Here is a 226,820-nt window from a genome sequence, read left to right as displayed (position 1 = left end):
TCAAGCTGGTAAGGCGCGGGGAAGGCGTTGGTCGGGCAGATATCCAGACAGCGGGTGCAAGAGCCGCAATGGTCGGCCTCGGGCGCATCAGCCGGCAGCTCCAGCGTGGTGAAAATCGCGCCGAGAAAGAACCAGCTTCCCAGATCGCGCGACACAAGGTTGGTGTGTTTGCCCTGCCAGCCAAGCCCCGCAGCTTCGCCCAGCGGCTTTTCCATCACCGGGGCGGTATCGACGAAGACCTTGATTTCGCACGGGTCTTGCGCGATCAGCCAGCGCCCAAGCCGCTTCAGCCGCTTTTTGACAATATCGTGGTAGTCGCGGTTGCGCGCATAAACCGAAATCGCGCCACGGTCGCGGTGTTTGAGCAGGGTGAGCGGGTCTTCCGTCGGGCTATAGGCTTCGGCCAGCATGATGATGCTGCGCGCCTCGGGCCATAGGGCGGCGGGGTTGGCACGCCAGGTCGTGCGCTCGGCCATCCAGGCCATTTGGTCGTGATAGCCCGCATCCAGAAAGCCTTGCAGCCGTTGGGGCGCATCCGGAATGGCATTTGGTGTGGTAAAGGCGCAGGCCGTAAACCCGAATTCCACAGCCTGTTTGCGCACACGCGCGGCGAGGGTGCCCGCCGCGTCCATCTCAGAAATCCAGGTCCGCGTAATGGTCGGGCGGCACAAAGCCCGGCAGTTGGTCGGCCAGGATCGAGCGGAAGGCCGGGCGCGATTTGATCTTCGCATACCAGTCCTTCACCGCCGAATTCCGTTCCCAATCCACATCGTTTATATAGTCGAGCGACGAGAAATGCGCGGCGGCGGCAAAATCGGCTATGGTCATCATATCGCCCGCAAGCCAGCGGCGGCTTTCCAAAAGCCAGCCCATATAGTCGATATGGTATTTGATATTTTTCGAGCCAGCCTTGATTTTGGCGCTATCCGGGTAGCCCGCGCCCATCAGCTTTTTGTTCACACGCTCGTAAAGCAGGTTGGCGGTGACCTCGTTGTGGAACTTGTCATCAAACCAGCTTTGCAGGCGGCGCGCTTCGGCGCGCTCGGAAATATTGCGCGGCAGCAGCGGCGGGGAAGGGTTGGATTCCTCGATATATTCAAAAATCGCGCTCGATTCCGCCAGCACAAGCCCGTTCATCTTGAGCATGGGCACCTTGCCCGCCGGGTTCTGGCGCAGAAAATCGAGGTTCTGTTGCCAGACCTTTTCTTCGATCAGGTCAACTTCGATTTTCTTTTCGGCCAGAACCAACCGGATTTTGCGGCAATAGGGTGACAGAGGCAGGTGATAAAGGCGGCGCATGTGAACCCCGAATGTATGATTGCCCCTTCATGCCGCGCTGCGGGGTAATTTTCAAGGGCTGCGCGCTATTTCGGCAGAAAACAGGCGGCGCGCCCGTCGGCCTGCAAGGTGGCCGCACCATCGACGACCTGTGCGGCACGGCGCGCGCGGCTGGCGGTGGGGTTGCGCGGGTTGCGTTCGCGCGGGTTGGGCAGGATCACCGCCAAAGCGGCAGCGCGCGATGGGCCAAGCGCGCTTGCGGCCTGCCCGTAATGGTGCTGCGCGGCCGCCTCGGCCCCGAACACGCCCGGCCCCATTTCGGCAATGTTGAGGTAAACCTCCAATATGCGCCGTTTGGGCCAGAACAGCTCGATCAGCCCGGTAAACCCCACCTCCAGCCCCTTGCGCAGCCAGCTGCGTTCGGGCCACAGGAACAGGTTTTTGGCAACCTGCTGGCTGATGGTCGACGCCCCACGCTCGGCCCCGTCATCCAGGGCCGCGCGAATGGCCGCGATGTCAAACCCGTAATGCAGGCAGAAATTCGCATCTTCCGCCGCCACCACCGAAAGCGCGAATTCGGGTGCAATTTCGGACATGCTGCGCCATTCCCACGCAATTTCGCCGCGTTCAGCCGCCGCGCGCTGCATGAGCAGGGTCATCGGCGGGTTTATCCAGCGAAAGGCCAGCACGGTCAGCAGTATGATCGCCACCGTTACCGCGCCCAGCCTCAGGCCAAAGCGCAGCACCGCAAGGACGCGCCGCATGAACCTGTGGCGCGCCTTGTCCGGCTTGGGCCTATTGCGCCGGAATACGCGCAGCATTGTCATCCAGCGGGTGGCTGAGCCTGCTCAGCATTTCCTTTGGCACGATCTGCACGAAATCTTGCAGCGCATTCTCCCAATCCAGCAGCAATTCCTCGGCGCGGGGGCTGCGGGTTTCGTCAAAATGCTGGGAAACGAGCGCGTGCAATTGCTGCGCATAGTAACTGGCCAGCACGGGCTGGGCGACAATGTTGTCGTGGTTCATGCGCGCGGCAATAGCACCGTTCGGGTCATATACATAGGCCATGCCGCCGGTCATGCCGGCGCCGAAATTATCGCCGATGCGCCCGAGAATGACCGCGACACCGCCGGTCATGTATTCACACCCGTTGGAGCCGCAGCCTTCAACCACCACTTCGGCACCCGAATTGCGCACACAGAACCGCTCGCCCGCGCGGCCCGAGGCAAAGAGCTTGCCCGCCGTGGCCCCGTAAAGCACCGTGTTGCCGATGATCGCATTGTCATGCGGCACAAGCGGGGAATGCAGGCGCGGGCGCACAACAATCATGCCACCCGACAGGCCCTTGCCGACATAGTCATTCGCATCGCCCGCCACCTCGATCTTCAGCCCCGGTGCTGCAAATGCGCCAAGCGATTGCCCGGCCGAGCCTTGCAGCTTGATGGTCAGATGGTCGGCCTGCAAATCATTATTCATGCCGAAACGCTGCACGATATGGCTGGACACCCGCGTGCCCACCGTGCGGTGCGTGTTCTGCACCGCATAGGAAAGCTGCATCTTCTCACCGTCTTTGAAGAAGGGTTTGGCATCTTCCACAATCTGCGCATCCAGCGTGTCGGGCACGAACTGGCGCGGCTTGTCGCGGTCGAACTTGATCTCGCCGCGCTCCGATACCGAAATCAGCAGCGGGTTGAGGTCGAGATCGTCCAGGTGTTCCGAGCCACGGCTGACCTGGCTCAGCAAATCGGCGCGGCCGATGACCTCATCCAGGCTGCGCGCGCCGATGCTGGCCAGCACCTCGCGCACTTCCTGGGCATAGAAGGTGATGAGGTTCACCACCTTGTCGGCATTGCCGGTGAATTTGTCGCGCAGGCGCGCATCTTGTGTGCATACGCCCACCGGGCAGGTGTTGGACTGGCATTGCCGCACCATGATGCAGCCCATCGCGATCAGCGCGGCGGTGCCGATGCCAAACTCCTCGGCCCCCATCATCGCGGCGATGACAATATCGCGCCCGGTGCGCAAGCCGCCATCGGTGCGCAGGGTCACACGGTCGCGCAGATTGTTCAGCGCCAGCACCTGATGCGCTTCGGACAGCCCCATTTCCCAGGGAAGGCCGGCATATTTGATGCTGGTCACCGGGCTGGCACCCGTGCCGCCATTATGGCCGGAGATGAGAATGACATCGGCCTTGGCCTTGGCCACACCGGCGGCAATGGTGCCCACGCCCGATTGTGCCACCAGTTTCACCGTGACCTTGGCGCGCGGGTTGATCTGCTTGAGGTCATAGATCAGCTGCGCAAGGTCTTCGATGGAATAGATATCGTGGTGCGGGGGTGGCGAAATCAGCGTCACGCCGGGGGTGGAATGGCGCAGCCGCGCGATCAACTCGGTCACTTTCATGCCGGGCAACTGCCCGCCTTCGCCGGGTTTGGCGCCCTGGGCGACCTTGATTTCCAGCTCGTCGCACTGGTTCAGATATTCCGCCGTTACCCCGAAGCGCCCCGAGGCGACCTGTTTGATTTTCGCGGATGCATTATCGCCGTTGGGCATGGGGGCGAAATGCGCCGGGTCTTCGCCGCCCTCGCCGGAATCCGACTTCGCCCCGATCCGGTTCATCGCAATATTCAGCGTTTTATGCGCCTCGGGCGAGAGCGCGCCAAGCGACATGCCGGGGGTGACAAAGCGTTTGCGGATGGCGGTGATGCTTTCGACATCTTCCAGCGCAACGGGTTTGGCCAGCGGCTTGAGGTCGAGCAGATCGCGCAAATGGATGGGCGGGGCGCTGCGCATGGTTTTGGAATAGCGCTGCCACAGCTCGTAGCTTGCCTTGTCGCAGGCCGATTGCAGCAAATGCATCGCCGTGGCTTCCCAGGCATGGGTTTCGCCCGATTTGCGCGCCTTGTAAAACCCGCCAATCGGCAGAACATCGCTGCCGCCCTGCCAGGCGCGGCCATGCACTTCGCGCGCCTTTTTCTGGATGCCGGGCACGCCAATGCCCGAAATACGGCTGACCATGCCGGGGAAATATTCTGCCACCATCGCGCGGCTCAGCCCCACGGCTTCAAAATTCAGCCCGCCGCGATATGAGGAAATCACCGAGATTCCCATTTTCGACATGATCTTCAGCAGGCCCTGGTTGATCGCCTCGCGATAGGCCGTCACCGCCTGTTCCAGCGTCATGTCCAGCAGGCCGCGGCGCACACGGTCGGCCAGCGAATCCTGGGCCAGATAGGCGTTGACCGTGGTCGCCCCGCAGCCGATCAGCACGGCAAAATAATGCGGGTCGATGCATTCGGCAGAGCGCACATTGAGGCTGGTAAAGGTGCGCAACCCTTTGCGCACAAGCCATGAATGCACAGCCGATGTGGTCAGGATCATCGGCATGGCCACGCGGTTCTCGCCCTGTGCCTCGTCGCTCAGCACCAGATGCGTGGCACCGGCGCGCACGGCCTCATCCGCCTCGCGGCGCACGCGCGCCAGCGCGTCATGCAGGGCGTTCTTGTCATTGGCATCGGCGCTAAAGGTGCAGTCGATCTGGGCCGCGCCCTCGCCGAAATAGCGCATCATATCGGCAAACTGACCGTTGGAGACAAAGGGGCTGCCCAACAGCACAATCTCTGTTTGCGCGCTCGATTGGTCGAGAACGTTCTTGAGGTTGCCGAAGCGGGTGTTCAGGCTCATCACCCGATGTTCGCGCAAACTGTCGATCGGCGGGTTGGTGACCTGGCTGAAATTCTGCCGGAAGAAATGGCTGAGCGGGCGATAACGCTCGCTCAGCACTGCACTTGGCGTGTCATCGCCCATCGAGCCGATCGCCTCTTTGCCGTCTTCGGCCATCGGGTGCAGCACGTTTTCAAGCTCTTCCAGCGTGTAGCCGGCGGCGATCTGGCGGCGGCGCAGCGCGCTGCCCTCAAATGCGGTATGCTCGTCCTTTCCGGCCGACATTTCATCGAGATCGGTAATCTTGCCGACCCATTCGCCAAAGGGCAGGCTGGCGGCGAGCATGTCTTTCAGCTCGGTATCGCGCCACATCTTGCCTTCGACCATGTCAATGGCCAGCATCTGGCCGGGGCCAAGCGCGCCTTTGACGCGAAGGTTGGATTCATCCACCGGCACCATGCCGGCTTCCGAGCCCGCAATCACCAGCCCGTCGCCGGTAACGACATAGCGCATCGGGCGCAGCCCGTTCCGGTCGAGCCCGGCGCAGACCCAGCGGCCATCGGTCATGGCCAAAGCGGCCGGGCCGTCCCAGGGTTCCATGACCGAGTTGCAGTAGGAATACATATCCTGCCAAGCTTGCGGCATGGCTGTGGCGGTGTTCGACCAGCTTTCCGGCACCAGCATGGTTTTGACCATCGGCGCGCTTCGGCCCGCGCGCACCATAACCTCGAACACCGCGTCCAAGGCGGCGGAATCCGAGCTTCCGGGCGTGACGATCGGCTTGATCTCATCGGCCATATCGCCAAACGTGTTGGAGGCCATGCGGATTTCATGGCTGCGCATCCAGTTCAGATTGCCCTTGATCGTGTTGATCTCGCCATTATGCGCCAACATGCGGAAGGGCTGGGCCAGCCACCATTGCGGGAAGGTGTTGGTGGAATAGCGCTGGTGGTAAATGGCAAAGGCAGAGATGAAGCGTTCATCGCGCAGATCGGGGTAGAACACCGCAACCTCTTCGGCCAGCATCATGCCTTTATAGATGATCGAACGACACGACATTGAACAGATGTAAAACCCGTTGAGGTTGGATGCGGCCTTCTCGATCCGGCGGCGGATGACGTAAAGCTCGCGCTCGAAGGTTTCCTCATCCACGCCTTTGGAGTTGGAAATGAGGATCTGCTCGATTTCCGGGCGCGTGGCGTTGGCCTTCTGGCCAAGGCAGGAAATATCGACCGGCACATGCCGCCAGCCGTAAATATAGTAACCCATGCGCAAAACTTCGGTTTCAACGATCGTGCGGCAGGTTTCCTGTGCGCCAAAATCGGTGCGCGGCAAAAACACCTGGGCGACGGCAATGCGCTCATCGCGCGGCTCGTGGCCCGTGCGGCGCACCTGGTCTTTGAAAAACTCTTCGGGAATCTGCACATGAATGCCCGCACCATCGCCGGTTTTGCCATCGGCATCGACAGCGCCCCGGTGCCAGATGGCTTTCAGCGCGGTAATCCCCGCTTCCACCACCGAACGCGCGGGCTTGCCGTTCAGCGCAACGACAAAGCCAACGCCGCAGCTATCGCGCTCTTCATTCTGGTTATAAAGCCCGTTTTTTTGCAACCAGTCGCGCTTGGCCTGCATGTTCTCAGCATAGTTTGCGTCAAAATCTGTCATCATTCAGGCTCCTTCGGGGCAAACATGGCCATTGTCTCGGCGGTGGTGTATTTTTTGCTGCTGGCACTCAGCTCAAAGCAATCGGGCTTCAGATCGTGGAAGATTTCCGACTTCAGGGTCAGGCCGGTCGTGTCATCCAGCAGGCCGATGGCGATATGGTAGATGTCTTCATCTTTCACCTTATACCACAGCCCCGCGCCGCATTTGCCGCAAAAGCTGCGTTCGGCCCAGTCTGACGAGTTATAGGTTTTCACCGCTTCGCCGGAGACGGTCAGCGTCTCGCCCGGCACGGTCAGCGCCAAAAGGGCCGACCCCGCCCAGCGCTGGCACATCTTGCAATGGCAGGCGCCGAAACCGGGCTTGAAGGGCGCAATCTCAAATCGCACCGCACCGCACAGGCAGCCGCCAAGCCGCGCGCTCATTCGGCGGCCACCGCAGTCTTGGCGGCAATGTATTTGGCAATGGCTTCGGCCGCATCGCGCCCGTCGCGGATAGCCCAGACCACGAGGCTGGCGCCGCGCACAATATCGCCCGCCGCATAGACGCCGGGCAGGTTGGTGGCGTGGCTGTGAAAATCGGCCTTGACCGTGCCCCAGCGGGTAACCCCCAGATCAGGAGATTCCCAAAGCTCGGGCAGGGCTTCGGGCTCGAAGCCCAGCGCCTTGATCACCAGATCGGCCGGTTCCGTATAATCGGCATCTTCAATTTCCTCGGGGGCGCGACGGCCCGAAGCATCGGGTGCGCCAAGCCGCATTTTGGCCACGCGCACACCGCTGACCCGACCTTCGCCAACAAAGCCTTTGGGCGCGGCCAGCCAGACAAACTCAACGCCCTCTTCTTCGGCATTCTGGGTTTCGCGCACCGAGCCGGGCATGTTCGCGCGGTCACGCCGATAGAGGCATTTGACCGATTTCGCCCCCTGCCGCACGGCGGTGCGCACGCAATCCATCGCCGTATCGCCACCGCCGATAACGACAACGTTCTTGCCCTCGGCGCTCAGGCTGCCCTCGGCGATTTCAGCCACCTCATCGCCGAAATTCAGCCGGTTTGAGGCGGTCAGATAGTCCAGCGCGGCGACAATGCCGCCAAGCCCGGCCCCCGGCCCGCCTAGGTCGCGCGATTTGTAAACGCCTGTGGCGATCAGCACGGCGTCATGCGCATCGCGCAGCGCATCAAACGAAATATCGCGGCCAATCTCGGTGTTCATCCTGAAGGTAACGCCGCCCGCTTCCAGCAGCTTGACGCGGCGCATGACCACGTCTTTTTCCAGCTTGAAGCCGGGAATGCCGTAGGTGAGCAAGCCGCCGGCGCGGTCATACCGGTCATAGACCACCACCTGAAAGCCCATCTGGCGCAGGGTATCGGCCGCCGCCAGCCCACCGGGGCCAGCGCCGATAATGCCCACGCTTTCGGGGCGTTCGCGGCGCGGGGCGGCGGGTTTGACCCAGCCATTTTCCCATGCGGTATCGGTTATATATTTCTCGACCGCGCCAATGGTCACCGTGCCGTGGCCCGATTGCTCGATCACGCAATTGCCCTCGCATAAACGGTCTTGCGGGCAGATGCGGCCGCAGATTTCGGGGAAGGTGTTGGTGGCCTGGCTCAGCTCATACGCCTCTTCCAGCCGCCCGGTCGCAGTCAGGTTCAGCCAGTCGGGGATGTTGTTGTGCAAGGGGCAATGGGTTTGGCAATAGGGCACACCGCATTGGCTGCACCGGCTGGCCTGTTCGGCAGCCTTGGCGGCGGCAAATTCGGCATAAATTTCATGATAATCGGCGCGCCGCGCATCGGCATCGCGCTTGGCGGGCATGTTGCGCCCGATATCGACGAATTTCAGCATGGGTTGCTTGGCCATTGGTCACCTTCTTCACTGCCCGGAGCGCCCTTTTACACAGGCGCATTCGGAATATAAAGACAGCAATGCTGACATAATAGTAGATTTTTGGCCGGGAAGCCAACAAAACACCACAGCAATCCGGTTTAATAGGTCAGCTTATATTCCATATATAGGCGCGTGACCTGCCCCGGCGGGCAAGCTATGATTCGCCACCGCGACTCTTTTTGCAAGGTTACACCCCTCCCAATGTCATACCTGTCCCTGCTGTTTTTGGCCCTGTTGCAGGGTCTGACCGAGTTTTTGCCGGTCTCATCCTCGGCGCATCTGAAGCTGTTTCACCTTGCCACGGGCACCGAAGCCAATGCCCTGGTGCTGGATGTGGCGGTGCATATTGGCACAATGGCCGCTGTCTGCCTGTATTTCTGGCGCGATGTCCTGCTGACCTTGCGGGGGATAGCCGATGTTCTGCGCGGCCGCCTCAGAACCGAAGGTGCGCAACTGTTCCTGCTGCTTAGCCTGGCCACGATACCGGCCATCATTGTCGGTCTTGCGCTCAAACTTTCCGGCCTCGCTGAAAAGCTCGATCTGCTCTGGCTGATGGGCAGCACGATGATCATATTCGGCATCATCCTCTATTGGGCCGACAAACGCGCCCCGCAAACCCGCACAAGCTGGACCTGGCGCGATGCGCTGATCATGGGGCTATGGCAGGCTGTGGCGCTTGTTCCCGGCGTATCACGCTCGGGCGCGACCATTACCGCTGCGCGTTTTCTGGGGTTCGAGCGGATCAGCGCCGCGCGTCTGGCCATGCTCATGTCGATTCCGACCATCCTTGCCTCGGGCAGCCTGCTGGCGGTCGATGTGGTGAAAGAAGGCGATTGGTCGCTGGCGGGCGATGCCGCCATCGCGGCATTCATCGCCTTTCTCGCGGCGCTTCTGGCCCTGCGCGTGATGATGACCTTGCTGGCGCGGGTCAGTTTCACGCCATATGTGATTTACCGCATCCTGTTGGGAATTGTCCTGCTGATCATTGCGGCGCGCTAACGGCTGCGCAATCGCGTGGCGCGCACGCTGCCATCGGGCATGACCGCGCCGCGCATTTCCGCTTCAACACCCATGTCCGGCCAGTCATCAATGCGGGTCGTCGGGCCAATCCGGAACGCTGCGCCATCAATTTCAGCGCGCCCGGTCATGCGCCCGCGCAACCGAACGGTGCGCCCGAAGGGAATGCTGGCCCGGATGCCGGAATCATCCGCGGCGCCCTGCGCAATCCAGTCATAAACCAGCGCAATGTCAGCCGCATCAAGCCAGGGCGGCCCGTCAAACGGCATACGCGGCTGGCCAAGCCCCACAAGGCGCCGCCAGATCTCGGACATTTCGGGGTTGCCCGGCAGCACGGCCAGACGTTCGCCACCGGCAAGAACGGTTTCATAACTTTCCAGCAAAAGCCCTTCGGGCGCGACACCAAAGATAGAGTTGCGGGAATGGCACTTTGCACAGCGTTGCAAAAAGATCGGCGCAACATCGGCAAAAACAATCGGCGCACCGGGGGCGGGCCGGGGGCGCGCGGCGGGCGCGCTGACAGGATCCGCGTCACCACGCGGCATTCCGGCCTCTATCCAGGCCACAACAAGCGAAATTTCCGCATCCGTCAGATAGGGCGGACCGTTCAGGGGCATTCGCGGCAGAATAGTGCCAGAAAGCCGCCCGATCAGGCGGCTATCATCGGGGTTGCCCGCCAGCAGAACCGCGCCCATCCAGCCCCCGGCCAAAGCGTTCTCATAACTGTCAAGTTGCAGGCCAAGCGGTGCAGCATCGCCCGAATGGCAAATGATGCAGCGATTGGTGAAAATAGTGCCAATCTGCGCCCAGTCGGGCGTTTGCGCCTGGGCTGCGGTGAACAGAAAGCTCAGCGCGGCTGCAATGCGCCACATGCGGCTAGCGCAGATTGCGGGCCGATTCGGTTATTGCCTCGAACTGCCCGTCGGCCCGATAGCGCCACAGATAATCCGGCAGGATCGGCCCCATCGGCGTGGGGGTTATCCCGAGGTCGGCAAAGCCAAGCGCGTCGGGCGCAACAACATTGTCGTTGCGCAACTGGCGCACCTGGTCGCGGGTCAGAAGCTTGGGGACAATGCCAAGACTCATCCAATGCGCAAACTCGATCATCCCGCCCATGACACGGCCAAGCCAGAACGGCATGGTCAACAGCAGGCGGCGGCGGCGGGTAATGCGCAGCATCCGGCCAAGCGTTGCGCGCAGGGTTTCAACATCGGGGCCACCAAGCTCGAACACACCGGCATGGCCGTGCAGCAGCGCGGTTTCGGCGGCAGCGGCCACGTCATCCACAAAAACCGGCTGAAAACGTGTGTTCAGCCCCGGCAGGAACATCACCGGCATAAAGCGCGACAATGTGGCAAAGCGGTTGAAGAAGGTATCATCCTTGCCGAACATCACCGAGGGGCGCAAAATGGTCGCGCCGGGCTGCGCGGCCAGAACAAGCGCCTCGCCCTCGGCCTTGCTGCGGGCATTCTCGCTGTCGCTTTCTGCATCGGCCCCAAGGGCCGAGACATGGATGAAGTTGGAAATACCGGCCTTGGCGGCAAGCGTTGCAATGCGCCCCGCACCCTCGGCATGAACGGATTCAAACCGCTGGCGGCTGGTTTCGGCCAGAATGCCCACGCAATTGACAACAGCATCGGCCCCGCGCAGCGCGGCTGCAACCGAAGCATCGTCACGGATATTGGCCAAAACCGGCTCGACCTGGCCGGGCGTGCCATAGGGACGCACGAAAAGCGCCTCGTTCGGGCGGCGCACGGCCACACGCACACGCCAGCCCGCCTTGGCCATGCGGCGCGCAATATACCGCCCCAGAAAGCCAGAGCCGCCGAAGATTGTAACCAATGGTGTGCTGCCAGACATTTCAGACTCCGTATTTCCTTGTATTGCCTGCATACAACCGCCGGCAAGAATGGACAATGTTGAATTCAAACAGCCCGCGCGCGGATTTTTCGGATTCTCGGGTTTATAGCCGTTGACTTGCCCCGGAAGGCCAATTAAATCCCCCCCATCGACACCTGCCCAGGTGGCGGAATGGTAGACGCGCTAGCTTCAGGTGCTAGTGTCCTCACGGGCGTGGAGGTTCGAGTCCTCTCCTGGGCACCAAATTACTCTCTGAAAATCTGACAAATTCCTTAGAGATTGATCTGTGTCGAGCGGCTCACAAAATCGCCTTGTCTGGAGCGCCTTCACGGCCTGCGGAATGTCGATGTATTCATCGCGATCACACCCGCCGCTGGCAGACATTTTGCAGATTTTACTTCGCAAAATGTTCCGGGCAGGGCGGCAATATTGGCCTGCCAGCACAAACCGCCCCGAATTCGGCCTGCTTTGCTGCGGCGCAGTCCCTAAAAACTGATCCAGATTCAATGCCATGACGTAAAGATATCACAACCCGCCTCGTTGCGCTTTGCGCGCATTAGCCCTATATGCACGCTCGACTCAGAAAAAATGGTATTTTGCTATGCGCGCTTTGAAATCATACGGGATTGCTGTCCTGCTCATTCTCATTCTTGGCGGCTGGCTGCTGACCGGCACTTTGGTGCGCGGCGGGCTTGGCCCCGAAATGGGCGATGTTACCGTTGTCAGCGCGCTTGAGGGCGAGGATGGCGGCCTGCTCACGGCTGCGGTTTCCGCCAGCGGCGTGGGGCTTGAGCCGCATCCGCTTGAAGGTGCCGATGACCCCGCTTTGAGCATTGCCGAGCGCAATGCGCTGACCAGCAATGTTGACGGGCCGGCCCGTTCGGTGCGCACGCGTATCTACACCCAGAGCCTGATGCCTTTGCGGGTGCAACTGCGCGGCCATACCGAAGCCAATGGCATTGTCGATGCGGCCGTGCGCACCAGCGATATTGTGCGCGAAGTGCATGTTTCGGCAGGCGATCAGGTGTCCGAGGGCGATTTGATCTGCTCGCTTGACAGCGGCACGCGCAAGGCGCGCGTAAACCAGGCACAGGCCGCGGTTGCCCAGGCCGAAGCGGGCTTGCAGCAGGCCCGGAACGATTTCAACATCAACGCCGCCTTGCGCGAACGCGGCCTTGTTTCGGAAAACAGCGCCGAGGCGCAATCGGCGGCCTTGCGTTCGGCTGAAGCCAACCTTGAAGCGGCGCAGGTCGCGCTGAGCAATGCCGAGGTGGAGCTTGAAAACACCGAAGTGCGTGCCACCGTTTCCGGCATCATCCAGCGCCCGATTGCCAAACAGGGCGATCTGCTGAATATGGGGCAAAGCTGCGCCAAGATCATCCAGCTCAACCCGATGCTGTTCGTCGGCTCGGTGCCGCAGGCGCATATCGACCTTGCGCGCACCGGGCTGAGCGCAGAGATCCGCACCATCAACGACCAGCGCGCCACCGGCGAAGTGCGTTACGTTTCGGCCAGCGCCGACCCGCTGACACGGACCTTTGAAATCGAAATCGAGTTTGGCAATCCTGACAGCGCCATTCGTGACGGGCTGACCGCCGAAGCCACGGTCGAGCTGGGCAGCGTGCCCGCCCATCTGGTGCCGCAATCCATTCTGACGCTGAGCAGCGAAGGCGTGCTGGGCATTCGTGGCGTGGTCGATGGCAAGGTTGTGTTCTACCCGACGCAGATTTTGCAGGACGGGCGTGATGGCGCATGGGTTGCCGGGCTTCCGGTTTCGGTCGAGCTGATCACGGTCGGGCAGGAATATGTGATTGAAGGGCAGGCCGTGACGGCCAGCATCGACAGCAATTAAAGGGCAGCCTGATGATCGACTTTATCGAGCGTATTCTGCGGATGCCGCGCGTGGTCGTCACGCTCATGCTCATCCTGCTTCTGGGGGGGTTCACCTCGTATCAATCCTTGCCCAAGGAAAGCTTCCCCTCGATCGACATTCCGTTCTTTTACATCTCGGTCAGCCAGAGCGGCATTTCACCTTCGGATGCCGAACGCCTGCTCGCCAAGCCGATTGAAGACCGGCTGACAGGGCTGGACGGGCTTGAAAACATTACCACCACGGCCACCACCGGCCATGCCTCGATCTTTCTGGAGTTCAACGTCAACGCAGATAAAGACCAGGCGCTGTCGGATATCCGCGCAAAAATGGATGGGGTGAGCAATGAGCTTCCCGCCGATGCCGAAGAGCCGAGCGTTAGCGAAATTTCCTTCGATGACCAACCGGTGCTGTCGGTTTCGATCTATGGCGATGTGCCGGAACGCACGCTTGTGCGCGAGGCGCGCGCGCTGCGCGACGTTCTGGAAGGCCTGCCGAATGTGCAATCCGTGTCGCTTTCCGGGGCGCGCGAAGAGGTGCTGGAAGTCCAGATCGACCAGTTGCGGCTCGAGGCTTACGGGCTGACGGCAGGCCAGATCTTTGACGCGCTGGCGCGCAACAACACAATGGTTGCCGGTGGCACGCTCGATAACGGCCTTGGGTCGTTCAACATTGAAATTCCGGGGCTGATTTCCACCGCCGAAGAAGTGTATAACCTGCCCTTGCTTACCGTGGGTGACAGGGTTGTGGTGTTTGGCGATGTCGCCACCGTGACCCGCACCTTCAAGGATGCAACCGAATATGCCTATGTGAACGGCTCGCCGGCCATTACGCTGGGTGTCGTCAAGAAGCTCGGCACCAATATCATGGAAGTGTCGGACGAAATTCGCGCCGCTGTTGCCGTTGCAACCGCGGACTGGCCCGCGGAAATTGGCCATAGCTTCCTGCTCGACCAATCCATCAGCACCAAGAACCTGTATCGCTCGCTTGAAGCTGCGGTTATGACGGCGGTGGTGCTGGTGCTGATCATGTGTATCGCCACGCTGGGTGTGCGCCCGGCCATCATGATCGGCATGTCGATTCCCATTTCCTTCATGATCGCCTTTCTGGTGCTGAACTGGATGGGTTATACGATCAACATGATGGTGATGTTCGGGCTTGTCATCGCCGTGGGTGTGCTGGTGGATGACCCGATCGTCGTGGTCGAATATGCCGAACGCAAACTGTCCGAAGGGGTGTCGCGCAAGCGTGCCTTCATTCTGGCGGCGCGCAAGATGTTCGTGCCGGTGGTTTCGGCCACGGCCACCACGCTTGGTGCCTTTGTGCCGCTGCTGTTCTGGCCGGGGATCATTGGCAAATTCATGTCTTATCTGCCGATCGTGGTGATCATCGTCATGGTCGCCTCGCTGGTTTCGGCGCTGATTTTCATGCCGGTGATCGGCGCGATGATCGCCAAGAACGAGATGTCGGAGAAAGAAAAGGAAAAAGCCGATATCGTCATGTATCCCGACAAGTTCGACCCGAAGAAAGTAACGGGGCTTACCGGGGTTTATGTGCGCATCATGGCAAGGCTTTTACATGCGCCGGGCCTGACCCTTACCGCCGGCTTTGCCATTGTCATTGGCATTTTCATGTATTTTGCCGCCAATCCCACCGGGATTGAAGCCTTTCCGAAGATGGAGCCGGAATATGGCACGGTTTCGGTGATCACGCGCGGCAATTACGCGCCCAACGAAATTCGTGATTTCCTGATCGAAGTGCAGGATGAAGTGCTGCAAGTGCCCGGCATTCAGGATGTCATTCTGACATTCGCCGGCAATAACGGCCCCTCGCTTGGCGCGGGTGCAACCCCGCCCGACACGATCGGCACGCTGCAATTGCAGTTGCAGCCCTGGCAGTCGCGCTATACGGCAGAAGAGATCTTTGCCGAAATTCGTGCGCGCACGGCCGATATTTCCGGGCTCGAAATTCAGATTGCCGCCGAGGAAGGCGGCCCGCCCGCCGGCAAAGACATCAATCTGCGCGTTGAATCGACCAATTATGACGATCTTGCCCCGGCGGTTGCCGCACTTCGTGCCTATATCGAAACCGAAATTCCCGGCGCGCTGGATATTGAAGATGGCCGCCCCGCCCCCGGCATTGACTGGCGGCTGACCTTTGACCGTGCCGAGGCTAGCAAATTCGGCATCGGGCTGCGCGACCTTGGCCCCTATATCCAGCTTGTCACCACGGGTGTGACCATTGGCAACTACCTGCCCGATGATTCCATTGACGAGCTTGACATCGTGGTGCGCCTTCCACCGGATGAGCGCAGCCTCGATGCGCTGGACAATATCCGCATTTCCACGGTGAACGGGCTGGTGCCTGTGTCCAACTTCCTTGAGCGCCGCGTCGAGCCGGCAACCGGCAGCATTACCCGGCAGAACGGTCTCTATTCCATGAATGTGGCCGCAAATCTGCCACCGGATATGGCCGCAGCCGAGCAGATTGCCCTGATCAAGGTTTGGGAAGCCGCACAGGACTGGCCGGAGAATGTAAAGATCGTCTATGGCGGTGCTGCCGAGCAGACCGAGGAAACCAACGCCTTTATCGCGCAGGCCTTCGCCGGTGCGATGTTCCTGATCTTCTTCATACTTCTGCTGGAGTATAACAGCTTTTATCAGGTTTTCGTCACGCTCTCGACGGTGGTGATGTCCATTTCCGGCGTGCTGCTCGGGATGCTCGTTACCGGCATGTCATTCTCGGCCATCATGACCGGGCTTGGCATTGTGGCGCTGACGGGCATTGTGGTGAAAAACGGTATCGTGCTGATTGATACCTATAACCACTATAACCGCGATGACGGGGTCGAGCCGATCAAGGCCATGCTGATCACGACGGCCCAGCGTATCCGCCCGGTTCTGCTGACCGCGATTGTAACGGCACTGGGCGTTATCCCGATGGCGATCAATATCGAGTTTGACTTTATCCGCCGCGAAATCGTCATGGGCGGTCTGGCCGGGATTTTCTTCATCCATCTGGCTTCGGCGCTGGTGGCGGGGCTGCTGTTTTCCACCCTGCTCACACTGGTTATGGTGCCGGTGATGGTCACAGCGCCATCGGTGTTCAAGGGGCGGTTCATTCGTGCCTGGGGCTGGCTGCGCCGCGCGAAAAAACCCGACCAGGGTGATGATGCGCCGAAAAAGCCGAAGAACGAGCCGTTGCCGATTGATGGCGAGTTCATTCAGGCCGAATAGGGTCAGGGTATGATCGGGTAGCGTATATAGGCAAAACGCTGCCCGTCCGGCGCCCAGGAGGCAACGTTGATCGTGCCCTGCCCGCCATTGAACCGGTCGATATTGCGCGCGGGCCCGCCGCTTGCGGGCATGATGCGGATGATCACATCGCAATCTGCCGGGTGCCCCTTGGTGCCCGGTGGAAAGCTGATATAGGCCAGCGCCTGCCCGTCGGGCGAAAGGTGTGGAAACCAGTTCACGCGGTCGTCATGGGTGAGCTGCTCACCCCCGCTGCCATCAACCCGCATCCGAAATATCTGCGCATGGCCGGGGCGCGTGGCGGCGGCTTCCGAGTTGAAGTATATCCATTGCCCGTCGGGCGAGAATTCCGGCCCGTCAACCGGGCAGGCACCATCACTCAGATAGGTTTCCGCACCACCTTCGGCGGGCAGGGTCGCGATGCGGGTCATCGTGCTGCCATCATCGCGCTGTTCCAGCGCGACATAGGCGAGCGTTGCCCCATCGGGCGAAATGCCGTGCAGGTAATAGCGGTAGCGCCGTGCGGGATCGACATCATGCGAAATGCGCGCAGGCTGGCCGCCCTCAAACGGCACCACATACAAATGCCCGTCATTCGCGCTGAGATAGATGTGTTTGCCATCGGGCGCGATCACATGGTCATTGTTCAGGTTTTCAACCGGAGCGGTGTTGATCCGGTTTGGCCCCTGCTGGCCATCGGGCGAAATCGCAAACAGCCGCCCGTCGGCGTTGTAGACAAGCCAGGCGCCATCGGGGCTCCAGTTCGGTGCCTCGATCAACTGGTCGGATTCATAGATGATTTCGGGGGCTGTTCCCCCGCGCCCCGCCACAACCAACTGGCTGATCTGGCGGGGCAAAAGGCGGCGGGCATCGGGGCCGGGGCGTTGGCTTGGCATAGGGTCTCATCGCTTGTGGCGGGGCTTGGTCGCAGCCTAACCGAAGCGGCGCAATCTGCGCAGCAAAATCTGCGCCATTTCCAGCGCAGTGGCGGCATATCCAGTGGTGTTTTGTTAAATCCGCGCCTATATGAAAGGCTGAACCGGGGGTTGTATGGCGAATTATCTGTATAAGGGCGACTTGCCCGCTGATCTGGACCTGGGCGCGATTGTCGCCATCGATTGTGAAACAATGGGCCTTGTGGCCGGGCGTGACCGGCTGTGCCTTGTGCAGCTTTCCGGCGGCGACGGTCATGCGCATCTGGTGCAGATCGCGCCCGATCAAACCGAAGCCCCCAATCTTTGCGCGATATTGGCCAATCCGGATGTGCTGAAACTGTTCCATTTCGGCCGGTTCGACATTGCCGCGATGTATGCGCGCTTTCAGGTGCTGGCAGCGCCGGTTTACTGCACAAAAATTGCCGCCAAGCTGGTGCGCACCTTTACCGACCGGCACGGGCTGAAGAACCTGCTACAGGAAATGCTTGGCGTCGACATTTCGAAACTTCAGCAAACCTCGGATTGGGGCGCGCCAGAGCTGAGCGAGGCGCAGCTCGCCTATGCCGCGTCGGATGTGCTGTATCTGCACAAGCTCAAGGCCGCGCTCGATCTGATGCTGGCGCGCGAAGGCCGGACGGGCCATGCACAGGCCGCGTTCGACTATCTGCCGCACCGCGCCCTGCTCGACCTTGCAGGATGGCCCGACATCGACATTTTTGCGCATTGAGCCAGTCATGCCCGACCGCCACCGCCAGCGCCAAAGGAAAACCGCCCGCTACTCGAAATTCGTGGCGCGGATCAAGGTGCTGCTGCCGCTGCTGGCGCTGGCCATTCTGTCGACCGTTTTCCTGCTGGGCGATGGCCGCAGGCTCGATCAGGCGCTTGTATTTACCGATGCCGATTTCGAGGCACTTGGTGAAACCGATGTGCTGAGCCGCGCGCGTTTTGCCGGGGCCACGGTCAATGGCGACTATCTGAGTTTTTCAACCTTGCGCCTTGCCCCCGACCCGAGCCGCGAGAACGTGCTGCTGTTTGACAAGCTATCCGGAGCAATCCAGTTTGCCGATGGGCAAGAGGCGACATTGCTGGCCACGGTGGCCGAGTTTTTTGTCAGCGACAACCGCATCGTCATGCCCGATGGCGGCGCGATTACCACCTCGCAGGGCTATCGTGGCCGCACCGCGACTATGCAAGCCGCGCTGACCGGCGGCGATATCAGCGGCACCGGGCTTGATGGCAGCGGCCCGCTGGGGGCAATTACCGCGGGCAGTTTCGAAATCCGGCAAACCGCCGCAGAAAACCGGGTGCTTTGGTTTGGCCAAGGGGTTAGGCTAAAGCTGAACCAACAGGTCAACACAGATAGTGAGGGAGCCTTGGAATGACATTTCGCCGCGCGATACCATTCGCCATAGCATTGCTGTTCGGGGCCGCCGGCCCGCTTCTGGCCCAGGGCGCAAGCCTGCCCTTTGCCGGCCTTCCGGCGGGCGAAGCGCAGGATGTCGAGGTGTCTGCCGACACGTTGCGCGTGAACCAGGCCGATGAATCGGCGATATTCGAGGGCAATGTGCAGGTCGCCGTGGGCGATTTGCGCCTGACCGCCGCGCGGGTCGAGGTGGTTTATGCCGCCGAGGCGGGCAAGATCGCCGCGCTGCGCGCCAGCGGCAATGTGTTGCTGAGCAATGGTGCTGAAACCGCCGAAGGTGACTCTGCCGTCTATTCGCTGGTCGATGGCCAGATCCTGATGGAAGGCAGCGTCATCCTGACCCAGGGCCAAAGCGCGCTGTCGGGCGAACGGCTGCGCATCGACCTTGTGGCAGGCACCGCGCTGGTGGAAGGCCGCGTGCAAACCATTTTCCGCACCGAGGGCAATTGATGCAAGCCGATAGCGCCGTCGCGCAGAAAGATGCGCCTGCCGCCGCGCAAGGGCCGAGCGGGCTGATCGTGCGCAATCTGGCCAAGTCTTACAAACGCCGCCCGGTATTGCGCGATGTGTCGCTTGAACTTCACCGTGGCGAGGTTGTTGCGCTGCTCGGCCCCAATGGCGCTGGCAAGACCACCTGTTTTTATTCGGTTGCCGGCCTTGTTAACCCCGATGCGGGCGAGATCGAGATTGACGGCATCGATGCCTCTTCCCTGCCCATGTATCGCCGCGCCAAGCTCGGCATCGGCTATCTGCCGCAGGAAGCGTCGATCTTTCGCGGCATGTCGGTGGAGGATAATATCCGCGCGATTCTGGAAATTTCGACGCGTGATCGTGGTCAGCGGGCGCGCGAACTCGAATCACTCATGGCCGAATTTTCAATAACCCATCTGCGCCGCGCCCCGGCCGTGGCGCTTTCGGGCGGCGAGCGGCGGCGCGTTGAAATTGCGCGTTGCCTGGCCAGTTTCCCCAAATATGTGTTGCTGGATGAGCCTTTTGCCGGGGTCGACCCGATTGCGGTGGGCGAAATTCGCAATTTGGTAAGCCATTTGAAGGATCGTGGTCTTGGCGTTTTGATAACCGATCACAACGTAAGGGAGACCTTGGACATTGTTGATCGCGCATATATCCTGCATGATGGCACGATGTTGATGAGTGGAACGCCCGAAGACGTGGTTCAGGACCCGGACGTGCGAAGGGTCTATCTGGGCGACAAGTTCAGAATCTAGGCGGCCTGCGCCGGGCGGGAGGCAGGATGAAACTGGGACCATCCCTGGAATTGCGCCAGACGCAGCGGTTGAGCATGACACCTCAACTGCGCCAGGCGCTGGCCGTGTTGCAGATGAACCAGCACTCATTGCACCAGTTGCTGCGCGAGGAACTGGACAAGAACCCGCTGCTTGTGGCCGAAGATGATTTGCCCCCACCCCGCCCCACCCCCCTTGCCCCAAACCAGACCAGCGCCAGCAGCGTCGCGCCGGATATGGACAGTTTCCCCGCCAGCGCCACCACGCTGGCCGCGCATCTGGCCGCGCAGATCGGCATGATGCAGGTGCCAAAAGACCAGGCCGCGCTGGCGCTGCTGCTGACACAGGAGCTGGAGCCAGACGGCTATCTGCGCGCCCCGCTTGCCGAGATAGCCGCGCGCCACGATGCGCCACAGGCGGCGGTTGCTGCTGCGCTGACCCTGTTGCAAAGCTGCGAGCCTGCCGGTGTTGGCGCGCGCGATCTGGCCGAATGCCTGAGCCTGCAACTGGCCGAGCGCGGCGCGCTGTGCAATGGCACCAGGGCGGTGTTGCGCCGGCTCGACCTTGTGGCCGCCAACAAGCACGAAGCCTTGTGCAAGCTCAGCGGGCTGAGCGGCCCGACACTGCACAGCCTGCTGGACAGTTTGCGCAAGCTTGACCCGCGCCCCGGCGCGGCATTCGAGGCGGATGCCGCCGCCATCATCGTGCCCGAAATCATTGTGCGGCGCGATTCATTTGGCCAGTGGCAATGCGAGTTGAACCAAGACACGCTGCCGCGGCTTGGCATCAATACCACCTATGCCACGGCGCTTGGCCGGGCCGATGGCGACAGCGCCGCCTTCACACAGCATTGGAGCGAGCGGGCCGACTGGCTGCTGCGCGCGCTCACACAGCGCGCCGCAAATATTCTGAAAGTGGCGCGCGCGATTGTCGAACACCAGTCGCATTTCTTTGAAAACGGACCACTGGAAATGCGCCCGCTTTCCTTGCGCGAAATCGCCGAGACCACAAAGCTGAGCGAATCAACCGTCAGCCGCGCGGTCAGCGGAAAATACCTCACCTGCCGGGCTGGCACATTTGAATTGCGCTATTTCTTTACCGCCGGGCTGAATGCAACCTCGGGCGAAGCGCGGTTCGGGGCTGTTGCGATCCGCGCGCGAATTAAACGCCTGATCGAGGCGGAAGACCAGAAAAATCCGCTTTCCGATGATGATCTGGTAAAATATTTGCGCGCGGGCGGTGTTGATATTGCGCGGCGCACCGTGGCCAAATATCGTGGGTCTATGGGCATTTTGACATCGCTTCACCGCCGCCGGCAGTATGCATCCACAAACCGGATGGGTGACTGACGCCGGGCAAGCCATGCCCATAGGCCCACAAGCGATGCGACAGCCCTGACAGCCCGACACGGGCGAACGGTATGGAAAGGATTCATCATGCGAATTACGGTCAAAGGAAAACAAATGGATGTTGGCGACGCGCTGACAACCCATGTAAACGAACGTCTGCAGGACGTTGTGGCCAAATATGCCGAACGTCCGACCGAGGCGGAGGTGACCTTTTCCAAAGACCGCCACGAATTTGTTGCCGATACATCCATTCACCTGTCGACCGGCATGAAGGCGCAGGCCAAGGCGCATGGCACCGATGTCTATGGCGCCTTTGAAAGTGCGGCTGACCGGCTTGAAAAACAGCTTCGCCGCTACAAGCGCCGCCTGAAAGACCACCACCGCGACCGTCAGGACCCGATTGAAACCATCGGCGCCCCGTCCTACATCCTGTCGGGTGAAAACGCCGATGAAAGCGAGCCGGAGTCGCTTCAGCCGATGATCGTGGCCGAGATGGAAACGCCGGTGCAAACCCTTTCGGTTGGCGAGGCTGTGATGGCGATGGAGCTTTCAGGCGCACCCATGCTGGTGTTCAGAAATTCAAAACATGGGGGGGTTAATGTCGTTCATACGCGCGAAGACGGAAATATAGGGTGGATAGACCCCCGCAATTCGCGCTAAAGGACCGCCAAAGGCAAACAAGGGCAGATTCGTGGAATTACAGGAAATTTTGTCGTCCTCGGCTGTGAAGACAACCGACAAGGCGACGAGCAAGAAGAAACTGTTGCAAGATCTTGGCCAACATTGTGCCGATCTTTATGGTTTGAACGCCGATGAGGTGTTTCAGGCCCTGCAAGACCGCGAACTGCTTGGCCCAACGGCGATGGGGCATGGCGTGGCCATTCCCCATGCGCGCCTGCCCGGATTGGATGCTGTGCGCGGCTTTTTCATGCGCCTGACCAAGCCGATCGATTTTGACGCGGTCGACCGCCAGCCGGTCGATCTGGTCTTTGTGCTTCTGGCGCCCGAAAATGCCGGGGCGGCGCATCTCAAGGCATTGGCGCGGGTATCGCGCGCGCTGCGCGATCCGGCGGTTTGCGCCAAGCTGCGCGCCCATGATGCCGATGAATCGGTGATGTATTATGCGCTGCTTGGCAGCGAAACATCAAAAGCCGCATAGCCGGGGCGCCAGTTTTCAAACCCGAATCGCGCATAGTCTTCGCCAAAGGCGGCGCGGGCCAGGGCTTCTGTCTGGTCGGTATAAATTTCGGCCAGATCAAAGGCAAACGGCCTGTGCCTAAAGGTTTTCAAACCCGCCCAGATGGGCGGAATATCGAGCGCGCGTTCAAGTTCTGGAATGTCATGATCTAGCTGCTCGACCCGCAGAAAATGTGTAATCGGCATGATCTGCGCAAAAATATCGGCCAGCGCCGCCTGTGTCTGCCAGCTGCAATCCTGCCGAATATCGGTTTCACCCGCCAGATTCGCCGCAACAAACAGCAAGAACTGGTGAAAGGCGGTGCGCTGGTCTTCAACCGTATAGGTTTCACGGTCAATCTGCTGCGCATTGCGGGGCAGATAGATCTGGTAGCGGGTTTCCAGAATGGAGCGGATTTTCTGGAACGCATCGGGTGCGGTGCTGAAAATCTTGTTCATGAAGGCCGCATAGAGCCGGTCGAGCGGATGGTGCAGCACGCTGATCACATGCGCCGATTTGTTGCGCGCCGCCCAGTCCTGCACATCGCCCAGCTTCAGCCCGGTGCGCAGCTCGCTTGGCACCAGGCTTAGCCAGGCGGTCAGCGGCTGTTTGGTGTTCTCGATCAGCGGGGCAAAGGCCAGCGGGCGGTGATCGCACACATAATAGTGCCGCGGCCAGACCCATTTCACCTGACTTTCATTTTGCGAAAGCGGCTCGGCCTCTGGCAGGGTTTCGGGCGCGGGCAGGCCCAAAGCCGCATAGACCTCGGCATAGTTGGAAATCTTGGCGTGGAGCGGGGCAGGGTTCTGGCGCTTGATTGAGGCCTGAAGTGTTTTGCGCGGTGCCTTTGCCCCCAATGCCATTGCCAGGTCGTTGATCCTGGTCATGTCGCCAAGGTCAGTATAGTCGATGCGCAGAGCCGCCTGACCAGTCGCTGCGAGCCCGGCTTCGATCTGCGCAAAGTAGCGTTCGTGCTGCGCCTTATACACCTCGAACGCCCCAAGGCTCAGGGGCACCGATAGCGGCAGCCGGTCTTTTTCCGAGCCGATCAGCCAGATATCGCTGAATTGCGCAATCGAAAGCGAGACAAAGGCGCTGAGCGGATCGCGCGTCAAGATGATCTTGGCGCAGCGCGGATCCTCCAGCAGCACCTGCATGGCTTCGGGCACATGTTCGGGGAAATAGCGCAACCCGTTGACGGTATCGGGCTGTGCGGCGGCAATGGCGTCAAGCAGGGCCGCAGGGTTGTGCCGGGCCGTATCGCAGCTGACATCGAACAGCACGGTTTGGCCCTTGCGGCCAATGAACACCGGGTTGAACAGCTCGCCCAGACAGGCCAGCCCGTCATATTGCGCCAGATAGCGTTCCAGCAGGTTCGAGCCGCTGCGCATAACGGAAAAGATGACAAAACTGTCAAACGGGCGGGCGGGAACGCTCATGCCAGCAACCGTGCCCGCTGGCGCTTGGCATCGCTGCGCAAATCCAGCCCGTCATCGGAATAGGTGAGGTTGACGCCGGCATTCTTGAGTTGGGTGATGAACTGGCCAAGCCCTTCGGGCATCCGCATGGGGGGTGGTTGCAGGGTCTGAGGCGCGGGCTGATGCGTTACAAGCTGAACGACAGGGCCAAGAATGTTCATCGGGTTGGCCAGCACGTGACCAAGCGGCAAGATCAACGCCCGCGCCGGGCTGCTTTCGCGCAACACATTTGCCAGATGCTGCTTTTCGCGCGCCAGTGCGGTGGCGGCCTGATCACGCAGCGCCACCGGGTCGGGGTTGGGCTGGCGCATCATATCAAGCAGCCAGGCCGAGCGGACATGCAGGATCCGCGCATTCGGATCGGCCTCGATGATGCGGGCCACCTTGTTGTTGTCGCTCAGATCATGGGCGAAAATCGGCAAACCATCGCGCTGCGCCCAGACGAAATTGCGCAGAAATTCGGCCGGGCGATAGTCGCGCACCACCGAAAGCGCGGTCAGCCCGCCGGGGCCAACCGGCTGGTCGTTTTCAAACAATGCGCCTTTGGGGTGGAAAATGCGGCCCATTGCGCGCTGGCCGGTCTGGTCCAGAATCCAGGGCTGCAAATCCTCAAACACCGAATCGAGCCCCTGAAGCACCAGATAGGGCACGGCCGTGTCACGCGTATAGCGCGCGCGCGGTCCAACATGGCGGGCCTGCATCATCAGCCCGCGCCGCCCTTCAAGGCGGCGGCGCTCGACCGTGGCCACATGGCGCAAAAACGCCTCGCGCTGGGCGGGTTGGCGGGGCAGTGCCGGACGGGTCTGGTCAAGCAGATGGGTATAAAGCGCATCGGCCCCGGCCCAGATCTTGCGCGCGAAGTAACTGTCGAGGTTTTGCAGGCCCGCCAGATGATCGTCATACAGAACCACCGGCTTGCCCTCATAGTCAAACCGCGCATAGCACAAAGCGCGCGATTCGATCTTTTGCGAATGCTGGCGCGCAAGTGTCTGGAAATAAGATTCATCGGGGATCCAGCTGCGCTTGAAGAATGCATCATATTCCGCGCGGCGCGGGTCGCTCAGAATGGCGCGCAGGGTTGCGCTGCGCAGCACCCACCATTGCGCACCGATATGCGCCACCATCCCCTCGGGCAGCTTGCGCTTCACACCAAAGCGGCGTTGCAGCGCGACCGACATATCAAACAGGCGGCGGCGTTTCTTCCAGTTGAAGGGGAAGTAGAGCGTGAAGCGTTCATGCTCCAGCCCGCCCTTGATCCAATGCGCGGCGCCGGCGGTGACGCTTTCAATGAAATCGGTGTCGGGATGCGCGTCAAGAAATGCCACAAACTCGGCCAATGGGCGGGTTGGCAGGCTATCGCCCGATAGCTGGCAGATATGGCCCAGCGCCGGGTAGCGCGCCAGCAGGGTTTGCACGGCGGCGATTTGCGCTTCAACCAACGAAAACTCGCCCCAGGCGGCACGGACGCGCGGGCTGAACAGAATGTTTTCATGCGCCGATAGCGTGGCGCGCAGCCGGTCGAATTCCACCTGGGGGGTGGCGGCATCCACATGCAGCACCACCGGGCCGGCGGATTTGGCCAGGGTGGCGGCAAGCTTGGCCACGCGCACCAGGTCGCGATGCGCCAGAATGGAGAACCCCACGCTCATGCCCAGCCGCCCGACGAGATCAACCCGTCTTCCTCCAGCTGCGCCCAGCCCTTGTATTGGCGCGATTCCGGCGTGGCCAGCACGGTATCGGCGGCAAGCGTCTGGCCATAGGCCTCGTATTCGCGGCCACCTTCGTAATGCTCCAGCCGGCCGCTTTCCTCGGCCGCGCGCTCCAGAATATCGGGCAGGAATTTGGTGTGCAGCAGCGCGCCGCTGATCATTTCACCGCCGCGTTCATCATAGGTGACATTCATCGCGCGCGGCAGCATCAGGTGGGTGGAGGAGATATAGACACAGCCCCAGCGCCAGCGCACCAGCGGAATTTTGTTGAGCGCGGGTGCCAGCCTTGGCTGATGCGCAAAATTCAGCCGCAGGCGCGGGCCGCCCTGGATCCACAAATGCCGGTGCTGGCCGTCGCGGTGATAAACGTAATTGGCATGGTCATACCGGTTGAGCAGGGTCAGCGGGTCTTGCCCAGCCTGGTAGCTGGCCTGGCCAAGCGGGCCTTCGGGATACATATCGACCAGCATCGCGGGCAGGGCGCGCAGATGCGATTGGTCGAGCCATTCGGTCAGCGCGCGCAAGCCCCGCGTTGTGTGATGCGGATAGACCAAAAGCTCGTCGCAATCGACCGTCAGGCACCAATTGTCATGGCCAAAGCGGGTCAGCAGATGGTTCAGCCAGTCCACCCCGAAATGCGCCGCGCGGTAGCTGGCATCGGTATACCAGATAGAGGCATCTTCCTGTGCTTCCAGAAAGGCGGCGCTGCCATCGGTTGAGCCATTATCGACAAAGAAGAAATGTTCAACGCCAAGGTTGCGGTAGTATTCCACGAAATAAGGCAGACGCCGTTCTTCGTTTCGCAGCACGCAGAACAGATAGATCGCGCCGTTCTGGCGGCGCGGGGCGCGCAGATGTTTGCGCATCAGCGCCCGCCCGTGCCAGGCGGCGCGCAATTGCCACGCCTTGCGAACCAGTCGCTGCCGATACGCGCGCCATATGCTGGTGGGGCTGGGCAAATAATCCTCGGGCTACTCTAAGAACCAATTATGAAAGTAAATCGTCAATGAAAGAAAAATGGCTGTCCCAGCCTGGAAAGTCAAACTTTGCCGGAGCCTTGGGAGGGGTATGGCTTGCCGCGGTTATCGCGTCAAGCCAGGCTTGCGGGCTGTCGGCGGGCAGATAGGTGACATGCGCGCCCGCCAGTTCGTGAAATACCGGCAGGTCAGAGCATAGCACCGGCACAGACATTTGCAGGGCTTCCACCAGCGGATAGCCAAAACCTTCGGCAAAGGATGGAAACAGCAGCGCGCGGGCGCGGGCCAGCCGTGTGGCAAGTGCTGCATCCTCCAGCGCGCCATGTTCAAACACCGGCTGGCCCGCCTTGATGGCCGCATCGAGCCGCGCAAATAGCGCGTCATTGCACCAGCCGCGCCGCCCGATAATATGAAGCTGCGGCGCATCGGGTTTGGCGGCAAGCCTGTCCCAGACATCCAGCAGCAGCGCATGATTCTTGCGCGGCTCGATCGTGCCAAGCACAACAAATTCGGCGGGTGTGGTGGTTATGGGCGCGCCGCGCGGGCTGGCCAGAGCATCACAACCGAGGGGCGCGACATGCAGCGGCGCCTCCAGGCTGAACCTGCCCAGCCAATGGGCTGCGCGCGCAGCAGTATCGGCAGAATTGCAGATGATCCCTGTCGCGCCATCCGCCGTAAAACGCAGATCTTGTGCAAAACGCTCGGGCAGGCCCGAACGGCTGAACTGGGGCCAGTCCAGCGGGATGGTATCGTGCAGCATGGCAATGCGCGGGCCAGCGCCCGCCTTGCGCATGGCTGCCCAAACGGGCGCGCTGCGGTTGCTATGGCCCACATTCACATAGGCAAAACCCCTTGGCATGTGGCGCGCCAGCATCGGCGCAAGCCCGCGCCGCAGGCAACGCGCAAAGCTGGCGCGCCGCATATCTGCCTGGGCGCGGCGCTGTGCGGGGCCAAGCTTGCGCGACAAAAGCGCCACAATATCGGGCGTGCCGGGCAGTGCTTTGCCCTGCAAAACCGGCCACAGCCGCGCCATGCCCGCCTTGTCAAGCAGCACGTAGCCACCGGCCAGCCGCGCAAGAAAACAGGCGGGCGCATCGGCGTCCATAAACGCACGAATATAGGCGCGCTCGACCCGGTCTATCCCCGTGGCCGGGCCAAGCCCGATGCGCGACATGCTGCGGCTGATATCCAGCAGGCGGGCGCGCATGGCGCTATTCCGCAGCGTGCGAGGCCGCGTTGAGGCTGGAAAGATAGGCGCCGAACTCGTCGCGCAGATCTTCGCGCGCAAGTCCGAAGGCCACGGTCGCCTGCAAGAACCCGGCTTTGGAGCCGCAATCAAACCGCTGGCCCTTGAAGCGGTAGCCAAACACATTGTCATGGTCACGAATTTGCGCGGCAATCGCATCGGTAAGCTGGATTTCCCCGCCGCTGCCCGCCTGTGCCGAATCAAGCGTGTGCATCACCTCGGGGCGCAGAATATAGCGCCCGATCGCGGCAAAATCCGAAGGTGCGTCTTCGGCGCGCGGTTTTTCAACCATGCCACTGGCGGGCAGAAGCGCGCCCATATCCGACTTTACAGCCAGCACGCCATAGCTGGAAATCTGTGCAGGCGGCACCTTCATGGCGGCGACCATATTGCCGCCGGTTTCGGCATAGGCATCGACCATCTGGCGCAAACAGCCGGTTTGCCCGGCAATCACGTCATCGGGCAGGATCACCGCGAAGGGCTCATCACCCACCAGCCGCCGCGCACACCACACCGCATGGCCAAGGCCCTTCGGGTCGCGCTGGCGGATATAGGCGATGGCGCCACTATCCATATCGGTGCGGCGCAACTCATCGAGCTGGGCCTGCTTTTTGGCCAGGCGCAGCGCGGCTTCAAGCTCGGGCGCGCGGTCGAAATAATCTTCCAGCGCCGATTTTCCGCGCGCGGTAACGAAAATAAATTCGGTAATCCCCGCCTCGCGCGCCTCGTCAATGGCGTATTGGATGAGCGGGCGGTCGACCAAAGTCATGATCTCTTTCGGGATGGATTTTGTGGCGGGCAGAAACCGTGTGCCTAGCCCGGCAACCGGAAATATCGCCTTTGTAACCTTGTTTGTCATCGCATCCTCGCGCGCTGGTCGCATGGCCAGTCAGAAATTATCGGACTGCAAGTCTAGCACAGTCATTGAGTCAATTTTCGCAATAGTCCTCAATTCGGGCAGAATTTGGGCGGGCTGCTTTGGTTTCTTGTCGGAAATCATGTAGTTAACCTTGCGGAACAGCGCAAGGCGGCGCAGTTCAACCGCAAGGTATTGCGGTTTCGTGCGAAGGCTTATCAAAGGCTCGTTGCGCCGGATGCGGCCAAACACCCCGCCGCGATGATACCAGAACCCGTCGTCATCGAAAAACGCCCAGAGCGGGCGGGCGCTGGCGCGGATGTCGAGCAGGGTGACGACATGCCCGGCTGCGGCAAGCGCGCTGGCGATCGGGCGCATCCGCGCGCGCCGGCCTTCCAGCAGAAAATGCAGCCTTGGCTTTGGCGCGGGCAGTGAAATTGCCGGGCCCGGAACCGGGATTGGTTCCGGCTTGGGCGGTGGCGGGAAATTGGCCTGGCTATGGGCGATCCCTTCATCAAGCCGCGCCAGCAGAAAGCGCAGCCGCTGCCCGCCGATCAGGCCAAGCAGATGGTAGTTCAGCACCCGGTTGCGCAATCCGCGGCGCTGGGCGCCAAGCGCGGCCGCGGCATCGGGCGCATGTAGCCTGCAAAACCGTGCCGCCGAGGCGCCGATTTCAAACATGTCGGTGGGCATTCGCCGCCGGTCACGATGCGGCCCGGCGGCAAAGGCATGGTGAACCTGTGCCGCCGGCACAATCGCGGTAGACCAGCCCGCCTCGGACAGGCGCAGATTCACGTCCGTTTCGTCAAAATAATAGCGAAAGCCTTCATCAAACCCGCCAATGGCGCGCAGCGCATCTGCGCGGAACGCACAGGCGGTGCCCACGGTTTTGACAAAGCGGTCAGGCTCGGGGGCGAACACGGTCCAGGGCTTGCGCAAGTCTATGCTCAGCGGCCTGTCGCGCCCGTCACGGCCAAAGGCATCGGCCTGCCATTGCATGGCCACACCATTCGTGCCGCGCGACATGCCCCCTGCCGCCCCGATATGCGGGTCGGCAAAGGGTGCGGTGATCCGTTCGATGAAACGCGGGTCGGGCAGGCAATCATCATCGCAAAACACCACGATAGCGCCCCTGGCCCGTGCCAGCCCGATATTGCGCGCAAGCGAGATATTGGCGGGCTGGCAATCGTAATGCGAAAGCGGCGCCGGTGCCGGCCCCATTGGTGCGGGCAGGTTGGAAACGACGATGGTTTCAAAATCGGTAACGGTTTGAAAACGCAGACAGTTCAGCGCCGACGCCAGGGCGTCAGCCCGGTCACGGCTGACGATGACAAGCGAAATGCGCACCCGCGCCCCTAGCCATTGGCGCGGGGCGTAACCCCCGGCACATGCGCAATGAAGAACGGGTTTTCATAGCCGGGCTTGCCATAGGTCAGCGGCGCCAACGTATCGGCGCGCAGCACATAGCCACCCGCAGCGGCCAGCACCGCGTGGCCAGCGGCAGTATCCCATTCCATCGTGCGGCCAAGGCGCGGATAAAGGTCGGCCTCGCCCGCCGCCAGCAGGCAGAATTTGAGCGACGAGCCAGCGGCGCGGAAATCACCCACCGCATATTGCGCGATATAGGCATCGGTCGCCGCATCGCGGTGCGATTTGGAGGCGACGATGATCAGCGCATCGGGCGCGGGCACATGCAGCTCCAGCTTGTTCAGCGCGCCGGGGGTTGTCGCATCAAACGGGCCGATCTCCTCATAGGCGCAGCCCATGCCGGTCAGAAACAGCCTCTGGCGCGCGGGCGCATAAACCACGCCCGCAACCGGTGCGCCGTGTTCAACCAGCGCAATATTCACCGTAAAATCGCCGCGCTTTTGCACAAATTCCTTGGTGCCATCCAGCGGGTCGACAATGAAAAACCGCGTATGGTGCTGGCTGTGGCTGTCGGCCTGCTCTTCGGTGACGACGGCGCTGTCGGGGAAAGCCTTGCGCAGCCCCGCCGAAATGATGGCATCGGCGGCCTCGTCGGCGGCGGTCAGCGGGCTTTGATCATCCTTGAGGCGCAGGCCGATCTCGTCGCTTTGATAATAGCGCATGATCTCGGCACCGGCTTCCAGCGCCAGCTTGCGCAGCGTTACGATTGTGTGATCCAGCACGGCTAACCTCGCTTCGGGCTTGATTGTTTACCTGCTCTTATGGCCTTGTAGCCATGCTGGCAACAGCGCGCAGCTGAATTTGGCCGAACTTGATGGAAACCGCAGACAAAAACCCGATCTTCGAGCAGGCGCTGCCCACCACCATGCTGGGCGCAGCCTTCAGCTTCAGCGAGCGGGTCTACCACACCACGGTGCATGAAATCCGCAAATCATCCGGCAATGCCCCGCTGGGGATTTTGAACGAGATGTTGCAGACAATCATGTATGTCGCCATGTTCTACTTTCTCTATCAGGTGATCGGGCTGCGCAGCCTTGCCATACAGGGTGACTTTATCTTGTTCCTGTTGACGGGCGTGTTTTTGTTCCTGCTGCATAACCGGGCAATCCGCTCGGTGCTAAGCTCGGCAGATGCAACACAGCCGATCATGCTGCACCGCCCGATGACAACCATGCTTTCCATCGCCTCAAAGGCGCTGTCGGGGCTGTATTTTCAGCTTTCGGCGGCGGGGCTTATCCTGTTCTTCGTGTTCATCTTTCGGGGCGGGATCGAGCTGCAAGACCCGTTCGGCCTTGTGCTGCCGGTGTTTACCGCATGGTCGAGCGGTATCGCGCTTGGGCTGGTTTTTCTGATGGTGCGCCCCTTTGCGCCCAAAATGGTCGGGCTTTTGTCATCGGTCTATATGCGTGCCAATATGATAACTTCGGGCAAGGCGATGCCGGCGGCCTATATGCCGGCGATCATGATCGACTGGTTTGATTGGAACCCGCTGTTTCATGCCATCGACCAGGCGCGTGATGCGACCTTTGTGAATTATGATACATCCGTCAGCTCGCCGACCTACGCGCTTTATTTTACGCTGCTGTTTGTTCTTATCGGGCTGATGGGCGAATTCTGGATGCGCCAGAACCTGTCGGCAAGCTGGAGCAACAGATGAACGCAACCCCGCAAGGCACCCTGGCGTTGCAAACCATCGCCATGCCCGCCGATACCAATGCCAATGGCGATATTTTCGGCGGCTGGCTGATGGGGCAGATGGATCTTGGCGCCTCGGTTCTGGCGCGCCAGCGTGCGCAGGGGCGCGTGGCCACGGTTGCGGTTGATGCGATGACCTTTTACAAATCGGTGCTGGTCGGCGACCTTGTGTCGCTCTGGGGCAAGCTGGTTGAAACCGGCACAACCTCGATGAAAATCGAGGTGGAGGTCTGGGTGACACGACAGCCCGGCAACCAGCTTTTTCGTGTCACCTCGGCACGATTTGTGTTTGTGGCGGTAGATATGAACGGCCAGAAACGCAGCCTGCCCGCCACTGGATCAGAGCGCGCTTGAGGCTTTGCGCCGCGATGTTTTCACGCTAAACGGGGCAAGGCTTCAATTTTCATCGGGTGGATTCTATGAAACTCACGCTTGTTCTGGCGCTGCTTTTCGGGTTGGCGGGCACGGCAATTGCACAAACCTATGGCCCTTCGCTTTACGATGTGGCCAATGTGGCCAGCGATGATGTGCTGTATATCCGCAGCGCCCCCGATGCCGATAGCCCCAGCCTTGGCAGCTTGCGCCCCGATGCGCGCGGACTCGAGGTGACAGGCCAAAGCGCCGATGGCAAATGGGCACGCGTCAATTCCGGCGAAGCGGCGGGCTGGGTGGCGCTGCGCTTCTTGCGCCTGTCGGCCGCCTGGGCCGATGGCACGCCCTTCGGGCTTGCCTGTAGCGGCACAGAACCGTTCTGGTCGATCCGCGCCGTGCCCGGCTATCTGGAATATGCCGATGCGAATGGCGAAACCCGCCGCTACCGCGAGCATGAGCGGCTGCGCGGCGCGGGTGTCGGCTTTGCCGATCTGGCGATCATCGGGCAGGCCGATGGCCAAAGCGCCTCGATGATCATTTCACCGGCCAGCTGCAATGACGGGATGAGCGGGCGTGAATATGCGCTGCGCATTCAACTGCTGCGCCCCGGTGCGCAGATGCCGCTTTTATCGGGCTGTTGCAGCATGATTGCCGCGCAATAGCCGCTATAATGTAACTTTAGGCAGGATTTTACAGCAAATCTGCGCGCAAAACCCTACGAGTGCTTGCGACCGGATTGCTGCGCTCTTATATACCCGTCGAACTTTGGGATGAGCGCCACGGGGCCGAATGCGGACCGGGCTCTCTCAATCGCCACTGAAAGGAAGACCATATGGCTAAAGTAATCGGCATTGACCTTGGAACCACCAACTCGTGTGTGGCCATCATGGATGGTGCGGCCCCGCGCGTGATCGAAAACTCGGAAGGTGCGCGCACGACACCTTCGATCGTTGCCTTCACCGATGAAGAGCGGCTTGTCGGCCAGTCGGCCAAGCGCCAGGCTGTGACCAACCCCACCAACACGATGTTCGCCATCAAGCGCCTGATCGGGCGCCGCTTTGAAGACCCGCTGGTCGAAAAAGACCGCGGTCTTGTGCCTTACGAAATTGTCAAAGGCGACAATGGCGATGCCTGGGTGGAAGCCCGTGGCGAGAAATATTCGCCAAGCCAGATTTCGGCCTTCATCCTTGGGAAAATGAAGGAAACCGCCGAAAGCTATCTGGGTGAAGCCGTGACGCAGGCCGTTATCACCGTGCCCGCCTATTTCAACGACGCCCAGCGCCAGGCCACCAAGGATGCCGGTAAAATTGCCGGGCTTGAAGTGCTGCGCATCATCAACGAGCCGACCGCGGCTGCGCTGGCCTACGGGCTGGACAAGAAAGAAACCAAGACCATTGCCGTTTACGACCTTGGCGGCGGCACGTTCGATATTACCATTCTGGAGATCGACGACGGTTTGTTCGAAGTCAAATCGACCAATGGCGACACCTTCCTTGGCGGTGAAGACTTCGATATGCGCATTGTCGAATATCTGGCCGGTGAGTTCAAAAAAGAGAACGGCGTTGACCTGACCAAAGACAAAATGGCCCTGCAACGCCTGAAAGAGGCCGCAGAGAAGGCCAAGATCGAGCTTTCGTCCTCGACCCAGACCGAGATCAACCAGCCGTTCATCTCGATGGATCCGAAAACCAGCCAGCCGCTGCACCTTGTGCTGAAGCTGACCCGCGCCAAGCTGGAAAGCCTGGTGGGCGACCTGATCACCAAGTCGATGAAGCCCTGCCAGGCCGCGCTGAAAGATGCGGGCCTGAGCAAATCGGACATTGACGAAGTTGTTCTGGTTGGCGGGATGACCCGTATGCCCAAGGTCATGGAAGAGGTGACCAAATTCTTCGGCAAGGAGCCGAATAAAGGCGTGAACCCCGATGAGGTTGTGGCACTTGGTGCCGCCATTCAGGCCGGTGTTCTGCAGGGCGATGTGAAAGACGTTGTGCTGCTTGACGTAACGCCGCTTTCGCTGGGGATTGAAACGCTGGGCGGTGTGTTCACGCGTCTGATCGACCGTAACACGACCATCCCGACGAAAAAGTCGCAGGTGTTTTCAACCGCCGAAGACAACCAGAATGCCGTGACCATCCGCTGTTTCCAGGGCGAGCGTGAAATGGCCGCCGACAACAAGCTGCTTGGCCAGTTCAACCTTGAACAAATTCCGCCCGCCCCGCGCGGTATGCCGAAGATCGAGGTGACCTTCGATATCGATGCCAATGGTATCGTATCGGTTTCCGCCAAGGACCAGGGCACCGGCAAGGAACAGAAGATCACCATCCAGGCAAGCGGTGGCTTGTCGGATGACGATATCGACAAGATGGTGCGCGAGGCGGAAGAGAACGCCGAAGCCGATAAGGCGCGCAAAGAGCTGGTCGAGGCGAAGAACGCCGCTGAAAGCCTGATCCACGGCACCGAAAAGTCGATCGCCGAGCATAGCGACAAGGTCGATCCGTCGACCGTTGAAGTGATCGAACTTTCGATCAAGGCGCTGAAGGAAACGCTTGAAAGCGACGATGCGGAGAAAATCCGCGCGCGTTGTCAGGATGTGACCGAAGCCGCCATGAAGCTGGGTGAGGCGATTTACAAAGCTCAGGCCGAAGAGGCCGAGGCCGAAGGCAATGCCGCAGGTGAAGGCGGGGCCGGCGATGACGATGTGGTCGACGCCGATTTCGAAGATATCGACGGCAAAAAGTCGTGAACTAGCGAACAATAGCGAAGGGGCTCGCAGCCGCGGGCCCTTTTGCATTGAGCGGGAATATCCCAATGGCAAAACGTGATTATTATGATGTGTTGGGGGCGTCCAAGGGCGCCTCGGCAGATGAGTTGAAAAAAGCCTTCCGCAAGAAGGTGAAAGAGCTTCATCCCGACCAGAATCAGGACAATCCCAATGCCGAGGCGCAGTTCAAGGATGTGAACGAAGCCTATGACATTCTGAAAGATGCCAATAAACGCGCCGCCTATGACCGGTTTGGCCATGCCGCCTTTGAAGGTGGCACGGGGGCCAGCGCGGGTGGCGGCGGCGGCTTTCACCCCGGCGCGCGGCAGGGCGGGGGCGATTTCGCCTCGGCCTTTTCCGATGTGTTCGATGATTTGTTCGGCGATTTCATGGGCGGCGGCGGGCGGCGCAATGCCGGGCCGCGCGGCGCGGCGCGTGGCGCCGATCTGCGCTATAATCTGCGTGTGTCGCTGGAAGATGCCTATCATGGCAAGGCGGCAACGATCACCGTGCCCGGCTCGACCGCGTGCGACAAATGCAATGGCACGGGGGCCGAAGGCGGGGCCGAGCCCACGACCTGCCCCACCTGTTCGGGCATGGGCAAAGTGCGCGCGCAGCAGGGCTTTTTCACCGTTGAACGCACCTGCCCCACCTGTTCTGGGCGCGGTCAGGTTATCAAGAACCCCTGTGGCGCCTGTGCGGGTGCAGGCCGCGTGCAGCGCGACCGCACGCTATCGGTCAACGTGCCAAAGGGTGTTGAAACCGGCACGCGCATTCGCCTTGCGGGCGAGGGCGAGGCGGGGTTGCGCGGCGGCCCTTCGGGGGATCTGTATATTTTCATCGAAGTGCGGGAGCATGGTATCTTCCAGCGCGACGGTCAGAATCTTTACTGCCGCATTCCTGTGCCAATGGCGACCGCGGCGCTGGGTGGCAAGCTGGAGGCCCCCACGCTCGATGGTGGGCGTTCACGCGTTGATGTGCCGGCCGGTGTGCAAAGCGGCAAGCAATTGCGGCTGCGCGGCAAGGGTATGCCGGCGCTGCGCGGCAGCCAGTTTGGCGATATGTATATCGAGCTGGCCGTTGAAACCCCGGTGAACCTGACCGCGCGCCAGCGCGAATTGCTGCGCGAGTTTGAAGAGCTTTCCAAGGATAACAACCCCGAGGGCAGCGACTTTTTCTCGCGTGTGCGCAAGTTCTGGGACGGGATGAAAGGCTAGGCGGTCGCGCGGCGCTAGGGCGCTGCGCGGCGCCTGCTGTTCTGGCGGCTGATCTGCACGGCCAGAATGCCCGCGGAAATGACCAAAACCCCGAACGCATCGCGCAGGCTGACCTGTTCGCCAAGCATGATGAAGGCCACCAGCACCCCAAGGAACGGGTTGAGAAAGTGGAAGGTTGCCGCGCGTGTCGCGCCAATGCGGTTGACCAGCGCAAACCAGATGATTGTGGCAATCAGGCCGGGAAACAGGGTCATATAGATGAAGGCCAGCGCCAGTGGCAGCGACGGGGTCACGACCCAGGTTTCAAACAGCACGGATATGGGGAACAGAAAGGCCGCGCCGGCCAGCATTTGCAGCCCGACCACCATAAGGATATTGCCCGAACTGTTGGTGCCGCGCATCAGCAAGGTGGCGGTGGTCAGCGCGGCCAGGCCGACCAGGCACAGAACCAGCCCTATCAGATCGACCCCGCCTTGCAGGCGCGCCGCCATGATGATCAGCACACCCACAAGCCCGGCGCACAGGCCAAGAATGCCAAGCGGGCTGAGCTTTTCGCGAAACAGCACCCAGCTTGACGCCGCCACGGCAATGGGCAGCATCGAGGCGATGATTGCCGCAAGGCCGGCCTCGATTTTCTGCATCGCCAGAAAGTTCAGCCCGAGATAGATGCCGTTCTGAAAAATGCCAAACAGGATGATGGCGACCCATTGCGCCCGGCTTAACCGCAGCCGCTGGCCCAACAGCCAGGCCAGCCCAACCGCAAATGCACCGGCGATCAGGAACCGCACGCTGAGCATCAGAAAGGGCGGGGCATATTGAACGGCGATGCGCGCCGCCGTAAAGGCGCTTGACCATAACACCGCAAATGTCAGCCCAAGGCCGAGGGCGCGAATATCCATACCAACCCCAAAGAAAACAGGCCGCCCAAGGGCGACCTGATAAACACATGGCCACAAAGGGGCCGGGCGGCCTTAGCCGTTGATCATGTCTTTCAGCGCCTTGGCGATGGTCACTTTGGCCACGCGGTCGGCTGGCTTTTGCATCTGCTCGCCAGTGGCGGGGTTGCGCACCATCCGCTCGGGGCGGGCGCGGCAGGCGAATTTTCCGAGGCCGGGGAGTGTCACAGCGCCGCCAGCGGCCATTTCGCTGGAAACGATATTGGCAAGGGCTTCAAGCGTGCGGTTCGCGCTGGCCTTGTCGCTGCCTGTTGCTTCGGCGAGTGCGGCTACTAGCTGCGTTTTGGTCATCGGCTTCTGGGTCATGTTTTCCATCCCTGTTTCTTGCGTTTCTTCTGGCCAATTGCCCGAAGGTGATAGACTGGCATAGGCCAAATTGAATATTGAACTCAATAAGCAATACGTTCGATGCGGCAGTTTTGCCGTATTTTCCGCACTAAAGAAAGGCTGTTTCTTCGAAAGAACGCAATTTCCGGCTGTGCAGACGCTCTAGCGGCATGTCGCGCAGGCTTTCTAACGCACGAATGCCGATTTGCAAGTGCTGAGCGACCTGGTTCTTGTAAAAGGCCGTGGCCATGCCCGGCAGTTTCAATTCGCCATGCAAGGGCTTGTCGGACACGCATAAAAGCGTGCCATAGGGCACCCGAAAGCGAAAACCGTTGGCGGCGATTGTGGCGCTTTCCATATCCAGCGCAATGGCGCGGGATTGCGAAAGCCGCTGCACGGGGCCGGATTGGTCGCGCAACTCCCAGTTGCGGTTGTCAATCGTCGCCACGGTGCCGGTGCGCATGATGCGCTTCAGCTCGTAGCCCGAATAATTGGTGACCGAGGCCACCGCCTGTTCCAGCGCCACCTGCACCTCGGCCAGCGCGGGGATCGGCACCCATGTCGGCAGGTCATCATCCAGCACATGGTCTTCGCGCACATAGGCGTGGGCCAGCACATAATCGCCAAGGCTTTGCGAATTGCGCAACCCCGCGCAATGGCCAAGCATCAGCCAGACATGCGGGCGCAAAACGGCCACATGGTCGGTGATGGTTTTGGCATTGCTTGGCCCCACGCCGATATTGACCATTGTAATGCCGTTCCCGTCGGCCCGCGTCAGGTGATAGGTGGGCATTTGCGGCAGTTTTGCCGTCAGCTCCCCGGCTTCGCCCGCGCTGGTGGTGATGCGGTTGCCCGGCTCGACCAGCGCGATATAGCCGCTTTCGGGGTTTGCCACCTGTGCCTGGGCAAAGGCCAGAAACTCGTCCATATAGAACTGGTAGTTGGTGAACAGAACGTGGTTCTGAAAATGCGCAGGGCTAGTGGCCGTGTAATGGCTGAGCCGCGCAAGCGAGTAATCGATCCGCTGGGCGGTAAAGGGTGCAAGCGCACGAAACCCGTCCGGGCCGATGCCGCCAACACCGTTGACGATATGGTCATCGGTGGTTTCAAGGTCGGGCACATCGAACACATCGCGCAAGGGGCGTTGCAGCCGGTCTTCGATCGAGCCTTCAACATGCGTGCCTTCGAGCATGGCGAAATGCAGCGGTATGGGCGTTTCGGAGTTTGAAACCGTGAGCGGCACGCCGTGGTTTTGCAGCAGCAAGCCAAGCTGCATGGTCAGGTATTTCGAGAACAGGTCGGGCCGGGTAATGGTGGCGCTATAGCGGCCCGGCTCGGCCACATGGCCGTAGGACAGGCGCGAATCGACCTTGGCATAGCTCGATGTTTCAAGGCTGACCTGCGGGTAAAAGGCACGATACCGCGCCTTGGCCGTGCCGCTGTCCATCACCGCGCCAAACTGGTCGCGCAGAAAGTCGGTCGCGGTCTGGTAGCGCGCGATCAGGTCTTCCACCGCGCTTTCGGCAGTAGTGTGCAGCTTTGCAGCCAGTGTGGGCGGTTGTTCAACCGGCAGGCCGATCAGGCGGGAATTCATTTTCATTGGGTTTCCGTAAATAAATCGACTTTGCTGAAGGTGGTCACATCTATCAGCCCTAAATCAGAAATGCGTAACGAGGGAATGACAACCAGCGCCAGCAGCGAATGTTGCATATAGGCATTGTTGAGCGTGCAGCCACAGGCCGCCATTGCCGCGACCATTTGGTCGGCGGCGGCGGCAACCTCGGCGGCGGGCGCGTCCGACATCAGCCCGGCTATGGGCAGCGGCACGGTGGCCAGCTCTTTCCCCTCGGCCCAAACGGTAACACCGCCACCGATGGCACCCAGATGGTTGGCAGAAGCGGCCATATCGGCCTTGGATGTGCCCACGACAATCATCTGGTGGCTGTCATGCGCCACGGTCGAGGCCACGGCGCAGGGCCGGTTATAGCCAAAGCCCGACACGAGCGCATTGGTCACAGCACCTGTGCCTTTATGGCGTTCAACCACGGCGATCTGGCAGACATCCTGTTCGGCATCGCTGTTCACAAGCCCGAAATCATCCACCCCCAGCCGCGCGGTCAGCGCCCTGGTCGGGGCCTGGTTTTCGACCACGCCAATCACGCGGGCAGTAACGCCACGCGCGCCGATCGGGGCTTTGATGTCAAAATCATCCGCCGCCAGAACCTTGCCCATGCGCACGGTTTCGCGCGTGTCTTGTGGCCAAGTGTAATCCGGCATCGGGGCCAGCATTTCGCTGCCTTTCGCAATGACCACGCCGCGTGCGATCACGGTTTCCACCGGAAAGCTGCGCAAATCCGAGGTCAGCACCATATCGGCGCGGCGACCGGGGGCGATGCTGCCAAGCTCGCGCTCCAGCCCGAAATGGGTGGCGGTGTTGATGCTGCACATCTGGATGGCGACCAGCGGGTCACAGCCGCATTCAATCGCGTGGCGCAGAACGCGGTTCATATGGCCCTCGTTGACCAGCGTGCCGGAATGGCAATCATCGGTGCAGAGGATGAAATTGCGGCTGTCGAGCCCCTTTTCGGTAATCGCGGTGATCTGGCTTTCAATGTCATACCAGGCCGAGCCGAGCCGCATCATGGAACGCATACCAAGGCGCACACGGGCAATGGCATCGGCCTCGCAGGTGCCTTCATGGTCATCGGCGGGGCCGCCGGCGGCATAGGCGTGCAGCCCGTTCAGATCGGGGCTGGCATAATGCCCGCCCACAACCTTGCCCGCGCGTTGTGTGGCGGCAATCTCGGCCAGCATTTTGGGGTCTTCATTCATCACAGCGGGGAAGTTCATCATCTCCCCCAGCCCGATGATATTGGGCCAGGTCATCGCCTCGGCCACATCTTCGGGGGTAATCTCGGCACCCGTGGTTTCCAATCCGGGCGCGCTTGGCACGCAGCTTGGCATTTGCACGAAAACCGAAACCGGCTGGTCGAGCGCCTCGTCATGCATATGGCGCACACCGGGCAGGCCCAGCACATTGGCCACTTCATGCGGGTCGACAAACATGGTCGTGGTGCCGTGCGGCGCGACGGCGCGCACAAATTCGGTAACGGTGAGCATCCCGCTTTCAATATGCATATGCGCATCGCACAGGCCCGGCACCATGAAGCGGCCAGCCGCCTCGATCACCCTGGTATCGGGGCCGATCATTGCGCTTGCATCGGGGCCGCAATAGGCGAAACGCCCGGATTTTATGGCAATATCGGTATTGTCCAGCACCTCGCGGCTATGGACATTCACCCATTTGCCGCCACGGACAACCATGTCGGCAGGCGCACGCCCGGCGGCAACCGCGATCAATTCTGCGGTAACATCGGGCCATGAAGAAAGAGCAAAACGTGACATGGCCAAACGTGCCATGAGGCGAAAATTTGATCAAGGGGTCAAATCTTCGCCGGGTGTGGCGACAAGCGCGTGCAAACGCCGTTCGGTTTTGCGCGACTCGGCGCGAATCCAGGCCAAGAACCGTTGCATTTGCGGGCGTGTGGCGGCATCGGCGCGCACTGACATCCGGTAGGGGTGGCGTGCTTGCAGGTGTTGGGCAGGTGGAAAGGGCAGCACAATGCGGTGCAGTTCCAGGTCTTCCAGCACCAAAGACAGGCCGCAAACCAGAAAGCCAACCTCCTGACGCACGGGTTCAAGCGCCAGGCGGGCGTTCTGGTATTGCACGCCACGGTCGGGCCCGCTTTGCCGGTAGCCAAAGGCCTGAAACCATTCAACCCAACCCGGCTGGTTGCCCGCAAGCTGTTCTTTGAGATGCAGCAGCGGCATTCCTTCCATTGTCAGGTCGCTATCCCAATCAGCAATGCGGCGCGGATTGTCGGGGCCGGAAATGGGCAGCAGGATATCGCTGAACAGCACCTCGCCCGGCCCATCGTCCAGGGTAACGCGCAAATCCGGCGCACCCAGGCGCACAGGCACATCGCCCGCACCGTTGATGCAAAATTGGATATTCGGATAGTCTTCGCGAAAGCCGGCCAGACGCGGCGCCAGCCACAATTCGGCCCAATCGCTTTCGGCCACGATATGCAATGCGCCGAGCCGTTGGAAATCCAAGGCCTCGGAAACGCGTTCGAGCGCTGCAAATGCGGCACCAAGATCTGCCTGCGCCAGTTCAAGCGCGGCGGTTGGCTGCAGGCCGGACCGGCCGCGCACCAGCAGATCGGTGCCCAGAAACTCCTCGATTGCGCGAATCCGCTGACCAACGGCGGCGGGTGTGATGCCCAGCTCTTCTGCGGCCGCTTTCAGGCTGCCTGTGCGCAGCGCCATGTCCAAAGCTTGCAGCGAACGCAGATGGGTGGTTGCGGTCATTTGATAAAGATTACCTTTATTGCGCTAAAGTTCCTGTGAAATTGATAAAGGTTATCTTTCACAAAGCAAAGATAATTGCATTTTGAGTCTGACTGCATTGCGCCCATCCTGAACAGACAGGCATCAGGATTGAAATTTGGGAGAAGGTTAAAATGAAACGATACATGATCGAACGCGAAATTCCCGGCATCGGTGAATTTTCCGTAACCGAACTTTGCGGCGCCGCGCGGGCGTCAAACCAGGCGTTGGCCGCCCTGGGACCGGATATTCAATGGCAGCATTCCTATGTGGCGGGTGAAAAGACATTCTGCGTCTATCTGGCCAAGGACGAAGCGGCAATCAAACAGCATTCAGAGATGAGCGGGATTCCCTATTCCAGCGTGTCCGAAGTGTCGCAAATCATCGACCCGTTGACCGCGAATAACTGATGCGGCGCCCGGAATGCGCCTTTGCCGGCGCAGTCTGCTAGAGGCGGCCAAACACCTCGGCCAGCATCATTTCCAGCGCGGCCTGATCGTCGGTGTCGAAGGCATCGGACTGGTCGCTGTCTATATCCAGCACGGCAATCACCGCGCCCGCGCCGTTGAACACCGGCAGAACGATTTCGCTGCGGGTCGAGCTTGCGCAGGCGATATGGCCGGGGAAGGCATTTACATCGGCCACGAGTTGCGTGCGCCGCTCGCGCGCTGCCGCACCGCATACACCGCGCGAAAACGGGATGGTCAGGCAGCCATGCCCGCCCTGATAGGGGCCGATCTTCAGCAATTCGGGCGCGGTCACGCGGTAAAACCCGACCCAGTCAAACCGCGTATCGCCATAAAACAGCTCGCAGCTGATCGTGGCCATGAGCGCGACTTCGTCATGCTCGCCTTCACAGAGGCTGCGGATTGCGGGGAGGATCTGGGAATAATTATGCTGCATACCGCCTGCTTATCAGGTCTTGGTGGCGCGTCAATCCTGCGTTATCAGGCGGTAAGGAGACCTGCCATGAAACGCTACCCGCCCGATCTGCCAGCTGTGCTGATTACCCCCGCCGTGGCCGCGGCCTTGGCCGAGGATTTGGGGGCAGCGGGGGATATTACCACGCTGGCAACGCTGGCGCCCGATGCAACAGCCGTGGCCGTAATGAACAGCCGCCAACAGGGCGTGATCGCCGGGCTGAAGCTTGCGCGCGCGGCCTTTGATGCCATGCAGGCGGGGCTGGTGTTTGAGGCGCTGGTCGCCGATGGCGATGTGGTGCGCGCAGGGCAGGATATTGCCCGGATTTCCGGCAATGCACGGGCGATCATGTCGGCCGAGCGGGTGGCGCTGAACTATCTGTGCCATATGTCGGGCATTGCCAGCCATACGGCGCGGTTCGTGGCGGCGGTGGCGGGCACAGGCGCGCAGGTTTGTGATACGCGCAAAACCACGCCGGGGCTGCGGGCGTTTGAGAAATATGCCGTGCGCTGCGGGGGTGGCGCCAACCACCGCTTCGGGCTGGATGATGCGATTCTGATCAAGGATAACCACATCGCCGTGGCGGGCGGGGTGCGCGCCGCCGTGGCGCAGGCCCGCGCCTATGCCGGGCATCTGGTGGCCATCGAGGTGGAGGTGGACCGGCTGGAGCAGCTTTCAGAGGCGCTGGAGCTTGGCGTGGCGGCGCTGTTGCTCGACAATATGAGCAATGCGCAGTTGCGCGCCGCCGTGGCGCTGAATGCGGGGCGCGCGAAGCTCGAAGCCTCGGGCGGGGTGACGCTGGAGACGGTGGCGGCAATCGCGGCGACGGGGGTCGATTACATCTCGACCTCGCGCATTACGATGGCGGCGGGGGTGCTGGATATCGGGCTGGATATAGACCTGGCGGCGGGTTAGCGGCGCGGGCAGATGCCTCCGGCGGGGATATTTTTGAGCAAAAGATGTTTGGGGTGCAAAAAGGCCGGGGGGTGAGCCCGGCCTTCAAGCAGTTTTTCGTGCAGTTTAGCTGCGGGCAAATTCGGGATAGGCTTCCATGCCGAGTTCCGCCCAGTCGAGCCCGTTGACCTCGTCCTCGGTTGAGACGCGGATGCCCATTGTGGCTTTCAGCACCAGCCAGACCACCATCGAGGTGCCGAAGACGAAGGCGCCGACGATGAGGATGGAGGCGACCTGGCCAAACAGCGTCGCATCGCCATTGGTAAACACTACAGCCAGTGTGCCCCAGATGCCGCAGACCAGATGCACCGGGATGGCGCCAACCGCATCGTCGATTTTCAGGCGGTCGAGCAGCGGAACCGCCACGACAACCAGCACGCCGCCAACGGCACCGATCAGCGTTGCCGCCCCCAGGCCGGGTGTGAGCGGTTCAGCGGTGATGGAGACCAGACCAGCCAGCGCGCCGTTCAGCACCATTGTCAGGTCGGGCTTGCGGAACAGCAGCTTGCTGGCCAGCAGCGCCGCCAGGGCACCACCGGCAGCGGCGGTGTTGGTATTGGCGAAGATGCGGCTGATATCGGCCACGTTGCCGGCCGTGTTCATGTAAAGCTGCGAGCCACCGTTGAAGCCGAACCAGCCAAGCCACAGGATGAATGTGCCAAGCGTGGCCAGCGGCAGGTTGGAACCGGGCATCGGCACGGTTTTACCGTCACGGTATTTGCCGATGCGCGGGCCAAGAACGATTGCACCTGCAAGTGCCGCCCAGCCACCGACCGAATGCACGACGGTGGAGCCGGCAAAATCGAGGAAGCCAAAATCGGTATCAAGGAAACCTTCGCCCCATTTCCAGCTTGCCTGAACGGGGTAGATGAGCCCGGTCAGAACGACGGTGAAAACCAGGAAGGGCGAAAGCTTGATACGTTCGGCCAGCGTGCCTGACACGATTGACGCCGTGGTGGCGCAGAACATCAGCTGGAAGAAGAAATCCGAACCGACCGAGGCATAGGTCAGATCGGGTATGGTTTCGGCCAGGCCGACAGGGTCGAGCGTGGTGGTCGAAAAGGCCCCAAGCACGTTGGTAATGGTCCAGGCATCGCCCGGATACATCAGGTTATAGCCGACGAGGTAATACATGATCGCGGCTATCGCAAAGAGCGAAATGTTCTTGGTCAGCTGGATGGTCACGTTTTTGGAGCGCACAAGCCCGGCTTCGAGCATGGAAAAGCCCGCACCCATGAACATCACCAGAAAGCCGGTGACGAGAAACATGAAGGTGTTCAGGATATAGCCGACCTCGCCCATTGCGGGCGGTGCAAGTTCCTGGGCCAGCGCCGGGCTGGAAAGCGCCAGCAGGCCCGAAAGCGGGAGCAGGAGTTTCAGGGGAGTTTTCATAGCGCGTCCTCGCCAGTTTCGCCGGTGCGCACACGCAGTGCCTCTTCGACATTCAATGTGAAAATTTTACCGTCGCCGATTTTGCCGGTATGCGCGGCCTTGGCCAGAACCGCGACGATATTCGCGGCCTCGGCATCGGGCACAACGGTCTCAACGCGCAGCTTGGGCACATAATTGACGACATATTCGGCACCGCGATAAATTTCGGTATGGCCTGCCTGACGGCCATAGCCTTTGATTTCGGATACCATGAGCCCTTGCACGCCCGCTTCGGTCAGCGCGGCACGCACATCCTCGAGCTTGAAGGGTTTGATTGTGGCGATGATCAGTTTCATGCGCGCTCCTGTAGCTGTGACGACCTTGCTGGCCGACGCCGCCATCAATGCTGCAACGCAACATGATGCCAAGGAATTTGCTGGGAGAATGGCCAGAGAATCTGATGGTCTGGTTTGAAATTGAGCAATTTGGGTAAGATGCCTAAAAAATAAGCAAAACTAGAATCGGCCCTGCTGAAGGAACCGGATGCTGGCGGCAATTGCCTCGGGCGAATCCATCATTTTGAAATGGGTAAGCTTCAGCGCAAGGCAATGCCGGGCATGGCCAAAGGCGCTGGTCAGCGAGACCTTGCCGTCATTCGGCCCTTTCAGCCCGGTCAGAACATCGTAAAGCGGCAGGGCGGCGGTGCCGGCAATCGCGCCGATGCACAGTGCAGGGTCGGGCTTTGGTTGTTCGCGGGTCAGCTCCAACAGCGCCGGGCCAAGCACCGGGGCAAGCAGTGCCGAGCGATTTGCGAGGCTAGAGCCCAGATTGGGTGCGCCAAGCTGCACAATGCGCCCGCGCCGCGCTGCGGGCAGCATTTCGGCCAGGCGCAGCGCCAGAATGCCCCCCAGAGAATGGCCGATGAAATGCACAAGGCCGGTTTCGGGCAGCAATGGCGCAAGCTGGCGGGCCAGCGTGGCCAGATCGTCGCGATGGCTGGGATAATCGGGGCAGAGGGGCGTAAAGCCCGCCGCAGATGCCGCGTGCGCCATGCGCCGCATCGAGGCGGCGCTGCGCCCGAGCCCATGCAATATGATCACCCAATCAGACATGGGCCTACTATGCGCAGCAGAAGTCGGGGTGCAAGGCGCCATCGGCAAAGGCGCGCGCAACAGCGCAGCCAGAAGGCGGAATGGCGGATTACGGCGTTCACATCGGCGCATATACGCGTTATGCAGGAAAAAAATCAACGAGCAGGCGGCCAATGGCCCATACACCCAGAACCCCCGTTGCCCCACGACTGACCGCGGCAAAACCAAAGCCCAAAGCCAGAAAGCCCCGCCCGACGCGGCCGCGCAAACCTGCGCCCAGAGGCGGGCTTCTGTCGCGGATGATCCGGGGCATCTGGCGCGGTTTCTGGCGGATTGTCTGGTGGCTTACCTGGCGCGGCGCGCTACTCGGCGCGCTTGGCATGGCGGTCTGGGTGGGCTGGTATGCCGCCAAACTGCCAGCAATGGAAGATTTGCTGGACGCGCGCAGCGGCGGTTCGGTGCAGTTGATGGACCGTGATGGCAATATTTTTGCCTGGCGCGGCGAACAGTTTGACGGCAGCCTGCGCGCCGGAACGGTCTCGCCCCATTTGCGCAATGCGGTGATTGCCACGGAAGACAAGCGTTTTTACAGCCATCTGGGCGTGTCGCCGCGGGGTATTGCCAGCGCCATCCGTATCAATCTCAGCGAGGGGCGCGGCGCGCTGGAAGGGCATGGCGGTTCCACCATCACCCAGCAGGTGGCCAAGCTTTTATGCCTTGGCGTGGAAATTTCCCAAGGGCAAAGCCAGGCCGAATACGAGGCAGAATGCCGCCGCTCCAGCATGTGGCGCAAAATTCAGGAAGTGCCGTTCTCGCTGGCGATGGAATTCATGTATGACAAGAATGACATCCTGTCGATCTACCTGAACCGCGCCTATCTGGGGGCCGGGGCTTATGGATTTGAGGCCGCCGCACAACGTTATTTCGGCGTTTCGGCACGCGATGTGAACCCGTCGCAAGCCGCAATGCTGGCCGGCTTGCTGACCGCGCCCACCCGCTTTGCGCCCACCACAAACCTTGAACGTGCCCAGGAACGCGCCGCCATTGTCATCGGGCTGATGCGCGAACAAGGCTATCTGACCGAGATCGAAGCCAGCATCGCACTGGCGAACCCGGCAACGCTTTCACCAGCGGCACGCGAGCCCGTGGGCGGGTATTTTGCCGATTGGGTCATGTCTGAAGCGCCTGAATATCTGACCACGGAAACCAGCGAAGATGTGCAGATTCTGACAACATTCGACCCCGAAATCCAGGCTGCGGCCGAAACGGCGATGGCAGAGATTTTCGATGCACGCCTGTCCGAAGATTCGGTAGCGCAAGCGGCGATTGTGGTCATGTCGGCCGATGGTGCCGTGCGCGCAATGGTGGGCGGGCGCGAGCCGAATGATCAGGGCGGCTTGTTCAACCGCGCCACCCAGGCCACCCGGCAAACCGGCTCATCCTTCAAGCCCTTTGTCTATGCAGCGGCGCTGGAAGCCGGGTTTTCACCCAATATCTATGTCGAAGACCAGCCGATTTCGATCGATCTGCCGGGCCAGCCGCCCTATCGGCCCGAAAACTATTCGCGCGAATATGCCGGGCTGATGACGATGACCGAGGCGATGAGCCGCTCGATCAACACCATCGCGGTGCGCATATCCGAAGAGGTGGGCCGCGAACGTGTGCGCGCAATGGCAATGGATTTTGGCATTACAACGCCGCTGGCCGAAGGCCCGGCCGTGGCGCTTGGCGCATCGGATGCGCGGCTGATCGAGATGACCGGCGCCTATGCGGGCTTTTTGAATGGCGGGCGCTATACCCGCCCCTATGGCTGGCTGGATTTGCGTCTGGCGGGCAGTTCGACCGTGCTGATGAGCGCCGAACGCGAACAGGGCCGCCGTATTCTCAGCGAGCAGGCTGCGGGCTATCTTGTATATATGCTTGGTCAGGTCGTGGAGCTTGGATCGGGGCGCCGGGCCAATATTCCCGGCTGGCAGGTGGGCGGCAAAACCGGCACCACACAGGGCGGTCGCGACGCCTGGTTCATTGGCTTCACGGCTGATTATGTCACCGGTGTCTGGATGGGCAATGATGACAATACCCCGCTGGTCGGGGTTACAGGCAGCTCGTTGCCCGCCGAAATCTGGCATGATGTCATGGTGCGCGTGCATGAAAACCGCACACCCCGCCCGCTACCGATGATCGTGCCGCCACCGGCGCGCCCGCTCAGCGAGTTGGACCAGCCCATCGAACCGGAAACGCAGAATTTGCTGGATATCCTGCTCAACGGCCCGAACAACCGTTGAGCATGGTGCAAATTCAATAGGCGTTCAGGCGGCGGGTCAGTGCGGCCAGATCGCCACGCTCGGCTTCAAGCATGGCGCGCACTTCCTCACGCTCGCTCGAAATCATGCGAATACCTTCGATGATCAGGTCGAACACTTTCGGCCGGCCACCGGAATCAAACACGTGCCATTCCAGCGCGAAGGGCGATTTGCCCGGCTGGCGCACCTGTGATTCGACCAGAAACTGCGCATTTCCCGCCTCACGCACCCGCACGATGGTAATATCAGCGCCGCGATAATCGTTGAACTGGCGCCCGTATTTGGATGACATGTAGTTCTGGAACGCTTCATTGAAGGCGCGCTGCTGGCCGCCAGAGGCAGCGCGGTAGGGCGGGCCAAGCACCGAACGCGCGATGGTCGGAATATCGGCATAACGGCCAAACAGCGTTTTGAACCGCGGCAAAACCTGCGATTCCGACTGGCCGGAATTGATGATGCCAAGCACTTCGTTGATCACGGTCTGCACGAAACTGGCCGACTGATCGGCTGTCAGCGCCAGTGCGCCTTTGGGCAAAGCGACTAGGGCGGCTGCCCCGGCAAGAACGAAACGGCGGCTCGGATTATTGTGCGAATGGGTCATCAAGATCCTCGACTACGGTTTCACCGGCAACGGCCCGGCGCTTGTTTTGAATATAGGCCAGCCGCTGCGCGGCATAGCTGTCGGTCGATTCGTAAAGAAGCGTGTTCACCAGGTCGGCATAGGCCAGCCTGTCGCCCACAAGGCTGAGGCCGCGCAGTGCCAGCAGGTAATAGGCCTGCTCTTCGGTGATCACGTAATTCAGCGGGTCAATCGCCAGATCTACCACAATGCCAATCGAATCACGCACAGAGCTTGCGCCAAAGAAGGGCAGCTCGATATAGGGGCCGCTGGGCAAACCCCAGACGGCCATCGTCTCGCCAAAATCGGTGGTGCGTGAGAACAGGCCGATTTCAGCCGCCGGGTCGCCAAGCCCGGCAATGCCCACGGTCGAGTTGAGCAGGAAGCGCGCCAGCACGACACCGGCAGATTCCGGATCGCCCTGCAGCACATGGTTTACAAAGTTGCGCGGCTCGCCAAGGTTGCCCGCGCCATTATCGAGCATTTCGCGCAATTCGGGCGGCACAATGCTGTAAATCTCGGCGGCGGGCGCCAGAATCAGCCCATCGACCGCCTTGTTGAACGCATGGATGCTGCGGTTGGTCGGCTCGAACGGGTCGTTGATCCCGTCATTCATGCCGGTTGTCTGGCCCGTGCCCGCGCATCCGCTTAGCGCAACAGCGCCAAACAGCAGGACGGCCCGAAAATTCACAATCGCCAAAGGCATCACGTCATCCCAAAAACAGCCTTTCAAATATATTGCATTCGGGGGGGAGTTAAACCCTCGCAAATGAATTTAGTGGATATGTTGCAAGATCGTGCCGAAAATGCAGCACCGATGATTGCAAGCACCGGGTGAATTGGCCCATATAACCTAAACCAAAGGAGTGGCGGGTGAGCAAAAGCCGGGCCGATCAGCAAGGCGCACAGGAGTTGCGCAGCATCATGCGCCATGCACGCGGCGGGTTCTGGGCGATCGGGGTGTTCAGTCTCTTCGTCAATATCCTGATGCTGACGGGCCCGCTCTTCATGCTGCAAATCTATGACCGTGTGCTTGGCAGCCGGTCGGAAGCAACCCTTGCGGCCTTGTTTGCGCTGGTGGCGGCGCTGTTCATCATTATGGGCCTGCTTGAACATGCGCGCGGGCGCATTGCCGGGCGGATTGGTGCCAGCTTTCAGGCGCGGCTCGATGCGCGGGTTTTTGCCGCCGAGCTTGACCCCGGCCAGCAGGCCCGCAACGCCGGACGGCCCGCAACCGGCCTGGCTGATCTCGAGGCGATGCAACGCTTTCTCGCCTCGCCCATTTTGCTGGCTTTGTTCGACATGCCCTGGACGCCGCTGTTTCTGGCGGTGATCTGGATGTTCCACCCGCTGCTTTTTGCGCTGGCCCTTGGTGGCGGGCTGCTTTTGGTCGCGCTGACGCTGCTGTCGCAGATAACGGCGCGCAGCCCGGGGCAAAGCGCCACGCGCCACGCGCGCCAGGCCGACCTTACGGCTGAAACGCTGCGCGTTCATGCCGAAACCGTGCGCGGGCTTGGCATGGGCGAAGCGGCCTTGCAGCGCTGGCAGATCGACCGGCAGGCGGGGCTGAATGCCCAGCTTGGCGGGGCCGATGCGGCGGGCAGCTATGCGTCTATGGCCAAGGTGATCCGCTTCTTCCTGCAATCGGCCATGCTGGGCTTGGGCGCCTGGCTGGTGTTGCAAGACGAGTTGACCGGCGGCGCGATGATCGCCGGCTCGATACTGCTGGGCCGCGCCCTGGCCCCGGTCGAGGTGATCATCGGCCAATGGGCAGTGGCGCAGCGCGCCCGCGCGGGATGGCTGGCACTGCGCGCCCTGCTGGGCTCTGCCCCCGTGCCTGCTGCGCGCACCGAATTGCCGCGCCCGCGCGCCATGCTCGATGTGCAAAACCTGACCGTGGTGCCGCCGGGGGGCACGATGGCCGCGCTGCGCACGCTGAACTTCCGGCTGGAGCCAGGGCAGGCGCTGGGGGTGATCGGGCAATCGGGCTCTGGCAAATCCACGCTTGCGCGCGCGCTGACCGGCATATGGCAACCTGCTGCGGGCCATATGCGGCTGGATGGCGCAGCACTGGACCAGTTTTCGCCCGCCGCGCTTGGCCGCCATATCGGCTATCTGCCGCAGGATGTGGTGCTGTTTGCAGGCACGATTGCTGAAAATATTGCCCGTTTGCAGGCTGCGCCGGATGATGCCGCCGTGGTTGCCGCCGCGCAAAAAGCTGGCGCGCACGAGCTGATTCTGGCACTTCCCCAAGGTTATGACACGCCGGTTTCCCCCGGCAGCAGCCGCCTGTCGGGCGGGCAAAAGCAGCGTATCGGGCTGGCCCGCGCCATGTTCGGCGCGCCCGTGCTGCTGGTGCTGGACGAGCCGAATTCCAACCTCGATGCCGTGGGTGGCAACGCGCTCAACGCCGCCATTCGCGCCCATAAGTCCGCCGGCGGTGCTGTTATCATCATGGCGCATCGCCCCTCGGGCATTGCGGAATGCGAGCTGGTTCTGGTTATGGAAAATGGTGCAGCCCGCGCCTTTGGCCCGCGCGACGAGGTGCTGAAATCGCAGCTCCAAAACTACAATCAGGTCGCACCCGGCATTGGTGCAAAGGTGGCGGAATGAGCGCGCGTTACAGCATTCGCCGCCATGTGGCGCTTGGCTTTGCTGCCCTTGGCCTGCTGCTGGGCGGGCTTGGCATCTGGTCGGTTTCGGTCACGATATCGGGCGCGGTCGTGGCAGGCGGGCAGGTCATGGTTGCTTCGAACCGGCAGGTTGTGCAGCACCCGGATGGCGGCGTGGTTGGCGAAATTCTGGTCGCTGATGGCGATATGGTTGAAGCCGGGCAGGTGCTGATCCGCTTTGACGCAACCCTGCAGCGCAGCCGCCTTGCCGTTCTCGAAGGGCAGATCAACGAGATTCTGGCCCGCCGCGCGCGGCTGGAGGCCGAGCGTGACGGGCTGGATGCGCTGAACCTGCCGCCGGAACTGGCCGACAGGGCGGATGAGCCGGCAATCGCCCGGCTGATTGCCGGACAGGCCAGCCTGTTTCAGGCACGCGCCACCAGCCTGGCCGGCGAACGCGCGCAGCTTGCCGAACGCATTACGCAAATCGAAAACCAGATCGCCGGGGCCAGTGCGCAGCGCGTCGCCCTGCAAACCCAGCTTGACCTGTTGCAGCCCGAATTGCGCGACCAGCAAGACCTTCTGTCGCGCGGGCTTACCCAGGCCGCCACCGTATCTGCCCTGCAGCGCGAGGCGGCGCGGCTGGCCGGCAGCATTGGCGAGATTGATGCCAGCATTGCCGAAAGCCGCGGCCGCATCGCCGAGATCGAGCTTGACAGCCTGCGCCTCGGCAGCCGTTTTCGCGAGGAGGCGATTACCACCTTGCGCGACCTCGATTATTCCGAGATCGAACTGCGCGAAAGCCGCCTGTCGCTGCTCGAAACTCTGTCGCGGCTCGATCTGCGCGCCCCGCGCGCGGGCATCGTTTACGGGCTGACCGTTTATGCCATTCGCGCCGTGGTGCAGGGCGCCGAGCCGATTCTCTATATCATCCCGCAAGATTCGCCACTGGTCATTGCCGCCCGCATTCCGCTGATCGACATTGATCAGGTCTATGTCGGCCAGCAGGCACGGCTGCGCTTTGCGGCCTTCGATCTGCGCAACACGCCCGAGCTTCTTGGCCAGATCACCCGCATTTCGCCGGATTCGCTGGTCGATGAGCGTGGCGGATTTTCCTATTATGCCGCCGAATTGTCTCTGCTGCCGGGGGAGCTGGCCAAGCTGGGCGAAAGGCAAACCCTGTTGCCCGGAATGCCGGTGGAAGCCTTTATCGCCACGCGCGAGCGCACGCCGCTGAACTATCTGGTCAAGCCGATGGCCGATTACTTCAACCGTGCCTTCCGCGAAGACTAGCGCGTTTTGGGGGCGACAAAGCCGGTATTTTGCCCTAACACGCTGCCAGTTGACCACAGCAAAGGCCCGCCATGTTTGACCGTTCCATCAAGATCGCCCCCTCCATCCTGTCTGCCGATTTTGCCAATCTCGGTGCCGAAATCCGCGCGGTTGAAGCCGAAGGCGCCGACTGGATCCATGTGGACCCGATGGATGGGCATTTCGTGCCGAACCTCACCATTGGCCCCAACGTCGTTGCCGCCATCCGCCCGCATGTGAAAACCTTCATGGATGTGCATCTGATGATCGCCCCCGCCGACCCCTATATCGAGGCTTTCGCCAAGGTGGGTTCAGACATGATCACCATTCACGCCGAATCCGGCCCGCATCTGCACCGCAGCCTGCAGGCGGTGCGCGGTTTTGGCAAGAAAGCCGGTGTGGCGCTTAACATGACCACGCCGATCAGCCATATCGAACATATTCTCGACGCGGTCGATATGGTGCTGATCATGACAATCAATCCCGGCTTTGGCGGCCAGAAATTCACGCATTCGATGGTTGGTAAAGTCCGCGATATGCGCAGAATGATCGGCGATCGCCCCATCCATATTCAGGTGGATGGGGGGATTGACCCGACCACCGCGCCGCTGGTGGCCGCCGCTGGCGCCGATGTGCTGGTCGCAGGCTCGGCTGTGTTCAAGGGCGGCTCGGTCGACACGCCGCAGGTTTATGGCGACAATATGCGCGCCATTCGTGCAGCAGCCGAGGCGGCACAGGCCTAGCGCCGCCTATTTCTTCACATCGTCCGGGTGTGGATGCGCGGCGAACTCGCCGCCGATCACGCGCGACACAAAGGCATCCGGGTCGGGCCGTTCGGTGGCAGCAAGAACCTTGGCGGCAAAGGCATCGGCGCTGTCTTGCGGGCGATAGCCGATATGGCTGGCCTTGGAATTATCCACCCCCTGTTGGGAATTGTCCGAGGTGCCATAGATCACCGAAAAGCCGACGCGCGGCGCGGTCAGCGCGGCGGTGACAAGGCGCACCATGTCATCAAAGCTCAGCCAGCTCCACAAAAGCCGCCGGTTGCTCGGCTCGGGAAAGCACGAGGCGATGCGCAAACACACGCTTTCCAGCCCGAACTTGTCCCAATACATGCTGGCAAGGTTCTCGGTGAAACACTTGGTCATGCCATAAAACGTGTCGGGCCGGTGGGGCATGTCGGTGGTGGCGATCTTGTTCACCTCGTGAAAGCCGATGGCGTGGATCGAGCTGGCATAGATCACCCGCTTCACCCCATGCAGCCGCGCGCCCTCATACATATGGTAGCTGGCGGGCATGGTGTCGGATACGATCTCCTCAAACGTCTGCTCACGCGGCGGCGCGCCGAAATGCACGATGGCATCACAATCCCTGGTGGCATCCATCGCGGCTGCACGATCAGCCAGATCAATCTGCCGGATCTCCTCATTCGGGCCAGCCGCGCCCATATCCACACGGTCCACCAGCCGCAAATGACTGGCCAAGGGCGCCAACCCACGCCGCAAATGCCCCCCAAGGCTGCCAGCCGCGCCGGTGATGAGAATGCGGTTGTAATCGGGCATATCTGCCTCCTGTCTGTTATTCATATGCGATTCTTCGCTTCACCCGCCGCGCGCATCTGGCTCAGCGTCTGGCCCGGTGTCAGGCTTTCGGGGTCGATCACCAGTTCCAGCACGGCGCCGGTGGGCGAGGCGCAGGCGCGGGCAAAGGCGGCGGGGAAGTCTTCGGTGCGGGTCACTTGCTCGGCATGGGCGCGATAGGCGCGCGCGAGCGCCACAAAGTCGGGGTTGTCGATATCGGTAAAGCTGACCCGCGCCGGATAGCTGCGCTCCTGATGCATACGGATCGTGCCATAGGTGCCGTTATTCACGATCAGCACAATCGGCATGGCCCCGTGCTGCATGGCGGTGCCCAGCTCGTTGAGGTTCATCTGGAAATCGCCATCGCCCGCAAAGCACACAACCGGCACATCCGGGCATTCCAGCTTGGCGGCAATCGCGGCCGGCAGGCCATAGCCCATTGCACCCGATTGCGGGGCCAGCAGCCGCGCCTTGGGGCCAAAGCGGAAGTATTTGTTCGACCATATCGCGAAATTTCCGGCGCCATTGGCCAAAATCGCGGCCTCGGGCAGCACCGCTTGCAGATGCGCCACAACGCGGCCCATATCCAGCGTTCCGGGCTGGGGCGGAATGGTCAGGCTGGCCCTATACCCCTCATGACAGCGCGCGCACCAATCGGCCCAGGCGCCGCGCATATCCATACCCTTCAGCACCGCCATCAATGCGTTCGGGTGGGCGTGGATGGGCAGGTCGGCCTGATAGATCTTGCCAAGCTCGGCATCCGATGCATGGCTATGCACCAGCACCTTGCCCATGCGCGGCACCGGCCAAAGCGCATAGCCATCGGTGGTGTTCTCGCCAAAGCGGATGTTGAGCGCGAAAATCAGGTCGGCCTCGTCCAAGGCTTGCCGCATCGCCTTGGTCTTGCCCAGCCCGACATCGCCGCAATAGCTGGGCGAAAAATGGTCGATCAAGTCCTGAAAGCGAAAGGCCGTGGCCACGGGAATGTGGTTGGCTTCGGCAAAGCCTGCCAGATCGGCGCGGCCTTGGGCCGACCAGCCGCCGCCCCCCAGCACAATCAGCGGGCGCTCGGCGCGGCCAAGCAGGCGGCGCAATTCGTGGATGGCATCAACGCTCGGCGCGGCCTCGGCCAGTTTGACGGGCGGCGCGGGGCGCGCATCGCTCATATCCGTCAGCATATCTTCGGGCAGGGCCACAACCACCGGGCCGGGGCGGCCCGATTGTGCCACCACAAAGGCGCGGGCAATAATTTCAGGCAGCCGGTCGGGGCTGTCCACCTCCACCACCCATTTGGCGATGGGGCCGAAAAACGCGCGGTAATCCACCGCCTGAAAAGCCTCGCGCCCGCGCATCTCGCGCGCAATCTGGCCGATGAACAAGATCATCGGCACCGAGCCCTGCATCGCCGAATGCACACCAATGCTGGCATTGGTCGCACCGGGGCCGCGGGTGACAAAGCATATCCCGGGCGCGCCCGTCAACTCGCCATGCGCGCAGGCCATAAAGGCGGCCCCGCCCTCGTTGCGATTGCCGATCAGCGCAATTTCGGGGTGGTCGACCAGCGCATCCAGCACGGCCAGATAGCTTTCGCCCGGCACGCCAAATATCCGCCGCACGCCCTGCTTTGCCAAACATGCCGCCAAAATCTGCCCGCCGGTCTGCATCCCGAATTCTCCCGATGATCCTGCCCCACAGCAGCACAATTCAGCGCGGGGTTAAAGCCCTGCCCGCAACATCTTTTGCTCAAAAATATCCCCGCCGGAGGCATCTGCCCTATCCACCGCGCAACCGCCCGCAACTCATATGCTTCTTGCGCCCGTATCCCGGCATCCGCGCCACCTCGAACCCGGCAGCGTCCAGCGCGCGGCGTACATGGCCAGCGGCGGTGTAGGTGGCAAAGCGCCCTTTTGGCGCCGTGCAGCGCGCAACCTGCTGCATCAGCTCCGGCCCCCACAGTTCGGGGTTTTTGGCGGGGCTGAACCCGTCCAGAAACCAGGCGTCGGCCTTGAAGGATTCGCACAGCAGCGTTTGGCGCGCATCGCCCAGCACCAGGCGCAGGTTCAGCGATTGTGTCTGAATGCAGACTGTCCCCGCCGCCAGCCCATCCAGAAGCGCAGCCTTGTCGGGAAACGCCCAAGCCGAAAGCGCCCGCGCTGTCGCCGCAGCCCCAAGCGGAAAGGCTTCAAAGGCGGTATAGTCCAGCCGCCCCGCGCAGCCCGCTTGCCCCCAGGCCTGCCCGGCCATCAGCGCATTCAACCCTGTGCCGAACCCCAGCTCGGCAATATGAAAACCGGGCGCAAACCGGCCCGGCAAGCCATTGCCGGCCAGGAATACATGCGCGGTTTCCGCCGGACCGTTCTCGCGCGAAAAATACGGATCGTCAAAGGCCGTGGCCAGCGGCACATCGCCAGCAAGCCACGCGATTTCAGGGTTTTGCACGATGTTTCTTTCGTGGTTTAAGCGCGCAGAGTGTGCGGCGAAGCGGGATGTGTTGCAATGGGCCAGACAAGTGATGTGATCGTGGTGGGCGCGGGGGTTTTTGGCCTGACCGCGGCACTTGCTTTCGCGCGGGCCGGCCAGAACGTGCTGCTGCTGGAACGTGCGGCAAGCCCCGGTGCCGGGGCCAGTGGCGGGCTTGTTGGTGCATTGTCGCCCTATATGCCGGAAAACTGGAATATCCGCAAAGCGGCACAGTTTCGCGCACTGCGTGCCGCGCCCGCCTATTGGGCCGGGGTAGAGGCGCTGGGCGGGCGGTCCAGTGGCTATGGGCAAACCGGGCGCATTGTGCCGCTGACCACGGCGCGTGCCGCCGAACTTGCACCCCAGCGCGCCGGTTTCGCGGCTGAATTATGGGAAGGCGCGGGTCTCTGGCTGGTGCGCAGCGCGATGCCAGATTGGCTGAACCCCGCCGCCGCCCCTTACGGCATCGTGCAGGATACGCTGAGCGCGCGAATCGATCCGGCGCTGGCCTGTGCGGCAGTGCTGGCGGCATTTCGTGCATCGGGCGGCAGATTTGCGGCCAACACGCATGTGCAGGCGGTGCAAAGCGGGCGGGTTGAAACCGCAAGCGGCATTCTGACGGCGCCGCTGATCATTCTGGCAACGGGAGTGGCCAACTGGCCCGGCATGGCCCCGATGCGCGGTGTGAAAGGGCAAGCGGCGCTGCTGGCGGGCGGGTTGCCCCCCAGCACGCCCAGCCTATATGCCGATGGCATCTACATCATCGCCCATGCTTCGGGGCGTGTGGCGATCGGCGCCACCAGCGAAGAGGATTTTGACGATGCGCACAGCACCGATGGCCAGCTCGATACGGTGCTGCAGCGCGCCTTTGCGCTGGTGCCGGCGTTGCACGCCCAACCCATAGTGGCGCGTTGGGCCGGGGTGCGGCCGCGCGCGCCCAGGCCCGAACCCATGCTCGGCTGGGTGCAGCCGGGCGTTCTGGCCGCCACCGGGGGGTTTCGCACGGGTTTTGCACTGGCGCCGCTTATTGCCGATGCCCTTGTGGCAATGGCACGGGGCGACAGGCCCGACATCCCGCCGCATTACCATATGGAAGACCATATGCGCCCGCGCTAGGGCAGCACCACCACGGCCCCGCATTTGCGCCCGCTATCCACGCGGCGATGCGCGGCCACAATGTCATGAAGCGGGTATTCGCTGTCAATCGGCGGGACAACCGCGCCGCTGACCGCCAGATCGGCGAGCAGTTGCAAAGCCGCGTTGCTTTCGCCCCCGGTGCCGGAAATCGCGCGTCGCCCGTCTGGCTGGCGGCTGAAGATGGCGCGCAGCGCCTCCCCGAGGCTCGACAGCACAAGGCAGTGCCGCCCACCCGCCGCCAACAGGTGCTTATGCGTGGCAAAGCTGGTGCTGCCGACGCAATCAACCAGAATATCCCATGTCTGGCGGCGCTTGGTCAGGTCTTCGGTCTGATAGTCAATCACCTCATCCGCGCCAAGCGCCAGAACATGCGCGGCATTCCGGGCGCTGCATACGCCGGTTACATTTGCGCCGAAATGTTTGGCGATTTGCACACAGGCACTGCCCACCGTGCCTGATGCACCGACCACGACCACCCGCTCGCCGGGTTGAACATTGGCCTTGTCGCGCAGAAAATACAGCGCCGTCGTGCCGCCGAATGACAGGCTGGCCGCAACCGCGTAGCTGAGCGATTCCGGCTTGGGCAGAATATGCCCGCTTGCCCTGAGCGCGATGAACTCGGCATGGCAGCCGAATTTGAACATGCCGGAAAACCCGAATACGGCATCGCCGACCTTGAACCGCGTCACGCCCTTGCCAAGCGCCACGATATCACCCGCAAAGCTCAGGCCAAGCACCTTGCAGCGCGGGGCGAACACACCAAAGGCCAGGCGCCCCATTGGCCCGTAACCCTTGGGCAGAATCAGGGCGCGCGCCCGCCAGTCGGCGGTGGAAATGGTGGTGGCGCGAATACGGATCAGCACGTCGCCGGCTTTGGCGGTCGGGGTCGGAACCTCCTCGACCCTAACGGATTCGGGCGGGCCGTACTTGTGGTAAACTGCGGCTTTCATGTGAAATTTCCCTCTTGGTCATGCCTGGTGTGCAAGCGGAGCGCCCAACAGTTTCAGGCTGAGATGTTTACGTATATGGCGCTCGGCAACAGCAAGGTTGATGGCAAAACCAAGCACAACGATGACGCCAATGCCAAAATCTGTCATCCCGATCGTGGCAAAGAGCGCGATGGCCAGAAAGAACTGCGTGCCCGGCCCCAGACCAAGCGCGATGGCGCGACTCATCCAGATGCGGTGGCGCTGGATATCGCGGCGGTAAATGGCGCGCAGGGCCATGCCGATGCTGACAAGAAACAGCAGGCCAAAGCCAAGAACGCCCCAGTATTTCAACGCGCCGCCATAGGCGGGGTAGACCTGGTTCATCCAAAGCCCGGCCCCGACTACCCCCAGCCCCGATGCCACATAAAGCCTGCCCGAAATCCGGTGCGCGCGTGGCCAGCGGATGCGAATGCGATGGGCAAACTGAACTGGCCCGGTCAGCACAAATACAATGCCCGCAAGCACATGCAGCGCAATGGGGATGGGGCGGGTAAAGTGATGCGGTGCATCGACAATTTCGGGAAGCACCCCGGTTGTGGCGGCGGTGTAAAGCGCCAGAGCTTTCACAATGCCGAAAATCATTGTCGGGGTGCCAAGACCCAGCAGCACGAGCGGCACGCCCCAGTCTTTCTTGAAATGTCCGGCCATGCTGGCCTCCTGTAATTTGGGCGCAACTGTTTCTTGCGCTGCCGATGGCGGCGCAGTTTCAGGCGCGGTTGTGTGAAAAACGCTTAGGTGGCCTTGAAGGTGAACACGTCTTCAAGCGGCCGGTCAAAGACGCGGGCAATCAGAAATGCCAGTTCCAGCGAGGGGGAATAATTTGCCTTTTCAATGGCCACGATGGTCTGGCGGGTCACGCCCACCGCCTCGGCCAGTTGCTTTTGTGTCATCTCGCCATGCTCGAACCGCAAGCGGCGGATATCGTTCTCAACGCGGGATTTTGCCATGCTCAACCCCCGATCCGGTAGAGGACAACCTTGACCAGCGTTTCAACGAAAGCACCAGCCGCAATGGAGAAAATGACAAGGTTGAACACGATGACCGGATCCCAGCCAAAGGCCAGCGCGACGATGGAAAGCGTGACCCCACCTCCGGCAAAGGCATAGCCAAAGCGCACGCCGCGCAGGCTGATCAGGCGGTCGCGCTCATCGACCACAAAGCTTGGTTTGGGGTCATTGGCGAGGATGGAGAACAGGATGGTCAGCACGATCTGCCCGATGATCTGGGCAATGATTCCATAGCCGATCAAGTAGAGAATTTCCCAGCCCGTGCGGGTCATCGCCTCGGGGCCGGTGAAATAGCCTTCGGCATAAAGGCCCGAAAACCGGAAGCCATAATAGCCGAACACGCCGATCGTAACGATCAGCGAGATGATGGAGTTCTTTTCTTCGTAGCTCATACCAAGGTTCCTATGTCTGGATGATTCGACACTGAGTCAGATCAAGTTGACACTAAGTATGAGATTTGAGACACCATGTAAAGAAATATTTACATGGTGTCGTATCTGATAGACTTATCCACCCGCACGTTTGCGCAAAGCCTCCATCAGCCGCGTCAGGGATTTTTCGGTTATCTCATTGATAAGATTGCCGTCTTCATCAAACTGCTTGCGCGAATCGGCCAGCATCACGGCATTGCCCAGCACCAGATCGGGGGCAAAGGGGGTTAGGCAATGGCGCAGGGTGTATTGCGCAACCTCGCCGCCCGCGCGCCCGCCGGCGGCCGACATCACCGCCACAGGCTTGCCCGCCCAGGGGTTGCCCTCCATCCGGCTGACCCAGTCGAGCGCGTTTTTCAGCACGCCGGAAATTGCCTTGTTATATTCGGGGGTGGAAATGACCACGGCATCCGCTTCGGCAATTTGCGCATGAAGCCTTTGCACGGTTGTGGGGATGCCATCAGCGATTTCAACATCGCCATCATAAAGCGGCAGGCGCAGGTCGGCGAACTCGAAGCGGGCCGGTTTGAACAGCTTTTCGGCGGCATGAACGAGTTTGGTGTTTGAAGAGTCTTTGCGCAATGCACCGGAAATGCCAAGCAAGGTCAGCGGGATCATAGGGTCTCCTTTTTGTTCCTTTGCTAGCTAACGGCTTTCGGGCCAGATACAAGCTTGGCGCCGGGAAACCGATTGTTGCCACGATATCTGGTGGTAATTCTGCACAGGCCCGCCATATCCTGTATGCGTTATTGACTCTGGGGCGCTGGGGCGGAATCCTGTCGGTTGCAACAGAATCAGGTTTGTCCGTGCAATTCACCAAACTGCGCCTTTTGGGGTTCAAAAGTTTTGTCGACCCGACCGAACTGGCCATCGCGCCGGGGCTGACAGGCGTGGTCGGGCCAAATGGTTGCGGCAAGTCGAACCTGCTGGAGGCGTTGCGCTGGGTCATGGGCGAGAACCGGCCCACCGCCATGCGTGGCGGCGGCATGGAGGATGTGATTTTCGCCGGTGCCTCCACCCGCCCGGCGCGCAACTATGCCGAAGTGTCGCTGACCATTGACAACCGCGAGCGGCTGGCGCCGGCAAGCTTCAACACACAAGACCAGCTGGATGTGGTGCGCCGCATTACCCGCGATGCCGGATCGGCCTATAAGGCCAATGGCAAAGAGGTGCGCGCGCGCGATGTGCAGATGCTGTTTGCCGATGCCTCGACCGGCTCGCACAGCCCCGCGCTGGTGCGCCAGGGGCAGATCTCGGAACTGATCAACGCCAAACCGCAGGCCCGCCGCCGCGTGCTGGAGGAAGCGGCGGGCATTTCCGGCCTGTATCAGCGAAGGCATGAGGCAGAGTTGAAGCTGAACGGCACGGAAACCAACCTTGCGCGGGTTGAAGATGTGCTGGAGCAGCTTGAAGCGCAGCTCAAATCGCTTGCCCGTCAGGCCCGCCAGGCCGCCCGCTATCGCGAAATCGCCGAAGAATTGCGCGCCGCCGAGGGCCTGTTGCTGTATCGCCGCTGGCGCGAGGCGGAAAACGAACGCGCCACGGCTGCCGCGGCGCTGACCGATGCGACAAAATCCGCAGGCGCAGCCCAGGGTGCCGCCGCGCAGGCAGGCCGGGCGCGGGCCGCCGCCGAAGGCCGCGTGCCGCCGCTGCGCGAGGAAGAGGCCGTGGCCGGTGCCGTGTTTGCGCGGCTCACGCATGAACGCGATGCGCTGGCCGAGCAGGAAGCACGGGCACGGCAAACCATTGCCGAGCTTGAAGGCCGCATCGCCCAGCTTGGCCGCGATATTGCGCGCGAACACGGGCTGAACAAGGATGCGGGCGAAACCATCGAACGGCTGGACTGGGAGCGCGCGGCGCTGGAAAAAGCCGCTCAGGGCCAGGATGACAAGCTTGCGAGCGCGCGCGATGCGGCGCGCGATGCCGCAAGCGCGTTGCAAGATGAGGAAACCGCGCTTGACCAGATGACCGAGGATGCCGCACGGCTTGCCGCACGGCATCAGGCCGCGCAACGGCGGCTTTCCGATGCGCAAAGCCAGCTAGAGCGTTGCGCGGCTGCCACCAAAGCTGCGCGCAGTGCGGCCGAGGCGATCAAGACCGAGCTTGCAGCGGCCGAGGCCAAAAAACTGCAGGCCGAGGCCGCGCAGCAGGATGCGCAGGCAGGATCGGCCAAAGCCGAAGCCGCGCTGCTTTCGGCTGAAACCGCGCGCGCAGCAGCGCAAAATGCCGAATCCGAGGCGCGCGCGGCGCGTTCTGAATCCGAAGGCGAGGCCACGGCCTTGCGCGCTGAAACCAATGCCCTGTCGCGGATGCTCGATCGCGAGGCGGGCGATGGGCGCAACCTGCTGGAACTGGTCAAAACCCAAAAAGGCTATGAGGCGGCCCTGGGCGCCGCCCTTGCCGATGATCTGAAAGCGCCGGAATGTGGGCCCGAGGGGCGTTCGGGCTGGGTTTTGCTGGCCGGCTATGATCCGGATGCCGCTTTGCCCGAGGGTGTTGAGCGGCTGGCCGGCAAGGTCGATGCGCCGGGCGTTCTGGCCCGCAGGCTGGCACAAATCGGCGTTGTGGATGCCGCCGAGGGTGCCGCGCTACAGGCGCAACTGCGCCCCGGCCAGCGGCTGGTGTCGCGGAACGGCGATTTGTGGCGCTGGGATGGCTACCGCGCCGCCGCCGATGATGCACCGAGCGCCGCCGCCTTGCGCCTGCAGCAAAAGAACCGTTTGGCCGATTTGCAGGCCGCGCTAGAGGGTGCCGAGGCCAGCGCCGCCAGCGCCCGTGCGGCCCATGAAGCCGCCCGCGCCGCGCTTGACACAACCCAGGCGCAAGAGGCCGAGGCCCGCCGCACCCGCAAAGCGGCAGACGAGGCGATGACCCAGGCCACCCGCGCCGCCAATGCCGCCGATGCAGCGCTCAGCCTGCTTGACGGCAAGGCCGAAACGCTGGCCAGCGCCGTGGCGCGGCGCGCAGCCGAAGATACCGACGCCGCCGCACAACTGGCCGAGGCCAAGGCGGGCATGAAGGATTTGGGTGATGTCGATGCCGCGCGCAAGGCGGTGGACAGCCACAAAATCACCGTTGAAGCGGCGCGTATGACCATGCTCACCAAACGCTCCATCGCCGATGATCTGCGCCGCGAGGGTGAGGCGCGGGTGCGGCGGATGAAAGAAATCGCAACCGAGCGCACAAGCTGGTCGAACCGGCTGGACAGCGCCACCCAGCGCATTGCCGACCTGCAAGCGCGGCAGGCGCAATCGGAAAGCGATTTGAACGCCGCGCGCCAAACCCCCGAAATTCTGGCCGCCAAGCGCGATGAAATGGCCCGTGCGCTGGAAAAGGCCGAAACCCGCCGCAAGGCTGCCGCTGATGCCTTGGCCGAGGGTGAGACCGCGCTGCGCAGTGCCGAAGCCGCCGAGCGCAGCGCCGAGCGCGCGGCCTCGGAAGCGCGTGAATCGCGCGCCCGTGCCGAAGCCGTGGCCGAGGCGGCTGCCGCGCGGGTTGAAGTGGCGCAGGGCCGTGTGGTTGAGGAAACCGGCCAAAGCCCCGTGAACCTGCTGGAAAGCCTTGGCGCTGACCCCGACAAGATGCCCGCATCCGATGCCATCGAGATCGAGGTGGCGCGGCTGAAGCGCCAGCGCGAATCGCTGGGTGCCGTGAATTTGCGCGCCGAAGAGGACAGCCGCGCGGTGCAGGAGGAATTTGACGCGCTGGCCGCTGAAAAGAACGACTTGACCGCTGCCGTTGACAAGCTGCGCCACGGTATTGCCAACCTCAACCGCGAGGGGCGCACCCGGCTTCTGGCGGCGTTTGACGAGGTGAACAAGAACTTCACCGTGCTGTTTCGCAGCCTGTTTGGCGGGGGTGACGCCAATCTTGTGCTGGTGGAAAGCGACGATCCGCTGGAAGCAGGTCTGGAGATCATGTGCCAGCCGCCGGGCAAGAAACTGTCGACCCTGTCACTGCTGTCGGGCGGCGAGCAAACGCTCACCGCGCTGAGCCTGATCTTCGCGGTATTTCTGGCCAACCCTTCGCCCATTTGCGTGCTGGACGAGGTGGACGCGCCGCTTGATGACGCCAATGTCACCCGGTTTTGCGACCTGCTCGACGAGATGACCGGCCAAACCGATACACGGTTTTTGATCATCACGCATCATGCGGTCACAATGGGCAGGATGGACCGCTTGTTCGGCGTTACGATGGCCGAACAGGGCGTCAGCCAGCTTGTCAGCGTCGATCTGCGTCAGGCCGAGGAGCTGATCGAGGGATGAGCAAGCCCGACACCCTCACCCAAACCATTGGCGTGCTGACCCGCCGCGAGGTTGAGGCGCGCATTCTTGTGCCGGTGGTTGACGCGCTGGCCAAGGCCTTTGGCCGCGCGGCCGTGGTGGAGATTCTGCGCGACACAATCGAGCAGATTGCCCGTGATCAGGGGGCAGATCTGGCGGCGGAATACGGGGCGGATGCTGCGGCCTTCAAGGAAACGCTGGAATTCTGGACCCGTGGCGGCGCGCTGGAGCTTGAGACGCTGCGCGACGATGGCCGCCATCTCGATTTCAACGTCACCCGCTGCCGCTATGCCGAAATGTATCGCGCGCTGGGCGTGCCGGAACTGGGGGCGGTTCTTAGCTGCAATCGGGACGCGGCCCTGATCGAGGGGTTCAACCCAAAGGCCAGCCTGACCCGCGATCAGACCATCATGCAAGGCGCGCCCTGTTGCACCTTTCGCTATGATTTTGGTGCCGACAGCCCCGAATAGCCGACTGGTTTTGCAATAAAAAGGCGCCGGAGTTGCCCCCGGCGCGATTTTATCTCGTGGTTTTTCGCCTTAATTGCTGGCAGGGGCCGCGGCGGCAGCAGCAGCCTCGGCTTCAGCCAAAGCGGCCTCCAGCTCGGCAATGCGGGCGGCGGCGGCTTCAGCGGCAGCCGCAGCTTCGCGTGCCGCAGCCTCGGCGGCAGCGTTTGCAGCTTCGGCTTCAGCCTGTGCGCTGGCGGCAGCTTCCTGTGCGGCGGCCAGCTCGGCCGAACCATCGGTGCTGACCGGGGCTTCTGCGGCCATGCGCTTGGCTTCTTCAAGCTCGGCGGTCAGCGTGGCAACCTCGGCCTGCGCATCGCTCAGCGCGGAGGCGGCGTCAGCGGCGGCGGCCTGGGCGGCGGCATCGGCTTCGGTGATCATCGCTTCTTTTTCGGCCAGCATGGCTTCCAACTCGCCAATCCGCGCCTCGGCGGCGGCGGCCATTTCGCTGGCGGCGGTGGCTTCTTCAACGGCGGCGGCAACAGCGCCTTCACCATCGGCCTGCAATGCGGCCAGCTGGGCAGCCAAAGCCTCGTTCTCGGCTACAGCCGCAGCCCGTGCGGTTTCGGCAGTCATGGCGTCATTTTCGGCAATGCGCACCTTGTTGCCGTTCAAATCAGCGACATAGAACATTGCGGCCAGCAATACGACCAGCGCGGCAAACAGCATTTTGTGTATGGTTTTCATTGTGTCTTTCCAATTACGGGCGCCACAGGCGCGGCAGATTGCGTTAAGCCAGAGCAGATCACGATTTAGTGTTTAACCCCATAGGCCGAATTTCGGGCACGAAGCGCAATTTGTCCACCGAAAACACAAAAAACGGCCTATTTCTCGTCATCTTCATCGCTATCGGGAAGGTTAAACAGGCTGTCGGCGTCAACCAGCAGCGGCGAGTCGTCATCTTCATCCGAATCAGTCAGCGAGAAATTCTCAAGCCCGGAAATGGCGCTGGGAATGCGCGGCTCGTCGCGCATCTGCAGGCTTTGCTCGGTCGACATCAGCTTCATGCGCTCGTCATCGGTCATCGCGGCACCCTTGTTCTTGGTGGCCTTGGCGATGGCGGCATCAAGCTCGGTCTGGCGGCACATGCCCAGCGCGACCGGGTCGACCGGCGACACATTGGCAATGTTCCAATGCGTGCGCTCGCGGATCGACTGGATCGTGGGCTTCGTTGTGCCGACAAGCTTGGAAATCTGGCCATCGGTCAATTCAGGGTGGAACTTCACCAGCCAGGCAATGGCCGAGGGGCGGTCTTGCCGTTTGGACAGCGGGGTATAACGCGGGCCTTTGCGCTTCTGCTCGCCCTCGGCGGCGGGGTTGTGCATCAGCGTGAGCCTGGCGCGCGGGTCATCTTCGCAACGCTTGATCTCGGCGGCGGTCAGTTGGCGGTTGGCGATCGGGTCAAATCCCTTGACGCCGGTTGCAACTTCACCATCGGCAATGCCGTTCACCTCAAGCTCGTGCAAGCCGCAAAACGCGGCGATCTGCTTGAAGCTCAGCGTGGTGTTATCTACCAGCCAAACGGCGGTGGCTTTGGTCATCAGGGGCAGCGCCATGAGCGTCTCCATCATAAATACATCTCTCCCGAGCCGATAACCCGGGTGCGCGAGCCGCGCGATTAGAGGTTTTCGCAGGGGAATTGACCCCGTATATAGGCGCAATGAATGCAATGATAAAGATGTTTTCTGCAGCCCTGCTGCTGCTTGCCGCCCCGCTGACCGCCCGCGCCGAGGGCGAGCCCGCCGGCCAGTTCGATTATTACGTTCTGGCCCTGAGCTGGACACCAAGCTGGTGCGAGACCACAGGCGATGCGCGGCGCGATGCGCAATGTGATGATGGTCGCGGCTTTGGCTTCACCCTGCACGGGCTTTGGCCGCAGTTTGAACAGGGCTGGCCCAGCTTTTGCCGCACGGTCGAGCGTGACCCGAGCCGCGCCATGTCGGCTGGCATGGCCGATATTATGGGCGGGGCGGGGCTTGCCTGGTATCAATGGCAAAAACACGGCCGCTGCACCGGGCTTTCGGCGGATGAATATTTCGCCCTGTCGCGCCGCGCCTATGACGCCGTGAACCGCCCCGAAATTCTGCGCAACCTGCCGCGCGCAATGGATATTCCGCCGCGCGTGATCGAAGCTGCCTTCATCGAGGCCAACCCGCTGCTGTCGCCCGATGCTGTGACGGTCACTTGCAAGGATGGGCTGATTCAGGAGGTGCGCATCTGCCTGACAAGCGACCTTGTCCCCCGCCAATGCGGGCGCGACGTGCGGCGCGATTGCGGGCTTGATACGGTTGAAATGTCGCCAATTCGCTAAGGGTGCCAAGCCGCGCGGCAACAGGCCGCGACCTGGCGATGAGGCGGTTGGCGGGCTCACATTTTGGCGCGATCCCGGATGAGAATCGAGAAAAGCACCCTGCCCTGGCCAATCGCCACTCTGGGGGCAATGCGCGACGGGCTCTGCCCTTGCGCCGCGCCGGATTTGCGGCGTTCAAGCGGAATTGACCCGACGCCGCCCCGGGCTTGACCCGGGGCCTATAACTCAACCGACAGAATTATCTTCCCGATATGCGCCGCGCTTTCCATGCGCTCATGCGCTGCCGCGGCATTTTCCAGCGGGAAGGTCGAATCCACCAGCGGGGTCAGCCGCCCGGCCTCAATCAGCGGCCAAACCTCGCGGCGCAGGGCCTCTGCCACCTCGGCCTTATAGGCAATGCTGCGCGGGCGCAGTGTGCTGCCGGTGATGGTGATGCGCCGCGCCATGACGGCGGAAAAGTTGACTTCGGCGGTTTTGCCGGTCAGATGCGCGATCATCGACAGGCGTCCGTCCAGCGCCAGCGCCTTCAGGTTGCGGTTGATATAGTCGCCGCCGACCATATCCAGCACCAGATCCACGCCGCGGCCTTCGGTTTCATCCTTGATCACCTGCACGAAATCTTCCGAGCGGTAGTTGATAGCCCGATGCGCGCCGAGCGACAGGCAGGCCTCGCATTTTTCACCCGATCCCGCAGTTGCAAACACCCGCGCGCCGAACAGCCGCGCCAGTTGAATGGCCGTAGTGCCAATGCCGGAAGAGCCGCCATGCACCAGAAAGCTTTCGCCCGCGCGCAACCGGCCACGGTCAAACACGTTGATCCAGACGGTGAACAGCGTTTCACACAGGCCCGCCGCCTGCACCATACTTAGCCCGGCAGGCACGGGCAGGGCGTGGTCTTGATGGGTGACGGCATAGTCCGCATAGCCACCGCCGGGCAGCAGGGCACATACCGCATCGCCAACTGCCCATTGCGCAACACCTTCGCCCAAAGCCGCCACATGGCCCGCGCATTCCAGCCCCGGCAAGGGGCTGGCGCCGGGCGGCGGGTTATAGGCGCCGGCGCGTTGCAGCGCATCGGGGCGGTTGACACCGGCGGCGGTGATTCTGATCAGAATCTCACCCGGCCCCGGCTGGGGCACGGGGGTGTCGCGCATGTGCAGCACCTCCGGCCCGCCGGGGGCGGAAATGGCAATGGCGCGCATGGTGGCAGGCAGGCTCATCCGCGCCCCGTTGTGGCGGCAAAATCCATATACATGTCGCGGATGCCAAAGCCGTGTTTGGTTGGCAATTCGCGGTCCTCAAAGCGGCTGACGGGTGTGACCTTGCTGGCATTGCCCGTCAGGAAAATTTCTTCAGCCTGCGCAAAATCCTCGGGCAGGAGGCTGGCTTCATGCACGGTCTCGCCCGCCGCGCGCAAAAGCCCGATAATCCGCTGGCGGGTGATGCCGTTCAGGAATGTGCCGTTCGGCTTCGGCGTAAAATATTCGCCATCGCGGCGCATGAACACATTGGTAGACCCGGTTTCGGCGACATGCCCGTCAAGGTCCATCGACAGCGCGTTGTTAAAGCCACGGCTGCGCGCCTCGGTAATAATGCGGGCATTATTGGGGTAAAGGCAGGCGGCCTTGGCCGTGGTCGGCGCGGTATCGGGATGCGGGCGCTTATAGGGCGACACGGTCAGCGCCACATTGCCGGGCCGGTTCATCGGCAGTTCTTCCAGGCATATGGCGATCTCGGTCGAATCCGGGTCGGGCTCGATCAGCGAGGGCAGGCATTCCCGGCTCCAGATCATCGGGCGCAGATAGAGCGGCACATCGCTTTTCAGCGCCGCCACACCGTCGCGGATCAGGGCTTCAATCTGCGGCCCGTCAAGCGGTGAATTCATGCCCATCGTGTGCGCCGAACGCACGATACGCGCGCAATGCTGGTCCAGATCCGGCATCAGCCCGTCAAAGGCGCGCGCGCCGTCAAACACCATCGTGCCCTGCCAGGCGCCGTGATCGGCGGCACCCATAATCGCGGTATTGCCGCGCTTCCATTCACCCGCATACCAGGTGAATATATTGCCGCCCATTGCCATGTTCAGGTCTCCGTATTCGCGTGTGTCGGGCCGGTATAGCCCGGCATGTCGGTCTGCGGGGAAGGCGCCTGCACCTGCCCCAGAATCTTGCCCGGGCCAGCCGCCCAAAGCTTGCCCATGCCGCTGTTGCGGAACGCGGCCTTGGCCTTTTCAAACCGCATCACATCCTCGATCCGCCGGTCGATGAAGGCAGGCGTTTCGCTGCCATCCTCGTCCCCCAGCCAGAACAGCAGACAGGCGGAATAGACCGCGCCAAGCGTCATGCGTTTTGTATACCAGTTCACATCGCGGCTGCCATCGCCAAGCCCGTCCCAAATGGCATCGGCGGTGTGCCAGACGGCGCGCGCCCCGTCGGCGGCATGTTGGGGCAGGGCAAACAGCGCCATGCCGCGGCGCACGGCCTCTTTATGCGGTGCGGCAATCTGAAGCCGAATGGCAATGGCGCGCGCCACACGGTCGCGATAGCGCAGCGCGCCAAATTCGGCCTGCGCCATTTGCGCGCGCATCTCGGCATCGCCCGCAAAGTGAAATGCCAGCGCCAGATCAACCGCGCCGCGCGGAAAGGCCAGCGCCGCAAGCCCGGCATCCACCCCCGAATCAGCCACCGCTTCGGCAAGCGTCGCAGCGCTCCAGCCATCAAACACCACATGCGGCAAAGCGGCCGCAATTACGGCTTTGCGCGTTTCTATGATATGATCAGCCTCGGATTTGGGCTTGGCGGGCATCATAGCCTCCAATTCAGCAAGCAGGCGGTAGACAGCGCCCCTGCCCCTTGCTATAGGGCAGCCTCCTGCAATTATGCAACACTCGTCTGAAAGGTGGTGAAACTGACATGCAGGTAATGGTTCGTGATAACAATGTTGAACAGGCGTTGCGCGCTCTGAAGAAAAAACTTCAGCGTGAGGGCGTATTTCGTGAAATGAAGCTCAAGCAGCATTTTGAGAAACCGTCGATCAAGAAAGCCCGTGAAAAGGCCGAAGCCGTGCGCCGTGCCCGTAAACTTGCGCGCAAGAAATTGCAGCGCGAAGGGATGCTTTGATATTGTATCTGTAACTTGGGCCCGTATGGGCCTTGTCAGGTAAAACCCCCAAAGTCCGCTTTGGGGGTTTCTTTTTGCGCGGCGTGGCTGAACGGATTGCGCCTGCTCAGCAGACGAAGCGGCCGGTCACCGTTGTGAAGATCAAACCGTTAACAGTTGCTCCCGATCTCATGTCCGTTTTCAGCGAGCAATTCGGAGATATTTGCGTCCAGAATACTGTAGCTAATGTTTCCATACAGAATCTGACGCCCTTCGTTCAGTATGTAGGTCGGGCTGCCCTGAACGCGCAAGGATTGCCCAAGCTCATAGTCAGAGGCCAGTTTTGCAATTGCTTCGCCTGTCTCGATCTTTTTGAGAACCTCTTCAAAATCCACGCCAATCTTCTTGCCAATCGCTCTTTGAACCATCCAATCGGAGATGTCTTGACCCTCGGCGAAAAACGCGGTCCGCAGTTCCCTGGCTGCCCTGATCGACGGGCGGCTGAAGAATGTGCCGCCGGTCGCTTCGTGTTCAAGCAACTCTATCGCCTTGATAAACAAGTGCGGGCTTGCGGAAGATTTTGGCCGCACCCTGGACCAGACGTCATCGTGAATGATCGCGCCGTCAAATCCCTTGGCGATCATTTTAACATGGTTGGCGTATCCGCTGAAACCGCCTCGGTCTTGCCACGCCTTGTTGATCTTGGCATCTGTATCGGGAAAAACGGAACAGAAATGCTCTTCCACTTCAATCCTGTCGCCAAATTTCTCGACCAATTTGAAAAGGCTGACCTGCCCAACATAGGCCCATACGCACAGAACGTCGGAAAAGTGCACAATCTTTAATGCAGGCATAGGATCAAGTCCTCAGGAAGAGTGGCTTTGAAGCAATGCTGCTACAACAATCGCCCTTCTTTGACAATTTGAAACGGCGTTATCGCCTTGGCAGTGCCGGGCAGCCGCGACTTTGGCTCAATGCAGGCATTTGCCAATGCCTGACCCGACTCCGTTGTCCCGACACGCGATCTATGCCAAGACACCTGCAAACGGGAACCAACATATGCACACAAAAGGCCAGCGCATCTATGCCATCGGCGATATCCACGGTTGCCGCGACGCCTTCGCGCAAATGCGCGCGGCCATTGCTGCCGACCTAGCCGCGCATCCGCACGCCAACCCGCTGGCCATCACCCTTGGCGATTATGTCGACCGTGGGGCGGATTCTGCGGGTGTGCTTGATGATCTGATTGCCTGGCATAACGACCCGCTTCCGGTGGTCAGCCTGCGCGGCAACCATGATACCTATCCCGAAATCTACCTGAACAGCCCGCAAACCACCGGCCTGCCGCATCTGCATTGGCTCGACCCGCGCATGGGCGGCAATGAAACGCTGCGCTCTTATGGCGTTGAAGGGGCCAGCGCCGATGCGCCCATTGCCACACATCGCGCGGCCGCCGCGGCTATCCCCGAACACCATCTGCGCTTCATCGCCGAGACCTGCCGCCTCACCCACCATGTCGGCGACTATCTCTTCGTTCATGCCGGCATCCATCCCGACGCGCCGCTGCATGACCAGGACGAGAATGACCTGATCTGGATTCGCGAACCCTTCCTCAGCCATCGCGGTGACTTTGGCGCAACCGTCGTGCATGGCCATACGCCGGTGCAGGATGTCGAACATCACGGCAACCGCATCGCGGTCGATACCGGCGCGGTCTTCGGGCGCTTCCTGTCATGTGTGATCATCGAGGATGCCAGCGTGAACCTGCTGCAACCCCAACGCCAGGCGGGCCGCATCGCCCTGCGCTGATCCATCTTTTGCTTGAAAATATCCCCGCCGGAGGCTCTGCCCCCGGCAGATGGCGCTAGCGGTAATTCTGGCCGATGTCATCCTCGATGATATCGGTGGTCTCTACACCCTCGATCCGGCCAAAGCGGCGCATGACGGCGCCGGGGAAATAGGTGTTGTTGATGCTGGAAAACCGCGGCAGATCGTTCAGGATGTCCGATGTCGCATTGGCGCAAACCAGTTGTGGAACAGCGCCGCGCGCCTCGGCCTTTGCAATCAGCACTTCCGCCTCTTCGGCTGTGATGTCCAGCCGCTGCATCCGCACATAATAGCCGTTACGCGCGTGGTAGGAATTGTAATAATCCACAATTTCCGGGCGCACGCCGTAAATCACGTCTTCGGCGCGCACAAGGCCGACACGTTCTTCCTGAAAACTGCCCGCCGGATCATAGATCACCATCTGGCTGCCATTGATCACCAGCGCCGAATGCTCGCCAAAATCGCTTTTGCTGTTCATCATCGTCAGCACGGCAACAAAAGGCGGGGCCGGGTTGACAAAGGCCGCGGCCGAAACTTCGGCAGGGGTTGCCGTGGTGCGGTTGATCGAACAGGCCGACAGCCCGGCCAGCAGGACAAAGGCCAATATCAGCCTAGGCATTGAACACCGCCAGGAACACGGCAATGCCGATGCAAATATAGATTGTCCAGATTCCGACCTTGATAAAACCGGAAAAGGTCTTTTCCTGTTCGTCCGTATTCATGGTGCCATGTTCATGCGCGCTCATATTCGTCTCCATAAGGCGTTTGATGATATGTGCCAGAATTTACACGCCCTGAAAACCCCCCGCAGGCAGGTAAATGCGCTTATGCCTGGTCACTTTCGGGTGCAGATTGCGCCCCCAGATCGCGGGCAAGCTGAAAGCCGATGCGCTGGGGTTCGTCTTCAACCTTGGGCACGGCGCGCAACATCACGTTGAGCTGGCTGTAATGCTGCACCATCTGCACGCGCGCGCCGCTGCCATCGACCCCATAGAAGGTAACGATATCCGGCGCGAAATATCCTAGCCCCATAATGCGCATCGTGCCGGCATTGCCGCCAGTAAACCCCATGCCGATTTCATGATCGGCATCGAGCTGTTTCTCGAAATTCTGGATATACAGGATCACCCGCTCGTAAGCCCATTGCGCGGGCGATTTTTCGCCGGGCTTGTCGTCACATAGCGGTTTTGGCAGCGGTTCCTGCTCGGCTGTGGGCGCGGCGGCGGGGTCTACCATTGTGGCGCGCGAACGCGGCGGCAGGGCGTCGGCCTCCAGCGCCTCGGCGGCGGTTGCAATTTCGGGTTCCATACTTTCCCCTAACATATGTGCCAGCGATAGGCCCCGTCGGCACCAGGCTCGCGGCTGATCTCACCTAGGCGGTGCAGGTGGTTCAGATGGCCGATCGCCTCGACCAGAGCCAGCCCGTATTCGCCCGCCTCAATGCTGCGCCCGTATAGCGCCATAAAGCAAGAGGCGGCGGTGGCAGGCTCGCGCAGATGTGTGCGCAAACGCGCCAATGCGCCGTGGTGGTTGTCGATAAGCTGTTCAAGCCGCGCGGCGAGCCCGGTAAAGGGCAGCTTATGGCCGGGCAGCACCAAGTGGTCGGGGCGGGCCAAAGGCAAAAGCCGCGTGCAGCTCTCCAGCCATTCACCCACCGAATCGGCCTCTGGTTCGGTCGGATACACGCCAAGATTGGGCGAGATACCGGGCAGGATCTGATCCCCCGCTATCACGATATCATCCGTGCGCGACCAAAGCGTAACATGGTCGGGCGCATGGCCGTGGCCGAAATGCACATCCCATTTGCGGTTCGCCAGATGCAGCACATCGCCCGCTTCGATGCGCCGAAACCCCAGCGCAAGCGGGGCAACGACATCGGCAAAGTTGAACGGGCGCTCGGCCAGCCGCGCGGCCAGAATGTCGGCGTCCATCCCGGCGCGGCGGTAAAACTCAACGGTCTCAACAGGCCAGCTTTCCTGCACATCCAGCACAAGCATCCGCGCCATAAGCCATGCGGTGCGGCTCATCATCACCTCGGCGCCATAGGTCTGCGCAAGCCAGCCCGCCAGGCCCACATGGTCAGGATGATGATGAGTGACCAGCACGCGCTTCAGCGGCAAATGCTCCAAAGGTCCGGCCAGCAGATCGGCCATGATGCGCTGACTCTTGCCGCTGTTCATGCCGCTATCCACCAGCGTCCAGCCATCATCATCGGCCAGCGCATAAATATTCACATGGTCAAGCTTCATGGGCAGGGGCATACGCGCCCAGAAAATGCCCTGTGCAACCTCGATCACCGCGCCGGTTGCGGGCGGGGTTTCAAACGGCATTCGAATGGGTCGAGCGATGTTCATGGGCAAGGTTTATGCGCCAAGCGCGTCGGCGTAAAGCGGTGCCGCGCCCTGGCAGGCTGCCGCACACAGGCCCGCCACTGCCGCCATCGGCTGACGCAGGTGGAAATCGGCCAAAGGTTTGCGGCTATCGTCAATCGCCGCGCCCTTCAGCAGGTAATGCCCGCCCAGAACCAGCGCGAAGGCGCGCAAATAGGGTTGCGCACCGGCGGCGCGGTCGTTCATTTCGGCCCCAAGCATCCAGTCGGTTGCCGCGACCAGCGCCTTATGCGCGGCGGCAAGTTCGGGCGAGGCTTTTGCGGTTATCGCAATCTCGTCCAGCAAGGCGCGTGCCGCGGCACCCCCGTCAGCCAGTTTGCGGCCCACAAGGTCCATCGCCTGAATGCCGTTGGTGCCCTCGTAAATTGCGGTAATGCGCGCATCGCGGTAAATTTGTGCAGCCCCCGTCTCCTCGATATAGCCCATGCCGCCATGCACCTGAATGCCAAGGCTGGCGACTTCGGCGCCGGTATCGGTGCCGAATGCTTTGGCGATCGGGGTCAGAAACGCGGCGCGGGCTATCATTGCCGGGTCAGATTGCGCATGGGCAAGGTCAAGCGAAATGGCGCAATCAAGGCAGATGGCGCGCGCCACTTGCGTTTGCGATTTCATGACCATCAGGTTGCGGCGCACATCCGCATGGTCCAGAATCATACCCGTGCCACCCTTGATCGGGCTGCGGCCCTGCTTGCGCTCGGCGGCGAAGGCCAGCGCCTTTTGCAGCGCCAGTTCCGCCTGTGAAAGCCCCTGAATGCCCACGCCAAGGCGCGCGTTATTCATCATCGTGAACATTGCCGCCATGCCGCCGCCGGGCGCACCGACCATCCAGCCGGTTGCGCCTTCATAGCTCATCACCGCTGTCGGGCTGCCATGCAGGCCCATCTTATGCTCCAAACTCACCACGCGCAGGCTGTTGGCCGCGCCGGGCTTGCCGCTGGCGTCGGGAATGAACTTCGGCACGATGAACAGCGATATCCCCTTGGTGCCGCCGGGTGCATCGGGCAGGCGGGCCAGCACCAGATGCACGATATTCCCGGCGCAATCATGGTCGCCCCATGAAATGAAAATCTTCTGCCCGGTTATCGCAAAGCTGCCATCGTCATTCGCCTCGGCCTTGCTCGACAATGCGCCAACATCGCTGCCGGCTTGCGGTTCGGTCAGGTTCATCGTGCCGGACCATTCTCCGGAAATCAGCTTTGGCAGATACAGCGCCCTGAGCGCATCGCTGGCATGTGCGGTAATCGCCTCTATCTGGCCCTGGCACATCAGCGGGTTGAGCGAGAGCGACAGGCAGGCGCTGGCCAAAAGCTCGTTGACCGCGCTTGTCAGCACCATCGGCATTCCCATGCCGCCAAATTCCGTATCGGCGGCCATGCCGATCCAGCCACCTTCGGCAATGGCTTTATAGCCTTCGGGAAAGCCGGGCGAGGTGCGCACGATGCCGTTTTCCAGCCTGGCGGGGTGCAAATCGCCCACCGTGTTCAGCGGGGCAAGCTGGGTTTCGGCCAGCTTGGCCGCCTCGGCCAGAATGGCGGCGCAGGTTTCGGCATCGGCCTCGGCAAAGGCGTCGCTGGCGGCAACGCGCGCGCCATCAAGCACATGGTCAAGCAGGAACTGGATTTCGGTAATCGGGGCGCGGTATGTCATAAAGTCCTCGGCTTGTCTGGCGGGGCGCAATGGATTATGCCCAAACTAGGCGGCGCAGCGCGCCCCTGTCCAGCCAAACCCAACGGAAACCCCCGCGCCATGCTGAAAACCGAATTGCTCAGGCCCGATGCTGGTGGAATTGCGGCCGCGGCTGCGCATTTGCAGGCGGCTGGCACGGTCGCCTTTCCCACCGAAACGGTTTACGGGCTTGGGGCCGATGCGCGCAGCGATGCGGCGGTGGCGGGCATTTTCGCCGCCAAGGACCGCCCGCGCTTCAACCCGCTGATCGTGCATGTGGCCGACCTTGATGCGATGCGCGTGCTTGTTGAAATTCCGCCCGCCGCTACGCCCTTCCTGCCGCTTCTGCCCGGCCCGCTTACGCTGGTGCTGCCGCGCCGCGCGGGGGCGCAAATATCGCCACTTGTCACGGCGGGGCTGGAGAGTTTGGCCATCCGCATCCCCGCCCATCGGCTGGCGCAACGCCTGCTTACGGCATTCGGTGGCCCGCTGGCTGCGCCCAGCGCCAACCCTTCGGGCAAGGTTTCCGCCACAACGGCGGCGCATGTGATGGCGGGGTTGAACGGGCGGATCAGCGCGGTGGTCGATGGCGGCGCCTGTGCGGTGGGGCTTGAATCCACCATCATCGGGTTTGATGAACAGGGCTGGCTGTTGCTGCGCCCCGGCGGGGTGCCGGTTGAGGTGCTGGAGGCCGCAAGCGGCCAGCCCATGCGCCGCCCCACCGGCACAAAACTCGCCGCACCCGGCCAGTTGGCCAGCCATTATGCGCCCGAAGCCCTGATGCGGCTGAATGCCGACGCGCCAGAACCAGATGAAGCCTGGCTTGGCTTTGGGCCAGACCCCGCGGCGCCAAGCGGTGTGGCGATCAACCTTTCACCCAAAGCCGACCTGACCGAGGCCGCTGCGGCGCTCTTTGCTGCTTTGCGCAAGGTCGATACCCGCGCCCAGGCCGCCAATCTGCGCCGCATCGCCGTGGCCAAAATTCCGCAAACCGGGCTTGGCCTTGCGATCAATGACAGGCTGCGCCGGGCCGCCGCACCGCGCGATATGCCTGTTACGCCAAGGGCCAGCTAGGCGCTGCCGCCCGCGCCGCTGAGCATCCGCGCATCTATGCCGATGCTGGCGAGGGTTGCGTGCCATTTATCTTCATCCGCCGTGCCAAACACCAGTTTGGGGGCCGCATCGCAAATCAGCCAGGCATTGTCGCGCAACTCCGCCTCAAGCTGCCCCGGCCCCCAGCCGGCATAGCCAAGCATCAGTAATGCCTGCGCCGGGCCTTCGCCGCTGGCAATATCGGCCAGAATATCGAGCGTGGCGGTCATGCCGAATTCGGGGCTGACATTCATCGTATGCGCGCCGCCCTCATAATCGGGCGAATGCAGCACAAAGCCGCGCCCATGCTCGACCGGGCCACCAAGATGCACCTGCGCCAGATGGCGGTCGGCGTTTTCGGCATCGCTCAGGTTCAATTGCTCGGCAAGGTCAGACAGCTTCAATTCAGCCGCCGGTTTGTTGATGATCAGCCCCATCGCCCCTTCGGGCGAATGCACGCAGACGAACACGACAGCATGTTCAAATCGCGGATCGCCCATGCCGGGCAGGGCGACAAGCAGGCGCCCGTCGAGAAAGGGAATATCTTCGGCCTGCTTGAGGGTCGCGTGTTTTTTGATCATCCTTCCAATATGAGCGCCCCGGTCAGGGTTGCAAGGCCTGCCGCGCGCCGCTCGTCGCGAACACGTGATTTTCCTTGCCCGCTGAAGCTGCTATGTCGAAACCATGAGAAAGATTCTGACTTTTGTTCTGGCCCTGTGCGGCCTGTCCGCGCCCGCCCTTGCCGATGATCTGGCCTATGGCCATGTGCGCCTGCTCAATGGTTGGCAAATGCCCGATGGCAGCCAGCAGGCGGCCTTGCTGTTCGAGTTGAAGGACGGCTGGAAAACCTATTGGCGCGCGCCGGGGCCAAATGGCATCCCCCCCAGCTTTGACTGGCTTGGCTCGCGCAACCTCGAACGTGTTTCGATCAGCTGGCCCGCACCGAAAATGGTTGGCCCCGAAGGCGCGCAAGCCTTGGGCTATTCCGGGCAGGTGGTCATTCCCATCCGCTTTTACCGCCAGCAGGCCGGCCCGGTGGCGGTGTCGCTCTATCTTCAGTTCGGCGTCTGCTCCGATATCTGCATTCCTGCCAGCCTGGATTTGCAAGGCACGCTTGAGCCTGCCCAAAGCGAAGGCCGCAGCGCGATCGAAGCCGCCCTGCGCGCCGTGCCGCAGATTGGCGAGGGTGGTCGGCTTGCGGCCTATGGCTGTGCCATTCGCCCGGCCAGCAAGGGCTATGATGTTGCCACGCGGCTTGAACTGCGCCAGCCCGATAGCGAGGCTCTGGTGGTAATTGAATATGACAATCCGGGCAGTTGGGTTGAAGCCGCCGCGCAAAGCGCCGACGGGGCCACGATAAATGCCCAGGGCCGCATTCGGTTTGTAGGCGGCGGCGGCATGATCGAGCGCGACAGGCTGCGCGTGACCGTGCTGACCAGCAGCGGCGCGTTTGAAATGCGCGGCTGCCCGGCGGGCTAAAGCGGCAGGCCCTGCACGCGCAGATCGGCTGCCAGCCTGTCCGGGGCTGTGAACAGATGTATCCGCCAGCCAAGCGCGGCCGCCGTGGCAATATTTTCGGCTCGATCATCGATGAAATACAAATCCGGCCCGGCCAGGCCGCAATCGGCCTGCACCATTTCATATATGCGCGGGTCGGGCTTGGTTACGCCCATGCGGCCGGAAATATAGCGCCGGTCGAATGCGGCAAGCTGCGGATAGGGGCCGGATTCGGCCAGTGTGGTGGTGTCATCACCGATATTGCTGAGCGCAAAAACCGGCACGCCCGCGGCGCGCAGCCGGTGCAAAATATTCCAACTGCCTTCAATCAGCGGCGCTGCAAGCCCGGCCCAATCATCATGCCACAGCATAATTTCGGCCGCCCAGTCGGGGTGGCGCGCCGCCCACGCCTGCACAGTGGCCAGAAACGGAGCACCGGCATCGATGTCCTCGTTCATCGCGTGCAGATCGACCGCGCCAAACAGCGCCTTGCGCCGCGCCACGCCAAAGTGCCGGTCGTAATACGCCTCGGGCTGCCAGCGGATCAGCACATTGCCAATGTCGAAAATTACCGCCTTGGGTGGGGTCATGGGTGCGGCTTTGCCGGGTCAGTCGGGGTCGGCTTCGCGCAGCATGGCCGCGGCCAGCCGCACCTGCGGATGCGTCGGCTCGCTTGAATGGGCAATGGGAACAGGCGGGGCGATGGCCTCGACCTCGTCGCCGTCAAACTCCATCTTCTCCAGCTTGTGCGCGCGTTTATTGGCCTTGGAGGCTGAAATCTTGATGTCATCCACATCGCGCCGGGCCATCTTGAAATGCCCGTCAAGCTTGGCCACGCGGTCATCCAGCCGGTTGAGATCGCCTTGCAACATGCCCAATTCGCGGCGAATCTCATGCGCATGTTCACGCATTTTCGCATCTTTCATGACCGCGCGCATGGTGTTGAGCGTGGCCATGCAGGTTGTGGGCGACACGATCCAGACACGCCGCTCGAACCCGTCGCGCACGATATCGGGGAAATTGGCGTGAAGCTCGGCATAGACCGCCTCGGAGGGCAGGAACATCAGCGCGCCATCGGCGGTTTCACCCTCGATGATGTATTTTTCCGAAATCGCGCGGATATGTGCCTTCACATCGTTGCGGAACTGGCGCGCGGCCTCGGCGGTTTGCGCCTTGTCGCCCGCCGCCGCGCGCAGTGCCTCGTAGGATTCCAGCGGGAATTTGCTGTCTATCGCAATCGGCCCCGGCGGGTTGGGCAGGTGAATCAGGCAATCCGCACGTTTGCCGTTGGAAAGCGTTTCCTGAAAGCTGTAACCTTCCGGCGACAGCGCCTTTGACACAATGTCATTCAGCTGAATTTCGCCAAACGCCCCGCGTGTTTGCTTGTTCGACAGGATGTCCTGAAGCCCCAGAACATCGCCCGACAGTTTTTCGATATTGGTTTGCGCACGGTCGATCGTTTGCAGCCGCTCCTGCAATTCGGTCAGCGATTTGGTGGTTTTTTCGGTATTGCCCAGCAGGCTTTCGTTCATCTTTTCCTGCAATTCGGCAATGGTGCGGTTGGTGCGCTGCGCGTTGTTCACCAGATTCTCGTGCATCGCCTGTTGCACATCGGCAAGGCGCTGCTCCATCACCTTGAGCATGGAGCTTTGCGCCGCCGCCTGCGTTTCGGACACCGATTTTACCCCGCCCGCCAGCCGCTCCTGCCCGAAGGACAGATCGCGCACCGAGGTCGACAGCCCTTCGACATGCCGCGCCAGCGGGTCGATCGCGCGGGCCGATCTTGTGCCAGTGCGCAGCGCCATCAGCAAGAGCAGCACCAACAGCACCAGAAAGCCAAGGCCAATGGCGGCGGCCAGAATCAGCGGGTCTTCAAAGTTCAGGTCTGAAATATTCATGTGCGTCCAAACAGCCGCTCGATGTCGGCAAGGTTGAGTTCGATATAGGTCGGGCGACCATGATTACACTGGCCGGATTTCGGTGTCGCCTCCATTTCGCGCAAAAGCGCATTCATTTCAGCCGCACTCATCCGGCGGCCTGCGCGAATGGAACCATGACAGGCGATGCGTGACAAGACCGCGTCTATCCGCGCCGCCAGCGTGGTCGAGCTGCCAAGATCGGCCAGTTGGTCGGCAATGTCGCGGATAAGCGCGTCACAATCGGGCGTGCCAAGCTCGGCGGGGGTTTCGCGCACGCAAATCGCCGCCCCGCCAAAGGGTTCGATCACAAGGCCAAGCGCGGCAAGATCATCGGCAATGTCAAGAATGCGCGCCTGATCAGCGGCGGAAAGCTCCACAATCACCGGAATAAGCAATGCCTGGCTGCGCGGGGCGTTTTCGGCACGGCGGGCTTTCAGCCGTTCGTAAACCAGCCGTTCATGCGCGGCGTGCTGATCCACCAGTACCATGCCCCTGGCGGTTTGCGCCACGATGTAGTTCTCGTGCAACTGCGCGCGCGCTACGCCAAGCGGCAGGTTGGCAGCCTCGTCGGGTTGCGCATCGTGGGCATTGCCATCGTCAAACATCTCCACGCGCCCGCCAGCCCAGCCCGCCGCATCTTCGGCAAAACCCTGCAGGCGCGGCGGCAATTGTGGCCGTTCCAGCGGGCGTTGCGACCAGTAGGACAGGCCCGGTTGTTGGCTCGGTTGTTGGCCCGGTTGCTGGCTTTGTGCCTCGCTGCGAAACGCGCCAAGTGCGGCATGAGCCACGGTCGAGGCGGCCCGGTGCCCCGCCCCTGCCAGCGCATGTTGCAGGGCCGATACGATCAGCCCGCGCACCAAGGCAGGCTCACGGAATCGCACTTCGGATTTTGCCGGATGCACATTCACATCAACACGCTCTGGCGGCAGGGACAGGAACAGCACCGCCGCCGGGTGGCGGTCGCGGCTCAGCATATCGGCATAGGCACCGCGCAATGCCCCCAAAAGCTGTTTGTCGCGCACCGGGCGGTTGTTCACAAAGAAGAACTGCGCCACCGCGGCCCCGCGCGAATAGGTCGGCAGGGCGGCATAGCCCGAAAGCGTAACCCCGTCGCGCGGCGCGTTGATTTCCAGCGCATTGTCGATGAACTCGGCCCCCAGAATGCCGCGAAGCCGCTGGGCAAGGTCTTGGGTGGCATCGGCGCGCAGCACCAGGCGGCCAGCGCCACCGCCAGAGCCATCGCGCCCAGAGACATCGCGCAAGCTGAAGGCCACCTCGGGTGCGGCCATTGCCAGCCGGCGCAGCACGTCATGCACGGCCTGCGCCTCGGCGCGGGTCGAGCGCATGAATTTCAGCCGCGCGGGCGTGGCATAGAACAGGTCACGCAATTCCACCACCGTGCCGCGCGCCAAAGCCGCCGGGGCAACGGCAGAAAGCTCACCCCCCTCGGCACGGATTTGCGCGGCCTCGGCCGCACCCGCCGCGCGGCTGGTCAGCGTTAACCGACCCACGGCACCAAGCGAGGGCAGCGCTTCGCCGCGAAAGCCGAAGGACTGGATGTTGAGCAGATCGCTCCCGTCAATCTTCGAGGTGGCATGGCGCGACAGCGCAAGCGGCAATTCATCGGCGGGGATGCCGTGGCCGTCATCCGTGACCCGGATCAGCGTGGCCCCGCCATCGGCAATATCCACCGAAATACGCCGCGCGCCTGCATCCAGCGCGTTTTCAACCAGCTCTTTCACCGCAGCCGCCGGGCGTTCCACCACCTCGCCCGCCGCAATGCGGTTGATGGCGGTTGTGCCAAGCTGGCGGATCGGTGCGCGCTTTATATTGTGGTCAGGGGCGTTCATGCCCCCATAACTAGCATGGGGGCGCTGATTCTGAAACGGCAATCGCCCTGGTTATTGCGACGATTCCAGCCCGGTAGGCTGGCCGACCACGATAATTTCCAGCTTGGCCGGGTCGAACAGGCGGCGGGCGACGCGGTTCACCTCGTCAAGCGTCAGCGCCATCACATTATCATTGCGGGTTTCGATGTAATCGCGCGGCAAACCGGCGATCTGAAAGCCGGTAATGGCGCGGGCAATCTCGCCATTGCTGTCAAAGCTCAGCGCGTAATTGCCGGTGAGATAGGTCTTGGCCACGTTCAACTCGTCTTGTGTGACACCTTCGGCCATCCGCGCCCATTCGGCGCGCAGCACCTCGATCGCCTCGGCCATTGCGCCCGAAGTTGACGAAAACCGCCCGCTGATCAGCGCGCCATAATCATAAGGCGCTAGCGCGGTGCCCACGCCATAGGTCAGCCCGCGTTGCTCGCGCAAGGCCTGGTTCAGCCGCGATGTCACCACCCGCCCGCCGAAAATATGGTTGGCGACATAGGCGGTAAGATAGTCGGGATCATCGCGCGCCAGCCCTTCCTGCCCAAACAGGGCCACGGCCTGCGGGGTTGGAAAGTCGATCACCTCAACCCCGGCGCTGAGCCCGATTTCGGCCTGCGGCACATCAATGGCACCGCCTTCGGGCAGGTCGCCGAGCAAGTCATCCAGCAGCGGGCCAAGTTCGGCGGCGGTAATATCACCCACCACACCAACCACCACACGGTCGCGCACCAGCGCGCGGGCCTGTGCGGCGCGCAAGGCGTCCAGGTCAAGTGCTGCGACGGTTTCAACCGTGCCATCGGAATTGCGCGCATAGGGATGGTCGCCAAAAGCGGCCCGGCTGAAGGCGTCATAGGCAATGGCGTCGGGGTCGGTCACATCACGCGCAAGGCCCGACAGCATTTGCTGGCGCACACGCTCGACCGCCACCGCGTCAAAGCGCGGCGCGCTCAGCGCCAGGCGCAGCAATGCAAGCGATTCCGCACGGTTCTCGGTCAGCATCTGTGCCGAGACATTGACCGAATCCTGCCCGGCACTGAAGCGAAAGCGCGCCGCGATGCTTTCGCTGGCCTGTAAGAACGCGCTGGCATCCAGATCGCCGGCACCTTCTTCCAGCAGGCCCATCATCAGCGTTGTAACGCCTTCCTGGCCTTCAGGGTCAAGCACGGCGCCACCGCGAAAATTCAGCTCGATGGCCAGCATGGGGATGGATGGCTCTTCAACCAGCCAGGCCGTTATGCCACCGGGCGAAATGACCTCGACAATATCGTTGGATGCGCGCAGCGGCAGGGCGGACAGCGCCATCAGACCGGCAAGGACAAGGGGGCGTAGCTGGATCATTCTGTGGCCTCTGTGGTCTGGGGCGTGGCTGGGGCGGTCAGATAGGCGGTGACCGAGGCGTTCTTGTTCAGCACCAAAGCGGCTGCGTCCAGAATATCTGCGGCGGTGACGCTTTTCAGAACCTCGGGCCAGGCGGCAACATCGGCCAGGGTCAGCCCGGTGGCCAGGGCTGCGCCATAGGTCTGGGCAAGGTTCAACTGGTCATCCATGCCGTAAATCTCATCGGCAAGCCGCGTGGCCTTTACGCGGGCCAGTTGGGTTTCATCCACCCCTTCGGCCATAAAGCGCGCCAGCACAGCATCCATCGCCGCTTCGGCCTCTTCAAGCGACGTGCCGGGGCGCGGCATGACAAACAGGCCAAATTCATTGGGGTCAAGCGACGTGCCCGCATACCATGCACCCGTTGACAGCGCGATTTCCTGATCGAGCTGCAAACTGCGCCCAAGTTCGGAAGCGATGCCCGCACCGCCCAGAAGATCAGACAGCAGCGACAGCGCCGCGGCCTGCTTTTGCGTATCGCTCGTGCGGTTCGGGGCCAGATAGATGCGCACCAGATAGGGGTTGGCAACGCGCGCATCCTCGAACACAAGGCTGCGCGCGGCAAGTTGCGGGGGTTCTTGCGGGCGAATGCGCGGCGGAATATCGGTGCTTGGGGCCAGCGGGCCGTAATATTGCCGGGCGAGCGCCTCGACCTCGGCGGGGGTCACATCGCCCGCCACAACAAGCACGGCGTTGTTCGGGGCGTAGTAGCGGCTGTAAAAGGCGCGCAGATCATCGACATTCAGCGCCTCGATCTCTTGCCGCCAGCCAATGACCGGAATGCCGTAAGGGTGGTTCATGAACAGCGCGGCGCTGCGGGCCTCGCCCATCAGCGCACCCGGTTCGCTTTCTGTGCGCAACGCGCGTTCTTCCAGCACCACGGCGCGTTCGGTGGCCAGGTTATCGGCCGACAGCACAAGGTTGCGCATCCGGTCGGCTTCCATTTCCATCATCAGGCCAAGCCGGTCGGCGGCCACGCGCTGGTAATAGCCGGTATAGTCTTGCGCGGTGAAGGCGTTGTCATCGCCGCCATTGCTTTCCACCACGGCCGAAAAATCCTGGTCGGGGCGGGTCGCGGTGGGTTTGAACATCAGATGCTCGAAGAAATGCGCAATGCCGGATTTGCCCGGCGGCTCGTCGGCGGCCCCAACCCGATACCACAGCATATGGGTGACAACGGGCGCGCGGTTGTCTTCGATCACCACCGCCTGCAACCCGTTCTCCAGCGTGAAGCTGCTGACGGTTTGCGCGTGAAGCAGCGCAGGAAAGACGGCGCTGATCAGGCCGAGCAGGGGAAACAGGCGCATGGGCATATCCTTTGAATTACCGCTTCAAGATAGCCCTGTGCTGGCAAAGGGCAAGCGGGGCTAACGCGAATGTGTGCGCGGCTTGGCGCCGCGTGACCTGCCCTTGTCGCGATCGCCCCAGATGATCAGCCCGACAACGCCAACAAAAATCAAAACATCGGCGGTGTTGAAGGTGAACGGGTTGTTGATGCCGCAGCAGCTGACATTCAGAAAATCGGCCACGGCGCCAAAAATCACCCTGTCCCACACATTGCCAAGCGCGCCGCCCACCACCAGCCCGGTGGCGGCAGGCAACAGCCAGCCCGATGCGCGGCGTTGCCATATGACCAGCCCGGTCACCAGAACCAGCGCAAGGCCAATCAGCACATAGCGCATCGTGTCACCGCCAAAGCCAAGAAAGCCGAAATTCACCCCCTCGTTCCAGCCCATCTGATAGGTCAGATAGGGCGGAAACATCTCGATCGTATAGAGGTTGGCAAGGTCCATCCAGTCGACCACCCAGATCTTGGCCAGCCGGTCCAGCGCGAAGGCAATGACGGCAAAGAGCAAAATGCGAAGCAGCGGGCGCAGGGTGTTTTGCATGGCGTGTCCTTTTACATCTGCCCCTTCCTACCAAATCGCGGGCCAAGGGCAAGCCTGCGAAAATTTGCGCGCCCATTCGCGCCGAGGCGGAAAAATTCTTGGCCAAATCGCGTAGCGTGCTATCTTCTCCGGAATCACATTTTAGCAGGACCAATTATGTTTATTCGCATTCTGACCGCCATTTCCCTTGGCCATATGGCCTTTTCCGCCCTTCCCGCCCAGGCACAAACACCCGGCGCGCAGGCGCCCGATACGATTGTGGTGCTTGATGTCTCCAACTCCATGTGGGGGCAAATTGACGGCGTTTCGAAAATTGAGATCGCGCGCGAGGTGATCGGCGATCTGGTGACGGAACTGCCACAATCGAGCCGTATCGGTCTTGTCGCCTACGGGCATCGCGAAAAGGCAAGCTGCACCGATATTGAAACGGTGCTGCCCGTCGGCCCGCTGGATGCCGCGGAGTTTTCGGCCGCGGTGAATGCGCTTGTGCCGCGCGGCCGCACCCCGCTTACCGATGCTGTGCGCCATGCCGCGCGCGAAATGGGCTGGCAGGACAGGCCGGCGCGGATCATCCTTGTCTCGGACGGGCTGGAAAGCTGCGAGGCCGATCCTTGCGCGCTGGCCCGTGAACTTGAGGATGCGGGCGTTGATTTTACCGCGCATGTTGTGGGTTTTGATGTGGCCGGAATTGACGACCAGACCCAGCTTTCCTGCCTTGCCGACATCACCGGCGGCCAATACCTGACCGCCAGCAATGCCGATGAGCTGCTGAGCGCGCTGCAAACCGTATCCGAACCGGTTGCCGAGCCGGTTGCGGCACCTGTGTTCATGGATCTTGTGGCCGTGGATTCGGCGGGTAACCTGGTCAGCGATGCGGGCATCCGCTGGACGCTGATCGACATGGCAAGCGAAAACGCCCTTCTGTCGGCCCAGCCCGGCAGTTCTGTGCGCAGCGAACTGCCCGATGGCAACTATCTTGCCCGCGCCGAGTTGAACGGCCAGAGCGGCGTGCTGGAATTTGCCTATACGGTTGAAGGCGATGCGCAGCGTTTCGAAGTGATGCTCAGCGATGCGGTCACGCTTGAAGCCGACAGCCCCGTTGCCCCCGGCGCCGCCGTGCCTGTCACCTGGACCGGCCCCGATGCCAATGGCGACTATCTGGCCATTGCGCCCCTTGGTAGCGATGTCAGCGCGGTTGAAAGCTATGTGCGCACGGTAGATGGCAGCCCCGCTGCTATGGTTGCACCGCTTGTCGCGGGCGCTTACGAAATTCGCTATGTTTCGGCCACGCGCAACGAGGTTCTGGCGGCAATTCCGCTTGTGGTCGATGTGGCCGAAGTGCGCCTGTCTGCCCCTGATGAGGTGGTCGCATCCAGCGGCATTCTGGTCGACTGGGAAGGGCTGAACCTGCCGGGCGATGCCATCATTCTGACCCCGCGCGACGGCGCAGCGGCCAGTGCAGTGGCACAGATACGCACATCCGAAGGCAACCCTGCATTGCTGACCGCGCCAGCGGAACCGGGCAATTACACGTTGCACTATCTTGACAATGCCGGTGTCATCCAGGCAAGCCGCGATATTGCGGTGATCATCCCCGCCACGCTTGCCGCCCCGCCGGTTGTGGTGGCTGGCAGCGAATTTGCGGTAGACTGGACAGGGCCGGACACGCGGAATGACTTCATCACCATCGTTGCGCTTGGTGCCGATGATGATGCGGGCGGCAATTACGCCTATACGCGCGACGGCAACCCCGCGTCTGTGCGCGCCCCCGACCAGCCCGGCGCTTACGAGCTGCGCTATCTGACCGGCGGCGAGCGCGCTGTGATTGCCACCCTGCCAATCACCGTCAGCGAGGCGCAAGCCACGCTTGAAGCGGCCCCCGTCGTTGCGGCAGGCTCGGAGGTGCAGGTCACCTGGACAGGGCCGGACAACCGGAACGATTTCATCAGCGTTGTGCCGGTCGGCACGCCTGAAGGCGAGTTTGACAATTACTCTTACACCCGCGAAGGTAACCCGCTGACCCTGACCATGCCGGAAGCCGAGGGCGCGTTCGAGCTGCGCTATATCACCGGGCAAGACCGTAAGACCCTTGCCAGTCTGCCGATCACCCTTGAAGCCAATGCCGTAACGCTGAACGCCGCGCCCGTGGCACCGGCCGGCTCGGAAATTCAGGTGACATGGGAGGGGCCGGACAACCGGAACGATTTCATCAGCGTTGTGCCGGTCGGCACCCCCGAAGGCGAGTTTGACAATTACACCTATACCCGCGAAGGCAACCCGCTGACCCTGACCCTGCCGGTCGATCCGGGCTCATACGAGCTACGCTACATCACCGGGCAAGACCGCAAGACGCTCGCCAGCCTGCCCCTGACAATCGAGGCGACACCAGCCTCGCTTGCGGCCGAAGCCGTGGCCAATGCCGGGTCCGACATCGAGGTTACATGGGAGGGGCCGGACAATCGCAACGATTTTATCACGATTGTTGCGCAGGGCGCCCCCGAAGGTGCCAATGACAATTACACCTATACGCGCGAGGGTAACCCGCTTGCCGTGCGCAGCCCCGATGCCGCGGGCGCCTATGAAATCCGCTATCTGACAGGGCAGGACCGCAAGACATTGGCCAGCATTCCGCTAACGCTTGTTTCGGTTGAAACCACCCTGTCGGCAATGCCGTCTGCCGTGGCCGGCGCGTATATCGAGGTGACATGGACCGGACCGGACAACCACAACGATTATCTGACCATCGTGCCAGTTGGCACGGATGAAGGGGTTACCGGCAATTATACCTATACCCGCGAAGGCAACCCGATTGCGGTGCAATCCTCCGACTATCCCGGCGCTTACGAAATCCGCTATGTCTCCGGGCAGTCGCGCGAAACGCGGGCCACATTGCCGCTGACCCTGACGGCAGCACAGGTGCGCCTGTCGCCCCCGCCAAGCGGCGGGGCGGGGGCGCGGGTTGAAATTGCATGGGAAGGGCCGGATAACCGCAATGACGCCATTGTCGTTGTGCCCGTCGGTGCGGATGAGGATGATTTCGGCGCCTATGCCTATACCCGCAGCGGCAACCCCGCCGAGGTCAAACTCCCCGCCGAGGTTGGCAGCTACGAGGTGCGCTATTTGTCGGGACAGTCGCGCATTGTGCTGGCCTCGGTGCCGTTCCGCGTGACCGATACGCCGATCACGATGGCCATTGCCGATGACCTGATCGCCGGCTCCGATGCCAGCATCACCTTTACCGGCCCGATGCTGTCCAACGACTACCTGACCATCGTGCCCGTTGGCACGGCGGATGGGGTTTTCACGCAGTATTATTATACCGAGCAAGGCTCGCCCGGATTGCTGACCCTGCCCGATGTGCCGGGCTCATACGAGCTGCGCTATGTCTCGGGCTCTACCGCTGAAACCCTGTCGCGGCAGGTGATCGAGGTCTTCGCGGTCGATATTTACCTCGAAGCGCCCGAAACAGCGGCGGCTGGCAGCAGCCTGCAGGTGCTATGGGACGGGCCGGATAATATGCAGGATTTCATCACGATCGTGCAGGTCGGCGCGGCTGAAGGCAGCTATATCGACTATTTCTATACCGAGGGTGACAGCCCGGCCACGCTGACCGTGCCCGACACGCCCGGTGCCTATGAAATCCGCTATGTTTCAGGGCAGACCGGTGCGACAATGGGCAGCCGCCCGCTGGCGGTTGAATAGCACCGGCAAGCCCGCCGCGCGCCGCGATTTTACAATCGCTGCCCGTGGCGGGCGGTGGCGGCGCGGCAAGGTTGCGCCACTTGCAGCTTTGCGCCCGCGCCGCGCTTCACCCTTGTGCCCGGTTGCAATCTGGTCGGGGCGCTGCGTGCGGATTGGGTAAAGTCCGGGCCGGGAGCAAGGCTTGCAGCGGCGCCAGACCGTCAGTGCGGCCAGGACAAACGGCGCAAAAGCCGCCACCGCCAAGCGGCGGTGCTGGTTGCAAACCAGCTGCGCTGCGCGGCAGGGCTAGCGCAGTTTTTTCGCCAGTTCCGCAGCAATCGCCGCGAAGCCCCGCGCCTGTGCGCTGTCGGGCCGCGCGGCGGCGATGGGTGTGCCGCCATCGCCCGCCAGCCGGATATCAAGGTCCAGCGGCAATGCACCCAGATAGTCCATGCCCTGCGCCTCGGCTTCAGCCCGCGCGCCACCGTGGCCGAAAATCTGCTCCTCATGCCCGCAATTGCGGCAGATATGCGTCGACATATTCTCGATCATCCCCAGCACCGGCACGTCGAGCTTCTTGAACATATCAATGGCCTTGCGCGCATCGAGCAGCGCCACATCCTGCGGGGTGGAGACAATCACCGCGCCTGTCACCTCGTAGCGCTGGCCAAGGGTAAGCTGCACATCGCCCGTGCCCGGTGGCAGGTCGATCAGCAGCACATCCAGCGCGCCCCATTCCACCTGTCCCAGAAGCTGTTGCAGCGCGCCCATCAGCATCGGGCCGCGCCAGATCACCGCCTCGGCCTCGCCAATCATGAAGCCCATCGACATCAGCACAACGCCATGCGCTTGCAGCGGAATGATGGTTTTCCCATCGGGCGATTTCGGGCGCGCATTCACCCCCATCATGCGCGGCTGGCTTGGCCCATAGACATCGGCATCGAGCAGGCCCACCTTCAGCCCCTGCGCCGCCAAAGCGACGGCAAGATTCGAGGAAACGGTCGATTTGCCGACCCCGCCCTTGCCCGAGCCGATGGCGACCAGATGTTTCACACCCGGCACACGCGCCTTGCCAGCACCCTGCTGCGCGGTCGGGTGGCGGCCGATTTTCAGATCGGGCGGCGGGGCTTTCGCCTCATGCGCGGTGAGCAGCACCGAAACCCTGCCCACCCCGTCCATCGCGGCAACGGCGCGTTCGGCCACGGCGCGCAATGGCTCCATTTTCGCGCCGAATTGCGGCGGCACCTCCAGCACGAAGCGCACATCGGCCCCGTCAATCGTCAGCCCGCGCACATAATCGGCGGCGACGATATCCTTGCCGCTATTCGGGTCGATGATTTGTGCCAATGTGGCCAGAATGTCATCGCGGTTCAGGGTCATGCTTTGTCCTACTCGGTCGGTTGTTTCGGGGGCAGCGGCAGCGCCTTGGCCAGTAAATCCCAGCGGTTGCCATACAGGTCTTTGAACACGGCGACCGCGCCATAGGGTTCGTGCCGCGGCTCTTCCTCAAATTCCACACCCATTGCCAGCATATGGGCATGAGCGGTGGCAAAATCATCCACCTCGTAAAACAGCCAGACCCGCCCGCCGCCCTGTGCGCCGATCATCGCAGATTGCTGCGCATTCACAGCGCGCGCCAGCACGAGCTGCGCACCGCCACCGGCAGGTGCAACCACAACCCAGCGCTTGTTGCCCATTGCAATATCCTCGACCAGCTCAAAGCCCAGACAGCGGGTGAACCAGTCGATCGCGCGGTCATAATCCTCGACGATCAGGGAAACCTTGGCGATCTTGCTCATGGCAGGCCAAACTCCGGTGCGGCAGAATAGCGGACAAAACCACCCCGGGCCGGATGCGTAAAACCAAGCTCTGCGGCATGAAGGCACAGGCGTGGGCTTTGCGCGATCTGTTCGGGCGTGGCGTAAAGCGTATCGCCCAGAATGGGGTGGCCAAGCTGCTGCATATGCAGGCGCAGCTGGTGGCTGCGGCCGGTCAGCGGGCGCAGTTCAACCAGCGCGCGGTCGGCACCGCGCTTCAGCACGCGCCAGTCGGTTTGCGCCTTGCGCCCGGTTTCATGGCAGATCATCTGGCGCGGGCGGTTGGGCCAGTCGACAATGATCGGCAGGTCGATATGGCCACTATCCTCGGCAGGGTTGCCCGCCACCAGCGCGATATAGGTTTTTTCCATCGCGCGTTCGGCAAACATCCGGCTGAGCGCGACCTGCGCGGGGTGGCTGCGCGCCACCATAATCAGCCCCGATGTATCGCGGTCCAGCCGATGCACCAGCCGTGCGCCGGGGAATTGCACAATCGCCCGGCTCATCAGGCAATCGGCCAGTTGCGGGCCCTTGCCAGGCACGCTCAGCAATCCGGCGGGTTTGTTCAATATCGCAAACCAGTCATCCATATAGACAACGTCCAGCGGGCCGGTCGGGGGGTCATAATCAAAGGCGCTCATAGGCGCGGGTGTAGCTGATCTGCGGACCGAGTTAAAGCGCTGCTAGGCGCGCCTGATACGCCCGCTGGCCAGCCCGTCAACCAGCAGGTTCGCGGTGCTTTCGCTTAATGCCATCGGAATATCGTAAACCGTGGCCAGCCGGGTCAGCGCCTTCACATCCACATCATGCGGCATGGGGGCCATCGGGTCGATGAAAAACACCATCCCGTCCAGCGCGCCGGTGGCGATCATCGCGCCGATTTGCTGATCCCCGCCAAGCGGGCCGGATTTCAGCCTTGTGATGTTCAGGCTCGGCAGTGCCTCGGCCAGCCGCGCGCCGGTGGTGCCGGTGGCAAAAATCGCGCATTGCGCGAGCGTAGCCTCGTGCCGTTTGGCCCAGGCGACCAGCGCATCCTTGCGCCCGTCATGGGCGACGAGTGAAAGTTGCACGCTCATTTCAGCACCCCCAACAGCCCGGCGGTGCTGTCATCAAGCCCGCCTGCCGCTTCGCCTTGCACATGTGGCAACAGCGCCACGGCAAGCTCTTTGCCCAGTTCCACGCCCCATTGGTCAAACGCGTTGATCCCCCAGATGGCGGCTTCAACAAATACCCGATGCTCGTAAAGCGCGATGATCTGCCCCAGCACGAAGGGCGTGAGTTTCGGATAGGCCAGTGTTACCGAGGGCCGATTGCCCGGGAAGATGCGATGCGCGGCCTGGCGCTCCAACTCCGCCCCGCTTAGCCCCTTGGCCGCCATCAGCGCGCGGGCGGCATCCATATCCCGCCCCAGCATCAGCGCGCGGCTTTGGGCAAGGCAATTGGCGATGAGCAGGTCATGCTGATGCGAAAGCTCCGGCTCGTGGCCTTCGCCGGCAATCAGAAACTCGCAGGGCACAACGGCGGTGCCCTGGTGGATAAGCTGGTAGAATGCGTGCTGCCCGTTGGTGCCCGGCTCGCCCCAGACAACGGGGCCACTGGCGCGGGCCACGGCACGGCCCTCCATCGTTACACCCTTGCCGTTGCTCTCCATGTCGAGCTGTTGCAAATAGGCGGGCAGGCGGCACAGGCGCTGGTCGTAGGGCAGAACGGCGCGCGTGGCATAGCCGCAGATATTACTGTGCCAGATGCCGACCAGCCCCAGCAGCAACGGCAGGTTATCGGCCGGCGCGGCAGTGCGGAAATGCTGGTCCATCGCATGGCCACCGGCCAGAAAATCGGCAAAATTCTGCGGCCCGATCGCCAGCATGATCGGCAGGCCAATCGGCCCCCAAAGCGAATAGCGCCCGCCGACCCAATCCTCGAACCCGAACACGCGATCGGGCGGAATGCCAAAAGCGGAGGTTTTGTCGCGCGCGGTCGAGACCGCCGCCAAATGCCCTTTGCGCCCGCCCAGCCAGGCCTTGGCTGTGGCGGCATTGGTCATGGTTTCAATGGTCGTAAAGGTTTTGGAGGCGACAATGACCAGCGTGCGCGCAGGGTCCAGCCCGGCCAGCACATCGGCAATATCGGCCCCGTCGACATTCGATACAAAATGCACCCGCAGCCGCCCGGCATAGGGCGAAAGCGCGCGTGTGGCCATAGCCGGCCCAAGGTCCGAGCCGCCAATGCCGATATTCACCACATCACTGAAGGGCGCGCCGTCGCTGGCGGTAATCGCGCCGCTTTCCAAAGCCTCGGCAAAGGCCGCCATCCGGCCCAAAGTTGTGTGGATTTCGGGCATCACATCCTGCCCGTCGACCATCACGCGCGCCGATTTCGGGGCGCGCAGGGCGGTGTGCAGCACGGCACGCCCTTCGGTTTGGTTGATCTTTTCGCCCGCAAACATTGCATCGCGCCGCGCGGCCACGCCGGTGTGCGCGGCAAGATCCAGCAGCAGGCCGCGCCCCTCGGCACAAAGGTTTGTCTTGGCATAATCCAGCACCAGCCCGTCGCTTGCCGCCGAAAACCCGCTGAAACGGCCAGCTTCGGTGCAAAGATCGGCAATTTTGCGCCCCTCATGCGCGGCGCGATAGGCCGCCAATTGCCCCCAGATATCCATGCCTAGCGCCCCAGTTGCGCGGCACTGCGCGCCAGGCTTTCAATGCCCGCCCAATCGCCCGCCGCCACCTTGTCGGCAGGTGCAACCCAGCTTCCGCCGGCGCAGATCACATTGCTCAGGCCCAGATAGCTATGGGCATTTTCGGGCGAAACCCCGCCCGTAGGGCAGAAGGTGATTTGCGGCAAGGGCGCGCCAATGGCCTTCAGTGCCGGTGCCCCGCCCGAGGCTTCGGCAGGGAAAAACTTCAGCATGTCATAGCCGCGTTCCAGCAGCGCCATCGCCTCGGTTGCGGTGGCAGCCCCTGCCAGCAGCGGCAGGCCCTCGGCCTCGCAGGCCGCGATCAGGTTGTCGGTTGCGCCGGGTGAAACGCCAAAGGTCGCCCCCGCCGCCACGGCGTTGCGCACATCTTCGGGCGTGACCAGCGTGCCCGCCCCGACAATTCCGCCCTTCACCCTGGCCATTTCGGCAATGACTTCCAGCGCCGCCGGGGTGCGCAATGTCACCTCCAGCACCGGCAGGCCACCGGCAACCAGCGCCTCGGCCAGCCCGCGCGCACGGGCAACATCATTGACGACAAGCACCGGAATGATCGGGGCAATGCCGCAAATCTCGCGGTTACGTTTACTTGCGTCTTTAGGGGTTATCATGGGGTTTCGCCTTGTAAAATGCTGCGTTCATATCGCCGATGCGCCGGTTTCAGCCGTGCCGACATGGTTGCGGAAGGCGGCGAACATCTCGCGCCCCAGCCCGTGCTGATGCGCCGAAAGGTCGGCCAGAACCGGCTCGCGCTCCAGGGCTGCCGCGTCCAGCACATCCAGCGTGCCATTGGTGGCATCCACGCGGATGATATCGCCATCGGCGATGCGGGCAATCGCCCCGCCATCCAGCGCCTCGGGCGAGACATGGATTGCCGCCGGCACCTTGCCCGACGCGCCCGACATGCGCCCGTCGGTGACCAGCGCCACCCTGAGCCCGCGTTCCTGCAACACGCTCAGCAGCGGGGTCAGGCTGTGAAGCTCCGGCATCCCGTTGGCCTTTGGCCCCTGGTAGCGCACCACAACCACGGTGTCGGTGGTAAATTCATTCGCCCGAAACGCGGCTTTCACCTCGTCCTGGTCGTGGAAAACGCGGGCAGGCGCCTCGACAATATGGCGCTCTTCGGCCACGGCGGAAACCTTCATCACCCCCGCGCCAAGGTTGCCCGCCAGCCGCTTCAGCCCGCCTGTGGGTTGGAACGGGTCTTTGCAGGGGCGCAGGATTTTCTCATTCAGGCTGTCTTTTGAACCCGGCTCGAAGGTCAGCTCGCCATCGCGCAGCTTTGGTTCCTGGGTGTAAAGCGCCATCCCCTGGCCCATGATCGACAGCGTGTCGTCATGCAGCAAACCGCCCTGCAAAAGCTGGCCGATCATATAGCCAAGCCCGCCGGCGGCGTGGAAATGGTTCACATCGGCCAGCCCGTTCGGATAGACCCGCGCCATCAGCGGCACGGCTTCGGAGATTTCGGCGAAATCCGTCCAGTCGAGCAGAATGCCGCTGGCGCGCGCCATTGCAATAAGGTGGATCAGCAGGTTGGTCGAGCCGCCCGTCGCGTTCAGCCCGACAATGCCGTTCACATAGGCTTTCTCATCGAGAATGGCCGAGGTCGGCGTATAGTCGTTGCCAAGGTCGGAAATGGCCAGCGCGCGCTTGGCGGCGGCCAGTGTCAGCGCCTCGCGCAGCGGCGTGCCGGGGTTTACAAAGCTGCTGCCCGGCAGGTGCAGCCCCATGAATTCCATCAGCATCTGGTTGGTATTGGCCGTGCCGTAGAAGGTGCAGGTGCCGGGGCCATGATAGCTGGCCATCTCCGCCGCCATCAGCGCGTTGCGGTCCACCTCGCCCTGAGCAAACTGGGTGCGCACGCGGGCCTTTTCGTCATTCGGCAGGCCCGAAGGCATGGGGCCAGCGGGGATGAACACCGCCGGAATATGGCCGAAAGTGGCCGCCGCAATCACCAGGCCGGGCACGATCTTGTCGCACACGCCAAGGAAAACGGCGGAATCAAAGGTGTTGTGGCTAAGGCCAACGCCAGCGGCCAGCGCAATCACATCGCGTGAAAACAGGCTCAGCTCCATACCGGGCTGGCCCTGGGTCACGCCATCGCACATGGCCGGCACGCCGCCCGCCACCTGTGCCGTGCCGCCCACCTCGCGGGCCGCGCGGCGGATCAGGTCGGGGTAATGTTCAAAAGGCTGATGCGCGCTGAGCATATCGTTATAGGCGGTGATAATGCCGATATTTCCGGCGCTGCTTTCGGCCAGTTTGCTTTTGTCGGCATCATCCATCGCGGCATAGGCATGGGCCTGGTTGCCGCAGGACAAATGCGCACGCTTCGGCCCCTGGTCGCGCTGGGCGGCCATGCGCGCCAGATAGGCGGCGCGGGTCGGGGCAGAGCGTTCCTGAATGCGTTCGGTCACGCGGCGGAGTGTGTCGTTCAGTTTCATGTGCGGCCCTCCTTTGGATGGGTGGCTAAAGTCAGAGATTTCAACGCGGGCTGCGCTGCCCCGGGCCTGACCCGGGGCCTCTGTGCCGTGCTGATGAGGTCCCGGGTCAGGCCCGGGACGGCGCGTTGCCTGAATTGAGCGCCGGGTTCAATCGGCATAGTGAATAACAACAGGGTTGGGCGCGCCCAGAATGGCGCGCACGGGGGCATCGATGACCGGGCCTTCCAGCAGCGCCTCGGCCAGCGCGGTTTTCTTCTCGGCACCTGTTAGCAGCAGGTGGATGTTCTTGGCGCCACGCAGCACGGGCGCTGTCAGCGTCAGGCGTGGTTCCGGCGCGCCCGGTGCGCGCATCGCCATCAGGCTTGGCGCATCATCGGCCAGCGCTGCGGCAAGCTGGTCGGCCCCCGGAAACAGGCTGGCCGTGTGCATATCCGCCCCCATGCCCAGCACCAGAACGTCAATCGGCAGGGCGGCTTCAATGCGCTCGCGCAGCGCGTCAATCACGTCCTCGGGGGCGCGTCCGGGCGCGGTTATGGGCACAAATTGCGCGTTTTCTGCGTTACTTTGTAACAATAAGCGCCGGATCAGCGCGGTATTGGAACGATCGGAGCTTTCGGGCACGAATCGTTCGTCGCTGAGCATCACCCTAACACGGGGCCAGTCGAGATCGGCTTTTGACAGCGCGGCAAAGAACGGGCCGGGGGTGGTGCCGCCAGGCACAACCAGCGTGGCGCTGGGTTGCGCGGCCAGCACATCGCGCAACTGGTCGGCCACCCGTTCGGCAAGGTCGCGCATAAGCTGCGCGCGGTCGGGATAGTGCAGCAGGTTCGGCATCAGACAGCAATCTCCCGCCATTTGCGGCCGTCGCGATGCAGCAGCGCAAGCGCATCCTCGGGGCCGGAACCACCCGGGTCATAGGCCGAAGGCGTGGTGCCCGCAGCCTCCCAGGCGGCGATGATCGGGTCGGTCCAGCCCCAGGCCGCCTCGACCTCGTCGCCGCGCATGAACAGCGTCTGATCGCCGCGGATCACATCCATGATCAGCCGTTCATAGGCATCCGGCACCGCGCCGATTTCAAGCGCGAGAGCTTCGGAAAAGGTCATATCCATCGGCACTTCGGTCAGGCGCATCCCGCCCGGGCCCGGGTCTTTGATGGTCATGCGCAGGGTAATGCCCTCATTCGGTTGCAGGCGGATGACCAGCACATTGCGGTGGTGGTCCATGCCCGGAAAAATCGAATGCGGGGTTTCCTTGAAGGTGATCGCAATTTCCGACATGCGCGCGCGCAGCCGCTTGCCGGTGCGCAGATAAAACGGCGTGCCCGACCAGCGCCAGTTGGACACATCGACCCGCAGCGCCACGAAGCTTTCGGTTTTGGACGCGGGGTTTTCGGAATGGGTGACATAGCTGTCCTGCCCGTTGCCCGCCCGATACTGGCCGCGCACGATATGCTCGGGCAAAACCGGCTCAAGCGAGCGGATGACCTTCAGCTTCTCGTCGCGCAGCGCGTCGGGCTCAAAGCGCGAGGGCGGCTCCATCGCGGTCAGGCACAAAAGCTGCATCAGGTGGTTTTGCACCATATCGCGCATGGCACCGGATTTGTCATAATAGCCGCCACGGCCTTCAACGCCAATATCCTCGGCCACGGTAATTTGCACATGGTCGACATGGCGCGCATTCCAGAGCGGTTCAAACAAAGCATTGGCAAAACGCAGCGCCATCAGGTTCTGCACGGTTTCCTTGCCAAGATAATGGTCGATACGGTAGATCTGCCCCTCGCCAAACCCGGTTGAAAGCTGGGCGTTCAGCGCCCGTGCGCTGGCCAGATCATGCCCAAGGGGTTTTTCAACCACGATGCGGCTTTGCGCCGTGGCCAGCCCATGTTCGTTCAGCCCGGCGGCGATGACACCAAACAGCGACGGGCTGACCGAAAGGTAGAAGGCGCGCACGACATCGGCGCGCAACTGTTTGGCAAGCGCCTTCCAGCCGGCAGGCGTGGCCACATCCAGCTGCACATAGTGCAAACAGTCAAGAAACCGGGCGCGCAGCGCCTTGTTCGCGGCGGTTTTCGGGTCGAACTCGTCCAGCGCTTCGCCAACCATCTTTTGGAAATCGGCGCGCTTCATATCGCTGCGGGCCGCGCCGATGATGCGGGCTCCCTCGGGCATTTGCCCGGCGGCAAGGCGGCGGAACAGGCCCGGAAGGATTTTGCGCCGCGCCAGATCGCCGGTCGCGCCAAATACCACGAGATCGAAGCTTTCCACAGGAATGACCCGTGCGACCATAGCAAATTCTCCTTATCGGGGCGGCGGCCCAATGACATGCTAGCGCGAAACGCGCTGTGAAAGAAGTGCCACGCTGGTTTGCGCGGCGCTGTTAGGGCCGCGCGCAACCTAGCAGCTTGTGTCGTGGCGTCAAGCGATGGGCCGGGCCTTTTGCAGCCCCATGCGCGAATAAGCGCTACGTTTTGGCCCGAATTTGCCAATTGGGGCTTTTCCCGTTCGGCGTGGGCGCGTATCAGTCTAGTTTGTAGCAATAGCGGAACGATCTGTGGGTTTCTGGATTCGAATATTACGGCAGATTTTTCGCATACAGCGGTGGTGCTTCAAGCATGATCTTCTGGTGATCCTGCTGTTGCTCGTCGGCATTGGCATTATCGGCTCGGCGGCGGGGCAGATCAAATCTTCCAACGACCCGATGCTGATGTTCGGCCCGCAGAACGAACACCGCCAGAAGCTGCTGCGCCAGCAAGCCGAGTTTGGTGATACCAACCAGACCATGCTGGTGCTGTCGGTCGACAGTGCCGAAGACCTGCCAAGGCTGCTGGAGGCCGAGCGCGCACTGACACTGGAGCTGCAAAACCCCGATGGCACAATCGCGCTTGATGGGCTGAGCAGCTTTTCCTCGATCTCGACCACCCTGCCGCTGATGGGTTATCCGCTGGAGTTCACGCCGATCGAGGATGTCGCCATCTTGCTGGATGAGCGCGCCGGTTTACGGACATTTTTCCTGAATGACGCGCGCAATGCGGTGGTCATCGCGCTCAAGCAGAACCTGCCCGACATGTCGGACGAGGTTCTGGCGCTGGCCTACGTGCATGAGCAGGCGCTCAAGACCCGCATGGAGGCGCTGTTCCCCGATGTGCAGATCTCGGTGGCGGGCAATGTGGCGATTGCCGAGGCGCTGCGCGGCGCTTTGGCGTTTGACCAGACCTATCTGCTGCCGCTTACGCTGGTGCTGAATTTCATCATCATGCTGATCGCCTTTGGCAGTTTGCGGCTGACATTGTGCGCATTGGGGCTGGCGGTGGCGGCAATGGTGCTGACCCTTGGCATTGCCGGCTGGAGCGGGGTGACTTTTGGCACCGGTTCGGAAACCAGCTTTGCGATCATCACCACGCTGACCGTGGCCACGCTCATCCATATCGTGCATTCATTGGGGCAAAGGCAACGGGCCTTGCCGTTTCAGACCACGCCGGTGGCAATGCGCGCCACCTTTCGCAAGCTGGTGGTGCCGGTCATTCTGGCGCATACCACAACGGCGGTCGGGTTCTTGTCGCTCAACTTTGCCGATGCGCCGGCCTTTCAGCTTATGGGCAATCTTGTGGCGGCCGGGCTGGCGTTTTCGATGGTTATCGTGCTGTTTGCCGCCCCGCTGATTTTTGCGCGGCTGTGCAATGGCTGCAAAGTGCGGGATTCGGCTGTGCGCAGCGCCTCGCGCGTGCTGACCAAGCTGTGGTCGCGCCACCCTTTGCGCATGGGCTATTCGGTGGCGCTGATGACCTTCATCGCGGTGGGTGGCCTGGCCTACACCCGGTTTGACGACCAGTTCCTGAAGTTTTTTGCTCCCGACCACCCGCTGCGCCAGAATGTGGCCCAGATCGAAAACGCGATGGGCTGGTCGCAATCATCCGACCTGGTGCTGCGCTACGCCCCCGATACGCTGGTCACGCCCGCGCGCTTTGCGCAACTTGCGGCACTTGTGGCCGAGCTTGAGGCATTGCCGGGCGTGATCGAGGTGAAAAGCCCCTTGCCCATTGTGCGTGCCTGCCTTGACAACCGCACACCGCCCTATACGGGCAGCCTTGCCGATGTGCCCCCGAAAATGCTGACCTTCTGCGTGAAATCCAACTATCGGGTCACGGAAACCGAGGGCAATGCCACTTTCGCGGCCAATTTCAGCGCGCTGCGCATCTCCATCATGTCGGAGCGCCAAAGCTCCAGCTTCATGCGCAACCTGTCGCGCCGGGTCGAGGAGACCGCGCAGGCAGCCGGGTTTGCACCGCGCGATGCCGAAGTGTCGGGCATGAATGTGATGTCGTCTTTCCTGAGCAAGGTAAACACCGAATCCATGCTGATCGGCTCGGCCCTGGCAATGGCGATTGTCAGCATCATGATCGGGCTGTTTTTGCGTTCATTCGCGCTGGCCCTGCTGTCGATTCTGCCCAACTTCCTGCCCGCTATGGCGGCTTTGGGCATTTGGGTGTGGCTGAATACCGAGGTGGGGATGGCGGCATCCATCATTGCCGCGCTGACATTCGGCATTGTTGTCGATGACACGATCCATATTCTTTACGCCCTGTCGCGCGGGCGCAAGAAGCAAACCAACAAGGGCGTGCAGCGCGTGCTGCAAAAGGTGTTCCCCGGCGTGCTGACCACCACGGCGGCGCTTGGTTTTGGCTTTGCGCTGCTCATGGCCAGCGGGTTCGAGGTAAACCGCCAGCTTGGCTTTCTGACCTCGGCCACAATCTGGATTGCGTTCTTCTTTGACCTGTTCGTGCTGCCGGGCGCCTATATCTGGCTGATTGGCCGCAAAAGGCTGCGCGGCCCCAAGCCCGATGACTAGCCCCCGCCAGCCTAGAGCCAGTCGCGCAAGATCGGGATGAGCGGAATGTCGGCAGGCGGCATCGGGTAGTCGCGCAGGTTTTGCGGGCGCACCCATTTCAGCGCCTGTCCTTCGCGCGCGCACACCTGCCCCTGCCAGCGGCGGCAGGCGAAAAGCGGCATGAGCAGGTGAAAATCGTCATAGGCGTGGCTGGCGAAGGTCAGCGGGGCAAGGCAGGATTGCCATGTCTCGATGCCAAGCTCTTCGTGCAATTCGCGGATAAGCGCGGCTTCTGGCCGCTCGCCGGGCTCGATCTTGCCGCCCGGAAATTCCCACAATCCGGCCATCGACTTGCCTTCGGGGCGCTGGGCCAGCAGCACCCGCCCGTCGCCATCAATCAACGCAACGGCGGCCACAAGCAGCAGCTTCATGAGCGATAATCGGCGTTGATGGTAATGTAGCGATGCGTCAGATCGCAGGTCCAGACCGTGGCCGCCCCGGCTGAAAGCCCAAGGTCGACATTGATGGTGATCTCGTCGCGCTTCATCACGGCGGCCCCGTCAGCCTCGGTGTAGCTCGGGGCAACCCAGCCGTTTTCGGCCACCAGAATATCGCCAAAGCGGATGGTGATTTTATCACGCTCGGCAGCGGCCCCCGATTTGCCGATGGCCATGACGATACGGCCCCAGTTCGGGTCTTCGCCGGCAATTGCGGTTTTCACCAGCGGCGAATTGGCGATGGCCAGGCCGATGGTATGGGCATCGGCGTCAGACTCGGCCCCCGTGACATTCACCTCCACGAATTTCGTCGCCCCCTCACCATCGCGCACCACCTGATGCGCAAGGTCGCGCATGATGCCGCCAAGCGCGGCTTCAAACTCTGCCGCGCGCGGATCACTTGCTTCGGTGATCGGGGCCATGCCCGATTTGCCGGTGGCCGCCATGACCAGCGAATCCGATGTCGAGGTATCGCTATCCACCGTGATGGCGTTGAAACTGCGCGCGTTCAAGCGGCTGACCATGCCCTGCAAAAGCGGCTGGCTGATCGCGGCATCGGTGAAGATATAGACCAGCATCGTGGCCATATCGGGCGCAATCATGCCGGAACCCTTGGCGAAACCGGCGATTCTGACCGTGTCGCCGCCAAGTTTTACGGTGGTCGTTGCACCCTTGGCGAAAGTGTCGGTTGTCATGATGGCGCGCGCCGCCTCTTCGGCCTTTGCCGGGCTGAGCGCGGTGACAAGCTCTTCTATCTTCGCGGTAATACGCGCATAGGGCAGCGGCACGCCGATCACGCCGGTCGAGGCGCAAAAGACATTGCCCGCGTCAATGCCAAGGGCCGCGCCAACCGCATTGCGCGTGGCGTGAACGCCTTCCCAGCCCGCATCGCCCGTAAAGGCATTGGAATTGCCCGAATTGACCAGAATGGCAAACTTGCCGCGCGCCGTGCCGATTGTGGCCAGCGATTCCTGACAGGCCAGCACCGGCGCGGACCGGGTTTTCGAGGTTGTGAACACGCCCGCCATTGCCGCGCCGTCACAAATCTCGGCCAGCATCACATCGAGCCGGCCCTGATATTTGACGCCCGCCGCCACAGCGGCGAAGCGCACACCATCAATGACCGGCAAGGCGGGAAAGCCGCCTTTGGGTGCCAAGGGTGAGACCTGTGGCCCCAACTGCTTTTCCAGCGCGGCGATTTCCGCCTGAAGTGCGGCAATCCGTGCGGCAATCTCACCCTTGTCAGCCATTGCCTACTCCGCGATCAGATCGTAGTTGCGGCTCAGCGCCGGGTCGATATTCAGCAGGCCGGTTTCAATATCGGCCTCGCCGCGCAAACGGTCGATTTCCGCCAGAATCTTGCGGCGGTTCACTTCCTGTGTCAGCTCGGCGCGCAGCTCGTCAACCGTGGGCAGAGGGCGGTCGCGCTGGTCATCCAGGCGCACGATATGCCAGCCGAACTGGCTTTGCACGGGTGCCGAGGTTTCGCCGATTTCCAGCGCCACGACGGCGGCTTCAAATTCCGGCACCATGCGGCCAAGGCCAAACCAGCCAAGGCTGCCACCATTGGCGCCTGAACCGGGGTCGAGCGATTTTTCCTGGGCGATGGCGGCGAAATCGCCACCGGCTTCAAGCTCGGCCACAATCGCCTTTGCCTCGTCTTCGGTTTCAACCAGGATATGGCTGGCATTATACTCGACCTGCGGTTCGACCCCAGCAATTTCCGAATCATACAGCGCCTGAAGCTCTTCGTCGGTCACTTCGGCGGCCAGCAGCGCATCAATCTGGCGGGCGGCCAGTTGCGCACGAATCTCGTTTTCGGTTGTCAGGCGAACGCCAAGCGGAAGCGCGCCATCGGTCGGGCCGGAAAGCAGTGTCTGCTCGATCATCTGCTCGATGATGCCGTTCAGAAGCGTTTCATCGGGCATGTTCTGATAGTCTTCGGGCAGGCTTTTGCGCAGCGCGATCACATGGCCAAGGGTGATTTCGGCGCCGTTCACACGCGCCAGCACGCTGTTGACATCGGCCGCGTCATAGGCGGGCATTGTGGCTTCGGGCGTGGCGTCCGGCGCGGCCTCGGGGGCGGTTTCCTGCGCCCAGACCGGGGCGGCCATAGCCAGAATGGCCAGCGCGGATGCGCCTGTTAAAATCGACTTCAGCATATTCTTCTCCCTTGGCCGCTTGGGCAAACTATCAATCTGGGGCGGCGCTGGCGTTGACAGCCGCAAGGTCGCCGCATACATCATGCGCCGGGTTTGTCTTTTGGCGCAGGCCTGATTTACGCGCTGAACACCCCCGTTACAAGCACCTGTTGGCATTTGCCCCGGTGCGCAAAACAGAATGCGCGGCTACCCGCCGGAGCCGCCGGACATGGAATTGGAGCCTGGATGCTGGGCCTTGGAACGATCGCCAAAAAAGTTTTTGGCACCCCGAATGACCGCAAGATCAAGGCAACCCTGCCGCTGGTGGCCAAGATCAACGCGCTGGAACCGCAGTTCAAAGCGCTGAGCGATGACGAAATTCGCGCCAAGACCGAGGCGTTTCGCAAGCGCGTAGCCGATGGCGAAAGCCTCGACAGCCTGCTGCCCGAAGCCTTTGCCAATGCCCGCGAAGGCGCGTTCCGCGCCCTTGGGCTGCGCCCCTTCGATGTGCAGTTGATGGGCGGGATCTTCTTGCACCAAGGCAATATCGCCGAAATGAAAACCGGCGAGGGTAAAACCCTGATGGCCACGCTGCCATGCTATCTGAACGCGCTGACCGGGCGCGGCGTGCATGTGGTCACGGTGAACGACTATCTGGCGCGGCGCGATGCGGCCTGGATGGGCAAGGTTTACGAGTTTCTCGGGCTGAGCTACGGCGTCGTCGTGCCCAACCAGAGCGAAGAGGAAAAGGCCGCCGGCTATCTGGCGGATGTGACCTATTGCACCAATAACGAGCTGGGCTTCGATTACCTGCGCGACAATATGAAGGCCGATCTGAGCCAGATCCGCCAGCGCGACCATTATTTTGCCGTGGTTGACGAGGTCGACTCGATTCTGATTGACGAAGCGCGCGTGCCGCTGATCATTTCCGGCCCGACCGATGACAAATCGGATTTGTATGTCACGATTGACAAGCTGATCCCGTCGCTGACCGAAGAGCATTACGAGATTGACGAAAAGGCCCGCCATGCCGCGCTGACCGATGCGGGTAACGAATTCATGGAGCAGCGGCTACATGCCGAGGGCCTGTTGCCCGCCGATGCCACGCTTTATGACCCGGAAAGCACCAGCATTGTTCACCATGTGAACCAGGCGCTTGTCGCCCATAAAATGTATAAGGCCGAGAAAGATTACATTGTGCGCGGGCAGGATGTGATTCTGATCGATGAATTCACCGGCCGCATGATGACCGGGCGAAGGCTTTCCCAGGGCCTGCACCAGGCGCTCGAGGCCAAGGAAGGCGTGGCCATCCAGCCCGAAAACGTGACGCTGGCCTCGGTCACATTCCAGAACTATTTCCGACTGTATGACAAGCTCGGCGGCATGACCGGCACAGCTATGACCGAAGCCGAGGAGTTTATGGAAATTTACGGGCTTGGCGTGGTGGAAGTGCCCACCAATGTGCCCATTGCCCGGCTGGACGAGCATGACCGAGTGTATCGCACGGCCAAGGAAAAATATGCGGCCGTGGTCGAGGCGATCAAGGAGGCCAATGCCAAGGGCCAGCCGGTGCTTGTCGGCACGACATCGATCGAGAAATCCGAAGAGATCGCGGCGATTCTGAAGAAAGACAAGATAAAGCACAATGTGCTGAACGCGCGTTTTCACGAACAGGAAGCCGAGATTATTGCCGATGCGGGCCGCCCCGGCGCGGTGACAATCGCCACCAACATGGCGGGCCGCGGCACCGATATCCAGCTTGGCGGCAACCTCGATGCCGAGGTGAATGCTGCGATAGAAGCCGCGGGCGACGGGGCCGACCCGGTGGCGATTCGTGCCGATATTTCCGCGCGCCATGCCGATGCCAGGAAAAAGGCGCTGGAGGCCGGCGGCCTGTTCGTGCTGGCCACCGAACGCCACGAAAGCCGCCGGATTGATAACCAGTTGCGCGGCCGTTCGGGCCGTCAGGGCGACCCCGGGCGCACGGTGTTCTTCCTCAGCCTTGAAGACGATCTGATGCGCATCTTCAACTCGGGCAACCTTGACAAGATGCTGCAGCGTTTGGGCATGAAAGAGGGCGAGGCGATTGTGCATCCCTGGGTGAACAAGGCGCTGGAGCGCGCGCAGGCCAAGGTCGAGGCGCGCAACTTCGACATTCGTAAAAACCTGCTGAAATTTGACGATGTCATGAACCAGCAGCGCAAGAACATCTTTGCGCAGCGCCGCGAAGTCATGGCCGGGGCCGACCAATCCGAAGTGGTGCAATCCATGCGCCAGGATGTGGTTGATGATATTGTCACCGCGCATATCCCGCCGCGCGCCTATCCCGACCAGTGGAACATGGAAGGGCTCTATGCCGAGGTTCTGAAGATCTTTGGCCTCGATCTGCCGATTATCGACTGGGGCCGGGAAGAGGGTGTTGATGACGAGGTGATTCGCGAGCGGCTTTATGCCGAAACCGATAAGGCGATGGCGCAAAAGGCCGTGAAAGCCACGCCCGACACCATGCGCCGCATCGAAAAACAGGTGCTGTTGCAGGCGATCGACAAGGCCTGGCGCGAACATCTGTTGCGGCTGGAGCATCTGCGCAGTGTCATCGGCTTTCGCTCATACGCGCAGCGCGACCCGCTGAACGAGTATAAATCCGAAGCCTTCACCCTGTTTGAAACCCTGCTCAACCGGTTACGGATCGATGTCACCACCCAGCTTTCGCATGTGCAGATTCTGTCGCCCGAAGAGCATCAGGAGCTTCTGGCCAGGCTCAAGGCTGCGCAATCGGCCCAGCAGAACGCCATAGCCGGTGCAAGCGCGCAGCCTGCAAAGCCGAATGCGGCCACACCCGCCAGCCCCCCCAATGCCGGCGTGGACCCGGCGGATGAAAGCACATGGTCGCGCGTTGGGCGCAATGATTCTTGCCCCTGCGGTTCGGGCAAGAAATACAAGCATTGCCACGGCAAGGTTTAGGCAGACACCGCAAGTGGCGGGCCGAAAACACAGGCCGCGCAGTGCTTTAGGGCAGGGCGCGGCCTGTGTTTTATGGGCATTTACCTGATGCGGCCACATTTTCGACAATTTGTTCAGATTTGATGGGCTCCGCATGGAAAGTTCCACCGGGTGCAGCTATATCTAGTATGAATCGGGGGCTGTCTGGCAAGCCGTAGGGCTTGATAGCGTCACCCGATTGCGTTTAACTAAAGACGATAAGATGCTGTATTTCTTTGAGAAATGTTTGTATATATCCGGTGAAGTGGTTTTAGGTCTCGCAGGTGTTTAAAGACGATAAAATGATGACGCTGCTTACGGGCCTGGTTCTGGCAATTTTTGCCGGGACTATGGTGCAGTATGGCGACAGCATTATCTCGTTGCTGAGCGGGCAAACCACCGAATCCACCGAAGATGATTATTTCACGGCACTTGCCGGCGCCGAGCAGCAGTTGGATGTGCTGGCCAATGATGCGGTGCGCGGCCCGCTGGCCGTGACCACCGTGCCCGCCTGTGGCGAGCTGCGCCCCGGTATCGGGCAGATGCTGTTTTATCGCAGCGATGCCAGCTGTGTGGGTGAACAGACCTTCACCTATTGCGTGGCAACAGCCGAAGGTTGCGCCGATAAATCCGTAACAATTTCGGTGGTGGGCAGCACGGCGGTCGCCGCGGCCGGCCAGACCACGTCGCCGCAGCAAACCCCGGTTGCAACGCCGGCCAGGCCGCCCGATGGCGACATGCAGACAGCCGCCGCGGCAGCGGCAACCAGCTTTGCACCGCAGCCGGTAAACACGGCCAATGGCGCCGGGTCCGATGCGGGGTCCGATTCTGTGGGGGCGAACAGTTCCGCCCCGCAGATCATGGTCGATCCCGGTGCAAGCATGGCCAGCGCAAATGACTCTGTCCCCGAGGTGGACATGGTGGTTGCGGGCATTCGCCCCCCCATGCTGGCCGCCCCGCAAATTGACGAGATCGTTGCGCCCAATGATGCCGCCGCGCAGTTGCGTTCAGAAATGGCGCGTGGCGCGGCCCTGCCCGACAGCACACCGGCCAGCAGCCCCGCGGTCGAAGCGGCGGTAGATGCGACTTTGGGGCAGATGGATACCAGCTTCACCGCGCCAAGCCTTGGCGATGAGGGCGTATCGCTTGGCCGCTCGGTCGTTGTTGCAGGCGCCACATTTGGCGGCAGTGCCGGGGGCCCCGAGGTTGAGGGTGCATCCGATGTGGCCATTGCGGGGGTTCAACCCTCGTCGCCCGTGGCAACCGCGCCCGCCCCCGCCCTGAGCAGCGCCGCCCCCACCAATGACGCGGTCGAGGTTCTGGGGATTGGCCCCAATGTGCTGGAAGAGGCGCCACAGCTTGCCGCGCTCGACATTCCCACCGAAACCGCCGAATCGATCATCCGCAACGGCGCGGCTGCGCGCTTTGCCGGTGCGCAGGTGCTTTTGGCCAGCGCAACGCTGCCACCTTCCGATTCCGTAGGTGCGGCAACGGATATGGCGGTGCAGGTGCTTGATGCGTTCCCCACGCTTGCCGCCGTTCAAATCTCCGATGTTCGCGTAGAACTCGATTCCAGCAACGATGCCGCGCTGACCACGGCGAGCGCGCCGCTGGTCAACCCGGCCAACGAGCCCGGCACCATTCTGCCCCCCGTGGCCGACACCTCGACATCGTCGCCAACCGCGCTGGTGGCCACGGCGACCACACTGCTTCCCTCGCTTGAAAGCGGCGAATCCACGCCCGCGCGCCCGCGGCTGCTTATGCGCCATGTGGCGATGAGCGGTGCGCCCGGCGCGCTTGACGGCGCTGCTGGCGACCTGACCGCCGGGCCGAATATCGACTCCAGCACCGCGCCGCCGCTGCAAGTCGCCAGCCTTGAGCCAGAGGCGACCGGCCCGTCAAGCTCGTTGCCCGGCGAAACCGCCTGCGATATTTCGCTCGACACGCTGCTGCGCCCCGGTGCCGAGATCGAACTGATCATCGGCGCGGCCTGTCGCCCGAACCAGATGTTCACCGTAACCCATGCCGCGATTGCGTTTTCTGAAATGACCGGTGCGGATGGCACGGCGATCGTGCAATTCCCCGCGCTGGAACGCAGCGCCGATATCAGCGTTGAATTTGCCGATGGTGCGTCATCGACAACCTCGCTCATCGTGCCGGATACCGAAACCATTCTGCGCGCCGGGATCAGCTGGCGCGGTGTGGCCGATATCGAGCTGAACGCCTATGAATTCGGCGCACCGGCCAACTCGCCCGGCCATATCTCGCCGCAGACCCCGCGTGACTACCGCGCCGCGCGCATTCTGGGGGGCGGTTTTCTGACCGAGCTTGGCTCGCTTGATGTGGCGGGGGCTGCACATGCCTCGGTTTATTCCATGCCGCTGAGCCGGGCGACGCCTGACGGCATTATCACCCTGTCGTTGCGTATGGGCGATGCCGGGGCGGATTGTGGCGGCTCGACCGAATTGACAACTTTCCGCAGCGAAAATGCTGCCGCATTTGCGCGGCAGCAATCGGTGCAGCTTGCAGCCTGCGGGGCGGTTCTGCCCACGGCTGAACTTATGGGACTCGTCGACGATCTTTGGACAGCCGCCCGCTAAGAGGTGCCATTCACAATGGGGCAAGATATGATGATGAATAAAATCTTTCTGGGCGCTGCCCTGACATTGCTGCCGATCACAGCCTTGGCTGAACCCGTTACCTTGCGCGCCACCGACAGCCGGCTGGAAATCAACGGCGACCTTCGCAGCTTTGATGGCGAGACCTGGGTTGTAAAAACCCCGCTTGGCGAAATGCGCCTGCCCGCAGCGGCGATGGTTTGCATTGCCGGGGCCTGCCCGCCCGAGGCCACGGCTGATGCCGCGCCCGCCACCCCCGCCACCGCCCCCGCACAGGCCGTGGCACCCGGCACCGAAACCGCGGCAACGGCCGCGCCAACAACCGTGCCGCCTGCCGCCACCCCGCCCGCCGAGGCTGTGGCCAGCACAGCGCCCGACACCGTGCCCGAAACTGCGACCGCGCCCACTGCGCCGGTTGTTGCCACTACCACCGGCCCGGCCTCTCCTTCAGCACCGGCCGGGGCCAGCACGGCGGAAACCACTTCACCCATTGCGGCCAGCATAACGCCCGAGCGTGATTTTGATGAATCGCGCATCCGGCTTGCGGGCCAGTCCGAGCTTATTCGCAACCTTGCCCCGCTGATGGTGGAAACCTGGGGCTTTCTGGACCAGCGCGACTTTAGCCAGCGCGGCTCGTCGGATTCGCGGGTTCTGCTGCTGAGCGGTGGCGGGCGCGACCCGCTCGATATCGAGCTGATGGCCTCGAGCCAGGCCGATATTGCCGAGTTGATGGGCCAGGGGTTTGTCGATCTGGCACTGGCCGGTGAAGAAGCCCTGCTGGACATGCCGGGCGCCGAATATTCGGTCATTGGCCTGGATGCAGCCGCCTTTATCACCACGCGCGACAACCAGATCAACGCATTGAATATGAGCGACCTTGCGGGCATCCTGTCGGGGCGGATCAGCAACTGGTCGGCACTTGGCGGGCCGGATATGCCCATACGGCTGATGCTGCCCGGCGATGAGAGCAGCACCGCCTGGGTAATTGCAAACGGCCTGTTGCGCGATGCGGGCCTGCAAATGGCCGCCAATGTGCAGCGGGTCGAATCCGAATCGCTGCTGGCCGATGCGGTGGCGCGCGAACGCGGTGCCATTGGCCTGGTCGGTTTTGCCGAAGTGCGCAACGCCAAACCGCTGGCGATTGCCGATAGCTGCGGGCTGCGCACAGCGCCGGAAGAATTTGCCATCAAGGCCGGAGATTACCCGCTGGTGCGCCGCATTCTGGCAATCTACCCCGCCGGTGGCGTGTCGAATTCGACCGACCGGCTGCTGAATTTCATGACCGGCACGATGGCTGAACGCACCTTGGTGAATGTCGGGCTGGTGGCACTGTCGCCCGCCACGGCGAATGTGGCCGAACAGGGGTTGCGCTTTGCCCAGGTCACGCTGGACCCAAGCACGCGCGGGGCCGAAGACCAGCTGATCAACTTCACGCAAACGCTGATTGACGCGCGCCGCCTGAGCCTGACCTTGCGCGCGGGCGCTGGCGAAACCGGGCTCGACAGCCGTGGCGAGGATGATTTGCGCCGCCTCGCAGACCTGATCCGCGCCAACCGTTTTGGCGGGCAGGAAATTCTGCTGGTCGGTTTTACGGATTCGGCGCGCAGCTCTGCCAATAGCGTGGCCCTGTCCAACGAGCGTTCACAAACCGTTGCCAATGCGCTGCTTGACCAGATCGGCAACCTGCCCGCCAATGTAGCGGTTACGCCCATCGGTTATGGCCATGTCGCGCCGCTGGCCTGCAACGCCGATCCGCGTGGTGCCCTGGCCAATAACCGGGTCGAGGTTTGGGCGCGCGCACTGCGCTAGGCGCTCAGCAACCCATCGGCGCGAAAGCTGAAATCGCGCTCTTTGCCGATGATCACATGATCATGCAGCACAATGCCCAATGCGCTTGCCGCCTGCCGGATTTGCGTGGTCATCGCGATATCGGCCGATGACGGGCTCGGGTCGCCCGACGGGTGGTTATGCACCAATATCAGCGCGCTGGCATTCAGCTCCAGCGCGCGTTTCACCACCTCGCGCGGGTAAACCGGCACATGGTCGACCGTGCCCTTGGCCTGCGGCTCATCGGCCACCAGCACGTTCTTGCGGTCAAGAAACAGAATGCGAAACTGCTCGGTTTCGCGATGCGCCATAGTGGTTTTGCAATACTCCATAAGTGCGGCCCAACTGGTAAGCGCATTTTGCCCCAGCACACGCGCCTGCCCCAGCCGATGCGCGGCAGCTTCAACAATCTTCAGCTCTTGCACCACCGCATCGCCCACGCCCTGCACCTGGTTTAGCCGCGCGGGCGGGGCAGAGATAACGTGGTTGAAATCGCCAAACTCGGCCAGCAACTGCTTGGCCAGCGGCTTGACATCGCGGCGCGGGATGGCGCGAAACAGCACCAGTTCCAGCAATTCGTAATCGGCCAAAGCCGCCCCGCCCGCCGCCATGAAGCGCGCACGCAAGCGTTGGCGATGGTCGTGAAAATGCGGCACGGCAACCGGTTTGGCACCGGCCGACATATCAAAGCCGGGCAGGGGCGCTTCGGCAAATTCGGGTTTATGCGGGCGCGACATGGGCTGACTGTCGCGCCTTTTGGTTAGCAAGACGTTAACGCCGCGCTAACCCCAGGTCGGGTGGAACTTGCCTGCGGGCGACAGCGTGAAAACCTCGCAGCCGGTTTCGGTGACGCCGACCGAATGCTCAAACTGCGCCGAAAGCGATTTGTCTTTCGTCACGGCGGTCCAGTCATCGGCCAGCACCTTGGTTTCGGGGCGGCCAAGGTTGATCATCGGCTCGATGGTGAAAAACATGCCAGGTTCCAGCACGGGGCCGGTGCCCCAACGCCCGTAATGCAGCACGTTGGGCGGCGCGTGAAACACCCGCCCCAGCCCGTGGCCGCAAAAATCGCGCACAACCGACATGCGCTGCGCTTCGGCATAACGCTGGATGGCCGCGCCGATATCGCCAAATGTATTGCCGGGGCGAACCTGCTCTATCGCTTTCATCAGGCTGTCATGGGTCACCTCGATCAGCCGTTCGGCCTTGCGGCTGAGCGTGCCGGCCACATACATGCGGCTGGTATCGCCGAACCAGCCATCAAGAATGACGGTCACGTCGATATTCAGGATATCACCGTCTTTCAGCCGCTTGTCGCCCGGAATCCCGTGGCACACCACATGGTTGATCGAAATGCACGAGGCGTGCTGATAGCCACGATAGCCGATGGTGGCCGAGGTCGCGCCCGCGCCTTCAACATGCGCCTGGATACGGTCATTCAATTCACCCGTGGTCACGCCGGGGGCAACATGTTCGGCGATCATGTCCAGCACCTCGGCTGCCAGCCGGCCAGCCGCGCGCATCCCCGCAAAATCGGCGGGTTCATAGAGCTTGATGCCGTTCTTGGTCAGACGACCGGGGGTTAAACCTTCCAAAGCACGTATTCCTGTTTGTGTTTTTCCTGATATAGCAAGGATGTCGGCGGGTTTCAATTCACCCCGCCAGGCCATTGCCAACCGAATGAGGCCCGAAATGACCAACCCGACTGCGGCGATTTTGCTGATTGGCGATGAAATCCTGTCGGGCCGCACGCAAGACAGCAATGGCAATTATCTGGCCAAGGCGCTGTTTGCGCGCGGGATCGACCTGCGTGAAATCCGCGTGGTGGGCGATGTGGCCGAGACGATCATTTCCACGCTGAACGCGCTGCGCGACGCTTGCGACCATGTGTTCACCTCGGGCGGGATCGGCCCCACGCATGACGATATTACCGCCGACGCAGTTGCGGCGGCTTTTGCTGTGCCCTTGCGCGAGCGTGACGATGCGCTGGCGGCATTGGCAAAGAACTATGCTGGCGGCATGGATGATCTGACCCCAGCGCGCCGCCGCATGGCACGGGTGCCCGAAGGGGCGCGGCTTATCCATAACCCGGTTTCCGGCGCGCCGGGGTTCAGCATTGGCAATGTGCATGTCATGGCGGGGGTGCCTGCGGTGTTTTGTGCGATGGTCGATGGCCTGTTGCCCGGCCTTGCCAGCGGTGTGCCATTGCTGGCCGAAAGCCTGCGCATCGCCCTGCCCGAAAGCCAGATCGCCACGCCCTTGGCCGCGATTGCGGCGGCCTTCCCAGACCTCAGCTTCGGGTCTTATCCCTTTATTCGTGACGGGCGTTTCGGGGCCGATATTGTGGTGCGCGGGGTGGACAAGGCGCAAATTTCCGCCGCGCTGGCGCGGTTGCGCGAAATCACCGCTTAGGCTTGGCTTTGGCGGCGGGCGCCCATACTGTCCGCGCATGTCGAGCCCAACCCAAATTGGCGAATCAAGTTTTGCCCCTGAACAGAACAATAGCTGGCCTGCGCATATCCGCGCGACGCTGGCGCTTGGCCTGCCGCTGATCGGTGCGCAACTCGCGCAAATGCTGATGGGCGTGACCGATACGCTGATGCTTGGCTGGCTTGGCACCGAGGCGCTGGCCGCCACCGTGCTGGGCACCAATATTCTGTTCGTGCTGATGATCACCGGCTTTGGCTTTGGCACTGCCGTTGGCGCGCTGGCGGCCGGGGCCCAGGGGGCGGGCGATGTGCGCGCCGTGCGCCGCATGGTGCGCATGGGCATGTGGGTTTCGCTGGCCTATGCCGCGCTGGTCATGCCGATCATGTTTTTTACTGAAGAAATTCTGATCGCCATCGGGCAAGACCCGGACCTGTCGGCCGTGGCCGATTCGTATCTGACCATTGCGCGCTGGTCGCTCGTGCCGAACCTGCTCATCCTTGTGTTGCGCAGCTTCCTTTCGGTGCTGTCGCGCGCCGGTGTTGTGCTGATCTTCACGCTCGGGGCGGCCGCGCTGAACGCGATGCTGAACTATGCGCTGATCTTCGGCAACTGGGGAGCGCCAGCCTTGGGGGTTGAAGGCGCGGCCTGGGCGACGCTTGGCTCATCGACTCTGTCGCTGCTTTTGCTGGTGGTTTATGTGATCCGCCACAAGGCCGTGCGCAAATACGAAGTGATGGTGCGGTTCTGGCGCGCCGACTGGCCCGCCTTCATGGAGGTGCTGGTGGTTGGCTGGCCCATCGGGCTGACCTTGCTGGCCGAGGTTGGCCTGTTTTCCTTTTCTGCGGTGATGATGGGCTGGTTTGGCAAGATCCCGCTGGCCGCGCATGGCATTGCGCTACAGCTCGCCTCGGTCAGTTTCATGATACCGCTTGGCCTGTCGCAGGCCGCAACCGTGCGTATCGGCATTGCCAGGGGCCGCAAGGACAGGCTGGGTGTGCAACGCGCCGGGCAGGTTATTCTGCTGATGGGGGGCGGGATATCGCTACTGGCTGCGGCGCTGTTCGTGATCATCCCCGAAACGCTGATCGGCCTGTTTCAGGATGCCGCCAACCCCGAAACCGCCGCCGTGCTGGCTTACGGTGTGCCGCTTATGGCCGTGGCCGGGGCCTTTCAGCTTGTCGACAGTATTCAGGTGATGGCGGCGGGGCTGTTGCGCGGGCTTAAAGACACGCGCGTGCCCATGTATTTCGCGATGATTTCCTATTGGATAATCGGTGTGCCTTGCGCCTATCTGCTGTCGCAATATACCGCGCTTGAGGGCGTCGGCATCTGGCTGGGGCTGGCCACCGGGTTGACCGTGGCGTCGGTTCTGGGCCTGTGGCGCTATGGAATGCGTGAAAGGCTGGGGCTGGTCTAGCGGCTAATGCGCCGCCGCCCAGTTCGGCCCCTGGCCAGACTCCACGGTCATTTTTACCGCCAGATCAACAGCCGGCAGGTTTGCGCCTTCCATGACGCGGCGCGCGGCGGCAATGGTGTCGTCAACGGCGCTTTCTTCCACCTCGAACAGCAGTTCATCATGCACCTGTAGCAACATTCTGGCGGGCAGTTTGGCAATGGCTTCGGGCATCCGGATCATTGCGCGGCGGATGATATCGGCCGCCGTGCCCTGAATGGGGGCGTTGATGGCGGCGCGCTTGGCAAAGCCCGCCTGCGGGCCTTTGGCACCGATTTCCGGTGTATGGATCTTGCGCCCGAACAGCGTTTGCACATAGCCATGCGCCTTGCCGAATTCGACCGTGCTGTCCATATATTCCCGAATGCCGGGGAAGCGTTCGAAATAGGTGTCGATAAAGGCCTGTGCCTCGGCGCGCGGAATGCGCAGATTGCGCGCAAGGCCAAAGCCGGAAATGCCGTAGATAACCCCAAAGTTGATGGCCTTGGCCTGGCGGCGAATGGCCGGGTCCATCCCCTCGATCGGCACGTTGAACATCTGGCTGGCTGTCATGGCGTGAATGTCGTGACCATCGGCAAAGGCCTGGCGCAAACTGTCAATCTCGGCGATATGCGCCAGAATCCGCAGCTCGATCTGGCTGTAATCTAGACTCACCAGCACATTGCCGGGGGCGGCGACAAAGGCTTCGCGAATGCGGCGGCCTTCCTCAGTGCGCACGGGAATGTTTTGCAGGTTCGGGTCGGTCGAGGCCAGGCGCCCGGTATTGGCGCCCGCAATGGAATAGCTGGTATGAACGCGCCCCGTTTCGGCGTTGATATGGGTTTGCAGCGCGTCGGTATAGGTGCTTTTCAGCTTGGCCATCTGCCGCCAGTCCAGCACGCGGGCGGGCAGCTCGTGGCCCTCGGCGGCCAGGTCTTCCAGCACATCGGCGCCGGTCGAATAGGCATCGGTCTTGCCTTTCTTGCCACCGGCAAGGCCCATCTGGTCGAACAGAATCTCGCCCAACTGCTTGGGGCTGGCGACATTGAACCTGCCACCGGCAAGCCCGTGAATCTCGTCCTCCAGCTGCGCCATTTTCTGCGCGAAACTGTTTGACATACGGCTGAGATGGTCACGATCCACCAAGATCCCGTGCCGCTCCATCTGTGCCAGAACAGGCACAAGCGGGCGTTCCATCGTTTCATAAACCCTGGTCACACCGGCGCTTGCCAGCCGTGGTTTGAAGGTTTTCCACAGCCGCAGCGTAATGTCGGCATCTTCCGCCGCATAGGGTGTAGCCTCGGCTATGGGCACCTGATCGAAGGTTTTTGCCGATTTGCCCGTGCCAAGCAGCGATTTGATCGCGATCGGCTTATGGCTCAGATACCGCTCGCTGAGCGCATCCATGCCATGATTGTGCAGCCCGGCATGAAGCGCATAGGACATCAGCATCGTATCCTCGATCGGGGCCAGATCAACGCCATAGCGCGCCATGATCTTCAGGTCATACTTGATGTTCTGGCCGATTTTCAGAATGCTCGCATCTTCCAGCATGGGTTTGAGCCGGGCCAGCGCATCCTTCAGCGGCATTTGCCCTTCGGCCATTGTCGAGGCGCCAAGCAGATCGCCCTCACCCTCACGATGGGTTAGCGGAATATAGCAGGCCTCGCCCGGCTCGACGGCCAGTGAAATGCCCACCAGATCGGCGACCATTTCATCCAGCCCGGTGGTTTCGGTATCAAACGCCACCCAGCCACGGCGATAGGCGGCATCGATCCATTTTTGCAAGGCTTCGGCATCGGCCACAGTCTCGTAGCGATTGGCCACGATCGGCGTGGCATCGGCGGGTGCATCATTGCCGGGCGTGCTGCCGCTGGCCGAAATGTCGGGGCCGGGCTTGGCGGCAATGGTCGGCGGGTCAACCTTGAGCTTGGCGGCCATGCGCTCGGCCAGAGTGCGGAACTCCATTTCCGCCATAAAGGCCAGAACCTCGCTTGGCACCGGGTCTTTCACGTCAAAATCGTCAAGCGTTTCGACGGTTTCAACATCCTGCTTCAGCGTTACCAATTTGCGGCTCATGCGGATCTGGTCGGCCTTCTCGATCAGCGTTTCGCGGCGTTTTGGCTGTTTGATCTCGCCCGCGCGTTCCAGCAAGCTGTCCAGATCGCCATATTCCTGAATAAGCAAAGCGGCGGTTTTGATGCCGATACCGGGCGCGCCGGGGATATTGTCTACGCTATCGCCCGCAAGGCTTTGCACATCGATCACGCGGGCCGGGTCGACACCGAATTTCTCGAAAACCTCATCGGGGCCGATGCGCTTGTTCTTCATCGGGTCGAGCATTTCAATGCCGCCACCGACAAGCTGCATCAGGTCTTTATCCGAGGATACAATCGTTACCCGCCCGCCGGCTTCGCGCGCCTGGCGGGCATAGGTGGCGATCAGGTCATCGGCCTCGAACCCCTCCATTTCGATGCAGGGCAGGTTGAAGGCGCGGGTCGCCTGGCGGATGAGCGCGAATTGCGGCTTCAGGTCTTCGGGCGCGGGCGGGCGCTGGGCCTTGTATTGGTCATAGATGGTGTTGCGGAATGTCGTGCCGGAATGGTCGAATATCACCGCCACATGGGTGGGTGCATCGGGGCCCTTGGCGTCTTCCACCAGCTTGTAGATCATGTTGCAATAGCCCGATACCGCGCCAACCGGCAGACCATCGGAGGCGCGGGTCAGCGGGGGCAGGGCGTGATAGGCACGAAAAATATAGGCCGAGCCGTCGATCAGATGCAGATGATGGCCCTTGCCAAACGCCATATCAGTGATGCCCGCCGCTACCGGCTTTCAGCACGAAACGCTTGTCGCAATAGCCGCATTCGACATAGCCCTTGTCGGCCGGAATGCTCAGCCAAACGCGCGGATGCCCACCCGCGCCGCCATCACAGGCAATGCGGGTTTTGGTGACTTCTTCAATTTCGGGGGCGTCTTGGGTCATATCGAAAACTCCATCGGAATGCGGGCCTAGAATAGCGGGTTTGGCGCGGGCGGCAAGCTACTGCGCTGCGGGCAACATCCGGCCAAGCACCCGCCCGCCCAGAATATGCACATGCAGATGCGGCACATCCTGCACACCGGCCTCGCCGGTATTGGCGACAAGCCGATAGCCAAGGCCACCGTCGCCGGGGGCGGCGTTGAGCTGGGCAATCACCTCGCCAATGGCGCGGTTGAAGCCGATAATCTCGGCATCTGTCGCATTGCTGGCAAAATCATCGTAATTCACATAAGCGCCCTTGGGGATGACCAGCACATGATGCGGGGCTTGCGGGGCGATATCGTTGAAGGCCAGCGCATGTTCAGTTTCCAGCACTTTGGAACACGGGATTTCGCCGCGCAGGATACGGGCGAAAATATTGGTATCGTCGTATGAATAGGCCATGTTGCCCCCCTAAAGTAAACCATGCGCGCCAAACAGCGCCTTCAGATCCGCCTCGGGCCGCGCGCCGATATGGCTGATCACCTCGCCGGCCGCATGGTTGCCCATGCGCAGGCATGTCAGCGGGTCGCGGCCCGACACCACGCCATATAGAAAGCCGGCGGCAAACAGATCGCCAGCGCCAGTCACATCGACCACGGCGGCATTGGTGGCAGGGTCGTGGTAGTCCTGCCCGCCACTCGTGGCATGGGCGCCTTTTGCGCCAACCGTGCAGGCCAGCATGGGCACATCCTTGCGCGCACGCACAAAAGCTGCGTCCAGATCATCGGTTTCATACAGGGCTTTCAGCTCATGCTCGTTGCAAAACAGCAGGTCGATATGGTCATGGATCAGTGTGCGGAACGCCTCGCGGTGGCGGTTCACGCAAAACGGGTCGGACAATGTGACCGAAACCTTGCCGCCCGCCCCTTTGCAGGCATCAATCGCCTTGGCAAAAGCGGCCTGGCTGTCGGGCCCGTCAAAGCGATAGCCTTCCAGATACAGCCATTCGGCCTCGGCCATCTGCGCTGCATCAATATCATCGGGGGCCAGAAATTCGGACACGCCCAGATAGGTGTTCATCGAACGCTCGCTATCGGGCGAAACCATGACCATGCAGCGGCCTGTTTCCGCCGCATGGGTTTTCGGGGCCAGCGGTGTGTCATAGCCCGCGCCCTGTGCGCGCATGTCATGGGCAAAAATCGCGCCAAGCTGGTCATCCTTGACCTTGCCTATATAGGCTGTGCGCGCGCCAAGTGCAGCCAGCCCGGCAATGGTATTGGCCGCAGACCCGCCCGACACCTCGCGCGCCGGGCCCATATGGCTGTAAAGCTCGGCGGCGCGGGCGGTGTCGATCAGGGTCATGATGCCCTTTTCAACCCCGTTTTCCACCAGAAACGCATCGTCGACGCGGGCCAACACATCGACCATTGCATTGCCGATGCCAATGACCTGAAACTTCTTCATAGTATTTTATCCTCGGAATGGCACAGATCGGCGATGATACAGGCGCCGCAAGCGGGTTTGCGCGCCTTGCAAATATAGCGCCCATGCAGAATGAGCCAGTGATGCGCGTGGCGTTGATATTGCACCGGCACGTTATCTTCTATTGCACGTTCCACCGCAACCACATCGCGACCTGCCGCTAGGCCGGTGCGGTTGCCCACGCGAAAAATATGCGTATCGACCGCTTGTGCGGGATGCGCATAGACCATGTTCAGCAACACATTGGCGGTTTTGCGCCCCACGCCCGGCAATGATTGCAGCGCCGCGCGCGAACTTGGCACCGCGCCGCCATAGTCATCAACCAAAATCCGGCTGAGCTTGATGACATTCTTCGCCTTCTGGCGAAACAGCCCGAGGGATTTGATATGTTCGATCAGGGCCGGCTCTCCAAGATCGAGCATTTTTTGCGGCGTGTCGGCAATGGCGAACAGCGCGGCCGTGGCCTTGTTCACCCCAATATCGGTGGATTGCGCCGAAAGCGCGATGGCGACAAGCAGCGTGTAGTCGTTGACATGCGCAAGCTCGCCCTTCGGGTGCGGCTCGGCTGCCGCGAAACGGGCAAAGATTTTTGAAATATCGTGATAGCCAAGCTGCGCGGTCATGCGGCCACTTGGCATGGTATCGGCCAGAATTTCAAGCCTTGGATTGCGCATAATTCGGGTGGCGAAGGGCGGGTTGCGCGGGCCATACTGCGCCAAAGGAAAACCGATATGCACAGTGAAACCCCAAACGAAACACACTATCACTATGGGCTGATTGGCCGCGCGATTGCCTATATCGACAGCGCGGTTGAAGCGCAGCCAAACCTGGATGATGTTGCCCGCGCCGTGGGGCTGAGCCCGGCGCATTTCCAGCGGCTGTTCAGTCAATGGGTTGGGGTCAGCCCCAAGCGGTATCAGCAATATCTAACGCTCGGCCATGCGCGCAGCCTGCTGGCCAACCGGTTCTCGGTGCTGGAAACCACGCTGTCAACCGGCCTGTCAAGCCCCGGCCGCCTGCATGACCTGTTCGTGCGCTGGGAAGCGATGAGCCCCGGTGAATATGCCGCTGGCGGCGCGGGGCTGCACATCAACTGGGGATGGTTTGACTCGCCCTTCGGCCCGCTTCTGGCTATGGGCACGGCGCGCGGTATTTGCGGGCTGGCCTTTGGTGCGGAAATTGGTGCCGCCGCAGCCGAGGCAGATTTGCGCGCACGCTGGCCGCGCGCGGCTTTTCACCATAACCCCGAAGCGCTGCGCGCCTGGGTGGCGTCGGCTTTGGGCCAAAGCGGTGCCTGCAATCTGGTCATGATCGGCTCGCCGCTGCAAATCAAGGTCTGGGAGGCGCTGCTCGCCATCCCATCGGGCCATGTCACCAGCTATTCGGAAATCGCCCGCGCCATTGGCAGCCCCCGTGCAGCCCGCGCCGTGGGCACGGCGGTGGGGCGCAACCCGGTGTCATGGCTCATTCCCTGCCATCGCGCCTTGCGAAAATCCGGCGAACTGGGCGGCTACCACTGGGGATTGCCGGTGAAACGAGCGCTTTTGGCATGGGAATCGGCGCGGCTGGAGGCGCGATGAGATCGGCGACTTGCCGCCAGTTTTACCGCATTCAGCCTGCAAGCCCTTGAATAGACTCGGTGTATAGGCTCTAGTTGGCAGGAACTATTCAAGCGAAGGAGTGACCATGTTTGGATTCAAGACATTGATGGTAGTGACAGTTTCGGGCGCGTTGGCGCTGAGCGGCTGCACAAACCCTGACGGCACGGCCAACAACACCGGCACAGGTGCGCTTGGTGGTGCCGCATTTGGTGCGCTTGTCGGCTCGCAGGTTGCGGGCAATTCGACACGCGGCGCGGTTGTCGGGGCGCTGATCGGTGCCGCCGCCGGTGGTGCGATCGGTGACCGTCTGGATGCACAGGAGCGTGCCTTGCGCGCGCAAATGGGCGGCTCGGGCGCGGTTATCACCAATACCGGCAGCCAGTTGATCGTGACCCTGCCAGAGCAGATCACCTTTGCGGTAGATTCCGCACAGCTGAAATCGAGCTTCATCGGCAGCCTGCAAACCCTGGCCGCGAACCTGCAAAGCTACCCCAACACCACGGTTGAGGTTGTCGGCCACACCGATTCTACCGGTGATGCGGCCTATAACCAAAGCCTGTCGGAACGCCGCGCCGCCTCGGTGCGTTCGGTTCTGATCAATTCGGGCGTATCGGCGGGCCGTGTGCGCGCCTTCGGGATGGGTGAAAACCAGCCCGTTGCCTCGAATGCCAGCGCAGCGGGCCGTCAGGCCAACCGGCGGGTCGAGATTTACATCACGCCCAACCAATAGGGCGGATGACATCGCGATAGATCAGGGGGCCACTGGCCCCCTTTTCTTTTTTGCCCGGTGGCTGCATGTCGGGCCGATCTACGTGCAGGGCCGCGCATAAAAAACCCGGCCACGGGGGCCGGGTTTTATAAGCATTACTGTAACTGTGCCTAGTTCAGGCGTGTGCCCAAACCGGCAATGGCCGCATCCAGCATCGCATCTGCATCGGCTTTTGGCATTTTGGCGGCGATCACCTCGCCTGCCGCAGCCACGGCCACGGCCACGGCCTGATCACGCACCGAGCGCAGGGCGCGGCTTTCGGCGGCGGTGATCTGCTCGTCAGCGGCTTCCAGACGGCGCGCAATGCTGGCCTTCAAATCCGCCTTGGCGGTTTCGGCAGCGGCGCGCGCTTCGGCCTTGGCATGGGCGACGATCTCCTCGGTCTGTGCCTCGACTTCACGCTTCTTGCGGTCATAGCTGGCCAGAAGCGTTTGTGCCTCTTCGCGCAGGGCGCGGGCTTCATCAAGCTCGCTACGGATGGTGGTTGCCCGCCCATCCAGCATGGATGTCACCTTGCCTGGCACTTTTGCGTAGAGCAAAACACCGATGAACAGCACAAATGCGATGGTGACGACGATGTTGGTATCGTTCAGAAACTCCATCATCCTACCCTTTCGCGCGTGCGGTTACAGCCTTGTCCAAGGCCTTTTCATCATAGGCAGCGGGGACCAGCTTTTTCACAAGCTCGCCAGCCGTATCACGGGCAACGGCAGCAACGGCCTGTGCGGCACCCGCCCGAATTTCCGCGATACGTGCCTCGGATTCGGCGGCTTTTGCGGCGATTTCCGCATCGGCCCGCGCCGTGGCAGCATCCAGCTCTTTCTGGATTTCCGCACGGGTTTCACCCGAAATGCGCTGGCTTTCGGCACGCGCCTCGGCCAGTGCTGCATTATAGGCGGCATCGGCCTCTTCGGCTTCGCGCTTCAGATCGGCCGCTTTTGCCAGATCGCCGGTAATCGCATCCTGGCGCTGGTCTATGATCGCGCCAATGCGCGGCAAGGCCAGCTTGGATATGATCAGATAAACGGCGACAAGCGCAATCAGCAGCCAGAAAATCTGGTTGCCGAACGTGCCGATGTCCAGCTGCGGCATACCGGCGGCTTTTTCAACTTTGACTGCAGCTGCAGCGGTGGCGTCACCTGCCATTCAAACCTCCGATTTCAGTTACCACCCAGGCGGGCGGCGGGAATAGGCGGGCCATGCAGCCCGCCCCAACCATAGGCGAAATCAGACGCCGACGAACATCAGCAGAAGGGCAACGAGGAACGAGAAGATCCCCAGAGCTTCGGCCAGTGCCATACCGATGAACAGCGTGGCGGTCTGCGAGCTGGCAGCCGAAGGGTTGCGCAAGGCACCCGACAGGTAAGCTGCGAATACGTTGCCAACACCGATGGCTGCGCCACCCATGCCGATGGATGCCAGACCAGCGCCGATTGCCTGACCGAGTGCGACGATATTGCCTTCCATGAGAGTCTCCTATTTATCTGGAATGCTTGAAAAATTAACCCTTAGTGACCCGGATGAAGTGCGTCATTCAGATAAACGCAGGTCAGGATTGCGAACACATAGGCCTGCAAGGCGCTGACAAGCAGCTCCAGGCCAAAAACTGCGGTGATTGCGAAGATCGGCACCACGGCGCCAAGCCCCATTGCATAGGCGAAGCCGGCAAACACCTTGATCACGGCATGGCCGGCCATCATGTTGCCTGCAAGTCGGATGGAATGGCTGGCCGGGCGCACGAAGAAGGAAATCACCTCGATGATTGCCAGAATGGGCCGAATCCACCAGGGCGCCGACATCACCCAGAACAGTTTGAGAAAGCCGATACCATGTTTGGCGAAGCCGATGACGGTGACGGCCAGAAACACCATCAGCGCAAGCGTGCCGGTCACGGCGATATGGCTGGTTGTGGTAAAGCTATAGGGGAGCAGGCCGAGCAGGTTGCTCATCAGGATGAACATGAACAGCGTCATGATATAGGGGAAATAGGCAAGGCCCTGCTTTCCGGTAATATCCTCGACCATCTTGCGTACGAAACCATACATCATCTCGGCAACCGACTGGCTGCGGCTGGGCACAAGGGCGCGGCCGCGCACACCCAGAACCAGCAGTGCGAAAATTGCCAGAACGGCAATGCCAAGCCACAGGGTCTGGTTGGTGGGCGTATAAAAGTTGAGCGTATCGCCACCAAAAAGCGGCTTGATCACAAACTGTTCCATCGGATGGATGTTCAGGTTGCTTTCTACTTCTGCTTCTACAGCCACGTCGAACCTCGTCTTTTGCTCTATGCCCCGTGGGGCTATTCGTCTTCGGGCTTTTCGCCCTTTTTCTGCATTTCCGCAGCGGTTTGCAGCATAACGCGCAACCCGGCCGCAAACCCGAACATGATGAACAGAACCAGAAATATCGGCAATGTGCCGAACAGGCTGTCCAGCCCGTATCCGATTCCGAAACCCATGATCACGCCGACCACGAGTTCGATCACCATGCGCCAGCCGTGGCTGGCATCGGCATAGCCATTTTGCCCCGCCCGTTCGGGCGATTGGGCGGCCTTGAGCGCCTCGATCTTCTTGCCGAGCGCCGCCAGCTTCTCTGGATCGGGCTGATCAGCCATGCCCCACCCCTAAATCCTGTTCAGAATCGGCGAAAACCCGCCTTTTCATTGAGCCGGACATTAGGCAGGCAGGCTTGCGCTGTCAAGCATGTGGAATTGGACGCGGATTTCTCGCAAGATACTGATAAGTAATATAAAAATTTGGTTGCGACCAGTGGGCGCAGGTGGCGGGTTCCGGGCGGCGGCGCGCAACACTTAACCAATCGGTTGACCGTTCAACCCGCGCTCTGCTAGGCGATTGCTATGGAACTGGACCCCGAATCCCGGCTGGATGCCACCTTTGCGGCCCTTGCCGACCGCACCCGCCGCGCCTTGCTGGCGCGCCTGGTTGCAGGCGATCAACCGGTGGCGGCGCTGGCGGCGCCGTTCGATATGTCGCTGGCGGCAGTTTCCAAACATTTGCAGATATTGCAGCGCGCCGGTCTGATCAGCCAAAGCAAGCAGGGCCGCGAAACCCTGTGCAAGGCCGAACCGGCTGGCGTGCAGGCGGCGCTTGTCTGGCTGGAATCCTGTGGACAGTTGGGCGGTGAAGCGCATTCGGCCATAGAGCGGCTGCTGGCCGCGGTCATGGATGATGAGGAACTGCTCTCGGGCGAGGTTTTTGATCCGGACGCGGATTTTGATTAGATATCCTGGCGCACGACATCCACCACCAGCACATCGCGCGACAAGGCGCCAAGCACGTCGCGCGATGCGCTGCGCAGCCCGCCGCGCAGATCTTCCATTGGCTGGCCCGTGGTGAAGGCACCATCGAACCCGCCGGAATTGGCGTGCCGAAACAGCACCTGCAAGAACGCGTCGCGCAGTTTCGGCTCTTGTGCATAAACCTGGGCGGCGGCCCCGCTATCGGTTTCGATTGAAAGCGAAATCACCACCAGGGCGCGCACCCGGTCCGGCGAAATGACGGGAATGACAAACTGGCGCTCCAGCCGGACATATTCGGCGGCCACGGGCGGGCTGGCGGCGGGCGGGTAGGCCGGGCTGGTCGCCGCGCCGGTGCCGGCATCCGTGGCGCAAGCGGCATCGGCTGTCAGCGGTTGCCGGGTGGCGCTTTCGGTCTGCTCGGCGTCAGACGCCGGGCAGGCTGCAGGCTTGGGTTGCAGCAACAACCCGGCACCAGCGCCGCCAACCAGGCCGAATATCACAAGCAATACAGGCAGTAGCTTTTTCATCACAGGCTCCTAGAACGGGGCGATCACATCAAAGATCTGCTGGCCATAGCGGGGTTGTTGCAGGTCGGTGATTTGCCCGCGCCCACCATAGGAAATGCGCGCGCCTGCCATTTTGTCATAGGTGATTTCGTTGTTCCGGCTGATATCTTCCGGCCGGATGATGCCGGCGATGGCCAGTTCGCGCAGTTCGAAATTCACCCGCACCTCTTGCAGGCCCTGCACGACCAGATGGCCGTTTGCCAGCACATCGACCACGGTGGCGGCAATACGCAGGGTGATCTTTTCATTGCGGTTGACCGTGCCGGTGCCGCCGCTGGCCGAGCTTGAGGAAAAATCGGCTGCCGGATCGAGGCTTGCGCCTTCGGGCAGGTCGCCATTGATCCGCTCCGGCAGGCCAAGAAGTGCGGCAATGCTCATGCTTTCGCTGCCGCTGCGCGCACGGCCCGTGCTGTTGGACATTTGTGCGCGGTCGTTGATGTCGATGATGATCGTCAGGATATCGCCGGTTGTCGCGGCGCGCCGGTCGCCAAACAGCGATGTTGGCCCCGATGCCCAGAGCGAGCCTTGCGCATAGAATTGCCGCTGGGGCGCCGCCGCGGCACTGGCCATTGCCGCGCGTTCGGGCGAGACATTGGGCGCAACCGCATCGGATACCGGGGTCATATAGGGCACCTGGCCGATATCGGCCAGCCGTTCCAGACAGCCGCCAAGCAGCGCAAGGGCAAGGGTTAGAAATGTTGCGCGCATCATCATGAACCGACCTCGATCTCTCCATCCGGGCGCACGCGCCCCATGACCACAACCCGTGATGACAGGTTCATCACGCGCACCATTTCACCCAGTCCCGCCCGGCTGAGCGCGCGGCCCTCGGTGGTGATGCTGAGCAGGTTGTTTGAATAGCGCAGCACGACCAGTGCGTTGCGTTCCACCAAAGCGGGCGGCCCGATTTCGGCCAGCAAGATCGGGCGACCGGCATAGATATTCACCCGTGCCTCTTGGCCGATGATCAGCGCCGGGTCGCTGATGCCGCCGCTGACAAACGCATCGGACAGGGCCAGATGTTCGGCGGTAATGACCGTGGCGCTGCGAATGGGGGCCGCAGCCACAACCACCTGACCCGTGGCGGGCGCGGCCAGCAGGCAAAGCAGAAGGACCAGCGCGCGCATCAGCGGATTTGCGTGGTTGCGCCGAGCATTTGGTCGGCTGCGGTAATGACTTTGGCATTCAGCTCATAGCCGCGCTGCGCCTCGATCAACTCGGTGATTTCGCGCACCGCATCGACCGAGCTGCTTTCCAGATAGCCCTGCCGGAAGGTGCCGCGCCCATCCTGCCCCGGCGCGCCGATTTGCGGCTGCCCCGATGCCGATGTTTCCAGATACATGTTGCCGCCAATCGCCTCCAGCCCCATCTCGTTCACGAATGTCGCAAGCGAAAGCTGGCCCAAAAGCTGGGGTTCGGCCTGATCGGCAAAATAGGCATAAACCTCGCCATCGGCATTGACCGTTACGGCGCGGGCATCTTCGGGGATGGTCAGGTCGGGAATAACCGGAAAGCCTTCGGATGTTACCAACTGCCCATCGCCCGAAAGCTTGAGCGCGCCATCGCGGGTATAGGCGCTGGCGCCGCTGGGAAGCTGCACCTCGATATAGCCGCGGCCCTCGATTGCCAGATCGAGGTCGCCGCCGGTTTCCTTCAGGCTGCCCTGCATCACATTCATGGCAATGGCGGCTGTGCGCACGCCCATGCCGAGCTGCACACCCGTCGGCAGCTCGGTGCCCGAAGACGAGCTGACAGTGCCGGCACGCGCCACCTGTTCATACTGCAAATCGGCAAATTCGGCGCGGCGCGCATTATATGCGGTGGTGTTCATATTGGCGAGATTGTTGGAAATAACCTCGACCCGGGTTTGCTGGGCGGCCATGCCGGTCGCGGCAATTTTAAGGGCGTTCATAGCGTCTCTCCTTTATGTGTCAGGCGCGCTGGCCAAGGGTGCGGGTTACGCCGCTAATGCGTTCATGTTCCTGATCGAGCAGTTTTTGCCCCAGCTCATAGCTGCGCTGCACCTCGATCATACGGGTGATTTCGCTGACTGCGCTGACATTGGACCCTTCGACAAACCCCTGCCGCAGGCTTGGCGCCTCGACAGGTGAAAGCGGGCCGTCATAGACGAACAGCACCCCATCACGCCGGTTCAGCGCGGCCGGATCTTCGGGTGTCACCAGGCCAAACCGGGCCAGCGGGCGGTTGTCGGCGGAAATCGTGCCATCGGTTGCAACCGACACCCGGGCCGCATCGGGCGGGATGAAGATCGGCGCGCCGCCATCATCAAGCACACGCAGCCCATCCATCGTGACAAGTTCGCTTTGCGCGTTGAGCGAGAATGCACCGGCGCGGGTCAACGCGGTGCCATCCGGTGTTTCAACGCTGAAAAACCCGGGCCCTTCAATGGCCATATCAAGCGGGTTGCCGGTTTCACGCAGCACCCCTTGCGCGCGGTCGGTATAGCGCACGCGGGCATCGGCCATTGACAGGTTGCCGCCTTCAACCGGCAGCGCGGCAATCACTTCGGCAAACAGCACCCCTTCGCGGCGAAAGCCGGTCGTCGAGGCATTGGCGATGTTGTTGGCCACGAGCTGCATTTCACGCAACAACCCAACCTGGCGGGTAAGGGCGACATATCCGGTATTGTCCATATTCGGCCTTTCAACCTAGGGCGCAACGATGCGCGCGATCACCTGATCGGTGTAGAAATTCACCAAAAGCTGGCCCGAATAATCCATTGTCAGCCAGAAGGTCACCAGAATGGCGGCGAGTTTCGGCACGAAGGTCAGGGTCAGCTCCTGCACCGAGGTCAGCGCCTGGAACAGACCGATGAGCAAGCCGGCAATCAGCGCCACGGCCAGCACCGGCAGCGACATGATCAGCGCCAGCCACAGCCCCTGATGGAGCGCATCCATGACCTGAACGCCGCTCATTACACCGGCATCCGCAGAATTTCCTGATAGGCTTCAACCACGCGGTCGCGCACGGCAACGGCGGTTTCTATTGCCAGTTCCGAAGCTGCAAGCGCCTCGACCACGGTTTGCGGGTCGGCCCGCCCGGCCATGCCCTCCATTGCCGTGGTCTCGCCCGCGCGCAAAGTTGCCATGAAATCATCGGCGATGGCGGCAAAAGCCTGTCCGGTTTCACTGTCGGCGGCCGCTTCGGCGGGGCGGGCAATGGCCTGGGCATTGGTGTAAAGCTGCGAGGCGATGAAGGGGTTGGTTTCCATAAATTCAATCCTTGTTAACGGCGCAGCAGGGTCAGCGCGGCGCTCGACATCTGGCGGGCCTGATCGAACAGCCGCAAATTCGCCTCATAGCCGCGCTGGGCTTCGCGGGCATCGGCGATTTCCAGCACAAGATTGACGTTGGAGCCGTCATAATAACCGCTGGTATCGGCCATAGGGTGCGATGGGTCGTATTGGCGAACCAACTGGCTTTGGTCGAGCGTTACGCGCCCGGCCTCCACCGTGCCCGAGGCCAGGCTTTCAAAGGCCACGAGCTTGCGCCGATAGCCGGGCGTGTCGGCATTGGCGATATTTTCACCCACCAGCCGCATTCGCGCCGATTGCGCGGCCATGCCCGAGGCCGAGGCCGCCATTGATGAAATGAGATCGGTCATATTTGTCCTTTCTAGCCGCGCTTGCCAATGGCCGTGCGCAGCATGTCGAGCGATTTTGACCAGACGCCAAGCGCGAGTTCATGGTCCTGGCGGATGGCGGCGGCGCGCATCATCTGGTCTTCAATCGCAACATTATTCCCGTTCGGGGACATGGTGCCAAAGGTCGCAGATTCGGTGGCGCGGGTGCTGGCCTGGCCGGGTGTGCTGCCGAAATGGCCGGCGCGGCTGGCGGTAAGCTGCACGCCCTGGCCCTGCGCCCATGTGGCGCCAAAGTCGGGCAGGTCGCGCGCGACATAACCCGGCGTATCGGCATTGGCGATGTTTTGTGAGATAAGCGAAAGTCGCGCGCCCGAATGCTGCGCAAGGCCCGAGGCCATTTGCAAAATCGTCAGATCATTACTCATATCGGGGCTTCTCCCTCGCGTGACTTGAACCAAGGCTTAAGGATTTTGCGTGAATAAAAGGTAACCACGCCAATTCATGCCACTCAAAAGATGGATCAAGTTTTATGCATTTGGATTTTGCCCCCCTGACGCGCGCGCTTGCGCAAATTCCGCGCCGCCGCCTGTTTGGGCGGGTCGCTGCAGTCGATGGCGGCACGGTGGGTGTTGCCGGGTTGCAGGCCCATGCGGGCATTGGCGACCTTGTGGAAATTACCCAACGCAGCGGGGCAATCCTGGGGGGTGAGGTTGTTGCCCTGCGCGCGGACGGGTTGCGCGTGATGACCTATGGTGCTGCCGATGGTCTGGGCATTGGCGACCGCGTGGAACTGGTTGCCGAACACGGTGCGGCACCCGATGAAAGCTGGCTTGGCCGCGTGGTTGATGCATTCGGCAAACCGCTCGATGGCCGCCCGCTTTTTGATGGCGCGCAATCCGCCCCGCTGCGCGCCGCCCCGCCCGCCGCGGCCAGCCGCAAGGCGCTGGGGGGGCGCCTGTCAACCGGGCTGGCGCTGTTCAATACATTGCTGCCCATTGCACGGGGGCAGCGATTGGGGGTGTTCGCCGGCTCGGGTGTCGGCAAATCAACCCTGCTGGGCGCATTGGCGCGCGGAATTGAAGCCGATGTCGTGGTTTATGCGCTGATCGGCGAGCGCGGGCGCGAGCTGCGCGAATTCACCGAACAGGTATTGGGGCCAGAGGGCATGGCGCGCGCTGTGGTCGTGGCGGCAACATCCGACCAGTCGCCGCTGGTAAAGCGCCGCGCCGCCTGGATGGCGATGGCGGTGGCCGAATGTTTCCGCGACCAGGGCCGCCATGTTCTGCTGATCACCGATAGTATTACCCGCTTTGCCGAGGCGCATCGCGAGGTGGCGCTTTCGGCGGGCGAAACGCCAAGCCTGCGCGCCTTTCCACCCTCTACCGCCAACCTTATCGCGCATCTGGCCGAACGCGCCGGGCCGGGGCCGGCAGGGGCGGGCGACATCACGGCGATCTTTTCGGTGCTGGTGGCCGGCTCGGATATGGAGGAGCCGGTGGCCGATATTACCCGTGGCGTGCTTGACGGGCATATCGTGCTGGACCGCGAAATCGCCGAACGCGGGCGCTTTCCGGCAGTTGATGTGCGCCGCTCGGTGTCGCGCGCCTTGCCTGCCATTGCCAGCAAGGCGGAAAACGAGGTGCTGGCCCGGGCCCGGCGCATGACCGCAACCTATGAAAATGCCGCACCGATGATCCAGGCCGGGCTCTACAGCCCGGGGGCCGATCCGGCAGTCGACGAGGCGATTCGCTTTTACCCCAAGATCGACGAGTTTTTCACGATGCAGGCAACAGAAGGCGTGGCGATAAGCTATCTGGAGCTTGCGCAACGGCTGAACATGCGCCCGCCAGCGGGCTAGCTGCGCGACAGGTTCAGCAGATTCTGCCAGGCGGAACTGGCATTTTGCAGCAAGGTCAGCGCGCCGTAGCCCGGGGTCATCGGGCCGGGGCCACGGCTGGCCGCATCGCGCGCGAAGTAATTGCGCAAGATGATCTCAACGTTCTCTGGCTGGGCCATGACCGCCGGATCATCGCTGCCAAACAGCTTGCTGGCCGCGTTGCGAAACAGGCTTTGCTGGCGGTCGACATCCTTGATATTGCCAATTTCGCTTGGCAGGCCCAGCCCGGTTTCCAGTATCTCGCGCAGGGGCTTGTTGCCCATCAGCTTGAACCATTGCACCGAGATGGATGACCCGCTGGTGTAGTTTGCCATTTCGCGTTTGAAATTCAGCGCAAGGCGCATCGTGTCATCGACCTCGCCAACCGCGCGCTCATATTGCCGCGTTTGATAGGCCTCGGTGATGCTTGCGGCGAAGTCCGACAGGCGCACATTGGTGCCGGCCAGGTTGCCATAGCCAAAGGCCTTGGCCATTTGCGCAAAGCTCGGGTCGGAAATTTTATTGGCGAAGGCTTCGGGGTTTTCGCTGCCCTCTTCCAGCACCTTGCGCATATAGGCGCGGTGGGTAAGCTTTTCGTCCAGCCCGAAAGCCCCAAGTGCGACCTTGAGCAAGCGCCGGTCGGCCACGAGTTTTTCGGGCGTGTCGGCTGCGGCGATATTTTCCTTGAAATAGGCGATGTCGCGCTGCATCTCGGGGCTGCGCTCAAAATTCGCGCGCTGGGCCTCATCGGTGCGCTGCAGCAGATTCCAGCCCGCATATCCCGTCAGCGGAAGGGCGGGCAGGAAGCTCATGATGCGGCGGCCATCAGCCGGGCTTCCTGTGGCAGCAGGTCGCGCAGCGCCTTGAGCGCCTGATAGATGCGCTGGCTGCATACATAATCGCGCGCAGCGCTGAGCAAGCCGCGGCTGGTGCTGTCGGTGAACACATCGCTGAGCTGCGAAATACCGGTCAGCAACTGGCGTGTGCCAAGCTCGGCATCGGCCTCGCCCGCCAGCACAAGCTGGGCGATATAGCAGACACGGCGCACGGGGGTATTGGCCTCGTCCGGGTGGATCGCGTCACGCAGGCGCAGCACATTGGCATCGGCGGTCAGCACGTTCAGCCGTGTGCGCCGGTCGCCGTTTTCCATGACAACACCGTTGATCATGATGCGCTCTCCGGGCCGCAACTTCAAAACCAGCCCGCTCATGTTGCCACCTGCCCATCGGCACGCAGCCCGCGCATGACGGCGGTATTGACCTCGACCAGCACATCGGGCGTGGCTTTGCCCTCCAGCACTTTGCGGCTATGGGCTTGCGTGAATTCGCATAGGAAGAAGATGCGCGCGCGCAGGGTTGCGGGCAGTCCGTTATGCGCGCTGGCAACATCGCCAGCCAACACAATCCACAGCCTTTGATTTTCACACAGGGCTTCGGCAAGCTCGGAAAATGCGCCGGCCTTGCCGCCGGAATGTGCGGCCAGCTTGGCGGTGGCGCGTGCAAAAGCCTTGTATTCGATGCTGCGCTCGGTGCCGGTGGCCCCGGCGGGGCGGGCATAAAGCGACTTTGCCATCACGGCGGAATTCATTGCAAATCTCCTGTCTGGCTGGGGCTATCGGCGGGGTGGGGCAGGGCCAAAACCCTGCCCCCGCTTTTGGGCTTAGCGGAACAATGACAGGATGTTCTGCGGTGCCTGGTTGGCAATGGACAGCGACTGTGTGGCCAGCTGCTGCTGCACCTGAAGCGCCTGAAGCCGCGCCGATGCTTCTTCCATATTCGCATCGATCAATGCGCCAATGCCGGTTTTCAGCGAATCGGTCAGCTTGCCGACGAAATCCGACTGGATGTCGATGCGCGCTTGTGACGAACCAAAGGCGGCCGCCGCGTCGATCGAGGTCTGGATCAGCCCTTCGATGGCCGCAAGTGCCGCCCCCGAATTACCGCCAGCACCATCATCGACGTTCAGCGTTGAAAGCGCACCAAGGCCACCGGCCCCGGCCTCGATCGAATTGCCCGAAACGGTTATCGCGGCGGTGCCATCATTGGTCAGCGTGATCACGCCGGCATCCACCACCATGCTGACATTCTGGCCCATGCTGCGAATGGTATCGGCCACGCCCACGGCAATGGTTTCAGCCGCAACGTTGCCTGTCGCAAGGTCTTCCGCAGTCACCGTATAGGTGGCGGTCTTGTCACCGATCGAGATGGAGAGCTTGTCGCCGACCGTATAATCGGCATTGGCGCCAAAGCCGATATCGACCGTGCCGGCTGCGTCCAGTGTCTGCGAGAAATTCTCGTTCGCAGCACCAACCGCACCGCCCGAACCGGTAAAGGCGTTCGTAACCGCGCCACCCGTGCCGATGGACAGATCCTGCCCGCTGACGGTGATGGAGGAGGCCGAAACCGAACCATCGGAAGCGCGGTCGAGCGAGGCCAGAATGTCGACCGAGGCATTGCTGCCATTCACAAGGTTCAAACCGTTGAACTGCGCCGCCGACACAACCGAGCCGATTTGCAGGGTCAGTTCGGCAATATCCGTTTGCAGCTTGGTCTGGCTGGCCGACGGGTCTTGCGCGGCCACGATTTTCGCCTTGACCTGTTTGAGCAGCCCGGTGATGGATTCCGATGCGGTGCGCGCAACGGCGACCGCGGCACTGCCCGTGGCCAGCGAATCGGTGATGCCCTTGAAGCCATCCACATCCGATTGCATGGTCTGCGAAATTGCCCAGACCGAGGCATTGTCGCGCGCAGTGTCAACCTTTCTGCCGGTCGAGATTTCGTTCTGTGTGGTGCCCAGATTTTTGTTGATCTGGCTCAGCGTCTGCAGCGCGACCATCGCGCTATTATTGGTAAGAATGCTAGACATTGTTAATTCCTTCGGCGTGCGGTGCGTTCGACACCGCAAATTTACAAGTCACCGGTTCCGGTGATGAAGACGCCGTTCTGACGTTTTTGCGGGCCTTTTGGCCGGCATCGCAATCAACATGATCGCAAGGGGAGATTGCCGCGCTTGTCTGAAACAAACCTTAATGGCAGCGGGGGAAATGCGCGCAATTTTCAACAATTCGCCGCGTGTTTCAGGTGCGGCGCCCGGCCTCGGCCTGGCCCGTATCCACGGGCACACGTTTGCCGCTTGCCGTATAGGTTTGCAGCGCGCCGGGGCCGCTGGCCTGACTGATCAGGCCGCTGCTGCTGCGCATACCTTCGAGTGCTGCGCCAAGCAGGCGGCGGTTGCGTTCGGCACGGTTGCGAATCGCCTGACCATATTCGGCCAGAGCCTTGGCATTGGCGCGGCCCGACTGGCCAAGCGACTGGAAAAGCTGGTCACGCGCGGCGCTTAGGGCGGGCAGCGCCGCAAGCCGGCCCGAAAGCAGCGCCGCGCGCTCGTCATCGAGCAACCGTAGCAGTTTGCGCGCTTTCAGCCGCGCGTTGAACGCGTCAATCATCCAAACCCTCCGCCGCGCGCAGCGCGTCATATATAGGTGTCGCCAGGCCAAGCCCGCCCTGGGCGACCATTGCCTTTGCCTGCTGTTCGGCCAGCATGGAGGAAAACGCCGCCTCACCGGCGCCGCCACCAAAGCTTTCGCGCGATGCGCCCAAACCGGCCTGTTCAAGCATTAGGCCCAGAAAGACCGCCTCGAAGGCTTCGGCCTGTTCGCGCAGCTGGTCAAGCCGTGCCAAACGCTCTGGCGCGGCCGGCGCGGCCGGCGCGGGGGGTGAAACGGGGGGCAATTCCATGCTGGCTCCTGCGTGACTGGCTGCATCATGCGGGGCGGAAGTAAAAATTTGGTAAGGGTTTTGCGCCAGTTTGGGGGCAAGTCACAGAAAGCCCCGCTATGGATATTGCATCGCCCGTTGAAATTGCCACAAGGCCGCAGCGTGCAGGCTTGCCCGCTGCCCCTGCCGAAAAGACCGGGGATGACGTTGATATTATTGAGGAATTTACGCTGGAAAGCGGGGTTGAAAGCGCAATCCCGGCCCAAAACATGGTGGTGCCAAAGGCCGGGCCGGGTGGTGAAACGGATGATACGGCAGATGAGGAGATGACGGCCGAAGCCGGCGAATCACCTGCTGAGCCGGCCGAACCCGAGATCGAGATCGCCGCGCTTGCGCAAACCGTTCCCCCGCCCGCCGCGCCACCCGAAGCTGCGCGCCAGCAAGATTTGCCGCGCATTGCCGCCCCCAGTCCCGGCATTGCCGCCCCCGACGCGCGGCAGCCTGAAGCTGCGCAGGTCGGGCAGGCCGTTGCGGAAACACCACCCGTGGCTGCAGAGGCCGAAGAACCTGCCGCACCGCCCCGGATATCGCCGCCACTTGTAGAGCCGGAAGAAACGCCGCCCCGCGCGTTGGACCTTGCGCCAAAACCGCCGGCGCAAACTGCGGCATCACCCGCGCCTGCTGCGCTTGCGGAGGTGGCAAAACCTGTTCCACCGCGTGACGCGCTTGCCACTGGTCCGGCAATGGCCCCGATTGCGGCGCCGCAAACTCTGTCGCCAATGCAGGGCGGTGAAACTGCCATCCCGGCGCAAGACCCAATTGTTCAAGCCCAGTTTGGCTGGGCGGATCTGGCCACGAACGCGCCGTCTGTCCGGCAATTGCCCTTTGTCACCGCCGCGCCTGATGCTTTGCGCGCGCAGAATGTGGCGGCACAGATCACAGGCGCCATCCGCAGCGCCGATGGCACTGTGCTGGAACTGCGCCTTGACCCGCCCGAGCTTGGCCGCGTGCTTATCCAGATGTCGACACAGGATGGTGAAATGCGCGCCGTCATCACAACCGAGCGGGCCGAAACCGCCGAGTTGATGCGCCGCCATGCCGATGTTCTGGGCCGCGAACTTGCCCGCGCCGGGCTTGCAGGGGCGGATCTGAGCTTTCAAAGCGAAGCCGAGCAGCGCCACAGCCCCCGCATGGCGGCCGGCAAACCTGTTGCGCAATTTGCGGGGGCCGTTCAGGGCCAGGGCGCGCCGCTTTCCGTGGCGCTTGTGCCAACATACGTTGATGGCCGCCTCGACATACGCCTGTAACACCATAGACATAGGAGACCAGAATGGTCGAAATCACCCCCGCGACGAGCTTCACGAACCCGAATTCCGGCGCTTCAACACAAAGCAACGCCACGCAGGCCGCGAGCAGTGTTTCCGGCGATTTTGAGACATTCCTCAAGCTGCTGACCACGCAGATGCGCAACCAGGACCCGTTGAACCCGTCGGATTCGACCGAGTTTGTGGCCCAGCTTGCCAGCTTTTCCGCGGTCGAGCAGCAGGTGCAGTCCAATGCCAAGCTCGATTCGCTTGTAGCGGCGTTTTCGGGCCGTGCTGCCTCGGGCCTGTCGGAATGGATTGGCCAGCAGGTGCGCCATGCGGGCAGTGCCGAATATGCCGACCGCCCGCTCGATGTGCAGGTGGCGATTGATCCGCGCGCCGATCGGGCCGTGATGGTGGTGCGCAACGCCGATGGAGACGAGGTGCAACGCCTGCCCATCGGGTTGCAAAATGACATTGCCATCTGGACGGGGATGCGCGCCGACGGCACGCAGGCCCCGGCGGGGCGCTACCAGTTCGAAATTGAAAACTTTGCCGACGATGCCTTGCTGTCAACAAGCCAAGGGCTGGTCTTTGATACCGTGCGCGAGGCACGGCTGAATGCTGGCCAGGTCGAGCTTGTTTTTGCTGATGGCGCGGTCATGAATGCGGATGATGTTACCGCCGTGCGCAGTGCGGCACTTTAACCCTCATTCCGGCGGGGTTGGCGCAAGCAGGCCCTGTAAATAGGCCCGGCTGGCGCGATTGGACTCGAGCGTTGCGCGCGCCGCCTCAAGCGTATTTGGCAAATTGTCGGGCATGGGTGGCAGGGGCGCTGCTGACGCATCAGCAGTTACCTCAGCGCCGCGGTCGCGCATGTAAGCGGCAAGCGCGGCGCGCGGTTCCGGTGTTTGGCCAGTTGGATAGGCTTGCGCCGCATCCGCCCATTGGCCAGCCAGAAAGGCCGCATCGCTGCGCGCATTATCTGGGCTATTGGCGGCTGCGAGCAGTTCATACGCGGTGCCATATTGGCCAAGCTGCATATAGGCTGCAGCCATCACTTCGCGCGCGCGCTGGTCGTCGCGACCGTTCAGACGATCAAGCGCCGCTTGCGGTTTGAACAGGTCGAGCTGCGCCCGTGCGGCAAGAATCTGGGCTTCGGCATCAAAATCCGGCGTATCGGCCAAAAGCTCCAACGCATCGGCGGGCAGACCAAGCCCGATCAGCTGGCGCGCGATTTCGCGACGCGCAACATCCCCGTCGCGCCCGCTTTCCAACAAGGCGCGGTGCCGGATTATTGCGGCGACATAGGCCGAAGCCGCGGCAGGGTCGGGGGTGGCATTGGCAAAGATTTCCTGCGCGGCGCGGCGCAAATTGGCATCGGCCGCCCGATCGCGCCCCAGATCGGCGGCTATCATCTCAAGCGCCACATCAAAGCCTTCCGCCGTGGCCCGAAGCTGGATTTCGGCCAGCCGCAGATCGCGGCCCTGGGCGGTGCTGCGCCGCTCGAACGCGGCCGCGGCGAGCGACTGGATCAGCGTATCGGGGGCAACAGCCTTGCGCCCAAGCAATGATCCGGCCCAGAGCAGCATCGCCGCCGGGGCACTGTCACTGTCGCCCTCGACCAGGCTGGACAGCAGGTTTTCCGCCGCTGCCGGTTCGCTGGCCAGCAGCATTTCGGCGCGGATCAGTTGCAATGCAGGGGTTTCGGCCTGTCCGGCGCGCGCGACCAGGTCAAGCGCGCGCTGGGCAACATCTGTTGCGCCAAGCGCCGAAAGCGTGCCGACCAGCCCGCGGATATGGGCCATGCGCAAATCGAGCGGCAGCGCGGCAAAGGCGGCCAGAACGCTCTCAATTTCCAGCGGCAACGTGTCAACGGCGTCGGGCAGGGCAAGGATGCGCCACAATTCATGCGCACCGCCACAGCCGCGGCCAAGGTCGAGTATACCCCCGCGTGGCACCGCTTCGCCATCCGCCACAAGCGCCAGTTCGGCCAATACCGGGTTTTCCGCCGCCAAACCGTAGGAGTCCAGCAGGCTGCGCGCTTCGCGCCCCAATCCGTAACGCAGATAGAAGCGCACCAGATCGGTGGCGGCAAGTGGCAAGGGGCGGTCGCGTTCTTCAACCATTGCGCTGTGCAATTGGCCAAGCGTGGTGTTGAAATCGGCCGCGCCGCCCCATTGCGCAAGGTCGAATTCCGCATCATCCATGCAATATGTGCGCGCAAAATCATTGACGATTTCGGCCAAAGCCGTGGCGCTGTCGCGATCATAAACCGTTCTGGCTGATATTTGCCGTGCAAGGCCGGGGCTTGGCAGGGGTGGTGGTGCGATTGCTGGCGCGGGTTTCTTGCGCTGCTTGGCAATATGCAGCGCGCTTGCGGGGGGTGAAAATTCGATCAGCCCCTGTTCCGCCGCGCGGGTAAGCTGGGTGAGCAACGCATCCTGCGCTTCGGCGATGCGTGCGGCCACAGCACTGTCGGGCGCGGGCGGTGGTGTGGGGTTTTCGGGCCTGTCCAGAATGTCGGCCGTCAGTGGTTCGGCGAAACTTTCAATGCCGATATCGCCAATACGCGGCGCGATTTCGTCATAGCGTTGCGCAAAAAGCGCGGGGCTTTGGCGGGGTGTGGGCCTGGCAACGGGTGGCGCGGCATCCGGGTCGCGCTGCGCGATATCCAGCACGATATAGGCGCCCTGATAGGCAAAAGCCTCAACCGCGCAATCGCAGCCGAATTCCAGAAGAAGGCTGCTTTGGCGCGGGGTTGTCTGCACCGAAAGCGCGGCCAGCCGGTCGCGCGGAATGCGGTTGAACACGGTTGAAATGTCAAATCCGATTGCTTCGCCGCGCAGCACGAATTCGGCCTGCCCGTCACCATTGGTCAGGTCCCAATCGCGCGACGGGTCCGCGGAAAGCACTAGGCGGGTAAAGCTTTCATGCTCGCCCGACTGGACACGGATCGGCACCTCGGCATTGGCGGCACCGGCGATCAGAACGAGTGCAAGGACCGGCCTGATCATGCCGCCGCCTTGGTGGATTTCAGCGCCTCTTCCAGCGTATTGTAGCTGGGACGCAAGCCGCCGGGCACGTTCTGGCGGCCCACTTCGATGCAGAGATTCGGCGCGTGGCCATAAAGATTGGCGATCAGCACTTCGCGGATGAGCTGATAAAAATTCTGATCCTCGTCGATCACCGCCTTGACGCGGGCCGAAAACGGGCCGACCAGACCATAGGCCAGGAACACGCCAAGGAACGTGCCCACCAAGGCACCGCCGATCATCTTGCCCAGCACAGCGGGCGGCTGGTCGATCGAGGCCATTGTCTTGATGACCCCCAGAACCGCCGCCACAATTCCCAATGCGGGCAGGCCATCGGCCATCGTTTGCAGGGCATGAGAGGAATGCTGGGCGTTGCTGAGCAGCGCCTCCATACGCTTTTCAAGCACCTCTTCCACCTGGTTGGGGTCATTGTAATTCATCGATGCGGCGCGCAGCGTGTCGCAGATCAGCGCCATCGCATCGGCATCGGCCTGAATTTTTGGGTATTTCCCGATGATCGACGATGTTTCCGGGGCTTCGATATGCGCCTCGAGTTCAACCGGGCTGTTGCGGGCCACCCGGATGAGCGTGAAAAGCAGGCATAGCAGATCCTGATAATCTTCCGTGCGCCATTTCGCACCTTTGAACACTTTGCCCAGATCCTTGATCGTATGTTTGACCACATGCATGTTGTTGGAGATGAGAAAGGCCCCAATTGCCGCGCCGGCAATCATCGACAGCTCGAATGGCAGCGCCTCGAAAATGATCTCCATCTTGCCACCCGCCGCCATATAGCCGCCAAATACCATTACGAATATGACAGCGATTCCGATCAGTCCGAGCATGGGTTACGCTTTCTTGGCTAGGCATGAGTGATGATGGGCAGTGTGGCGGGATGGGGTTAAGAACTTGCCAACAGCGCGCTAGTTTCGCGGGGCGGCTGCATTGCGCCCTGCGATGATCACGCTCACCGAATAGGCCAGTTCAGCGGGCATGGAGGACAATACGCCAGCCGCCGCGTCGGGCTGCATACGCGCCAGAAACCCGGCGGCAAAATTTACATCCATCGCTTCAAATATCGCAGCGGCCGCTTCGGGCTTCATACGTTCGTAAACCTGTGTGAGCCTGGCCACGTCACTTTCGGCGGCGCCGTCGGCCTGTTCCAGCGTGGCGGCAAGCCGGGCTTCGGCGGCTTCAAGCGCCTGCATCTGTTCGGCAATCCGGGTTTCGACGATGGCGAGTGTTGCCTCGCGTTCGGCGATATAGGCCTCGCGCTCGGACAGATTTTCGCCGCGCGTGGCAATGGCTGCCAATAGTTCATCGGGCATTTCCGGCGTCGGGCAGGCTTGCGGGGCAACGGGCACCTGCGCATCGGCCGCATCCAGGGCTGCATATTGCTGGGCCAGCGCGGGCGCGGCAATGCTCAGCCGGATCAGGCCCGAGGCGACAAAGCAGACCAGCACAAAGCGCAATGGCCCGGCCCGGCGCGATGCAGATTTGATATGCGCCATGTTCAGGCCTCCTGCTTGCGCAGCCGAGCAAGCGTTTCGCTGGCGCGGGCCTTGCGCGTGGCGGATTTGCGCACAGCTTGCTTTTCCTCGTCATGATGCGGGGGTTTGTCTGCCTGCCCGGCCGGCGCTTCGGCATCGCGTTCATGCAATGTGGCCAACAAAAGCTCCAGCCGGCCAGCGGCAATTTCGGCCCGCGCGGTCATTTCAACCAATTCGCGCGAGCTTGCCCCGCTTATCTTTTTGGCCGTGGTGAGCGAGACCTGCATCTCGTCAACCTGTTGGGAGAGCGTGGCAATCGCCGCCCCCAGCCCGGTATCAAGCTGCGACAGGCCGCGCAGGCGGCGCGCAAGCATCGCACAATAAAATGCAGCGGCGAACACGCCTGCAATCAACAAAACATCGGCGATAACAGCCATTAAACTCTCCTATCCCAGCACAAATTCGGTGATCAGAATGTCGCGGATATTTTCGGCCCCAGCCACAATCTGCACACGGCGCAGAATTTGCGCGCGCAGCCGGGTTATCGCGGCGGGCGCCGACATTTCTTCTTCTGTGACCGCGCGTAAATAGGTGTTCAGCACATCCAGAATGCGCGGCATAAGCGCCTTGACATCGGCCGCAGCGCCCGGTGTCACCTCCAACTGGGCGGTGAACCGAAGATAAGAGGCATTTGCCCCCGCCCCCAGCGATATGACCATCGGGTCGAGCGGCACGAAACTCGCAACGAGTTGCGCCGCCTCGGCGGGTTGTGCCGAATCAGCCGCGCCCGATTTGGGCAGCGCCAGCAGCCCGGAATAGGTGGCATAAAAGCCGCCCGCCCCCAGCAAAACCGCGCCAACAAGCCCAAAAAGCAGCGATTTGCTGCGTTTTTTGGGCATGTCCGGCGCGCTTTCGGCCTGTTCCGCTTCTGCCATCGGGCATCCTCGCTCAAATCATCGGTTTCGTCATTTAGACCGAAGCGGACTAACCAAATCTTAAGCCTGTCGCGTAAATGATGACCCAGACAAACCGCGAACAGAATGTGAGCGGCACGAAATGAGGGATGCGCGTGACGCAGATTTTGACACTCTGGAATGCGATTGAGCCGCAAAAGCGGCTGGTTGCGATTTTGGCGGCAATTGCCGTGCTTGTTGCTCTTTACGGGCTTACCCAGGTGGCGGGGCGTTCCACAAACGCGTTGCTCTATGCCGGGCTGGAACCGGCCGATGCCGGCCAGGTCGTCGCCGCGCTCGAAGCACAGGGCGTGGCCTTTGAGGTGCAGGGTGATTCGATTTACGTGCCCGCCGGTCTGCGTGATCAGGTGCGCATGTCGCTAGCCGCAACCGGCCTGCCCAGCAATGGGGCGGCGGGTTATGAATTGCTCGACACGTTGTCGGGGTTTTCCACCACCGCGCAAATGTTCGATGCCGCCTATTGGCGCGCGAAAGAGGGCGAGCTTGCCCGCACGATCGTGGCCTCCAGCCTGATCCGTGCGGCGCGCGTGCATATAGCCGCGCCTAGCCAGCAGCCCTTTGCGCGCGGCGGCACGCCAACCGCTTCGGTGACGGTCACAACCACAAGCGGCCCTTTGGGCAACGCGCAGGCCGAGGCGGTGCGCTATCTGGTTGCCTCGGCGGTTGCCGGGCTTGACCCGAGCAGCGTGGCGCTGATCGATTCTACGCGCGGGCTGATCGCTGCGGGGGCCGCAAGCAGCACGACATCCGCCGGCGAGCTTGACCCGCGCGCCGCCGCCATGCGCGCCAATGTCGAACGGCTTCTGGCCGCCCGCGTCGGGCCGGGCAATGCGATTGTCGAATTGACCATCGACACGATCACCGCACAGGAAACCGTTACCGAACGCCTGCTCAACCCCGAGGCGCGCATCGCCGTTTCGCAAGAAACCGAAACCCGAAGCGAAAGCTCGAGCGATGCAGCTGGTGCTGGCGGCGGCGCGGTTACGGTTGCCAGCAATCTGCCTGCCACGGGCGCAACGGGCACGGGCACCGCCAGTTCCAACCGCAGTGACAGCCGCGAAACCATCAACTATGACACTTCCGAAACCCTGCGTGAAACCCTGCGCCCGGCGGGCGAAATCCGCCGTCTTTCGGTGGCGGTGCTGGTGAACGACCTTGGTCAGGCAAGTGCCGATGGCGCCATCACCTATACACCCCGCCCGGCTGAAGAGCTTGACGCGCTGCGCGGCCTTGTGCAGTCGGCAGTCGGGTTTGATGCGGCGCGCGGCGATGTCGTGACAATCGCCGCCATGCCGTTTTCCACCCCCGAAGCCGTGGGCAGCTTTGCCCAAAGTGCTGGCTTCATGGGGCTGCTGGCCGCGAATTTGCTGACCATAATCCAACTGGCCGTTCTGGCGCTTGTCATTCTGGCGCTGGCCATATTCGTCGTGCGCCCGGTGCTGGCGCGCCCGGCGCCCGCGGCAATTGCACCTATGCGCCCGGCAGCAGAGCCGGGGGACATGGCGCAATTGCCCGCCAGCCCCGCAGCACCCGCCGCGCTTGAAGATCATAGCAGCCCCGACCCGCTTGAGCAGTTGCGCAACGCGATGAACGAGCGCGCCGAAGATTCCACGCGTCTGCTGCGTTCCTGGATCGAAACGCCCGAAGGCTCATCGGAAAGTGCTGCATGATGTCTGCATTGAAGCTCGAAATCTTTCGTCCGCGCACCGATGAGGCCGAGGAAGACGGCTATCTGTCGCCCGAGGCTGCGCGGGATTTGCGCGAAACAGCCTATGCCGAGGGTGTGAAGGCCGGTGCCGCATCGGCCAGTGCGGCCTTTGAGGCGGAAAAAATCCGCCTGCTTGGCCCGATTCTCGACGCATTGCACCGGGCCGAGCGCAGCCAGACCGAGGCGCATATGGCGGCGCTGTCCAGCCTGCGCCCGCTTTTGGACACGCTGATTGCCACCATCCTGCCGCCACTGGCCTATGACGGGTTGATCGCAGAGCTGCGCCAGCTTCTGGTTGCCGCCGCCCGGTCTGCGCCGAACGCCAGTCTTACCCTGTATCTTGCCCCCGAAAACACCGAAGCCATAGGCGCGGTTCTGCAAGATGTGCCCGCGAATTTTCGCATCAGCCCCGCGCCTGAGCTTGGTGCGCTCGAGGCTCAGCTTCACTGGCAGGACGGGTTTGAAACCATCGACCTGCACCAGGTTCTGAACGCGGCCCATGCCACCTGCGCGCGCTTCTTTGCCCGCCCCGCCGACACCGATCAATCCGAGATGACCCTCAAAGGAAATGCCAATGCCCGATAGCGCCCCATCACATGACACCGCCACCCCCCCCGAGGCAGGTCTGACCCGCGAAAGCGCGCTTATGGGTGTGCCGGTCGAGCTTGTCATTTCGGTTGGCCGTGCCCGCCCGCTGATTGGCGAGCTGCTCAAATTGCGGCGTGATTCCGTGCTGACGCTCGACAGCCGCATCGAGGACCCGGTCGAAATTTTTGTCGGCGACCGGCTGATCGCGCGCGGTGAATTGCAGGAAATGGAGGGCGAGCCGGGAAAGCTTGGCGTGCGGCTGATCGAGGTCGTCGACCTGGCCGAAGGCGCCTAGGCTTGCGCGCCGCCCCCCTTGCCTTGCTGTTTCTCGTGCTGGCCGGCCCGCTGGCGGCACAATCCGTCACGCTAGACATGGGTGATGGTGGCGCGCTCAGCCTGCGCATGGTGCAGCTCTTTGTCCTGCTCACGCTGCTCAGCCTTGCGCCCGGTCTTGCGATCATGGTCACCTGCTTTCCCTTCATGGTTACGGTCCTGTCCATTCTGCGCCAGGCAATCGGCGTGCAGCAGGCCCCGCCAAATATGATGATTGTCAGCCTTGCGATGTTCCTGACATGGTTCGTCATGCAGCCGGTGTTTTCCGAAGCCTGGGCGAACGGCGTGCAACCCATGCTCGACGGCGCGCTCACCACCGAAGTCGCGCTGGAAAAAACCCTTGCCCCGTTTCGCGTGTTCATGGAGGCCCGTGTGCAGCCCGCCACTTTGGCGATGATGCAAGACGCCTCGCCCGTTCAAACCGCCCCCGATGCCGCGCCCCCGCTTGGCGTGCTGGTCCCATCCTTTCTGCTATCCGAAATCCAGCGCGGCTTTGAAATTGGCTTTCTGGTCTTTCTGCCGTTCCTGGTGATCGACCTGGTGATCGCCGCCGTGCTGATGTCGATGGGCATGATGATGGTGCCGCCGGCTGTTGTGTCGCTGCCGTTCAAGCTTGCCTTCTTCGTAATCGCCGACGGTTGGTCGCTGCTCGCCGGCGCCCTGGTGCGGAGCTATCAATGAGCATCTATTCCCCCCCTGCTGCCGGGCCCGCCCGCCAGATATATGCCCAAAAGCGGCTTTCGGCGCTCGAAAAATCGGCCGTGATTGTGGCGCATCTGCACCCTGATCAGGCCGCTACCGTGCTGCGTGGGTTGCGGGCCGATGATTTGCGCCGCTTCTCTACGGCACTTCAGGCGGTGCGCGGTCTGGGCGATAGCGCGGTCAAGGGGGTTATTCGCGAATTTCTGGCCGCGCTCAACGCCGCCCCGACGATTGATGATGGCACAGAAGCCGCGCGCAGCCTGCTTGGCGGTTTGCTCGATGCCCCCATTGTTGACCGTTTACTGAGCGAGGTTGGCATGTCAAAGCTCAACCTTTGGGCGATGATTGCCAGCATGTCAGCCGATGAAATCGCCACGCTGCTGGCGGGCGAACATCCGCAAACCATCGGCTATGTGCTTGGCCGCCTTGCGCCGGATCAGGCGCGCAATGTTCTTGCGGCCCTGCCAAAACCGCTGGCCCAACAATCGGTTCTGGCGATGGACAAGGCAAAATTGTTGTCGGATGAAACAACCGGGGTAATCGAAGCCGCCCTGAGCCGCCTGCTTTTGCAGCCCTGAGCGCAAAGCCTATTGCACAACAAATTCGGCATGAAGCGCCCCGGCTGCCTTGATCGCCTTGAGAATATCGATCATGTCGCGCGGTGAAACCCCCAACGCGTTCAGCCCTTCGATGACCTCGGGCAGCGATACGGCCGTGTCGACCATTGCAAGCTGGGTGCCCGGCTCTTCGGTAATGCTCGCCTCGCTGCGCGGCACGACAATGGTTTCGCCTTCGCTGAACGGGCTTGGCTGCACGACAAGCGGTGCTTCCTGCACGCGCAAGGTCAGGTTGCCCTGGCTTACGGCAACACGCGAAATGCGCACATCCGCCCCTAGAACAATGGTGCCCGAGCGTTGATCGACCACCACGCGGGCGCGCATGGCCGGGTCCACCTCGATGTTTTCCAGAAGGCTGATCAGATGCGCAGGCGAGGGGGCATTTGCAGCGCGCAGGTCCAGCGCCACGGTGCCGCTATCCTGCATCTGTGCAATCGCCAGGCCAAACCGGTCATTGATCGCGCGTTCGATGCGGGCGGCGGTTGTAAAATCGGGGTTGCGCAGTGCCAGGCGCAGGCTGCGCATGGCGGTAAAATCAAAGGCGATTTCGCGTTCGACCCGCGCTCCGCCAGGGATGACCCCCGCCGTTGGCACACCCTGGGTTTCAGATGCGCCATTGCCCGCCGCCACGGTGCCGCCAGCAATGATCGCGCCTTGCGCGACGGCATATATCTGCCCATCGGCTGCGTTCAGCGGCGTCATGATCAGCGTGCCCCCCATCAGGTTTGTTGCATCGCCAATGGTTGAAACCGTTACATCAATCTGCCCGCCGGCGCGCGCAAAGGGGGGCAATTCGGCTGTCACCAGAACGGCGGCAACATTTTTGGGGCGAAACTGCTCGCCGGTCACGTTGATGCCCAGCCGCTCCAGCAGGTTTTGCATTGCCTCTTCGGTAAAGGGCGCATTGCGCAGCCCGTCGCCTGTGCCATTCAGCCCCACGACCAGCCCATAGCCGACAAGATCGTTGCCGCGCACCCCGTCAATTTCGACAAGATCCTTGATGCGCACATCGGCCAAAGCCGGGGTTGCGGTTATGAATAATGCGGCGGTCAGCCCCTTAGCGCAGGCGGTCAACCAGGCGCAAATTCGCCATTCTGGCGGTAACTTCATAAATAATCTCCATTTGCCCTTGCAGGGCTTGAAAGGCGCTTGCCGTCTCGTAAGGGTCGGCGGAAACGATGGCAGCCCGCCGCAGTTCCAGCCCGTGCAGCGCGCCGGATGCGTTGGCGATTGTCTCGTCAATGCGTTGGGCGGCATGGCCAAGCCCTTCGCGCAGCGCCAGAATCTGGCCGGGGTTTTCCAGCGCCAGCGCGGCCCCTTCGCGCAGCATCAGCCGTGCATCGGCCGGGGTGCCGGGGGTATCACCCTCGGCGGCAAGGGCAACAAGTGCAAGCGCCTGAAGGTTTTGGCGAAAGGCGGCGTCATCGGCGCGCAGCGCATAGTTCAGCCGCTGGCCTTCGGCAATTTCAACCCCTGGGGCCGTGGTATCGCCACCCAGATAGGCGCCGGTTTCAAACCCGCCGCCGGGCGCATTGAAATAGCTGTCAATCGCGGCGATTGCGTCCAGCCCGTTGGCGGCACCGCTGGCCAGCGCCGCAAGGTCGGCATAGATCGCATCGCTATCGACCAGGGCGGGGCCATCCAGTGCGGCGCCGGCAAACAGGGCATGGCGCCCGTAGCGCCCGTTCAGCGCAGAGACGGCGGCATCAAAAGCGGCGCGCGCACCTTTGGCAATGCTTGTCTGTGCCAGGGCATCGCCACGGTCAAGCGCGGCCTGCAAATCCACCCCGAAGGGCGCAACCCCCGCCGCGAGCTGGCCGAGATAGTTTTCGGCGCTGCTGGCCTTGGCGGCGGCAAAGTTCAGCCCTTCGATCTGGCTGTCGAGCTGGACGATGCCGCGTTCGATCGCGAAAAGCCCGCCCAGATCGCCGCCGGTTGCGGCCACAAGGTCAGACTTCAGCCCGCTGCTCATTTCCTGGCTGGCGGTTTGCATTTGTGCGCGCACGGCGCTGCCGCGTTGCAACAGGCTCTTTTGTGTGGCGAGGTCGGAAACGACCGGGCTGATCTGCATTCTAAATCTCCAGCAATGTGCGCAGCAGCGTATCGACCGTCGATATGACGCGCGCATTGGCGGCATAGGCTTGCTCGATCACCAGCAAATTCTGCATTTCACGGTCGGTATCGACGGCGGTTTCGGCCAGCTCAAGGTTGCGCAGCGCGTCGAACTGGCCTGCAAGAAAGGCGGTTTTCTGGTCGGCGCGCTGTGCGGTTGCGTAGTTTTGTGCAGCAATCTCGCCCGCCAGATCGGCCGCGCCAAGCCTTTGGGCCACGCCAGCACCCGCCGGGGCCAGGCGCGGCGCGGCAAGGGCGGCAAGACTGTCGGTCAGCAATGTGCTTGTGCCCGCCGGGCCGGGTGTGGCGGCGCCAAGCCCGTCGCGCAACCGCCAGGCCGCCCCGCCTTGCGTGGGGTCGGCCAGCGCGTTCAGCCGCAACCGCCCCGCAAGGCCGAGTTCACTGGCCGGCGCGCTGGGCGCACCCGCATCGGTGAAAAGCCCGGGATCGGTCGGCGCGCGCGTCGGGTCCAGCCCCGGGGCTTCGAACCGTTCGGCAAGGTCGCGGGCAATGGCATCGATCTGGGCGTTGAAGTCGGGCGCGATCTCGTCGCGCAGCGCAAAGGCGGCGCCAAGCGATCCGCCATCCATTTGCCCGGCCCCCGTGCCAACCGTGACCGGGCGGCCGTTCAGCGTAAGTGCGGAAAGCGCGCCGCCGGCCAGCGTCATGTCAGGGGTAATGGTCGGCGTGGCGGTGAAGCCCAGTTCCTTGGCGCTGCCATCCAGCAACTGCGCGCCGTTCCTGGTGTAAAGCGCAACATCGCCGCCATCGCGCCGCATCTGGCGGATGGGAATGATGGCGCTGATCTGGTCGATCAGGCGCTGGCGTTCATCTTCCAGCCCCGTCACGTCGCCGGAATTGGCCCGCATCCGAATTTGCGCATTGATGCTTTCGATTTGTTTGAGCGAGCTGTTGACCGTTTCAACCTGCTGCGCGATCGACTGGTCGGCGGCCACGCGCACGGCGCTGGTTTGGGTGGAAATTCCGTTGAGCTTGCTGACCACATCACCGGCCCGCTGGGCTGCATTGGCCAAAAGACTGGTGGAATCCGGGGCGTTGCTGGCGGCGCGCAGCGCATCTTCAAAGGCAACCATCTGCGAGGCAAGCGCACCGGCCTCGCCCGGCAGGCCAAGCAGGGCGGACAGGTTTGCGCGGCCATTGCTGGCCACAAATGCCGCGCCATGTTCGGCGGCCGTCTGGCGGCGCGTGGCGGTGGCCTGGGCATTTTCGGCACGCAAAACCCCGTCAACCCGCACACCCGCGCTTTGCCCGCCCACGGTTTGCGGTGACAGCGCCAGCTCCTTGCGGGCATAGCTTTCGACCGTGGCATTGGCAACGTTGTTTGACACAAGCTCGGCCGCGCGTGACACGGTGGCCAGGCCTGAATTGGCAATGCTCAAGGCAGATGAAAGGCCCATGATCTCGCGGCTCCTTTGGGCGGGTTAGCGTTTGATATTGGTGGTTTCTTGCAGCATCTCATCGACCGTCTGGATGATCTTGGCGTTGGAGGCATAGGCGCGCTGGGTCTGGATCAGCGCGGTCAGCTCGCCGGCAATATCGGTGGTCGATTCCTCGAGCGCGTAGCCGATTGTGGCACCTGTTGGTCCGCTACCCGCATCCCACAGAAAGAAGGCCCCACTTTCGCGCGTGGCGGTAAAGGCCTGGCCCATCGCGGGGTCAAGCGCGTTGGGGTTGGCCACATCGACCAGCGGCACCTGAAAGATGACTCGCGAAAACCCGCTGTCATAATTGGCCGATACAATGCCATTGGCATCAATCTCGACCGAGGTGACATTGCCGGTTGGCGCGCCGTTCTTCTCCAGCGTGATCGGTGCGAACTGGTCGGAAAGCTGGGTAAGCCCGCTCGACGTGCCGGGGCTGCCCACCGAAATGCTGACAGGCCCGCGGTCAAACGTCACGTCAAGCTCGCCCGTGGCGGCATTATACGTGCCGCCAAACACCGGCGTGACCGAAAGCACCGTGCCGCCGGTGCCGGTTGTGGCATCAAACTGCACGGAAAATTCGGCAATCGGGGCGGGGCCGGTGGCAAGGTCGACGATTTCCATCGTCCACAGGTTTGACTGGCCTGCACCCGGCACCTGCGGGGTAAACACCGCCGTCATTGTTTGCGTGGCACCCAGATTGTCAAAATATTCCAGTGAAATTTCCATCGAATCGCCCGAGGCTCCGGCAGCGGTGGCCGTGGCGGGCAGGTTGATGCCAAGCGTGATCGCGGTTGTCGGGTCGGCGGCGAACTGGTTATGGGCCACGTTCACCGGCACCAGCCCGGCGGCAGAATCGCGCGATTGCGGCGGGATGCTGCCATCGGCGGCGGCGGGCCAGCCCAGAAGCACCAGCCCGCTTTCGCTGCGCAGCACGCCGCTGGCATCGGGGCGGAACGAGCCGGTCGCGGTCATCATCATCGGGTAAGGTCCGGGGCCGGCGCCAATTGCGGCGGCAGAGGTCACCGGCAACATGCCGCGCCCGCCCACCGCAATATCGGTGGCATTGGCGGTGCTGATCAGCGCGCCCTGTGCTGTAACCTGACGGTAGGTTGAAACCCGCACGCCGCCTGCGGTGTATTTGCCGCGCTGTTCGGGCAGGGTCATCGCCGAAAAATCGGCATCGACCCGCTTGTAGCCATAGGTTTTTGAATTGGCGATATTATCGGCGATCGTCGCCAATTTGCTGGCATTCACGTTCAGCCCGGCAACACCGGCATTCATGGAAGAGGAAATGGTCATGGGCAGGCCCTTTTATTCGGAACACGGGGTATTGCGCCTAGATTTGCGCGACAGGCTTAAGATCGCCCTAACAGATGCAATTGAATCTATTTTCAGCCCGGCGGGCTGCGCAGCAGGGTAATTTCAAGGCGGCGGTTGCGGTAGTCCGGCCCCGTTTCCAGCGCCAGCGCGCGGTTGGATTGCCCTGTCACCCGCACAAACCGCGCCGGTGCAATGCCATATTCCGCCAGCAGAATACGGCCTTTTTGCGCGCGCGCCGCCGACAGGGCAAACCCGTCGTCGCTTTCAGGTTCACGGCCCAGATGGCCGCCAACGGCGATATCGTTGCGCACCATGCCGGTGACATTGGCAATCATCATCAGCAATTGCCGCGCCACTTCGGTTGGTGCATCGCTACCTTGGGCAAAAAGCGGCGTATCGGGCAAATCGAAGATCTCGATGATCAGCCCTTCATCAGTTATCCGCGTATTGACATGTTTGAGCAGCGAATCCTCGACCGTGCTTTCGCCGCTGTCGCCGCGAAACAGGCTTTCGATTTCCGAAAACTGCTCTTCGGCCGCGTCTTCAACGGGGGCGCCACCAGTATCACCCGCCGCGTTTTCCAACTCGGTCGGATAGTCCTCGCTCGCGCCCGTGCCCGACTGGTTTTCGGTCATCTCGGTGAACAGGTCTTCGCCATTGAACATGCCATCGCCGCCACCCGTGGCCATATAGGCCGGAATGCCGGGGTTGAAATAGGCGGCAATGCCCTTGCGCTGTTCTTCGGTTGTGGCATTCAGCAGCCACATCAGCAGGAAGAACGCCATCATCGCGGTTACAAAATCGGCATAGGCCACCTTCCATGCGCCACCATGATGGCCGGCAGCCTGCACGTTTTTCTTTTTCTTGATAATCGGACGTATATTGGTGTTTTCGGCCATATTGCCCCCGTAATGCCCCGCGTATTGCCCCGTGCAGGCCTGGTGCCCGACATTGCCGCCAAGTCTTTACCAAGAGGTAACCGGCGCATTCGTGGGGCGGGGTTTCTGCGTGGCAATTGATTAAACTTGTGCCGGTAACCCGCCCTTCATATTTTGCACTGCACCCTGCAAGAAATGATGAAGCAGGAGCGCAGAATGCCCCCCACCGCCCATAAACTGCTGCGCCCGCAGCCCGCAGCCACGCCCGCTTTTTCGGCCATACTGCCCGAATATCTGGCCGCGCGGCTTGAAAAGACGCTGGGCATTCCCGTTGCAATTCGGCTTGAAAACAGCGCCGCCCCACGGCCTGCCGCGCTCAGAACATGGTTGCGCAAACCCGGGCTGAAGGCGGTTGTTGACCTGGGTGGCCCGGGGGATGAGCCGGCGAATGGGCCAAACCGTGCCTATTGCTGGGTGGAAGAGGCGCTGGCCCAAAACATCGTGGCCCTTCGCCTTGGTGCAAAACCCGCGCGCAAGCCGCTCTCGCCGGTTGATCATGCGCTTTGCGCCGCACTTCCCGAGGCTGTGCAAGCCGCATTGGCGCGCTGGCTGAAGGTTGAAGCGGCGGTGCCACCCAGGTTTGTCACTGCCCCGTTGTCCGCACCCGAAGCTGCTGACTGGCGGGCATTCTCGCTGGCGCTTTTGCATCGCAATACCCCGCTGGGCCGCTTGCGGCTGGTTGTGCCTTATCACTGCACACAGCCCGCAAGGCCCAGTGTCGCACCGCAGCCTGCTCGCAGCCATGCCCCGGCGCTGCATCAGGCCATGCAGGCCGCCCCGCTTAGTCTGCGCGCGGTCTTGCACCGCCAGAACATGGCGGCAGATGCGCTGGGCGATTTGCGCCGCGGCGATATGATTGCCCTGCCCGATGGCTGCCTTGGGGCGCTGCAAATCGCGCTTTGCGATGCAAATGCCACCCCAATCGCGCAGGCGCGGCTGGGTGCCTATGATGGCCGCAAAGTGCTGAAACTGCTTGCCGATCCCGATGCGCAGGCATTGGCGCTTCCGCACGCAATTCCGGCAGAATAACCCAAAAACGGCATGAAAAGTCGCGTGACGCGATTGATTTTGCCGCGAATCCCGCGCAGCTTGGCCCAAGGTTGAAGCCGAGGGCAAAGGGGGCATTCATGCAGAATTCTGCACAGGTGGTGGTGATTGGCGGCGGTGTCGTCGGCTGTTCCGTTCTGTATCATCTCACCAAACTCGGCTGGTCCGATGTCATGCTGGTGGAACGCTCCGACCTGACCTCTGGTTCCACATGGCACGCGGCGGGCGGCTTCCACACCCTGAATGGCGACACGAACATGGCCGCGCTGCAGGGCTATACTATCCAGCTATACAAGGAGTTGGAGGCACTCACCGGCATGAATTGCGGCCTTCACCATGTCGGCGGCATCACCCTTGCCGACAACCAGGCCCGCTTTGAAATGCTGACCGCCGAGCGCGCCAAGCACCGCTATATGGGCCTGCATACCGAACTGCTGACCCCCGCCGAAATTACCAGAATGACCGATGGGCTGGTGAATGTGGACGGGATAATCGGCGGGCTTTACGACCCGCTCGATGGGCACCTGGACCCGTCCGGCACCACCCATGCCTATGCCAAAGCGGCGCGGCTTGGCGGGGCGACCATCATCCAGCACAACCGCGTGCTGCAAACCAACCCCCGTGCCGATGGCACATGGGATGTCGTCACCGAACAGGGCACAATCCATGCCGAACATGTGGTCAATGCCGGCGGGCTATGGGCGCGCGAAGTTGCTGCAATGGCGGGCGTTTATCTGCCGCTTCTGCCAATGGCGCACCAGTATCTGGTGACCGATGACATCCCCGAAATTTACAACCGCGACATCGAATTTCCGCATGTGATGGACCCGGGCGGCGAAAGCTATCTGCGTCAAGAAGGCCGCGGCCTCTGCATCGGTTTCTACGAAAAACCCTGCGAGGCCTGGTCGGTTGACGGCACCCCGTGGGATTTTGGCCACGAGTTGCTGAACGAACAATTCGACAAGATCGAAGACTCGGTCAACTTCGCCTATCGCCGTTTTCCGGTGCTGGAGCGCGCGGGCGTCAAGAATGTCATCCACGGCCCGTTCACCTTTGCGCCCGATGGCAACCCGCTCATCGGCCCCGTGCCGGGCTTGCGCAACTACTGGTCTGCCTGTGCGGTAATGGCCGGGTTCAGCCAGGGTGGCGGCATGGGCAAATCGCTCGCCGAATGGATGATTCACGGCGAAACCGAGGTCGACCCGCGTGGCTTTGACGTGGCGCGTTTTGGCAAATGGACCACGCCGGGCTACACCGTGCCCAAGGTCATCGAGAACTATCAGATGCGCTTTTCGGTCAGCTACCCGAACGAGGAACGCCCCGCTGCCCGCCCCTTCCGCACCACCCCCATATATGACATTTTTGACGGTATGGGCGCGGTCTGGGGCCAGCAATACGGGCTGGAAGTGCCGAACTATTTCGCGCTGAAAGGCCAGCCACGCTACGAACAGCCGAGCTTCAAACGCTCGAATGCGTGGGAGGCAACGGCCCAAGAGGTGCGCGCCGTTCGCGAGGGCGTTGGCATAAACGAAGTGCAGAATTTCGGCAAATTCCGCGTGACCGGCACCGGCGCACGTGCCTGGCTCGATCGGATGATGGCGGGCAATATCCCAAAACCCGGCCGCCTGTCGCTCACCCCCATGCTTTCGCCCAAGGGCCGGATTCTGGGCGATTTCACGGTCACCTGCATTTCAGAGGTCGAATTCCGCATCACCGGTTCCTACGGTGCGCAAGACCAGCATTTGCGCTGGTTCCAGCAGCATCTGGTCGATGATGTGTGTATTGAGAATATCTCCGACACCACCACCGGCTTCCAGATCGCCGGCCCGCTTGCGCGCGATCTTCTGGCCAGCGTCACCCGCGCCGATGTCTCGCCCGAGGCCTTCAAATTCATGGACGTTCGGCGCATGACCATCGGCATGGCCGATTGTCTGGTGCAGCGCGTCAGCTATACCGGCGATCTTGGCTTTGAAATCTTCACAGATTTCATGAGCCAGCGCAGCCTGTGGCATACGCTCTGGGCCGCCGGGCAAAGCATGGGTCTGCGCCCGTTTGGAATGCGCGCCATGATGAGCTTGCGGCTCGACAAGCTGTTCGGCTCCTGGGCACGCGAATTTTCGCCCGATTACATGCCGGGTGAAACGGGCATCGACCGCTTCATCCGCTGGAACAAGCCAAGCGACTGGGTCGGCAAGGCCGCAGCGCTTGCCGAAAAAGCCGCAGGACCAAAACGCCGCCAGGTCGCCTTTGTGGTGGATGCGGTGGATGCCGATGTCGTGGCCTACGAGCCTGTCTGGATAGGCGAGTCCGTTGTCGGCTTCTGCACGTCGGGCGGCTATTCGCATTGGACAGGTCAGTCAATTGCCATTGCCTTTGTGCCGGTTGAACATATCAAGCCGGGGCTGGTGGTGAACATCGAAATCCTCGGCAAACGCTGTGCGGCCCGCATGGTTGACGGCCCGCTTTGGGATGCGGATGGCGCGCGGATGCGCGGATGAGCCTGCCCCTTGCCATATCGATGGGCGACCCGGCCGGCATTGGCCCCGAGATCGCCTTGCGCGCCGTTGCCTCTGGTCAGAATGCCGTAATTCTGGGCGATATGGGCGTGCTTCAGGCCGCCGCCAAACGCATCGGCTGCACCCTGCCGCTGCGCAGGGTCGCCACGCCCGAAGCCGCGCAGCCCGGCGAAATTTCGGTCATCGAAACCTCAACCCTTGCAGAAGCGCCCGCGCTCGGCGCGGTCTGCGCCACCGCGGGCCAAGCCGCCTATGACGCCATTCTGGCCGGCATCAAACTTGCCAAAGCCGGTCAGGTTGCAGGGCTTGTCACCGCCCCGATCCATAAAGAAGCCCTTGCCGCTGCGGGCATCGCCTTTCCCGGCCATACCGAGATGCTCGCGCATTTCTCAGACGGCGCAAAGGTGGCCATGATGCTGGTCAATGATGCCATCCGCACCGTGCTTGTCACCATCCATTTGTCGCTGCGCGATGCAATCGCGGCGGCAGATTTCAATGCCAATCTGGCCGCCATCCGCCTTGCGCATCGGGGCTGCCGCGCGCTTGGCATCATCGCCCCGCGCATTGCCGTGGCCGGTTTGAACCCCCATGCCGGCGAAGGCGGGCTGTTTGGCCGCGAGGAAATCGAGATCATCGCCCCCGCCATAGCTGCCGCCCGCGCCGAAGGCCTGAACGCCACCGGCCCCTGGCCCGGCGACACGGTCTTCCTGTCGGCCCGGCTCGGCAGGTTCGATGTGGTCGTGGCGCAATATCACGATCAGGGCCTCATCCCGGTGAAGTATATGGGGCTGGATGAGGGTGTGAACATCACCCTTGGCCTGCCCTTCATCCGCACCAGCCCCGACCACGGCACGGCGTTTGATATCGCGGGCCAGAACAAGGCCAATCCCGCCAGCCTGATTCGGGCCTGCACATTGGCCCGCCAACTGGCGATGGCCGCCAGATCCTGACCTCATCTTTTGCTCAAAAATATCCCCGCCGGAGGCTCCTGCCGTTGCCAGATGCCTAAAGCCTTGGAAAATGCGCTGAAAGGGCCGCAAACCTTGGCCAATGCCTGGCGCCGGGCTGGCTCCACCCGGTTTCGGCCACCGCGCAAAGCCGGGGAAAAACCTGATGGTTGAAAATAGCCTTGCTGACAAGGGTTTCCGACCAGATACAGGCCTGCACGCCGGCCAGCTTTTCCGCCTGTCCCACCCAGTCCGAAGGCTCGGTTTCATAGGTGGCCTGCACCGGTGTCATCCCCGCCCAGCTTGCGCCGGGCTCATGCCAGCCGTGGCTTTGGGCAATGTCGAGGTAATAGGCTGTGGCGGGTGCAAAAGTTACATTGTAACCGACATTTGACAGCATTTTGGCCAAATCGGCGCTTTGCCATGCGAAAATCAGCGCATCTTCCGCCGCCACGCCATCGCCCTCGGCGCATTCATCCCAGCCGCCCATGATGCGCCCCTCGGCCGCCAGCCGGGCCTGACAACGGCGCATGAATGCCGATTGGATGGCACTGTTACCCGGCAGGTTCAGCCGCCGCGCGGCGGGCGAGCTATCCCAGGCGCCGCGCGCCACCTCGTCGCCGCCAAGGTGGAATACCCTGGCGGGAAAGATCGGCAAAAGCTCGTCGAGGACCGTATTCACAAAGTCGAGTGTCGCGGGCAGGCCGGGGTTGAGCGCGTTGTTCTTGAAACCGTGGACAGAGATATAGCTGTCTGGTGTCTCATCAGGGTCAATCAGATGCGGCAGGGCGCGCAGGGCGGCGGTGCTATGGGCGGGGATGTCGATTTCCGGGATGACCTCGATGCCCAGCGCGGCGGCCTCGGCCACCAAAGCCGCGGCATCGGCCTGGCTGTAATGGCCCGACTGGCCGGCTGCACCGTCGCCCAGAAGCGGCGGCATCGCCTGCCCCCAACCGCGCGTGGCACCGATTTCGGTGAGGGCGGGAAAGGCGCGGATTTCGATGCGCCAGGCCTCGTCATCGGTCAGGTGCCAATGGAAGCGGTTGAGCTTGTGCCAGGCCATGATCGCCAGAAAACGCCGCAGATCATCCATCGGGTAAAAGCGGCGGGCCACATCCAGATGCGCGCCGCGCCACTGAAAGCGCGGGCTGTCGGCAATGGTGGAGCCCGCCGCCGGATAGGTGAAAAGCGCGGGGTTCTGGCGCGCATGATGCGTGGCCTGAGCCAGCGTGATGAGGGCGTAGAGCAGGCCGGGGCCGCTTGCATGAATAGTAACGGCGTCGGCTTGAAAAGCGAGCCTGTAGCCTTCGCCCATGTCTTCGGGAACATGGCAAAGCTGCACAGGTCCGGCTTCAAAAAGCTGCGGCTGGTCGGGAAAGAGCGTGGCAAAAAGCGTGGCGGCGGTCGCGAACGCGGCCCGCAACGCGGCGCTGGCATCGGGTGGCAGGGAAAAGCCGGCGGGTGCGGCGGCCGAGCCTGTCAGCGCAATTTCGGCGGGCATGGGGGAGAGGCCAAGGCCCGGCGCGGGTGGCGCGGGCGGTGGCGGCGTGTCATCCACCGGCGGGTTATCGCAGGACAGCGGGGCTGTGGGAATGTCCTGGGTCGTGCCATCGGGCAGCACCAGAAAGGCGCTCATCACGCCATCATTGCTGTGTTTCGGGGTGAAAGACAGGTTGGTGAGCGTAAAGCTGAGCGGCCCTTCGGCAAGCGGCGCGACAAGGTGGAAACTGCCATCGACCTGCTGCAATTCGGCGCCGGAAATCGCGCCCGAAAGCGTGCGCAACTGGCTGGTATAGGCAAGGCGATAGCCCGCAGGCAGCGCCTCGGCCCCATGCAGGGTGATGGTGAAGCGGCCATTATCCGGCCCCTCGGCCCAATGGGCGGTGACATGCGGTTCAGTCATTTTTGGCCTGTAGCATATGGGCATAGAGGCTGGTGCCGGTGCCCGGAAGTGGCGTGGCCCCGCAGGTGCGGGCGTAAAAGGCATCATCAGCGGAATCGCCTATGAAGGCATAGACATGGCCAAGATGGCGCAGCGCATCCATCGCCGCCCAGACGAGTGCCGCGCCAATGCCTTGGCGCCGCGCAGTGGTCGCCACGCCTGTTGGGCCGAAAAAGCCGGGCGCGGTGACGTTATAGGCGGCAAAGCCAAGCAGGGTATTTTCGCGCTGGGCGGTGAACAGGCTGATGGGCTGGCGGGCAAAGGCGGGGGCAATTTCATCGGCCCAGCCACGGTGGAAATTTGTGGTGACCCAATCGGCAATCAGCCCGGATTCGGCGGCCAGCGGGCGGCGGATGATGATGCCCGCATCCAGCGCGGGGCGCGCGGGCAGATCAAGCAGGCGCACAAGCAAATCAGCCATGCGCCGCCCCGCCGCCAATGCGTGCGCCGCTGGCATCGAACACATGCAGATGGGCCGGTTCGGCGGCCAGTTTCACGGCCTGGCCAAGCCTCAGTGCGTGGTCGGGCGGCAGTTGCGCGGTCAGCAGCGTGCCATCGGCCAGCGCGCAATGGGCATAGGAAACGGGGCCGAGGTTTTCAATCTCGGAAATGGTCACGGCAATCGCGCCATCATCCGCCGGGCGCAGATGTTCGGGGCGCAGGCCGAGGGCGAGTTTTGCGCCTTCGGGGGCTTCATGCGCCAGCGGCAGCGCGCCGCCATCGGCCAGAACGGCCCGTTTGCCCTGTGCGGTGGCGGGCAAAAAATTCATCCGCGGCGAGCCGATGAAGCCGGCCACAAAGCGGTTGGCGGGGCGATGGTAAAGCTCCATCGGCGCGCCGACCTGCTCGATATGGCCATCACGCAGCACGACGATTGTGTCGGCCAATGTCATCGCCTCCACCTGATCGTGGGTGACGTAAACGAAGGTTGCCGAAAGCTCGCGCCGCAGCGCGGCGATTTGCAGGCGCATGTCGACACGCAATTCGGCATCGAGGTTGGAGAGCGGTTCGTCGAACAAAAACACCTTGGGGCTGCGCAGGATGGCGCGGCCAATGGCAACGCGCTGGCGCTGGCCGCCGGACAGGTCTTTGGGCTTGCGGTCGAGCAGCTTGTCGAGCTTCAGCAGCTTGGCGGCTTCAAGCACCTTGCGGTCAATCTCGGCCTTATCAACCTTGGCCATGCGCAGCGCGAAGCCGATATTTTCGCGCACGGTCATTTGCGGATAAAGCGCGTAGGACTGGAAGACCATTGCGACATCGCGGTCCACCGGAGCATCATCGGAAATGTCGCGCCCATCAAGATGGATGGCGCCGGATGTGCGTTCCTCCAGCCCGGCAATGGTGCGCAGCAGGGTGGATTTGCCGCAACCCGAGGGGCCGACGAACACCACGAAAGCATTGTCGCCGATTTCAAGGTTGATGTCGTGCAGCACCTGCACCTTGCCATAGGCCTTGTTCAGGTTTTTGATGGAGATGGTGGACATGGCTTACTCCTTAACCCCGCCCTGGGTGAGGCCCTCGATAAACTGGCGCGAGGCCAGAACGAAGGCGATGATGGTGGGGACAAGCATGATGAGGATACCGGCAAACATCAGGTGCCATTGCACGGCGAACTGGCTGCGAAACTCGGCAATGCCAAGGGTGATTGGGTAGTTTTCGGGGCTTTGCAGAAAGATCAGCGGCAGGAAATATTCGTTCCAGCTTTGCACAAAGGTGAGCAGGGCGACGGTTGCAATGGCTGGTCGGATGAGCGGCAGCACCACGCGCCAGTAGATGGAGAACGGCAAAGCGCCATCCATGCGGGCGGCATCCTCCAGTTCCGATGGCACCGAGCGGAGGAAGGCTGTCATGATGAACACGGCGACGGGCATCATCGAGGCGGATTGCACGAGAATGACGCCGGTGAGCGTATCCAGCAGGCCAAGCGTGTTGACGGTCACGAAAAGCGGCGCAAGGGCAAGGCGGATGGGGATGATCACGCCCAGCATGAAGCAGCCGAAGATGAGGGTGGAACCACGGAACGGCATCCGCACCAGCACGAAGGCGGTGGTCGAGGCGCAGAGCGTGACGATGACCACGGTAAAGCCGGAAATGATGACCGAATTCAGGAAGTAGCGGCTGAAATTCGCACCCACCCAGGCCTCGACATAGTTGCCGAAGGACCATTGGGAGGGCAGGTTCAGCGGGCCGCGATAAACCTCGCCCAGATTCGGTTTGAACGAGTTGATGACCGCCACGCCGATGGGGAACAGCACCACGATCGCCCATGCGATGAGGATGAACTGCACGACCAGTTGTTCTTTGCGCGACAGGCGGAAAAGCTTGTCCATGACCTAATCCTTGCGCAGATTCTTGAGCGACAGGTAAAGTGCTGCGGGCAGAATTAGCAGCGCGGTGATCAGCCCGATGGCCGCCGCCATGCCGAAATTGATGTTGACGGATGTGGCCGAGCCGCCGAATGACGTGCGGAACAGGAAAGTGCCCATGATGTCGGTATTGCGCAGCGGCCCGGCCTCGGGGCCCATCAGCAGCAGCGTATAGTCGGCATTGTTGAACACATCGACCATGACGATCACGGTGATGAGAATGAAGGCCGGGCCAAGCACGGGGAAGACCACGGCGCGCAGGGTTTGCCAGCGGTTGGCGCCATCAAGCATCGCGGCCTCCAGCAGATGGACGCGCACGGCGATGATGGCCGACATGATGAGGATGATGGCAAAGCTGAGCCGGTGCCAGGTGTAGAACACAGCGAGGGTGGAAAGCGCGAGGTCCGGCTCGCCCAGAAAACCAATCGGCGCATCCATCACGCCAAGGCCCTTGACCAGCAGCGTGTTGATGGGGCCACGGGTTTCGACCATCATGTTCAGCAGGAAGGCCACGGCGGCCCCGGCCAGCGGATAGGGGATGAAGAAAATCGCGCGGTAAGTGTTGCGGCCCCATGTGCGGAACGACAGCAGCAGCGCAAGACCGGTGCCAAGCACCAGCATCGCGCCGATGATGACCACAAAGAAATAGATGTTTTGCAGCAGCGCGTTGAGGAACTGGTCGCGGTAATAGGGCTCGCCCAGCAATTGCGTGAAATTGCCGAGGCCCACATATTCCGAGGGGCCAATGCCCGGCCAGCGCACCAGCGACAGGCCGAGCAGGCCCAGCAGTGGCATGAAGTTGAAAATGCCGTAAAGCGTGACGCCGGGCAACAGCAAAGCAAGGCGCTGCAGGCGGGCTTTTTGCTTGTAGGTCATCGGCATTCCCCCAAATGAAAGGCGCGCGGCAGGCAGCCCGCCGCGCGCCCGGATCATATCAGCTTACTGGCAATTTGCCGCGCCAACATAGTTCCAGCTGTTCAGACCGGCCTGAATGCTGGCAGCGACCTCTTCAGCCGAAGAACCGCCCGAAAGCAGCGCCTGATAGCCATCGGCCACCAACTGCCCATAGGAAGGCTCGCCCGCATTCAGCGCATAGGCAAAGAACGGGGTGGGGGCGGCGGAATTGTCGGCGATCATACCGGCCACCATGTTCAGGCGCGCATCTTCAACCGTGTATTCGGCACCATAGGCGGGCAACTCACCCACCTGGGCGACGAACAGTTCGGCAAATTCGCGCGTGGCGGTGAAGGCCATAACGGCGGCCACAGCGTCGGCCTTGTCGCTGGCGGCATTGGCCAGATAGGTGCCATCGCCAAAGGCATAGACCTTGCCATTGTCACCGGGCACCGGCATGAAACCCATTTCGAGCCCCGGGTCGATTTCATACATCGGCGAGGTCGGGCCGGAGGACCAGACACCGTCGATCATCATCGCCGCTTCACCCAGGGCCACGGCCGTGCGCATGGCGCCGTAATCATCGGCCATTGGCGAGGGGTTCATATAGCCCGCCGCCTGCCAGTCGGCCACGGCTTGAAGCGTGGCCACAAAGGCCGGGTCGGTAAAGCAGACGGTGCCGTCGATCAGCCCCTGGGCGGTGGCATCATCCACCATGCCAGCGGTCATCACTTCGCCAACCACCTGGTTGAGCCACCAGCCGGAACGGGCGCCAAAGGACATGGGTGTAACGCCCGCTGCGGCCAGCGCATCGGCGGCGGCGGTCAGTTCAGCCATATTTGTTGGCACTGCAATGCCGTTGGCCTCAAACACACCCTTGTTATAGATGATGCTTTCCATCTGAATGGCGAAAGGCACGCCGTAAACCTGCCCATCGGCGCCCATTGCGGCGGTCATCGCTGCGGGGGCCATATTCGACAGGTCAACGCCCTCAAGCGGTGCGATCACGCCAGCATCGATGAAGCTGGCCAGCCAGGCGGCACCGGCGCGGCCCTGAAAAATGTCGGGACCACCCGATTGCAGGTCGATGCGCAGCTTGGTGTCATAATCATCGGAATTCAGGCGCACGAAGTTGATGGTCACGCCATCAATCAGGTTATTGTCGGAAATATACTGCCAAAGCGGGATTTCCTGTTCGCGCCAGCTGTAAATCGTCACCTCTTCGGCGGCTGCGGTCTGGCCAACGGCCAGAAATGTGGTGGCCAGCAGCAGGCCCGTCAGTTTTGTCGAAGTCATTCTCTCTCTCCCAGTTTTGCGCCGTGGCGCGGTTGTCGAGCGCGGGGGTCTGCCCCCGTCACATGCTGTTGAGCGCGGCGCGCAAATGGCCCCGCGCCGCCCCCAGAATTTGTGCGGCATTCTCGATGTCGCGCGCACCGCTGGCCAGCAGAACCGCCAGCTTTATCGCACCACTGGCCGCCGTCAGATGGTGGTGTGCGCTTGCCAGGTCGCAGCCGGAAATGCGCGCCACAATGCGCGCGGCGCGGTCTTCCAGCTTGGCATTGTCGGCCACGAGGTTGACCATCATCCCGTCATGCACATGGCCCAGCAGCACGCCCATCAGGCTTGACATGGCGTTGAGCGCGGCCTTTTGCGCAGTCGCAGCCCCCAGACGGGTCGAGCCGGAAATGACTTCCGGCGGGGTTTCAAGGCAGATGCCGATTTCGGCCTGCGCCAGCATCGGGCTGGCGGGGGTGTTTACAATGGCAATGCGGGTTGCCTGCGGCGCGGCTTTCAGAAAGGCCAGCGGGTAGGGCGTGGCGCCCGAGGCGGAAATGGCGATGACACAGTCATGCGCGCGCACGGTGCTGGCCGCGGCGCGCGCCTCGGCAACATCATCTTCGGTATTGCCGGTCATATGCTGCAGGCTGGCCGCGCCCCCGGCGAGCGATATGACGATCTGCGCGGGCGACAGGCCGAATGTGCCGGGCAGCTCCAGCCCGTCGGCCATGCCCATCAGCCCGGAACTGCCCGCCGCGGTGTAAATCAGCCGCCCGCCATTGCCGATGGCCGCCGCCATCGCCTCGGCCCCGGCCTGAAGCGCGGGCAGGGCCGGGCGCAACGCGGCCAAAGCGGCCAATTGCCCTTCGACCAGCGCCGACAGAATTGCCGGTGGCGCCAGGGTATCAAGCCCCTGGGCCAGGTCATGCGGCTGTTCGGTTCTGCGCAAGGTCATGGTGATTCCTTTGTCCTGCTTCTACAATGCCAAAACAATACCATTTGTCTACAACTTTCTGACATCCAGCAAGAGAATGACGAAAAACCCGAAATTAATCTCGATTCCAGGCTATGAAAGTAAGGGTATTGCCTGCAAGAAAATTCTAGGTATTATATCGGTATTCATTTTGCGGGTTGGTATTGAACCGGCCGGAATCCACAAGGGGGGCGGCACATGATAATTGACCAGATGCTTGCGCCCAGTCGCTGGCTGCGCCCCAATGGCGGGCCGCGCTACCTGCAATTGCGCCGCCATATCGAGGCGGCCATCCAGGACGGCACGCTCGCCCCCAACAGCCCGCTGCCCGCCGAACGCGAAATCGCCGCAATCACAGGGCTTTCGCGCGTGACCGTGCGCAAGGCGGTGGAAACGCTGGTCGATGACGGGCTGATCGTGCAGCGCCGTGGCTCGGGCTCATTCGTGGCGGCCAAGGTCCAGCGGGTCGAGCAATCGCTCTCGCGGCTGACATCTTTCACCGAAGACATGGCGCGGCGCGGCATGGTGGTGGAAAGCAAGTGGCTGGAGCGCGGGTTGTTCATGCCCTCACCGCAAGAGGTGGTGGCGCTGGGGCTGCGCGGCGGCGATTCGGTGGCGCGGATCGCGCGGCTGCGCTGTGCAAACGGTTTGCCGATGGCGATTGAACGCGCGGCCCTGTCGGCCGAGCTTTTGCCTAATCCGCTGCTGGTCGACTCTTCGCTTTATGCGGTGCTGGAGCGTGACGGCAACCGCCCGGTGCGCGCCATCCAGCGCATTTCGGCCACCAACCTGACGGGCAACAATGCCGCGCTTTTGGGCGTTGAGCCGGGCGAGGCGGGGCTGCGGATCGAGCGGACCTCCTATCTTCCAAGCGGCCGGGTGGTGGAATTCACCCAGTCGATCTATCGCGGCGATGCCTATGATTTCGTCGCAGAACTCCAGATTTCAGGATAAGACATGACCCAAACCCATATGGCGCGCGAAGTCGCGGAAATTCCGGCGGCGGCCCGAAGGCTGCTTGGCGAAGGGCGCGGCGCGATCGAGGCCACTGCCGCCGATTTGCGCGATGTGAACCCGGCTTTTGTATCGACCGTGGCGCGCGGCTCGTCCGACCATGCGGCGACCTATCTCAAATATGCCTGCGAGCTGTCGCTTGGCCTGCCTGTCGCCTCGATCGGGCCATCGGTGGCCTCGATCTTCGGGGCCAGGCTGAAGCTGGGCGGCGCGGCTTGTTTTTCGATTTCGCAATCGGGCCAAAGCCCCGATATTGTGGCAATGGCCCAGGCGGCAAGCGATGCCCAGGCCTGCACGCTGGCCATAACCAACCAGCCCGATTCCCCGCTGGCCCGCGCCAGCCGCAACACGGTGCCGATCATGGCCGGGCCGGAATTGAGCGTGGCAGCCACGAAAACCTTCGTGACCTCGGCGCTTGCCGGGTTGGCGGTGCTGGCGCATTGGGGCAGGGATGATGCGCTGATTGCCGCGATTGATGCGTTGCCCGACCAGCTTGAAGCGGCGGCAAGGCTCGATTGGTCGCCGCTGCGCGATGCCTTGCTGGCGCGCGATTCCATGTATGTTTTGGGGCGCGGCCCGTCTTATGCGATGGCCTGCGAGGCGGCGCTGAAATTCAAGGAAACCTGCGGTATCCATGCCGAAGCCTATTCAAGCGCCGAGGTGCTGCACGGCCCGGTCGAGATTGTCGGCGGTGATTATCCGGTGCTGGTGCTGGCGGCACGCGATGCGGCAGAGCCTGCCGCGATGGGCGTGGCCGAGCAGCTTGCAACCCGTGGCGCGCAAGTCTTTGCAACCTCGGACATGGCCAAGTCGGCCACGCGGCTGCCCTTTGTCGCCACCAGCCATCCGCTGACCGAGCCTTTGGCGCTGATCACCGGGTTTTACGCCTTTATCGAACAGCTTGCGCGCGCACGCGGCCGCAACCCCGACACGCCCGCCAATTTGCGCAAAGTCACGGAGACGACCTGATGCCGGTTGCCCTGACAGGAGCCACAATTTTTGACGGCGAGAGCCGCATATCAGGCCATGCGCTGGTGCTGGATGCGGGGCGCGTTCTGGGCATTCTGCCGCCGGGGCAACTGCCCGAGGGGGCGGAAATACAGACGCTTGAAGGTGGGCTGCTGACAGCGGGTTTTGTTGACCTTCAGGTGAATGGCGGCGGCGGGGTCATGCTGAATGATGCACCCGAAGCGGCCACAATGGAAACGATCGCCAAGGCGCATTTGCCCTTTGGCACGACAAGCCTGCTGCCCACGCTGATTACCGACACGCAAGCGCATGTGCGCGCCGCCATTGCCGCCGCAAAAGCCTGCACATCGCCCGGTGTGGCCGGGCTGCATCTGGAAGGGCCGCATCTTTCGGTGGCGCGCAAGGGGGCGCATGATGCCGCGCTTATCCGTGCCATGTCGGATGAGGATTTGACCGCGCTTTGTGACGCCGCGCAAAGCCTGCCCAGCCTCTATCTGACCGTGGCCCCGGAATCGGTGACGGCTGCGCAAATCCGGCACCTGGTTGATGCGGGCGCGATTGTCTCGCTTGGCCATAGCGATTGTGGCTATGCCCAGGCCAGCGCCGCCTATGATGCCGGGGCGACCGCCGCCACACATTTGTTCAACGCCATGAGCCAGTTGACCAACCGCGAGCCCGGCATGGTGGGCGCGCTGCTGAACGAGGGGCGCGCATCATCGGGCGTTATTGCTGATGGCATCCACGTTCACCCCGCCACGTTGCGCGCCGCACTGGCCGCCAAGCAAGGGCCGGGGCGGCTGTTTCTGGTCAGCGATGCAATGGCCACAATCGGCACGGATATGCGCAGCTTCACGCTGAACGGGCGCGAAATTCTGCGCGAGAACGGGCGGCTGACCCTGGGTGACGGCACATTGGCGGGCGCCGATCTGGATATGATTTCGGCTGTGCGCTTCATGGTGGATGTGATTGGTCTTGCCCAGGACGAAGCCCTGCGCATGGCCTCGGCCTATCCCGCCGATTTGCTGGGCCGGGCTGATGAGATTGGCAGGCTGCGCCCCGGAACACAGGCCGATATACTTTGGCTTGGCGCGGGGCTGGAAATTCAAAAGGTCTGGCAGCGCGGCAAAGGCGCGGCATAGCGTATACTGCGGCACACATTTTCCTTGATCCTGATATATTTCCCCGTTAAGTTTCGTATCGGAAACACAGCGGATGATTGGATTGAATGTGACCGAAGCCCGGAGAACCGTTTTTCACCCGCTACACCAGGAACTGGGCGCGCAATTCACCACGTTTGCAGGCTATGACATGCCGCTGCGCTATCCGATGGGCGCGATGGACGAGCATTTGCACACGCGAAGCGCGGCGGGCCTGTTCGATGTGTCGCATATGGGGCAGATTTTTCTGACCGCGCCCGGCGGCGTGCCGGCGGTGATGGCGGCGCTTGAAACGCTTGTTCCGGTGGATTTGCTAAGCCTGAAACCGGGCCGCCAGCGCTATGGGCTGTTCACGACGCCCGATGCCGGGGTGATTGATGACCTGATGGTCGCCAATTTGGGCGAGCGTGTTTACATGGTGGTGAATGCGGGTTGCAAGGCCGCGGATATGGCGCATTTGCAGGCAAACCTGAAGGGTGTGGACTTTGCCCTGCATGACCGCGCCCTGCTGGCCTTGCAGGGGCCGAAGGCCGCAGAGGCACTGGCCGCGCTTGCCCCCGAAGTGGCCGGGATGAAATTCATGGATGTGCGCGAGATGACCATCGGCGGGGCCGAGGTGATTGTGGCGCGCGCAGGCTATACCGGCGAGGACGGGTTCGAGATTTCGCTGGCCAACGCCGATGCCGATGCCTTTGCGCGCAAACTGCTAGCGCTGGAGGGCGTGGCCCCCATCGGCCTTGTGGCGCGCGATACCTTGCGCCTTGAAGCCGGGCTATCGCTGTATGGTCACGAGCTTGGCTTGGATATGACCCCGATTGAAAGCGGCATCGGCTGGGCGATCAACAAGGCCCGCCGCACGGGTGGCGCGCGGGCAGGCGGCTTTCCGGGTGCGGCGCGGATTCTGGATGAAATGGCCAATGGCGCGCCGCGTATGCTGGTCGCGCTGAAGGGTGAAACCCGCGCCCCGGTGCGCGAAGGCGCGCCGATTTTTGCCGAGGCTGAAGGTGGCGCGCAAATCGGCCATGTCACCTCGGGCGGGTTTGGCCCCAGCCTTGGCGGCCCTTGCGCGCTGGCGCTGGTCGATGCCGCCCATGACGCCCAGAAATACTATGCCGAAGTGCGCGGCCGCCGCCTTGCGATGAACCGCGCCACCCTTCCTTTTACCCCCCATAACTACGCCCGATAGGAGCCTGATATGCGCTATACCGATGACCATGAATGGATTGAAGCCGATGGCGATGCCTTTACCATTGGCATTACCAACCACGCCCAGGAAGCGCTTGGCGATATCGTGTTCGTCGAACTGCCGGAGGTGGGCGACAGTTTTTCAAAGGGCGATGTGATGGCGACCGTGGAATCGGTGAAGGCCGCATCGGATATCTACGCGCCGTTCGATGGCGAGATCACCGCTGCAAACGCGGCGCTGGCCGATGAGCCGGGCACTGTCAACTCCGCCCCCACAGCGGGCGGCTGGTTTGTGAAAATGACCGCCACCGATGCCAGCCAGCTCGACGATCTGCTGGACCAGGCCGCCTATGACGCGCTGATCGCGTAACCTTTCAAGCTAGGAATATACCATGCGCAGCGCCGATTATTCTGCCGCCCGTGATAGTGCGTTTATTGCCCGCCATAACGGGCCGAACGGCGATGACGTGGCTGAAATGCTGAAAACCTGCAAGACCAACGGGCTGGACCAGTTGATCGAGCAGACCGTGCCATCCGACATTCGCAACCCTGAACCGCTGGCTTTGGGTGCGCCCATGTCCGAAGGGGCGCTGCTGCGGCATATGCGCGACATTGCCGATATGAACGAGGTGTTCACCAGCCATATCGGCCAGGGCTACTATGATTGCATCACTCCGCAGGTGATCGAGCGCAACCTGCTGCAAAGCCCGGCCTGGTATACCGCCTATACGCCTTATCAGCCGGAAATCAGCCAGGGCCGGCTTGAGGCGCTGCTGAATTTCCAGACGATGGTGGCCGATCTGACCGGGTTGGACATGGCCAATGCCAGCCTGCTGGATGAGGCGACCGCCGCCGCCGAGGCGATGGCAATGGCCCAGCGGCAGGGCAAATCCAAAGCCAATGCGTTCTTTGTGGATGCGGCCTGCCATCCGCAAACCATTGCCGTGATCCAGACCCGCGCCGAGCCTTTGGGTTGGGATGTGATCATCGGCAACCCCGATGATGTTGACCCGAGCGCGGTTTTTGGTGCGATCTTCCAGTATCCCGGCACCGATGGCAGCTTGCGCGATTTGCGCGGCCCCATTGCGGCCGTGCAGTCGGGTGGCGGGCTTGCGGTGCTGGCTTGCGATCTTCTGGCGCTGACCCTGCTGGCCAGCCCCGGTGAGCTTGGCGCCGATATCGCCATCGGCTCGACCCAGCGTTTTGGCGTGCCAATGGGCTTTGGCGGGCCACATGCCGCCTTCATGGCCACGCGTGACAAGTTCAAGCGCGCCTTGCCGGGCCGCATTGTTGGCGTGTCGGTCGACCGGCGCGGCAATGCCGCCTACCGACTTGCCTTGCAAACCCGCGAGCAGCATATCCGCCGCGAAAAGGCCACATCGAACATTTGCACCGCGCAGGCGCTTTTGGCGATTACCGCGGCGATGTATGCAAGTTTTCACGGCCCCGAAGGGCTGCGCGCCATTGCCGAACGTGTGCGCCGGCTGACCGCCGTTCTGGCCAAAGGGCTGGGGGTTGACGGCCCGGTATTCGATACAATCCGCGTGCCGGTTGCCGATGTCGATGCAACCATTGCCAGGGCTGAAACCGCGCGCATCAACCTGCGCCGCTATGATGATGCGGTCGGCATCAGCCTTGATGAAACCAGCTTCCCCAAAACGGTTGAAAACCTCTGGGCCGTGTTTGGCGTGACTGCGGATTTTGAAGCACTCGATGCCGCGGTTAACCCCGATTATGCCGCCCCCTTTGCGCGCAAAACCGACTATCTGACCCATCCGGTCTTCCATCTCTACCGCACCGAAACCGAGATGATGCGCTATTTGCGCCGCCTGTCGGACAAGGACCTGGCGCTGGACCGGGGGATGATCCCGCTTGGTTCCTGCACCATGAAGCTGAATGCGGCGGCTGAAATGGCCGCCATCACCTGGCCCGAATTTGCCGGTATGCACCCGTTCTGCCCGCCCGAACAGGCCAGGGGCTATACAAAAATGATCGAAGATCTGAACGCCGATCTGTGCGAGATCACCGGCTATGACGCCATGTCGATGCAGCCGAATTCCGGCGCGCAGGGTGAATTTGCCGGGCTGATGGCCATTCGCGGCTATCATCACGCCAATGGCGATACGCATCGCGATGTCTGCCTCATTCCAAGCTCGGCGCATGGCACCAACCCCGCCTCGGCGCAGATGGCGGGGATGAAGGTTGTCGTTACCGGCTGCGACGATCAGGGCAATGTCGATATCGACGATCTGGCCGCGAAAATCAATGAACATGCCGATAATCTGGCCGCGATCATGATCACCTATCCCTCGACCCACGGGGTGTTTGAAACCGAAATCCGCAAGATCTGCTCGATGGTGCATGAGGCTGGCGGGCAGGTTTATATGGATGGCGCCAATCTCAACGCGCAGGTCGGCCTGTCCAAGCCCGGCAAGTTCGGCTCGGATGTCAGCCATCTGAACCTGCACAAAACCTTCTGCATTCCGCATGGCGGCGGTGGCCCCGGCATGGGGCCGATCGGTGTGGGCGCGCATCTGGCGCCCTTCCTGCCCGATCATGCGGTGGGTGGCACTGGCGCGCGGCAGGTTTCGGCCGCCCGCTTCGGCTCGCCGATGATCCTGCCGATTCCCTACGCCTATATCAAGATGATGGGCGCCGAGGGGCTGACCCAGGCCACCAAACTGGCGATTCTCAACGCCAACTACATCGCCGATGCGCTGGAGGCGGATTACAAGGTGCTGTATCGCGGCGCGCGCCGCCGTGTGGCGCATGAATGCATTCTCGACATCCGCCCCATCAAGGACGCCTGCGGCATTTCCAACGAGGATATCGCCAAGCGGCTGGCCGATTACGGCTTCCACTCGCCGACGATGAGCTTCCCCGTGCCCGGCACGCTGATGATCGAGCCGACCGAAAGCGAATCCAAGGTGGAGCTGGACCGGTTCATCGCCGCGATGAAGGCGATCCGCGAGGAAATCCGCGCCGTGGAGCGTGGCGACTGGCCCGCCGACAATAACCCGCTGGTCAACGCCCCGCATACCGGCCGCGACCTGACAGATGCCGACTGGCCCCACCCCTATTCCCGCCACAAGGCCGTCTTCCCGCTGGAAAGCCTGCTGGCGAATAAATACTGGCCCCCGGTGAACCGCATCGACAACGCCTATGGGGACAGGAATTTGATTTGTTCCTGTCCGCCGTTGGAGAGCTATGGGGAGGCGGCGGAGTAAAAATTTCCAGCCTCGGCGATAGCCGGGACAGGTGTGTTTTTGGGTCTGTCGTTTTTTTGCCGAAAGGGTGATTGGGGCGTATTGTGAAGTTTGTCGACTGGAAGCGGGTCGAAAAGTTTATCGACCAGCTATACCACGCCACTGATGCGCTTGAAGAGATGTTCCCGGGACGGAAATTTACGCCTGATGGGCATTTGGTCGGGAGTGTTGGAGAGGTTGTAGCTGCATATATGTTTGATTTGAAACTGAACGCAGCGTCGACATTGGCGCATGATGCAAAAACACCGGACGGTAAATGTGTCGAGATTAAGCTGACACAGGGAAAAAGCGTCGCAATCCGCCACGAACCCGAGCATCTTTTGGTGCTTAGCCGACCCAAAGGTGCCAACATTACTGTGGTTTACAACGGCCCCGGCGCACTTGCATGGAAAGAGGCCGGAAAGTTTCAGAAAAACGGCCAACGGGCGATAGGTCTGAGCAAACTTGCCGCATTAGATGCAAAACTGCGCGACGAAGATCGGCTAACGCAAGTGAGAGCGGCTCCGGTTTGATCCTCAAGTCCTTGCCCGTAGGGTGCGCATTTATTGCGCACCATGATGCAATGGCCAAAGAGGTGCGGAAAGAATGCGACCAAAGAGGTGCGCAATGAATGCGCACCCTACGGGCACCCAATTTCCGCTTGACGCCTTTGCCCCCCTTCACTACTTAGCAGCACCGATGGCGAGGTAGCTCAGCTGGTTAGAGCACACGACTCATAATCGTGGGGTCGGGGGTTCAAGTCCCCCCCTCGCCACCATCATCCCCCCTCTTTGTCCGGAACAGCGGCGCGCGCAGCGTGCTTGGCATTCAAATCCGCCGATCGCCGGTTTATACTGTGCAAATGTCAGCCGATCTTTTCTCTCATTTCCCGCTACGCAAGGGCCGGACGCATGAAAGCTGCGGCCCCGGGGCTACGGGCTTTGCGCTTGCGCTGGCAGGCCAGGGGGCGGACCAGGGCGGCGGACCTGTCATGTGGGTGCGCCCGGGCTGGGATGGCAGCGCGCTGAACCCCGTGGGCTTTGGTGCTTATCTTGACCCGCAGCGCCTGTTGCTCGCCCGCCCCAAAACCCATGCCGAAACCCTGGCCGTGGCCGAAGAGGCGCTGCGCTCGGGCGCCGTGCCGCTGGTGGTGGTCGAGCTGAATGCCGCGATCGATCTGACCAGCGGGCGGCGGTTGCAACTGGCCGCCGAGGCCGGAAAATCCACCGGACTATGCCTGATCCCCGAAGCGATGGGCAGCAATGCCGCCGAAACCCGCTGGCACTGTTCCCCGCTCTTTGATGCAGATGCCGGCGCGGCAGACTCGACTCTGCAGCGCTGGGCGCTTATCAAGAACAAATCAGGAACAATAGCAGCGTGGGATGTCCGTTGGAATGCAGAGACGCGTCGTGTCATTGTGGTTTCCGAGGCTGGCAAGCGACAGGGCGCTGCGGGCGCGGCCGGTTGACGGCCCCTTTGCGCTGACCCTCCGCCACAGCAATACCGACCGTCTTTATTGCCTGAACCGTGCCGCCGAACAGCAGGGGCTGAACCGTGGCATGAGCTTTTCCGATGCCCGCGCCTTCTGCCCCGATCTGCAAAGCCGCCCGGCCGATATGCCGGGCGATGCGGGCTTTCTGCGGGCCTTGGCGCGCTGGGCCACGCGCTATTGCCCCTGGGTCGGGCTGGAGGGGGGCGACGGGCTGGTGCTGGATGTCACAGGCGCGGTGCATCTCTGGGGTGATGAGGCGCGGATGCTTTGCGATATGCGCCAGCGGCTGGCCCGTGCCGGGCTTTTCGTGCAGGCCGGGCTGGCCGATACGCGCGGTGCCGCCTGGGCCCTAGCGCATTATGGTGAAGGCTGTGCCGCGCCGGGCGAATCGCTTGGCGCCATTGCCGATTTGCCCGTGGCCGCCCTGCGGCTGGAGGCCGATACCGTGGTCGCCCTGCAGCGCGTGGGCATCCGGCGCATTGACGCGCTTGCCGCCCTGCCGCGCGCCAGTCTTGCCCGCCGCTTTGGCCGCGATGTGCTGATGCGGCTGGACCAAGCCTTGGGCGCGCAGCCCGAACATGTCAGCCCGCTATCCGCCCCTGTGCATTACGGTGTGCGCATGACCCTGCCCGACCCGATCGGGCTGGCCGCCGATGTGATGGCGGTGGCCGAGCGGCTGCTCGACCGGCTTTGCGCCAAGCTCAAGGCGAACGAGACCGGCGCGCGCATTCTGCGGCTGACCCTGCGCCGCGTGGATGGCGAAAGCCAGCAGGTTGAACTGCGGCTGGCGCGCCCTTTGCGCGAGCCGCTGCGCATTCTGTCGCTATTTAGGCGCGGGGTCGATCAGGTGGATGCCGGCTTCGGGATAGACCAGATGCGGCTGGAGGCGGTCGAGGTGGCGGGTCTGCCGGTGCAGCAGCTCAGCCCACACCGCCAGCAGGGCAGCGCCGCGCTCGATGATCTGATCACCCGCATCGGCACGCGGATCGGGCTGGAAAACGTGCAGCGGTTTCTGCCGGCCGATAGCCATATCCCCGAGCGCAGCTTCCTCATCGCCCCCGCGGCCTATTCCGAGCCGGAAGGGCCGTGGTTGCGCGCCGCCCCGCGCCCCGCCTGGCTGTTCCCGCCCGAGCCGATTGTCGGTGAGGGGCGCCAGCCACCGGCGCAGTTTCGCTGGCGGCGGATGCCGCTGACCACGGGGCGGGCGCGCGGCCCGGAACGCATTGCACCGGAATGGTGGTTCGAGGATGAAAGCTGGCACAGGGGCTTGCGCGATTACTGGCTGGTGGAAACCCGGCAGGGGCGGCGGCTGTGGCTGTTCCATACGCCGCAAAACCCCGGCTGGTTTGTGCAGGGGGAATTTGCATGACCCAGCATAACCGCCCGGACCTTGCCAAGGATTATGCCGAACTGGCCGTCACCACCAATTTCACCTTTCTGACCGGCGCCTCGCATCCCGAAGAAATGGTCACACGCGCGGCTGAACTGGGGCTTTCGGCCATTGCCATTACCGACCGCAACTCGCTGGCCGGTGTGGTGCGGGCCTATGCGGCGCTGAAAAGCCTGCGCGAAACGGCGCAAGAGGCGGTGAAAATCCGCTCGCAGCAGCAATTTGACGGCAGTTCACGCCAATCCCGCGGCCCCTCTGGCCCGGTGGTGCATCACGCCACGCCCGCCTTGCCCAAACTCATTGTCGGCTGCCGCCTTGTGCTGGCCAACAGCCCGGTGGACTGGATCGCCCTGCCGCGTGACCGCGCGGCCTATGCACGGCTGACACGGCTGCTGACCCTTGGCAAGCGGCGCGCGGGCAAGGGCGAATGCCATCTCGATCTTGATGATCTGGCGCAAGGCTGCGCGGGCATGATGCTGATCGCCCTGCCAAAGGGGCGGCTTTCGCGGGCGGTGTCTTCTATCCAGACGCTGCGGCGGCAATTTCCCAACCATGTCTATGTGGGGGCGGTGCCGCGCTATGATGGCAGCGACCAGGCCTGGCTGGCGGGCTGCGCGCGGCTGGCGCATAAAACCTCGGCCCCGATGGTGGCTGTGGGCGATGTGCTGATGCACCGCGCCAACCGCCGGCAGCTGGCCGATGTGCTGACCTGTATGCGCGAACATATCACCATTGATGAGATCGGCACCCGCGCGCTGCCCAATGCCGAACGCCGCCTGAAAGCCCCGGCCGATATGGCGCGGCTGTTTGCCGACCACCCCGCCGCCATCCGCCGCACGCTCGACATTGCCGCGCGCTGCAGCTTTTGCCTGAGCGAGCTGAGCTATGAATACCCGGACGAAATTTCCGACAGCGAGGAACCACAGGCGCGGCTTGCGCGGCTGGCGGCCGAGGGGCTGAAACGCCGCTACCCGCAGGGCCCGACGGACAAGGCCATCGCGCAGGTGAAAAAAGAACTGGCGCTGGTCGAAAAGCTGAAATTTCCGGCCTATTTCCTGACCGTGCATGACATTGTGCAATTCGCCCGCAGCCAGGGCATTCTGTGCCAGGGGCGCGGCTCGGCGGCCAATTCCATTCTGTGCTACCTGCTTGGCATTACCGATGTCAGCCCCGAAACCATTACAATGGTGGTGGAACGTTTCGTGTCGGAACATCGTGGCGAGCCGCCGGATATCGATGTCGATTTCGAGCATGAGCGCCGCGAAGAGGTGATCCAGCACATTTATGCGAAATATGGCCGCCACCGCGCCGGGCTTTGCGCCACGGTCATCCATTTTCGCGCGCGCGCGGCCATCCGCGAGGTGGGCAAGGTCATGGGGCTTAGCCAGGATGTCACCGCCAGCCTGTCGGGGCAGATCTGGGGCATGTCCAGCAGCGGGGCCGACCCTGAACGCATCCGCGAGCTTGGGCTTGATATGAAAGACCGCCGCCTTGCCCAGACCATCCGGCTGATCGGCGAGATCATCGGCTTTCCGCGCCATCTTAGCCAGCATGTCGGCGGGTTTGTCATTACCAAAGGGCGGCTCGACGAGCTGTGCCCGATTGAAAATGCCGCGATGGAAGACCGCACGATCATCGAATGGGACAAGGACGATATTGATACGCTTGGCATTCTCAAGGTCGATATTCTTGGCCTTGGGATGCTGACCTGCATTCGCAAGGCCTTTGATCTGCTGCTCGGCCACGAGCGCAAATCGCTGTCTATCGCCACCGTGCCGCAGGCCGATACCGCCACCTATGACATGCTTTGCGTGGCCGATGCGGTGGGGGTGTTTCAGGTGGAAAGCCGCGCGCAGATGAACTTTTTGCCACGCATGAAGCCGCGCGAATTTTACGACCTCGTCATCGAGGTGGCCATCGTGCGCCCCGGCCCCATTCAGGGCGGCATGGTGCATCCCTATATCAACCGCCGTCAGGGGCGCGAGGCGGTGGAGTTTCCCTCGGCTGCGCTGGAACAGGTGCTGGGCAAGACGCTGGGCGTGCCGCTGTTTCAGGAACAGGCCATGCAGATTGCCGTGGTCGCCGCCGGGTTTACGCCCGAAGAGGCTGACCGGTTGCGCCGCTCGCTGGCCACGTTCCGGCGCATGGGCACGATCAGCACCTTTCGCGACCGTTTCATCAACGGGATGTTGGAGCGCGGCTATACACCCGATTTTGCCGACAGGTGCTTTTCGCAAATCGAAGGGTTTGGCGAATACGGCTTTCCCGAAAGCCACGCCGCCGCCTTTGCCATGCTGGCCTATGTTTCGGCATGGCTGAAATGCCACCATCCGGCGGTGTTTGCCTGCGCGCTGCTCAATTCTCAGCCGATGGGGTTTTATGCGCCCGCGCAGATTGTGCGCGATCTGCGCGAGCATCAGGTCGATGTCCGCCCGATCTGCGTGAATTCCAGCGCATGGGACAATACGCTGGAACGCTGCGCCAATGGTGCGCTGGCCTTGCGGCTTGGCTTTCGCCAGATCAAGGGTTTCAAGGAGGAAGATGCCGACTGGATCGTCGCCGCCCGTGGCAATGGCTACCCCGACCCCTCGGCCTTGTGGCTGCGCGCGGGCCTTGGCCCTGCGGTGCTGGAGCGGTTGGCCGAGGCCGATGCCTTCACCGAAATGGGGCTTGGCCGGCGCGATGCGCTCTGGCAGGTCAAGGCGATCCGCGGGCAAATGCCCCTGCCGCTGTTCAATGACCCGATCGAGGGCGAGGGAATTGTCGAGCCGGCCGTCACCCTGCCCGCCATGCATTTAGGCGAAGAGGTGGTGGAGGATTACGTGTCGATGCGCCTGTCGCTGCGCGCCCATCCGATGGAGCTTTTGCGCCCGACCATGCCGGGGCTGACCCCCCATGCCGAACTGGCCAGCATACCCATGCAAACCCTAACCGTGTGCGGCCTTGTCGTGACCCGCCAGCGCCCCGGCACCGCATCGGGTGTGGTATTCTTGACGCTGGAAGATGAAACCGGGGTCAGCAATGTGGTGGTCTGGCGCAAGGTTTACGCGCAATTCCGCCGCGCCGTGATGGGCGGGCGCCTGCTGCGCGTGACCGGCTATTTGCAGCGCGAGGGGATTGTCGTGCATCTGATCGCGCAGAATATCGAAGATATGTCGCCGCGCCTGTCCGAGCTTGGCCACCCGATGGATGGCGCCATCGGCATTACCCAGCCCCAGGCCGACGATGCCCCGCGCCCGGCCCGTCAAGCGCCTCGGGTCCAACCGACTCGGGTCATGCATCCGCGCGAACAGGCCAAGCGCCTGTTCCCCAGCCGCGATTTTCACTAGCAGGGCCAGCTACAGGCGCCGGTCCGGCCCGGAAGGTGCAAGGCCGGGGCGCTTCTTGCGCAGGGCTTTGCACCGCGGATATGCCCGGAAAATCAGGCGGCCAGACTAAGCCCGACCGCCCAGGCTGGCTTGGTAGGATTCCAGCTCTTTCATCAGCCCAAGGCCCGCGGGCACATCCAATCGGGCGCAAAACTCCTCCCAGATGGTGCCAAAGGGCAGGTCTTTGAACTCTTCGGTCAGCATGAAGCGTGTTGTATGGTCCAACGCCGTTTCCGCCGCCTTCAGCCGGTCAAGCGGCAACAACAGCGCGCGCAGCAGCGCCTTTTGCATGTTGCGGGTGCCAATCACCCAAGCGGCGGTCCGGCTGATCGTTGCATCAAAGAAATCCAGCCCGATATGGGTGCGCCCCAGCAGATTGGCGCTGACCAGCTCTTGCGCCATTGTCAGAATATCGTCATTCAGCAAGATGACATGGTCGCTATCCCAGCGCATTGGGCGCGACACATGCAGCAAGATCTCATCCAGCGAAAGCGACACGGCGCTCAGCTTGTCGGCGATGTTTTCCGTCGGGTGGAAATGGCCCATGTCAAGGCAAAGCAGGATTTGCTTGCGAATGGCGTAGCCGAGATAGAATTCATGGCTGCCAACGGTGCAAGCCTCAACCCCGATGCCAAACAGCTTGCTTTCGACCGCATCCAGCATATGGGCCTTGTCCTGGGGCGGGGCGAGCATTCTGTCCAGCGCGGCTTCCAGCCGGATGCGGGCAGCCATCCGGTCAATGGGCACATCCTTATACCCGTCCGGCACCCAGATATTGTTCACGCATGGCGTGCCAAGCGCGCGCCCCATCTGTGCCGCGATGTCGCGGCTGCGCCTGCCATGCTCAATCCAGAAATCACGAATGCCCGCATCGGGGTGCGACAGGGTCAGATTGTCATCGGCCTTGGCATGGGCAAAGAATGTCGGGTTGAAATCCAGCCCGATATTCTGGTCCTTCGCCCAATCCACCCAAGGGATGAAATGCTGAAACTCGATGGCATCACGCTCCACCGGCTTGGCGGTATCCAGATACATCGCGTGCAAATTCAGCCGGTGCGCGCCGGGAATATTGGCATAGGCAAATTCAAGGTCGGCACGCAACTCATCAGGTGTGCGCGCCCGGCCCGGATGGTTGCCGGTGGCCTGAATGCCGCCGCCCGACTGGCCGCTGCGTGCCTCAAAGCCGACAACATCATCGCCCTGCCAGCAATGCACGGAAATGGCAATGGTTTCCAGCCGGGCAAGGGCCGCCTCGACATCCACGCCCCAATCGGCGAACTGGTTCCTTGCGCTGTCAAATGCGGTCATGGTCTTCGCTCCTATCGCGTGAATGCCTGCACATTGCCTGCGTCGACATTGATGATGTTGCCCGTCGATTTTGACGAGCTGTCGGCCGCCAGAAAATATGCCGCCTCGGCAATATCTTCCGGAAAGACCGAGCGTTTGAGCAAGGAGCGCTGGCGATACATTTCCTCCAGCCCATCCTTGTCGGTGCCATAGGTGCCGGCGCGCTGGTCCAGCCATTCGCCTTCCCAGATTTTGGAGCCACGCAGCACCGCGTCCGGGTTCACCACATTGACCCGAATGCCGGCCTCTGCGCCTTCCAGCGCCAGGCAGCGCGCCAGATGGATTTCGCTGGCCTTGGCGGTGCAATAGGCCGAGGCATTGGGCGAGGCGGCCAGCCCGTTCTTGGAGGCGACAAAGATCACCGCACCCCCCATCTTCTGCACGCGCATCATCTTGAAGGCTTCGCGGCTGACCAGAAAATAGCCGGTGCTGAGAATCGACATATTCTTGTTCCACAGCGCCAGCGTCGTTTCTTCAACCGGGGCCGAGGAGGCGATGCCCGCATTGGACACCAGAATATCCACCCCGCCAAATTCCACAGCGGTATGCGCATAGGCGGCGGCAACCGCATCCTCATCGGTGACATTCATCACCACCGTGCGCAGAACATCGGCTCCGAACCTGGCTGTCAGCGTTTCGGCGGCGGTTTTCAGGCTGTCCTCGTTGATATCGGCCAGCATCACGCAAGCCCCTTCGGCCAGATAGCGCGCCGCCGTCGCCGCGCCAATTCCCCCGGCCCCGCCCGTTACCAATGCCACGCGCCCGGCCAGCGATTTCGGCCTGGGCATCCGTTGCAGCTTTGCTTCTTCCAGCAGCCAGTATTCGATGTCAAACGCCTCTTGTTCCGGCAGGCCGACATAGTCGCTCACCGCGGATGCGCCGCGCATCACATTGATCGCATTGACATAGAATTCGCCCGAGATGCGCGCGGTGGCCTTGTCTTTGGCAAAGGTCAACATGCCAACGCCCGGCACCAGATAGACCACGGCATTCGGGTCACGCAGGGCGGGCGAGTTGCCGTGCTTGCAGCGGTTGTAATAGGCGGCGTAATTGTCGCGATAATCCGCCACCTGTTGCGGCAGGCCGTCCAGAACGGCGTCGATATTGTTGGTTTGCGGCTCGAAATCCACCACCAGCGGGCAAATCTTCGTGCGCAGAAAATGGTCCGGGCAAGATGTGCCGAGCGCCGCCAGCGGCCGCATATTCCGGGCATTCACAAATTCCAGCACCGTGTCTGAATCGTTGAAATGGCCAACCATATGCTGCTGCCCCGACACAAGCCCGCGGATGACGGGCATCAGCCGTGCCGCCACGGCGCGGCGCGCCCCGGCTGGCAGGCTTTCGTGCTGTGCGCCGCCAAAGGCCGCAATTCCAGCGGTTTTCGCTTCCAGCCAGGCGGTCGCCTGATTGATGACATCAATCGTCATGTCATAACAGGATTTGGCGGTATCGCCCCAGGTGAACAGCCCGTGGCTTTCCAGCACCACACCATCGGCATCGGGGTTTTCTTCGCAGAACTTCCCAAGCCACAGGCCCAGCTCGAACCCCGGCTTTTTCCACGGCAACCAGCCGATCTTGTCGCCGAATATCTCGGCGGTGAGCTGTCTGGAGTTTTTCGAGGCCGCAATCGCGATAATTGCATCGGCATGGACATGGTCGACATGCTTGCGCGGCACATAGGCATGGAGCGGCGTATCAATCGAGGCGGCGCGACTGTTCAGATTGAAGGTGCAATGCGGCAGATAGCCGACCATTTCATCCTCAAAATCCACGCCACGATACAGCGGCTTCAGCGCCTCCAGCTTGTCCATATAAAGCGTGGCGAACCCGTCCATCTTGATCGAGCCGATATCGCCGCCCGAGCCTTTGACCCAAAGCACTTCAACCTGCTTGCCTGTCAGCGGGTCCGTCTCCATGACCTTGGCCGAGGTGTTTCCGCCACCATAATTCGTCACCCGCTTGTCAGACCCCAGAATGTTCGAGCGGTAAAGCAGCAGCTCTGATTCGCTCATCCCGGCGGCAATTTCCGCGTTCCAGCGGTTGTCGAGCAGCTGATTTTCTATCGGTTTCGGCATGAATTCCTCCTGGTCGGCATCGCTGCGCGTGTAAAAACTTTCCCTTAAACTGTCGCCGCTGCGTCGTTTTGTCAATCATAAACAGTCATAAGCAATCATGTTGCAGTGCAATATGATTGCTTATGATAAAAAATGATTGACTTGTGATCGGAATCGCGCAAACTTTTTCAGACAGGGGAGGACGAGATGCACGAAAAAGAGCGCCACAGGATCATTCTGTCTGCCGTTCAGGACCGCCCGGTCGTGACGGTGATCGACCTGTGCGGCCTGACGGGCGCATCCGAGGCCACGATCCGCCGCGATGTTGCCACGCTGCATATGCAAAAGAAACTTCGCCGCGTGCGGGGCGGGGCCGAGGCGATTACCCCGCCAAGCTTCATCGGGCTGGCGGGCCGCACCTTTGCGGTGAACGAGACCATGCGCATCAAGCAAAAGCAGGCGATTGCGCGGGCGGCTGTCGACATGTGCGCCGATGGCGAGCCGATCATCATCAATGGCGGCACGACCACCTTTCAAATGGTGCATCCGCTTGCTTCGCGCCGGTTGCAGGTCTTTACGAATTCCTTTCCGATTGCCGAACATCTGCTGAAGAATTCCAAGAATACGATCACGCTTTCGGGCGGCACGATCTACCGCGAACAGAACATCATCATTTCTCCCTTTGAAAATGACACGACGCGCAACTTCTATGCGCGCCGCATGTTCATGGGGGCCCAGGGCCTTGGCCCGCTCGGGCTGATGGAGGCCGATCCGCTGCTCATTCAGGCAGAACAGAAGCTGATGGGCCAGGCCGATGAGCTGGTCGTTCTGGTTGACAGCACGAAATTCGAAAACCGGTCAAGCCTTGTGCTTTGTGCGCTTGGCCGGATCGACACAGTGATCACCGATGAGGGGATCTCTGACAAGGCAGCCGCCATGCTTGATGCGGCTGAAGTGACGCTGATCGTCGCCCGACAGGGTGGCAACCGGCAAGAGGAGGAAGCCGCCTCATAGGCGGGAGCTATCAATTCAAACCACTGGGAGAGCTAACATGAAACGTCGAACTTTCACTACACTTGCCGCAAGCCTTGGCCTTGTTGCAAGCATGATGGGCAGCAGCGCGCTGGCCCAGGACCCTGTGCGCATCGCGGTTGTCGTCAAAGCCCTTGGCATCGGCTTTTTTGAGGCCGCCGCGCGCGGGGCCGAGGAAGCCGCCGCCGAGCTTGGCAATGTCGAGATCATCTATACCGGCCCGACCGACACAACCGCCGAAGGCCAGATCGAAGTGATCAACGCGCTGATCGCGCAGGGCGTGGATGCGATTGCCATTTCCGCAAACGATACCGATGCGCTTGTGCCGGTTTTGCAGCGCGCAATGCAGCGTGGCATCACCGTTATTTCGTGGGATTCCGGTGTGGCGGAAGCTGGCCGTCAGGTGCATCTGAACCCGTCGTCCAACGCGCTGATCGGCAATATGATCATCAAGCTTGCCGCCGATCATCTGCCCGATGGCGGCCAGGTGGCTGTTCTGTCGGCCTCGGCAACCGCCACAAACCAGAATACCTGGATTGCGGAAATGAATGCCGTGATGGGCAACTATCCCGGCATCGACGTGGTTGCCACGGTTTATGGCGATGACCTTGCCGACAAATCCTACCGCGAAGCCATTGGCCTCATGCAGGCCTATCCCGATCTGGACGCGATTATCGCGCCAACATCGGTGGGCATCGTGGCTGCCGCGCAGGCCGTTGTGGATGCAGGCCGCGTGGGTGAGGTGAATGTCACCGGCCTTGGCCTGCCCTCGGAAATGGCGGGCGCAATCGAGGCGGGCGCGTCGCAGTCCTTTGCCATCTGGAACCCGATCGACCTTGGCTATTCCGCGACGATGATCGCCTATGCCCTGGCCACCGGCGCCGCCACGGCTGAACCCGGCGCATCCATTCCGATGGGGCGCATGGGCACATTGGTTCTGGATGAGACCAATTCCGGCGCAATGGCCGACCCGTTCGTCTATGACGCCTCGAATATCGAAGAGTTCAAGTCGATCTTCTAAGCCACCTCCCGACTCCCGGCGCGCCTGTCGCGCCGGGTTTTTCCAAACCCCCGGAAACCCCATCATGGCACAAACCAACCTGGCCCTTGCTGAACGCCCCGCCATGCCGGTGATTGCCCTGGATGGGATTACCAAAACCTTCCCCGGCGTGACCGCGCTGTCAAAGGTTGCGCTGCAACTTTATCCCGGTCAGGTCACTGCGCTTGTCGGTGAAAACGGCGCGGGCAAGTCGACCGTCGTAAAAATCCTGACAGGGATTTACCAGCCGACCGACGGCCAGATTCTGGTCGATGGCGCGCCTGTGCATTTTGCCACAGCGCATGACGCCGCAGCCGCCGGTGTTACCGCAATCCATCAGGAAACGGTGTTGTTCGATGAGCTGTCGGTTGCCGAAAACATCTTCCTTGGCCATGCCCCGCGCGGCCGGTTCGGGCTGATAGACTGGGCCGAAATGCGCCGCCGCGCCGCCGCCATTCTGGATGAAATCGGTGCCAGGCTCGACCCGGCCGCCAAGCTGCGCGACCTTGGTATCGCCAATAAACATATGGTCGCCATAGCGCGGGCTTTGTCGATTGATGCGCGCGTGGTCATCATGGATGAGCCGACTGCCGCGCTCAGCCACAAGGAAATTCAGGAGCTTTACGAGCTTGTCGAAAAGCTCAAATCCCAGAACAAGGCGATTTTGTTCATCAGCCACAAATTCGATGAAATCTTCCGGATTGCCGATCGTTACACCGTGTTTCGCGACGGCCAGTTCATTGGTGACGGTCAGATTGACGCCATCACAAAAGACGAGCTTGTGCATATGATGGTTGGCCGCGATGTCAGCCAGATCTTCCCGGATCGCAGCAAATCGCTGGGCGATGAGGTGCTGGCCATTGCCGATTTCAGCCACCCGACCGAGTTTGCCGATATCGGCTTTACGCTGCGCCGCGGTGAAATCCTTGGCTTTTATGGCCTGGTCGGCGCGGGCCGGTCGGAATTCATGCAGGCGCTGTTCGGCATAACCCGCCCCGCCAGCGGCAGGGTGCAGATTGCGGGCAAGCCGGCCACGATCCGCTCGCCTGCCGATGCGGTGGCCAATGGCATTGTCTATGTGCCGGAAGATCGTGGCAGACAGGGGGCGATTACCGCGCTGCCGATCTTTCAGAATGTCACGCTGCCAAGCCTGCACAAAACCTCGCGCCGGGGTTTTCTGCGCCTGGCCGAAGAATTCAAGCTGGCGCGCGAATACACCGCCCGGCTGGATTTGCGCGCCGCCTCGCTTGATACCAATGTCGGCAATCTGTCGGGGGGCAACCAGCAGAAAGTTGTCATCGCCAAATGGCTGGCCACCCAGCCCAGGGTGATCATCCTGGATGAGCCCACCAAGGGCATTGATATCGGCTCCAAGGCTGCCGTGCATGAGTTTATGGCGGAACTGGCCGCACAGGGCCTGGCTGTGATCATGGTCAGCAGCGAAATTCCGGAAATTCTGGGCATGTCGGACCGAGTGATCGTCATGCGCGAAGGCCGGATGGTTGCAGAACTGGCCAATGACACGCTGACCCCTGAAACCCTTGTCCGCCACGCAGCCGGCATTTGATAAAGGTGCGATGACATGCTGAAACGGCTTCTTTCATCCCGCGAAACCCTGCTTTTCGCCGCTATCGCAGCACTGCTGGGGCTGATCGCCACGCGCTTTCCGGGCTTTGTGACCCCAAGCAGCCTGGCGGGTGTGCTGAATGACACATCGCCGCTGATTTTGCTGGCCATCGGGCAGATGATTGTCATCCTCACCAAATGTATCGACCTGTCTGTCGCCGCCAATCTGGCGCTGACCGGCATGGTCGTCGCCATGCTGAACACCGCCTTTCCCGGCCTGCCGATGGTCTTCATCCTTGCAGTTGCCATTGGCCTTGGCACCTTGCTTGGCATGTTCAATGGCATTCTGGTCTGGAAACTCAACATCCCGCCCATTGTTGTTACCCTTGGCACGATGACCATTTTCCGGGGCGTCATTTTCCTGATTTCCGATGGCAAATGGGTCAACAGCCATGAGATGAGCGCCGCGTTCAAGGCCCTGCCGCGCGGTGTGTTCGCCGGGCTGCCGATGCTCAGCTGGGTGGCAATCGCGGCGGTCATCCTGTTCACCGTGGTCATGACCCGCACAACGCTTGGCCGTTCGTTCTATGCGGTGGGCGGCAACCCACATGCGGCCACCTATACCGGCATCAATGTTGGCAAAACGCAGTTCTGGGCCTTTACCATTTCGGGCGCATTGGCCGGGTTGACAGGGTATTTATGGGTGTCACGCTATGCTGTGGCCTATGTCGATATTGCAGGCGGGTTTGAACTGGACGTGGTCGCCGCCTGCGTCATTGGCGGCATATCGATTGCGGGCGGGTTGGGCACGGTCGGCGGCGCGGTGCTGGGGGCGCTCTTTCTTGGCGTCATCAAGAACGCATTGCCCGTCGTCAATATTTCACCCTTCTGGCAGTTGGCCATTTCCGGCTCTGCCATCATCATCGCGGTCGCCCTGAATGCACAGGCCAGCCGCAAGAAGGGCCGCATCATCCTCAAATCAGCGGAGCAAGCGGCATGAGCCTGAGCGAACGCCATATCCCCGACCGCCTGCAATCAACCCTGCAACGCCGGCTGAAAAGCTGGGAAACGCTGCTCTTGTTGGTGGCGATAACCATTTTCATCGCCAACAGCCTTGCCTCGCCCTATTTTCTGAACGCCTGGAACCTGTCGGACGCGACCTTCAACTTCACCGAAAAGGCGATGATTGCCTTTGCTATGGCGCTGCTGATCATTTCTGGCGAGATCGACCTCTCGGTCGCCGCGATCATTGCGCTTGCCTCTACCGCGATGGGGGCGGCGGTGCAAATGGGCGCCGGTGTGCCGGTGCTTGTTCTTGTCGGGCTCGGCACGGGGCTTGTTTGCGGTGCGTTCAACGGGTTCCTTGTTACCGGAATGGGGCTGCCCTCTATCGTTGTGACCATCGGCACGATGAGCCTGTTTCGCGGCATCAGCTATGTGGTGCTGGGCGATCAGGCCTATGGGGGCTACCCGGCCGAATTTTCATTCATTGGCCGCGGCTATGTCTATTGGGTCATCTCGTTTGAACTGGTGCTGTTTGCGATCATCGCGCTGATTTATGGCATCGTGCTGCACAAGACCAATTTCGGCCGTGCGGTCTATGCCATTGGCAACAACCCGACCGGCGCGCTGTTTTCAGGCATTCGGGTGGCTCGGGTCAAATTCATCCTGTTCCTTCTTACCGGCCTGATGGCCGGGGTTGCCGCGGTCTGCCTCACCTCGCGCCTCGGCTCGACCCGGCCCTCTATCGCGGTGGGGTGGGAGTTGGAGGTGATCACAATGGTGGTGCTTGGCGGTGTGAACATACTTGGCGGTTCGGGCACCATTCCGGGGGTTGTCATTGCGGCCTTTGTCATGGGGCTGGTCACTTTCGGGCTTGGCCTGCTGAACGTGCCGGGCATTGTCATGTCGATTGTCATCGGCGCGCTGCTGATCGGCGTAATCGCCTTGCCCCGGCTTTGGGCCATGCGGAGGCGCTGATGCAGAAATATGCCTTCAAGATGCAACTGAACCCCGGCTGCAAGGATGAATATATCCGCCGCCATGATGCGATCTGGCCAGAGCTTGCCGCCCTGCTGAAAAATGCCGGGGTTTCGGACTATTCAATCCATCTGGACGAGGAAACGCATAGTCTGTTCGGCGTGTTGTGGCGCAGCGACGATCATGGAATGGACAGGCTGCCAGGAACCGAAATCATGCAGAAATGGTGGGCGTATATGGCCGATATCATGCAGACCCATCCCGATAACCAGCCGGTTGTGACCGACCTGACCCAGGTTTTCCATTTGCCATGAAAGGGCATGTCGCGGTTATTGATATTGGCAAAACCAACGCCAAACTGGCGCTGGTCGCGCTTGAAACCCTGTCGGAAATCGCCGTCATTACCCGCCCCAACACCGTTCTTGCCGGCCCGCCCTATCGGCATTTCGATGTGGAGGGTCATTGGGCATTTCTGCTGGACGGGCTTGCCGGTTTCAACGCCGCCCACGGGATTGATGCCATTGTCGTCACCACCCACGGCGCGGCTGCGGCGCTGATTGGTGCTGACGGGCAGCTTGCCGCCCCGGTGCTTGACTATGAAGACAAGGGGCCAGAGACGAGTGCCGCCGCCTATAACGCCATTCGTCCGGCATTTGCGCAATCCGGCTCGCCCCGGCTTGGCATGGGGCTGAATATTGGCGCGCAACTGTTCTGGCAGTTTGAAGCCGACCCGACGCTGAAATCCCGCGTGCAGCACATCGTCACCTATCCGCAATATTGGGGGTTTCGCCTGACAGGCGTGGCGGCGAGCGATGTCACCTCGCTTGGCTGCCACTCCGATTTGTGGAACCCGTTTGAACGGCGGTTTTCATCGCTCGTCGATCGGCTCGATATTTCCGGCAGGCTCGCCCCGGCCCGTCCGTCCGGCGATGTTCTTGGCCCCATCCTGCCCGAGCTGGCTGCGCAAACCGGCCTGCCTGCCAGCACACCCGTTTATTGCGGCATCCATGATTCCAACGCATCGCTTTTGCCGCATCTGCTTGCACAAACTGCACCGTTCAGCGTGGTGTCCACCGGCACATGGGTTATTGCGATGGCGATAGGCGGTGGCCCTTTCGTGCCAGACCCGGCGCGCGATACACTGATCAACGTCAATGCCTTTGGCGATCCGGTCCCGTCTGCGCGTTTCATGGGCGGGCGGGAATATGACATGGCAATCGGCGCGGGCTGCGCGGCACCGACAGAGGGCGACATCGCCGCAATCCTTGACAGCGGCACAATGCTGCTGCCGGCGCTCACCCCTGAAACCGGCCCGTTCATCGGCGCGCTTGCCCGGTGGATTGGCGCCGAACCCGCGCCCGGGTCTGGCCAGCGCGCGGCGGCGATCGGCTTTTACCTTGCGCTGGTCACCGCGCGCTGTCTTGCGCTCATCCAGCATCGTGGCGATATCATCGTCGAAGGCCCGTTTGCACGAAACCGCTGCTTTCTGGATATGCTCGGCGCGACGACGGGCGCGCCAATCCGCCTGTCAGCCAATGCAACCGGCACCGCACAGGGTGCGGCACTTTTGGCAAAACCCGTTGGGGTCAGGCCCAAGGCACCAATGCCCAAAACCCATCAGCCTGGCTTGATGACCAACCGGATGACAGCCTATGCGCAACGCTGGGTGGCGCGCACATGGCCCGGACCGGCCATTTGACCGCTTCTTGAAAACGGAATGCCGCATGTCGACTTTGAGGCGGTGCTGCACGCGGGGTGGCGGTTTGGTGGCTGCGGGAATACAGGCGCTTGGTGGAATTCATTCACCCGAACCCTGACGGGACGTGTCAACAGAAGCGCAGGTGCAACGCATGGCGCGCAGATCTTGCTGCAGATCCTGCTGTCTGGCAGCCGCCAATGCCTGAACTGTCGTTTATGGGTCTGCACATCAGGGCAAACGGGCCCGCATGAAACAGATTCCGCGTCGCAGCCAAAGCGGCCAGTCAGGGTTCTGGCCGCTGGTTCACGCCTTTTGCCTTTGGTTGCCGGAATCCCAGACCGGGCGGTCCAACAGTGTAAAGGCGCGGCGTTCGCCGAGGATGACGATCTCCAGCTTTTGTGTTGCCGCCGGGTCGATATAGGCGAAGGCAAGGCTTTTGCCCGTGGCATGGCCATAACCGCCCGAGGTGCAGACACCCACGACGCGGTCGCCCTGTAAAATGGCCTCGCCGCCATAGGCATCGCAATCGGTCGCAGCAATCTCGCCGTAAACCAACTTTGTTGAAATGCCCTTGGCGCGCAACGCCTCGGTTGCGGCACGGCCGCGAAAATCTCCTTTTTCAGGGGCGTAAAAGCGGGTGCTGGCGGCTTCCAGCAGGGTGATCTCGTTGGTCAACTCGCTGCCCATACCGCAATAGGCTTTCTCCATGCGCAGGGAATTCACCGCCAGCCCGCCGAAATCGGCGATACCATGCGTTGCGCCCGCGGCAATGATGGCAGTGTAAAGCCGCGCCAGTTCCGCCATCGGTGTGTGCAATTCCCACCCCAATTCGCCCATATAGTTGACCCTCAGCGCGCGGACCGGAATGCCGGCACATATAGTTTCCTGCCCCGAAAGCCAGCGGAAACGGGCGTTGCTCAGGTCTGCATCGCTCAGCGGGGCCAAAACGTCACGCGCCCTTGGCCCGGCCACCACCAGCATACCCAAAGCCTCGGTAAGGTTGGTGATGGTAACATCGGCCCCGGCCGCGCGGTGCAAATGGTCCAGTGCCTGGCGTTCAGCGTCCGCACCGGTCAGCACATAGAAATGGTCATCCGCCAGCCGGGTGATGGTCCACTCACCCTCGATGCGCCCGTTTTCCGACAAGACATGCGTCAGCTTGATGCCACCTTGCCTTGAGGGCAGGCGGTTGGCGGTGATGCGGTCGAGCAATGCCGCAGCCCCCGCACCTGTCACATCGATCTTGGCAAAGCTCGACAGGTCCATGATGCCCACGCGTTCGCGCACCGCGCGGCATTCGGCGGCGACAAGCTCAAAGGTAGTGTTGCGGCGGTATTGCAGGTTTTCGGCAAAGCCTTCGGGGGCGAAATATTTGGGCCGCTCCCACCCATCGACTGCGGTAAAGACCGCTCCCTTTGCCTTGAGCAGTGCGTAAAGCGGGGTAACGCGGGCTGGCCTGCCGGCATTGTTCTCGCGCCCCGGTAGTGGGGTTTCAAACATCTCATGATAATCGGCAAAGCTTTTGGCGCGTGTATAGCTTTGGTCGGCATAGGCCCCAAAACGGCGCGGATCGACCGATGCCATGTTGATCTCGCTATCGCCATGCACCATCCATTGGGCCAGATACTTGCCAGCCCCGCCACCCTGCGCAATGCCGATGGACGCGCCGCAACACTGCCAGAAATTGCGCAACCCTGCTGCTGGCCCCAGCAGGGGGTTGCCATCGGGCGTATGCGGGATGGCCCCGTTGATAATACGTTTGATGCCCGCATTGGCAAAGATCGGCATCCGCTCCATCGCCTTTTCAAGCCAGGGCGCGATGCGGTCCAGATCGCCCTCAAAAAGCTCGTTCTCGCTGTTCCAGTCCGGATATCCGCCCCGGGCCGCCCAGGCTTCCTGGCTGCCGAAATGCTCGTAAATGCCGATCAGCCCGGCCTTTTGTTCCTGCCGGTAATAACCAGCCGTTGCAGGGTCGCGCATGACGGGCAGCTCGACCTCTGAGTCTTTGAACTCCTCCAGCGGTTCGGTCACCAGATATTGGTGCTGCATATTCGTGATGGGCGTATCAACCCCCAGCCATTTGCCAACCTCGCGCGCGTAGCACCCGGCTGCGTTGACCAGATGTTCGCAGGTAATCTCGCCCTGTTCGGTAGCCACACGGTATTCGCCCGAGGGTAAAGGTGTGACCCCCGTCACGCGGTTGCGGCGGATGATCGTCGCCCCCATCTGCCGCGCGCCCGCAGCCAGGGCGTTGCAGGCGCTTGACGGGTCTACATGCCCGTCCAGATTGGTCCATGCCCCCGCCAGAATGCCATCGGTCTTGATCCAGGGGTTCAGTTCCCTGATCCGCGCGGGGCTGATCACCTCCATATGAAAGCCGATATTGGCCGAAAAACCGGCGACATGGCGAAACCAGTCCACCTCTTCCGGGGTCGTTGCCAGCCTGATGCCGCCACAGCCATGCCAGCCAGCCGGCTGGCCGGTGATACTCTCCAGCCTGGGGTAGAGCGTGTTGGAATAATGGTGGATCTTGGCCATGTTGTAATTGCCAATGAAGCTGGGGCATTGCCCGGCGGCGTGCCAGGTCGAGCCGCTGGTCAGCTCGCCCTTCTCGATAAGCACGGTATCGCTCCAGCCTTCCTCGGCCAGATGGTAAGCCAGCCCCGCACCCATCATGCCGCCGCCAATAATCACAACTTTCGCATGGGTTTGCATGGCTTTATCCTTTCAGGTCTGGCGTTACCAGATGCCGTTATGCGGGCGCATACGCTGTTGTGGCAGGATGATGTTATAGGCGCTGCGCAAGGCCGCGTCGACACTGGCAGGGATATGGTCGGGGTAATGGCTGCCCAGCAATTTGCGCACAGTGTCACGCGCCACGTCGCGCGCATCGCGGCTGCCTGCCTCTTCCCACACGCTTATCGCACGACGGTCGGCGATCTGGGGGTAAAGATAGTCGGATTTCATGCGCGCAAAGGTTTGCGGGTGGCCCAGATAATGCCCTTCGCCCTTTACAACGCCACGGATCACATCAAAGCTGAGCGCGTCTTCGGAAACTTCGATCCCCCGCACCGTGCGCAGGATGGCGCCGACCAGGTCATTGTCCAGCACATAGCTTTCAAGGCTCGTGCCCATCAGCGAGCCGTGCATCCCCGCGCATTCGTGGATCATCGTTGCACCCGCAAGCGCGGCAAGCGATATGGTATAGCCCTTTTCACCGCCGGCCTGAAAATCGGGCAGCTTGCTATCGGTCATGCCCGCGGGCACCGAGTTTGGAAGATCGTAGAACCCCGCCATCTGGGCGCACGCCGCCGAAAGCAGCGCCTGTTCGCCAGACCCGCCCGACATGGCGCCCGTGCGCAGGTCGGAAACAAAGGGCCATGTGGCAAAGATGCCCCGGCAATTCGGGTCGATAATGTTGCACAAAACCAGCCCGGCAAGCACTTCGGCACAGGCCTGTGCCACCGCCCCCGCAAGGGCGGCAGGGGCCGTTGCCCCCGCCTGGCCTGCCGAAACCAGAAGGATAGGCATTCCCGCCAGCACAGCCGCCTCCAGCGCGTCACAGCTTTCGGTGGCAAAGCGCATGGGCGGGACGACATGGCAGCACACGGCGGTGCAAAACGGGCGCGCGCGGTATTTACCTTCGCCGCCTGCTACGGCATCAAGCATCGGGATAACTGCGCGCACGCTGGCACTGTCGGTATAGCTTACGGCGATAGATTTTGTGGTGCCCGACAGGCAGGCATAGGTCGTGTTGATATCCAGATCGAGAATGGTCTGCGCATCACGCGCCACGACAGAGCGGTGATACCAATGGATATTGTCGAGCTGATCGACCAGCCGCGCGATGTCGTAAAGGTCGCTGACCGTGCTTTCACGATATTTGCCGCTGTCAAAATCCATGATCGTGGGTGCCGCGCCACCTGTGCCCATGTGAACGCGCTTGCCGCCGATTTCAATGTCATGGCGCGGGTCGATCCCGTGCAGGGTGAATTTGCGCCGTGACCGCGCGATGACATCCTCGACCAGCGCGCGCGGAAAATGCAGCCGCCCGTCGTCATCCATCCAGCAGCCCGCTGCCAGCGCGCGCGCTTCAAGCGTCGGGGTGATCTGGCTCAGGCCAAGTTCTTCGAGCAATTGCAGAACCAGATCGTGAATGCGCTGCATTTCGGCATCGGTCAGGGGTTTGTAATGCCCGCCGGTCATGCCCGCCGCGACAGGGGGGCGCAGGGGCGCAGCCTCAACCCCTCCGCGCGAACGACGCCCGCTTCGCTGCACAGTGGCCAGGGACATGGCAAAACCCTTTCAATGAGGTGGCATCATCATTGCGCGGGCAAAAAGGTCGCTCAAACGGTAATTATGAATGCTACGCATTCCGCCAGATCATGCGAAACCGGCGCGCGCCGGAACTTCTTCCATGATCCATTCAAAGAAATGGCGAACCGAAGGGTCCTGCATCCGTGTTGCTGTTGCGCCGATATGGTAGACATTCCGGGTTTCCAGCACCTTTTCAACGGGGCAAACCAAGCGCCCGTCGGCCAGCATCTCATCGGTGATATAGCTCCATCCCAGGGCTATCCCGCGCCCGGATTCCGCGCCTTGAAGCGCCATCGGGTAGCTGTTGAGGCGAATGCCCTTGCGTTGGGGCTGGGCGGTCACGCCCTGCCTGGCAAGCCATTTCCCCCAATCGACCGCGCCCCAGATATTCCCGCCGCCATCCAGATGCAGCAAGGTCTGTGCCAGCAGGTCCTGCGGGGTCTTGAGTTCCGGATGCGCGCGCAGATAGCCGGGGCTGCACACAGGATAGACCCGCTCGCCAAACAACGGTCGGGTTTCCAGCCCATCCCAGCCGCCTTCGCCAAAAAGCACGGCAATATCGGCATCACCCCTGGTCAGATCAACCATCTGGTCAGATGCAAGAATGCGCAGATCGATTGCGGGAAACCGTTCGCTGAACCGTTCGAGCCGCGGCATCAGCCAGTAATAGGAAAACGCAACCGAAGCCGCGACCGTTATTTGCGGCGTATCAACCGCGGCGCGCAATGCGCCCAGGCAAAGCGCAATTTCATCCAGCCCGCGGGTGACGGCGTCAAACAGCCTCTGGCCCTCAGCGGTCAATTCAATCGCGCGGTGCTTTCGGCGAAAGAGCTGCCGGCCGATATTTGCCTCCAGCCCCTTGATCTGGCGGCTCACGGCGCTTTGCGTCAGGCAAAGCTCGTCTGCGGCGCGCGTAAAGCTAAGCCAGCGCGCGACCGCCTCGAAGGTGTGAAGCTGCGACAGGGCCGGGAGATGATACTTCTTCAACCGCAGCATCCTTTTGCAAAGCGGGTGGGTCCCCGAAATTGCGCGTGATGAAACCATGCCAAATCTGCGCCAATCGGTGCCGGCATGGCAAGTGCAATCGCGCCGGTGGTTTGCCCGGGTAACACCTGCCGCTCTTGCGCCCATTGCCCGAGGCCACGGTCGCAGTCGTGGCTTTTCGCGGCCGATATGATCCGCGCGCTAGGCGCTCAGGCCGGCAAAGGATGTGATGCCCGTGCCTTCTGCCTGTCGTTTGGCGGAATATGCCGTGAACATGGCTATGGCGGCCGGGTTCTCCCATTCGGACAGGCCTTTGCGGTAGCTCGGGCGCTGTTTCATGCGTTCAAACCATTTGGCAAGATGTGCCGTGCGCTGAAACGGCCAGCCCATCAGCTGAAACCGATGCGCATTCGGCATCCAGGCCACGTCTTCCAGTGACATCTGCTCGCCAGCCAGAAACACCCGCCCGTCGCTTAGCCGCGCGTCCAGAAATTCGAAATCATCGCGGGTCCGGGCAACGGCCTGTTCTATGCGATCACGGTCAAATCCGGCGGCAAAATCGCGGTGGAAGCTGGTCAGCCAGGCATTCTTGTGGTTGCGCTGAAAGGCTTGCACAGCCGCGTCGGGCTTGGCCGGTGCGCCGCGAAACAGGAATTCGAAGGTCAACAGCTTCAGGTCTGCCTGGGCCGCATCGGCCCTTGCCAGAATCTCGTGAGAGGCGGCCTTCATCAACGGGCTGTCTTTGCCCGCGACATGCTGAATGATATCGATGCTTTCGATGATCAGATGCCCGTTATCGACCAAAGCCGGCACAACCCCTTTCGGATGGATGGCCTGATAGGCCTCGGAGGCATGTTCGCCACGCTCCAGGTTGACCTCGTGGCTTTCAAAATTCTGGCCGGTTTCGGCCATAACAATGCGAACGCGCTGCGAGCAGCTCGACATGGGCGCGTGCCAAAGATGCAGGCCTGTCAGGGCCTTCAGGCTTTGGTCCTGGGGTTCAATTTCCGGCATTTCTCTCCTTAAAAGGCGACCTTGTCGCCCCCTTTGAGGTCTAGAATTTCGCGGGCTTCGTCGGGTGTTGCCACCTCGCAGCCCAGATCCTCGACAATGCGGCGGATCTTGGCAACCTGCTGGGCGTTGCTTGTGGCGATCTTGCCGCGCGAAATAAACAGGCTGTCCTCCAGCCCAACGCGCACATGGCCGCCCATCTGGCTGGCGGTCGTGGCCAGCGACATCTGCGCACCACCCGCTCCAAGCACCGACCAGCGATAATCATCGCCGAACAACCGGTCGGCCGTGCGCTTCATGAAGACAAGGTTGTCAACCTCCGGCCCGATGCCGCCCAGAATTCCGAAAATGAACTGGATAAATACCGGTGCCTTGAACAGGCCGATATCCATGCAGAATTTCAGGTTATAGAGATGCCCGACATCATAGCATTCATGCTCGAATTTCACACCATGCGGTGCCAGCGTTTCGGCCGCTTCCTTGATGTCGCGGAATGTGTTGCGAAAGATGTTGCCGTCGGAATTTTTGACGTAATCCTTTTCCCAATCAAACTTCCAGTCGTCATCGCCATAGCGCTGGGCAAGCGGATGAAAGGAAAAGTTCATCGACCCCATGTTCATGGAACACATTTCCGGCGAGAACGTCTTGGCCGGGGTGATACGGTCCTGGATGGACAGGGTCAGCGAGCCGCCGGTCGAAATGTTGACAACGGCATCCGAAGCCTGCTTGATCCGTGGCAGGAAAGGTTGGAAATCCTTGACATCGACAGATGGCGCGCCGGTTTCATTGTCGCGCGCATGAAGATGCAGGATCGCGGCGCCGGCCTCGGCAGCCTCCATCGCCTGACGCGCGATATCGTCATAGGTATAGGGCAGGGCGTCCGACATGGTCGGCGTGTGAATGGCACCTGTGATGGCGCATGTGATGATTGTCTTGGTTTTCTTGGCCATGAATTCAGTCCGCCAGTTTGTCATTTTGCCGAACACGGTAGCTCAGCGGGAAAAGTTGAAGGTCAAATCGTGCGCGAATGAGGCCCCAAACGCCTTTGGGCGCCTTGAGCATCACAACAATCGCCACAATGCCCAGAACGATCAGGTAGATCGTGCCCAGATCGGCGAGCGTTTCGCGCAAGGCAAAGAAGATCAGCGTGCCGATGATCGGCCCCTCGATCGTGCCGATGCCGCCAATCACGACGATGAAGATCACAAAGGCCGTCCAGTCGTTCACGCTGAAGGCCGCATCCGGCGAGATGCGGAGTTTTTGCAGAAAGATCAGCGCGCCAACCAGTGTCGTCAGCCCAGCGGTAACGACATAGACCACGAATTTTGTCCGCCAGATATCAATCCCGAGCGAGCCTGCCGCCAGTTCGTTGTCGCGAATGGCGGTCAGCGCCAGACCGTTGCGCGAGCGCAGGAACAGATATACCGCCGCGATTACCAGCACCGCCATGCCAAGCGCCAGCCAATAGCTGAGTGCTTCGCGCCCATCGCGCGACTCTGCCAGTGATCTGACGATATCCACGGGCAATGATGAACCCGACCCGCCGCCCAGGCTCGACATCTGCGCGAATGACAAACGAAAGATCTCGGCAAAGACCCAGGTGCCAATCGCAAAATAGGCGCCCCGCAGACGGAAGATGAGAACGGCCATCGGCACGGCCAAAAGCGCGCCCAGAATACCAGCCGCGCATATGGCGACGATCGGGGGCAGCCCGCCAAAGATTGTCAGGGCGAACAACATGTAGCCGCCAAAGCCGACAAAGGCTTGCTGGCCCACCGATACAAGGCCCGCATAGCCCGCCATCAGGTTCCAAAGCGATGCCAGCGCCAGATACAGGAAAATCTCGCCCATCAGGCGCATGTCGGCCCGCCCCGCCCACCACGGTGCCGCGATCAGCAGCACCAGTATCAGGGCGCCAAGAATGGCCGCGATACGCGCCGCCTGAGACCCGCGCGATACGATATGATTTTGAACGCTCATCCCGATATCCTCGGGAAAAGACCCCTCGGCCGCACGGCCAGGATCAGCAGGAACACGATATGGCCGGACAGAACCTGCCAGCCCGGGTCGATCTTGGCGCCGATGGTCTGGGCTACGCCCAGAATGACCCCGCCCGCCAATGTCCCCCAAAGGTTCCCAAGGCCACCGATGATCACGGCCTCAAACCCGAAGATCAGGCGACCGCCGCCGACGGAAGGGTCAAAACTGGTGCGAATGCCCAGCAAAATGCCGGCAATCGCGGTCACAGCAAGCGCCAGTGCCATTGCAAGGCCGAAGATATGCCTGCGGTTCAACCCCATCAGCTGTGCGATATCCTGATTGTCGGATACGGCGCGGAAGGCGCGGCCAAGGGATGTGCGATAGAAGGTCCATTGCAGCCCCCAGATCACGGCAACCGCCATTGCGAATGTCAGAACGGGCAGCATCCCAACTGTCAGGCCGGCCACATCGAAGCTGGCGGTTTCCAGCACCCCGGCATCCATTTTCTGCGGGTCAGCCGTATAGATTTCGAGCAAACCGTTTTGCAAGATGACAGACAGGCCGAATGTGACCAGCAGCGGCGGCAGCAGATCGTCGCCCAAAGTCTGGTTCAAGATGCCGCGTTGCAGCGCATAGCCGATCAACCCCATTGCGGGCACGACCAGCAACAGCGCCATCAACGGGTGAATACCCAGCACCGCTGTTACGCTCAGGCCAAGATAGGCCGCCAGAATGATCAGGTCTCCATGCGCGATATTGACAAGGCGCATGACCCCGAAAATCAATGACAGTCCCGCCGCGAACAGCGCATAAAGCCCGCCCAGCAAGGTGCCCTGCACAATCGCATTCAGCCATTCCATGTCATTCTATCCCGAAATAGGCGCGCGAAATTTCGGCGCGCGCAATTTTGTCCGATTGCCCTTCAAGCGAAACGCGCCCCTCTTGCAGGCAGTAAACCCGCGACGACACCGACAGCGCCTTGGAAATATCCTGTTCCACGATCATCGCGCTCATGCCTTCGCCGATAATTCCGGGAAGCGCGTCATAAATGTCCTTGATGATGATCGGAGCAAGGCCGAGGCTGATTTCATCGAACAGGATCAAATCGGGGTTCGCCATCAGCGCACGCCCGATTGCCACCATCTGCTGTTGGCCGCCGGACAGGGCCGTGGCGGGGACATGGCGGCGGTCTTTCAGAATCGGAAACAGCTTTTGCACCGCGGTCAAGTTCCACGGCCCCTTGCGGCCAACCTGCCCGCCGATCATCAGGTTCTCTTCAACACTCAGCGAGGGGAACAACTGCCGCCCTTCGGGAACCATTGCAATGCCAAGCGATGCCACCTCGTCGGCGCGAAACCTGCTGATGTCTTTCCCACGGTAGCTGATCTGCCCCGCCGCGTTTTTCAGCAGGCCGGTGATCGAGCGCATCAGCGTGGTTTTGCCCGCGCCATTCGCGCCGATAATCGCCAGAACCTCGCCCTCGGCGACCGTCATATCCACGCCATAGAGCGCCTGAAAATCGTTGTAATGGGCGTTCAGCCCCCGCATGGAAAGAAGCGCCTTATCCATCGACATCAATCCCCAGATAAATTTCTTGCACTTGCGGGCTGGCCATAATCGCCTGCGGCGCGCCCTCGGCGATTTTCTTGCCAAAATCGATCACGATCAGCCGGTCCACAACGGCCAGAAGCGCGTGAACCACATGTTCGATCCAAATGATGGTGACACCGGAGGCATGGATGTCCTTGATGGTCTGCACCAGCGAGGCGCATTCGGCTTCGGTCAGGCCGCCGGCGATTTCGTCAAGCAAAAGCAGCCTTGGTTTGGCACAAAGCGCGCGGGTCAGTTCCAGGCGCTTGCGCTCCAGCAATGTCAGGCGGCCAGCAAGAGTATTGGCCTTTGGCAGCAGTTCGGTCTGGTCCAGAACCTCCAGACAAAACCGCTCGGCCTGAGCGCCGTGCAGCCTGGCCGCCTGCGTGGCGGCGATCATCGCGTTTTCAAACACCGTCATGCCCGAAAAAGGCTGCGGCACCTGAAAGCTGCGCGCAACCCCCGCACGGCACCGTCGGGCCGAGGACAGCGCGGTAATGTCGTGACCGTCAAACCAGACCTGCCCGCGATCGGGCGCCAGCGTGCCGGTGATCAGGTTGAACATCGAGGTTTTGCCCGCGCCATTCGGCCCGATTACCCCAAGCGCCTCGCCCTGCACAACGTCATAGCTGAGCTGGTCGGCCACCGTGACGGCGCCGAAAGATTTCTGAACTGAATTCAGCCGCAGCAAAGCCATGATATTCTTTCAAACGGGAAGTTGGGGCGGCGCATAAACGCCGCCCATTGTCGTTAGCCAAGCAGCTTGAGTTCGCCCGTCAGCGGAATATGCGGCTGGCCGGCATTTGCAACGATCTTGAGATCGAAGCCATCGCCCGCTTTCTGCCACTGGCCTGCAACAAGCGGTGTCTTGGTGACATTGTTGATCGGGCCATTGTCCCAGTTCACATTGCCCACAATCGTATCAAGGTTCGTTGACGCAATCGCCGCAACAATGGCTGCCGGATCCTCAAGATCCTCGGACCGTTGGACAACATCGGCGACCACCTCGAACAGCGCATGTTTGAACCCGATAGGCTGTGTCCAGGGCCGCCCGGTTGCCGAGGTGTAGCCCGCCGTCAGATCGCGCGCGCTGACCCCGGTCAGCGAAGAGGAGAACGGATGATCAGGTGACCACCAGACCTCGGTCGTCAGCCCGTCACCACGCGCGCCAAGGCTTTCGATAACCGAAGGGAACAGCAGCGCCTTGCCAATGGTCACAATCTTCGGATTGAAGCCCTGCTGCGCTGCCTGCGCCCAGAATGTCGCGAAATCAGGTGGGATCATATTGCCAGTGACAATCGTGCAGCCCGCTTCTTTGAAGGCGGCAATCTGGTTTGAGAAATCATCGGTCAGGGGCTGGTAACGGCCCGGATCGGTGATTGTATAGCCCGCCGCCGTCATTGCCGGTGGCAGGCCGTTCTGCGCATCGCCAAAGGCATTGCCATCGGCGTCATTGGGGAACATGCCCGCAACCTGTGTGCCGACATCAACGCCGCCCCACATGCCCAATGTCGCGGCGATCCAGTCTTCGATTCCGAAGAAGAAGTGATAGGTGCTTTGGAACCCCACGCCCGGCACGCCGCTGCGCCCAAAGAAATACGGCTGCCAGGGGCTATCGGTGCTGATGCAGGGCACGTCGTTGATTTCTGCCTGATCCGCCACGGGGTTGACCGTATCCGGCGTTGAGGCTGCGACGATGATGTCGACCTCGTCACCCAGAATCAGATCGGCCGCGACTTCCGCGGCGCGGTTGGGGTTGGACTGGCTGTCCTTGCTGATGATCTCGATATTCCAGGCGCGGCCATTGTTTTCCAGGCCTCCTGCAAAGGCCTCTTGGATGCCCGCGATGATATGGTCATCCGCCTCGGCAAAGGCGGCCAAAGGGCCAGTCCGCGGGCTGACATGACCAACGCGCAGCGTTGGCGATTGTGCATAGGCCCGGGTTGATGACAGGATGGCGGGTGCTGCCAATGTGGCGGCGGTTCCGGCCAGAAAGATCCGGCGTGTCGGTTGATTGCGTCTCATGTGGGTTCCTCCCTTGCGCCGGCCTCCCAACCGGCAATTACCTTTGGTGTCAGTCGCTTAGAATTTCTTCGAGCCGGAGCAGGTGCCGCGCTACGCGGGCGCGCACATCCTCGGCCTCGGCCTTGGTCCAGCTGCGAAAACCGTGCCCGGATTTCATCCCCAGTTTGCCATCCCTGACCAATTGTTCCAGATATGGCGACGGGCCGCGACGTGCTTCGATATCGGCCAGCACGGTGGTGTGGATGTCGAGCGTCAGGTCGGTGCCGACAAGGTCGGCATTCTCAAGCGGGCCCAGCACCGCAAGCCGCCGGCCAAAGCTGGCCTTGATGACCGTATCCACAGCCTCGGCATCGCAGATGCCATTCTCGACAAGGCTTATCGCCTCGCGCCACAAAGCGTGTTGCAGCCGGTTGCCGATGAAGCCGGGCACATCTTTTTCCACCATGACCGGTGTTTTCCCTGCATCAGCCAGAAGGTCGAATGTGGCTTGCGCAATCGCCGTTTCAACCGCCTCGGTCCTGATCACCTCGACCAGCGGAATCATATGCGGCGGGTTCCACCAATGTGTGCCCAGGGCGCGGTTCTTCAGCCGCAAATCTTGCATGATCTCGGTAATCGGCATGACAGAGGTGTTGGATGCCAGAACACAGTCTTCGGGCGCATGGGCCTCGATCTCGGCAAAGATCGCGCGCTTCAGGTCCATCTTCTCGGGCGCGGCTTCAAACACGAAATCGGCGCCTCGCACTGCCTCTGCCGTTGTCGTGAAAACCTTGATCAGGCCAAGCGCGGCGGCGGCGTCACCCTCGCCAATGCCCATCGCCTGCATACTTTGGCGCATACGGTCGGCAACGCTTTCCCGCGCGGCCGCCACAGGGTCGGTGATGGCAATAACATGCCCAGCCCGCGCAAGCGTCAGCGCAATGCCATGCCCCATGAGGCCGGCACCGATAACTGCAATTTTTTGCTGCTTGGCGACCATGCACTAACCCGCCGTATACCCACCGTCAGCATATAGAATATGCCCGGTGTAAAAGTCGGATGCCTTGGAGGCGAGGAACAGCAATGGCCCGGCAAGGTCTTCAGGCTCGCCCAACCGGCCCTTTGGAACGCGGGCAAGAAAACCTTCACGCACCGCTTTTGCCTTCTCGGTATCCTCGAACATCCAGGCGGTAAGGGGAGAGCGGAACACCGTTGGCGCGATGGCGTTAACCGTAATTCCGGTCGGCCCAAGTTCACAACCCAAGGCTTTGGTCAGCCCGTCTGTTGCCGCCTTGGACGAACAATAGGCCGTATACCCGGCCGGATGCCCCAAAAGCCCGCGCGCCGAGCTGACAAGCACGATCTTGCCGCCATGCCCTTGCGCCTTCATCTGCCCGGCTGCCGCACGCGAAATCAGCCATGTTTGCGTGACATTGGCATCCATCACATCGGTGAAGGTCTTCGGGTCCATCTCGTTGATCAGCGCGACCTTGTTCATGCCAGAGGCCACAACCAGAATGTCGAGCCTGCCATAGGCGCTGACAGTCTGTGCCACCAGATCGTTGCAGATGGCTTCATCGGTCGGGCGCGCGTTGATTGTTGTTACATCCGCGCCGATCTCGCGGCATTCTGCTGCGATTGCCGCCAATGCCACCTCGTTTCCGGCAACCAGAACCAGTTTGCACCCCGATCCGGCCAAGATACGCGCCGCGACCATGCCGAACGCGCCCGAAGCGCCCGTGATCAGGGCAACCTGATCTTTGACATCAAACATCGACATCGGGTTTGTCAGCGCGGTCATGACTCAGGCCTCCGGCGGGTAGGGAATGACGACAAGCATCGTGCAGACGGTGTTGCGCCGGTTCTCGATCTTGCGAACCTCGCCTGCGGGAATCGTGCAGCTGTCATATTTGCGCAGCGTGGTTTGCTCGCCATCGACGATGACCGTCATCTCGCCTTCCAGCACCACATAGACCTTCTCGAACGGGGTCGAGTCCGGCCCGGCGCCGCCGGCAGGCAGGAACTGGCTGAGACCAACCCATTGATTGGTCGGGCCGCCTTCCTCAAATCCCTGCAACCGCAAGCCGTGACACGCGAAATGGTTCGGGGCCGTATAGGGTTCGGCGTCGTCAAATCGTTTGATATGCATGTTGCGTCCTCCCAAACTTGGCATATACGGGGCAATTGCGGCCAATCGCCCCGCACAAATTCATTGTTCAGAACGCGGCCCCGTCTTCGATGCGGAAGCCCTGGGATTTGTCGATCATCGCAACGAGGCGGATGATGCAGCCATCGCCACGGTCCCAGTTCCAGGGGAAGAAGGCGAAGGTGCAGCGTTTGCCGGTAACGGCATCAAGATCGCCGCCGACATTCTCGATGCCCAGGATGCCGTTCTTGAACAGGATCTGGTGGCAGGGTTCCCAATCGGGGAAATCGTCTTTCCAGTCGTTGCCGCCAGACCATTCCTTGTATTCCGCTTCAAGATGCGGAAGCAGCGGGCCGTTGCGCTGCGGGCCGATCGCGGTTGCCAACGGGTGGTCATTGGCCTGAGTATCATGGCCGACAACCTTGACACCTTTCCTGACCATCCATTCCGCCGCCGAAGGCACAAAGCCGGGGCAATAGGCGAAATAGTCGCCATCTTCATAATCATGGTGCCAGCCGGTGTTGATGATCAGCACGTCACCCTTGCGGATTGCGTGGCCGCAGGCTTTTTCCAGATCGTCGCCGGTAATCGGCTCCCATTTCTTCTTGGGAAGCGACACGACAATGCCGGTGCCGAAAAAATGCGGCAGCGGCACTTCGTCGATAAACGGGGTGCCCTGCACAACATGCGCCGGTGCATCGATATGCGTGGTCGCGTGCATCGTTGTTGTGATGCGCTGGCTCAGCACGCCGGATTTCGCCATATAGTGGATACGTTCAATCTTGGTATCCTGAAAATAGGGCCAGTTGGGGTTCTGAAACCCAAAGCGGTGGCTCAGGTTGTAAAACTCCAACCCCATATCGTTGTTCAAGTTTTCCTGAAACGCGATTCCACGGATCTTGGCCATCAGACACACCTCCCCTGTTCGCCGCAAAGCGGCGCTTGTGCATTAACAATCTCAGGATGGTTCCTCCCACCTGCTCCGTATAATGATGCAGGTGCATCGCATCGCGGTCAACTAAAAAATCACGATGCGCGCAGACTGTATCGCATTGCGGTGCAGACGGTTTGCCCCTATGCTGGGTGCAATCGGTAAAGGAAATGGTGGAAGGCGCACGGATATGGCTGAAAATGAAGGCAAAAATGACAAGAGCGGCATTCAGGTCCTGTCGCGCGCGGCTGCAATTCTGCGTATCCTGCGTGACAGCCAATCGGGAATGAGCCTTGGTCAGATCGCCTCCAAAACCGGATTGCCCCGCTCTACGGTGCAACGAATCACAGCGGCTTTGGTTGACGAAGGCTTTATTTTGAACGCGCCAGACGGGCGCGGTTTGCGCCTTGGCCCCGAACTCAGCGCCTTTGCGGGTGCCGCGCAATACAATGTCGTTGAATATTGCCGCCTGTTTCTGACCGAACTGACCCAGAAGACCGGCGAAACCGCAGATCTTTCTGTCATGCGTGGCGTTGGCATGACCTTTCTGGATCAGGTTCCCGGCACCCATCGTCTGACCACGCTGTCAAAAGTCGACGAGGTCTTTCCGCTTACAACAACGGCGAATGGCCGCTCCTGCCTGGCCGAATTGCCGCGGCAAGAGGCTATAGACCTCATAGAGGCGGAATGGGCCCGAAACGGGATCAACGGCGACCTTGCGGCGTTGCTTGCCAAGCTCGATACTATCGGGAAGGGCGGGTTGGCCTATGATCTTGACGAACATTCGGCCGGAATTTCAGCAATCGGTTTTGCGTTTCGTGATTGGGGCGGAACGCTGCACGCCATTTCGGTGCCTTTGCCATCGACACGGTTCCAAGAGATGAAGGCCACGGTTGAAGCCGCGCTTCTTGTGACCAGGCGCGATGTCACAAACCTGATCGCGCAATAACCTGTATGCGCACCCCTGCACCTGCCGGGTTTCTCGCCCGAGGCTCAGGCCGAGGGGTGGGCGCGTTCGGCGAATGCGTCCCATAAATAGGCGGCAACCGGCCCCGTGATGGGCTTTCGTTGGCGAAACGCAAAAATGTTTATGTCGAAGTTCAGGTGGGTGTCTGGCACCACGATGTCGCGCAACTTGCCCTGTGCCATCTCGTCGGCAATCATATGGCCCGGAAGCCGGCCCCAGCCAAGGCCGGCGACCAGCAACTGCTTTTTCATGGACAGGTCGCTGACATACCACCGCCGCTGGCCCTTCTGGACCCCGAGTTCCCGATCGAACAGGCCCGAGGCCTGCCCGCTGTCGCGTGCGATTATCTGATGGAAGCGTCGCAAATCCGCAAGTCTGCGGGGGGCATTCATGGCTGCCAGCAGCGACGGTGCGGCGACATTGCGCATCACCGAACCCGCGAGCGGCATATAGTCAAAACCCGCCTCTTCCAGCAAGACATGGATCGCCGGGGCCACGGCAAGCGCGGCCGCGCCGGATGCCACGGCCTCGATTGCGCCAGATAGCACTTCGCTGCGCAGAACGACCCTTGTATCGGCAAACCGGCTTTGCAGCCCGTTCAGCACCGGGGTCATGATATCCAAATCTGCAGCGGCGTCGATCGCGATGGTCATGGTTTCTTCCTGACCCTGCTCGAAATGTCGGATCAACTGTGCAAGATCATCGGCTTCGGACAGCACGCGCAGCGATTGCAGATAGACGCGTTGGCCCACAGGCGTCAGCTCAAGCCTGTAACCGGAACGGTCAAACAAGGCGGCGCCAGACTGGAATTCCAGCGCCTTCAAGGCCTGGCTGATCGCTGGCTGGGTGCGGTTCAGGCTTTCCGCCGCCAGTTTGACCGACCCGGTTTCGACCACGGCCCTAAGCACCTTGAGCTGATCGAGCTTCATCCTTGGCCCCAAAAGATAATCATTACTTATATAGATAGTAAAAAAATATAATTAGCAATTAATCTTTCGCGCACCTACATATCGCTCCAACAGAAGACAAACGATGAAACAGGTCACGCCACATACACGTGGATAGGCCCCAAGGCCCAACTTTAACGCATAGTCGCCCCGATCCGGACCATCCGCCGCGCGGGGCCCAAAAAGGAAATCCCATCATGTCCAAACATATCGCCATAATCGGTGGCGGCTATCTGGGTTTCGGTCTCGCAAAATCGCTCGACGATAGCGCCGAAGTCACCCTGATCGAGCCGCGCAGCCATTTCGTTCATGCCTCTGCGATGATCCGCACCGTTGTCGATCCATCGCTGCTCGACCAGGCCCTGATACCTTATGACAATCTGCTGAAGAACGGCCAGGTTCTCCGCGCCCGCGCGATGGGCATCGATGCGCGCGGCGTGACGCTCGACAATGGCCAAACCGTAAAGGCTGATTACATCATCGTTGCCACCGGCTCGTCCAATGCCATGCCTTTCAAGCCGGACGGGGATGATATCGAAGGCCTGCGGCAGGCCCACCAGCGCATTCATGCGCAACTGCGGGCGGCGAAGTCGGTCGGCATCGTCGGTGCCGGGGCTGTTGGCACCGAACTGGCCGGCGAGATCGCCCATGCCATGCCGGACAAGAAGATCACACTGATCACGGATGCGGACCGTCTGTTCCCAACCATGCCACGCAAGCTGGGCAAGGCATTGGCCAGCAAGCTGCAAGATGCTGGCGTGACCCTTCTGCTCGGGAAAAGGGCTGCAAACCTTCAAAGCCTGACCGAACCCTATGCCGGAAGCCTGAAGCTGTCTGACGGAACAGAACATATGTTCGACCTGATCTTCCCCGCTCTGGGGTCACGCGCGCATTCCGGGCTGCTCGAAAGCCTGCCCGGCGCGCAGAAAAGCACCGCCAACCGGGTCAAGGTCGATGCCTGGATGCGCCCGTCATCGCTGCCCAATGTCTTTGCCGCCGGAGATGTGGCCGATGCGGGCGATGGCATGACCATCATTGCGTCAAGCCGCCAGTTGCCCTGGCTTTCGGCCACGCTGAAAGGGCTGATGGCGGGCAAATCGCTCAACGACATGAAGCCCTACAAGCCTTGGGGCCCCAAGGCGCCGATCCTTGTGCCGCTCGGCCCCAAGCGCGGCAACTCTTTCCTTGGCCTGTTCACGGCAGGCGATTTCCTGACCCGCAGGTTGAAGGGCGAAGACCTGTTTCTGAAGAGATACAACAAACTGCTGAACCGGGGCTGACCCAGGGCAGTGCGCGCGCAAACAACCGCACGCACTGCCAACGCCCTCCGGCCTTGTGCAAAGCCGCAAGACATGGCGCTGATACGATTCAGCGCGATAATTTTAGAATAATTCCAGCCACTCAAAAGTGACCAGAGGCTGCCGGATGTCCGCCAGACATCACGCGTGAATCCACTAACGCGATGACCGCATATTTGGGTATCGGTATGCGCGAGCTGTTTGCAGCCGGCATAGCTTGATGCCGGATTCCGGTTGCCGTAATTGTCTGCCTGATCGGACGCGGATGATCGAGTGAATCATGGCTATGATGAACATGCCCCATACTGCCGCCAGCATAGCGAAAAGCACTCTATCGAGTTCTTTGCGCTGAGCGATCATGTGCGTGTGCATCCGCGACTGAATGCTTGCCAAAACTGGCAGTTGATGACGTTGCGGTGACGTTCAGTTGACGGGAAGATGAAAATTCCTGCTCAAGCGGCGCAGAAACAAAACTCCAACAAATTGTTCACAAACCCGTCACGCCTCGCCTTTATCCGACGCTGAGTGCAGGCCTTCTGCATATCTGTCAGGCGCGGTTCAGGCTTCGTCATGACAGTTTTTTCCATTTGGGGGCAGTGCTTTACGCCCAAAAATAAATGTGCGCCATAAGGCGGGCAAGACATGACACCGGAGTACGATCATGAAGAACATCGCGATAGGCACAACTGCTGCGCTTAGCTTGTTGGCGAACGCTGCGTTTGCCCAAACCGAAATTACGTGGTGGCACGCTATGGGCGGCGCCCTTGGCGAAACCGTCAATCAAATCGCCGAAGGTTTCAATGCAAGCCAAAACGAATACACCATCACGCCCGTGTTCAAGGGAACATACGAAGAAACACTGACAGCCGGCATCGCTGCGTTCCGCGCAGGCGAACAGCCAAACATCCTGCAGGTGTTTGATGCGGGTGCAGCGACTGTTATCGCAGCACAAGGCGCAACCATTCCTGTGCAGGATCTGCTGGAAGCAAATGGCGTTACATTTGACATCGACGACTACATCTCCGGCGTGCGCTATTTCTACGCCGATGCAGACGGCAAAATGATCGGAATGCCGTTCAACTCGTCCTCGCCAATCATGTATTACAACGTGCAAGCGCTTGAAGCTGCGGGTGTGACGCCGCCTCTAACCTGGGAAGAATTCGAAACGGTAACGGCACCCGCGCTGAAAGCTGCGGGTTACACGGCATTGGCCCAGTCGCACCTGCCTTGGATTTTCGTCGAGAACTTCATGTCGCGCAACGATCTTCCTTTCGCCACCAACAACAATGGCTATGACGGCGCTGACGGCACCAGAATCCTTGTAAACATCGATCCGCTCAAAGCGCATTTCACCGCGCTGACCGAATGGCAGGACGCCGGTTACTTTGAATGGTTCGGCACTGGCTGGAACGACAACCAGACACCGTTTGAAAATGGTGAAGTTGCTATCTGGCTTGGCTCTTCAGGTTCTTTCGGCGGCCTGTCGAAACTGGACCTTGGCTTTGATTTCTCTGCAACTGTTCTGCCCTATTGGGAAGCGGTTACAACCGAGCCGAAACAAACCTTTATCGGCGGTGCGGCCTTGTTCGCCATGTCCGGCCAGAGCGCGGAAGAAAATGCCGCAACTGCGGCGTTCTTCGAATATCTGACATCGCCTGAAGTGCAGTATATGTGGCACCGTGAAACCGGCTACGTGCCGATCACCGAAGCTGCATATGAGCTGGCAATCTCAGACGGCTACTACGATCGTTTCCCGGCTGCGGAAGTCGGCATCCAGCAGCTGTCGCTGGAAGCAAGCGAGAACACCCGTGGCTACCGCATGGGTTTCTATGTGCAGATCCGTGACGTGATGAACCGCGAATTCGGCCGCATCCTGACGGGCGAAACATCGGTGGACGACGCTTTCAACACCATAGAAGTGGAAGCCAACGCGCTTCTGTCGCGTTTCGCACAGACCCAGAACTAAACCGGAACGGTTTGACATAGGCAGTCGCACAAGCGTGCGGCTGCCCGTTTTTCCAGGACCCCCGAGGATATAATGAAACGAGCAGGCTTTGCCACGCGCTGGCTACCTATTCTGTTGTTGTTGCCACAGTTGGCGATCATCGCTGTGTTTTTCTACTGGCCTGCCGCGGTTGCAGTGCAGTCATCGTTTTACCTCGAAGACCCGTTCGGCTTCGGGTCGAGCTTTGTCGGGTTTGACAATTACACGCAGCTTGCGGACAGTTCCGAATATTGGCGCATCGCCAAATTCACGGGGTTGTTTACCGTTCTTGTTACCTTCTTCTCGCTTGCGCTGGCCTTGTTGCTCGCGGTCAAGGCCGACAATGTGCTGCGTGGCGCGAAAACCTATCGCACCCTGCTGATGTGGGTTTATGCCGTTGCGCCGCCGGTTGCGGGCTTTATCGGCTTGTTGATGTTCAACCAGACATGGGGGCCGCTTGCCGAACTCGCCAAATCCCTTGGTTGGGATTTCAAGCTGGGTGTAAACTTTGGCGACACGGCGACCTCGATGGTTCTGGTTTCGGTTTGGAAACAGGTCCCGGTGAACTTCATTTTCTTCCTGTCCGGCCTGCAATCCATCCCCAGATCCGTGCGCGAAGCAGCGTTGATTGACGCCAGATCATCCTTTCGGCGCTTCTGGGATGTGACGTTTCCGTTGTTGGCGCCGACCGGGTTCTTCCTGCTGATCATCAACATAACCTACGCAATGTTCGATACGTTCGGCGTTGTCGATGTGCTGGTGAAAGGCGAGCCGGGAAACAACCCGATGACCCTTGTCTACAAGGTTTACGTAGATGGTTTTCGCGGCAACGACATTGGCGGCTCTTCTGCGCAATCGGTCATTCTGATGGTTCTTGTCCTCGCCTTGACGATCTTCCAGTTCCGGCTGGTCGAGCGCCGCATCCATTACACGTAAGGGGCCGCACAATGACAGCCACAACACATATTCCCGTTGCAAAGCGCCGCCTGAAATGGGGCAAGGTGCTGGACCATTCCATCCTTGTCCTCGGGTCGCTCTTCATGCTCGTCCCGCTGCTGATGTTGCTTCAGACCACGACAACAACCGATATCGAAACAATCAGGAACGGGCCGGAATTTGTTATTGGAACCCGGATCGACGATAATTTCCGCGCCGCCATGTTCACCAGTTCCGGGTTTTCGGGCGAAAATACCGGATTGCGGATGCTGATGAACTCGCTGATCCTTGGCATCGGTTTTGCCTTGGGCAAGATCATTATCGGAATGATGGCTGCCTATGCGCTTGTCTATTTCCGCCTAAGATTCGCGACCTTCGCCTTCTGGCTGATTTTCACCACGCTCCTGCTGCCGCTGGAGGTGCGTATCCTGCCATCATACGAGATTGCGCAAATGCTCGGCCTGCTGAACACCTATACCGGGTTGATTTTGCCGCTGATTGCTTCTGCCACGGCCACGTTCTTTTTCCGCCAGTTCTTTCGTTCTGTGCCCGAAGAACTGGTCGAAGCGGCGCGCATCGATGGCGCAGGGCCCATCAAATTCTTCATCGATATCCTGGTGCCCCTGTCAAAAACCATGATCGCTGCGATGTTCATCATTATGTTCGTGTTTGGCTGGAACCAGTATCTGTGGCCGACAATGGTGACCACCGATGAGGGCATGTATACGCTTGTGCGCGGCATCAAGCAGCTAACCCAGGACCTGGAGGGCACAAGCATCCCCGAATATGGCCGCGCCAATATGCTGGCCTTGATCGCGATGCTGCCACCGGTGCTGGTCGTGATCATTTTCCAAAGCTGGTTCGTCAAGGGCCTGACTGAATCCGATAAATAGGACGAAAACTATGGCGCAAGTATCGCTCAACAATATCCGTAAAGTGTATCCCAACGGGTTCGAGGCCGTCGCACCGCTCAGCTTTGATATTTCGGACGGTGAATTCGTAGTTCTGGTTGGGCCTTCCGGCTGCGGCAAATCCACATTGCTGCGCATGGTCGCGGGGCTTGAAGACATTACCGAAGGCGCGCTGTCCATCGGTGAGCGCAATGTGAACCATGTCGACCCGGCTGAGCGCGACATCGCAATGGTGTTCCAGAACTATGCGCTTTATCCGCATATGACGGTCCGCAAGAACATCGGTTACGGGCTCAAGAACCGCAAAATCGCTTCGGCGGAAATCGAGGCAAAGGTTCAGGTTGCCGCCAAGATGCTCAATCTCGTCGACTATCTGGATCGTAAGCCAAGCCAGTTGTCCGGCGGGCAACGCCAACGCGTTGCAATGGGTCGCGCTGTCGTGCGCGACCCGGCACTGTTCCTGTTCGATGAACCGCTGTCCAATCTGGATGCCAAGCTGCGCCATCAGATGCGGATTGAAATCAAGGCCTTGCAGCGTCGGCTTGGCGTAACTTCGATTTACGTGACCCATGACCAGGTCGAAGCCATGACAATGGCCGACCGTATCATCGTTCTGAATGAGGGTCGGATCGAACAAATCGGCACACCCGCTGAAATCTACCACCGCCCCGCATCCACCTTTGTGGCCAGCTTCATGGGCGCTCCACCCATGAATCTCATACGGGCGCAGGGCCGTGATGGGCGCGTTATGGTCGGTGATGTTACGCTAGCCGACAGACATGCCAGCGGCGCCGTTACGATGGGCATCCGGCCGGAAGATATCGAAGTCGGCGCGGGTTGCGATATCCCGTTCACTGTCGATATCGTCGAAGAACTGGGGGCACACCGCCTTTTGCACGGCCAGTTGGAGGGGCAGGACTTCACCATTCATGTCGCCAAGGACGTAGCAATATCGGCGGGCCCAACCCGCATGAAAATCAACCCCGAAGCCGTGATGCTCTTTGATGCTGAAACTGGTTTGGCCCTATGATTACCAAACAAGTGAGCGAGTTTGCTCCTGTCACCGCCGCAGATCGCGCCCGGATATTGGCAGCGCCGCGCACAGCGAACGCCCATCGGGCGTTGCTAGGTGAAATGCCCGCTATGAATGCGGTTCAGATAGGCGGTTCTGCAACGGCCACGGCTTTACCGCGTGACTTCACCATCGCCGCATGGAATGTGGAGCGCTGTCTGTTTCCAGAGGATACCGCCGCCCATCTTGCCACCATTGCGCCCGAAATCGTTCTTCTGTCCGAGGTTGACCACGGCATGGCCCGCACCAAACAGCGCCATACCACCGAGGTGATGGCCGCTCAGCTTGGCATGGCCTATGCCTTCGGGGTCGAATTTCACGAATTGGGTCTCGGCGGGGTCACAGAACGGGCGTTTTGCACCGATCGTTTCAATTCGCTTGGCTGGCATGGCAATGCAATCCTGTCCTCGGTTCCATTTGAACACACGGCCCTGATCCGTCTGGATGATCATGGCCATTGGTTTGCCGAGGGGGGCATCACCGTAGACCCGCAGCAACCGCGCCTTGGCGGTCGTATGGCAATCGCCGCTATTGTGGCAACCGATGGCGGCCCGGTATGCTTTGTGTCCACCCATCTTGAAAGTAACGCAGGCGCTGCGCACCGCTGCGGCCAAATGCAAACCCTGCTCGACAAGATCGACGTTTTCGCCCCTGATTTGCCTGTAATGATTGGCGGCGATCTGAATACCGGAAACCACATTCCACCCGATTTCGACTGGCGAAACGAGACATTGTTCGCTTTGGCCATCGAACGCGGCTATTCTTGGGGGTTCACCGCAGCCGGCAACACAACCCGCCCCAGCCTTATTTCGCCCCACCCCGAGCGTGAGATGAAGCTTGACTGGTTCGCGGGCCGAGGGTTGAACAACGCGGATAATGGCGTTCTTGTATCGACAATGGCAGACGGAAAACCGCTTTCGGACCACGATTGTGTTTGGTGCAAAGTCAATGTTTCAAAAACAGAATGACAAGCAGGCACATCAGCGTGTTGGTTGCCAAATATGCTTGAAGATTACAATTGACCTGACCCCCTGAAACTCTGCCAGATTTGCGTAGAGTCCGCCCAACAATTGGGGATATGCCAAGCGACCGGCATTCTGACAAGTGGTTGAACGGAAAAGCCGACCACGGGATTGGCATGGTAATGGTTCTGAACTCGTGCCGGGCCGACGTATGATTGGCCCATGCGCTGACGGCAGACAATTCACGAACAACCTTGGCCGCCGACACTAAAGATTGGTCTTCAGCAAAATTTCAACCCTGATCTTTTCTTGGGATTGTAGCGTCATGAGCTTGTCGGTTAAGGCGCGCAATTTACGGATGGCGCTGCGCACCAGGTGGCCGGGGTCTTGTGTGATAACCGCATCCAACGTGCCGTCTTCAAGCGCCTCAACCGTCGCGGGCGTGCGCTCGTGCGCAATGATCACAGCCGACTGGGCGGCTGGCATCTGGCGGATGATCGACAACGGCACACGTGCTTCGGATGACAAGATATAGATCCCGGCAATATTTTCATGAAGCTGGAAGGCTGTTGCAATGATGTGTTCGGCACGTTCTTTCGCACCGTAAGTTTCAAGCGACGGCAGCGCATAGAGCTGAGGGAATGATGCGTTGATCACCGCGTCAAAACCCGACCGACGCTCAAGGTTGTCGCGCGACTGGATGCTATCGGCAATCACCAAAAGCTTGCCCGGCTGGCGTGTCAGAAAGCGCCCCAAAAGCGTGCCCGCTGTTGCACCTGCCGCCGTGTTATCAACCCCGACCCAGTGATCGCCTGTAAGTGTTTGGTTGGAAATAAAGGGTAATGTATGCACACCACGCTCTTTAAGCCGCAGAATGGCATCGCGCACTTGTGGCGTTTCGGGCGCCATAATCGCAACGCCGTCAACCGTAGCAGGTGACAGCGTGCCAAGGAATGCGGCAATTTCGTGGGGGTCGTTTTCATTCAGATGACTCACCGTGGTCGCGATCATATCGGCAGAAAATACCGTGCCCGCTTCAGAAATATGCTTGTGAATCTCGTTCAGGAACTGATCACCGGATTTGGGCAGCGCGAATAAAAACCGATAGGTCCGGCTTTTGGCGAGGTTGGCCGCCGCGATATTGCGCACAAAACCAAGCTTCAAAATCGCCGCGTTGACTTTTTCAACGGTCTTTTTCTGCACTCCATCGCGGCCGTTCAGCACACGGTCGACAGTGGCCCGGCTTACACCAGCTGCTTTTGCAAGGTCTTTCGTGGTTGGCCGCACGGTGGCAATTCCATCTGTTGGCAGTTGGTTTTCTTTTTTCATTTCAGCTTCTTATCGACTGACGATCGCAGACAGACACACAAAATCCATCGTGTTCTCAAAGGCTTTCTACCACATCCTGAGGCACGTGCATCATTTTTTTGTTGATTTGAGGCACGTGCATCATTAACACTTTGGATACGGTTGAGTCGCGGCGAGGAGGTTGCGGCCATATTGATCCAGGGAGGATTTTACCGATGAACTCCAAGCTATTGGCGACAACAGCCGCCAGCGCGTTTTTTGCCGTTGGCATTTCTTCAGTCGCAGTTTCACAAACCCAAGCAACCGAACTCACCTTGTGTTGGGCCGCGTGGGACCCTGCTAACGCCCTCATCGAGCTAAGCCGGGACTTTGAGGAAAGCACCGGCTACACAATGAAATTCGAGTTTGTGCCTTGGCCAAACTTTGCCGACCGGATGCTCAACGAACTCAATTCCGGCGGGCAGCTTTGCGATCTGATGATCGGCGACAGCCAATGGATTGGTGGCGGCGCGGAAAACGGCCATTATGTAAAGCTGAACGATTTCTTCGATGCAAACGGCATCAAGATGGATGACTTTATTCCAGCAACTGTGACCGGCTATGCTGAATGGCCCAAAGGCACCCCGAACTACTACGCTCTGCCCGCTTTTGGCGATGTCGTCGGCTGGACCTATCGTCGTGATTGGTTTGAGCGTCCAGAACTCCAGGCAGAATTCATGGAAACCTACGGCCGCGAACTCGGCGTGCCAGCAACGCTGGAAGAGCTGCGCGACATCGCCGCCTTTTTCCAAGGCCGCGATATTGACGGCACAACAGTTTACGGTGCTGCAATTTACACCGAGCGTGGGTCCGAAGGCATTACGATGGGCGTCACAAACGCGCTCTATAACTATGGGTTCCTGTATGAAAACCCTGATCAACCCTATGATCTGGAAGGTTTCGTTAACTCCGAAGGCGCAGTCGCTGGCTTGGAATTCTACCGAAATCTGTATGAGATCGGCACACCTCCGGGTTCGTCAAACTGGTATATGGGCGAAAATATTGATGCCTATCGTTCCGGCCAGGTTGCGATGCAGATGAACTTTGCCTTTATCTGGCCCGGCGTTGAAGCCGATGAAAACGTTGGCAACGGCGCGTCTGGCTACTTCCCCAATCCGGCAGGCCCCGCTGGGCAGTTTGCGCAATTGGGCGGCCAAGGCATTTCGGTCGTCTCGTATTCCACCAAGCAAGATGCTGCCCTGGAATATATTGCATGGTTCGCGCAGCCCGAAGTTCAGGCGCGTTGGTGGGAACTTGGCGGATATTCAGCATTGCGCGCTGTTGTTGAAGACCCCGACTTTGCAACAAGCCAGCCCTATGCACAAACCTTCCTCGACTCGATGGCGATCGTGAAAGACTTCTGGGCAGAGCCCGCCTATGCAGATCTTCTGCTGACCATGCAGGACCGCATCCACAACTACGTGGTCGCGGGCGAAGGCTCGGCACAAGAAGCACTTGACGGTCTTGTCAGCGACTGGACCGAAATTTTCGAGGATGAAGGCAAAATCTAGGCCTTTCATTGCCGGGTGCAGTGCTTTTGCAAGGCACCGGCCTCTCTCCTCCAGTCGTTAGTCTCCTATATCGACTGGAGGACATCTTGACCCAATTTAGCTATGGTTCAAAGCGGGTGGCACACAGCCTCTGCTGCGAAGGAATGATGACATGAGCAATAGAGTGGCCGACAAGGTAGCGCAGATCACACCAGCCGGTGCAGCACGTCGCATCCGCGGCTTTTCTGACCGCACGATCGCCTGGATATTTGTGGCACCGACCGTGTTTTTGCTGCTGGCAGTGAACATCTTCCCCCTGATCTGGACCATCCGGTTGAGTTTTACGAATTTTCGCGTGAACAGGCCAAACAATGATGTCGAATTTGTTGGCCTTGAGAATTACGCACGCATCCTGACCGACCCGGACATTTGGGCCACCATGCAGGCCACCGCGCATTTCCTGATCTGGACGATTGCGTTGCAGGTTCTGATTGGCTTCACGCTGGCGTATCTGATCAATAAAAAATTTCGCGGCAATGACCTATGGACCACAATCATCGTATTCCCGATGATGCTTTCCCCTGCCGTTGTCGGTAATTTCTGGACATTTCTGTATCAGCCACAGATCGGGCTTTTCAACTATGTCATCGCATTTCTAACAGGTGCCGACCCGGCCAGTTTTTCGATGATTGGCGATGTGAATCTTGCACCTTGGGCTATTGTGATCGTTGACACATGGATGTGGACACCCTTTGTGATGCTGATCTGTCTGGCTGGGCTGCGCTCTATCCCCGACAGTATTTATGAGGCGGCGGAATGTGACCGTGCCAGCAAATGGCGACAGTTCTGGACCATAACCATCCCTATGGCGCTGCCCTTCCTGATGCTTGCCGTGCTGTTTCGCGGGATTGAAAACCTTAAAATGTTCGATCTGGTTGTCCAACTAACGGGCGGCGGGCCGGGCAATACCACCACACTCACATCAATCGACCTCAAACGTGAAGCCTTTGAAAGATGGCGAACGGGATATTCCTCGGCCTATGCCGTTATCTTGTTCGTCACCGTCTTCGGCTTGGCCTCGATCTACGTGAAGGCCCTAAACAAGGTTAAGGAAAGATGAGCTTTTCAGTCACAGACCCGTCAAAGCGCACAAAATGGGGCGCGGGACTCCTTGTTGTCAGCTATGCGGTCATCACACTGATCCCGCTGCTTTGGATCATTGCCACCGGCTTCAAATCGCCAACCGACTCCATCGCCTATCCGCCGGTTGTCGTGTTTGAACCAACGCTTGAAGGTTATGTAAACCTTTTCACCGACCGCACCCGCGCCACCGAAGGGATGTTGGAAGAAGCCGGGCCGCCCGAAACATGGTATGACGAGATCGCCCGCGCACGCGGCACGGTCATCACCGGCCCGTCGCGCTACGGCGAACGGTTCCTCAACTCGGTCATCATCGGGTTTGGTTCAACCGCGCTGTGTATGCTTCTTGGCACAGCGGCGGCCTATGCGTTCAGCCGCTTCCGCGTGCCATTGAAGGATGACCTGATGTTCTTCATCCTTTCAACGCGCATGATGCCTCCCATCGCCGTGGCCATCCCCATTTTCCTGATGTTCCGGAACCTTGGGCTGAATGACACGCATCTTGGCATGATATTGCTGTATACCGCGGTGAACCTGTCGCTATCGGTTTGGCTGCTCAAAGGGTTTATTGATGAAATACCCATCGAATATGAAGAAGCGGCGCTGATTGACGGCTACACCCGGTTTCAGGCTTTTTACAAGGTTGTGCTGCCACAGGCGGCAACAGGTATCGCCTCCACGGCCATTTTCGCCCTGATATTTGCGTGGAACGAGTATGCCTTTGCGGTGCTGCTCACCTCGGGCAACGCGCAAACCGCGCCGCCGTTTATTCCCACAATCATCGGCACCTCGGGCAAAGACTGGCCAGCGGTAGCGGCGGGTGCAACTATCTTTCTTGTGCCGGTCATGATTTTCACCATCTTGCTGCGCAAACACTTGCTGCGCGGCATTACATTCGGGGCGGTGCGCAAATGACCGAGATGATAGCCAAGTTTCTGCGGTTTCGCCGTGGCCCCTGGGAAATGCTCGCCTCGATCCTTATCGCGGTTGGCGTGGTGATGCTGATGCAGCCCTTCTTCCTGTGGTTGTTCACCTATTCTTTCATTGTCACATTGGTTGGCACGGTGATGTTCATCATCGTCAGCCATTTTCCGGAATAGCTCATGGCACAGATACGAATTGAAAACGTGCGCAAAGACTTCGGAACCTTCAATGCGGTGAAGTCTTCGACTTTCACAATTGAAGATGGCGAGTTTTTCATGCTGCTTGGCCCGTCCGGTTGTGGAAAAACGACAACCTTGCGGATGATGGCGGGGCTGGAACTGCCGACCTCGGGCGAGATTTACATTGACGGTGAAGAGGTCGGCCAAAAGCCCGCCAGCCAGCGCGACATCGCCTTCGTCTTTCAAATGTTTGCGTTGTATCCGCACATGAATGTGCGCAAAAACATTAGCTATCCACTGCTATCACAGGGTATGGCCAGGCCGCAGGTCAGGAAAAAGGTGGCCGAGGTCGCTGAAATCCTTGGCATTACCGACATTCTTGAGCGGCCCGTCGGAGGCCTGTCGGGAGGTGATCGGCAGCGCGTTGCATTGGGCCGTGCGATTGTGCGCAACCCGAAAGCATTTTTAATGGATGAACCGCTTGGCGCGCTCGATGCAGAGTTTCGCCAGCATATGTCGGAAGAATTGCGTGCATTGCATGACAGGATGGGTGCAACCACCGTTTACGTGACCCACGACCAGTTGGAAGCAATGCAGATGGGCGACAAGATTGTCGTCATGAACCACGGCGTTGTGGAACAGTTTGGTGTTCCACAAGACATATACGACTGGCCAGCCACCAGGTTTGTGGCGCAGTTCATCGGCTCGCCCTCCATGAATTTTCTGGAGTTTAACGGCACGGTCGGGAATGGCGCTGAGCATGTCAGCCTGGGCGAGACGCGTTTTGCAGTGCCGCGCCAGTTGGCGGGCGCAAGCGGCGCTCTAACTCTGGGTGTGCGCCCCGAACATGTGCATTTGAGTGATGCAGCAAGCTATCGTGGTGAAATTATCGCCAGCGAGTATCTGGGAACGACGCAAATCGTGACCCTGAAAACCGCGCATGGCCAAGTAAAGGCGCGCATTCCTTCGCATGTGCCCGTGCAGGTTGGCGAAAGCACAGGGCTTGATTTTGATGCCCGAACGCTTAGCGTTTTTGACAATGCCAGCAACCTTGCGCTGATTTCTGAAACCAATCGCGAGGTGCTGAATCATGGCTGAAGTCATACTGGACAATGTCTCAAAATCCTTTGGCACCAATACCGCCTTGGCCGATGTCAGCATGACAGTGCCTGACGGTTCTTTTGTGGTGCTTTTAGGGCCAACAGGGGCAGGAAAAACCACGACATTGCGCATGGTTTCGGGCCTCGACAAGCCCAGCAAGGGCAGCATTTCAATCGGTGGTCGTTCAATGGCCGGTCTAACGCCTGCACAGCGCGATGTTGCGATGGTTTTCCAGCAATACTCGCTCTATCCGCATTTGACCGTGCGCGAGAACCTTGAGTTTCCGCTGAAATCACCAATCCTTCGCACGCCAAAAGCCGAGATTGCCCGCAAGGTTGGCGAGGTGGCTGAAATTCTTCAGATCTCACACAAGCTCGACAACAAGGCGACCGCGCTTTCTGGTGGGGAAATGCAGCGTGTTTCGATTGGCCGTGCTTTGGTGCGCAACCCCGCCGTTTACCTGATGGACGAGCCGCTCAGCTCGCTCGATGCCAAATTGCGCAGCGACTTGCGGATCGAGCTTAAAAGCATTCAGGCAAATTCCGGCGCAACAATACTCTATGTCACGCATGACCAGGTCGAGGCGATGACAATGGCCACACATGTTGGCGTGCTTGACAAGGGCAGGTTGGTGCAATTCGGCACGCCCCGTGAAATCTACGAAAATCCGGTCAGCATTTATGTGGCCAGCCGCCTCGGCCAGCCGCGCATAAATCTTGTGCCCGCCGATGTTTTTGGCGGCGCGCCAGAGGGTGCTGCAACCATCGGGCTGCGGCCAGAGCAGATTATGCAGGGTGAAGGCGAAGAGAGCTTTGTAGAACGGGTAGAGCATTTGGGCGACCAGACGCAGCTCCATCTGAAGTTCAAATCCCATGACCTGATCACCGTAACCGATGCGCATACCGCGCTTACTCATGGTGATGTGGTCAAGATCCAGCCTCAGAACCCATACTATTTTGACGCCACCGGCGCCCGTATTGCGTGAGGAGAATCCAATGAACCATTTCATGAACAGCAAAGACGATATGGTGACCGACGCCATTGATGGCGTGATCGCCGCTTCGGGTGGCGCGCTGGCCCGGTTGGATGGCTATCCGCATATTCGGGTTGTCGTGCGCGCAGATTGGGATAAATCCAAGGTAGCTTTGGTCAGTGGTGGCGGGTCCGGCCATGAGCCTGCCCATGCAGGATTCGTTGGCGCGGGTATGCTCACCGCCGCGGTATGTGGCGATATTTTTGCATCGCCGTCGGTTGACGCTGTTTTGGCCGCCATACTTGCCGTTACTGGCCCTGCAGGCTGCTTGCTGATCGTCAAGAACTACACCGGCGACAGGCTGAACTTTGGCCTTGCTGCGGAGCGCGCGCGGGCCTTCGGGCGAAAGGTGAGTATGGTCGTTGTCGATGACGATATCGCGCTGCCGAATTTGCCGCAATCGCGCGGCGTTGCGGGCACACTGTTTGTGCACAAGATCGCAGGCGCGCTTGCAGAACAGGGTGCCGCATTGGAAGATGTGACAAAAATGGCCGAACGCGTGATCGAGGCAAGCCACAGCATTGGCATGTCACTTGACACCTGCACCGTGCCCGGATCGCCAAAAGAGCAACGTATTCCGGCGGGTATGGCCGAACTTGGCCTTGGCATTCATGGCGAAGCGGGTGTCGAGCAAGTGCCGTATAGCGGTGCAAAACAAGCGATTGAGGCTGTGGCCGACAAACTTGCCCCTGCCATGGGCGAAGGTCACTTTGTGGCGCTGCTCAATAATCTCGGCGGTGTTTCGATACTGGAAATGGCGGTGCTGGCTTCCGAATTGCTAAAATCGCGCATTGGCCGGCAGCTGGACCTTATGGTCGGGCCCGCGGCAATGATGACATCGCTGGCGATGCACGGATTCTCGGTTTCGGTGCTTGAGGCGGATTCCGAACAGGTGGCCCTGCTCAGCGCGCCGTGTGGCATTGCCGCATGGCCGGGATGTGTGAAGCTGACCGCGCAAACAATCCTGCCCCTGCCAGATGGCTTGTCCCCCATCAAAGCCCTACCCTCGGCGCATTCCGCCACCAAGGCGTTTCTGACCACCTGTTGTAACATCATGATCGCCGCCGAAGCCGACCTGAATGCGCTTGACGCAAAATCCGGTGACGGTGACACAGGGTCGACTTTGGCAGGCGCATCGCGCGCGCTTCTGGCCGTGATGGACTCGCTTCCGCTGGCCGATCACACGCAGCTTTACCGCGCCATCGGGCAGGAACTTAGCCAGACAATGGGGGGGTCTTCCGGCGTTCTGCTTGCCATTTTCTTTGCCGCGGCAGGCGATGCCGCCTCGTCAGGGATGCCAATGCGCCAAGCACTTATGGCCGGGCTCGACCGGATGCAGGAAATCGGCGGGGCCAAACCCGGTGACCGCACGATGATTGATGCTTTGCTACCCGCGTTGACGGCGCTTGAGACTGGCTTGCCAGATGCGGCAAGGGCCGCACGCCAAGGCGCCAATCATACGGCCACATTAACACGCGCAAATGCGGGCCGCGCATCCTACATCAACGCCGAGCAGCTTCAGGGCCATGTTGACCCGGGTGCGGAAGCTGTCGCCCGTCTATTTGAGAATTTGGTGAATTGAAGCGCGACAATGGAGCATACAAGGCGACGTGAATCGCATCAGCACGCGATGTTCCTCCTAAGCATTCTGGCCCCATAGTTTTGGTATTGGCCAGCATCCTCAGGAGGAGCTGAAGATACTGGCCGGACGCGTTGGCGCTCCCTGCCGAGTTGCCGCCACCGCTTGCGCTGGGTTCCCTGGGAGGAGCCAGAACCAGCACGTTCGTTTCAGTCTTTGGCCGAATCGCTGGCTTTCTGGTCAGTCGCCATCAGCGTTTCGGCATATTTTGGGATGTCTGACCGCGAGATCCCGATCTGCGCAAGCTGGTTGTCGCTTAGTCGCGAAAGTGTTGAAATCATTCGGGCGACCTGCGCGGTGTACAAGAAATTATGCGCCGCGCGGCCAACTTTGACGCCAATGCGCCCGAGTGTGGTCAGAAAGCCATATGCCTTGCTGGCGATCAGCGCCAAAGCTGGCACTGGATTACGGTTTGTGGCATCTGCCATTGTTGTTTTAGCTGCCATTTGCCGCCTCCATTGCGATTGATTTGATATCGCTACGCCGGAACCCCAGATCCTTGAGGTCGCGGTTCGTGAGCGACGAAAGTTCGTGTTGTACCGCGAGGAAGGTTTTGCGCCTGGCAATTGCGCCAGTCAGTTGATCACGTTTCTTGTGAAAATATGCGCGGCCAGTGTGCAGAACTGCCTCCAGCCCCCTGTATGTTTGTGTTGTCGCCATGCTACTGCCTCATTTGTTGCGATGCGGCATTTCTTTGCTGCACTGCACAATTACGATGCTGAACCAGTGCTTACAACACGGTAAATTGGCATAGCGGCAATGCCAATTTGGCACAGCTAACCAGAATCCCCAGCGCCCGGCACCGCGCGCGGCGTTCTTGGTTTGAAAACATTACCACCAACTTTGAACCCTGTTTAAGTTGATCTGTTTAAGCGGCCCCCGGGGAATGACCGATGACCGATACCGAGCGCACAGCGCGCGCTGCTTGTGCAGGTTGCACCTGTTACAGGGTTAACATGTCTGAAGGACACTTCTGGTGCGCGCGGAAGTGTAGCAATCTCCAAGCCGGATGGCTTTGCCAGCCCCTCAAAAGCCTCCAGGATGCATGTTATGTATGTTTGTCTGACGTCAGCACCTGTGGGACAGATTTGAGGATTTGAACACCAGAGGGGTTCATCGTAGCCTTTAAGGAGCGAAGATGAACAAGAAGCCCGAACATCAAAGGACGCGGCAGAAAAGCTGATGCCCAATTTTATATTACGACGGTCAAAGAATTTCGGCTGAACAAGGATCATGGAATGAGGTGGTTGTCAGAATATTGGTATCTTCTCCCGGCCTTGTTCGGCGCCATCGGTCTGTTACTCAAACTACTAAAAATTTACATTATTCGACACGCCGGATCTGGGAAAACCATGGTCGGATCTCGCCTTTCAGGAAGTTCCGGCGCGGGGACAAAAGGGATTATTGCCGGTTCTGCACGTTACGGGAAAATCGTGGCCCTTTTGAGTTTTTTCGTTGGAAGCTGGATCGGAATAGTTCTTCTGTTTGCGATTTCATATTACCTCTATAGCAGGGTTGCCTTTTGACACATGCCATCTTGAAATTGAGGTCGCGCGAAATCTGCGTGCTGTTGGGCAGGGTGATCATCCGTTGAATACGTGGTATTTTCATCAACTGTCCCAATTTGCGCAGCAACATCGACAACCTTGCGCGGCCTTTTCTTGGTATCTGAAGGAAGCGTGAATGGGCAATTTTCGCGGCTCAATGCAATAGCCGTCACCCATTTGCGGTGACAACACGGTGACCCGAGACTGCTTGCACAACGGTGACAACGGCCCCGATAGGTAATCCGCTACCGCGTAACCCGTTCAAATATATACCGAAAATCGTTCAGGGGAATGGTGGAGCCAAGGGGAGTCGAACCCCTGACCTCTTGCATGCCATGGGCGAAATCCACTTGTAAGGTAGTTGAAGGAGAGTGAAGCTAAATGAAGGGAATTCAAGGAAAGGAAGGGTTAATACTTACGTCCTTCAGAATATCGAAAGCTCGATTCTGGTGAAATTTCGTGGAGGCTGGTCGAATTTTGTGCTGGTGACCGGACGGTGACAATATGCCCGCTCACGGCCCAATGGGGTCTATGGTGAAATCCGACTCCTCAGTGGTTACGGTGAGCCAGAAACACTCTCTTATCAAATAACACTATTTGGACCCATAGGCGCTGACGTCAGACAGCGTACTGGTCATGACCTGCGCCCCAATTTCCCTCCAGCTTGCGCGGAGTCCTTGGGGTTATTGCACTGCTACCCAACCTTGGACTGCCCATTGCTGGACTTTTCCGGCTCTGATCACGATGACGGGCTGGTTGCGCCACCGGAATTATGTATGTCGATCGGCACGTTATATCCGATCGCGCTATGAGGTCTGACCTCGTTGTAGTCTCTACGCCAATCCTCCAACTTTTGCGGGCATCTGCAAGCGTCATGAAGTTGGCATCGTTGCGCCATTGGTTCGAGCAACAATGGCGACGCGTGTTCAGGCATTCTGATCGGAACTTGCTGTTGAATGCTTCTGTGAAGCCATTGTCAGTCGGTTTTCCGGGTCGCGAGAAGTCCAGTGTTACGTCATTCGCGTAAGCCCAAAGGTCCATATCGCGGGAGATAAATTCGCTGCCGTTATAGACTCTTATCGTCTTGGTATAACCCGTTTGACCACAGATGCTTTCCAATGTCTGGACCACATCTTCGCCCCGATATGAGAACCTTGGATCGGTCGCGGGGCAATAGCGGGAATGGGTGTCCACAATCGTCAGGATGCGCAGTTTCTTACCTGTTGCCAGCCGATCATGCACAAAATCCATCGCCCAGACATCGTTTGGTCCAACAGCTTCCTGGCAGCCCGCCCTCAGCTTAGCTTTCACGCGGCGTTTTGGGTGCTTGTTCCGCAATTGTAAGCACAACTCATTGTAAATCCTACGTGTTTTCTTCATGTTGATCTCCCAACCTTCGCGTCGCAACAGCACGTGCACCCGGCGATACCCCTAGCACACGCGCGTTTCACAAATGTCCTTGATCCGTCTTTCGACAGCCGCCTGATCGGTGCGGCGGGATTTGTAGTGGAACGTGGATCGATCAAACCGGAGGGCCCCACAAGCCGTCCGGATCGACACGCACCAGTCGTTGCACATCCCGCGAACCACTTCGCGCATCCGAGCAGGCTTTAGAGCTTTCGCCGGATCTTGCGGCCTACAAACGATCCCCCAGATCGTTTGCTGAACGGCCTTCACCTGTAACATCTCGCGATCTAACGTTAGGTCGGCCACGATCTTCTTCAGCCGGCCATTCTCGTTCGGCGCTACGCTCGGACCAGTGGCGCTTGCGCCTCACTCCAGCGCCTTTAATCGGCGCATCTCGTCAGGCATGAGACCCGCATACTTCTTCTTCCAATTGAAATATGTTGCCTGGCTTATGCCCGTCTTTCGACAAATCTCGGCAACCGGCACTCCGTCATCGCCCTGCTTCAAAACGAACGCCTTTTGTGCGTCCGAAAACTTCGATGCTTTCATCGTTTCCACTCCTTCTCCAAGCCAGGAAGTTACAGCGAGAAACTCCAGTTTTGAACGGTCCAGTTTTCAGGGGGCAGAGCAGTCGATAGGGCTTGTCCCAACAGAGTAACAACAACCTGAACTGACACCAATTGTCTGGCGATCTGAGCCAGAGACAAATATCATATTCTGGCTAAGGCGCGAATTTGAAGTTTTATTTTCAACCTAGAATTCATCACTTGCCCTTCATCAGAAATATCATCAGGAATATGTCGATAAAATTAGGCTTGTGAACGCCGCTAATTCTGGTGGCGATCAAATCTTTGTAGATGCAAAGCCGATCAAACCGGGTGCGTGCTTTAAAAATGGTCCGAATTATAGCTGTCTTATTTCTCGCGGCATCCATGTACTTTTGGTATGAATCCCAGTCCAACGGTCACGCGCTCACCGATTTGGCCGCACAAGACCTTATCTGTGGTGATGTCATAGCGCCTTGCCAAGTTGGAAATCGCTCCTACAATATTCTTGTTCCGCAAGGGGAAGGGCCGTTTCCAGCGGTTATCTTTTTTCACGGCTCGGGAGGAAGTGGCGCGAGTGTCATAAGGGACGCTGCCTTGGTAGCGCCGCTTCTTCAAAAGGGCTACGCTCTAATTGCGCCAAGCGCACTTGATGTTACCTATTCTGGCGGCAGGCGCTTAAGTGGCTGGATTTGGGAAGGGCAACGCGACGGTCGCGACGATTACAGGTTCGTCCAGGATGTCATCAACGACGCAACTTCCAAATTTCCGATACAAGAAGAAGATTTGATTGTGGCCGGGCATTCAAACGGAGCCACGTTCGTGTGGTATTTGGCCTGCGAAGGTCTGGACACGAGGCTGCGTAATTTTGCAACGATCGGAGGTACACCTGTTCGCGATCGACTATTGTCGTGTGCAGACGTTCGCCCAAGTTTCAATTTGTACCACACGCACGGCACAGCTGACAGTGTGGTGCCAGTGGATGGCACACAAAGGACAGCGACTTGGCACGGTTGGCTAGGCGCAATAGAGGCTGTTGAGATGATGGCCGCAGCATCCGGTTGTTCGGAAAAAGAAGAAATTGCCACCAGCGAAACCACAGAAACCACGCGCTGGTATGGCTGTCAGTCTGGTGCCGAGTTTCGAGTTGACCTCAATGATGGTGGGCACGAGATCCCAACTAATTGGGTTGAGACACTTTTCGCGTGGTCTCAGGATCTTCCTTAACCGTAAGGCGGATCGATCCGTCTGCGTGCCGTTCGCAAGCTGGATCGGATCATACAAAGTTAGTTGTTCTGACAGAGGGTGATGTGGCGAAGGAGTGATCGTAAATATTCGTTGGTAGCAAATTTCAGCGGTGATGCATGTTAGGGTTGACTTATTATTCACTTTATCGCCCTATCCCCTCAAAATTCATATGCTGGGAATGACTTGATATGGGCAGTACCGAAAACCCAAATTACTGGTATGACGACAAAAAACGTCTCATCAAATCTAACAATGATCCTGATATTTGGATAGAATTCTATCCCTCCGATGTCCGAGCAGAGTTTCCGCCTAGATATGTAATACATATCGATGGTCGGAAA

At 61.2% G+C, this 226,820-nt stretch carries 213 protein-coding genes, 2 tRNA genes and 1 pseudogene (2 of these 216 cut by a window edge); 86 read left to right on the top strand and 130 right to left on the bottom strand.

The features are described 5' to 3' along the window. From queG to LGT41_RS03720, 6 genes are all read right to left on the bottom strand, one after another. A protein-coding gene (queG, locus tag LGT41_RS03745; protein ID WP_274128693.1) for a tRNA epoxyqueuosine(34) reductase QueG crosses the window boundary here: on the bottom strand, nt 1–632 show its 5' portion. 418 nt of this gene lie to the left of the window's left edge; only the first 632 of its 1,050 coding nucleotides appear in the window; it begins with the start codon at nt 630–632; its stop codon lies off the left edge, out of view. Nucleotide 633: 1 nt separating this feature from the next. Further along, the gene (gene fzlA, locus LGT41_RS03740; protein WP_274128692.1) at nt 634–1,299 is read right to left on the bottom strand and encodes an FtsZ-binding protein FzlA; all 666 of its coding nucleotides are present in this window, start codon (nt 1,297–1,299) and stop codon (nt 634–636) included. A gap of 65 nt (nt 1,300–1,364) precedes the next feature. Beyond that, nucleotides 1,365–2,042 (bottom strand): monofunctional biosynthetic peptidoglycan transglycosylase, encoded by a 678-nt coding sequence (gene mtgA, locus LGT41_RS03735; RefSeq protein WP_274128691.1) that lies wholly within the window; start codon nt 2,040–2,042, stop codon nt 1,365–1,367. A gap of 31 nt (nt 2,043–2,073) precedes the next feature. After that, on the bottom strand, nt 2,074–6,606 hold the full coding sequence (gene gltB, locus LGT41_RS03730) for a glutamate synthase large subunit (RefSeq protein ID WP_274129654.1): 4,533 nt from the start codon (nt 6,604–6,606) through the stop codon (nt 2,074–2,076). Beyond that, a complete protein-coding gene (locus LGT41_RS03725) occupies nt 6,606–7,028 on the bottom strand; it encodes a GFA family protein (protein WP_274128690.1) in 423 nt (140 codons plus the stop codon). Before LGT41_RS03725 ends, gltB begins: the two co-directional genes overlap by 1 nt. After that, nucleotides 7,025–8,461 (bottom strand): NAD(P)-dependent oxidoreductase, encoded by a 1,437-nt coding sequence (locus LGT41_RS03720; protein ID WP_274128689.1) that lies wholly within the window; start codon nt 8,459–8,461, stop codon nt 7,025–7,027. Before LGT41_RS03720 ends, LGT41_RS03725 begins: the two co-directional genes overlap by 4 nt. A gap of 228 nt (nt 8,462–8,689) precedes the next feature. Here LGT41_RS03720 and LGT41_RS03715 point away from each other — a divergent pair, with 228 nt between their 5' ends. Continuing rightward, nucleotides 8,690–9,487 carry an undecaprenyl-diphosphate phosphatase gene (locus tag LGT41_RS03715; RefSeq protein WP_274128688.1) on the top strand — a complete coding sequence of 266 codons (798 nt, stop codon included), beginning with the start codon at nt 8,690–8,692 and terminating at the stop codon, nt 9,485–9,487. On the opposite strand, the gene LGT41_RS03710 is transcribed toward LGT41_RS03715, so the two are convergent. Together LGT41_RS03710 and LGT41_RS03705 are read right to left on the bottom strand one after the other, a co-directional pair. Further along, nucleotides 9,484–10,377: a c-type cytochrome domain-containing protein gene (locus LGT41_RS03710; RefSeq protein ID WP_274128687.1), complete on the bottom strand. Its 894-nt coding sequence runs from the start codon at nt 10,375–10,377 to the stop codon at nt 9,484–9,486. The two genes, LGT41_RS03715 and LGT41_RS03710, sit on opposite strands and share 4 nt — an antisense overlap. Nucleotides 10,378–10,381: 4 nt before the next feature. After that, nucleotides 10,382–11,365, bottom strand: coding sequence for a complex I NDUFA9 subunit family protein (locus LGT41_RS03705; protein WP_274128686.1), 984 nt, complete (start codon nt 11,363–11,365; stop codon nt 10,382–10,384). A gap of 157 nt (nt 11,366–11,522) precedes the next feature. On the opposite strand from LGT41_RS03705, the gene LGT41_RS03700 reads away from it, so the two are divergent. From LGT41_RS03700 to LGT41_RS03690, 3 genes are all read left to right on the top strand, one after another. Further along, nucleotides 11,523–11,608: transfer RNA gene (locus tag LGT41_RS03700), tRNA-Leu, on the top strand. 358 nt (nt 11,609–11,966) lie between these two features. Then, nucleotides 11,967–13,217, top strand: coding sequence for an efflux RND transporter periplasmic adaptor subunit (locus tag LGT41_RS03695; protein ID WP_274128685.1), 1,251 nt, complete (start codon nt 11,967–11,969; stop codon nt 13,215–13,217). Nucleotides 13,218–13,228: 11 nt separating this feature from the next. After that, on the top strand, nt 13,229–16,471 hold the full coding sequence (locus LGT41_RS03690) for an efflux RND transporter permease subunit (protein WP_274128684.1): 3,243 nt from the start codon (nt 13,229–13,231) through the stop codon (nt 16,469–16,471). Between the two features lie 2 nt (nt 16,472–16,473). On the opposite strand, the gene LGT41_RS03685 is transcribed toward LGT41_RS03690, so the two are convergent. After that, nucleotides 16,474–17,385 (bottom strand): TolB family protein, encoded by a 912-nt coding sequence (locus LGT41_RS03685; protein WP_274128683.1) that lies wholly within the window; start codon nt 17,383–17,385, stop codon nt 16,474–16,476. A gap of 154 nt (nt 17,386–17,539) precedes the next feature. On the opposite strand from LGT41_RS03685, the gene LGT41_RS03680 reads away from it, so the two are divergent. From LGT41_RS03680 to LGT41_RS03650, 7 genes are all read left to right on the top strand, one after another. Further along, on the top strand, nt 17,540–18,151 hold the full coding sequence (locus LGT41_RS03680) for a ribonuclease D (protein ID WP_274128682.1): 612 nt from the start codon (nt 17,540–17,542) through the stop codon (nt 18,149–18,151). 7 nt (nt 18,152–18,158) lie between these two features. After that, nucleotides 18,159–18,806 carry a hypothetical protein gene (locus tag LGT41_RS03675; protein ID WP_274128681.1) on the top strand — a complete coding sequence of 216 codons (648 nt, stop codon included), beginning with the start codon at nt 18,159–18,161 and terminating at the stop codon, nt 18,804–18,806. Beyond that, nucleotides 18,803–19,297, top strand: a complete 495-nt coding sequence (locus LGT41_RS03670) for an LptA/OstA family protein (RefSeq protein WP_274128680.1) — start codon at nt 18,803–18,805, stop codon at nt 19,295–19,297. Before LGT41_RS03675 ends, LGT41_RS03670 begins: the two co-directional genes overlap by 4 nt. After that, nucleotides 19,297–20,073 carry an LPS export ABC transporter ATP-binding protein gene (gene lptB / locus LGT41_RS03665; protein ID WP_274128679.1) on the top strand — a complete coding sequence of 259 codons (777 nt, stop codon included), beginning with the start codon at nt 19,297–19,299 and terminating at the stop codon, nt 20,071–20,073. The genes LGT41_RS03670 and lptB overlap by 1 nt, the downstream gene beginning before the upstream one ends. A gap of 26 nt (nt 20,074–20,099) precedes the next feature. Further along, the gene (rpoN, locus tag LGT41_RS03660; protein WP_274128678.1) at nt 20,100–21,440 is read left to right on the top strand and encodes an RNA polymerase factor sigma-54; all 1,341 of its coding nucleotides are present in this window, start codon (nt 20,100–20,102) and stop codon (nt 21,438–21,440) included. An 87-nt stretch (nt 21,441–21,527) separates the two neighbouring features. Continuing rightward, on the top strand, nt 21,528–22,100 hold the full coding sequence (hpf, locus tag LGT41_RS03655) for a ribosome hibernation-promoting factor, HPF/YfiA family (RefSeq protein ID WP_274128677.1): 573 nt from the start codon (nt 21,528–21,530) through the stop codon (nt 22,098–22,100). Between the two features lie 31 nt (nt 22,101–22,131). Further along, complete coding sequence (locus LGT41_RS03650; protein WP_274128676.1) at nt 22,132–22,599, top strand: PTS sugar transporter subunit IIA; 468 nt, start codon at nt 22,132–22,134, stop codon at nt 22,597–22,599. On the opposite strand, the gene LGT41_RS03645 is transcribed toward LGT41_RS03650, so the two are convergent. The 7 genes from LGT41_RS03645 to cysQ all read right to left on the bottom strand — a co-directional run bounded on the left by LGT41_RS03645 (nt 22,560) and on the right by cysQ (nt 31,033). After that, nucleotides 22,560–24,056 carry a hypothetical protein gene (locus tag LGT41_RS03645; RefSeq protein ID WP_274128675.1) on the bottom strand — a complete coding sequence of 499 codons (1,497 nt, stop codon included), beginning with the start codon at nt 24,054–24,056 and terminating at the stop codon, nt 22,560–22,562. The genes LGT41_RS03650 and LGT41_RS03645 overlap by 40 nt on opposite strands. Then, nucleotides 24,053–25,744 (bottom strand): DUF5927 domain-containing protein, encoded by a 1,692-nt coding sequence (locus tag LGT41_RS03640; protein WP_274128673.1) that lies wholly within the window; start codon nt 25,742–25,744, stop codon nt 24,053–24,055. Before LGT41_RS03640 ends, LGT41_RS03645 begins: the two co-directional genes overlap by 4 nt. Beyond that, on the bottom strand, nt 25,741–26,670 hold the full coding sequence (locus LGT41_RS03635) for a glycosyltransferase family 2 protein (protein ID WP_274128671.1): 930 nt from the start codon (nt 26,668–26,670) through the stop codon (nt 25,741–25,743). Before LGT41_RS03635 ends, LGT41_RS03640 begins: the two co-directional genes overlap by 4 nt. Before the next feature lie 121 nt (nt 26,671–26,791). After that, nucleotides 26,792–27,988, bottom strand: a complete 1,197-nt coding sequence (locus LGT41_RS03630; RefSeq protein ID WP_274128670.1) for a glycosyltransferase — start codon at nt 27,986–27,988, stop codon at nt 26,792–26,794. Between the two features lie 4 nt (nt 27,989–27,992). Further along, nucleotides 27,993–28,886 (bottom strand): UTP--glucose-1-phosphate uridylyltransferase, encoded by an 894-nt coding sequence (locus tag LGT41_RS03625; protein ID WP_274128669.1) that lies wholly within the window; start codon nt 28,884–28,886, stop codon nt 27,993–27,995. A gap of 30 nt (nt 28,887–28,916) precedes the next feature. Continuing rightward, a complete protein-coding gene (locus LGT41_RS03620; protein WP_274128668.1) occupies nt 28,917–30,230 on the bottom strand; it encodes a glycosyltransferase family 2 protein in 1,314 nt (437 codons plus the stop codon). 8 nt (nt 30,231–30,238) lie between these two features. After that, nucleotides 30,239–31,033: a 3'(2'),5'-bisphosphate nucleotidase CysQ gene (gene cysQ / locus LGT41_RS03615; protein WP_274128667.1), complete on the bottom strand. Its 795-nt coding sequence runs from the start codon at nt 31,031–31,033 to the stop codon at nt 30,239–30,241. 92 nt (nt 31,034–31,125) lie between these two features. Here cysQ and LGT41_RS03610 point away from each other — a divergent pair, with 92 nt between their 5' ends. From LGT41_RS03610 to dnaJ, 5 genes are all read left to right on the top strand, one after another. Next, nucleotides 31,126–31,968 (top strand): ABC transporter permease, encoded by an 843-nt coding sequence (locus LGT41_RS03610; protein ID WP_274128666.1) that lies wholly within the window; start codon nt 31,126–31,128, stop codon nt 31,966–31,968. Continuing rightward, nucleotides 31,965–32,360: an acyl-CoA thioesterase gene (locus tag LGT41_RS03605; RefSeq protein WP_274128665.1), complete on the top strand. Its 396-nt coding sequence runs from the start codon at nt 31,965–31,967 to the stop codon at nt 32,358–32,360. The genes LGT41_RS03610 and LGT41_RS03605 overlap by 4 nt, the downstream gene beginning before the upstream one ends. Before the next feature lie 65 nt (nt 32,361–32,425). After that, nucleotides 32,426–33,040 carry an SH3 domain-containing protein gene (locus LGT41_RS03600; protein ID WP_274128664.1) on the top strand — a complete coding sequence of 205 codons (615 nt, stop codon included), beginning with the start codon at nt 32,426–32,428 and terminating at the stop codon, nt 33,038–33,040. A 170-nt stretch (nt 33,041–33,210) separates the two neighbouring features. After that, nucleotides 33,211–35,121 carry a molecular chaperone DnaK gene (gene dnaK / locus LGT41_RS03595; RefSeq protein ID WP_274128663.1) on the top strand — a complete coding sequence of 637 codons (1,911 nt, stop codon included), beginning with the start codon at nt 33,211–33,213 and terminating at the stop codon, nt 35,119–35,121. A gap of 65 nt (nt 35,122–35,186) precedes the next feature. Beyond that, a complete protein-coding gene (gene dnaJ / locus LGT41_RS03590) occupies nt 35,187–36,356 on the top strand; it encodes a molecular chaperone DnaJ (protein WP_274128662.1) in 1,170 nt (389 codons plus the stop codon). A 14-nt stretch (nt 36,357–36,370) separates the two neighbouring features. Here the strand turns inward: dnaJ and LGT41_RS03585 are convergent, their stop codons facing one another. The 5 genes from LGT41_RS03585 to LGT41_RS03565 form a co-directional block, all read right to left on the bottom strand. Continuing rightward, entirely contained in the window at nt 36,371–37,255 is an 885-nt protein-coding gene (locus tag LGT41_RS03585) for a DMT family transporter (protein ID WP_274128661.1), read from the bottom strand. Nucleotides 37,256–37,327: 72 nt separating this feature from the next. Then, entirely contained in the window at nt 37,328–37,618 is a 291-nt protein-coding gene (locus LGT41_RS03580) for an HU family DNA-binding protein (protein WP_274129653.1), read from the bottom strand. 130 nt (nt 37,619–37,748) lie between these two features. Then, the gene (locus LGT41_RS03575) at nt 37,749–39,233 is read right to left on the bottom strand and encodes an AMP nucleosidase (RefSeq protein WP_420720207.1); all 1,485 of its coding nucleotides are present in this window, start codon (nt 39,231–39,233) and stop codon (nt 37,749–37,751) included. 2 nt (nt 39,234–39,235) lie between these two features. After that, nucleotides 39,236–41,044 (bottom strand): adenine deaminase, encoded by a 1,809-nt coding sequence (gene ade, locus LGT41_RS03570; RefSeq protein ID WP_274128659.1) that lies wholly within the window; start codon nt 41,042–41,044, stop codon nt 39,236–39,238. Between the two features lie 30 nt (nt 41,045–41,074). Further along, a complete protein-coding gene (locus tag LGT41_RS03565; protein ID WP_274128658.1) occupies nt 41,075–42,010 on the bottom strand; it encodes a LysR family transcriptional regulator in 936 nt (311 codons plus the stop codon). A 152-nt stretch (nt 42,011–42,162) separates the two neighbouring features. On the opposite strand from LGT41_RS03565, the gene LGT41_RS03560 reads away from it, so the two are divergent. After that, entirely contained in the window at nt 42,163–42,438 is a 276-nt protein-coding gene (locus LGT41_RS03560; protein ID WP_274128657.1) for a DUF4242 domain-containing protein, read from the top strand. 37 nt (nt 42,439–42,475) lie between these two features. Here the strand turns inward: LGT41_RS03560 and LGT41_RS03555 are convergent, their stop codons facing one another. Further along, nucleotides 42,476–42,931, bottom strand: a complete 456-nt coding sequence (locus tag LGT41_RS03555) for a GAF domain-containing protein (protein ID WP_274128656.1) — start codon at nt 42,929–42,931, stop codon at nt 42,476–42,478. 66 nt (nt 42,932–42,997) lie between these two features. Between LGT41_RS03555 and nadC the strand changes: the two genes are divergently transcribed. After that, nucleotides 42,998–43,864 carry a carboxylating nicotinate-nucleotide diphosphorylase gene (gene nadC, locus LGT41_RS03550; protein WP_274128655.1) on the top strand — a complete coding sequence of 289 codons (867 nt, stop codon included), beginning with the start codon at nt 42,998–43,000 and terminating at the stop codon, nt 43,862–43,864. A gap of 105 nt (nt 43,865–43,969) precedes the next feature. Here the strand turns inward: nadC and amt are convergent, their stop codons facing one another. The 3 genes from amt to LGT41_RS03535 form a co-directional block, all read right to left on the bottom strand. Next, a complete protein-coding gene (gene amt / locus LGT41_RS03545) occupies nt 43,970–45,295 on the bottom strand; it encodes an ammonium transporter (protein WP_274128654.1) in 1,326 nt (441 codons plus the stop codon). Next, nucleotides 45,292–45,630, bottom strand: coding sequence for a P-II family nitrogen regulator (locus tag LGT41_RS03540; RefSeq protein WP_274128653.1), 339 nt, complete (start codon nt 45,628–45,630; stop codon nt 45,292–45,294). The genes amt and LGT41_RS03540 overlap by 4 nt, the downstream gene beginning before the upstream one ends. Nucleotides 45,631–45,789: 159 nt before the next feature. Beyond that, complete coding sequence (locus LGT41_RS03535; protein ID WP_274128652.1) at nt 45,790–46,386, bottom strand: alpha/beta fold hydrolase; 597 nt, start codon at nt 46,384–46,386, stop codon at nt 45,790–45,792. Between the two features lie 278 nt (nt 46,387–46,664). On the opposite strand from LGT41_RS03535, the gene LGT41_RS03530 reads away from it, so the two are divergent. Beyond that, nucleotides 46,665–48,650, top strand: coding sequence for a transglycosylase domain-containing protein (locus LGT41_RS03530; protein WP_337993021.1), 1,986 nt, complete (start codon nt 46,665–46,667; stop codon nt 48,648–48,650). A 13-nt stretch (nt 48,651–48,663) separates the two neighbouring features. Here LGT41_RS03530 and LGT41_RS03525 read toward each other — a convergent pair whose 3' ends face one another. Both LGT41_RS03525 and LGT41_RS03520 read right to left on the bottom strand, forming a co-directional pair. Next, nucleotides 48,664–49,269, bottom strand: coding sequence for an MlaC/ttg2D family ABC transporter substrate-binding protein (locus tag LGT41_RS03525; RefSeq protein ID WP_274128650.1), 606 nt, complete (start codon nt 49,267–49,269; stop codon nt 48,664–48,666). Further along, entirely contained in the window at nt 49,250–49,993 is a 744-nt protein-coding gene (locus tag LGT41_RS03520; RefSeq protein ID WP_274128649.1) for an MlaA family lipoprotein, read from the bottom strand. The genes LGT41_RS03525 and LGT41_RS03520 overlap by 20 nt, the downstream gene beginning before the upstream one ends. 218 nt (nt 49,994–50,211) lie before the next feature. Between LGT41_RS03520 and LGT41_RS03515 the strand changes: the two genes are divergently transcribed. The 3 genes from LGT41_RS03515 to rpe all read left to right on the top strand — a co-directional run bounded on the left by LGT41_RS03515 (nt 50,212) and on the right by rpe (nt 53,953). Beyond that, on the top strand, nt 50,212–51,900 hold the full coding sequence (locus LGT41_RS03515) for a type I secretion system permease/ATPase (protein ID WP_274129652.1): 1,689 nt from the start codon (nt 50,212–50,214) through the stop codon (nt 51,898–51,900). After that, nucleotides 51,897–53,192, top strand: coding sequence for an HlyD family type I secretion periplasmic adaptor subunit (locus LGT41_RS03510; protein WP_274128648.1), 1,296 nt, complete (start codon nt 51,897–51,899; stop codon nt 53,190–53,192). The genes LGT41_RS03515 and LGT41_RS03510 overlap by 4 nt, the downstream gene beginning before the upstream one ends. Nucleotides 53,193–53,263: 71 nt before the next feature. Beyond that, the gene (gene rpe, locus LGT41_RS03505; RefSeq protein WP_274128647.1) at nt 53,264–53,953 is read left to right on the top strand and encodes a ribulose-phosphate 3-epimerase; all 690 of its coding nucleotides are present in this window, start codon (nt 53,264–53,266) and stop codon (nt 53,951–53,953) included. 6 nt (nt 53,954–53,959) lie between these two features. Here rpe and LGT41_RS03500 read toward each other — a convergent pair whose 3' ends face one another. The 3 genes from LGT41_RS03500 to mnmC2 form a co-directional block, all read right to left on the bottom strand. Next, complete coding sequence (locus LGT41_RS03500; RefSeq protein ID WP_274128646.1) at nt 53,960–54,772, bottom strand: NAD-dependent epimerase/dehydratase family protein; 813 nt, start codon at nt 54,770–54,772, stop codon at nt 53,960–53,962. A gap of 20 nt (nt 54,773–54,792) precedes the next feature. After that, on the bottom strand, nt 54,793–56,454 hold the full coding sequence (locus LGT41_RS03495; protein WP_274128645.1) for a thiamine pyrophosphate-binding protein: 1,662 nt from the start codon (nt 56,452–56,454) through the stop codon (nt 54,793–54,795). Between the two features lie 109 nt (nt 56,455–56,563). Further along, the gene (gene mnmC2, locus LGT41_RS03490; RefSeq protein ID WP_274128644.1) at nt 56,564–57,229 is read right to left on the bottom strand and encodes a tRNA (5-methylaminomethyl-2-thiouridine)(34)-methyltransferase MnmC2; all 666 of its coding nucleotides are present in this window, start codon (nt 57,227–57,229) and stop codon (nt 56,564–56,566) included. A 57-nt stretch (nt 57,230–57,286) separates the two neighbouring features. Here mnmC2 and LGT41_RS03485 point away from each other — a divergent pair, with 57 nt between their 5' ends. Further along, nucleotides 57,287–58,366 (top strand): NAD(P)/FAD-dependent oxidoreductase, encoded by a 1,080-nt coding sequence (locus LGT41_RS03485; protein WP_274128643.1) that lies wholly within the window; start codon nt 57,287–57,289, stop codon nt 58,364–58,366. Here the strand turns inward: LGT41_RS03485 and LGT41_RS03480 are convergent. The 5 genes from LGT41_RS03480 to LGT41_RS03460 all read right to left on the bottom strand — a co-directional run bounded on the left by LGT41_RS03480 (nt 58,363) and on the right by LGT41_RS03460 (nt 61,432). Beyond that, nucleotides 58,363–59,337: an NAD(P)-dependent alcohol dehydrogenase gene (locus tag LGT41_RS03480; protein WP_274128642.1), complete on the bottom strand. Its 975-nt coding sequence runs from the start codon at nt 59,335–59,337 to the stop codon at nt 58,363–58,365. The two genes, LGT41_RS03485 and LGT41_RS03480, sit on opposite strands and share 4 nt — an antisense overlap. An 18-nt stretch (nt 59,338–59,355) precedes the next feature. Continuing rightward, a complete protein-coding gene (locus LGT41_RS03475; protein WP_274128641.1) occupies nt 59,356–60,024 on the bottom strand; it encodes a DUF2306 domain-containing protein in 669 nt (222 codons plus the stop codon). Between the two features lie 83 nt (nt 60,025–60,107). Beyond that, on the bottom strand, nt 60,108–60,323 hold the full coding sequence (locus LGT41_RS03470; protein WP_274128640.1) for a helix-turn-helix transcriptional regulator: 216 nt from the start codon (nt 60,321–60,323) through the stop codon (nt 60,108–60,110). 2 nt (nt 60,324–60,325) lie between these two features. Further along, nucleotides 60,326–60,775, bottom strand: a complete 450-nt coding sequence (locus tag LGT41_RS03465; protein ID WP_274128639.1) for a hypothetical protein — start codon at nt 60,773–60,775, stop codon at nt 60,326–60,328. Between the two features lie 114 nt (nt 60,776–60,889). Further along, nucleotides 60,890–61,432 carry an NADPH-dependent FMN reductase gene (locus LGT41_RS03460; protein WP_274128638.1) on the bottom strand — a complete coding sequence of 181 codons (543 nt, stop codon included), beginning with the start codon at nt 61,430–61,432 and terminating at the stop codon, nt 60,890–60,892. Between the two features lie 188 nt (nt 61,433–61,620). Here LGT41_RS03460 and LGT41_RS03455 point away from each other — a divergent pair, with 188 nt between their 5' ends. Beyond that, on the top strand, nt 61,621–65,079 hold the full coding sequence (locus tag LGT41_RS03455; protein ID WP_274128637.1) for a chromosome segregation SMC family protein: 3,459 nt from the start codon (nt 61,621–61,623) through the stop codon (nt 65,077–65,079). Next, nucleotides 65,076–65,567 carry an L-2-amino-thiazoline-4-carboxylic acid hydrolase gene (locus tag LGT41_RS03450; protein ID WP_274128636.1) on the top strand — a complete coding sequence of 164 codons (492 nt, stop codon included), beginning with the start codon at nt 65,076–65,078 and terminating at the stop codon, nt 65,565–65,567. Before LGT41_RS03455 ends, LGT41_RS03450 begins: the two co-directional genes overlap by 4 nt. 69 nt (nt 65,568–65,636) lie before the next feature. Here the strand turns inward: LGT41_RS03450 and LGT41_RS03445 are convergent, their stop codons facing one another. Next, the gene (locus tag LGT41_RS03445) at nt 65,637–66,290 is read right to left on the bottom strand and encodes a hypothetical protein (RefSeq protein ID WP_274128635.1); all 654 of its coding nucleotides are present in this window, start codon (nt 66,288–66,290) and stop codon (nt 65,637–65,639) included. Nucleotides 66,291–66,427: 137 nt separating this feature from the next. Continuing rightward, nucleotides 66,428–67,159, bottom strand: a complete 732-nt coding sequence (locus LGT41_RS03440; RefSeq protein ID WP_274128634.1) for a DUF1013 domain-containing protein — start codon at nt 67,157–67,159, stop codon at nt 66,428–66,430. A gap of 113 nt (nt 67,160–67,272) precedes the next feature. On the opposite strand from LGT41_RS03440, the gene LGT41_RS03435 reads away from it, so the two are divergent. After that, nucleotides 67,273–67,914 (top strand): ribonuclease T2 family protein, encoded by a 642-nt coding sequence (locus LGT41_RS03435; protein ID WP_274128633.1) that lies wholly within the window; start codon nt 67,273–67,275, stop codon nt 67,912–67,914. Between the two features lie 218 nt (nt 67,915–68,132). Here LGT41_RS03435 and LGT41_RS03430 read toward each other — a convergent pair whose 3' ends face one another. Genes LGT41_RS03430 through LGT41_RS03420 form a run of 3 tightly spaced genes read right to left on the bottom strand, consistent with a single transcriptional unit; the run spans nt 68,133 to nt 70,722 of the window. Next, entirely contained in the window at nt 68,133–69,134 is a 1,002-nt protein-coding gene (locus tag LGT41_RS03430) for an NAD(P)H-quinone oxidoreductase (RefSeq protein WP_274128632.1), read from the bottom strand. Continuing rightward, nucleotides 69,131–69,994 carry a branched-chain amino acid aminotransferase gene (locus tag LGT41_RS03425; RefSeq protein ID WP_274128631.1) on the bottom strand — a complete coding sequence of 288 codons (864 nt, stop codon included), beginning with the start codon at nt 69,992–69,994 and terminating at the stop codon, nt 69,131–69,133. The genes LGT41_RS03430 and LGT41_RS03425 overlap by 4 nt, the downstream gene beginning before the upstream one ends. Nucleotides 69,995–69,996: 2 nt before the next feature. Further along, on the bottom strand, nt 69,997–70,722 hold the full coding sequence (locus tag LGT41_RS03420; protein ID WP_274128630.1) for a COQ9 family protein: 726 nt from the start codon (nt 70,720–70,722) through the stop codon (nt 69,997–69,999). A gap of 104 nt (nt 70,723–70,826) precedes the next feature. On the opposite strand from LGT41_RS03420, the gene rpsU reads away from it, so the two are divergent. Then, nucleotides 70,827–71,033 carry a 30S ribosomal protein S21 gene (gene rpsU / locus LGT41_RS03415; RefSeq protein WP_274128629.1) on the top strand — a complete coding sequence of 69 codons (207 nt, stop codon included), beginning with the start codon at nt 70,827–70,829 and terminating at the stop codon, nt 71,031–71,033. A 149-nt stretch (nt 71,034–71,182) separates the two neighbouring features. On the opposite strand, the gene LGT41_RS03410 is transcribed toward rpsU, so the two are convergent. Continuing rightward, nucleotides 71,183–71,866: a DsbA family oxidoreductase gene (locus LGT41_RS03410; RefSeq protein ID WP_274128628.1), complete on the bottom strand. Its 684-nt coding sequence runs from the start codon at nt 71,864–71,866 to the stop codon at nt 71,183–71,185. Between the two features lie 205 nt (nt 71,867–72,071). On the opposite strand from LGT41_RS03410, the gene LGT41_RS03405 reads away from it, so the two are divergent. Then, nucleotides 72,072–72,821, top strand: a complete 750-nt coding sequence (locus tag LGT41_RS03405) for a metallophosphoesterase family protein (RefSeq protein ID WP_274128627.1) — start codon at nt 72,072–72,074, stop codon at nt 72,819–72,821. A 55-nt stretch (nt 72,822–72,876) separates the two neighbouring features. Here LGT41_RS03405 and LGT41_RS03400 read toward each other — a convergent pair whose 3' ends face one another. The 5 genes from LGT41_RS03400 to LGT41_RS03380 all read right to left on the bottom strand — a co-directional run bounded on the left by LGT41_RS03400 (nt 72,877) and on the right by LGT41_RS03380 (nt 76,876). Continuing rightward, nucleotides 72,877–73,458 carry a hypothetical protein gene (locus LGT41_RS03400; RefSeq protein WP_274128626.1) on the bottom strand — a complete coding sequence of 194 codons (582 nt, stop codon included), beginning with the start codon at nt 73,456–73,458 and terminating at the stop codon, nt 72,877–72,879. Beyond that, the gene (locus tag LGT41_RS03395) at nt 73,451–73,585 is read right to left on the bottom strand and encodes an aa3-type cytochrome c oxidase subunit IV (RefSeq protein WP_274128625.1); all 135 of its coding nucleotides are present in this window, start codon (nt 73,583–73,585) and stop codon (nt 73,451–73,453) included. Before LGT41_RS03395 ends, LGT41_RS03400 begins: the two co-directional genes overlap by 8 nt. 79 nt (nt 73,586–73,664) lie before the next feature. Continuing rightward, a complete protein-coding gene (locus LGT41_RS03390; protein ID WP_274128624.1) occupies nt 73,665–74,147 on the bottom strand; it encodes a DUF6173 family protein in 483 nt (160 codons plus the stop codon). Between the two features lie 8 nt (nt 74,148–74,155). Beyond that, nucleotides 74,156–75,193 (bottom strand): MBL fold metallo-hydrolase, encoded by a 1,038-nt coding sequence (locus LGT41_RS03385; RefSeq protein ID WP_274128623.1) that lies wholly within the window; start codon nt 75,191–75,193, stop codon nt 74,156–74,158. Between the two features lie 9 nt (nt 75,194–75,202). After that, entirely contained in the window at nt 75,203–76,876 is a 1,674-nt protein-coding gene (locus LGT41_RS03380) for an acyl-CoA dehydrogenase family protein (RefSeq protein WP_274128622.1), read from the bottom strand. Between the two features lie 99 nt (nt 76,877–76,975). Between LGT41_RS03380 and LGT41_RS03375 the strand changes: the two genes are divergently transcribed. Then, nucleotides 76,976–77,968, top strand: a complete 993-nt coding sequence (locus LGT41_RS03375; RefSeq protein ID WP_274128621.1) for an L-threonylcarbamoyladenylate synthase — start codon at nt 76,976–76,978, stop codon at nt 77,966–77,968. Here the strand turns inward: LGT41_RS03375 and LGT41_RS03370 are convergent. After that, nucleotides 77,965–78,567, bottom strand: a complete 603-nt coding sequence (locus LGT41_RS03370) for a YqgE/AlgH family protein (RefSeq protein WP_274128620.1) — start codon at nt 78,565–78,567, stop codon at nt 77,965–77,967. The genes LGT41_RS03375 and LGT41_RS03370 overlap by 4 nt on opposite strands. Nucleotides 78,568–78,670: 103 nt before the next feature. Here LGT41_RS03370 and LGT41_RS03365 point away from each other — a divergent pair, with 103 nt between their 5' ends. Continuing rightward, nucleotides 78,671–79,465, top strand: a complete 795-nt coding sequence (locus tag LGT41_RS03365; RefSeq protein WP_274128619.1) for a protein-disulfide reductase DsbD domain-containing protein — start codon at nt 78,671–78,673, stop codon at nt 79,463–79,465. On the opposite strand, the gene LGT41_RS03360 is transcribed toward LGT41_RS03365, so the two are convergent. Genes LGT41_RS03360 through lspA form a run of 6 tightly spaced genes read right to left on the bottom strand, consistent with a single transcriptional unit; the run spans nt 79,462 to nt 86,548 of the window. After that, nucleotides 79,462–80,073: an HAD-IA family hydrolase gene (locus LGT41_RS03360; RefSeq protein WP_274128618.1), complete on the bottom strand. Its 612-nt coding sequence runs from the start codon at nt 80,071–80,073 to the stop codon at nt 79,462–79,464. The genes LGT41_RS03365 and LGT41_RS03360 overlap by 4 nt on opposite strands. 18 nt (nt 80,074–80,091) lie before the next feature. Continuing rightward, nucleotides 80,092–81,381 carry a DNA recombination protein RmuC gene (locus LGT41_RS03355; protein WP_274128617.1) on the bottom strand — a complete coding sequence of 430 codons (1,290 nt, stop codon included), beginning with the start codon at nt 81,379–81,381 and terminating at the stop codon, nt 80,092–80,094. After that, nucleotides 81,378–83,252 (bottom strand): DNA mismatch repair endonuclease MutL, encoded by a 1,875-nt coding sequence (gene mutL, locus LGT41_RS03350; protein ID WP_274128616.1) that lies wholly within the window; start codon nt 83,250–83,252, stop codon nt 81,378–81,380. Before mutL ends, LGT41_RS03355 begins: the two co-directional genes overlap by 4 nt. Nucleotides 83,253–83,303: 51 nt before the next feature. Then, nucleotides 83,304–84,620: a M16 family metallopeptidase gene (locus tag LGT41_RS03345; protein ID WP_274128615.1), complete on the bottom strand. Its 1,317-nt coding sequence runs from the start codon at nt 84,618–84,620 to the stop codon at nt 83,304–83,306. After that, a complete protein-coding gene (locus tag LGT41_RS03340) occupies nt 84,617–85,966 on the bottom strand; it encodes a M16 family metallopeptidase (RefSeq protein WP_274128614.1) in 1,350 nt (449 codons plus the stop codon). Before LGT41_RS03340 ends, LGT41_RS03345 begins: the two co-directional genes overlap by 4 nt. 60 nt (nt 85,967–86,026) lie before the next feature. Next, nucleotides 86,027–86,548 carry a signal peptidase II gene (gene lspA, locus LGT41_RS03335; RefSeq protein ID WP_274128613.1) on the bottom strand — a complete coding sequence of 174 codons (522 nt, stop codon included), beginning with the start codon at nt 86,546–86,548 and terminating at the stop codon, nt 86,027–86,029. Nucleotides 86,549–86,704: 156 nt separating this feature from the next. Here lspA and LGT41_RS03330 point away from each other — a divergent pair, with 156 nt between their 5' ends. Then, nucleotides 86,705–90,250: a VWA domain-containing protein gene (locus tag LGT41_RS03330; protein WP_274128612.1), complete on the top strand. Its 3,546-nt coding sequence runs from the start codon at nt 86,705–86,707 to the stop codon at nt 90,248–90,250. A gap of 285 nt (nt 90,251–90,535) precedes the next feature. Here the strand turns inward: LGT41_RS03330 and LGT41_RS03325 are convergent, their stop codons facing one another. The 9 genes from LGT41_RS03325 to zwf form a co-directional block, all read right to left on the bottom strand. Beyond that, nucleotides 90,536–91,609: an Mrp/NBP35 family ATP-binding protein gene (locus tag LGT41_RS03325; RefSeq protein ID WP_274128611.1), complete on the bottom strand. Its 1,074-nt coding sequence runs from the start codon at nt 91,607–91,609 to the stop codon at nt 90,536–90,538. An 8-nt stretch (nt 91,610–91,617) separates the two neighbouring features. Continuing rightward, nucleotides 91,618–92,028 (bottom strand): VOC family protein, encoded by a 411-nt coding sequence (locus tag LGT41_RS03320; RefSeq protein ID WP_274128610.1) that lies wholly within the window; start codon nt 92,026–92,028, stop codon nt 91,618–91,620. Then, nucleotides 92,025–92,687 carry an RluA family pseudouridine synthase gene (locus tag LGT41_RS03315; protein ID WP_274128609.1) on the bottom strand — a complete coding sequence of 221 codons (663 nt, stop codon included), beginning with the start codon at nt 92,685–92,687 and terminating at the stop codon, nt 92,025–92,027. Before LGT41_RS03315 ends, LGT41_RS03320 begins: the two co-directional genes overlap by 4 nt. Before the next feature lie 42 nt (nt 92,688–92,729). Beyond that, a complete protein-coding gene (locus tag LGT41_RS03310; protein ID WP_274128608.1) occupies nt 92,730–93,122 on the bottom strand; it encodes a methylglyoxal synthase in 393 nt (130 codons plus the stop codon). Next, a complete protein-coding gene (gene pgi / locus LGT41_RS03305; RefSeq protein ID WP_274128607.1) occupies nt 93,119–94,705 on the bottom strand; it encodes a glucose-6-phosphate isomerase in 1,587 nt (528 codons plus the stop codon). The genes LGT41_RS03310 and pgi overlap by 4 nt, the downstream gene beginning before the upstream one ends. Before the next feature lie 2 nt (nt 94,706–94,707). Continuing rightward, entirely contained in the window at nt 94,708–95,352 is a 645-nt protein-coding gene (gene eda, locus LGT41_RS03300) for a bifunctional 4-hydroxy-2-oxoglutarate aldolase/2-dehydro-3-deoxy-phosphogluconate aldolase (protein WP_274128606.1), read from the bottom strand. 27 nt (nt 95,353–95,379) lie between these two features. Next, on the bottom strand, nt 95,380–97,185 hold the full coding sequence (gene edd / locus LGT41_RS03295; protein WP_274128605.1) for a phosphogluconate dehydratase: 1,806 nt from the start codon (nt 97,183–97,185) through the stop codon (nt 95,380–95,382). Between the two features lie 147 nt (nt 97,186–97,332). Further along, complete coding sequence (pgl, locus tag LGT41_RS03290; protein ID WP_274128604.1) at nt 97,333–98,019, bottom strand: 6-phosphogluconolactonase; 687 nt, start codon at nt 98,017–98,019, stop codon at nt 97,333–97,335. Next, nucleotides 98,019–99,470 (bottom strand): glucose-6-phosphate dehydrogenase, encoded by a 1,452-nt coding sequence (gene zwf / locus LGT41_RS03285; RefSeq protein WP_274128603.1) that lies wholly within the window; start codon nt 99,468–99,470, stop codon nt 98,019–98,021. Before zwf ends, pgl begins: the two co-directional genes overlap by 1 nt. A gap of 337 nt (nt 99,471–99,807) precedes the next feature. Between zwf and LGT41_RS03280 the strand changes: the two genes are divergently transcribed. After that, entirely contained in the window at nt 99,808–102,030 is a 2,223-nt protein-coding gene (locus tag LGT41_RS03280) for an efflux RND transporter permease subunit (RefSeq protein WP_274128602.1), read from the top strand. A gap of 11 nt (nt 102,031–102,041) precedes the next feature. On the opposite strand, the gene mutT is transcribed toward LGT41_RS03280, so the two are convergent. Genes mutT through LGT41_RS03265 form a run of 3 tightly spaced genes read right to left on the bottom strand, consistent with a single transcriptional unit; the run spans nt 102,042 to nt 104,668 of the window. Beyond that, on the bottom strand, nt 102,042–102,440 hold the full coding sequence (mutT, locus tag LGT41_RS03275; RefSeq protein WP_274128601.1) for an 8-oxo-dGTP diphosphatase MutT: 399 nt from the start codon (nt 102,438–102,440) through the stop codon (nt 102,042–102,044). Next, a complete protein-coding gene (gene argJ, locus LGT41_RS03270) occupies nt 102,437–103,756 on the bottom strand; it encodes a bifunctional glutamate N-acetyltransferase/amino-acid acetyltransferase ArgJ (RefSeq protein ID WP_274128600.1) in 1,320 nt (439 codons plus the stop codon). The genes mutT and argJ overlap by 4 nt, the downstream gene beginning before the upstream one ends. A gap of 3 nt (nt 103,757–103,759) precedes the next feature. Beyond that, complete coding sequence (locus LGT41_RS03265; RefSeq protein ID WP_274128599.1) at nt 103,760–104,668, bottom strand: peptidylprolyl isomerase; 909 nt, start codon at nt 104,666–104,668, stop codon at nt 103,760–103,762. A 225-nt stretch (nt 104,669–104,893) separates the two neighbouring features. Here LGT41_RS03265 and secA point away from each other — a divergent pair, with 225 nt between their 5' ends. The 3 genes from secA (at nt 104,894) to LGT41_RS03250 (ending at nt 112,056) form a co-directional block, all read left to right on the top strand. Next, nucleotides 104,894–107,611, top strand: a complete 2,718-nt coding sequence (gene secA, locus LGT41_RS03260) for a preprotein translocase subunit SecA (protein WP_274128598.1) — start codon at nt 104,894–104,896, stop codon at nt 107,609–107,611. A 320-nt stretch (nt 107,612–107,931) separates the two neighbouring features. Beyond that, the gene (locus tag LGT41_RS03255) at nt 107,932–110,229 is read left to right on the top strand and encodes a hypothetical protein (RefSeq protein WP_274128597.1); all 2,298 of its coding nucleotides are present in this window, start codon (nt 107,932–107,934) and stop codon (nt 110,227–110,229) included. 27 nt (nt 110,230–110,256) lie between these two features. After that, a complete protein-coding gene (locus LGT41_RS03250; protein WP_274128596.1) occupies nt 110,257–112,056 on the top strand; it encodes a phosphate ABC transporter substrate-binding/OmpA family protein in 1,800 nt (599 codons plus the stop codon). Here LGT41_RS03250 and radC read toward each other — a convergent pair. Next, the gene (radC, locus tag LGT41_RS03245; protein WP_420720199.1) at nt 112,053–112,811 is read right to left on the bottom strand and encodes a RadC family protein; all 759 of its coding nucleotides are present in this window, start codon (nt 112,809–112,811) and stop codon (nt 112,053–112,055) included. The genes LGT41_RS03250 and radC overlap by 4 nt on opposite strands. A 45-nt stretch (nt 112,812–112,856) precedes the next feature. Continuing rightward, entirely contained in the window at nt 112,857–113,669 is an 813-nt protein-coding gene (gene map / locus LGT41_RS03240) for a type I methionyl aminopeptidase (protein ID WP_274128595.1), read from the bottom strand. Nucleotides 113,670–113,766: 97 nt separating this feature from the next. Between map and LGT41_RS03235 the strand changes: the two genes are divergently transcribed. Further along, nucleotides 113,767–114,486: a competence/damage-inducible protein A gene (locus tag LGT41_RS03235; RefSeq protein ID WP_274128594.1), complete on the top strand. Its 720-nt coding sequence runs from the start codon at nt 113,767–113,769 to the stop codon at nt 114,484–114,486. A gap of 37 nt (nt 114,487–114,523) precedes the next feature. Beyond that, nucleotides 114,524–115,921: an MATE family efflux transporter gene (locus LGT41_RS03230; RefSeq protein WP_274128593.1), complete on the top strand. Its 1,398-nt coding sequence runs from the start codon at nt 114,524–114,526 to the stop codon at nt 115,919–115,921. 3 nt (nt 115,922–115,924) lie between these two features. Here the strand turns inward: LGT41_RS03230 and polA are convergent, their stop codons facing one another. The 5 genes from polA to nth are packed head-to-tail and all read right to left on the bottom strand — an operon-like array spanning nt 115,925 to nt 121,006. Further along, on the bottom strand, nt 115,925–118,744 hold the full coding sequence (polA, locus tag LGT41_RS03225; RefSeq protein ID WP_274128592.1) for a DNA polymerase I: 2,820 nt from the start codon (nt 118,742–118,744) through the stop codon (nt 115,925–115,927). A gap of 1 nt (nt 118,745) precedes the next feature. Further along, on the bottom strand, nt 118,746–118,922 hold the full coding sequence (locus LGT41_RS03220; RefSeq protein ID WP_274128591.1) for a zinc-finger domain-containing protein: 177 nt from the start codon (nt 118,920–118,922) through the stop codon (nt 118,746–118,748). Nucleotides 118,923–118,979: 57 nt separating this feature from the next. Then, entirely contained in the window at nt 118,980–119,363 is a 384-nt protein-coding gene (locus LGT41_RS03215) for an HIT domain-containing protein (RefSeq protein WP_274128590.1), read from the bottom strand. A gap of 9 nt (nt 119,364–119,372) precedes the next feature. Further along, nucleotides 119,373–120,365 carry an adenosine kinase gene (locus LGT41_RS03210; RefSeq protein WP_274128589.1) on the bottom strand — a complete coding sequence of 331 codons (993 nt, stop codon included), beginning with the start codon at nt 120,363–120,365 and terminating at the stop codon, nt 119,373–119,375. Further along, nucleotides 120,362–121,006 (bottom strand): endonuclease III, encoded by a 645-nt coding sequence (gene nth / locus LGT41_RS03205; RefSeq protein WP_274129650.1) that lies wholly within the window; start codon nt 121,004–121,006, stop codon nt 120,362–120,364. The genes LGT41_RS03210 and nth overlap by 4 nt, the downstream gene beginning before the upstream one ends. A gap of 108 nt (nt 121,007–121,114) precedes the next feature. On the opposite strand from nth, the gene LGT41_RS03200 reads away from it, so the two are divergent. Both LGT41_RS03200 and LGT41_RS03195 read left to right on the top strand, forming a co-directional pair. Further along, nucleotides 121,115–121,963 carry a bifunctional helix-turn-helix domain-containing protein/methylated-DNA--[protein]-cysteine S-methyltransferase gene (locus LGT41_RS03200; protein WP_274128588.1) on the top strand — a complete coding sequence of 283 codons (849 nt, stop codon included), beginning with the start codon at nt 121,115–121,117 and terminating at the stop codon, nt 121,961–121,963. A gap of 106 nt (nt 121,964–122,069) precedes the next feature. Further along, nucleotides 122,070–122,714, top strand: a complete 645-nt coding sequence (locus LGT41_RS03195) for a YiaD family glycine zipper/OmpA-like lipoprotein (protein WP_274128587.1) — start codon at nt 122,070–122,072, stop codon at nt 122,712–122,714. A gap of 149 nt (nt 122,715–122,863) precedes the next feature. On the opposite strand, the gene LGT41_RS03190 is transcribed toward LGT41_RS03195, so the two are convergent. The 5 genes from LGT41_RS03190 to LGT41_RS03170 form a co-directional block, all read right to left on the bottom strand. Further along, nucleotides 122,864–123,358: a F0F1 ATP synthase subunit B family protein gene (locus tag LGT41_RS03190; RefSeq protein ID WP_337993020.1), complete on the bottom strand. Its 495-nt coding sequence runs from the start codon at nt 123,356–123,358 to the stop codon at nt 122,864–122,866. Between the two features lies 1 nt (nt 123,359). Continuing rightward, on the bottom strand, nt 123,360–123,899 hold the full coding sequence (locus LGT41_RS03185) for a F0F1 ATP synthase subunit B' (protein ID WP_274128586.1): 540 nt from the start codon (nt 123,897–123,899) through the stop codon (nt 123,360–123,362). An 81-nt stretch (nt 123,900–123,980) separates the two neighbouring features. Then, the gene (locus LGT41_RS03180; RefSeq protein ID WP_274128585.1) at nt 123,981–124,220 is read right to left on the bottom strand and encodes a F0F1 ATP synthase subunit C; all 240 of its coding nucleotides are present in this window, start codon (nt 124,218–124,220) and stop codon (nt 123,981–123,983) included. 41 nt (nt 124,221–124,261) lie between these two features. Next, a complete protein-coding gene (locus LGT41_RS03175; RefSeq protein ID WP_274128584.1) occupies nt 124,262–125,017 on the bottom strand; it encodes a F0F1 ATP synthase subunit A in 756 nt (251 codons plus the stop codon). Between the two features lie 35 nt (nt 125,018–125,052). Beyond that, entirely contained in the window at nt 125,053–125,367 is a 315-nt protein-coding gene (locus LGT41_RS03170; protein ID WP_274128583.1) for an AtpZ/AtpI family protein, read from the bottom strand. Between the two features lie 243 nt (nt 125,368–125,610). Between LGT41_RS03170 and LGT41_RS03165 the strand changes: the two genes are divergently transcribed. Beyond that, the gene (locus LGT41_RS03165) at nt 125,611–125,994 is read left to right on the top strand and encodes an ArsR/SmtB family transcription factor (RefSeq protein ID WP_274128582.1); all 384 of its coding nucleotides are present in this window, start codon (nt 125,611–125,613) and stop codon (nt 125,992–125,994) included. Here the strand turns inward: LGT41_RS03165 and LGT41_RS03160 are convergent. Genes LGT41_RS03160 through LGT41_RS03120 form a run of 9 tightly spaced genes read right to left on the bottom strand, consistent with a single transcriptional unit; the run spans nt 125,991 to nt 130,606 of the window. Continuing rightward, nucleotides 125,991–126,539, bottom strand: a complete 549-nt coding sequence (locus LGT41_RS03160; protein ID WP_274128581.1) for a flagellar basal body-associated FliL family protein — start codon at nt 126,537–126,539, stop codon at nt 125,991–125,993. The two genes, LGT41_RS03165 and LGT41_RS03160, sit on opposite strands and share 4 nt — an antisense overlap. Nucleotides 126,540–126,548: 9 nt before the next feature. Then, on the bottom strand, nt 126,549–127,289 hold the full coding sequence (gene flgH, locus LGT41_RS03155) for a flagellar basal body L-ring protein FlgH (protein WP_274129649.1): 741 nt from the start codon (nt 127,287–127,289) through the stop codon (nt 126,549–126,551). Continuing rightward, nucleotides 127,289–127,705, bottom strand: coding sequence for a flagellar basal body P-ring formation chaperone FlgA (flgA, locus tag LGT41_RS03150; protein WP_274128580.1), 417 nt, complete (start codon nt 127,703–127,705; stop codon nt 127,289–127,291). The genes flgH and flgA overlap by 1 nt, the downstream gene beginning before the upstream one ends. Then, the gene (gene flgG, locus LGT41_RS03145; protein ID WP_274128579.1) at nt 127,705–128,490 is read right to left on the bottom strand and encodes a flagellar basal-body rod protein FlgG; all 786 of its coding nucleotides are present in this window, start codon (nt 128,488–128,490) and stop codon (nt 127,705–127,707) included. The genes flgA and flgG overlap by 1 nt, the downstream gene beginning before the upstream one ends. Nucleotides 128,491–128,509: 19 nt before the next feature. Then, nucleotides 128,510–129,232, bottom strand: coding sequence for a flagellar hook-basal body complex protein (locus tag LGT41_RS03140; protein WP_274128578.1), 723 nt, complete (start codon nt 129,230–129,232; stop codon nt 128,510–128,512). A gap of 15 nt (nt 129,233–129,247) precedes the next feature. Then, nucleotides 129,248–129,514 carry a flagellar biosynthetic protein FliQ gene (locus LGT41_RS03135; RefSeq protein ID WP_274128577.1) on the bottom strand — a complete coding sequence of 89 codons (267 nt, stop codon included), beginning with the start codon at nt 129,512–129,514 and terminating at the stop codon, nt 129,248–129,250. Beyond that, nucleotides 129,514–129,810, bottom strand: coding sequence for a flagellar hook-basal body complex protein FliE (fliE, locus tag LGT41_RS03130; RefSeq protein WP_274128576.1), 297 nt, complete (start codon nt 129,808–129,810; stop codon nt 129,514–129,516). Before fliE ends, LGT41_RS03135 begins: the two co-directional genes overlap by 1 nt. Before the next feature lie 14 nt (nt 129,811–129,824). Continuing rightward, nucleotides 129,825–130,202, bottom strand: coding sequence for a flagellar basal body rod protein FlgC (flgC, locus tag LGT41_RS03125; protein WP_274128575.1), 378 nt, complete (start codon nt 130,200–130,202; stop codon nt 129,825–129,827). 11 nt (nt 130,203–130,213) lie between these two features. Continuing rightward, nucleotides 130,214–130,606, bottom strand: coding sequence for a FlgB family protein (locus LGT41_RS03120; RefSeq protein WP_274128574.1), 393 nt, complete (start codon nt 130,604–130,606; stop codon nt 130,214–130,216). A 104-nt stretch (nt 130,607–130,710) separates the two neighbouring features. Here LGT41_RS03120 and LGT41_RS03115 point away from each other — a divergent pair, with 104 nt between their 5' ends. Then, entirely contained in the window at nt 130,711–132,039 is a 1,329-nt protein-coding gene (locus LGT41_RS03115) for a FliI/YscN family ATPase (RefSeq protein ID WP_274128573.1), read from the top strand. Here LGT41_RS03115 and LGT41_RS03110 read toward each other — a convergent pair. From LGT41_RS03110 to LGT41_RS03085, 6 genes are all read right to left on the bottom strand, one after another. Then, entirely contained in the window at nt 132,036–132,869 is an 834-nt protein-coding gene (locus LGT41_RS03110) for a DUF1217 domain-containing protein (RefSeq protein WP_274128572.1), read from the bottom strand. The two genes, LGT41_RS03115 and LGT41_RS03110, sit on opposite strands and share 4 nt — an antisense overlap. Continuing rightward, entirely contained in the window at nt 132,866–133,267 is a 402-nt protein-coding gene (gene flbT / locus LGT41_RS03105) for a flagellar biosynthesis repressor FlbT (protein ID WP_274128571.1), read from the bottom strand. The genes LGT41_RS03110 and flbT overlap by 4 nt, the downstream gene beginning before the upstream one ends. Then, complete coding sequence (gene flaF / locus LGT41_RS03100) at nt 133,264–133,644, bottom strand: flagellar biosynthesis regulator FlaF (protein ID WP_274128570.1); 381 nt, start codon at nt 133,642–133,644, stop codon at nt 133,264–133,266. Before flaF ends, flbT begins: the two co-directional genes overlap by 4 nt. Before the next feature lie 72 nt (nt 133,645–133,716). Beyond that, the gene (locus tag LGT41_RS03095) at nt 133,717–134,922 is read right to left on the bottom strand and encodes a flagellin (protein WP_274128569.1); all 1,206 of its coding nucleotides are present in this window, start codon (nt 134,920–134,922) and stop codon (nt 133,717–133,719) included. A 211-nt stretch (nt 134,923–135,133) separates the two neighbouring features. Next, nucleotides 135,134–135,502, bottom strand: a complete 369-nt coding sequence (locus LGT41_RS03090; protein WP_274128568.1) for a hypothetical protein — start codon at nt 135,500–135,502, stop codon at nt 135,134–135,136. Continuing rightward, entirely contained in the window at nt 135,495–135,794 is a 300-nt protein-coding gene (locus LGT41_RS03085; protein WP_274128567.1) for a rod-binding protein, read from the bottom strand. Before LGT41_RS03085 ends, LGT41_RS03090 begins: the two co-directional genes overlap by 8 nt. 98 nt (nt 135,795–135,892) lie before the next feature. Here LGT41_RS03085 and LGT41_RS03080 point away from each other — a divergent pair, with 98 nt between their 5' ends. Then, complete coding sequence (locus tag LGT41_RS03080; protein WP_274128566.1) at nt 135,893–137,080, top strand: flagellar hook-length control protein FliK; 1,188 nt, start codon at nt 135,893–135,895, stop codon at nt 137,078–137,080. Between the two features lie 23 nt (nt 137,081–137,103). Then, nucleotides 137,104–137,784: a flagellar hook capping FlgD N-terminal domain-containing protein gene (locus LGT41_RS03075; RefSeq protein WP_274128565.1), complete on the top strand. Its 681-nt coding sequence runs from the start codon at nt 137,104–137,106 to the stop codon at nt 137,782–137,784. Nucleotides 137,785–137,787: 3 nt separating this feature from the next. On the opposite strand, the gene LGT41_RS03070 is transcribed toward LGT41_RS03075, so the two are convergent. The 5 genes from LGT41_RS03070 to LGT41_RS03050 form a co-directional block, all read right to left on the bottom strand. Then, nucleotides 137,788–140,094: a hypothetical protein gene (locus tag LGT41_RS03070; protein ID WP_274128564.1), complete on the bottom strand. Its 2,307-nt coding sequence runs from the start codon at nt 140,092–140,094 to the stop codon at nt 137,788–137,790. Beyond that, a complete protein-coding gene (motA, locus tag LGT41_RS03065; protein ID WP_274128563.1) occupies nt 140,091–140,957 on the bottom strand; it encodes a flagellar motor stator protein MotA in 867 nt (288 codons plus the stop codon). Before motA ends, LGT41_RS03070 begins: the two co-directional genes overlap by 4 nt. 78 nt (nt 140,958–141,035) lie before the next feature. Next, on the bottom strand, nt 141,036–141,623 hold the full coding sequence (locus LGT41_RS03060) for a MotE family protein (protein ID WP_274128562.1): 588 nt from the start codon (nt 141,621–141,623) through the stop codon (nt 141,036–141,038). Between the two features lie 2 nt (nt 141,624–141,625). Then, nucleotides 141,626–142,039 carry a hypothetical protein gene (locus LGT41_RS03055; protein ID WP_274128561.1) on the bottom strand — a complete coding sequence of 138 codons (414 nt, stop codon included), beginning with the start codon at nt 142,037–142,039 and terminating at the stop codon, nt 141,626–141,628. 9 nt (nt 142,040–142,048) lie between these two features. Next, nucleotides 142,049–142,537, bottom strand: a complete 489-nt coding sequence (locus tag LGT41_RS03050; RefSeq protein WP_274128560.1) for a flagellar basal body-associated FliL family protein — start codon at nt 142,535–142,537, stop codon at nt 142,049–142,051. A gap of 134 nt (nt 142,538–142,671) precedes the next feature. Here LGT41_RS03050 and fliF point away from each other — a divergent pair, with 134 nt between their 5' ends. The 5 genes from fliF (at nt 142,672) to LGT41_RS03025 (ending at nt 146,485) form a co-directional block, all read left to right on the top strand. After that, a complete protein-coding gene (gene fliF / locus LGT41_RS03045; RefSeq protein WP_274128559.1) occupies nt 142,672–144,246 on the top strand; it encodes a flagellar basal-body MS-ring/collar protein FliF in 1,575 nt (524 codons plus the stop codon). After that, complete coding sequence (locus LGT41_RS03040; RefSeq protein ID WP_274128558.1) at nt 144,243–144,869, top strand: hypothetical protein; 627 nt, start codon at nt 144,243–144,245, stop codon at nt 144,867–144,869. The genes fliF and LGT41_RS03040 overlap by 4 nt, the downstream gene beginning before the upstream one ends. Nucleotides 144,870–144,930: 61 nt before the next feature. After that, nucleotides 144,931–145,167 (top strand): FliM/FliN family flagellar motor switch protein, encoded by a 237-nt coding sequence (locus tag LGT41_RS03035; protein WP_274129648.1) that lies wholly within the window; start codon nt 144,931–144,933, stop codon nt 145,165–145,167. Between the two features lie 2 nt (nt 145,168–145,169). Next, the gene (gene fliP, locus LGT41_RS03030; RefSeq protein ID WP_274128557.1) at nt 145,170–145,886 is read left to right on the top strand and encodes a flagellar type III secretion system pore protein FliP; all 717 of its coding nucleotides are present in this window, start codon (nt 145,170–145,172) and stop codon (nt 145,884–145,886) included. Beyond that, nucleotides 145,883–146,485 (top strand): hypothetical protein, encoded by a 603-nt coding sequence (locus tag LGT41_RS03025; RefSeq protein ID WP_274128556.1) that lies wholly within the window; start codon nt 145,883–145,885, stop codon nt 146,483–146,485. The genes fliP and LGT41_RS03025 overlap by 4 nt, the downstream gene beginning before the upstream one ends. Before the next feature lie 9 nt (nt 146,486–146,494). On the opposite strand, the gene LGT41_RS03020 is transcribed toward LGT41_RS03025, so the two are convergent. The 5 genes from LGT41_RS03020 to LGT41_RS03000 all read right to left on the bottom strand — a co-directional run bounded on the left by LGT41_RS03020 (nt 146,495) and on the right by LGT41_RS03000 (nt 152,300). Further along, entirely contained in the window at nt 146,495–147,634 is a 1,140-nt protein-coding gene (locus LGT41_RS03020) for a flagellar basal body P-ring protein FlgI (protein WP_274128555.1), read from the bottom strand. Then, nucleotides 147,582–148,595: a flagellin gene (locus LGT41_RS03015; protein WP_274128554.1), complete on the bottom strand. Its 1,014-nt coding sequence runs from the start codon at nt 148,593–148,595 to the stop codon at nt 147,582–147,584. Before LGT41_RS03015 ends, LGT41_RS03020 begins: the two co-directional genes overlap by 53 nt. A gap of 1 nt (nt 148,596) precedes the next feature. After that, entirely contained in the window at nt 148,597–150,054 is a 1,458-nt protein-coding gene (gene flgK, locus LGT41_RS03010; protein WP_274128553.1) for a flagellar hook-associated protein FlgK, read from the bottom strand. 24 nt (nt 150,055–150,078) lie between these two features. After that, nucleotides 150,079–151,380 carry a flagellar hook protein FlgE gene (locus LGT41_RS03005; RefSeq protein ID WP_274128552.1) on the bottom strand — a complete coding sequence of 434 codons (1,302 nt, stop codon included), beginning with the start codon at nt 151,378–151,380 and terminating at the stop codon, nt 150,079–150,081. Nucleotides 151,381–151,472: 92 nt separating this feature from the next. Then, nucleotides 151,473–152,300: a flagellar motor protein MotB gene (locus LGT41_RS03000; RefSeq protein ID WP_274128551.1), complete on the bottom strand. Its 828-nt coding sequence runs from the start codon at nt 152,298–152,300 to the stop codon at nt 151,473–151,475. A 195-nt stretch (nt 152,301–152,495) separates the two neighbouring features. Here LGT41_RS03000 and LGT41_RS02995 point away from each other — a divergent pair, with 195 nt between their 5' ends. The 3 genes from LGT41_RS02995 to pdxA all read left to right on the top strand — a co-directional run bounded on the left by LGT41_RS02995 (nt 152,496) and on the right by pdxA (nt 156,852). Then, on the top strand, nt 152,496–153,368 hold the full coding sequence (locus LGT41_RS02995; protein WP_274128550.1) for a flagellar motor switch protein FliM: 873 nt from the start codon (nt 152,496–152,498) through the stop codon (nt 153,366–153,368). A gap of 98 nt (nt 153,369–153,466) precedes the next feature. Further along, entirely contained in the window at nt 153,467–155,884 is a 2,418-nt protein-coding gene (locus LGT41_RS02990; protein WP_274128549.1) for a GcvT family protein, read from the top strand. Next, a complete protein-coding gene (gene pdxA, locus LGT41_RS02985) occupies nt 155,881–156,852 on the top strand; it encodes a 4-hydroxythreonine-4-phosphate dehydrogenase PdxA (RefSeq protein WP_274128548.1) in 972 nt (323 codons plus the stop codon). Before LGT41_RS02990 ends, pdxA begins: the two co-directional genes overlap by 4 nt. Nucleotides 156,853–156,907: 55 nt before the next feature. Here the strand turns inward: pdxA and LGT41_RS02980 are convergent, their stop codons facing one another. The 7 genes from LGT41_RS02980 to LGT41_RS02950 form a co-directional block, all read right to left on the bottom strand. After that, nucleotides 156,908–158,752 carry a beta-N-acetylhexosaminidase gene (locus LGT41_RS02980; RefSeq protein WP_274128547.1) on the bottom strand — a complete coding sequence of 615 codons (1,845 nt, stop codon included), beginning with the start codon at nt 158,750–158,752 and terminating at the stop codon, nt 156,908–156,910. Further along, nucleotides 158,745–159,212: a GNAT family N-acetyltransferase gene (locus LGT41_RS02975; protein WP_274128546.1), complete on the bottom strand. Its 468-nt coding sequence runs from the start codon at nt 159,210–159,212 to the stop codon at nt 158,745–158,747. The genes LGT41_RS02980 and LGT41_RS02975 overlap by 8 nt, the downstream gene beginning before the upstream one ends. After that, nucleotides 159,205–160,275 carry an ABC transporter ATP-binding protein gene (locus LGT41_RS02970; protein WP_274128545.1) on the bottom strand — a complete coding sequence of 357 codons (1,071 nt, stop codon included), beginning with the start codon at nt 160,273–160,275 and terminating at the stop codon, nt 159,205–159,207. The genes LGT41_RS02975 and LGT41_RS02970 overlap by 8 nt, the downstream gene beginning before the upstream one ends. Before the next feature lie 3 nt (nt 160,276–160,278). Continuing rightward, on the bottom strand, nt 160,279–161,121 hold the full coding sequence (locus tag LGT41_RS02965) for a carbohydrate ABC transporter permease (protein WP_274128544.1): 843 nt from the start codon (nt 161,119–161,121) through the stop codon (nt 160,279–160,281). 3 nt (nt 161,122–161,124) lie between these two features. Beyond that, complete coding sequence (locus LGT41_RS02960; RefSeq protein ID WP_274128543.1) at nt 161,125–162,033, bottom strand: carbohydrate ABC transporter permease; 909 nt, start codon at nt 162,031–162,033, stop codon at nt 161,125–161,127. A 63-nt stretch (nt 162,034–162,096) separates the two neighbouring features. Continuing rightward, nucleotides 162,097–163,347 (bottom strand): extracellular solute-binding protein, encoded by a 1,251-nt coding sequence (locus tag LGT41_RS02955; RefSeq protein ID WP_274128542.1) that lies wholly within the window; start codon nt 163,345–163,347, stop codon nt 162,097–162,099. 58 nt (nt 163,348–163,405) lie between these two features. Next, nucleotides 163,406–164,284, bottom strand: coding sequence for an N-acetylmuramic acid 6-phosphate etherase (locus LGT41_RS02950; protein WP_274128541.1), 879 nt, complete (start codon nt 164,282–164,284; stop codon nt 163,406–163,408). Nucleotides 164,285–164,500: 216 nt separating this feature from the next. Between LGT41_RS02950 and LGT41_RS02945 the strand changes: the two genes are divergently transcribed. The 11 genes from LGT41_RS02945 (at nt 164,501) to LGT41_RS02895 (ending at nt 178,083) form a co-directional block, all read left to right on the top strand. After that, entirely contained in the window at nt 164,501–165,256 is a 756-nt protein-coding gene (locus LGT41_RS02945) for a GntR family transcriptional regulator (RefSeq protein WP_274128540.1), read from the top strand. 3 nt (nt 165,257–165,259) lie between these two features. After that, entirely contained in the window at nt 165,260–166,285 is a 1,026-nt protein-coding gene (locus tag LGT41_RS02940) for an SIS domain-containing protein (RefSeq protein WP_274128539.1), read from the top strand. Then, on the top strand, nt 166,285–167,424 hold the full coding sequence (gene nagA / locus LGT41_RS02935) for an N-acetylglucosamine-6-phosphate deacetylase (protein ID WP_274128538.1): 1,140 nt from the start codon (nt 166,285–166,287) through the stop codon (nt 167,422–167,424). Before LGT41_RS02940 ends, nagA begins: the two co-directional genes overlap by 1 nt. 73 nt (nt 167,425–167,497) lie before the next feature. Further along, entirely contained in the window at nt 167,498–168,628 is a 1,131-nt protein-coding gene (gene gcvT, locus LGT41_RS02930) for a glycine cleavage system aminomethyltransferase GcvT (protein WP_274128537.1), read from the top strand. A 9-nt stretch (nt 168,629–168,637) separates the two neighbouring features. Further along, entirely contained in the window at nt 168,638–168,997 is a 360-nt protein-coding gene (gene gcvH / locus LGT41_RS02925; RefSeq protein WP_274128536.1) for a glycine cleavage system protein GcvH, read from the top strand. A 22-nt stretch (nt 168,998–169,019) separates the two neighbouring features. Next, the gene (gcvP, locus tag LGT41_RS02920) at nt 169,020–171,854 is read left to right on the top strand and encodes an aminomethyl-transferring glycine dehydrogenase (RefSeq protein ID WP_274128535.1); all 2,835 of its coding nucleotides are present in this window, start codon (nt 169,020–169,022) and stop codon (nt 171,852–171,854) included. A gap of 83 nt (nt 171,855–171,937) precedes the next feature. Further along, entirely contained in the window at nt 171,938–172,405 is a 468-nt protein-coding gene (locus LGT41_RS02915; RefSeq protein ID WP_274128534.1) for a DUF6998 domain-containing protein, read from the top strand. 168 nt (nt 172,406–172,573) lie between these two features. Further along, nucleotides 172,574–172,650 (top strand) — tRNA-Met (locus LGT41_RS02910). Nucleotides 172,651–172,734: 84 nt separating this feature from the next. After that, nucleotides 172,735–173,340 (top strand): ImuA family protein, encoded by a 606-nt coding sequence (locus LGT41_RS02905; protein ID WP_274128533.1) that lies wholly within the window; start codon nt 172,735–172,737, stop codon nt 173,338–173,340. Next, complete coding sequence (locus LGT41_RS02900; protein ID WP_274128532.1) at nt 173,255–174,733, top strand: Y-family DNA polymerase; 1,479 nt, start codon at nt 173,255–173,257, stop codon at nt 174,731–174,733. The genes LGT41_RS02905 and LGT41_RS02900 overlap by 86 nt, the downstream gene beginning before the upstream one ends. Further along, nucleotides 174,730–178,083, top strand: a complete 3,354-nt coding sequence (locus LGT41_RS02895) for an error-prone DNA polymerase (RefSeq protein ID WP_274128531.1) — start codon at nt 174,730–174,732, stop codon at nt 178,081–178,083. Before LGT41_RS02900 ends, LGT41_RS02895 begins: the two co-directional genes overlap by 4 nt. A 105-nt stretch (nt 178,084–178,188) precedes the next feature. Here LGT41_RS02895 and LGT41_RS02890 read toward each other — a convergent pair whose 3' ends face one another. Beyond that, the gene (locus tag LGT41_RS02890) at nt 178,189–179,430 is read right to left on the bottom strand and encodes an L-rhamnose isomerase (protein ID WP_274128530.1); all 1,242 of its coding nucleotides are present in this window, start codon (nt 179,428–179,430) and stop codon (nt 178,189–178,191) included. Nucleotides 179,431–179,441: 11 nt separating this feature from the next. Beyond that, nucleotides 179,442–181,544, bottom strand: coding sequence for a bifunctional rhamnulose-1-phosphate aldolase/short-chain dehydrogenase (locus LGT41_RS02885; protein ID WP_274128529.1), 2,103 nt, complete (start codon nt 181,542–181,544; stop codon nt 179,442–179,444). A 186-nt stretch (nt 181,545–181,730) separates the two neighbouring features. Between LGT41_RS02885 and LGT41_RS02880 the strand changes: the two genes are divergently transcribed. The 7 genes from LGT41_RS02880 to LGT41_RS02850 all read left to right on the top strand — a co-directional run bounded on the left by LGT41_RS02880 (nt 181,731) and on the right by LGT41_RS02850 (nt 188,839). Beyond that, nucleotides 181,731–182,537, top strand: a complete 807-nt coding sequence (locus tag LGT41_RS02880; protein WP_274128528.1) for a DeoR/GlpR family DNA-binding transcription regulator — start codon at nt 181,731–181,733, stop codon at nt 182,535–182,537. Nucleotides 182,538–182,574: 37 nt separating this feature from the next. Beyond that, entirely contained in the window at nt 182,575–183,576 is a 1,002-nt protein-coding gene (gene rhaS, locus LGT41_RS02875) for a rhamnose ABC transporter substrate-binding protein (protein WP_274128527.1), read from the top strand. A gap of 64 nt (nt 183,577–183,640) precedes the next feature. Then, on the top strand, nt 183,641–185,161 hold the full coding sequence (locus LGT41_RS02870) for a sugar ABC transporter ATP-binding protein (RefSeq protein ID WP_274128526.1): 1,521 nt from the start codon (nt 183,641–183,643) through the stop codon (nt 185,159–185,161). A gap of 15 nt (nt 185,162–185,176) precedes the next feature. Then, a complete protein-coding gene (locus tag LGT41_RS02865; protein ID WP_274128525.1) occupies nt 185,177–186,160 on the top strand; it encodes an ABC transporter permease in 984 nt (327 codons plus the stop codon). Beyond that, nucleotides 186,157–187,140: an ABC transporter permease gene (locus tag LGT41_RS02860; protein ID WP_274128524.1), complete on the top strand. Its 984-nt coding sequence runs from the start codon at nt 186,157–186,159 to the stop codon at nt 187,138–187,140. Before LGT41_RS02865 ends, LGT41_RS02860 begins: the two co-directional genes overlap by 4 nt. After that, nucleotides 187,140–187,454: an L-rhamnose mutarotase gene (rhaM, locus tag LGT41_RS02855; protein ID WP_274128523.1), complete on the top strand. Its 315-nt coding sequence runs from the start codon at nt 187,140–187,142 to the stop codon at nt 187,452–187,454. The genes LGT41_RS02860 and rhaM overlap by 1 nt, the downstream gene beginning before the upstream one ends. Then, complete coding sequence (locus LGT41_RS02850; RefSeq protein WP_274128522.1) at nt 187,451–188,839, top strand: FGGY-family carbohydrate kinase; 1,389 nt, start codon at nt 187,451–187,453, stop codon at nt 188,837–188,839. The genes rhaM and LGT41_RS02850 overlap by 4 nt, the downstream gene beginning before the upstream one ends. Before the next feature lie 303 nt (nt 188,840–189,142). Here the strand turns inward: LGT41_RS02850 and LGT41_RS02845 are convergent, their stop codons facing one another. The 14 genes from LGT41_RS02845 to LGT41_RS02780 all read right to left on the bottom strand — a co-directional run bounded on the left by LGT41_RS02845 (nt 189,143) and on the right by LGT41_RS02780 (nt 203,778). Continuing rightward, nucleotides 189,143–191,554, bottom strand: coding sequence for an FAD-dependent oxidoreductase (locus LGT41_RS02845; protein ID WP_274128521.1), 2,412 nt, complete (start codon nt 191,552–191,554; stop codon nt 189,143–189,145). A 24-nt stretch (nt 191,555–191,578) separates the two neighbouring features. Continuing rightward, on the bottom strand, nt 191,579–193,132 hold the full coding sequence (locus LGT41_RS02840; RefSeq protein WP_274128520.1) for a trimethylamine methyltransferase family protein: 1,554 nt from the start codon (nt 193,130–193,132) through the stop codon (nt 191,579–191,581). Between the two features lie 90 nt (nt 193,133–193,222). Further along, on the bottom strand, nt 193,223–194,143 hold the full coding sequence (locus LGT41_RS02835) for a LysR substrate-binding domain-containing protein (RefSeq protein WP_274128519.1): 921 nt from the start codon (nt 194,141–194,143) through the stop codon (nt 193,223–193,225). A gap of 198 nt (nt 194,144–194,341) precedes the next feature. Continuing rightward, nucleotides 194,342–195,154, bottom strand: coding sequence for a glutathione S-transferase family protein (locus tag LGT41_RS02830; protein WP_274128518.1), 813 nt, complete (start codon nt 195,152–195,154; stop codon nt 194,342–194,344). 8 nt (nt 195,155–195,162) lie between these two features. Then, nucleotides 195,163–196,101 carry a 3,5-dioxohexanoate:acetyl-CoA acetone transferase gene (kce, locus tag LGT41_RS02825; protein ID WP_274128517.1) on the bottom strand — a complete coding sequence of 313 codons (939 nt, stop codon included), beginning with the start codon at nt 196,099–196,101 and terminating at the stop codon, nt 195,163–195,165. 4 nt (nt 196,102–196,105) lie between these two features. After that, nucleotides 196,106–197,131, bottom strand: coding sequence for a branched-chain amino acid ABC transporter permease (locus LGT41_RS02820; protein ID WP_274128516.1), 1,026 nt, complete (start codon nt 197,129–197,131; stop codon nt 196,106–196,108). Further along, on the bottom strand, nt 197,128–197,991 hold the full coding sequence (locus LGT41_RS02815; protein WP_274128515.1) for a branched-chain amino acid ABC transporter permease: 864 nt from the start codon (nt 197,989–197,991) through the stop codon (nt 197,128–197,130). The genes LGT41_RS02820 and LGT41_RS02815 overlap by 4 nt, the downstream gene beginning before the upstream one ends. Before the next feature lies 1 nt (nt 197,992). Further along, nucleotides 197,993–198,700, bottom strand: coding sequence for an ABC transporter ATP-binding protein (locus LGT41_RS02810; RefSeq protein ID WP_274128514.1), 708 nt, complete (start codon nt 198,698–198,700; stop codon nt 197,993–197,995). Then, nucleotides 198,693–199,418 (bottom strand): ABC transporter ATP-binding protein, encoded by a 726-nt coding sequence (locus tag LGT41_RS02805; protein WP_274128513.1) that lies wholly within the window; start codon nt 199,416–199,418, stop codon nt 198,693–198,695. The genes LGT41_RS02810 and LGT41_RS02805 overlap by 8 nt, the downstream gene beginning before the upstream one ends. A 53-nt stretch (nt 199,419–199,471) precedes the next feature. Then, nucleotides 199,472–200,746 carry an ABC transporter substrate-binding protein gene (locus LGT41_RS02800; protein ID WP_274128512.1) on the bottom strand — a complete coding sequence of 425 codons (1,275 nt, stop codon included), beginning with the start codon at nt 200,744–200,746 and terminating at the stop codon, nt 199,472–199,474. A 49-nt stretch (nt 200,747–200,795) separates the two neighbouring features. Beyond that, complete coding sequence (locus LGT41_RS02795) at nt 200,796–201,725, bottom strand: 3-hydroxyacyl-CoA dehydrogenase family protein (protein WP_274128511.1); 930 nt, start codon at nt 201,723–201,725, stop codon at nt 200,796–200,798. Nucleotides 201,726–201,728: 3 nt separating this feature from the next. Beyond that, a complete protein-coding gene (locus tag LGT41_RS02790) occupies nt 201,729–202,526 on the bottom strand; it encodes an SDR family NAD(P)-dependent oxidoreductase (protein ID WP_274128510.1) in 798 nt (265 codons plus the stop codon). Nucleotides 202,527–202,529: 3 nt separating this feature from the next. Further along, on the bottom strand, nt 202,530–202,874 hold the full coding sequence (locus tag LGT41_RS02785) for a cupin domain-containing protein (protein ID WP_274128509.1): 345 nt from the start codon (nt 202,872–202,874) through the stop codon (nt 202,530–202,532). Nucleotides 202,875–202,941: 67 nt separating this feature from the next. Next, complete coding sequence (locus tag LGT41_RS02780) at nt 202,942–203,778, bottom strand: cyclase family protein (RefSeq protein WP_274128508.1); 837 nt, start codon at nt 203,776–203,778, stop codon at nt 202,942–202,944. A 214-nt stretch (nt 203,779–203,992) separates the two neighbouring features. Between LGT41_RS02780 and LGT41_RS02775 the strand changes: the two genes are divergently transcribed. Then, a complete protein-coding gene (locus LGT41_RS02775; RefSeq protein ID WP_274128507.1) occupies nt 203,993–204,751 on the top strand; it encodes an IclR family transcriptional regulator in 759 nt (252 codons plus the stop codon). Nucleotides 204,752–204,795: 44 nt separating this feature from the next. On the opposite strand, the gene LGT41_RS02770 is transcribed toward LGT41_RS02775, so the two are convergent. Next, nucleotides 204,796–205,698 carry a LysR family transcriptional regulator gene (locus tag LGT41_RS02770; protein ID WP_274128506.1) on the bottom strand — a complete coding sequence of 301 codons (903 nt, stop codon included), beginning with the start codon at nt 205,696–205,698 and terminating at the stop codon, nt 204,796–204,798. 215 nt (nt 205,699–205,913) lie between these two features. Here LGT41_RS02770 and LGT41_RS02765 point away from each other — a divergent pair, with 215 nt between their 5' ends. From LGT41_RS02765 to LGT41_RS15910, 6 genes are all read left to right on the top strand, one after another. After that, the gene (locus LGT41_RS02765; RefSeq protein WP_274128505.1) at nt 205,914–206,996 is read left to right on the top strand and encodes an NAD(P)/FAD-dependent oxidoreductase; all 1,083 of its coding nucleotides are present in this window, start codon (nt 205,914–205,916) and stop codon (nt 206,994–206,996) included. Nucleotides 206,997–207,675: 679 nt separating this feature from the next. Next, nucleotides 207,676–208,980 carry an extracellular solute-binding protein gene (locus LGT41_RS02760; protein ID WP_274128504.1) on the top strand — a complete coding sequence of 435 codons (1,305 nt, stop codon included), beginning with the start codon at nt 207,676–207,678 and terminating at the stop codon, nt 208,978–208,980. Between the two features lie 72 nt (nt 208,981–209,052). Further along, the gene (locus LGT41_RS02755) at nt 209,053–209,934 is read left to right on the top strand and encodes an ABC transporter permease subunit (RefSeq protein WP_274128503.1); all 882 of its coding nucleotides are present in this window, start codon (nt 209,053–209,055) and stop codon (nt 209,932–209,934) included. A gap of 11 nt (nt 209,935–209,945) precedes the next feature. After that, nucleotides 209,946–210,827 (top strand): ABC transporter permease subunit, encoded by an 882-nt coding sequence (locus LGT41_RS02750; protein WP_274128502.1) that lies wholly within the window; start codon nt 209,946–209,948, stop codon nt 210,825–210,827. 10 nt (nt 210,828–210,837) lie between these two features. Further along, nucleotides 210,838–211,875, top strand: a complete 1,038-nt coding sequence (locus LGT41_RS02745; protein WP_274128501.1) for an ABC transporter ATP-binding protein — start codon at nt 210,838–210,840, stop codon at nt 211,873–211,875. Continuing rightward, the gene (locus LGT41_RS15910) at nt 211,872–212,885 is read left to right on the top strand and encodes an endonuclease/exonuclease/phosphatase family protein (RefSeq protein ID WP_337993019.1); all 1,014 of its coding nucleotides are present in this window, start codon (nt 211,872–211,874) and stop codon (nt 212,883–212,885) included. Before LGT41_RS02745 ends, LGT41_RS15910 begins: the two co-directional genes overlap by 4 nt. 261 nt (nt 212,886–213,146) lie before the next feature. Here LGT41_RS15910 and LGT41_RS02730 read toward each other — a convergent pair whose 3' ends face one another. After that, nucleotides 213,147–214,208 (bottom strand): LacI family DNA-binding transcriptional regulator, encoded by a 1,062-nt coding sequence (locus LGT41_RS02730; RefSeq protein WP_274128498.1) that lies wholly within the window; start codon nt 214,206–214,208, stop codon nt 213,147–213,149. A 194-nt stretch (nt 214,209–214,402) separates the two neighbouring features. Between LGT41_RS02730 and LGT41_RS02725 the strand changes: the two genes are divergently transcribed. The 7 genes from LGT41_RS02725 to LGT41_RS02695 all read left to right on the top strand — a co-directional run bounded on the left by LGT41_RS02725 (nt 214,403) and on the right by LGT41_RS02695 (nt 221,675). After that, nucleotides 214,403–215,737 (top strand): ABC transporter substrate-binding protein, encoded by a 1,335-nt coding sequence (locus LGT41_RS02725; RefSeq protein WP_274128496.1) that lies wholly within the window; start codon nt 214,403–214,405, stop codon nt 215,735–215,737. A gap of 151 nt (nt 215,738–215,888) precedes the next feature. Next, the gene (locus LGT41_RS02720; RefSeq protein WP_274128495.1) at nt 215,889–216,836 is read left to right on the top strand and encodes a carbohydrate ABC transporter permease; all 948 of its coding nucleotides are present in this window, start codon (nt 215,889–215,891) and stop codon (nt 216,834–216,836) included. After that, entirely contained in the window at nt 216,833–217,771 is a 939-nt protein-coding gene (locus tag LGT41_RS02715) for a carbohydrate ABC transporter permease (protein ID WP_274128494.1), read from the top strand. Before LGT41_RS02720 ends, LGT41_RS02715 begins: the two co-directional genes overlap by 4 nt. Then, a complete protein-coding gene (locus tag LGT41_RS02710) occupies nt 217,768–217,956 on the top strand; it encodes a hypothetical protein (RefSeq protein ID WP_274128493.1) in 189 nt (62 codons plus the stop codon). Before LGT41_RS02715 ends, LGT41_RS02710 begins: the two co-directional genes overlap by 4 nt. Nucleotides 217,957–217,959: 3 nt before the next feature. Further along, nucleotides 217,960–219,057 (top strand): ABC transporter ATP-binding protein, encoded by a 1,098-nt coding sequence (locus tag LGT41_RS02705; protein WP_274128492.1) that lies wholly within the window; start codon nt 217,960–217,962, stop codon nt 219,055–219,057. Continuing rightward, nucleotides 219,050–220,045, top strand: a complete 996-nt coding sequence (locus LGT41_RS02700) for an ABC transporter ATP-binding protein (protein ID WP_274128491.1) — start codon at nt 219,050–219,052, stop codon at nt 220,043–220,045. The genes LGT41_RS02705 and LGT41_RS02700 overlap by 8 nt, the downstream gene beginning before the upstream one ends. A gap of 10 nt (nt 220,046–220,055) precedes the next feature. Continuing rightward, on the top strand, nt 220,056–221,675 hold the full coding sequence (locus tag LGT41_RS02695) for a dihydroxyacetone kinase subunit DhaK (RefSeq protein WP_274128489.1): 1,620 nt from the start codon (nt 220,056–220,058) through the stop codon (nt 221,673–221,675). A gap of 206 nt (nt 221,676–221,881) precedes the next feature. Here LGT41_RS02695 and LGT41_RS02690 read toward each other — a convergent pair whose 3' ends face one another. Then, nucleotides 221,882–222,124, bottom strand: coding sequence for a DUF1127 domain-containing protein (locus tag LGT41_RS02690; protein ID WP_274128488.1), 243 nt, complete (start codon nt 222,122–222,124; stop codon nt 221,882–221,884). A gap of 43 nt (nt 222,125–222,167) precedes the next feature. Next, a complete protein-coding gene (locus LGT41_RS02685; RefSeq protein WP_274128487.1) occupies nt 222,168–222,392 on the bottom strand; it encodes a DUF1127 domain-containing protein in 225 nt (74 codons plus the stop codon). Between the two features lie 578 nt (nt 222,393–222,970). Here LGT41_RS02685 and LGT41_RS02680 point away from each other — a divergent pair. Further along, entirely contained in the window at nt 222,971–223,258 is a 288-nt protein-coding gene (locus LGT41_RS02680) for a hypothetical protein (protein ID WP_274128486.1), read from the top strand. Between the two features lie 760 nt (nt 223,259–224,018). Here the strand turns inward: LGT41_RS02680 and LGT41_RS02675 are convergent. Next, a pseudogene (locus LGT41_RS02675) lies at nt 224,019–225,235 on the bottom strand (IS3 family transposase). Nucleotides 225,236–225,543: 308 nt separating this feature from the next. Between LGT41_RS02675 and LGT41_RS02670 the strand changes: the two are divergent. Together LGT41_RS02670 and LGT41_RS02665 are read left to right on the top strand one after the other, a co-directional pair. Continuing rightward, nucleotides 225,544–226,458: a CE1 family esterase gene (locus tag LGT41_RS02670; protein WP_274128485.1), complete on the top strand. Its 915-nt coding sequence runs from the start codon at nt 225,544–225,546 to the stop codon at nt 226,456–226,458. Between the two features lie 209 nt (nt 226,459–226,667). Beyond that, nucleotides 226,668–226,820 carry the start of a hypothetical protein gene (locus LGT41_RS02665; protein ID WP_274128484.1) on the top strand. 396 nt of this gene lie beyond the right edge of the window, so only the first 153 of its 549 coding nucleotides appear in the window; its start codon is at nt 226,668–226,670; the stop codon falls past the right edge of the window.

Source organism: Abyssibius alkaniclasticus (genome assembly GCF_020447305.1).
GTDB classification, from domain to species: domain Bacteria; phylum Pseudomonadota; class Alphaproteobacteria; order Rhodobacterales; family Rhodobacteraceae; genus Abyssibius; species Abyssibius alkaniclasticus.
The sequence above is the reverse complement of the archived record's forward strand: the minus strand, read 5'-3'. Positions and strand labels throughout refer to the sequence as shown.

Coding starts and splice junctions, on each gene's coding strand:
- LGT41_RS02720 (WP_274128495.1), top strand. CDS start 215,889: ATGAGCAATAGAGTGGCCGACAAGGTAGCGCAGATCACACCAGCCGGT.
- pgi (WP_274128607.1), bottom strand. CDS start 94,705: ATGGATATCTGGGGGCAATTGGCGGCCTATCGCGCCGCGCATGAGGGG.
- LGT41_RS03685 (WP_274128683.1), bottom strand. CDS start 17,385: ATGCCAAGCCAACGCCCCGGCCCCGATGCCCGCCGCCTTTTGCCCCGC.
- LGT41_RS03040 (WP_274128558.1), top strand. CDS start 144,243: ATGATGTCTGCATTGAAGCTCGAAATCTTTCGTCCGCGCACCGATGAG.
- LGT41_RS03670 (WP_274128680.1), top strand. CDS start 18,803: ATGACATTTCGCCGCGCGATACCATTCGCCATAGCATTGCTGTTCGGG.
- LGT41_RS03090 (WP_274128568.1), bottom strand. CDS start 135,502: ATGATTGACGCGTTCAACGCGCGGCTGAAAGCGCGCAAACTGCTACGG.
- LGT41_RS02800 (WP_274128512.1), bottom strand. CDS start 200,746: ATGAGACGCAATCAACCGACACGCCGGATCTTTCTGGCCGGAACCGCC.
- LGT41_RS03055 (WP_274128561.1), bottom strand. CDS start 142,039: ATGGCTGTTATCGCCGATGTTTTGTTGATTGCAGGCGTGTTCGCCGCT.
- LGT41_RS02730 (WP_274128498.1), bottom strand. CDS start 214,208: ATGAAAAAAGAAAACCAACTGCCAACAGATGGAATTGCCACCGTGCGG.
- LGT41_RS02905 (WP_274128533.1), top strand. CDS start 172,735: ATGTCAGCCGATCTTTTCTCTCATTTCCCGCTACGCAAGGGCCGGACG.
- LGT41_RS03450 (WP_274128636.1), top strand. CDS start 65,076: ATGAGCAAGCCCGACACCCTCACCCAAACCATTGGCGTGCTGACCCGC.
- LGT41_RS03195 (WP_274128587.1), top strand. CDS start 122,070: ATGTTTGGATTCAAGACATTGATGGTAGTGACAGTTTCGGGCGCGTTG.
- LGT41_RS03720 (WP_274128689.1), bottom strand. CDS start 8,461: ATGGCCAAGCAACCCATGCTGAAATTCGTCGATATCGGGCGCAACATG.
- zwf (WP_274128603.1), bottom strand. CDS start 99,470: ATGGTCGCACGGGTCATTCCTGTGGAAAGCTTCGATCTCGTGGTATTT.
- LGT41_RS02970 (WP_274128545.1), bottom strand. CDS start 160,275: ATGTCCACCATCTCCATCAAAAACCTGAACAAGGCCTATGGCAAGGTG.
- LGT41_RS03210 (WP_274128589.1), bottom strand. CDS start 120,365: ATGAAGAAGTTTCAGGTCATTGGCATCGGCAATGCAATGGTCGATGTG.
- LGT41_RS02685 (WP_274128487.1), bottom strand. CDS start 222,392: ATGGCGACAACACAAACATACAGGGGGCTGGAGGCAGTTCTGCACACT.
- LGT41_RS02715 (WP_274128494.1), top strand. CDS start 216,833: ATGAGCTTTTCAGTCACAGACCCGTCAAAGCGCACAAAATGGGGCGCG.
- LGT41_RS03525 (WP_274128650.1), bottom strand. CDS start 49,269: ATGACCCATTCGCACAATAATCCGAGCCGCCGTTTCGTTCTTGCCGGG.
- gcvH (WP_274128536.1), top strand. CDS start 168,638: ATGCGCTATACCGATGACCATGAATGGATTGAAGCCGATGGCGATGCC.
- nth (WP_274129650.1), bottom strand. CDS start 121,006: ATGACCGCGCAGCTTGGCTATCACGATATTTCAAAAATCTTTGCCCGT.
- lptB (WP_274128679.1), top strand. CDS start 19,297: ATGCAAGCCGATAGCGCCGTCGCGCAGAAAGATGCGCCTGCCGCCGCG.
- LGT41_RS02670 (WP_274128485.1), top strand. CDS start 225,544: ATGCAAAGCCGATCAAACCGGGTGCGTGCTTTAAAAATGGTCCGAATT.
- LGT41_RS03235 (WP_274128594.1), top strand. CDS start 113,767: ATGACCAACCCGACTGCGGCGATTTTGCTGATTGGCGATGAAATCCTG.
- LGT41_RS03395 (WP_274128625.1), bottom strand. CDS start 73,585: ATGAGCGCGCATGAACATGGCACCATGAATACGGACGAACAGGAAAAG.
- LGT41_RS03520 (WP_274128649.1), bottom strand. CDS start 49,993: ATGCCTTTGGCGATTGTGAATTTTCGGGCCGTCCTGCTGTTTGGCGCT.
- LGT41_RS03355 (WP_274128617.1), bottom strand. CDS start 81,381: ATGAATATTTCAGACCTGAACTTTGAAGACCCGCTGATTCTGGCCGCC.
- LGT41_RS03675 (WP_274128681.1), top strand. CDS start 18,159: ATGCCCGACCGCCACCGCCAGCGCCAAAGGAAAACCGCCCGCTACTCG.
- LGT41_RS03400 (WP_274128626.1), bottom strand. CDS start 73,458: ATGCCTAGGCTGATATTGGCCTTTGTCCTGCTGGCCGGGCTGTCGGCC.
- argJ (WP_274128600.1), bottom strand. CDS start 103,756: ATGGCTGACAAGGGTGAGATTGCCGCACGGATTGCCGCACTTCAGGCG.
- LGT41_RS03330 (WP_274128612.1), top strand. CDS start 86,705: ATGTTTATTCGCATTCTGACCGCCATTTCCCTTGGCCATATGGCCTTT.
- motA (WP_274128563.1), bottom strand. CDS start 140,957: ATGCTCGGACTGATCGGAATCGCTGTCATATTCGTAATGGTATTTGGC.
- LGT41_RS03625 (WP_274128669.1), bottom strand. CDS start 28,886: ATGACAAACAAGGTTACAAAGGCGATATTTCCGGTTGCCGGGCTAGGC.
- LGT41_RS02945 (WP_274128540.1), top strand. CDS start 164,501: ATGATAATTGACCAGATGCTTGCGCCCAGTCGCTGGCTGCGCCCCAAT.
- LGT41_RS03465 (WP_274128639.1), bottom strand. CDS start 60,775: ATGAGCTACGAAGAAAAGAACTCCATCATCTCGCTGATCGTTACGATC.
- gltB (WP_274129654.1), bottom strand. CDS start 6,606: ATGACAGATTTTGACGCAAACTATGCTGAGAACATGCAGGCCAAGCGC.
- LGT41_RS03120 (WP_274128574.1), bottom strand. CDS start 130,606: ATGAGTAATGATCTGACGATTTTGCAAATGGCCTCGGGCCTTGCGCAG.
- LGT41_RS03360 (WP_274128618.1), bottom strand. CDS start 80,073: ATGACCCCACCCAAGGCGGTAATTTTCGACATTGGCAATGTGCTGATC.
- LGT41_RS03435 (WP_274128633.1), top strand. CDS start 67,273: ATGATAAAGATGTTTTCTGCAGCCCTGCTGCTGCTTGCCGCCCCGCTG.
- LGT41_RS02700 (WP_274128491.1), top strand. CDS start 219,050: ATGGCTGAAGTCATACTGGACAATGTCTCAAAATCCTTTGGCACCAAT.
- LGT41_RS02865 (WP_274128525.1), top strand. CDS start 185,177: ATGCTGAAACGGCTTCTTTCATCCCGCGAAACCCTGCTTTTCGCCGCT.
- LGT41_RS03255 (WP_274128597.1), top strand. CDS start 107,932: ATGATGACGCTGCTTACGGGCCTGGTTCTGGCAATTTTTGCCGGGACT.
- gcvT (WP_274128537.1), top strand. CDS start 167,498: ATGATTGGATTGAATGTGACCGAAGCCCGGAGAACCGTTTTTCACCCG.
- LGT41_RS02695 (WP_274128489.1), top strand. CDS start 220,056: ATGAACCATTTCATGAACAGCAAAGACGATATGGTGACCGACGCCATT.
- LGT41_RS02745 (WP_274128501.1), top strand. CDS start 210,838: ATGGCGCAAGTATCGCTCAACAATATCCGTAAAGTGTATCCCAACGGG.
- dnaJ (WP_274128662.1), top strand. CDS start 35,187: ATGGCAAAACGTGATTATTATGATGTGTTGGGGGCGTCCAAGGGCGCC.
- flgG (WP_274128579.1), bottom strand. CDS start 128,490: ATGAACGCCCTTAAAATTGCCGCGACCGGCATGGCCGCCCAGCAAACC.
- LGT41_RS03095 (WP_274128569.1), bottom strand. CDS start 134,922: ATGTCTAGCATTCTTACCAATAATAGCGCGATGGTCGCGCTGCAGACG.
- LGT41_RS03110 (WP_274128572.1), bottom strand. CDS start 132,869: ATGAGCTTCCTGCCCGCCCTTCCGCTGACGGGATATGCGGGCTGGAAT.
- LGT41_RS02680 (WP_274128486.1), top strand. CDS start 222,971: ATGAGGTGGTTGTCAGAATATTGGTATCTTCTCCCGGCCTTGTTCGGC.
- LGT41_RS03265 (WP_274128599.1), bottom strand. CDS start 104,668: ATGCTGAAGTCGATTTTAACAGGCGCATCCGCGCTGGCCATTCTGGCT.
- LGT41_RS02795 (WP_274128511.1), bottom strand. CDS start 201,725: ATGGTCGCCAAGCAGCAAAAAATTGCAGTTATCGGTGCCGGCCTCATG.
- LGT41_RS02775 (WP_274128507.1), top strand. CDS start 203,993: ATGGCTGAAAATGAAGGCAAAAATGACAAGAGCGGCATTCAGGTCCTG.
- LGT41_RS03200 (WP_274128588.1), top strand. CDS start 121,115: ATGCACAGTGAAACCCCAAACGAAACACACTATCACTATGGGCTGATT.
- LGT41_RS03610 (WP_274128666.1), top strand. CDS start 31,126: ATGGAAACCGCAGACAAAAACCCGATCTTCGAGCAGGCGCTGCCCACC.
- LGT41_RS03410 (WP_274128628.1), bottom strand. CDS start 71,866: ATGCCTGCATTAAAGATTGTGCACTTTTCCGACGTTCTGTGCGTATGG.
- LGT41_RS02940 (WP_274128539.1), top strand. CDS start 165,260: ATGACCCAAACCCATATGGCGCGCGAAGTCGCGGAAATTCCGGCGGCG.
- hpf (WP_274128677.1), top strand. CDS start 21,528: ATGCGAATTACGGTCAAAGGAAAACAAATGGATGTTGGCGACGCGCTG.
- ade (WP_274128659.1), bottom strand. CDS start 41,044: ATGTCACGTTTTGCTCTTTCTTCATGGCCCGATGTTACCGCAGAATTG.
- LGT41_RS03220 (WP_274128591.1), bottom strand. CDS start 118,922: ATGACCCAAGACGCCCCCGAAATTGAAGAAGTCACCAAAACCCGCATT.
- LGT41_RS03315 (WP_274128609.1), bottom strand. CDS start 92,687: ATGAGCGCCTTTGATTATGACCCCCCGACCGGCCCGCTGGACGTTGTC.
- LGT41_RS02755 (WP_274128503.1), top strand. CDS start 209,053: ATGAAACGAGCAGGCTTTGCCACGCGCTGGCTACCTATTCTGTTGTTG.
- LGT41_RS02995 (WP_274128550.1), top strand. CDS start 152,496: ATGCCCCCCACCGCCCATAAACTGCTGCGCCCGCAGCCCGCAGCCACG.
- LGT41_RS03470 (WP_274128640.1), bottom strand. CDS start 60,323: ATGGCAAAATCCCGCGTTGAGAACGATATCCGCCGCTTGCGGTTCGAG.
- LGT41_RS02785 (WP_274128509.1), bottom strand. CDS start 202,874: ATGCATATCAAACGATTTGACGACGCCGAACCCTATACGGCCCCGAAC.
- LGT41_RS03165 (WP_274128582.1), top strand. CDS start 125,611: ATGGAACTGGACCCCGAATCCCGGCTGGATGCCACCTTTGCGGCCCTT.
- nagA (WP_274128538.1), top strand. CDS start 166,285: ATGCCGGTTGCCCTGACAGGAGCCACAATTTTTGACGGCGAGAGCCGC.
- LGT41_RS03345 (WP_274128615.1), bottom strand. CDS start 84,620: ATGATCCAGCTACGCCCCCTTGTCCTTGCCGGTCTGATGGCGCTGTCC.
- flgC (WP_274128575.1), bottom strand. CDS start 130,202: ATGACCGATCTCATTTCATCAATGGCGGCCTCGGCCTCGGGCATGGCC.
- LGT41_RS03310 (WP_274128608.1), bottom strand. CDS start 93,122: ATGAGCGTGCAACTTTCACTCGTCGCCCATGACGGGCGCAAGGATGCG.
- secA (WP_274128598.1), top strand. CDS start 104,894: ATGCTGGGCCTTGGAACGATCGCCAAAAAAGTTTTTGGCACCCCGAAT.
- mutL (WP_274128616.1), bottom strand. CDS start 83,252: ATGAACGCCCCTGACCACAATATAAAGCGCGCACCGATCCGCCAGCTT.
- LGT41_RS02725 (WP_274128496.1), top strand. CDS start 214,403: ATGAACTCCAAGCTATTGGCGACAACAGCCGCCAGCGCGTTTTTTGCC.
- LGT41_RS03135 (WP_274128577.1), bottom strand. CDS start 129,514: ATGAGCGGCGTTCAGGTCATGGATGCGCTCCATCAGGGGCTGTGGCTG.
- LGT41_RS03555 (WP_274128656.1), bottom strand. CDS start 42,931: ATGCAGCATAATTATTCCCAGATCCTCCCCGCAATCCGCAGCCTCTGT.
- LGT41_RS02980 (WP_274128547.1), bottom strand. CDS start 158,752: ATGACTGAACCGCATGTCACCGCCCATTGGGCCGAGGGGCCGGATAAT.
- LGT41_RS03540 (WP_274128653.1), bottom strand. CDS start 45,630: ATGAAACTGATCATCGCCACAATCAAACCCTTCAAGCTCGAGGATGTG.
- LGT41_RS02885 (WP_274128529.1), bottom strand. CDS start 181,544: ATGCCGAAACCGATAGAAAATCAGCTGCTCGACAACCGCTGGAACGCG.
- radC (WP_420720199.1), bottom strand. CDS start 112,811: ATGTCGCGCCCGCATAAACCCGAATTTGCCGAAGCGCCCCTGCCCGGC.
- rhaM (WP_274128523.1), top strand. CDS start 187,140: ATGCAGAAATATGCCTTCAAGATGCAACTGAACCCCGGCTGCAAGGAT.
- LGT41_RS03170 (WP_274128583.1), bottom strand. CDS start 125,367: ATGGCTGATCAGCCCGATCCAGAGAAGCTGGCGGCGCTCGGCAAGAAG.
- LGT41_RS03000 (WP_274128551.1), bottom strand. CDS start 152,300: ATGGCCGAAAACACCAATATACGTCCGATTATCAAGAAAAAGAAAAAC.
- LGT41_RS03060 (WP_274128562.1), bottom strand. CDS start 141,623: ATGGCGCATATCAAATCTGCATCGCGCCGGGCCGGGCCATTGCGCTTT.
- LGT41_RS03185 (WP_274128586.1), bottom strand. CDS start 123,899: ATGGCAGGTGACGCCACCGCTGCAGCTGCAGTCAAAGTTGAAAAAGCC.
- LGT41_RS03635 (WP_274128671.1), bottom strand. CDS start 26,670: ATGCGCAAACATCTGCGCGCCCCGCGCCGCCAGAACGGCGCGATCTAT.
- LGT41_RS03140 (WP_274128578.1), bottom strand. CDS start 129,232: ATGGACAATACCGGATATGTCGCCCTTACCCGCCAGGTTGGGTTGTTG.
- LGT41_RS02900 (WP_274128532.1), top strand. CDS start 173,255: ATGTCCGTTGGAATGCAGAGACGCGTCGTGTCATTGTGGTTTCCGAGG.
- LGT41_RS03005 (WP_274128552.1), bottom strand. CDS start 151,380: ATGACCATTTCCTCTTCCATGAATGCCGGTGTTGCCGGGCTGAACGTG.
- LGT41_RS03115 (WP_274128573.1), top strand. CDS start 130,711: ATGCATTTGGATTTTGCCCCCCTGACGCGCGCGCTTGCGCAAATTCCG.
- kce (WP_274128517.1), bottom strand. CDS start 196,101: ATGGCCAAGAAAACCAAGACAATCATCACATGCGCCATCACAGGTGCC.
- LGT41_RS03560 (WP_274128657.1), top strand. CDS start 42,163: ATGAAACGATACATGATCGAACGCGAAATTCCCGGCATCGGTGAATTT.
- LGT41_RS02960 (WP_274128543.1), bottom strand. CDS start 162,033: ATGACCTACAAGCAAAAAGCCCGCCTGCAGCGCCTTGCTTTGCTGTTG.
- flgK (WP_274128553.1), bottom strand. CDS start 150,054: ATGGGCCTTTCATCTGCCTTGAGCATTGCCAATTCAGGCCTGGCCACC.
- LGT41_RS02805 (WP_274128513.1), bottom strand. CDS start 199,418: ATGGCTTTGCTGCGGCTGAATTCAGTTCAGAAATCTTTCGGCGCCGTC.
- LGT41_RS03690 (WP_274128684.1), top strand. CDS start 13,229: ATGATCGACTTTATCGAGCGTATTCTGCGGATGCCGCGCGTGGTCGTC.
- LGT41_RS03575 (WP_420720207.1), bottom strand. CDS start 39,233: ATGAATTCCCGCCTGATCGGCCTGCCGGTTGAACAACCGCCCACACTG.
- pdxA (WP_274128548.1), top strand. CDS start 155,881: ATGAGCCTGCCCCTTGCCATATCGATGGGCGACCCGGCCGGCATTGGC.
- LGT41_RS03050 (WP_274128560.1), bottom strand. CDS start 142,537: ATGGCAGAAGCGGAACAGGCCGAAAGCGCGCCGGACATGCCCAAAAAA.
- LGT41_RS03025 (WP_274128556.1), top strand. CDS start 145,883: ATGAGCATCTATTCCCCCCCTGCTGCCGGGCCCGCCCGCCAGATATAT.
- LGT41_RS03340 (WP_274128614.1), bottom strand. CDS start 85,966: ATGCGCCTGTTTCCCCTGCTCGGCCTGATCAGCGCCGTCTTTCCTGCG.
- fliE (WP_274128576.1), bottom strand. CDS start 129,810: ATGGAAACCAACCCCTTCATCGCCTCGCAGCTTTACACCAATGCCCAG.
- LGT41_RS03160 (WP_274128581.1), bottom strand. CDS start 126,539: ATGAAAAAGCTACTGCCTGTATTGCTTGTGATATTCGGCCTGGTTGGC.
- LGT41_RS03035 (WP_274129648.1), top strand. CDS start 144,931: ATGGGTGTGCCGGTCGAGCTTGTCATTTCGGTTGGCCGTGCCCGCCCG.
- mutT (WP_274128601.1), bottom strand. CDS start 102,440: ATGAAGCTGCTGCTTGTGGCCGCCGTTGCGTTGATTGATGGCGACGGG.
- LGT41_RS03460 (WP_274128638.1), bottom strand. CDS start 61,432: ATGATCCCGCTGACCTTGCTTGGCATTTCCGGTGCATTGCGCAAAGAC.
- LGT41_RS03180 (WP_274128585.1), bottom strand. CDS start 124,220: ATGGAAGGCAATATCGTCGCACTCGGTCAGGCAATCGGCGCTGGTCTG.
- LGT41_RS03215 (WP_274128590.1), bottom strand. CDS start 119,363: ATGGCCTATTCATACGACGATACCAATATTTTCGCCCGTATCCTGCGC.
- LGT41_RS03715 (WP_274128688.1), top strand. CDS start 8,690: ATGTCATACCTGTCCCTGCTGTTTTTGGCCCTGTTGCAGGGTCTGACC.
- LGT41_RS03380 (WP_274128622.1), bottom strand. CDS start 76,876: ATGACATACCGCGCCCCGATTACCGAAATCCAGTTCCTGCTTGACCAT.
- LGT41_RS03530 (WP_337993021.1), top strand. CDS start 46,665: ATGATCCGGGGCATCTGGCGCGGTTTCTGGCGGATTGTCTGGTGGCTT.
- LGT41_RS03070 (WP_274128564.1), bottom strand. CDS start 140,094: ATGATCAGGCCGGTCCTTGCACTCGTTCTGATCGCCGGTGCCGCCAAT.
- LGT41_RS03565 (WP_274128658.1), bottom strand. CDS start 42,010: ATGACCGCAACCACCCATCTGCGTTCGCTGCAAGCTTTGGACATGGCG.
- LGT41_RS03385 (WP_274128623.1), bottom strand. CDS start 75,193: ATGAACATCGCTCGACCCATTCGAATGCCGTTTGAAACCCCGCCCGCA.
- LGT41_RS02790 (WP_274128510.1), bottom strand. CDS start 202,526: ATGACCGCGCTGACAAACCCGATGTCGATGTTTGATGTCAAAGATCAG.
- LGT41_RS03430 (WP_274128632.1), bottom strand. CDS start 69,134: ATGAGCCTGCCTGCCACCATGCGCGCCATTGCCATTTCCGCCCCCGGC.
- LGT41_RS02955 (WP_274128542.1), bottom strand. CDS start 163,347: ATGACTTCGACAAAACTGACGGGCCTGCTGCTGGCCACCACATTTCTG.
- LGT41_RS02895 (WP_274128531.1), top strand. CDS start 174,730: ATGACCCAGCATAACCGCCCGGACCTTGCCAAGGATTATGCCGAACTG.
- dnaK (WP_274128663.1), top strand. CDS start 33,211: ATGGCTAAAGTAATCGGCATTGACCTTGGAACCACCAACTCGTGTGTG.
- LGT41_RS03405 (WP_274128627.1), top strand. CDS start 72,072: ATGCACACAAAAGGCCAGCGCATCTATGCCATCGGCGATATCCACGGT.
- LGT41_RS02840 (WP_274128520.1), bottom strand. CDS start 193,132: ATGTCCCTGGCCACTGTGCAGCGAAGCGGGCGTCGTTCGCGCGGAGGG.
- flbT (WP_274128571.1), bottom strand. CDS start 133,267: ATGAGCGGGCTGGTTTTGAAGTTGCGGCCCGGAGAGCGCATCATGATC.
- LGT41_RS03500 (WP_274128646.1), bottom strand. CDS start 54,772: ATGCCCGATTACAACCGCATTCTCATCACCGGCGCGGCTGGCAGCCTT.
- LGT41_RS02760 (WP_274128504.1), top strand. CDS start 207,676: ATGAAGAACATCGCGATAGGCACAACTGCTGCGCTTAGCTTGTTGGCG.
- LGT41_RS03425 (WP_274128631.1), bottom strand. CDS start 69,994: ATGGCAATGGGCGGCAATATATTCACCTGGTATGCGGGTGAATGGAAG.
- LGT41_RS03640 (WP_274128673.1), bottom strand. CDS start 25,744: ATGAGCGTGGGGTTCTCCATTCTGGCGCATCGCGACCTGGTGCGCGTG.
- edd (WP_274128605.1), bottom strand. CDS start 97,185: ATGAAACTGAACGACACACTCCGCCGCGTGACCGAACGCATTCAGGAA.
- LGT41_RS02830 (WP_274128518.1), bottom strand. CDS start 195,154: ATGCCGGAAATTGAACCCCAGGACCAAAGCCTGAAGGCCCTGACAGGC.
- LGT41_RS02870 (WP_274128526.1), top strand. CDS start 183,641: ATGGCACAAACCAACCTGGCCCTTGCTGAACGCCCCGCCATGCCGGTG.
- rpoN (WP_274128678.1), top strand. CDS start 20,100: ATGAAACTGGGACCATCCCTGGAATTGCGCCAGACGCAGCGGTTGAGC.
- LGT41_RS03485 (WP_274128643.1), top strand. CDS start 57,287: ATGGGCCAGACAAGTGATGTGATCGTGGTGGGCGCGGGGGTTTTTGGC.
- pgl (WP_274128604.1), bottom strand. CDS start 98,019: ATGCCGAACCTGCTGCACTATCCCGACCGCGCGCAGCTTATGCGCGAC.
- LGT41_RS03605 (WP_274128665.1), top strand. CDS start 31,965: ATGAACGCAACCCCGCAAGGCACCCTGGCGTTGCAAACCATCGCCATG.
- LGT41_RS03710 (WP_274128687.1), bottom strand. CDS start 10,377: ATGTGGCGCATTGCAGCCGCGCTGAGCTTTCTGTTCACCGCAGCCCAG.
- LGT41_RS02850 (WP_274128522.1), top strand. CDS start 187,451: ATGAAAGGGCATGTCGCGGTTATTGATATTGGCAAAACCAACGCCAAA.
- LGT41_RS02710 (WP_274128493.1), top strand. CDS start 217,768: ATGACCGAGATGATAGCCAAGTTTCTGCGGTTTCGCCGTGGCCCCTGG.
- LGT41_RS03365 (WP_274128619.1), top strand. CDS start 78,671: ATGAGAAAGATTCTGACTTTTGTTCTGGCCCTGTGCGGCCTGTCCGCG.
- LGT41_RS03080 (WP_274128566.1), top strand. CDS start 135,893: ATGGATATTGCATCGCCCGTTGAAATTGCCACAAGGCCGCAGCGTGCA.
- LGT41_RS03510 (WP_274128648.1), top strand. CDS start 51,897: ATGAGCGCGCGTTACAGCATTCGCCGCCATGTGGCGCTTGGCTTTGCT.
- LGT41_RS03325 (WP_274128611.1), bottom strand. CDS start 91,609: ATGACCCTGAACCGCGATGACATTCTGGCCACATTGGCACAAATCATC.
- LGT41_RS03020 (WP_274128555.1), bottom strand. CDS start 147,634: ATGAAGTTACCGCCAGAATGGCGAATTTGCGCCTGGTTGACCGCCTGC.
- LGT41_RS02845 (WP_274128521.1), bottom strand. CDS start 191,554: ATGCAAACCCATGCGAAAGTTGTGATTATTGGCGGCGGCATGATGGGT.
- fzlA (WP_274128692.1), bottom strand. CDS start 1,299: ATGCGCCGCCTTTATCACCTGCCTCTGTCACCCTATTGCCGCAAAATC.
- rhaS (WP_274128527.1), top strand. CDS start 182,575: ATGAAACGTCGAACTTTCACTACACTTGCCGCAAGCCTTGGCCTTGTT.
- LGT41_RS03390 (WP_274128624.1), bottom strand. CDS start 74,147: ATGGAACCCGAAATTGCAACCGCCGCCGAGGCGCTGGAGGCCGACGCC.
- LGT41_RS15910 (WP_337993019.1), top strand. CDS start 211,872: ATGATTACCAAACAAGTGAGCGAGTTTGCTCCTGTCACCGCCGCAGAT.
- LGT41_RS02810 (WP_274128514.1), bottom strand. CDS start 198,700: ATGGATAAGGCGCTTCTTTCCATGCGGGGGCTGAACGCCCATTACAAC.
- LGT41_RS02815 (WP_274128515.1), bottom strand. CDS start 197,991: ATGGAATGGCTGAATGCGATTGTGCAGGGCACCTTGCTGGGCGGGCTT.
- LGT41_RS03585 (WP_274128661.1), bottom strand. CDS start 37,255: ATGGATATTCGCGCCCTCGGCCTTGGGCTGACATTTGCGGTGTTATGG.
- LGT41_RS03320 (WP_274128610.1), bottom strand. CDS start 92,028: ATGAGCAAGATCGCCAAGGTTTCCCTGATCGTCGAGGATTATGACCGC.
- LGT41_RS02950 (WP_274128541.1), bottom strand. CDS start 164,284: ATGACCTTGCGCAGAACCGAACAGCCGCATGACCTGGCCCAGGGGCTT.
- polA (WP_274128592.1), bottom strand. CDS start 118,744: ATGGCGTTTGGCAAGGGCCATCATCTGCATCTGATCGACGGCTCGGCC.
- LGT41_RS03695 (WP_274128685.1), top strand. CDS start 11,967: ATGCGCGCTTTGAAATCATACGGGATTGCTGTCCTGCTCATTCTCATT.
- LGT41_RS03645 (WP_274128675.1), bottom strand. CDS start 24,056: ATGAGCGTTCCCGCCCGCCCGTTTGACAGTTTTGTCATCTTTTCCGTT.
- LGT41_RS02975 (WP_274128546.1), bottom strand. CDS start 159,212: ATGGCTGATTTGCTTGTGCGCCTGCTTGATCTGCCCGCGCGCCCCGCG.
- LGT41_RS03580 (WP_274129653.1), bottom strand. CDS start 37,618: ATGACCCAGAAGCCGATGACCAAAACGCAGCTAGTAGCCGCACTCGCC.
- LGT41_RS03445 (WP_274128635.1), bottom strand. CDS start 66,290: ATGAAAACCATACACAAAATGCTGTTTGCCGCGCTGGTCGTATTGCTG.
- LGT41_RS02965 (WP_274128544.1), bottom strand. CDS start 161,121: ATGGACAAGCTTTTCCGCCTGTCGCGCAAAGAACAACTGGTCGTGCAG.
- LGT41_RS02750 (WP_274128502.1), top strand. CDS start 209,946: ATGACAGCCACAACACATATTCCCGTTGCAAAGCGCCGCCTGAAATGG.
- LGT41_RS03250 (WP_274128596.1), top strand. CDS start 110,257: ATGATGATGAATAAAATCTTTCTGGGCGCTGCCCTGACATTGCTGCCG.
- LGT41_RS03420 (WP_274128630.1), bottom strand. CDS start 70,722: ATGATGCCCGCCAAGCCCAAATCCGAGGCTGATCATATCATAGAAACG.
- lspA (WP_274128613.1), bottom strand. CDS start 86,548: ATGCAAAACACCCTGCGCCCGCTGCTTCGCATTTTGCTCTTTGCCGTC.
- LGT41_RS03475 (WP_274128641.1), bottom strand. CDS start 60,024: ATGGCCGGACATTTCAAGAAAGACTGGGGCGTGCCGCTCGTGCTGCTG.
- LGT41_RS03630 (WP_274128670.1), bottom strand. CDS start 27,988: ATGCGCGCCCGCCTGCTGGATATCAGCCGCAGCATGTCGCGCATCGGG.
- mtgA (WP_274128691.1), bottom strand. CDS start 2,042: ATGCGGCGCGTCCTTGCGGTGCTGCGCTTTGGCCTGAGGCTGGGCGCG.
- LGT41_RS02820 (WP_274128516.1), bottom strand. CDS start 197,131: ATGAGCGTTCAAAATCATATCGTATCGCGCGGGTCTCAGGCGGCGCGT.
- eda (WP_274128606.1), bottom strand. CDS start 95,352: ATGATAACCCCTAAAGACGCAAGTAAACGTAACCGCGAGATTTGCGGC.
- amt (WP_274128654.1), bottom strand. CDS start 45,295: ATGAAAACTCCCCTGAAACTCCTGCTCCCGCTTTCGGGCCTGCTGGCG.
- LGT41_RS03725 (WP_274128690.1), bottom strand. CDS start 7,028: ATGAGCGCGCGGCTTGGCGGCTGCCTGTGCGGTGCGGTGCGATTTGAG.
- LGT41_RS02705 (WP_274128492.1), top strand. CDS start 217,960: ATGGCACAGATACGAATTGAAAACGTGCGCAAAGACTTCGGAACCTTC.
- LGT41_RS03375 (WP_274128621.1), top strand. CDS start 76,976: ATGCTGAAAACCGAATTGCTCAGGCCCGATGCTGGTGGAATTGCGGCC.
- gcvP (WP_274128535.1), top strand. CDS start 169,020: ATGCGCAGCGCCGATTATTCTGCCGCCCGTGATAGTGCGTTTATTGCC.
- flaF (WP_274128570.1), bottom strand. CDS start 133,644: ATGAATTCCGCCGTGATGGCAAAGTCGCTTTATGCCCGCCCCGCCGGG.
- LGT41_RS03370 (WP_274128620.1), bottom strand. CDS start 78,567: ATGATCAAAAAACACGCGACCCTCAAGCAGGCCGAAGATATTCCCTTT.
- LGT41_RS03495 (WP_274128645.1), bottom strand. CDS start 56,454: ATGCAGACCGGCGGGCAGATTTTGGCGGCATGTTTGGCAAAGCAGGGC.
- rpsU (WP_274128629.1), top strand. CDS start 70,827: ATGCAGGTAATGGTTCGTGATAACAATGTTGAACAGGCGTTGCGCGCT.
- LGT41_RS03085 (WP_274128567.1), bottom strand. CDS start 135,794: ATGGAATTGCCCCCCGTTTCACCCCCCGCGCCGGCCGCGCCGGCCGCG.
- LGT41_RS03600 (WP_274128664.1), top strand. CDS start 32,426: ATGAAACTCACGCTTGTTCTGGCGCTGCTTTTCGGGTTGGCGGGCACG.
- flgA (WP_274128580.1), bottom strand. CDS start 127,705: ATGCGCGCGCTGGTCCTTCTGCTTTGCCTGCTGGCCGCGCCCGCCACG.
- LGT41_RS02890 (WP_274128530.1), bottom strand. CDS start 179,430: ATGACCGCATTTGACAGCGCAAGGAACCAGTTCGCCGATTGGGGCGTG.
- LGT41_RS03440 (WP_274128634.1), bottom strand. CDS start 67,159: ATGGCGCTGCCCCTGATGACCAAAGCCACCGCCGTTTGGCTGGTAGAT.
- LGT41_RS03515 (WP_274129652.1), top strand. CDS start 50,212: ATGCGCCATGCACGCGGCGGGTTCTGGGCGATCGGGGTGTTCAGTCTC.
- LGT41_RS03680 (WP_274128682.1), top strand. CDS start 17,540: ATGGCGAATTATCTGTATAAGGGCGACTTGCCCGCTGATCTGGACCTG.
- LGT41_RS02770 (WP_274128506.1), bottom strand. CDS start 205,698: ATGAAGCTCGATCAGCTCAAGGTGCTTAGGGCCGTGGTCGAAACCGGG.
- LGT41_RS02780 (WP_274128508.1), bottom strand. CDS start 203,778: ATGGCCAAGATCCGTGGAATCGCGTTTCAGGAAAACTTGAACAACGAT.
- LGT41_RS03480 (WP_274128642.1), bottom strand. CDS start 59,337: ATGAAAGCCGCAGTTTACCACAAGTACGGCCCGCCCGAATCCGTTAGG.
- LGT41_RS03190 (WP_337993020.1), bottom strand. CDS start 123,358: ATGATGGAGTTTCTGAACGATACCAACATCGTCGTCACCATCGCATTT.
- LGT41_RS02860 (WP_274128524.1), top strand. CDS start 186,157: ATGAGCCTGAGCGAACGCCATATCCCCGACCGCCTGCAATCAACCCTG.
- nadC (WP_274128655.1), top strand. CDS start 42,998: ATGAAACGCTACCCGCCCGATCTGCCAGCTGTGCTGATTACCCCCGCC.
- LGT41_RS02990 (WP_274128549.1), top strand. CDS start 153,467: ATGCAGAATTCTGCACAGGTGGTGGTGATTGGCGGCGGTGTCGTCGGC.
- LGT41_RS02765 (WP_274128505.1), top strand. CDS start 205,914: ATGTCCAAACATATCGCCATAATCGGTGGCGGCTATCTGGGTTTCGGT.
- LGT41_RS03230 (WP_274128593.1), top strand. CDS start 114,524: ATGTCGAGCCCAACCCAAATTGGCGAATCAAGTTTTGCCCCTGAACAG.
- LGT41_RS02880 (WP_274128528.1), top strand. CDS start 181,731: ATGCACGAAAAAGAGCGCCACAGGATCATTCTGTCTGCCGTTCAGGAC.
- LGT41_RS03075 (WP_274128565.1), top strand. CDS start 137,104: ATGGTCGAAATCACCCCCGCGACGAGCTTCACGAACCCGAATTCCGGC.
- LGT41_RS03705 (WP_274128686.1), bottom strand. CDS start 11,365: ATGTCTGGCAGCACACCATTGGTTACAATCTTCGGCGGCTCTGGCTTT.
- flgH (WP_274129649.1), bottom strand. CDS start 127,289: ATGATGCGCGCAACATTTCTAACCCTTGCCCTTGCGCTGCTTGGCGGC.
- LGT41_RS03015 (WP_274128554.1), bottom strand. CDS start 148,595: ATGCAGATCAGCCCGGTCGTTTCCGACCTCGCCACACAAAAGAGCCTG.
- rpe (WP_274128647.1), top strand. CDS start 53,264: ATGTTTGACCGTTCCATCAAGATCGCCCCCTCCATCCTGTCTGCCGAT.
- LGT41_RS03535 (WP_274128652.1), bottom strand. CDS start 46,386: ATGTCTGATTGGGTGATCATATTGCATGGGCTCGGGCGCAGCGCCGCC.